General features: G+C 73.5%; 200 protein-coding genes, 2 tRNA genes and 2 pseudogenes. 79 read left to right on the top strand and 125 right to left on the bottom strand.

The genetic code is table 11. The annotated features are described in order from the left end of the window. Nucleotides 1-74 precede the first annotated feature (74 nt). Nucleotides 75-851 carry an SDR family NAD(P)-dependent oxidoreductase gene (locus tag QSK00_RS15635; RefSeq protein ID WP_285592040.1) on the bottom strand — a complete coding sequence of 259 codons (777 nt, stop codon included), beginning with the start codon at nucleotides 849-851 and terminating at the stop codon, nucleotides 75-77. A 389-nt stretch (nucleotides 852-1,240) separates the two neighbouring features. On the opposite strand from QSK00_RS15635, the gene QSK00_RS15640 reads away from it, so the two are divergent. The 3 genes from QSK00_RS15640 to QSK00_RS15650 all read left to right on the top strand — a co-directional run bounded on the left by QSK00_RS15640 (nucleotide 1,241) and on the right by QSK00_RS15650 (nucleotide 3,354). Further along, the gene (locus QSK00_RS15640) at nucleotides 1,241-1,852 is read left to right on the top strand and encodes a CGNR zinc finger domain-containing protein (protein WP_285592041.1); all 612 of its coding nucleotides are present in this window, start codon (nucleotides 1,241-1,243) and stop codon (nucleotides 1,850-1,852) included. Then, nucleotides 1,849-2,325 carry an SRPBCC family protein gene (locus QSK00_RS15645; RefSeq protein WP_285592042.1) on the top strand — a complete coding sequence of 159 codons (477 nt, stop codon included), beginning with the start codon at nucleotides 1,849-1,851 and terminating at the stop codon, nucleotides 2,323-2,325. The genes QSK00_RS15640 and QSK00_RS15645 overlap by 4 nt, the downstream gene beginning before the upstream one ends. A 324-nt stretch (nucleotides 2,326-2,649) precedes the next feature. Continuing rightward, a complete protein-coding gene (locus tag QSK00_RS15650) occupies nucleotides 2,650-3,354 on the top strand; it encodes a DUF899 family protein (RefSeq protein WP_285592044.1) in 705 nt (234 codons plus the stop codon). Nucleotides 3,355-3,521: 167 nt separating this feature from the next. Here the strand turns inward: QSK00_RS15650 and QSK00_RS15655 are convergent, their stop codons facing one another. Further along, complete coding sequence (locus QSK00_RS15655) at nucleotides 3,522-4,994, bottom strand: SNIPE associated domain-containing protein (protein ID WP_285592045.1); 1,473 nt, start codon at nucleotides 4,992-4,994, stop codon at nucleotides 3,522-3,524. 790 nt (nucleotides 4,995-5,784) lie between these two features. Here QSK00_RS15655 and QSK00_RS15660 point away from each other — a divergent pair. From QSK00_RS15660 to QSK00_RS15710, 11 genes are all read left to right on the top strand, one after another. Further along, complete coding sequence (locus QSK00_RS15660) at nucleotides 5,785-6,459, top strand: GntR family transcriptional regulator (RefSeq protein ID WP_285592046.1); 675 nt, start codon at nucleotides 5,785-5,787, stop codon at nucleotides 6,457-6,459. Between the two features lie 46 nt (nucleotides 6,460-6,505). Then, nucleotides 6,506-7,393: an FAD binding domain-containing protein gene (locus QSK00_RS15665; RefSeq protein WP_285592047.1), complete on the top strand. Its 888-nt coding sequence runs from the start codon at nucleotides 6,506-6,508 to the stop codon at nucleotides 7,391-7,393. Next, a complete protein-coding gene (locus QSK00_RS15670; protein WP_285592049.1) occupies nucleotides 7,386-7,919 on the top strand; it encodes a (2Fe-2S)-binding protein in 534 nt (177 codons plus the stop codon). Before QSK00_RS15665 ends, QSK00_RS15670 begins: the two co-directional genes overlap by 8 nt. Further along, nucleotides 7,916-10,375, top strand: coding sequence for a xanthine dehydrogenase family protein molybdopterin-binding subunit (locus QSK00_RS15675; protein WP_285592050.1), 2,460 nt, complete (start codon nucleotides 7,916-7,918; stop codon nucleotides 10,373-10,375). The genes QSK00_RS15670 and QSK00_RS15675 overlap by 4 nt, the downstream gene beginning before the upstream one ends. After that, the gene (locus QSK00_RS15680) at nucleotides 10,372-11,289 is read left to right on the top strand and encodes a cyclase family protein (RefSeq protein ID WP_285592051.1); all 918 of its coding nucleotides are present in this window, start codon (nucleotides 10,372-10,374) and stop codon (nucleotides 11,287-11,289) included. Before QSK00_RS15675 ends, QSK00_RS15680 begins: the two co-directional genes overlap by 4 nt. Then, a complete protein-coding gene (locus QSK00_RS15685) occupies nucleotides 11,290-12,303 on the top strand; it encodes an NAD-dependent epimerase/dehydratase family protein (protein WP_285592053.1) in 1,014 nt (337 codons plus the stop codon). It abuts the gene before it with no gap. A 110-nt stretch (nucleotides 12,304-12,413) separates the two neighbouring features. Next, entirely contained in the window at nucleotides 12,414-13,247 is an 834-nt protein-coding gene (locus tag QSK00_RS15690) for a fumarylacetoacetate hydrolase family protein (RefSeq protein WP_285592055.1), read from the top strand. A 49-nt stretch (nucleotides 13,248-13,296) separates the two neighbouring features. Continuing rightward, nucleotides 13,297-13,590: a putative quinol monooxygenase gene (locus QSK00_RS15695; RefSeq protein WP_285592057.1), complete on the top strand. Its 294-nt coding sequence runs from the start codon at nucleotides 13,297-13,299 to the stop codon at nucleotides 13,588-13,590. 85 nt (nucleotides 13,591-13,675) lie between these two features. After that, nucleotides 13,676-15,094 (top strand): NAD-dependent succinate-semialdehyde dehydrogenase, encoded by a 1,419-nt coding sequence (locus QSK00_RS15700; protein ID WP_285592058.1) that lies wholly within the window; start codon nucleotides 13,676-13,678, stop codon nucleotides 15,092-15,094. Between the two features lie 40 nt (nucleotides 15,095-15,134). Continuing rightward, nucleotides 15,135-16,190 (top strand): 2,3-butanediol dehydrogenase, encoded by a 1,056-nt coding sequence (locus QSK00_RS15705; RefSeq protein WP_285592060.1) that lies wholly within the window; start codon nucleotides 15,135-15,137, stop codon nucleotides 16,188-16,190. Between the two features lie 402 nt (nucleotides 16,191-16,592). Beyond that, nucleotides 16,593-16,796, top strand: coding sequence for a hypothetical protein (locus QSK00_RS15710; RefSeq protein ID WP_285592061.1), 204 nt, complete (start codon nucleotides 16,593-16,595; stop codon nucleotides 16,794-16,796). Between the two features lie 722 nt (nucleotides 16,797-17,518). Here the strand turns inward: QSK00_RS15710 and QSK00_RS15715 are convergent. Then, complete coding sequence (locus QSK00_RS15715; RefSeq protein ID WP_285592062.1) at nucleotides 17,519-18,817, bottom strand: Shedu immune nuclease family protein; 1,299 nt, start codon at nucleotides 18,815-18,817, stop codon at nucleotides 17,519-17,521. 513 nt (nucleotides 18,818-19,330) lie between these two features. On the opposite strand from QSK00_RS15715, the gene QSK00_RS15720 reads away from it, so the two are divergent. Beyond that, a complete protein-coding gene (locus tag QSK00_RS15720; RefSeq protein ID WP_285592063.1) occupies nucleotides 19,331-20,266 on the top strand; it encodes a hypothetical protein in 936 nt (311 codons plus the stop codon). A 107-nt stretch (nucleotides 20,267-20,373) separates the two neighbouring features. Here QSK00_RS15720 and QSK00_RS15725 read toward each other — a convergent pair whose 3' ends face one another. Both QSK00_RS15725 and QSK00_RS15730 read right to left on the bottom strand, forming a co-directional pair. Continuing rightward, nucleotides 20,374-21,471, bottom strand: coding sequence for a tyrosine-type recombinase/integrase (locus QSK00_RS15725; protein WP_285592064.1), 1,098 nt, complete (start codon nucleotides 21,469-21,471; stop codon nucleotides 20,374-20,376). 90 nt (nucleotides 21,472-21,561) lie between these two features. Then, the gene (locus QSK00_RS15730) at nucleotides 21,562-23,151 is read right to left on the bottom strand and encodes a Na+/H+ antiporter (protein WP_285592066.1); all 1,590 of its coding nucleotides are present in this window, start codon (nucleotides 23,149-23,151) and stop codon (nucleotides 21,562-21,564) included. A 138-nt stretch (nucleotides 23,152-23,289) separates the two neighbouring features. Between QSK00_RS15730 and QSK00_RS15735 the strand changes: the two genes are divergently transcribed. Then, nucleotides 23,290-24,048 carry a DUF4118 domain-containing protein gene (locus QSK00_RS15735; protein WP_285592067.1) on the top strand — a complete coding sequence of 253 codons (759 nt, stop codon included), beginning with the start codon at nucleotides 23,290-23,292 and terminating at the stop codon, nucleotides 24,046-24,048. On the opposite strand, the gene QSK00_RS15740 is transcribed toward QSK00_RS15735, so the two are convergent. Beyond that, a complete protein-coding gene (locus QSK00_RS15740) occupies nucleotides 24,003-24,563 on the bottom strand; it encodes a molybdopterin-binding protein (protein ID WP_285592068.1) in 561 nt (186 codons plus the stop codon). The two genes, QSK00_RS15735 and QSK00_RS15740, sit on opposite strands and share 46 nt — an antisense overlap. Before the next feature lie 60 nt (nucleotides 24,564-24,623). Beyond that, a complete protein-coding gene (locus tag QSK00_RS15745) occupies nucleotides 24,624-26,078 on the bottom strand; it encodes an aldehyde dehydrogenase (RefSeq protein WP_285592069.1) in 1,455 nt (484 codons plus the stop codon). A 156-nt stretch (nucleotides 26,079-26,234) separates the two neighbouring features. Between QSK00_RS15745 and QSK00_RS15750 the strand changes: the two genes are divergently transcribed. The 3 genes from QSK00_RS15750 (at nucleotide 26,235) to QSK00_RS15760 (ending at nucleotide 29,651) form a co-directional block, all read left to right on the top strand. Continuing rightward, nucleotides 26,235-27,725, top strand: coding sequence for an aldehyde dehydrogenase (locus QSK00_RS15750; RefSeq protein ID WP_285592070.1), 1,491 nt, complete (start codon nucleotides 26,235-26,237; stop codon nucleotides 27,723-27,725). Between the two features lie 312 nt (nucleotides 27,726-28,037). After that, nucleotides 28,038-28,850, top strand: coding sequence for an amino acid kinase family protein (locus tag QSK00_RS15755; RefSeq protein WP_285592071.1), 813 nt, complete (start codon nucleotides 28,038-28,040; stop codon nucleotides 28,848-28,850). A 12-nt stretch (nucleotides 28,851-28,862) separates the two neighbouring features. After that, a complete protein-coding gene (locus tag QSK00_RS15760; RefSeq protein ID WP_285592072.1) occupies nucleotides 28,863-29,651 on the top strand; it encodes an amino acid kinase family protein in 789 nt (262 codons plus the stop codon). 95 nt (nucleotides 29,652-29,746) lie between these two features. Here the strand turns inward: QSK00_RS15760 and QSK00_RS15765 are convergent, their stop codons facing one another. Then, nucleotides 29,747-30,205, bottom strand: a complete 459-nt coding sequence (locus QSK00_RS15765; RefSeq protein WP_285592073.1) for an ATP-binding protein — start codon at nucleotides 30,203-30,205, stop codon at nucleotides 29,747-29,749. A gap of 106 nt (nucleotides 30,206-30,311) precedes the next feature. Between QSK00_RS15765 and QSK00_RS15770 the strand changes: the two genes are divergently transcribed. Then, nucleotides 30,312-31,526: an alpha-amylase family glycosyl hydrolase gene (locus QSK00_RS15770; RefSeq protein ID WP_285592074.1), complete on the top strand. Its 1,215-nt coding sequence runs from the start codon at nucleotides 30,312-30,314 to the stop codon at nucleotides 31,524-31,526. 12 nt (nucleotides 31,527-31,538) lie between these two features. Here QSK00_RS15770 and QSK00_RS15775 read toward each other — a convergent pair whose 3' ends face one another. The 3 genes from QSK00_RS15775 to QSK00_RS15785 all read right to left on the bottom strand — a co-directional run bounded on the left by QSK00_RS15775 (nucleotide 31,539) and on the right by QSK00_RS15785 (nucleotide 33,899). Then, on the bottom strand, nucleotides 31,539-31,976 hold the full coding sequence (locus QSK00_RS15775; protein ID WP_285592075.1) for a hypothetical protein: 438 nt from the start codon (nucleotides 31,974-31,976) through the stop codon (nucleotides 31,539-31,541). Nucleotides 31,977-32,094: 118 nt separating this feature from the next. Continuing rightward, nucleotides 32,095-33,252 carry an MBL fold metallo-hydrolase gene (locus tag QSK00_RS15780; RefSeq protein ID WP_285592076.1) on the bottom strand — a complete coding sequence of 386 codons (1,158 nt, stop codon included), beginning with the start codon at nucleotides 33,250-33,252 and terminating at the stop codon, nucleotides 32,095-32,097. After that, on the bottom strand, nucleotides 33,249-33,899 hold the full coding sequence (locus QSK00_RS15785; protein WP_285592077.1) for a LysR substrate-binding domain-containing protein: 651 nt from the start codon (nucleotides 33,897-33,899) through the stop codon (nucleotides 33,249-33,251). Before QSK00_RS15785 ends, QSK00_RS15780 begins: the two co-directional genes overlap by 4 nt. Nucleotides 33,900-33,989: 90 nt before the next feature. Between QSK00_RS15785 and QSK00_RS15790 the strand changes: the two genes are divergently transcribed. Next, on the top strand, nucleotides 33,990-34,445 hold the full coding sequence (locus QSK00_RS15790) for a PGPGW domain-containing protein (RefSeq protein WP_285592078.1): 456 nt from the start codon (nucleotides 33,990-33,992) through the stop codon (nucleotides 34,443-34,445). A 1-nt stretch (nucleotide 34,446) separates the two neighbouring features. Here the strand turns inward: QSK00_RS15790 and QSK00_RS15795 are convergent, their stop codons facing one another. The 3 genes from QSK00_RS15795 to QSK00_RS15805 form a co-directional block, all read right to left on the bottom strand. After that, nucleotides 34,447-34,806, bottom strand: a complete 360-nt coding sequence (locus QSK00_RS15795; RefSeq protein WP_285592079.1) for a UBP-type zinc finger domain-containing protein — start codon at nucleotides 34,804-34,806, stop codon at nucleotides 34,447-34,449. A gap of 73 nt (nucleotides 34,807-34,879) precedes the next feature. Beyond that, the gene (locus QSK00_RS15800) at nucleotides 34,880-35,881 is read right to left on the bottom strand and encodes a DUF5996 family protein (protein WP_285592080.1); all 1,002 of its coding nucleotides are present in this window, start codon (nucleotides 35,879-35,881) and stop codon (nucleotides 34,880-34,882) included. Further along, nucleotides 35,878-36,255 (bottom strand): hypothetical protein, encoded by a 378-nt coding sequence (locus tag QSK00_RS15805; RefSeq protein ID WP_285592082.1) that lies wholly within the window; start codon nucleotides 36,253-36,255, stop codon nucleotides 35,878-35,880. The genes QSK00_RS15800 and QSK00_RS15805 overlap by 4 nt, the downstream gene beginning before the upstream one ends. Nucleotides 36,256-36,342: 87 nt before the next feature. Between QSK00_RS15805 and QSK00_RS15810 the strand changes: the two genes are divergently transcribed. The 3 genes from QSK00_RS15810 (at nucleotide 36,343) to QSK00_RS15820 (ending at nucleotide 39,710) form a co-directional block, all read left to right on the top strand. Continuing rightward, entirely contained in the window at nucleotides 36,343-37,926 is a 1,584-nt protein-coding gene (locus QSK00_RS15810) for an MFS transporter (protein ID WP_285592083.1), read from the top strand. 97 nt (nucleotides 37,927-38,023) lie between these two features. Next, nucleotides 38,024-38,992 (top strand): alpha/beta hydrolase, encoded by a 969-nt coding sequence (locus QSK00_RS15815; RefSeq protein WP_285592084.1) that lies wholly within the window; start codon nucleotides 38,024-38,026, stop codon nucleotides 38,990-38,992. Between the two features lies 1 nt (nucleotide 38,993). Beyond that, entirely contained in the window at nucleotides 38,994-39,710 is a 717-nt protein-coding gene (locus QSK00_RS15820; protein WP_285592085.1) for an alpha/beta fold hydrolase, read from the top strand. Nucleotides 39,711-39,762: 52 nt separating this feature from the next. On the opposite strand, the gene QSK00_RS15825 is transcribed toward QSK00_RS15820, so the two are convergent. The 3 genes from QSK00_RS15825 to QSK00_RS15835 form a co-directional block, all read right to left on the bottom strand. After that, the gene (locus QSK00_RS15825) at nucleotides 39,763-40,743 is read right to left on the bottom strand and encodes an alpha/beta hydrolase (protein WP_285592086.1); all 981 of its coding nucleotides are present in this window, start codon (nucleotides 40,741-40,743) and stop codon (nucleotides 39,763-39,765) included. Nucleotides 40,744-40,823: 80 nt separating this feature from the next. Then, nucleotides 40,824-43,592, bottom strand: a complete 2,769-nt coding sequence (locus QSK00_RS15830) for a LuxR family transcriptional regulator (RefSeq protein ID WP_285592087.1) — start codon at nucleotides 43,590-43,592, stop codon at nucleotides 40,824-40,826. Continuing rightward, nucleotides 43,589-44,638 (bottom strand): LacI family DNA-binding transcriptional regulator, encoded by a 1,050-nt coding sequence (locus tag QSK00_RS15835; RefSeq protein WP_285592088.1) that lies wholly within the window; start codon nucleotides 44,636-44,638, stop codon nucleotides 43,589-43,591. Before QSK00_RS15835 ends, QSK00_RS15830 begins: the two co-directional genes overlap by 4 nt. Nucleotides 44,639-44,766: 128 nt before the next feature. On the opposite strand from QSK00_RS15835, the gene QSK00_RS15840 reads away from it, so the two are divergent. Then, nucleotides 44,767-45,561, top strand: a complete 795-nt coding sequence (locus QSK00_RS15840; RefSeq protein ID WP_285592089.1) for an SAM-dependent methyltransferase — start codon at nucleotides 44,767-44,769, stop codon at nucleotides 45,559-45,561. On the opposite strand, the gene QSK00_RS15845 is transcribed toward QSK00_RS15840, so the two are convergent. Beyond that, the gene (locus QSK00_RS15845; RefSeq protein WP_285592090.1) at nucleotides 45,551-46,429 is read right to left on the bottom strand and encodes a LysR family transcriptional regulator; all 879 of its coding nucleotides are present in this window, start codon (nucleotides 46,427-46,429) and stop codon (nucleotides 45,551-45,553) included. The two genes, QSK00_RS15840 and QSK00_RS15845, sit on opposite strands and share 11 nt — an antisense overlap. A 123-nt stretch (nucleotides 46,430-46,552) precedes the next feature. Between QSK00_RS15845 and QSK00_RS15850 the strand changes: the two genes are divergently transcribed. Next, complete coding sequence (locus tag QSK00_RS15850; RefSeq protein ID WP_285592091.1) at nucleotides 46,553-47,296, top strand: SDR family oxidoreductase; 744 nt, start codon at nucleotides 46,553-46,555, stop codon at nucleotides 47,294-47,296. A gap of 4 nt (nucleotides 47,297-47,300) precedes the next feature. On the opposite strand, the gene QSK00_RS15855 is transcribed toward QSK00_RS15850, so the two are convergent. Next, entirely contained in the window at nucleotides 47,301-47,792 is a 492-nt protein-coding gene (locus tag QSK00_RS15855; protein ID WP_285592243.1) for a pyridoxamine 5'-phosphate oxidase family protein, read from the bottom strand. Between the two features lie 324 nt (nucleotides 47,793-48,116). Between QSK00_RS15855 and helD the strand changes: the two genes are divergently transcribed. Together helD and QSK00_RS15865 are read left to right on the top strand one after the other, a co-directional pair. Continuing rightward, nucleotides 48,117-50,219, top strand: a complete 2,103-nt coding sequence (helD, locus tag QSK00_RS15860; protein WP_285592092.1) for an RNA polymerase recycling motor HelD — start codon at nucleotides 48,117-48,119, stop codon at nucleotides 50,217-50,219. A gap of 64 nt (nucleotides 50,220-50,283) precedes the next feature. Then, the gene (locus QSK00_RS15865; protein ID WP_285592093.1) at nucleotides 50,284-50,832 is read left to right on the top strand and encodes a GNAT family N-acetyltransferase; all 549 of its coding nucleotides are present in this window, start codon (nucleotides 50,284-50,286) and stop codon (nucleotides 50,830-50,832) included. Nucleotides 50,833-50,845: 13 nt separating this feature from the next. Here QSK00_RS15865 and QSK00_RS15870 read toward each other — a convergent pair whose 3' ends face one another. From QSK00_RS15870 to dxr, 8 genes are all read right to left on the bottom strand, one after another. Continuing rightward, entirely contained in the window at nucleotides 50,846-51,841 is a 996-nt protein-coding gene (locus QSK00_RS15870; protein WP_285592094.1) for a dihydrofolate reductase family protein, read from the bottom strand. Next, complete coding sequence (map, locus tag QSK00_RS15875) at nucleotides 51,838-52,695, bottom strand: type I methionyl aminopeptidase (RefSeq protein ID WP_285592095.1); 858 nt, start codon at nucleotides 52,693-52,695, stop codon at nucleotides 51,838-51,840. Before map ends, QSK00_RS15870 begins: the two co-directional genes overlap by 4 nt. Before the next feature lie 10 nt (nucleotides 52,696-52,705). Further along, nucleotides 52,706-53,080 (bottom strand): DUF3054 domain-containing protein, encoded by a 375-nt coding sequence (locus tag QSK00_RS15880; protein ID WP_285592096.1) that lies wholly within the window; start codon nucleotides 53,078-53,080, stop codon nucleotides 52,706-52,708. Nucleotides 53,081-53,610: 530 nt separating this feature from the next. Beyond that, the gene (locus QSK00_RS15885; protein ID WP_285592097.1) at nucleotides 53,611-54,444 is read right to left on the bottom strand and encodes a GNAT family N-acetyltransferase; all 834 of its coding nucleotides are present in this window, start codon (nucleotides 54,442-54,444) and stop codon (nucleotides 53,611-53,613) included. 309 nt (nucleotides 54,445-54,753) lie between these two features. Continuing rightward, on the bottom strand, nucleotides 54,754-56,838 hold the full coding sequence (locus QSK00_RS15890; RefSeq protein WP_285592098.1) for a S9 family peptidase: 2,085 nt from the start codon (nucleotides 56,836-56,838) through the stop codon (nucleotides 54,754-54,756). A 29-nt stretch (nucleotides 56,839-56,867) separates the two neighbouring features. Next, nucleotides 56,868-58,034, bottom strand: coding sequence for a flavodoxin-dependent (E)-4-hydroxy-3-methylbut-2-enyl-diphosphate synthase (gene ispG / locus QSK00_RS15895; RefSeq protein ID WP_285592099.1), 1,167 nt, complete (start codon nucleotides 58,032-58,034; stop codon nucleotides 56,868-56,870). A 67-nt stretch (nucleotides 58,035-58,101) separates the two neighbouring features. Next, complete coding sequence (locus tag QSK00_RS15900) at nucleotides 58,102-59,418, bottom strand: M50 family metallopeptidase (protein ID WP_285592244.1); 1,317 nt, start codon at nucleotides 59,416-59,418, stop codon at nucleotides 58,102-58,104. Between the two features lie 52 nt (nucleotides 59,419-59,470). Continuing rightward, nucleotides 59,471-60,643, bottom strand: a complete 1,173-nt coding sequence (gene dxr, locus QSK00_RS15905; RefSeq protein WP_285592100.1) for a 1-deoxy-D-xylulose-5-phosphate reductoisomerase — start codon at nucleotides 60,641-60,643, stop codon at nucleotides 59,471-59,473. Between the two features lie 120 nt (nucleotides 60,644-60,763). Between dxr and QSK00_RS15910 the strand changes: the two genes are divergently transcribed. Further along, complete coding sequence (locus QSK00_RS15910; protein WP_285592101.1) at nucleotides 60,764-61,066, top strand: DUF2631 domain-containing protein; 303 nt, start codon at nucleotides 60,764-60,766, stop codon at nucleotides 61,064-61,066. Here the strand turns inward: QSK00_RS15910 and QSK00_RS15915 are convergent. After that, the gene (locus QSK00_RS15915; protein ID WP_285592102.1) at nucleotides 61,063-62,460 is read right to left on the bottom strand and encodes an FAD-dependent oxidoreductase; all 1,398 of its coding nucleotides are present in this window, start codon (nucleotides 62,458-62,460) and stop codon (nucleotides 61,063-61,065) included. The two genes, QSK00_RS15910 and QSK00_RS15915, sit on opposite strands and share 4 nt — an antisense overlap. A gap of 28 nt (nucleotides 62,461-62,488) precedes the next feature. On the opposite strand from QSK00_RS15915, the gene ligD reads away from it, so the two are divergent. Continuing rightward, nucleotides 62,489-63,433 (top strand): non-homologous end-joining DNA ligase, encoded by a 945-nt coding sequence (ligD, locus tag QSK00_RS15920; protein WP_285592103.1) that lies wholly within the window; start codon nucleotides 62,489-62,491, stop codon nucleotides 63,431-63,433. A gap of 78 nt (nucleotides 63,434-63,511) precedes the next feature. On the opposite strand, the gene QSK00_RS15925 is transcribed toward ligD, so the two are convergent. The 12 genes from QSK00_RS15925 to rpsB form a co-directional block, all read right to left on the bottom strand. Continuing rightward, the gene (locus QSK00_RS15925) at nucleotides 63,512-63,991 is read right to left on the bottom strand and encodes a hypothetical protein (protein WP_285592104.1); all 480 of its coding nucleotides are present in this window, start codon (nucleotides 63,989-63,991) and stop codon (nucleotides 63,512-63,514) included. Nucleotides 63,992-64,295: 304 nt separating this feature from the next. Then, nucleotides 64,296-65,822 (bottom strand): hypothetical protein, encoded by a 1,527-nt coding sequence (locus QSK00_RS15930; protein ID WP_285592105.1) that lies wholly within the window; start codon nucleotides 65,820-65,822, stop codon nucleotides 64,296-64,298. A 308-nt stretch (nucleotides 65,823-66,130) separates the two neighbouring features. Next, the gene (locus QSK00_RS15935; RefSeq protein ID WP_285592106.1) at nucleotides 66,131-67,603 is read right to left on the bottom strand and encodes a hypothetical protein; all 1,473 of its coding nucleotides are present in this window, start codon (nucleotides 67,601-67,603) and stop codon (nucleotides 66,131-66,133) included. A gap of 259 nt (nucleotides 67,604-67,862) precedes the next feature. Continuing rightward, a complete protein-coding gene (locus tag QSK00_RS15940; RefSeq protein WP_285592108.1) occupies nucleotides 67,863-69,128 on the bottom strand; it encodes a GNAT family N-acetyltransferase in 1,266 nt (421 codons plus the stop codon). A 7-nt stretch (nucleotides 69,129-69,135) separates the two neighbouring features. Further along, a complete protein-coding gene (gene rlmN / locus QSK00_RS15945) occupies nucleotides 69,136-70,236 on the bottom strand; it encodes a dual-specificity RNA methyltransferase RlmN (protein ID WP_285592245.1) in 1,101 nt (366 codons plus the stop codon). 14 nt (nucleotides 70,237-70,250) lie between these two features. Beyond that, nucleotides 70,251-70,946, bottom strand: a complete 696-nt coding sequence (locus tag QSK00_RS15950) for a hypothetical protein (RefSeq protein WP_285592109.1) — start codon at nucleotides 70,944-70,946, stop codon at nucleotides 70,251-70,253. A gap of 63 nt (nucleotides 70,947-71,009) precedes the next feature. Then, nucleotides 71,010-71,720, bottom strand: coding sequence for a class I SAM-dependent methyltransferase (locus QSK00_RS15955; protein WP_285592110.1), 711 nt, complete (start codon nucleotides 71,718-71,720; stop codon nucleotides 71,010-71,012). After that, nucleotides 71,720-72,589, bottom strand: a complete 870-nt coding sequence (locus QSK00_RS15960) for a phosphatidate cytidylyltransferase (RefSeq protein WP_285592111.1) — start codon at nucleotides 72,587-72,589, stop codon at nucleotides 71,720-71,722. Before QSK00_RS15960 ends, QSK00_RS15955 begins: the two co-directional genes overlap by 1 nt. A 29-nt stretch (nucleotides 72,590-72,618) precedes the next feature. Beyond that, the gene (frr, locus tag QSK00_RS15965) at nucleotides 72,619-73,176 is read right to left on the bottom strand and encodes a ribosome recycling factor (protein WP_018334812.1); all 558 of its coding nucleotides are present in this window, start codon (nucleotides 73,174-73,176) and stop codon (nucleotides 72,619-72,621) included. A gap of 12 nt (nucleotides 73,177-73,188) precedes the next feature. Then, the gene (gene pyrH / locus QSK00_RS15970; protein ID WP_285592112.1) at nucleotides 73,189-73,953 is read right to left on the bottom strand and encodes a UMP kinase; all 765 of its coding nucleotides are present in this window, start codon (nucleotides 73,951-73,953) and stop codon (nucleotides 73,189-73,191) included. A gap of 84 nt (nucleotides 73,954-74,037) precedes the next feature. Then, complete coding sequence (tsf, locus tag QSK00_RS15975; protein ID WP_285592113.1) at nucleotides 74,038-74,853, bottom strand: translation elongation factor Ts; 816 nt, start codon at nucleotides 74,851-74,853, stop codon at nucleotides 74,038-74,040. A 76-nt stretch (nucleotides 74,854-74,929) separates the two neighbouring features. Further along, the gene (rpsB, locus tag QSK00_RS15980) at nucleotides 74,930-75,940 is read right to left on the bottom strand and encodes a 30S ribosomal protein S2 (RefSeq protein ID WP_285592114.1); all 1,011 of its coding nucleotides are present in this window, start codon (nucleotides 75,938-75,940) and stop codon (nucleotides 74,930-74,932) included. Between the two features lie 329 nt (nucleotides 75,941-76,269). On the opposite strand from rpsB, the gene QSK00_RS15985 reads away from it, so the two are divergent. Continuing rightward, nucleotides 76,270-76,818, top strand: a complete 549-nt coding sequence (locus QSK00_RS15985; RefSeq protein ID WP_285592116.1) for a M23 family metallopeptidase — start codon at nucleotides 76,270-76,272, stop codon at nucleotides 76,816-76,818. Nucleotides 76,819-76,990: 172 nt separating this feature from the next. Here the strand turns inward: QSK00_RS15985 and QSK00_RS15990 are convergent, their stop codons facing one another. The 10 genes from QSK00_RS15990 to trmD form a co-directional block, all read right to left on the bottom strand. Next, complete coding sequence (locus tag QSK00_RS15990) at nucleotides 76,991-77,953, bottom strand: FliA/WhiG family RNA polymerase sigma factor (protein ID WP_285592117.1); 963 nt, start codon at nucleotides 77,951-77,953, stop codon at nucleotides 76,991-76,993. Nucleotides 77,954-77,957: 4 nt separating this feature from the next. Then, nucleotides 77,958-79,127 carry a tyrosine-type recombinase/integrase gene (locus QSK00_RS15995; protein WP_285592118.1) on the bottom strand — a complete coding sequence of 390 codons (1,170 nt, stop codon included), beginning with the start codon at nucleotides 79,125-79,127 and terminating at the stop codon, nucleotides 77,958-77,960. Between the two features lie 129 nt (nucleotides 79,128-79,256). Next, on the bottom strand, nucleotides 79,257-80,426 hold the full coding sequence (gene dprA / locus QSK00_RS16000; protein ID WP_285592119.1) for a DNA-processing protein DprA: 1,170 nt from the start codon (nucleotides 80,424-80,426) through the stop codon (nucleotides 79,257-79,259). Next, complete coding sequence (locus QSK00_RS16005; RefSeq protein WP_285592120.1) at nucleotides 80,423-81,940, bottom strand: YifB family Mg chelatase-like AAA ATPase; 1,518 nt, start codon at nucleotides 81,938-81,940, stop codon at nucleotides 80,423-80,425. The genes dprA and QSK00_RS16005 overlap by 4 nt, the downstream gene beginning before the upstream one ends. Then, nucleotides 81,940-82,299, bottom strand: coding sequence for a YraN family protein (locus QSK00_RS16010; protein WP_285592121.1), 360 nt, complete (start codon nucleotides 82,297-82,299; stop codon nucleotides 81,940-81,942). Before QSK00_RS16010 ends, QSK00_RS16005 begins: the two co-directional genes overlap by 1 nt. Nucleotides 82,300-82,460: 161 nt before the next feature. Then, nucleotides 82,461-82,781, bottom strand: a complete 321-nt coding sequence (locus QSK00_RS16015; RefSeq protein WP_285592122.1) for a DUF2469 domain-containing protein — start codon at nucleotides 82,779-82,781, stop codon at nucleotides 82,461-82,463. Next, nucleotides 82,778-83,527 carry a ribonuclease HII gene (locus tag QSK00_RS16020; protein ID WP_285592123.1) on the bottom strand — a complete coding sequence of 250 codons (750 nt, stop codon included), beginning with the start codon at nucleotides 83,525-83,527 and terminating at the stop codon, nucleotides 82,778-82,780. Before QSK00_RS16020 ends, QSK00_RS16015 begins: the two co-directional genes overlap by 4 nt. 110 nt (nucleotides 83,528-83,637) lie before the next feature. Beyond that, complete coding sequence (gene lepB / locus QSK00_RS16025; protein ID WP_285592124.1) at nucleotides 83,638-85,365, bottom strand: signal peptidase I; 1,728 nt, start codon at nucleotides 85,363-85,365, stop codon at nucleotides 83,638-83,640. Nucleotides 85,366-85,394: 29 nt separating this feature from the next. Next, a complete protein-coding gene (gene rplS, locus QSK00_RS16030) occupies nucleotides 85,395-85,754 on the bottom strand; it encodes a 50S ribosomal protein L19 (protein WP_018334825.1) in 360 nt (119 codons plus the stop codon). A gap of 163 nt (nucleotides 85,755-85,917) precedes the next feature. After that, the gene (gene trmD / locus QSK00_RS16035) at nucleotides 85,918-86,703 is read right to left on the bottom strand and encodes a tRNA (guanosine(37)-N1)-methyltransferase TrmD (protein WP_285592125.1); all 786 of its coding nucleotides are present in this window, start codon (nucleotides 86,701-86,703) and stop codon (nucleotides 85,918-85,920) included. Between the two features lie 42 nt (nucleotides 86,704-86,745). On the opposite strand from trmD, the gene QSK00_RS16040 reads away from it, so the two are divergent. Then, nucleotides 86,746-87,459, top strand: a complete 714-nt coding sequence (locus QSK00_RS16040) for an MgtC/SapB family protein (RefSeq protein WP_285592126.1) — start codon at nucleotides 86,746-86,748, stop codon at nucleotides 87,457-87,459. Between the two features lie 80 nt (nucleotides 87,460-87,539). Here the strand turns inward: QSK00_RS16040 and rimM are convergent, their stop codons facing one another. The 5 genes and pseudogenes from rimM to QSK00_RS16065 all read right to left on the bottom strand — a co-directional run bounded on the left by rimM (nucleotide 87,540) and on the right by QSK00_RS16065 (nucleotide 90,627). Beyond that, the gene (gene rimM, locus QSK00_RS16045) at nucleotides 87,540-88,064 is read right to left on the bottom strand and encodes a ribosome maturation factor RimM (RefSeq protein ID WP_285592128.1); all 525 of its coding nucleotides are present in this window, start codon (nucleotides 88,062-88,064) and stop codon (nucleotides 87,540-87,542) included. Nucleotides 88,065-88,066: 2 nt separating this feature from the next. Further along, the gene (locus QSK00_RS16050; protein ID WP_018334829.1) at nucleotides 88,067-88,306 is read right to left on the bottom strand and encodes an RNA-binding protein; all 240 of its coding nucleotides are present in this window, start codon (nucleotides 88,304-88,306) and stop codon (nucleotides 88,067-88,069) included. 10 nt (nucleotides 88,307-88,316) lie between these two features. Beyond that, nucleotides 88,317-88,676, bottom strand: a pseudogene (rpsP, locus tag QSK00_RS16055) (30S ribosomal protein S16); the annotation flags it as partial. A 149-nt stretch (nucleotides 88,677-88,825) separates the two neighbouring features. Then, nucleotides 88,826-89,554: a 5-oxoprolinase subunit PxpA gene (locus QSK00_RS16060; RefSeq protein WP_285592130.1), complete on the bottom strand. Its 729-nt coding sequence runs from the start codon at nucleotides 89,552-89,554 to the stop codon at nucleotides 88,826-88,828. Continuing rightward, entirely contained in the window at nucleotides 89,554-90,627 is a 1,074-nt protein-coding gene (locus tag QSK00_RS16065) for an amidohydrolase family protein (protein ID WP_285592131.1), read from the bottom strand. Before QSK00_RS16065 ends, QSK00_RS16060 begins: the two co-directional genes overlap by 1 nt. A gap of 198 nt (nucleotides 90,628-90,825) precedes the next feature. Here QSK00_RS16065 and QSK00_RS16070 point away from each other — a divergent pair, with 198 nt between their 5' ends. Next, nucleotides 90,826-91,209 carry a Uma2 family endonuclease gene (locus QSK00_RS16070; RefSeq protein ID WP_285592132.1) on the top strand — a complete coding sequence of 128 codons (384 nt, stop codon included), beginning with the start codon at nucleotides 90,826-90,828 and terminating at the stop codon, nucleotides 91,207-91,209. A 3-nt stretch (nucleotides 91,210-91,212) separates the two neighbouring features. Here the strand turns inward: QSK00_RS16070 and ffh are convergent, their stop codons facing one another. From ffh to QSK00_RS16115, 9 genes are all read right to left on the bottom strand, one after another. Then, nucleotides 91,213-92,820: a signal recognition particle protein gene (ffh, locus tag QSK00_RS16075; RefSeq protein WP_285592133.1), complete on the bottom strand. Its 1,608-nt coding sequence runs from the start codon at nucleotides 92,818-92,820 to the stop codon at nucleotides 91,213-91,215. Between the two features lie 78 nt (nucleotides 92,821-92,898). After that, nucleotides 92,899-94,074 carry a macrolide family glycosyltransferase gene (locus tag QSK00_RS16080; RefSeq protein WP_285592134.1) on the bottom strand — a complete coding sequence of 392 codons (1,176 nt, stop codon included), beginning with the start codon at nucleotides 94,072-94,074 and terminating at the stop codon, nucleotides 92,899-92,901. 69 nt (nucleotides 94,075-94,143) lie between these two features. After that, a complete protein-coding gene (locus tag QSK00_RS16085) occupies nucleotides 94,144-96,657 on the bottom strand; it encodes a [protein-PII] uridylyltransferase (RefSeq protein ID WP_285592135.1) in 2,514 nt (837 codons plus the stop codon). A gap of 135 nt (nucleotides 96,658-96,792) precedes the next feature. Further along, nucleotides 96,793-97,131, bottom strand: a complete 339-nt coding sequence (locus QSK00_RS16090) for a P-II family nitrogen regulator (protein ID WP_179794233.1) — start codon at nucleotides 97,129-97,131, stop codon at nucleotides 96,793-96,795. Continuing rightward, nucleotides 97,128-98,489 carry an ammonium transporter gene (locus QSK00_RS16095; protein ID WP_285592136.1) on the bottom strand — a complete coding sequence of 454 codons (1,362 nt, stop codon included), beginning with the start codon at nucleotides 98,487-98,489 and terminating at the stop codon, nucleotides 97,128-97,130. The genes QSK00_RS16090 and QSK00_RS16095 overlap by 4 nt, the downstream gene beginning before the upstream one ends. Nucleotides 98,490-98,824: 335 nt before the next feature. Continuing rightward, nucleotides 98,825-100,576: a signal recognition particle-docking protein FtsY gene (gene ftsY, locus QSK00_RS16100; RefSeq protein ID WP_285592137.1), complete on the bottom strand. Its 1,752-nt coding sequence runs from the start codon at nucleotides 100,574-100,576 to the stop codon at nucleotides 98,825-98,827. A 104-nt stretch (nucleotides 100,577-100,680) separates the two neighbouring features. Continuing rightward, a complete protein-coding gene (locus tag QSK00_RS16105; RefSeq protein ID WP_285592138.1) occupies nucleotides 100,681-101,160 on the bottom strand; it encodes a hypothetical protein in 480 nt (159 codons plus the stop codon). 158 nt (nucleotides 101,161-101,318) lie between these two features. Next, complete coding sequence (gene smc, locus QSK00_RS16110; RefSeq protein WP_285592139.1) at nucleotides 101,319-105,038, bottom strand: chromosome segregation protein SMC; 3,720 nt, start codon at nucleotides 105,036-105,038, stop codon at nucleotides 101,319-101,321. Between the two features lie 30 nt (nucleotides 105,039-105,068). Beyond that, nucleotides 105,069-105,779 (bottom strand): IclR family transcriptional regulator, encoded by a 711-nt coding sequence (locus tag QSK00_RS16115; protein ID WP_285592140.1) that lies wholly within the window; start codon nucleotides 105,777-105,779, stop codon nucleotides 105,069-105,071. A gap of 57 nt (nucleotides 105,780-105,836) precedes the next feature. On the opposite strand from QSK00_RS16115, the gene QSK00_RS16120 reads away from it, so the two are divergent. The 6 genes from QSK00_RS16120 (at nucleotide 105,837) to QSK00_RS16145 (ending at nucleotide 111,384) form a co-directional block, all read left to right on the top strand. After that, nucleotides 105,837-107,012, top strand: a complete 1,176-nt coding sequence (locus QSK00_RS16120) for a CaiB/BaiF CoA transferase family protein (protein ID WP_285592141.1) — start codon at nucleotides 105,837-105,839, stop codon at nucleotides 107,010-107,012. Next, nucleotides 107,009-107,761 carry an acetoacetate decarboxylase gene (locus QSK00_RS16125; protein ID WP_285592142.1) on the top strand — a complete coding sequence of 251 codons (753 nt, stop codon included), beginning with the start codon at nucleotides 107,009-107,011 and terminating at the stop codon, nucleotides 107,759-107,761. The genes QSK00_RS16120 and QSK00_RS16125 overlap by 4 nt, the downstream gene beginning before the upstream one ends. Further along, complete coding sequence (locus QSK00_RS16130; protein ID WP_285592144.1) at nucleotides 107,758-108,684, top strand: 3-hydroxyacyl-CoA dehydrogenase NAD-binding domain-containing protein; 927 nt, start codon at nucleotides 107,758-107,760, stop codon at nucleotides 108,682-108,684. The genes QSK00_RS16125 and QSK00_RS16130 overlap by 4 nt, the downstream gene beginning before the upstream one ends. Next, entirely contained in the window at nucleotides 108,681-109,931 is a 1,251-nt protein-coding gene (locus QSK00_RS16135; protein ID WP_285592145.1) for an acyl-CoA dehydrogenase family protein, read from the top strand. Before QSK00_RS16130 ends, QSK00_RS16135 begins: the two co-directional genes overlap by 4 nt. Before the next feature lie 43 nt (nucleotides 109,932-109,974). Then, nucleotides 109,975-110,421 carry an SRPBCC family protein gene (locus QSK00_RS16140; RefSeq protein WP_285592146.1) on the top strand — a complete coding sequence of 149 codons (447 nt, stop codon included), beginning with the start codon at nucleotides 109,975-109,977 and terminating at the stop codon, nucleotides 110,419-110,421. 114 nt (nucleotides 110,422-110,535) lie between these two features. Further along, nucleotides 110,536-111,384, top strand: a complete 849-nt coding sequence (locus QSK00_RS16145) for a mechanosensitive ion channel family protein (RefSeq protein ID WP_285592147.1) — start codon at nucleotides 110,536-110,538, stop codon at nucleotides 111,382-111,384. Nucleotides 111,385-111,423: 39 nt separating this feature from the next. Here the strand turns inward: QSK00_RS16145 and mutM are convergent, their stop codons facing one another. The 6 genes from mutM to coaD all read right to left on the bottom strand — a co-directional run bounded on the left by mutM (nucleotide 111,424) and on the right by coaD (nucleotide 115,212). Continuing rightward, nucleotides 111,424-112,293 carry a bifunctional DNA-formamidopyrimidine glycosylase/DNA-(apurinic or apyrimidinic site) lyase gene (mutM, locus tag QSK00_RS16150; protein WP_285592148.1) on the bottom strand — a complete coding sequence of 290 codons (870 nt, stop codon included), beginning with the start codon at nucleotides 112,291-112,293 and terminating at the stop codon, nucleotides 111,424-111,426. Then, nucleotides 112,294-113,016, bottom strand: coding sequence for a ribonuclease III (rnc, locus tag QSK00_RS16155; protein ID WP_502872044.1), 723 nt, complete (start codon nucleotides 113,014-113,016; stop codon nucleotides 112,294-112,296). A 5-nt stretch (nucleotides 113,017-113,021) separates the two neighbouring features. Beyond that, on the bottom strand, nucleotides 113,022-113,204 hold the full coding sequence (gene rpmF, locus QSK00_RS16160) for a 50S ribosomal protein L32 (RefSeq protein WP_179794247.1): 183 nt from the start codon (nucleotides 113,202-113,204) through the stop codon (nucleotides 113,022-113,024). Nucleotides 113,205-113,218: 14 nt separating this feature from the next. Next, nucleotides 113,219-113,794 carry a YceD family protein gene (locus QSK00_RS16165; RefSeq protein ID WP_285592149.1) on the bottom strand — a complete coding sequence of 192 codons (576 nt, stop codon included), beginning with the start codon at nucleotides 113,792-113,794 and terminating at the stop codon, nucleotides 113,219-113,221. Between the two features lie 164 nt (nucleotides 113,795-113,958). Continuing rightward, on the bottom strand, nucleotides 113,959-114,651 hold the full coding sequence (locus QSK00_RS16170; protein ID WP_285592150.1) for a DivIVA domain-containing protein: 693 nt from the start codon (nucleotides 114,649-114,651) through the stop codon (nucleotides 113,959-113,961). A gap of 90 nt (nucleotides 114,652-114,741) precedes the next feature. Beyond that, complete coding sequence (coaD, locus tag QSK00_RS16175; protein WP_285592151.1) at nucleotides 114,742-115,212, bottom strand: pantetheine-phosphate adenylyltransferase; 471 nt, start codon at nucleotides 115,210-115,212, stop codon at nucleotides 114,742-114,744. Nucleotides 115,213-115,240: 28 nt separating this feature from the next. On the opposite strand from coaD, the gene QSK00_RS16180 reads away from it, so the two are divergent. Then, nucleotides 115,241-115,897: a GNAT family N-acetyltransferase gene (locus QSK00_RS16180; protein ID WP_285592152.1), complete on the top strand. Its 657-nt coding sequence runs from the start codon at nucleotides 115,241-115,243 to the stop codon at nucleotides 115,895-115,897. On the opposite strand, the gene QSK00_RS16185 is transcribed toward QSK00_RS16180, so the two are convergent. The 4 genes from QSK00_RS16185 to QSK00_RS16200 all read right to left on the bottom strand — a co-directional run bounded on the left by QSK00_RS16185 (nucleotide 115,878) and on the right by QSK00_RS16200 (nucleotide 121,283). Further along, nucleotides 115,878-116,714, bottom strand: a complete 837-nt coding sequence (locus QSK00_RS16185) for an HTD2 family dehydratase (RefSeq protein ID WP_285592153.1) — start codon at nucleotides 116,712-116,714, stop codon at nucleotides 115,878-115,880. The two genes, QSK00_RS16180 and QSK00_RS16185, sit on opposite strands and share 20 nt — an antisense overlap. Before the next feature lie 270 nt (nucleotides 116,715-116,984). Further along, nucleotides 116,985-117,290, bottom strand: coding sequence for a hypothetical protein (locus QSK00_RS16190; protein ID WP_285592154.1), 306 nt, complete (start codon nucleotides 117,288-117,290; stop codon nucleotides 116,985-116,987). Nucleotides 117,291-117,360: 70 nt separating this feature from the next. Further along, on the bottom strand, nucleotides 117,361-117,906 hold the full coding sequence (rsmD, locus tag QSK00_RS16195) for a 16S rRNA (guanine(966)-N(2))-methyltransferase RsmD (RefSeq protein ID WP_285592155.1): 546 nt from the start codon (nucleotides 117,904-117,906) through the stop codon (nucleotides 117,361-117,363). Beyond that, nucleotides 117,903-121,283: a pyruvate carboxylase gene (locus QSK00_RS16200; protein WP_285592156.1), complete on the bottom strand. Its 3,381-nt coding sequence runs from the start codon at nucleotides 121,281-121,283 to the stop codon at nucleotides 117,903-117,905. Before QSK00_RS16200 ends, rsmD begins: the two co-directional genes overlap by 4 nt. 112 nt (nucleotides 121,284-121,395) lie before the next feature. On the opposite strand from QSK00_RS16200, the gene QSK00_RS16205 reads away from it, so the two are divergent. Continuing rightward, complete coding sequence (locus QSK00_RS16205) at nucleotides 121,396-122,115, top strand: hypothetical protein (RefSeq protein ID WP_285592157.1); 720 nt, start codon at nucleotides 121,396-121,398, stop codon at nucleotides 122,113-122,115. A 119-nt stretch (nucleotides 122,116-122,234) separates the two neighbouring features. Here QSK00_RS16205 and QSK00_RS16210 read toward each other — a convergent pair whose 3' ends face one another. The 3 genes from QSK00_RS16210 to QSK00_RS16220 form a co-directional block, all read right to left on the bottom strand. Then, the gene (locus QSK00_RS16210; protein ID WP_285592158.1) at nucleotides 122,235-123,146 is read right to left on the bottom strand and encodes an alpha/beta fold hydrolase; all 912 of its coding nucleotides are present in this window, start codon (nucleotides 123,144-123,146) and stop codon (nucleotides 122,235-122,237) included. A gap of 292 nt (nucleotides 123,147-123,438) precedes the next feature. Next, on the bottom strand, nucleotides 123,439-124,308 hold the full coding sequence (locus QSK00_RS16215) for a C40 family peptidase (RefSeq protein ID WP_285592159.1): 870 nt from the start codon (nucleotides 124,306-124,308) through the stop codon (nucleotides 123,439-123,441). A 334-nt stretch (nucleotides 124,309-124,642) separates the two neighbouring features. Beyond that, the gene (locus tag QSK00_RS16220; protein WP_285592247.1) at nucleotides 124,643-126,886 is read right to left on the bottom strand and encodes an ATP-dependent DNA helicase RecG; all 2,244 of its coding nucleotides are present in this window, start codon (nucleotides 126,884-126,886) and stop codon (nucleotides 124,643-124,645) included. Nucleotides 126,887-127,014: 128 nt separating this feature from the next. Between QSK00_RS16220 and rpmB the strand changes: the two genes are divergently transcribed. After that, the gene (gene rpmB, locus QSK00_RS16225) at nucleotides 127,015-127,206 is read left to right on the top strand and encodes a 50S ribosomal protein L28 (RefSeq protein ID WP_026204958.1); all 192 of its coding nucleotides are present in this window, start codon (nucleotides 127,015-127,017) and stop codon (nucleotides 127,204-127,206) included. A gap of 70 nt (nucleotides 127,207-127,276) precedes the next feature. Here the strand turns inward: rpmB and QSK00_RS16230 are convergent, their stop codons facing one another. Continuing rightward, entirely contained in the window at nucleotides 127,277-127,471 is a 195-nt protein-coding gene (locus QSK00_RS16230; RefSeq protein WP_285592160.1) for a DUF397 domain-containing protein, read from the bottom strand. Nucleotides 127,472-127,604: 133 nt separating this feature from the next. Here QSK00_RS16230 and QSK00_RS16235 point away from each other — a divergent pair, with 133 nt between their 5' ends. Further along, nucleotides 127,605-128,021, top strand: a complete 417-nt coding sequence (locus tag QSK00_RS16235) for a hypothetical protein (protein ID WP_285592162.1) — start codon at nucleotides 127,605-127,607, stop codon at nucleotides 128,019-128,021. 21 nt (nucleotides 128,022-128,042) lie between these two features. On the opposite strand, the gene QSK00_RS16240 is transcribed toward QSK00_RS16235, so the two are convergent. Genes QSK00_RS16240 through QSK00_RS16250 form a run of 3 tightly spaced genes read right to left on the bottom strand, consistent with a single transcriptional unit; the run spans nucleotide 128,043 to nucleotide 129,794 of the window. Continuing rightward, entirely contained in the window at nucleotides 128,043-128,726 is a 684-nt protein-coding gene (locus QSK00_RS16240; RefSeq protein ID WP_285592248.1) for a uracil-DNA glycosylase, read from the bottom strand. Next, entirely contained in the window at nucleotides 128,723-129,244 is a 522-nt protein-coding gene (locus QSK00_RS16245; protein ID WP_285592163.1) for a gamma carbonic anhydrase family protein, read from the bottom strand. Before QSK00_RS16245 ends, QSK00_RS16240 begins: the two co-directional genes overlap by 4 nt. 10 nt (nucleotides 129,245-129,254) lie before the next feature. Beyond that, entirely contained in the window at nucleotides 129,255-129,794 is a 540-nt protein-coding gene (locus tag QSK00_RS16250) for a GNAT family N-acetyltransferase (protein ID WP_285592164.1), read from the bottom strand. Nucleotides 129,795-129,865: 71 nt separating this feature from the next. Between QSK00_RS16250 and QSK00_RS16255 the strand changes: the two genes are divergently transcribed. The 4 genes from QSK00_RS16255 to QSK00_RS16270 all read left to right on the top strand — a co-directional run bounded on the left by QSK00_RS16255 (nucleotide 129,866) and on the right by QSK00_RS16270 (nucleotide 134,676). Further along, nucleotides 129,866-130,609 carry an HAD family hydrolase gene (locus QSK00_RS16255; protein ID WP_285592165.1) on the top strand — a complete coding sequence of 248 codons (744 nt, stop codon included), beginning with the start codon at nucleotides 129,866-129,868 and terminating at the stop codon, nucleotides 130,607-130,609. 4 nt (nucleotides 130,610-130,613) lie between these two features. Continuing rightward, nucleotides 130,614-132,092, top strand: a complete 1,479-nt coding sequence (locus QSK00_RS16260; RefSeq protein WP_285592166.1) for an FAD-binding oxidoreductase — start codon at nucleotides 130,614-130,616, stop codon at nucleotides 132,090-132,092. After that, on the top strand, nucleotides 132,089-133,255 hold the full coding sequence (locus QSK00_RS16265; RefSeq protein ID WP_285592167.1) for an FAD-binding oxidoreductase: 1,167 nt from the start codon (nucleotides 132,089-132,091) through the stop codon (nucleotides 133,253-133,255). The genes QSK00_RS16260 and QSK00_RS16265 overlap by 4 nt, the downstream gene beginning before the upstream one ends. Before the next feature lie 92 nt (nucleotides 133,256-133,347). After that, complete coding sequence (locus tag QSK00_RS16270) at nucleotides 133,348-134,676, top strand: (Fe-S)-binding protein (protein WP_285592249.1); 1,329 nt, start codon at nucleotides 133,348-133,350, stop codon at nucleotides 134,674-134,676. Between the two features lie 89 nt (nucleotides 134,677-134,765). Here QSK00_RS16270 and QSK00_RS16275 read toward each other — a convergent pair whose 3' ends face one another. Continuing rightward, nucleotides 134,766-135,704 (bottom strand): thiamine-phosphate kinase, encoded by a 939-nt coding sequence (locus QSK00_RS16275; protein ID WP_285592168.1) that lies wholly within the window; start codon nucleotides 135,702-135,704, stop codon nucleotides 134,766-134,768. Nucleotides 135,705-135,862: 158 nt separating this feature from the next. Here QSK00_RS16275 and QSK00_RS16280 point away from each other — a divergent pair, with 158 nt between their 5' ends. Together QSK00_RS16280 and QSK00_RS16285 are read left to right on the top strand one after the other, a co-directional pair. Beyond that, on the top strand, nucleotides 135,863-136,102 hold the full coding sequence (locus QSK00_RS16280) for an Lrp/AsnC ligand binding domain-containing protein (RefSeq protein ID WP_285592169.1): 240 nt from the start codon (nucleotides 135,863-135,865) through the stop codon (nucleotides 136,100-136,102). Between the two features lie 64 nt (nucleotides 136,103-136,166). After that, nucleotides 136,167-136,721, top strand: a complete 555-nt coding sequence (locus QSK00_RS16285; protein ID WP_285592170.1) for a DUF3515 domain-containing protein — start codon at nucleotides 136,167-136,169, stop codon at nucleotides 136,719-136,721. Here the strand turns inward: QSK00_RS16285 and QSK00_RS16290 are convergent. The 3 genes from QSK00_RS16290 to QSK00_RS16300 are packed head-to-tail and all read right to left on the bottom strand — an operon-like array spanning nucleotide 136,718 to nucleotide 139,213. After that, a complete protein-coding gene (locus tag QSK00_RS16290) occupies nucleotides 136,718-137,818 on the bottom strand; it encodes a D-alanine--D-alanine ligase family protein (protein WP_285592172.1) in 1,101 nt (366 codons plus the stop codon). The two genes, QSK00_RS16285 and QSK00_RS16290, sit on opposite strands and share 4 nt — an antisense overlap. Before the next feature lie 11 nt (nucleotides 137,819-137,829). Then, complete coding sequence (locus QSK00_RS16295) at nucleotides 137,830-138,951, bottom strand: aminotransferase-like domain-containing protein (RefSeq protein ID WP_285592173.1); 1,122 nt, start codon at nucleotides 138,949-138,951, stop codon at nucleotides 137,830-137,832. Beyond that, entirely contained in the window at nucleotides 138,935-139,213 is a 279-nt protein-coding gene (locus QSK00_RS16300; protein WP_285592174.1) for a GntR family transcriptional regulator, read from the bottom strand. Before QSK00_RS16300 ends, QSK00_RS16295 begins: the two co-directional genes overlap by 17 nt. Nucleotides 139,214-139,283: 70 nt before the next feature. Here QSK00_RS16300 and QSK00_RS16305 point away from each other — a divergent pair, with 70 nt between their 5' ends. Then, a complete protein-coding gene (locus QSK00_RS16305) occupies nucleotides 139,284-139,952 on the top strand; it encodes a pyridoxamine 5'-phosphate oxidase family protein (protein ID WP_285592175.1) in 669 nt (222 codons plus the stop codon). Here the strand turns inward: QSK00_RS16305 and QSK00_RS16310 are convergent. From QSK00_RS16310 to QSK00_RS16320, 3 genes are read right to left on the bottom strand one after another with little or no spacing between them, the layout of a single operon-like run. Next, nucleotides 139,926-140,375 carry an ATP-binding protein gene (locus QSK00_RS16310; RefSeq protein ID WP_285592176.1) on the bottom strand — a complete coding sequence of 150 codons (450 nt, stop codon included), beginning with the start codon at nucleotides 140,373-140,375 and terminating at the stop codon, nucleotides 139,926-139,928. The genes QSK00_RS16305 and QSK00_RS16310 overlap by 27 nt on opposite strands. A gap of 58 nt (nucleotides 140,376-140,433) precedes the next feature. Further along, on the bottom strand, nucleotides 140,434-141,432 hold the full coding sequence (locus tag QSK00_RS16315; RefSeq protein ID WP_285592177.1) for an NAD(P)H-dependent glycerol-3-phosphate dehydrogenase: 999 nt from the start codon (nucleotides 141,430-141,432) through the stop codon (nucleotides 140,434-140,436). Then, nucleotides 141,429-142,196: a lysophospholipid acyltransferase family protein gene (locus tag QSK00_RS16320; protein WP_285592178.1), complete on the bottom strand. Its 768-nt coding sequence runs from the start codon at nucleotides 142,194-142,196 to the stop codon at nucleotides 141,429-141,431. Before QSK00_RS16320 ends, QSK00_RS16315 begins: the two co-directional genes overlap by 4 nt. Nucleotides 142,197-142,384: 188 nt before the next feature. Between QSK00_RS16320 and cofC the strand changes: the two genes are divergently transcribed. From cofC to QSK00_RS16355, 7 genes are all read left to right on the top strand, one after another. Beyond that, on the top strand, nucleotides 142,385-143,065 hold the full coding sequence (cofC, locus tag QSK00_RS16325) for a 2-phospho-L-lactate guanylyltransferase (protein ID WP_285592180.1): 681 nt from the start codon (nucleotides 142,385-142,387) through the stop codon (nucleotides 143,063-143,065). Between the two features lie 63 nt (nucleotides 143,066-143,128). Further along, on the top strand, nucleotides 143,129-145,408 hold the full coding sequence (locus tag QSK00_RS16330) for an RNA degradosome polyphosphate kinase (protein ID WP_285592181.1): 2,280 nt from the start codon (nucleotides 143,129-143,131) through the stop codon (nucleotides 145,406-145,408). A gap of 34 nt (nucleotides 145,409-145,442) precedes the next feature. Further along, nucleotides 145,443-146,387: an NUDIX hydrolase gene (locus tag QSK00_RS16335; protein WP_285592182.1), complete on the top strand. Its 945-nt coding sequence runs from the start codon at nucleotides 145,443-145,445 to the stop codon at nucleotides 146,385-146,387. Nucleotides 146,388-146,565: 178 nt separating this feature from the next. Continuing rightward, nucleotides 146,566-148,497, top strand: a complete 1,932-nt coding sequence (gene glxA, locus QSK00_RS16340) for a radical copper oxidase GlxA (protein WP_285592183.1) — start codon at nucleotides 146,566-146,568, stop codon at nucleotides 148,495-148,497. A 24-nt stretch (nucleotides 148,498-148,521) separates the two neighbouring features. Continuing rightward, on the top strand, nucleotides 148,522-149,454 hold the full coding sequence (gene speB / locus QSK00_RS16345; RefSeq protein WP_285592184.1) for an agmatinase: 933 nt from the start codon (nucleotides 148,522-148,524) through the stop codon (nucleotides 149,452-149,454). A gap of 61 nt (nucleotides 149,455-149,515) precedes the next feature. Beyond that, nucleotides 149,516-150,253, top strand: a complete 738-nt coding sequence (locus QSK00_RS16350; RefSeq protein ID WP_285592185.1) for a nitrilase-related carbon-nitrogen hydrolase — start codon at nucleotides 149,516-149,518, stop codon at nucleotides 150,251-150,253. 17 nt (nucleotides 150,254-150,270) lie between these two features. Beyond that, nucleotides 150,271-151,923, top strand: coding sequence for a flavin monoamine oxidase family protein (locus QSK00_RS16355; protein ID WP_285592250.1), 1,653 nt, complete (start codon nucleotides 150,271-150,273; stop codon nucleotides 151,921-151,923). Nucleotides 151,924-152,002: 79 nt separating this feature from the next. Here the strand turns inward: QSK00_RS16355 and QSK00_RS16360 are convergent, their stop codons facing one another. Further along, nucleotides 152,003-152,824 carry a LysR family transcriptional regulator gene (locus QSK00_RS16360; RefSeq protein ID WP_285592186.1) on the bottom strand — a complete coding sequence of 274 codons (822 nt, stop codon included), beginning with the start codon at nucleotides 152,822-152,824 and terminating at the stop codon, nucleotides 152,003-152,005. A gap of 83 nt (nucleotides 152,825-152,907) precedes the next feature. Here QSK00_RS16360 and QSK00_RS16365 point away from each other — a divergent pair, with 83 nt between their 5' ends. Beyond that, the gene (locus QSK00_RS16365; RefSeq protein ID WP_285592187.1) at nucleotides 152,908-153,618 is read left to right on the top strand and encodes an SDR family NAD(P)-dependent oxidoreductase; all 711 of its coding nucleotides are present in this window, start codon (nucleotides 152,908-152,910) and stop codon (nucleotides 153,616-153,618) included. 70 nt (nucleotides 153,619-153,688) lie between these two features. Here QSK00_RS16365 and leuD read toward each other — a convergent pair whose 3' ends face one another. Both leuD and leuC read right to left on the bottom strand, forming a co-directional pair. After that, nucleotides 153,689-154,276: a 3-isopropylmalate dehydratase small subunit gene (gene leuD, locus QSK00_RS16370; protein ID WP_285592189.1), complete on the bottom strand. Its 588-nt coding sequence runs from the start codon at nucleotides 154,274-154,276 to the stop codon at nucleotides 153,689-153,691. Nucleotides 154,277-154,287: 11 nt separating this feature from the next. Beyond that, nucleotides 154,288-155,709, bottom strand: a complete 1,422-nt coding sequence (leuC, locus tag QSK00_RS16375) for a 3-isopropylmalate dehydratase large subunit (RefSeq protein WP_285592190.1) — start codon at nucleotides 155,707-155,709, stop codon at nucleotides 154,288-154,290. Nucleotides 155,710-155,764: 55 nt separating this feature from the next. Here leuC and QSK00_RS16380 point away from each other — a divergent pair, with 55 nt between their 5' ends. The 3 genes from QSK00_RS16380 (at nucleotide 155,765) to QSK00_RS16390 (ending at nucleotide 157,421) form a co-directional block, all read left to right on the top strand. Beyond that, a complete protein-coding gene (locus QSK00_RS16380; protein ID WP_285592191.1) occupies nucleotides 155,765-156,448 on the top strand; it encodes an IclR family transcriptional regulator in 684 nt (227 codons plus the stop codon). 125 nt (nucleotides 156,449-156,573) lie between these two features. After that, on the top strand, nucleotides 156,574-156,759 hold the full coding sequence (locus QSK00_RS16385) for an SDR family oxidoreductase (protein WP_285592192.1): 186 nt from the start codon (nucleotides 156,574-156,576) through the stop codon (nucleotides 156,757-156,759). A gap of 32 nt (nucleotides 156,760-156,791) precedes the next feature. Beyond that, a complete protein-coding gene (locus QSK00_RS16390) occupies nucleotides 156,792-157,421 on the top strand; it encodes a pyridoxamine 5'-phosphate oxidase family protein (RefSeq protein ID WP_285592193.1) in 630 nt (209 codons plus the stop codon). Here the strand turns inward: QSK00_RS16390 and QSK00_RS16395 are convergent. After that, entirely contained in the window at nucleotides 157,396-158,475 is a 1,080-nt protein-coding gene (locus tag QSK00_RS16395; RefSeq protein WP_502872045.1) for a winged helix DNA-binding domain-containing protein, read from the bottom strand. The two genes, QSK00_RS16390 and QSK00_RS16395, sit on opposite strands and share 26 nt — an antisense overlap. Before the next feature lie 57 nt (nucleotides 158,476-158,532). Continuing rightward, entirely contained in the window at nucleotides 158,533-159,324 is a 792-nt protein-coding gene (locus QSK00_RS16400) for a catalase (RefSeq protein ID WP_285592197.1), read from the bottom strand. Nucleotides 159,325-159,469: 145 nt separating this feature from the next. Here QSK00_RS16400 and QSK00_RS16405 point away from each other — a divergent pair, with 145 nt between their 5' ends. Beyond that, complete coding sequence (locus tag QSK00_RS16405; RefSeq protein ID WP_285592198.1) at nucleotides 159,470-160,045, top strand: dimethylsulfonioproprionate lyase family protein; 576 nt, start codon at nucleotides 159,470-159,472, stop codon at nucleotides 160,043-160,045. Nucleotides 160,046-160,195: 150 nt separating this feature from the next. On the opposite strand, the gene QSK00_RS16410 is transcribed toward QSK00_RS16405, so the two are convergent. Together QSK00_RS16410 and QSK00_RS16415 are read right to left on the bottom strand one after the other, a co-directional pair. Further along, nucleotides 160,196-160,268 (bottom strand) — tRNA-Glu (locus QSK00_RS16410). 53 nt (nucleotides 160,269-160,321) lie between these two features. Next, nucleotides 160,322-160,393 (bottom strand) — tRNA-Gln (locus QSK00_RS16415). A 155-nt stretch (nucleotides 160,394-160,548) separates the two neighbouring features. On the opposite strand from QSK00_RS16415, the gene ileS reads away from it, so the two are divergent. From ileS to QSK00_RS16430, 3 genes are all read left to right on the top strand, one after another. After that, complete coding sequence (gene ileS, locus QSK00_RS16420; protein WP_285592199.1) at nucleotides 160,549-163,671, top strand: isoleucine--tRNA ligase; 3,123 nt, start codon at nucleotides 160,549-160,551, stop codon at nucleotides 163,669-163,671. A gap of 123 nt (nucleotides 163,672-163,794) precedes the next feature. Next, nucleotides 163,795-164,202 carry a VOC family protein gene (locus QSK00_RS16425; RefSeq protein WP_285592200.1) on the top strand — a complete coding sequence of 136 codons (408 nt, stop codon included), beginning with the start codon at nucleotides 163,795-163,797 and terminating at the stop codon, nucleotides 164,200-164,202. 132 nt (nucleotides 164,203-164,334) lie between these two features. After that, nucleotides 164,335-165,054, top strand: coding sequence for a DUF899 domain-containing protein (locus QSK00_RS16430; RefSeq protein WP_285592201.1), 720 nt, complete (start codon nucleotides 164,335-164,337; stop codon nucleotides 165,052-165,054). Here the strand turns inward: QSK00_RS16430 and QSK00_RS16435 are convergent. From QSK00_RS16435 to QSK00_RS16455, 5 genes are read right to left on the bottom strand one after another with little or no spacing between them, the layout of a single operon-like run. Then, entirely contained in the window at nucleotides 165,051-166,022 is a 972-nt protein-coding gene (locus tag QSK00_RS16435; protein WP_285592202.1) for a LacI family DNA-binding transcriptional regulator, read from the bottom strand. The genes QSK00_RS16430 and QSK00_RS16435 overlap by 4 nt on opposite strands. Beyond that, a complete protein-coding gene (locus tag QSK00_RS16440; RefSeq protein ID WP_285592203.1) occupies nucleotides 166,019-166,492 on the bottom strand; it encodes a nitroreductase family deazaflavin-dependent oxidoreductase in 474 nt (157 codons plus the stop codon). The genes QSK00_RS16435 and QSK00_RS16440 overlap by 4 nt, the downstream gene beginning before the upstream one ends. A gap of 23 nt (nucleotides 166,493-166,515) precedes the next feature. Beyond that, complete coding sequence (galK, locus tag QSK00_RS16445) at nucleotides 166,516-167,625, bottom strand: galactokinase (protein ID WP_285592204.1); 1,110 nt, start codon at nucleotides 167,623-167,625, stop codon at nucleotides 166,516-166,518. Then, nucleotides 167,622-168,620, bottom strand: a complete 999-nt coding sequence (gene galT / locus QSK00_RS16450) for a galactose-1-phosphate uridylyltransferase (protein ID WP_285592205.1) — start codon at nucleotides 168,618-168,620, stop codon at nucleotides 167,622-167,624. Before galT ends, galK begins: the two co-directional genes overlap by 4 nt. Further along, on the bottom strand, nucleotides 168,617-168,784 hold the full coding sequence (locus QSK00_RS16455; RefSeq protein ID WP_285592206.1) for a hypothetical protein: 168 nt from the start codon (nucleotides 168,782-168,784) through the stop codon (nucleotides 168,617-168,619). Before QSK00_RS16455 ends, galT begins: the two co-directional genes overlap by 4 nt. A gap of 120 nt (nucleotides 168,785-168,904) precedes the next feature. Between QSK00_RS16455 and QSK00_RS16460 the strand changes: the two genes are divergently transcribed. The 3 genes and pseudogenes from QSK00_RS16460 to QSK00_RS16470 form a co-directional block, all read left to right on the top strand. Further along, the gene (locus QSK00_RS16460) at nucleotides 168,905-170,566 is read left to right on the top strand and encodes a sodium:solute symporter family protein (protein ID WP_285592207.1); all 1,662 of its coding nucleotides are present in this window, start codon (nucleotides 168,905-168,907) and stop codon (nucleotides 170,564-170,566) included. A gap of 17 nt (nucleotides 170,567-170,583) precedes the next feature. Continuing rightward, a complete protein-coding gene (locus QSK00_RS16465; RefSeq protein ID WP_285592208.1) occupies nucleotides 170,584-170,868 on the top strand; it encodes a hypothetical protein in 285 nt (94 codons plus the stop codon). 272 nt (nucleotides 170,869-171,140) lie between these two features. Continuing rightward, a pseudogene (locus QSK00_RS16470) lies at nucleotides 171,141-172,238 on the top strand (ABC transporter ATP-binding protein); the annotation flags it as partial. Between the two features lie 407 nt (nucleotides 172,239-172,645). On the opposite strand, the gene QSK00_RS16475 reads toward QSK00_RS16470, so the two are convergent. After that, complete coding sequence (locus QSK00_RS16475) at nucleotides 172,646-173,773, bottom strand: CaiB/BaiF CoA transferase family protein (RefSeq protein WP_285592209.1); 1,128 nt, start codon at nucleotides 173,771-173,773, stop codon at nucleotides 172,646-172,648. Between the two features lie 143 nt (nucleotides 173,774-173,916). On the opposite strand from QSK00_RS16475, the gene QSK00_RS16480 reads away from it, so the two are divergent. Beyond that, nucleotides 173,917-175,662 carry a class F sortase gene (locus QSK00_RS16480; protein ID WP_285592210.1) on the top strand — a complete coding sequence of 582 codons (1,746 nt, stop codon included), beginning with the start codon at nucleotides 173,917-173,919 and terminating at the stop codon, nucleotides 175,660-175,662. On the opposite strand, the gene QSK00_RS16485 is transcribed toward QSK00_RS16480, so the two are convergent. Beyond that, the gene (locus QSK00_RS16485) at nucleotides 175,651-176,001 is read right to left on the bottom strand and encodes a DUF2087 domain-containing protein (RefSeq protein WP_285592211.1); all 351 of its coding nucleotides are present in this window, start codon (nucleotides 175,999-176,001) and stop codon (nucleotides 175,651-175,653) included. The two genes, QSK00_RS16480 and QSK00_RS16485, sit on opposite strands and share 12 nt — an antisense overlap. 153 nt (nucleotides 176,002-176,154) lie before the next feature. On the opposite strand from QSK00_RS16485, the gene QSK00_RS16490 reads away from it, so the two are divergent. The 3 genes from QSK00_RS16490 to QSK00_RS16500 are packed head-to-tail and all read left to right on the top strand — an operon-like array spanning nucleotide 176,155 to nucleotide 178,478. After that, nucleotides 176,155-176,895, top strand: a complete 741-nt coding sequence (locus QSK00_RS16490; protein ID WP_285592212.1) for an AIM24 family protein — start codon at nucleotides 176,155-176,157, stop codon at nucleotides 176,893-176,895. Between the two features lie 39 nt (nucleotides 176,896-176,934). Continuing rightward, nucleotides 176,935-177,627, top strand: a complete 693-nt coding sequence (locus tag QSK00_RS16495) for a thiamine pyrophosphate-binding protein (RefSeq protein WP_285592213.1) — start codon at nucleotides 176,935-176,937, stop codon at nucleotides 177,625-177,627. Continuing rightward, nucleotides 177,627-178,478: a transketolase family protein gene (locus QSK00_RS16500; RefSeq protein ID WP_285592214.1), complete on the top strand. Its 852-nt coding sequence runs from the start codon at nucleotides 177,627-177,629 to the stop codon at nucleotides 178,476-178,478. Before QSK00_RS16495 ends, QSK00_RS16500 begins: the two co-directional genes overlap by 1 nt. On the opposite strand, the gene QSK00_RS16505 is transcribed toward QSK00_RS16500, so the two are convergent. The 10 genes from QSK00_RS16505 to QSK00_RS16550 form a co-directional block, all read right to left on the bottom strand. Next, nucleotides 178,475-179,233: an alpha/beta fold hydrolase gene (locus tag QSK00_RS16505; RefSeq protein WP_285592215.1), complete on the bottom strand. Its 759-nt coding sequence runs from the start codon at nucleotides 179,231-179,233 to the stop codon at nucleotides 178,475-178,477. The two genes, QSK00_RS16500 and QSK00_RS16505, sit on opposite strands and share 4 nt — an antisense overlap. Nucleotides 179,234-179,324: 91 nt before the next feature. Continuing rightward, a complete protein-coding gene (gene lysS / locus QSK00_RS16510) occupies nucleotides 179,325-181,028 on the bottom strand; it encodes a lysine--tRNA ligase (protein ID WP_285592216.1) in 1,704 nt (567 codons plus the stop codon). A 31-nt stretch (nucleotides 181,029-181,059) separates the two neighbouring features. Continuing rightward, nucleotides 181,060-181,854 carry a fumarylacetoacetate hydrolase family protein gene (locus QSK00_RS16515; protein WP_285592217.1) on the bottom strand — a complete coding sequence of 265 codons (795 nt, stop codon included), beginning with the start codon at nucleotides 181,852-181,854 and terminating at the stop codon, nucleotides 181,060-181,062. Nucleotides 181,855-181,864: 10 nt separating this feature from the next. Then, on the bottom strand, nucleotides 181,865-182,797 hold the full coding sequence (locus QSK00_RS16520) for a hypothetical protein (RefSeq protein WP_285592218.1): 933 nt from the start codon (nucleotides 182,795-182,797) through the stop codon (nucleotides 181,865-181,867). Between the two features lie 3 nt (nucleotides 182,798-182,800). Beyond that, a complete protein-coding gene (locus tag QSK00_RS16525; protein ID WP_285592219.1) occupies nucleotides 182,801-183,847 on the bottom strand; it encodes a 3-isopropylmalate dehydrogenase in 1,047 nt (348 codons plus the stop codon). A gap of 143 nt (nucleotides 183,848-183,990) precedes the next feature. Next, the gene (serA, locus tag QSK00_RS16530; RefSeq protein ID WP_285592220.1) at nucleotides 183,991-185,559 is read right to left on the bottom strand and encodes a phosphoglycerate dehydrogenase; all 1,569 of its coding nucleotides are present in this window, start codon (nucleotides 185,557-185,559) and stop codon (nucleotides 183,991-183,993) included. Nucleotides 185,560-185,802: 243 nt separating this feature from the next. Continuing rightward, on the bottom strand, nucleotides 185,803-186,756 hold the full coding sequence (locus QSK00_RS16535; RefSeq protein ID WP_285592221.1) for a hypothetical protein: 954 nt from the start codon (nucleotides 186,754-186,756) through the stop codon (nucleotides 185,803-185,805). 368 nt (nucleotides 186,757-187,124) lie between these two features. After that, nucleotides 187,125-188,129 (bottom strand): ketol-acid reductoisomerase, encoded by a 1,005-nt coding sequence (gene ilvC, locus QSK00_RS16540; RefSeq protein WP_285592222.1) that lies wholly within the window; start codon nucleotides 188,127-188,129, stop codon nucleotides 187,125-187,127. 42 nt (nucleotides 188,130-188,171) lie between these two features. Further along, nucleotides 188,172-188,672, bottom strand: a complete 501-nt coding sequence (gene ilvN, locus QSK00_RS16545; protein ID WP_179794297.1) for an acetolactate synthase small subunit — start codon at nucleotides 188,670-188,672, stop codon at nucleotides 188,172-188,174. After that, entirely contained in the window at nucleotides 188,672-190,576 is a 1,905-nt protein-coding gene (locus tag QSK00_RS16550) for an acetolactate synthase large subunit (RefSeq protein ID WP_285592223.1), read from the bottom strand. Before QSK00_RS16550 ends, ilvN begins: the two co-directional genes overlap by 1 nt. 266 nt (nucleotides 190,577-190,842) lie before the next feature. On the opposite strand from QSK00_RS16550, the gene QSK00_RS16555 reads away from it, so the two are divergent. The 4 genes from QSK00_RS16555 to QSK00_RS16570 all read left to right on the top strand — a co-directional run bounded on the left by QSK00_RS16555 (nucleotide 190,843) and on the right by QSK00_RS16570 (nucleotide 194,582). After that, on the top strand, nucleotides 190,843-191,475 hold the full coding sequence (locus QSK00_RS16555; RefSeq protein WP_285592224.1) for a PH domain-containing protein: 633 nt from the start codon (nucleotides 190,843-190,845) through the stop codon (nucleotides 191,473-191,475). A gap of 99 nt (nucleotides 191,476-191,574) precedes the next feature. Further along, nucleotides 191,575-193,416, top strand: coding sequence for a dihydroxy-acid dehydratase (ilvD, locus tag QSK00_RS16560; protein WP_285592225.1), 1,842 nt, complete (start codon nucleotides 191,575-191,577; stop codon nucleotides 193,414-193,416). Nucleotides 193,417-193,485: 69 nt separating this feature from the next. After that, the gene (locus QSK00_RS16565) at nucleotides 193,486-193,953 is read left to right on the top strand and encodes an LbetaH domain-containing protein (protein WP_285592226.1); all 468 of its coding nucleotides are present in this window, start codon (nucleotides 193,486-193,488) and stop codon (nucleotides 193,951-193,953) included. Between the two features lie 104 nt (nucleotides 193,954-194,057). Beyond that, nucleotides 194,058-194,582: an LbetaH domain-containing protein gene (locus QSK00_RS16570; protein WP_285592227.1), complete on the top strand. Its 525-nt coding sequence runs from the start codon at nucleotides 194,058-194,060 to the stop codon at nucleotides 194,580-194,582. Here the strand turns inward: QSK00_RS16570 and QSK00_RS16575 are convergent. Next, on the bottom strand, nucleotides 194,554-195,213 hold the full coding sequence (locus tag QSK00_RS16575) for a DoxX family membrane protein (RefSeq protein WP_285592228.1): 660 nt from the start codon (nucleotides 195,211-195,213) through the stop codon (nucleotides 194,554-194,556). The genes QSK00_RS16570 and QSK00_RS16575 overlap by 29 nt on opposite strands. A gap of 368 nt (nucleotides 195,214-195,581) precedes the next feature. Here QSK00_RS16575 and QSK00_RS16580 point away from each other — a divergent pair, with 368 nt between their 5' ends. Further along, nucleotides 195,582-196,877 carry a DUF222 domain-containing protein gene (locus tag QSK00_RS16580; protein WP_285592229.1) on the top strand — a complete coding sequence of 432 codons (1,296 nt, stop codon included), beginning with the start codon at nucleotides 195,582-195,584 and terminating at the stop codon, nucleotides 196,875-196,877. A 104-nt stretch (nucleotides 196,878-196,981) separates the two neighbouring features. Here the strand turns inward: QSK00_RS16580 and QSK00_RS16585 are convergent, their stop codons facing one another. After that, entirely contained in the window at nucleotides 196,982-197,917 is a 936-nt protein-coding gene (locus QSK00_RS16585) for a 2-hydroxyacid dehydrogenase (protein WP_285592230.1), read from the bottom strand. Between the two features lie 81 nt (nucleotides 197,918-197,998). On the opposite strand from QSK00_RS16585, the gene QSK00_RS16590 reads away from it, so the two are divergent. After that, nucleotides 197,999-199,186 (top strand): PQQ-dependent sugar dehydrogenase, encoded by a 1,188-nt coding sequence (locus QSK00_RS16590; protein WP_285592231.1) that lies wholly within the window; start codon nucleotides 197,999-198,001, stop codon nucleotides 199,184-199,186. On the opposite strand, the gene QSK00_RS16595 is transcribed toward QSK00_RS16590, so the two are convergent. Further along, nucleotides 199,187-199,447 (bottom strand): hypothetical protein, encoded by a 261-nt coding sequence (locus QSK00_RS16595; RefSeq protein ID WP_285592232.1) that lies wholly within the window; start codon nucleotides 199,445-199,447, stop codon nucleotides 199,187-199,189. A 41-nt stretch (nucleotides 199,448-199,488) separates the two neighbouring features. On the opposite strand from QSK00_RS16595, the gene QSK00_RS16600 reads away from it, so the two are divergent. Beyond that, nucleotides 199,489-199,746 (top strand): hypothetical protein, encoded by a 258-nt coding sequence (locus QSK00_RS16600; RefSeq protein WP_285592233.1) that lies wholly within the window; start codon nucleotides 199,489-199,491, stop codon nucleotides 199,744-199,746. Nucleotides 199,747-199,749: 3 nt separating this feature from the next. On the opposite strand, the gene QSK00_RS16605 is transcribed toward QSK00_RS16600, so the two are convergent. The 10 genes from QSK00_RS16605 to QSK00_RS16650 form a co-directional block, all read right to left on the bottom strand. Next, a complete protein-coding gene (locus QSK00_RS16605; RefSeq protein ID WP_285592234.1) occupies nucleotides 199,750-200,028 on the bottom strand; it encodes a gas vesicle protein K in 279 nt (92 codons plus the stop codon). Next, a complete protein-coding gene (locus QSK00_RS16610) occupies nucleotides 200,025-200,246 on the bottom strand; it encodes a gas vesicle protein (RefSeq protein ID WP_285592235.1) in 222 nt (73 codons plus the stop codon). Before QSK00_RS16610 ends, QSK00_RS16605 begins: the two co-directional genes overlap by 4 nt. Beyond that, nucleotides 200,243-200,980, bottom strand: coding sequence for a GvpL/GvpF family gas vesicle protein (locus tag QSK00_RS16615; protein WP_285592236.1), 738 nt, complete (start codon nucleotides 200,978-200,980; stop codon nucleotides 200,243-200,245). The genes QSK00_RS16610 and QSK00_RS16615 overlap by 4 nt, the downstream gene beginning before the upstream one ends. Next, nucleotides 200,977-201,396, bottom strand: a complete 420-nt coding sequence (locus QSK00_RS16620) for a gas vesicle protein (RefSeq protein WP_285592237.1) — start codon at nucleotides 201,394-201,396, stop codon at nucleotides 200,977-200,979. The genes QSK00_RS16615 and QSK00_RS16620 overlap by 4 nt, the downstream gene beginning before the upstream one ends. A 10-nt stretch (nucleotides 201,397-201,406) precedes the next feature. Further along, nucleotides 201,407-202,090, bottom strand: a complete 684-nt coding sequence (locus tag QSK00_RS16625; protein WP_285592238.1) for a gas vesicle protein GvpO — start codon at nucleotides 202,088-202,090, stop codon at nucleotides 201,407-201,409. After that, nucleotides 202,087-202,332, bottom strand: a complete 246-nt coding sequence (locus QSK00_RS16630; RefSeq protein ID WP_230758427.1) for a gas vesicle protein GvpG — start codon at nucleotides 202,330-202,332, stop codon at nucleotides 202,087-202,089. The genes QSK00_RS16625 and QSK00_RS16630 overlap by 4 nt, the downstream gene beginning before the upstream one ends. A gap of 3 nt (nucleotides 202,333-202,335) precedes the next feature. After that, nucleotides 202,336-203,145 (bottom strand): GvpL/GvpF family gas vesicle protein, encoded by an 810-nt coding sequence (locus QSK00_RS16635; protein ID WP_285592239.1) that lies wholly within the window; start codon nucleotides 203,143-203,145, stop codon nucleotides 202,336-202,338. After that, nucleotides 203,142-203,525, bottom strand: coding sequence for a gas vesicle protein GvpJ (gvpJ, locus tag QSK00_RS16640; RefSeq protein WP_179794312.1), 384 nt, complete (start codon nucleotides 203,523-203,525; stop codon nucleotides 203,142-203,144). The genes QSK00_RS16635 and gvpJ overlap by 4 nt, the downstream gene beginning before the upstream one ends. Before the next feature lie 64 nt (nucleotides 203,526-203,589). Further along, nucleotides 203,590-204,864, bottom strand: a complete 1,275-nt coding sequence (locus QSK00_RS16645) for an SRPBCC family protein (RefSeq protein WP_285592240.1) — start codon at nucleotides 204,862-204,864, stop codon at nucleotides 203,590-203,592. Further along, entirely contained in the window at nucleotides 204,857-205,834 is a 978-nt protein-coding gene (locus tag QSK00_RS16650) for a hypothetical protein (RefSeq protein WP_285592241.1), read from the bottom strand. Before QSK00_RS16650 ends, QSK00_RS16645 begins: the two co-directional genes overlap by 8 nt. Between the last annotated feature and the right edge of the window lie 797 nt (nucleotides 205,835-206,631).

Here is a 206,631-nt window from a genome sequence, read left to right on the forward strand (position 1 = left end):
AACAACGTCACTCTCCTCAAGAGAGCTATTATGAGCAGACGGATGCCGCGGTCACATACCGAGACCTTCGAGGGCTAGGCGTTCGCGTAGCGCGGAGCAGGGGTGCCCGACCCGAAGTTCGCCTTCAGCACCCCGCGGGCGGACTCGTAGGCCTCCCACTGCTCCTGGTCCTGCAGCGGCGGGATGCTGACCAGCTGACCCCGGTCGAGGTCCACCAGCGCGGCATCCACGAGGTCCTCCGCCGACATCACGCCGTCCGGGTTGCTCAGCGGGCGTCCGGCGACGTCCCAGAACTCGGTCGCGGTCGCGTTCGGCAGAACGGCCTGCGCGCGGACGTCGGTGGCCGCGAGTTCGTGCTGCAGGGACTGGGTCAGCGCGAGCACATAGGCCTTCGTCGCGCCGTAGACCCCGTTCAGGAACTCCGGGGCCACCCCGACCACCGACCCGATGTTGATCACCGTGCCTTCACCGCGCTCCACCGCGCCGGGCACGTAGGCGTAGGTCAGGCGGGTCAGCGCCGTGACGTTCAGGGTGATCATGGCCTGCACCGCGTCCACGTCGGACTCGACGAGCGGTCCGACACCCCCGACACCGGCATTGTTCACCAGCACGGTGATGTCGCGCTCGGAGCGCAGGACCTCCTCGACCCGGGCGAGGTCCACCTCGTCGGCCAGGTCCGCCGCCAGCACCTCGACCTTCCGGCCGGTCTCCTCGATGAGCCTGGCCGCCAGGGCCTCGAGGCGGTCGCGGTTGCGGGCGACCAGGATCAGGTCGTCACCGCGTCGTGCGAGACGGTCGGCGTAGACCGCGCCGATCCCTGACGACGCGCCGGTGATGAGAGCAGTGCTCATGGTGAAGTCCTTCCGAGTCGGGAGAGTGAGATCGGCATGCCCGGCCGGCCGCAGGTCGTCGGACCCACTGTCGCCTATCGTGATGCCGTTGCCGATGAAAGCTAGTAGCTAGCAACTTCGGTCCGCAAGGAGCAGTTTCGGTGACACCTCCTCCTCGTTGACCGGCAACTCATCTCGCCGCACCACGGGAACCCGGGTGCAAGCGACGCCCTTATCCAGGTTGGTGAGGCTCGGGACTCGAGGAGCCTCGGCGGACCGGACAGGGGCGAGGCGGTCGACGACCTCCCCAGGACCGGGCTCGGGGTCGCTGGTTGTCGGCAAAAGCAGTTAGCCGTGATACGTTCGCTTCCACGTCGGCTCGGTGACCGGCGTTCGGGAGGTGCGCTGGCATGACTGCTCCGACCGCGGGTGCGTCCGAGCGGGACGCCGTGAACTCGGCGGAACTGGTGATCCGGTTCGTCAACACCCGCGCCGCGGGGAACGGACAGCCCGAGCTCATCGCCGACGGGAGCGCGTTCCGCGAGTGGCTGCTCCACGAGCACCTCGTGGACGGCGCCGATCCGGTGACCGACGCCGACGCCGCGATGGCGCGGGAACTGCGGGAGGCGTTGGCGGTCCTGCTCGTCGACCATGTCGGGGCACCGATCCAGGACGGCGCCCTGGCCGCGGCCGAGAAGCACCTCCACCGCGCGGCGGGCCTGCACCCGGTGAATCTCCTCGTCGGTGCCGGCGGATGCGAGATCACGTCTCCGCAGACCGGCGTGGCGTCGGCGATCGGGCGGATCCTCGCGGCGATCTTCCGAGCGGCCACCGAGGGTTTGTGGGCCCGCTCCAAGATGTGTAGCAACCCGCCGTGCCACGCCGGCTTCCTCGACCACACCCGGAACTCCGCCGGCCTCTACTGCAGCTCGACCTGCCGCTCCCAGATGTCCATGCGCGCCTACCGTGAGCGCCGCCGGACCGAGTCCGATCCGGGCGAGCCCGCGGGCGGGCGCCCGTGACCGGGACCGACGGCACGGACGGGACGCGGGCGGGAGACCCGGTCCGCAGGATCACCCACACCCTGACCCTCGCCCGGGACCCCGACCAGGTGTGGGCGGCGCTCACCGACGTCGACCGGATGCCCGGCCTCCACCCGAACATGCTGTCGGCGCGGTGGGTCGACGGCGCCCACGAAGCGGAGCTGGGCGCGCGCTTCGTCAGCGACCACGCGCACGCCGAGCACGGCGTGTGGCACGCCGTCTCACGCATCGTGGCCCTCGAGCGCGAGAAGACCATCGCCTGGACCGTGGACAGCGACCTGGCACCCCCCACCGTGTGCCGCTTCGATCTCTGCCCGGACCTGATCGACGACCGGGGCGCAACGCCACGCACCGTCCTGCGGCAGACCTGGTTCCACGAGACACGCCCCGGGTTCTCTGCTCCGATCGCAGAGGCGGTCGCCGACCAGCACGGCTGTCAAAGGACCACGTGACCAGGTCCAGACGCCGACCAGCCGCGCGGCGTCGACTCCTTCGACCTCCCCGTGACGACCCACACCGTGCTGCGCACGCCCTCGAGGACCCACCACGTACTGCGCGACCCGCGGGCACAAATTCCCGAAGCCGCTGCATGCGTGCCGCTCGCACAACACCGGAAGAGTGACGCCGCGATAATCCCCGTTATCGCGGCATCGCGACGAGTCGGTCTCCGGCCGCGGCGGAGTCGTCCGGGCTGTCGAGGCGGCAGGTAGATCGACCTCTGGCAGGCTGAGCGCGGACGCCGCAAACACTCAAGACTGCTCCGGGGAAGGATCGACATGACCGGGCTGCCGTTGCCTGATCACGCACTGCCCGCGGTCGTCTCGCCGCAGGAATGGGAGGCGGCCCACGAGGCGATGCTGCTCGAGGAGAAGGAGCTCACCCGCGCCCGAGACGCGCTGGCCGCCCGACGTCGCCGGATGCCGATGACCCGCGTCGACACCAGCTACCGGTTCGTGACATCGCAGGGTGAGGTCGGGCTGCTCGAGCTGTTCCAGGGACGCCGGCAGTTGCTGGTCTACCGCTTCTTCTTCCAACCCGACGTCGACGGGTGGCCCGAGAAGGGCTGCGCCGGCTGCTCCTACCTCGCCGATCACGTCCCGCACCTGGCGCACCTCAACGCTTGGGACACCTCTTTCGTCGTGGTGTCCCCAGCGAGCCCGGAGCAGATCACAGAACTCCAGACCCGCATGGGATGGCGACACATCCCCTGGTTCTCACTGCCCGACGACACCTTCAGCCGCGACTTCAACGTCAACGAATACTTCGGACTCAACGTGTTCCTTCGCGACGACCACGATCAGATCTATCGCACCTACTACGTCTCCGCCCGCGGGGTGGAGCCGCTACTGCCGACCCTGTCGATGCTCGATCTCACGCCGCTGGGACGCCAAGAAGATTGGGAAGACACTCCAACTGGCCGCCCCCAGCTCCCCGCCTACCGAGCCAGACGCCACGACGAATACCCAGCAGCCCCACACTGACCGTCTGGCACCTACCGATCTGGCACGCGGTCCGAGACCACTCCTCCGAGCCCTCCCCCTCACGAAGGCCGACTTCGCTCCTCCCGCGACCTGGATACAACGTCGAGTTGCTAATGCGAGGCACAGGTCGTGCGAGCAAGACAGGTCGACCGCATCCGCACGTTATGTCAGCCTTCGGTGGCCTCCGAACCATTTCCGGATAGGGCGAGGCTGGTGCGCCATTCTTCGGCTTCGGCGAACTCGGTGTATTCGAGGAGGTGTTTGCGGGCTTCGGTGCGCCCGAGGACGTCGAGGACTTCGGCGGGGGTGGCGCGGAAGAACTCTCGGCGTAGGTTGACGCGGTTGACGCGGCGGTCGGCGAGGTCATGGTGTAGCCGGTTCTCGAGGCTGACGGCGTCTTCGCTGAAGACGAGGGCGTGGACGTCGAATCTGAACGGCACGGAGGCGTCGCCGAGTTCGCGGACTCGTTCGCGGGGGTCGAGGCGGCGGGTGAGCCCGATCTTGACCATGTTCTCGCCGAAGGCGCCGACGTTGGAGATGACGTAGACCCAGCCGGTGCGGATGTTGGCTTCGCGGCGCTCGACGCCGGCGATGGCTTCGCCGATCTCGGCGAGCTTCTCGGCGGCCTCGGCGACCTTGTCCTCGTCGCCCTGGGTCTCCCACTTCTGTTGGACGCGTTCCCAGTGTGATTGCTCCTTGGCCAGCCGGGTCTTCTCCCGCTCGAACTCCTTGCGGGCGGCGTCCTCGTCGCGTTGGCGTTCCCGCTCGGCGCGGATACGCTCCTTCTCCTCTTCCTGCTTGGCGAGGTAGTCCGCGGTGAGTTCGAGCTCCTGAACGCGGGTGGAGTGGTAGCCGGGGTCGATGCGGATGTGCATGGTGGCGCCGAGCTTGGCGATGGTGTCGCGGGCCTTGTCCAGCCGTTCGATCGAGGAGGGCAGGCGGTGCGGGCGCATGGTGCGCACGCAGTTGTCGGCTTCGGCGTTGTAGGCGCGCAGCATGAGCTTGGAGAAGTCGCGGACCATCTTGCGGCCCTCGGTGGTGGAGCCGTTCACCGTCCAGCTGGTGGTCGACAAGATGGCCGAGTCGCGTCGGACGAGGGTCTTGATGGCGTCCTTGAGATGGTCCAGTTGGCTCTTGTACGCAACGGCGTCGGCGAGGCGGTGGCGGTACTCGTAGATGCCGGCTTCCTGCAGCATCGCCAGGTCCTCGGTGACGACGATCTGGGCCTGCAGCTCGGCCAGCCGGGCCTGCTGGCGGTCGAGGTCGCGCTCGATGACCCGGACCCGGTCCTTGGCCTCGGTCCGGGCGAACAGCACGATCCGCTCGGCTTCGGCGGTCGCGGCCCGCTCACGGGCCTCGCTCTGCTCGTGGGTCTTGTGGGCCCGCTGCTGCGCGGCTCGCGCGGCGTCGTCGGCGGCGACCAATTCGGCGCGGGTGCGGGCGAGTTGCTCCGCGGCGAGCGCGGTCTCCTGCTCCAGGGCTGCGACGTCCTTGTTCTGCAGCGCAGCGACGCGGGCCGACAGCTGCCCGGCCTGGCCGCGCAGCGCGTGGATCTCGCGGCCGGCGCCGGCCCGGGTGTGGGCGAGCTCGGCCTCGAGGGCGGCGACCCGCTCGGCCAGGGCACTGTTCTCGGCCTCCACGTCGCGGCGACGTCGACCGCCGAACAGGCCACGCCGAGGCTCAGACGCCGGGTCGGGGAGCGGTGGGGACGGCGGCGCGGGCCGGGGAGCAGGGATGACGTCAGGCACCCGATGGCGGCCGGCTCCGGCCGGTGACGACTCGGCAGGCCCGGCAGGGGCGGTGATGGCGTGGCCCGGGTGAGGCGTCCGTCCGGGCGCGGGTAGCGGGCGTGACGTGGGAGCCGAGGGCACCGGTCCCCCGCCGAGCGGCCGTTCCGGCGGGGTCGGTCCTGGAGCCGCGAAAGGACCGGCGGAGTCGGCGGCCGACGGCATCCATCGCACCCCGCCTGAGTAGCCCTCGCGGTGACCGCCCTGGTCCATGTCCACCTGTCACTCCCCCGACCTCGACGGCGGCTCGTGCCGTCGTCGAGGCGGGCATCGACGGTCAGCCGGAGGCTGTTAGCTCCTGACCAGCGCTGCGAGCGGGAATCAGTCGGATGCCGCAACGCGGGCCGACGTGCAGTTCCTGCGCATGGTCCCGAGCCAGCCGCGCCTCGGCGCCGGCCATCCGCTGCGACCCCGGCCGTTAAGCGGGCCGGCTGTCGACCTCCGGCACGTGATCGACATCAGGTACCGCGCTCCTGCTCCCACAGTGGGTGTTCGCGACGTGGTCGCCTCCGCGCACGGCCGGACGCCGGACCAGGGCGCCCCTGCGCCTGGCGCTCCACGTCGGCACCCGGTTGACAGATTCTCGATTATCGATAATTCTCGTCCTCGTCCGAGTGACGGGCATCTCAACGGTGAGGGGCACATGGTGCGTGAGAACGAGGGGGCGCTGACTCGCGGCGGCCTGCGTGAGCAGGTCCGGGAGCTCGTCCTGCGGCGCATCCTCGACGGTGTCTACGGCCCCGGTGAGCGGATCGTCGAGCACCGGCTCACCAAGGAGCTCGGGATCAGTCAGGCCCCGGTGCGCGAGGCGCTGCGCGAGCTCGAGGCGATGCGCTTCGTCGAGAGCCAGCCCAACCGCGGGGTCCGGGTGCGGGCGATGACCGCCCATGAGCTGGGCGAGATGTACCCGGTCCGTGCGGCGCTGGAGGAGGTCGCGGGGCGGACCGCGGCACCTCTGATCACCGAGGAGACCCTGGGGCTGCTCGACGCCGAGATCGGCGAGATGCGCGACGCCGCGTCGCGGGCCGACGTGCACAGCCAGCTCCACCACGACGCCCGCTTCCACGAGCTGATCATCGAGGCGTCCGGCAACTCGCTGCTGTTCGACCTGTGGCGCTCGCTGCACGTCGAGACGCGCACGTTGATCACCTTCTCGCGGGTCGACCACGACCTGCTGGCGATCGCCGACCTGCATCTCCCGATCGTCCGCGCGCTGCGCCACCGCGACCCCGAGCTGGTCGGCAAGGAGATGCGCGACCACATCGAGCACTTCGGGGCGCTCGTGATGGGCGCATCGCCCGACGAGCACGAGCACTGACACCACTACGTCTGCCGCCGGCACCGAAGCCGGGGAAGGATTCGCCGTGAAGCCAGCCGTCTTCTCCTACCAGTCACCTCGAACCCTGGACGAGGTGTTCGGCGAGCTCGCCGAACACGGCTCGGACGCCCGCGTCCTCGCGGGCGGGCAGAGCCTGATCCGGCTCATGAACGCCCGCACCGAGACCCCCGGGGTCCTGGTGGACATCAACCGGATCCCCGGGCTCGACGAGGTCACCGTCGAGGACGGCGTGGTGCGGATCGGGGCCCTGGTGCGCCAGCGGACCTCCGAGGTCTCCCCGGTCATCCGGGAACACACCCCGGTGTTCAGCGAGGCGGGCGCCGAGGTCGCGCACGTCTCGGTCCGCGAGCGGGGCACGGTCGTGGGCAGCATCGCCTTCGCCGACCCCTGCGCCGAGTTACCGACCGCGCTCGTCGCCCTCGACGGCGAGATCGTGGCGCGCAGCACCCGCGGCGAGCGCGTCATCCCCGCCGAGCAGATGTTCCTCGGTCCCTACCGGACCGCGCTGGCCGAGGACGAGATGGCGGTCGAGGCGCGCCTGCCCGCCCTGCCCACCGGGCGGACCGGATCGGCGTTCCTGGAGATCACCCGCCGCCACGGCGAGCTCCCGGTCTGCGGGGTCGCCTCGATCCTGCGTCTCGACGACGACGGCCAGATCACCGAGGCACGGATCTCGGTCGGGGCGGTCGGCGACCGGCCGCAGCGCGCGCGAGCCGCCGAATCGGCCCTGCTGGGCCGCACCACCGACCCCGAGGTGTGGCGCGAAGCCGGGGAACTGGCCGCCCGCGAGATCGAGCCACGCCCCACCGTGCACGGCTCCTCGGCCTACCGCCGACACCTCGCCTCCGTCGTCACGCGGCGCTCGCTGTCCCGGGCCGCCGCCCGCGCCCTGGAAGGAGCTCACCATGTCTGACAAGCAGCGCATCACCGTCACCGTCAACGACCAGGAGCACGACCTCCTCGTCGAGCCCCGCACGCTGGCCCTGGACCTGCTGCGCGACGAGCTGCGCCTGACCGGCACCCACGCCGGCTGCGAACAGGGCGTCTGCGGCGCGTGCACGATCCTGGTCGACGGCAAGATCACGCGGGCCTGCCTGATGTTCGCCGTGCAGCTCGACGGCTGCTCGGTCGAGACCGTCGAGTCCCTCGGCAGCCCCGACGGCACCATGCACCCCATCCAGCGGGCCTTCAGCGAGAACCACGGCCTGCAGTGCGGCTTCTGCACCCCCGGGATGCTCATGGTCACCCAGGAGCTGCTGCGCCGGGAGCCCCGTCCCGACGCCGAGACCGCCCGCGCCGCGATCGCCGGGAACCACTGCCGCTGCACCGGCTACCAACACATCGTCGCCTCGGTCTGCGCGGCCGGCCGCGCCATGTCCGAGGCCGAGCACCAGCACGTCGACCGGCAGGACGTCGAGCACCAGGGGGCGAGGGCATGACCGACACGACCACCACCGACCCCGCGGCCGCGACGGGCGAGGGCTTCCGCTGGATCGGCAAGCCGGTCAAGCGCAAGGAGGACCCGAAGCTGGTCACCGGCCGCGCAACCTACGTCGGGGACGTCAACCCGCCCGGCATGCTGCACGCCGCGATCCTGGCCAGCCCGCACGCCCACGCCCGGATCGTCTCGATCGACACCTCCCGGGCGAAGGCGCTCCCGGGTGTGGTGGCCGTGCTCACCGGCGCCGAGGCCGCCGAGGTCGTCGGCCCGATGACCGCGTTCTGCGCCGAACCGGTCCCCCAGCACGCGATCGCGGTCGAGAAGACCCGCTACTGGGGCGAGGCCGTCGCCGCGGTCGCCGCGGTCGACCGCTACGTCGCCGAGGACGCCTGCCGTCTGATCGACGTCGAGTACGAGGTCCTCGACCCCCTGGTCGACATGGTCGAGGCGATGGACCCGGCGGCGGTGAAGGTGCACGACACCCTCGAGGGCAACGTGGTGTTCCACGCCGACAAGAGCTACGGCGAGGTCGACGCCGACTTCGCCCGGGCCGACCGGGTGATCCGCACGCACGCCCGCTGGCACCGCATGGGCGCCCAGCCGATCGAGACCGCCGGCGCGGTCTGCTCCTGGGACCCGTTCACCGCGTCGATGACGATCTGGTCGAACTCCAGCTTCTACAACTTCCTGCCCTGGTCATTCGCCTCGATGCTGGGCATCTCGACCAGCCGCATGCGGATGATCCCGTGCGCGGTCGGCGGGAGCTTCGGCAGCAAGCACCTGCTCAACAAGGTCATCGCGATCTCAGGCGCGCTGACCAAGGTCACCGGCAAGCCGGTGCGCTACCTCGAGGACCGCCTCGAGAACATCGCCGCCAACGACAACGTCGGGTGCGACCGCATCTACGACGGCGAGCTCGCGATCACCGACGACGGCGAGTTCCTCAGCCTGAAGCTGCACTGCATCGACGACTACGGCGCCTACTTCCAGTTCGGGCCGGGCCAGCACGGCTGCGCCCTGGCCCAGCCGGTCGGGCCCTATCGCATCAACAGCCTCCAGTACGAGGTCTCGGCAGTGCTGACCAACAAGGTGCAGCAGGGCTTCTTCCGCGGCGCCGGCGCCGACCACGGCAACTTCATCCTCGAGCGTCTCGTCGACGCCGCCGCCGACGAGCTCGGCATCGACCGCGCCGAGATCCGACGTCGCAACTTCATCCAGCCCGACCAGTTCCCCTACAAGATTCCCTCGGGCAACGTCTACGACAGCGGCGACTACGAGGGCGTGCTCGACCGCGCCCTCACCCTGGCCGACGTCGAGTACTGGCGCGCCGAGCAGAAGCGGCTGCGCGCCGAGGGCCGCTACATCGGCATCGGTCTGGCCACCTGCCAGGAACGCACCGCCTACAACGCCACCGAGTGGTGGTTCCTCTACGACAACCCGCCGCTGCCCGCGACCTCCACCCCTGAGTCCATCAAGATCGACATCGACGCGTTCGGCGGGGTGCGGGCCGAGCTCGGCTGCCCGGTCTGGGGCAACAGCCCGCAGACTGTCGCCTCCCAGGTCATCGCCGAGGAGTTCGGGATCGACCCCGCCGACGTCAGCATCGAGCACAACGACTCGACGTCCGGGGCCATATCCGCAGGCCCCGGCGGGAGCCGGCTGACCGTGATGCTCTCCGGGGCCGCCCGCGGCGCCGCCGGGCAGCTGCGCGAGAAGATGATCCGCATCGCCGCCCACGCGATGGAGGTCTCCCCCGAGGACGTCGAGCTCTCCGACGGAGTGTTCCGGCCCCGCGGGGTGCCGACCCACACCGGGCTGACCTTCGCCGACGTGGCCATGAAGGCGCACCTGTTCAAGCAGACCAACCCCGAGGGGGAGTCCAGTGGACTGGTCGCGACCTACACCTACGACCATCCGCTGGCGAGCATGCCCACCGAGGACCGCAAGGACACCGGCGCCTTCTACCCGATCGTCTCCCACGCCTGCCACATCCCGATCGTCGAGGTCGACCCCGAGAGCGGCCTGGTGACGATGCTGAAGTACTACGCGGTCAACGACTGCGGGACGGTGATGCACCCCAAGCTGGTCGAGGGGCAGGTCATCGGCGGCATCGCCCAGGGCATCGGCGCGGCGCTGATGGAGGAGTACCGCTACGACGAGCAGGGCGCCCTGATCAGCGGCTCGTTCCGCGAGTACCTCATGCCCAGCTCGCACGAGGTGCCCGAGATCGTCCTGGAGCACCAGGAGACCCCCTCCCCCGTCACTCCCTACGGCGTAAAGGGGGCCGGAGAGGGCGGGCGGCTGATCGCACCCACCGCGATCGCCGCGGCCGTCGACGACGCGCTCAAGCCGTTCGGGGTCTGGATCGACGAGCTCCCGATGACCCCCGAGCGCCTCGTCGAGGTCATCGCACGCGCCGAGGACCGCGCCGAGGACGAGGAGTCCGGGCGATGAGCGTGACCCCGCGATCGGCCCAGCAGACCCCGAACGGGGTCGGCCCGGCCGGCGCGATCCCCCCGGAACAGCTGGTCCGCGCGGCCGGGCTGGTCCGTTCCGGCCGCTCGTACTCGCTCGCGGCGCCCCGGTTCCCGGGGATGCCGTTGTTCCCCGGTCACCCCCCGTTCCAGGTGCTGACGTTCCGGACCCCGCAGGGGCTGCGGGCCGCCCGGCAGAACCTGTGGGAGCCGACCCCGAACGAGGTCGGACTCGGAGCGATGACCGAGATCGTCTCCTCGAGCACCCACTCCGGCGCGCACATCGACGCCCTCGCGCACATGACCGTCGGCGAGGACGATCACTGGTACGGCGGCTGCAACGCCGGCGAGCACCTCACCGACTTCGGTCCCTCGGTCGGGGACGCCGCCGCGCTGCCCTCGATGTTCACCCGCGGGGTGCTGATCGACGCCGCCGCGCACGCCGGCGTGGACTGCCTGCCCGCCGGGCACGCCGTCTCCGCGGACGACGTCCTGGCCGCCGCGGAGTCCCAGGGGGTGGAGATCGGGCGCTGGGACGTCGTCCTGGTCCGCACCGGCTATATGGGGCTCTGGCCCGACGGCGACCGGATGGCCCAGCACAAGACCCCCGGACCGGACATCAGCGCCGCGGAACTGTTCGCCGAGCGCGGGGTCGTCGCCGTCGGCAGCGACACCGAGACCTTCGAGGTGCAGCCCGCCCCCGACCCGGGCTCACCGTCGAACCCCCAGCCGGTCCACGTCCGACTGCTGATCGAGGAGGGCATCTACATCATGGAGAGCCTCGATCTGGAGGCCCTGGCCGCCGACCGGGTCTACGAGTTCCTCTTCGTCGGCCTCCCCCTGAAGATCAGCGGGGCGACCGGCTCGATGCTCGACCCGCTGGCGGTGATCTGAATGCCCGCCACGCTGATCACCGGCGGCACCGGACTGATCGGGTCGGCCATCGCCCGGCGCCTGCTCGCCCGCGGCGACGACGTCGTCCTGCTCGACGTCATGCCCTCCCCCGAGCGGATCTCGGCGCTGCGCACCGACTTCCCGGACGGGTCGGTCGAGGTCGCCCGCGGCGACGTCACCGCCCTTGGATCGCTGCTCGACCTCGTCCAGCGCCACCAGGTCGACGCGATCGTCCACCTCGCCTCCATGCTCGGCCCCGACAGCGACGCCGACCCCGGCTTCGCCACCCGCACCAACTGTGAGGGCACCACCAACGTCCTCGACATCGCCCGCCTGCGAGGGCTGCGCCGGGTGGTGCTCGCGAGCTCGATCGCCGTCTTCGGCGACGACTCCTGCTACGCGCCAGCCGACCTGCCGCTGCGCGAGGACGCCCCGCAGTGGGGCGCCCCAGGGATGCGGATGTACTCCGCCGCCAAGATCTACTGCGAGCAGCTCGCCCGGCACTACACCCGCCGCTTCGGGGTGTCAGTCACGGCGCTGCGCCCCAGCGTCGTGCACGGGCAGGGCCGGCGCAGCGGCGCGACCTCGGTAGTCACCAAGGTCATCGAGGACGCCATGTTCGACGAACCGGTCACCGTCGGACTCGGCAACGCCAGCATGAGCCTGATCTACGTCGAGGAGGTCGCCGACCAGTTCGTCGCCCTGCTCGACGCCGACCCCGCCGTCGTCGCCGAGCACCCGTTCTACAACAGCGGCGGCTTCACCTGCGGGGTCCGCGACCTCGCCGAGGTGGTCCGGTCGATCCTGCCCGACGCCCAGATCACCGTGGAGCCCTCCGCCGAACGCGACGTCGGCGGGCTGGTCACCGCCGTGCGCGGCGACCTGCTCGGCGAGGTCCTCGGCCACACCCCCCGCTTCGCCACCCTCGCCGACGGAGTGCTGCACCAGATGAACCTGGTGCGCTCCCAGTCCGGCCTGCCGCCGCTGGAAAGCCCGACCGCACTCGCGCGGTAACCCTCGCGCGAGACCCCCTCGTACCGCCGCCGGAGCACCCCGGGCGGCCCGGGACGTCACCCGACGCCCGCGGCCGGCCCGCTCTCCGGCGCGCCAGAAAGGAGCCAGACGTGAAGTACGTGACCTACGACGCCGGGCACGGTCCGCGGGTCGGGATCCTCGACGGGGAGCAGGTCCTCGACGCCGGGTTCGACGGCGACATGGTCGCCTTCATCGAAGCCGGCGCCCCGACCGGCGACACCCGTCCGGTGACCGGCGCGGTGCTGCGGGCCCCGCTGCGGCCCCGCACGCTGCGCGACTTCCTCGCCTTCGAGGGTCACCTGCTCAACGCCTTCGCCAACCTCGGCCGGGACATCCCCCCGGAGTGGTACGAGGTGCCCGCCTACTACAAGGGCCTGCCCGACACCGTGATCGGGCCCGGCGAGGACATCCCCTGGCCCGCCTACAGCGACCAGCTCGACCACGAACTCGAACTGGCCGCCGTCATCGGCCGCCCCGGCAAGGACATCGACGCCGCCGACGCCCTCGACCACGTCTTCGGCTACACGCTGTGGAACGACATGTCCGCCCGCGACGTGCAGCGCCGCGAGCTGCCCGTCGGGATGGGACCCGGCAAGGCCAAGGACTGGGACGGGTCGAACGTCCTCGGCCCCTGCCTGGTCACCCCCGACGAACTCGACCCCACCGACGTCCACCTCAGCGTGCGGATCAACGGCGAGCAGTGGGGCAGCGACACCACCGCGAACATGCACCACAGCTTCGCCGACATGATCGCCTACTGCTCCCGCGGCCTCACCCTGCATCCCGGCGAGGTCATCGGCTCCGGCACCGCAGCCACAGGCTCCGGGGTCGAGCTCGACCGCTGGCTTCAGCCCGGCGACGTCATCGAGATGGAAGCCGACGGCATCGGCGTCCTGCGCAACACCGTCGTCCGCCAACCCTGAACCCGTCCGCAAACCCAGCAACCAGGAACGACATCGGAAGGAGCACACGATGGCATTCGTCGTCGCCGCGACCTGGAAGGCCAAGCCCGGCGAGGAGGACACCATCCTCGAGGTCATCAAGACCATGACCCCGCTCTCGCGGGCCGAACCGAAGAACCTCTACTACCAGGCCCAGCGCTCACCTCAGGACCCCACGACGTTCTTCCTCTACGAGCAGTACGAGGACGAGCAGGGCTACGAGGACCACAAGAACACCGAACACTTCCAGAAGCACGTGTTCGGCCACGCCATCGAATACCTCGCCGAACGGCAGGTCACCACCTACGAGACCATCGACGCCTGACCGGTCGACGCGGACATCCGCGCCCTGACCGGCCCGGATGTCCGCGTCCTCGACCGATCCTGGCGCCCCCAGAACCGAGGACCCCATGACCGCCGACGTCGCCCCCACCGACGCCCCTACCCAGGGCGCACTGGTCACCGTGAACCCCGCCGACGGCACCGAGATCGCCCGTCACCGCACCCACACCGCCGCCGACATCGACCAGATCGTCGCCGCCGCACACCACGCCCAGACCCCGTGGAGCACTCGCCCGATCGCCGAACGCGCCGAGCACCTGCGGGCCCTCGCCCGGGCCCTGCGCGACGCGCGGCCGGCGCTCGCCGACCTCGTGGTGGCCGAGATGGGCAAGCCCGTCACCGAGGCACGCGCCGAGGTCGACAAGTGCGCCTGGGTCTGCGAGTACTACGCCGAGCACGGGCCCGCGGTGCTCGCCGACGAGCCCGTCGCCTCCGGGGTGTCGCGCAGCTGGGTCGCCCACGAACCGCTCGGCGTCGTCCTCGCCGTCATGCCGTGGAACTTCCCGCTCTGGCAGGTGCTGCGCTTCGCCGCGCCCGCGCTGCTCGCCGGGAACGCCGGGCTGCTCAAGCACTCCCCCAACGTCACCGGCACCGCGCTCGCCGTCGAGAAGATCATGCGTGACGCCGGGCTGCCCCCGGACATCTTCCGGGTCCTCGTCGTCGCCGAGGCCGACGTCCCCGACACCGTCAACCGGCTGCTCGCCGACGACCGCGTCGCCGCGGCCACCCTGACCGGCAGCGAACGCGCAGGAAAGGCCATCGCCGCCGCCGCCGGCTCGGCGCTGAAGAAGACCGTCCTCGAGCTGGGGGGCTCCGACCCCTTCGTCGTCCTCGACGACGCCGACCTCGACGTCGTGGTCCCCGCCGCGGTCACCTCCCGGTTCCTCAACTCCGGGCAGAGCTGCCTGGCCGCCAAACGCTTCATCGTCTCCCGCGCCATCGCCCCGGAATTCACCCGCCGGTTCGCCGCCGCGGTCAACGAGCTGCCCGTCGGTGACCCGACCGACGAGAACACCCGCATCGGGCCCCTGGCCCGCGCCGACCTCGTCGACGCCCTCGACGCGCAGGTCCGGGCCTCCGCCGACGCGGGAGCCAGCATCGTCGCCGGCGGCCACCGGCTCGACCGGCCCGGTGCCTGGTACGCCCCGACCGTCCTGGCCGAGGTCACCCTGGACATGCCGGTCATGGCCGAGGAGACCTTCGGGCCTGCCGCCGCGGTCCACGTCGTCGACAACGACGACGAAGCCGCCGCCGTCGCGAACGCGACCCCCTACGGCCTCGGTGCCAGCGTCTGGAGCCGCGACCCCGACCGCGCCCTCACTCTCGGGCGCCGCATCACCTCCGGGGCGCTGTTCGTCAACGCCGTCGTCGCCTCCGACCCCCGGCTGCCCTTCGGCGGCACCAAACGCAGCGGCTACGGCCGCGAACTCGGCAGCGCCGGGCTCCTCGAGTTCGTCAACGTCCGCACCTACGCCGTCGGCGCCTGATCGGCGTCCCCGCACCCCAGACCCCCGGAAGGAGATCGACATGCGATCGGCACGGTTCCACGGTGTCCGCGACATCCGTATCGACGACGTGGCCGAACCCGAGCTCAGGCCGGGAGCGGTCAAGATCGCGGTGGCCTGGTGCGGCATCTGCGGCACGGACCTGCACGAGTACCTCGAGGGCCCCATCTTCATCCCGCCATCGAACTCGCCCCACCCGCTCACCGGCGAAGCTCCTCCGGTCACCCTCGGCCACGAGTTCTCCGGCACGGTCGAGGCCCTGGGAGAGGGCGTCACCGACCTCGCCGTCGGCGACGGCGTCGTCGTCGAGCCCTACGTCGTGTGCGACACGTGCCCGCCCTGTCGCGCCGGGAACTACCACCTCTGCACGAACATCGGCGTCGTCGGCCTCGCCGGCGGCGGCGGAGGCCTGAGCGAGAAGATCGTCGTCGACCGGCGCTGGGTCCACCCGGTCGGAGACATCCCGCTGGACCAGGCCGCGCTCATCGAACCGCTGAGCGTCGCCCGCCACGCCGTGGTCCGCAGCGGCGCCACCCGAGGAGCGACCGCCGTCATCGGCGGCGCAGGCCCCATCGGGCTGCTGGTGGCAGCCGTACTGGCCGACCTCGGCGTCACGACGATCATCACCGAGATCAGCGCAGCACGGAAGAACCGGGCCCGCACCATCGCCGACCACGTCCTCGACCCCACCGAGGTCGACGTCCGCGCGCGGGTGCTGGAGCTGACCGACGGCGGCGCCGACATCGGGTTCGAATGCGCAGGCGTCGACGCGGTGATGGACCAGGTCCTCGACGCCGTGCGGCCCGCCGGCGTGGTCGTCAACGTGGCCATCTGGGGAAAACCGGCCGCCATCGACATGCAGAAACTCGTCGTCAAGGAGATCGACCTGCGAGGGAGCTTCGCCTACGCCCACGACCACGCCGAAGCCATCGCCCTCGTGCAACGCCACGGCGTCGACCTGAGCCCCTTCATCACCAGCCGGATCGGCCTGGAACAGCTCGTGACCCACGGGCTCACCGCTCTCCTCGACGACGCCGGGACAGAGGTCAAGATCCTCGTCCACCCGGGCTCGCCGTGATCCGGGACCGCGTCACCGAGCCCCCGAGCGCCTCCCGCCGAACCGACGCGATCGGCATCTGAGCCCGGCGCGAGCCTGCCCGCGAGAGAAGAACATCCAGCTCAACGAGGAGTCACCATGGCAGACACCATGCACCACGAGAGCTCCGACCCGCTCCCCATCGACATCGGCGCCTTTGGCCTCGGACACGCCGACATCACCGTCCGCGGCGGGCTGTGCCCCGGTGGCAACGAACGCCCTTGGGCGCCTGCTCACCCTGCTCGCCGCGGGCCGCATCGACCCCACCCCGATGACCACCCACCGCTACACCTTCGGGGAGATCGAACGCGCTTCTCGGTCATGCGGAACAAGGAAGACGGGGTCATCAAGCCCCTCATCACATTCGACAGCTGACCAGCCCCGATGAGTTCCCTGACCGCAGGACCGTCGACGAGCGCCCAAGACGACCGAGTCGACCTGGGGCGCTTCGGCCAGGCCGTAGCCGTGCTCTTCCTCGCCGAGCTGGTGCTCGCCGCCGCGCTGAGCGTCCTCGTGACGCCGGTCCTCTGGCTCGCGACGGCGATGCTGGCCTTCCTTTGGGCGCTGTGGAGCACCGTCATCCGCTGAGCCTCCGCCCGCCATCCCGGGGTCCCGGCACGCCAGGTGCACGGGCGGACCAGCGTAAACGCTCGGGCCTTCGACACGGGACCAGCCATTGCCGCAGACGGCGCCGGGCCGCGTCCGCCCGCGACTGGGCGCCCTCGTCATTCCGGAAGCAGGAATTCGTGAACCTCTGGGTCAGGAATGTCGCCGCCGTCCTCTGCACACCTCGACTCGGCCGGCTCCGGCAACAGTTCCTCGACGCGACCCGGGCCGGGACCGTCCTCGCCGACGGCACCGTCGTCTTCCACCCCCAGCCCGCATGGACCGATCAGCGGGTCTTCACGCTGGCAACCGCCGCCACCAGGTCGAGACGGTGAAGCACCCCGCTTCTACTGCTTACCGGGTTCGAGATGTTCCGCCTAAGACCGGAGTCGAGGACGCGAAGTAGGTCGGCGATCGACAGCGCCGTTCGGAGAGCTCACCATCGCAGTCCTCCCCGCGCCGACCTACCGCTGAGCGGTACCGCCTGAGAACATCGCGCTTCAAGGCGAGTTTCCCGCCCGGGCTCCTGCGAACCGTACGGCAATGCCGCTCGTTCGCGCGCGACCGAGGACGCGTCGTTATGTCAGCCCGCTTAGCGAAATCTGCGCCAAGCTGCGCGATTGTGAGCGCAGTCAAAACGACGTTTTTGCCGACCTTAGCGAACCCTCGCAGGTAGAGCAGCATTTGACATCGAGCACTGAGTCTCAGTGCGGGTCTCTACTGCGTTCGGCTTCCGACAAGATCACATGCCATTCAGCACGGGCGAGAACTTCGTCGAACGTCAGGACCTCCGGTTCGTATAGATTCCGCCGATAGAGTTCGAAGGAGCGGTACTTAGCCCGGTGCACGCCACCCCGATCCCCCTTCAGCTTTTTCAAGTTGCCGATTATCAGGAAGGAGCGGGGCCTGACGAGGTACGCGGCCTCGCCGGTTTCGGCACCCTCCTCGTCCGTCTCGGCCAGGCGCTCTCCGATCTCCGTGGCTGCCAGCATCACCGTTTGCTGAATCTGAGCTACGCCTTCACTGAGCTGTTGTGACGGTGACCAACAGCCGGCCCGATATTCGGTGCCGAGAAGCTCCACTTCGTGGGGCTTGATCTCTACAAACACCAAGGACCCGATACTTCCCGTTGTTCGCAAGAAGGTGTCGGTTCGCTTGCCGTCTTTGGCCACCGAGAAACCGGCGACGACTTGTTCGAGCTTCCCACTGTCCCAGGAGGTCAGCAATTGTCCAGCGAGGCCGACGCCGAGTATCCAGGGATTAGCTTCAAAGAAGGCCTGCCAGACGTTCTCTGCACCAACAAGCTGCCGCTTACCTTTCGCCTCACTGGCAAGGCGTCGTCGTTCATCCTCGAAGAACACCGAGTCGTGAAGAAGGCTCCGAAAGTGATCGACCACAGATCGCCTGTGAGCGATGGCCACCAGGTCTGTCGAGCTCGGGTCATTCTCAATGACCTCTCGAAAGGCTTGAGGGCTTCGAGCATACAGACGATGCACAGCGTCAGGGTCAGCAAAGAAATCCCGGATCGTCTGGTCGTCCAGACGGACCGTTTTTCCGCCCTCAACGGGGATGTTTCCGAGAATCCGGACTAGCTCGATTAGTCGCGCGGCCTCCTCTCGGTTTAGTGTCAAAATGTTTTCGAGCTTGTCAGGATTGCCGTCGGCTGGCACACGCTGAATGATCAATTCGCGGACTTGGCCAGCTTCCTTTGCGATCTGTAGCTTGATCTGCTTTCGTCCGCCCGGGCTCGTTCTGACCACGTCGCTTGTCCACTCCACAGCATTCGGATCGATTGGTGCATCTGCGGGCAACTCATCGAAAACTTTTACCACGTATCGGGCTGGTTGTCCGCGATCTCGTGACGCGCGCAAGTCAAGTGTAAAGCTGGCGTGAATGTAGGTGCGATCCGGCGAACGACCCTTTGCCCACGTGACTTCGTTCGCTGGCTGGAGAGAAGATCGCCAGTCGCTGAAATCTAAGTCGTATGGGTCAATCTCGACCATCAAACCAGATCCTTACCGAATTGTGAACTGCTGCATAGTTCTCGTGGGTAACGCAGACGAGCAGCCCTGTGGGGTTGTCGACGTAGAGGATCGATCTAGAGGTCGGAGCCGTTAGCCATGCACGGCTGAATATCAGCCAGTTGCCGCAGCGCCCGCCGGGTGGAACGCCGTTCGGGGAACGCCGAAGTCGCTTGAGGCCAGGTCAAGCCGTCGGTCGCGGTTGCTCAGGATGACGTACAGAAGTTGGGGCAGCCGATCACCGCTCGGGTGGTGGCGTTTGGCACCTGCGGGGGAAGTAGCAGCTGGTCCAGCGGCGCCGAGGTGGCACTGGCGAGGGCCCAGCTCGAGGTCCATGACCTCGGCGGCACTGGACATTGGCGGACATGGCGCCTCCTTGCCCTGGCATCCGATGCCGGTGGCGGTCACGGTGGGCGCACCGCAGATGATGGGGTGGTGAGACGACGGTGGTGGAAGTACCTAGCCTGGACCGCGACTGTCATCGCACTTGGAGCGTTGACGTTCTGGCTCCTGACTAAGGGCACCCGTGGCGCCGAGATCGCCAACGTTCTTGCCTTGCCGGTGGCGATCCTAGGTGCGCTGGTCGCGATGGTCGCGGCCGGAGTAACACGAAGCAAGGTCGCTCCTGAATCCGCTGGACGGCGCAGACAGGTAGGTACCGTCACGGAGCCGCCCGAGCGCCGGGATACAGGGCTGGAGGCCGACACTTCGGGCTCGCCGACGTCCAATGGGCGAGCCATGACTAAAGAGCTCTTCTTTACTTGCGGGGCACCTGCGCCTCTGCACGACGCAGCCGCTGAGCTACGATGTGCCGGCTACTTGGTCAAAGGACAGCCGCGCGATGTGGACGGGGTCTGGTGGCTCCAGGGGTACTCCGCCGCCTCGGAACTGAGCGACGACGATCTCCGCAGGCTTGATGAGATTGCCGAGCACTGCGGAGTGGTCTTCGACGGGTGGGGCACTTACCACGGGCCTGCGCGACTCGACGATGGTCCTGGAAAGACTGAAGCGCAGGGGACCTTGGGGGCGCCGAAGCAGCCCTCGGAACGCGGGAGGGCGTTCACGCTCTTCGATGACGTCCCTGCCGCGGACGCCACCGTTATCCCGCTACCCAAACTGGACACCCACGCACGGGCGCGACTGTTCGTGCTGACGGTATCGCAAGTGCCGCCCGAGGAGATCAACAACAGGAACAACGACGGTACCCAGATCTACGTGCGCGAGGGAGCAGTGCTGCCCGATGGCACGCCGGTCGGCCACTACCGAGAGATATGGCGCTACCAGACCGACAAGGAGGTCTACAGGCCGCAGTGGATTGATCTGCCCGAGATATTGGGCCCGGTCGCCGACCTGGTCATTTATCGACCCTACGACGGACCAACGTCCTCTCCCGTGCCTTACCGAGTGACTGCCGTGCTCAACATCCTCTAATGAGAGGGGCGAGAGTCGCGGAATGATCGCACCGATCGTCAAACAGCAAGGATGCGAGGTGTGGCCCACTGCTGAGGACGCTGGCTTTGTCCGCAGCTAGCTAGTCCTCAGGTGAGCCAATGGGTGGGGTTGGTGGGGTCAAAGGTGCGGGCGGCGTCGATGTAGGGGTCCATGGAGGCCCGCGAGCGCCAGCGGCCGTGGCGTTGGACGTCGCGTTCGGGGACGCCGGCGGCGATGGCTTCGGTGGCGAACCCGCGTCGCAGGCTGTGCCCGCCCCAGAGCTGCGCGTCCTCGAGCCCGGCCGCGGCGGCGCGGCGCTTGATGATCCCGGCGACCGAGTTGCGGTGCAGCCCGCCGGCGCGGGGGCGGCGACCGTAACGGTCGATGCCGCGCCAGGCGGGGCCACCCGTGATGCCGTGGGAGCCGAGCAGGTCGCGCCAGCGGGTCCAGGCGGCACCGGCGTCGAGCAGCGTCGATTCCTCACTCCCCTCCCCCACCAAGCTCTCCGGGGACGGGGCGGCGATGCCGATCGTCGTGCCGGCGCCGTGCTGGTCGGTCTTGGAGCGGGAAAGGTGCACCGAAAGGCCCTGCTCGGAGGGGTGCAGGTCGGCCATCTGGAGGCGGGCGAGGTCGTCGGTGCGCAGCGCGGCCTTCCATCCGATCAGCAGCAGGGCGTGGTCGCGGGCGTCGGCCAGCACTTCCTCGGGCCGCAGCAGGCGCAGCACTTCGACGAGGGGTTCGCGGCGGGCGGCGGCGCGGCGGCGGGTGGGGGCGACGCCGGGGTGGCGGCGGATGCCGGTGATGGTGCGGCGGACGGCTTCGGCCTGGACGGGGTTGTCGAGCTGCGCGGTCTGGTGCACCACGGAGATCGCCGCGAGATAGCCGGACAACGTCCCGGGTCGCAGACCCTTCCGCTCGCACACCTGCCCGGCCGCCACCGAACTCGCCGGATCCGCCGGGGTGGCCGGCCGCCACACTGGGGCGAGGTCGGCCAGGAACCGGGCGACCGTCAGCGGCTCCGCTGGCAGCGACCGCTCCCCCACTGCCGCGCACCACGACTCGAAGCGGCGCCACTGCCGCTCGTAGGCCGACCAGGTGTTCGCCGCCCGAGCGCCGCGGGCGTAGGACTCGGCCCGGGCCGTGAGCTCGTCGCGATGCTCCACGAGCTCCCCGGAAGCGTCCTCGGAGAGCTCCGCGGCGGTCACCGGAGAAGCCTCTCAGCCGCGAAAGCCGCCGTCAGGGAGGCGCGCCGGGCCAACCGGGCAGATACGGCGGTTGTGCACGGTTGGGTCCCCTCACTCCGGCCCCGGAGCGCCGGTCAGGCCCAGCTCCTCGTTGTCGAGCTCTGCCTGGACGCGCAACACCACCTCGTCGTCGATCAGTCCGTCGTCGCGCAGTTGCACGAGGACCCGCCGTCGTTCCCGCACCAGGGCGAGGCGGATCGCGGTCTCGACGTCGTCGTCGGCCCGACGCCGTTCCTCCTCGACGACAGCGCCCGTCCGTCGACGGCGACTCTCGTGCTCCGCGCGCAACTGGTCGACGAGGGCGTCGGAGGCGCCGTGGTCGGCGGCGGCGCGAGGCAGGATCGCGAGCGCGCCGTCGATGGTCCGGGTGTGCGCGAGGGCCATCTCCTCGTCGGCGGCGACGTCGGGCGCGTAGCGGGCGAAGCGGATCACCGCGGGCAGGGTCAGGCCCTGCACGAGCAGCGTCACGAGGATGACGCCGAAGGTGACGACGAGGAGCAGGTCGCGCTCGGGGAAGGGCGCCCCGTCCACCGTCGTGAGCGGGACGGCCAGGGCGATCGCCAGCGAGACCGCGCCGCGGAACCCCGACCAGGCGAGTGGCAGCCGCTGGCGGGCGGACATGCGCCGCGCCCGTTGACTCGCCCGCCGGTCGACCGCCCGGATCAGGTACGGCACGACGTTCAGCCACACGAGCCGGGTGAGGATCACCGCCGCCGCCACGAGCAGCGCGGCGAGGACCCCGACGCCGAGGGTGCGTGAGGAGAAGCCGGCCACCGCGACGGGCAGTTCGAGCCCGACGAGGAGGAAGAGCGTCGCGTTGAGCAGGAAGGTCGTGATCCGCCAGAAGGCGTGCGCCTGGACCCGGGTCCGCGCTCCGATCGACCGGGGCCCGACGCGACCCAGCGCGAGGCCGCACACGACGACCCCCAGCACCCCGGACGCGTCGATCTCCTCGGCGAGGAGGAAGGCGACGAACGGGGTGAGGACGCTGACTGTGCTCTCGACCAGCGGGTCGCGGGCGAGGCGGCGCACCACGATCGCGAGCCACGCGACGACGAGGCCGACGACGATCCCGCCGAGGTAGGACACCGCGAAGCCCTCCAGGGCGCCGAGCACCCGGAAGGGCTCCGCGCCGGTGGCCACCCCGAGCGCCAACCCGAAGACGACCAGCGCCGTCCCGTCGTTGACCAGGCTCTCCGCCCGCAGCATCGTCAGCGGCCGGCGCGGCAGCCCCCGGGCGACGGCGGCCACGGCGGTCGCGTCCGTGGGCGCGACGATGGCGCCCAGCACGAAGCCCACCGGCCAGCTCAGCCCGAGCAGCAGGTGCGCCGTCGCGGCCACGGCAGCGGCCGTCGCGATCACGAGGAAGACCGACGACAGCACGAGCGTGCGCAGGTCGTTCCGGATCTCCCGCAACGAGACGGTCAACGCCTCCCAGTACAGCAACGCCGGCAGGAAGAGCAGGACGACGAGCTCCGGCGGCACCCGGATCGTCGAGGTGAAGGGCAGGAAGCCGAGGGCGACGCCCCCGACGATCAGCAGGACGGGGCCGTTGAACCCGGTGCGCTTCGCGACGATCTCCGCGAGCACGACCGCGACGCCGCAGAACACGAGCACCGCCAGGCCCGTGATGTCGTACATGGGGACTTCCTAGCCTCCGGCCTCGATCCGGACAAACACGGACCTCACGCGTCCCGGTGGCGTCAAGGTCCCGGGACCCGGCGTCATCAACCCGACAACGCCGGTCGTCGCTGCCCGGCGCGGCGGTTCGCTGGCCCGATGACGGACCGGGGACGCGCGTGGGCACGGGTCGCGGCGGTGGTGGCGCCGTTCCTGGTCGCCTGGATCGCGGGACTGCTGCACGACGTGCTCGCCAACACCGACGCGGCCCTGGTCCTGGTGCTCGTCGTGGTCGCGGCGGCCGCGCTCGGCGACCGCCTCGCGGGTGTGCTCGCCGCCCTCGCGTCGGCCGCTTCCTTCGACTTCTTCCTGACGGCCCCGGTCAACAGCTTCGCGATCGTCGGACGGGAGGACGTGGAGACCGCCGTCCTCCTGCTCGCGATCGGCATCGCCGTCAGCGAGATCGCCTCCTGGGGTCGGCGTCAGCAGGCGGCGTCCGGGCGACGGGCGGACTACCTGGACGGCGTCGCCCGTGCCACGCGGCTGGCCGCCGAGGGCTCGCCCCAGGTGCCCGACACGATCTCGCGCATGATCGCCGAGGTCCTCGACCTCGACGCCTGCCGGTACGACCCGTACTCCGTCCCCGGCGCGACCCCCGACCGCCCGGTGCTGCAGCGCGACGGCTCGATCACGCGCAAAGGCCACGTCCTCGACGTCCGCCACGACGGCCTGCCGGGCATGGACGTCATCGAACTGCCCGCCGGGCACGACGGCGGGTGCTTCCTGCTGACCGCGAGTACCGAGGTCCGTCGACCCTCCCCCGAGCAGATCCTCGTCGCGGTCACCCTCGCCGAGCAGCTCCCCGCAGCACCTCAGGACACGCGGACCACCCGGAGCTCGACGAGGTCGGAGACGTAGCGCCCGCCCTTGACGTCGCCCGGCACCACGAGCCGCGGGCGGGTCAGCGGTTTCCCGTCCTCGGTGAGGGAGACGAGCAGCCCGCGGTTGCCGAAGTCCGGTGACACCTCGCCGTAGGCCACCGTCGCCGCGTAGCCGTCGGCGCCGAGGGCCAGGACGGCGAAGCGGAGCTGGTCGTTCTTCGCGGCAGGGTCGGTGGCGAGGGACTGCGGAGGCAGCAGGGTGTCGAGGGCGACCCCGCGCTCCTGGTGGCTCTCGGCCCCACGGGAGCTCTGGAAGGACACCGTGACGTCGCGCTGCGGAGCCGCGGCCAGGTCCTGGGCGGTGAGGACACGCTGCGGGTCCCGCACGGCGCCGGTCACCCGGACCGCACCGGCCGGCACGTCCGCCGACGCGCTCGTCGGTGCCGGAGCGGCCGGAGCAGCAGGCGCGCCGCAGGCGGTGAGCAGGACCAGGAGCGCGACCGCGCCCACGGCCCGGGCCGGGGTGGAGAGAGAGGGGAACGGCGTGATCACGAGGTCATCCTGCGCCGCATCTACGTCTCTATGGAAGGTCTCGATCCGCATCCGCGCAGATCACCGCACATCGGACCCGTCGTCGGGACGGATGGCCATGACGACGGCCTGGGGTTCGGTGAAGAACTCCCGGCTGAAATCCCCGCCCTCCCGGCCGACCCCGGAGTCACCCATCCCCCCGAAGGGTGCCCGCAGGTCGCGGACGAAGAAGCAGTTCACCCACACCGTGCCGGCGCGCAGCGCACCCGCGACCCGGTGGGCGCGGCTGAGGTTCTCGGTGAACACCATGGCGTTGAGGCCGTAGCGGGTGTCGTCGGCGGCTCGCACCGCCTCGGCCTCGGTGTCGAACGGGGTCACGGTCACGACCGGCCCGAAGACCTCCTCCCGCTGCACCGGGGCGTCGGGCGGCGCGTCGAGCACCACGGTCGGGGTGACCGTCCACCCCTCCCCCTCGCCTCCGGCCCGGATCTTCCCGCCGGAGCGTTCGACGCCGTCGAGGTATCCGCGCACCTTCGCGTGGTGGGCCTCCGAGGCGAGCGGGCCGATCTGGGTGCCGGTCACCTTCGGGTCTCCGACCACCAGCGCACCGGCCGCGGCGACGAAGCGCTCGACGAACTCCTCGCACACCCCGCGCTGCACGTAGAGCCGTGACCCGGCGAGGCACACCTGCCCGGCGTTGGTGAAGACCGCCTTGATCGACCAGTCGACGGCGCCGGCGAGGTCGGCGTCGTCGAACACGAGGTTCGCGCCCTTGCCCCCGAGCTCCAGGCTCACCGGCACCAGGTTCCGCGCCGCGGCCGCCGAGATGACCCGGCCGGTGGCGGACTCGCCGGTGAAGGTGATCCGGTCCACCCGCGGGTCGTCGGTGAGAGCCGCACCGGCGGAGTCGGGTCCGTAGCCGTGCAGCACGTTGAGGACCCCGGGCGGCATCCCGGCCTCGAGCGCGAGCCGGGCCACGACGGTGGCCGACGTCGGGCTGTCCTCGGCCGGCTTGAGCACCACCGTGTTGCCCCAGGCCAGCGCCGGCGCGACCTTCCACGACGCCAGCATCAGCGGGAAGTTCCACGGGGCGATCGCGGCGACGACGCCGGCCGGGGGAAAGCGCGAGTAGGCGTGATGGCCGGTGTCCATCGGGAGCACGTCGCCGTGCGCGAGCCGCGCGTGGTCGGCGAAGAAGCGCAGGTTCTGCGCGGTCCGCGGCACGTCCTTGCCCCGGGCGTCGTCGATGGGCTTGCCCATGTCGGTCGTGTCGGCGAGAGCGAGCTCGTCGGTGTGGGCGACGACGAGGTCGGCGAGCCGGTGCAGGACCGCACCGCGCTCGGCGAAGCCCATCCGCGGCCACGGGCCTTCGTCGGAAGCACGGCGGGCAGCGTCGACGGCCCGGTCGGCGTCGGCCGCCGAGCCGAGCGCGACCGAGGCGTGCGGCGCGCGGGTGGCCGGGTCGACGGAGGGGAACGACGCGCCGTCGGACGACTCCTGCTCCACGCCGTCGATGACGTGCGGCACGAACATCATGCGACGAGCATGATCCGCATCTGCGGTCCACTAAAGCGAACAGTTCCGCAGATGCGAACGCTTTGGGTTGTTGATCGACGCAGGAGCGGTCACCATGAGGATGTGCGCCCGGTCACTACCGGGTGCGACCGACGCCGACTCGAGGATGAGGCGCACATGAGCATCACCAGCGACACGCGGGCCCCGATCAAGACCGCCGACAAGTTCTACATCGGTGGCGAGTGGGTCGACCCGTCGTCGTCGAGCACGATCGACGTGATCGAGCCCGCGACGGAGAACGTCTACTTCACCGTGGCCGAGGCGCAGGACGCCGACGTCGCCCGCGCCGTGGGTGCGGCACGGGAGGCGTTCGACCACGGGCCCTGGCCGCGGATGACGCACGCCGAGCGCGCCGGGTTCCTGCGCGCGATCAGCGCGGCGGTGAAGGAGCGCGCGGACGACGTCCTGCAGGTCTGGCCACGCGAGTCCGGGATCATGTTCCCGGTCGCCCAGGGCATGATGGCCGGGGTCCCGGACGCGTACGACTTCTACGCCGACCTCGCGGACAGCTTCCCGTTCGAGGAGGCGGCGACCCCGACGGCGGGCGGCAACTACGGGATGATCGCCCGCGAGCCGGTCGGCGTCGTGGGCGCGATCGTCCCCTGGAACGCGCCCATGACCCTGATCGCCTACAAGCTCGCGCCCGCCTTCCTGGCCGGCTGCACCGTGATCCTCAAGGCCTCGCCCGAGGCTCCCGGCGCACCCCTGATCATGGCGGAGATCGCCGAGCAGGTCGGGCTGCCGAAGGGCGTGCTCAACGTCCTCACCGCTGACCGCGAGGTCTCCGAGAGCCTCGTGCGCGACCCGCGCGTCGACAAGATCGCGTTCACCGGGTCGACCGCGGCGGGCAAGAAGATCGCCGGGATCCTCGCGGACCGCATCGGTCGCTTCTCCCTCGAGCTGGGCGGCAAGTCGGCCGCGGTGATCCTCGACGACTACGACCTCGAGAAGGCGGCCGCGACCCTCTCCGGCGCGGAGTGCTTCCTCTCCGGCCAGGTCTGCTCGTCGCTGACCCGTATCGTCGTGCCGCGTCGCCGCCACGACGAGATGCTCGACTCCCTCGCCGGCACGTTCTCGCAGGTCAAGCTCGGCGACCCGTTCGACCCGACCGTGCAGATGGGCCCGCTCGCCATGCAGCGCCAGCGCGACCGCGTGGAGTCCTACATCGAGCTCGGCAAGAGCGAGGGCGCCACCCTCGCCACCGGCGGCGGACGCCCGAAGGACCTCGAGCGGGGCTGGTTCATCGAGCCGACCGTGTTCGGCAACGTCGACAACTCCTGGCGGATCGCCCAGGAGGAGATCTTCGGGCCGGTCCTGTCGGTCATCCCGGCGGAGGACGAGGAGGACGCGATCCGCATCGCGAACGACACCGTCTACGGCCTCAACGCCGCGGTGTTCACCAACGACGCGGACCGGGCCCGCGAGGTCGGCGGGCGCCTGCGCTCTGGCACCGTCGGGCACAACAACTTCCACACCGACTTCGGCATCGGCTTCGGGGGTTACAAGCAGTCCGGCATCCACCGCGAAGGTGGCGTCGACGGGCTGCACCCGTACCTCGAGAACAAGACGCTGATCTTCGAGGAGAAGCCCAGCAACTACCCGGGCTAGGTGCTCCGCCTGTGAGTACTTCTCCGTGTCGGAGCACGGAGAAGTACGCACGGGGCGAAGCCACCTCCAGGCGCCGAGGGAGGCGAAGGACAAGGGCCCGCCGAGGTGGAGAAGTAACTCACGTCACCTGATCGGTCGTCCGTCCCGTTGGCGCGGCGACGGGTCGGTGACCAGCCCCGCGCCTGCGGCGCAGCGTGACGCACGGGCCCGCAGACGGGCGTTCGTGCTGGTCAGCGGGTCGTGGCACGAGTCGGTCGCGCGCCGCTAGATTCGCGTCCGCCCTCCACGACCCGGGGGCGGAGAGGAACCGTCGTGACCGCCCCGACCAGCAGTGACCTGGCGTCGCTGCTCCGGACCCGCTCGTTGGACGACGCCGCGCTCGCCGCGGCGAGCATCGATGCGCCGGACCACGCCGTGCTGCCCGAGGCCTCCGTGGTGAAGGTGGGCGGCCAGAGTCTGATGGACCGGGGCGCCGCCGCGGTCCTCCCCGTCGTCGAGGAGCTGCTGGCGGCGCGGGGGCAGCACCAGCTGCTCATCGGCACCGGCGGCGGCACGCGCGCCCGGCACGCGTACGCCCTCGCCGCCGAGCTGGGCCTCCCGACCGGCGTGCTCAGCGACGTCGGCTCCGCGGTCGCCGGCCAGAACGCGACGATGCTCGGGTACCTGCTGGCCCGCCACGGCATCCCGGTCGTCGCCCCGAACGCCTTCGCCTCGCTCCCCCTGCAGGTCGCCGAGGTCGGCGCCGCGGTCTTCGCCGGCATGCCGCCGTACGGCATGTGGCAGCGCGTGCCCGGCGAGGGCGTCATCCCGCCCTACCGCACCGACGCCGGCTGCTTCCTGGTCGCCGAGACCTACGGCTGCAGGCAGATGATCTACATCAAGGACGAGGACGGCCTGTTCACGGCCAACCCCAAGAACGACTCGTCCGTCGAGTTCATCCCCGAGATCACCGTCGACGAGCTGCTCGCGCGCGACCTGCCCGACCTCGTGCTGGAGCGCGGGATGCTCGAGCTGCTGCGCGACGCCCGCCGCGTCCGTTCCGTCCAGGTGATCAACGGGCTCGTGCCCGGCCGCATCACCGCCGCCCTCGCCGGCGAGCACGTCGGCACCATCATCTCGGCGTAGAGGAGACCTCCGATGACGGACACCAAGGACGTCCCCTCGGCGCTGATGCGCCAGACCCTGCTCGACCGCCGGCTGGTCCGCGAGGCCACCGACGTCGAACACGGCCCGCTGCGCCTGCTGCCCTGGCTCGACGTCGTCGTGCTCGGCGGCTCGACGATCATCGACGGCGGCCGCGACACGCTGCTGCCGGTCGTCGAGGAGATCCGCTCGCTGCTGGGCTCCCGTCGGATGCTCGTCCTGACGGGGGCCGGCGTGCGCGCCCGCCACGTGCTCGGCGTGGGCCTCGACCTCGGCCTGCCGACCGGCGCCCTGGCCGGGCTCGCGGCCACCGAGGCGGAGCAGAACGGCCACCTCGTCGCCGCGCTCCTCGCGAGCGAGGGCGTCTCCTACCTGCCGCACGGCGCGGTCGCCGGTCAGCTCTCGGTGCACCTCGCCGCCGCGCCCGCCGTCGTCTCGAACGGCTACCCGCCCTACGGCGTGCACGAGTTCACCTCGCAGCAGACCAAGCTGCCGCGCCACCGCACCGACGCCGGTGCCCTGCTCCTCGCCGACGCCCTCGGCGCGCGCTCGGTCACCTACGTCCGCGACGCGGACTCGCTCGGGCGGTTCGGCGGCGCGGACCGCGTCTCGGCGAAGGAGCTGCGGACCTCCGATGCCGAGCTCCCCCTCGACCGCATCGTCGGCGAGCTGCTGGAGAACGCCAAGCACGTGCGCGAGGTGCGCATCGTCGACGGCACCACGCCGGGCCAGATCACCAGCGCGGTCGCCGGCGAGCCGGCGGGCGTCACCGTCCACGCCTGATCCGGTTCCCGACGACGGGTCGGGTCGGTCGAGGGCGGCGGAGTGCGGCGGAGTGCGTCCCTGCCGGCGCACTCCGCCGCACTCGGGGCACCTGGTCAGTCGTCGGAGCCGGCGGGCCAGCACATCCGGACGGTCGTGCCGTCGTCGCCGGTCTCGATCGTGCTGCGGCGCGCGAGCCGGCCGATCAGGTCGATCCCGCGCCCGCGGAAGCCGGGGTCGCCCCGCGGTTGCCACACGCCGTCGTCGGCGACGAGTACCGCCACGCCGCCGCCGCAGGCACGGGGCCCGGCCACGAGCTCGACGGAGCAGTCCCAGTCCGGGCACGCGTGCTCCACCGCGTTGGTGACCGCCTCGTCGACGACCAGCAGGATCGACTCCGCGGTCTCCTCGTCGACCTCGGCCGCGTCGAGCCACGACCGCACCTGTCGGCGCAGGGCACGGACGGTGTCCGGGGCCGCCTCCCGCCGCTCGCGCACGCCGCCGCCGCCGCGCGGCTCCGGCCAGCACACACAGGCCGGGCCCTCGGTGCGCGGCGCGTCCTCCGCGGCCGTCACCTGCTCCCGCCGGACCACATGTCGCTGTCCCTCATGCGTACCGGCTACCCGTTCCGACTGATTCCGACCGCCGCGTGCGCAGCGACTCGTGCCACCATCTGCGGCGATGAGCGAGCCCGGCTGGGTCCACCACGCGATCTGGTGGCACGTCTACCCGTTGGGCGCCGTCGGCGCGTACCCCGGGGACGAGCCACCCCGCCCCGGAGAACATCGGCTGCGGCGCCTGGTCGGGTGGCTCGACCACGTCCAGCGCCTCGGCACCAACGGCGTCCTGCTCGGTCCCGTGTTCGCCTCGACCAGCCACGGCTACGACACGATCGACCACCTCCGCGTCGATCCCTGCCTCGGCGACGTCGACGACCTCGACGCCCTGATCGCGGCAGCGCACGAGCGCGGTCTGCGGATCCTGCTCGACGGCGTGTTCAACCACCTCGGGCCGGAGCACCCGCGCGTGCTCGGCGCCCGGGCCGACCCGGCCGGGCCCGACGCGCGCTGGTTCCGCCACGACCACGACGGCGGGCTCGCGACGTTCGAGGGGCACCCCGGCCTGCTCGCCCTCGACCACGGCCGCCCCGAGGTCCGGGACCACGTCGTCGACGTGCTCGCGCACTGGCTCGACCACGGCATCGACGGCTGGCGACTCGACGCCGCGTACGCGGTGCCCGCCGACTTCTGGGCCGAGGTGCTCCCCCGGGTCCGCGAGCGCCACCCCGACGCCTGGTTCCTCGGCGAGGTCCTGCACGGCGACCACGCCGAGATCGCCCGCGCGACGACGATCGACTCGCTCACGCAGTACGAGCTGTGGAAGGCGATCTGGTCGAGCCTCAACGACCGCAACCCCCACGAGCTGGCCCACGCCCTGCGCCGCCACGAGCACTTCCTGTCCGCCGAGGTCCCGGCGACCTTCGTCGGCAACCACGACGTCACCCGCCTGGCCAGCCGTCTCGACGACCACCGCGCGCTGCCCCTCGCCCTGGCCGTGCTGTTCACCGTCGCCGGGACGCCGAGCGTCTACGCCGGCGACGAGTACGGGCTGACCGGGGTGAAGGAGGAGCGCGTCGGCGGCGACGACGCCGTGCGGCCCGAGCTCGGCGACCCGGACGTCCCGCCGCCGGGCGCGGACCTCGACGTCCTGCACCACCACCAGGAGCTGATCGGCCTGCGCCGTCGGCACGACTGGCTTCATCGCGCGCACGTCGAGGTGGTCCACGTCGACCACGAACGGCTCGTCTACCGCAGCCACCTCGACGACCACGCCCTGCTGGTCACCCTCGACTACGGCACCGACGACCGGGCCCCGAGCTGGTCGACCGAGGGCTGAGCGGCGCGCCGTTCAGCCGATGCCGTCCCGCGCGACGCCACGCGCCCGCCGGGGCGGCCGGGCCGGGAGGCGCGGACTGCGCATCTTGCTCGCCAGCAGCGCGGCGTCGAGGCGCCGCCGGGTCAGGCGGGGTTCGTCGACGTCCACCACCACCCGGTGGAACGGCCGCCCGCTGAGGTAGACGACCACGAGGTCGGCGCCGTCGTGCACGGCCCAGAACTGGCGGCGTTCCCCGATCCCCCAGCAGCCGGTCCGGAACCGCCGGGGCCACCACAGCGCCGGCGCGGCGAGCCGGGGACTCGAGACGAGGGCGTCACGACGCGCCATGACCCGGACCCCGAGGACCCGGTCGAAGGGCACGACCAGCTCGCCGCGCCCGCCACCGACGGCATCGAGCCCGGAGAGCCGGACCGTGAACCCGGCCGACCCGACGTCGAGCCGCACCGCCATGGCCACCTCGCGCGCTCGGGAACGGACCGTTCGGTCTCCTGTCGGCATCGCGGGCGATGGGGTTACCCCGCCCGGCGTGTCCGCGTCGAAGTTGGGCCGGTCGGCGGCGGCTCGCGGCTCACACGGAGGCGGCCGCACCGCCGAGGACGGGGTCGTCCGTGACCGGAGCGATCTCCCGCCACCAGGGCGACCCGGACCCCCTGTCGGCGTGCTCGGTTGCTCCGTCAGGAATCCGCAGCCGCTGCCCGGGCCGTGGGAGGGCGACCCGGACGCCGTGGGCCGCGGCCGCACGCAGCGTGCGCTCCGCCGGTTCGGCCCAGCGGTGGAAGCCGAGGGCGAACGTCGCCCAGTGGACCGGGAGCAGCACCCCGCCCCGCAGCGCGAGGTGCGCCGCGACCGCCTCCTCGGGGGTCGTGTGGATGTCCGGCCACAGCTCGGCGTAGGCACCGACCGGCACGAGGGTCAGGTCGAACGGACCGTGCTCGGCCCCGGTGCGGGCGTGGACCGCGCTCGCACCGGTGTCCCCGGCGACGTAGACGGCGTGCACCGGACCCGCGACCTTCCACGCGGCCCACTGCGTGGTGTTGCGGCGGAACCCACGGCCGGAGAAGTGCCGCGCCTCCAGGCAGGTGAACGTCAGCCCGGCAACCGTCGCGACGCCGTCCCAGTCCCGCTCGACGATCCTCGCGGCGGCGATGCCCCAGGAGCGCAGGTGCGCCCCGACCCCGAGCGGTACGACGAACGTCGCCCCCGTGCCGCGGGCCAGTGCCACCACCGCAGGGCGGTCGAGGTGGTCGTAGTGGTCGTGGCTGACGAGCACGACGTCGACCTCGCCGAGCGCGTGCAGCGCCACGGGCGGTGGGTGGAGGCGGCGTGGCCCGAAGCCCGGGACGGGGGACGTGCGCGTCGACCAGACAGGATCGGTGAGCACCCGTCGTCCGTCGATCTCGAGCAGGACCGACGTGTGCCCGAACCACGTGGCGGCGAGCGCGGCGCGCCCGGAGAGGACCGGGTCCGTCGTGAGGGGGACCGGGCCGGGCGGCGAGCCCTGCTCCCGCCGGCGCAGGACCATCGTCGCGACCTGCCGGACGGTGACGTCCGGGCGGGGCAGCCCCGGCTCACGGTTGGCGAACGCCCCGTCGGAGGCGTGCGGCGAGGTCGACGCGGCCCGCCGGAGGACGGCGATCCGCGCGCCCATGTTCCGGCGCACGTGCAGCCCGAACGCCGCGGCGCCCAGCGCGGCCGCGGCGAGCGGAGCGGCCGCCCCTCGCCTCACGCCCGGGCCCCCTCCCGCACGAGGGAGACGAACGTCGTCGCCGCCGGACCGAGGTCGTCGTCGCGCCGGAGCACCAGGTAGAGGCAGCGCTGCACCGGGTCGCCGTCGAGGCGGACCGTCCGGACGTCGTCGCGGCCGTGCCGGTCGAGCGCCCAGGCGCTGATGACGCCGACGCCCTCGCCCGCGGCCACCGCCTCGATCAGGCCCTCGTTGGTGTCGCGGATCGTCCAGCGCTGGTCGGTGACGAGCGGGGTGCCGCGGTCGGCGAGGGCGTCGGCGAACGAGCGTCGCGTGCCCGAGCCCTCCTCGCGCTCGACCAGCGGCGTCGCGGCGAGCTGGGCGACGGTCACCGACGCGGCTCCGTCGAGCGGGTGCCCGGCGGGGACCGCGAGGACGATCTCGTCGGCCCCGACGACCTCGGCGACGAGGTCCGCGTCGTCGGGCTCGACCCCGGCGAAGCCGACCTCGGCGTCCCCGCCGCGCAGGGCGGCGAAGACCCCGGCCGAGTCGGTGACGGTGGTGGCGACGGTGAACTCGGGCTGCTCGGCCCGGAACCGGTCGACGAGGTCCGGGACCAGGAACTCGCCCGGGATGCTGCTGGCCGCGACGGCCACCGCCTCGGCGGCGGCGTACGGGTCCTGCGTCATGGCGCCTCCTCCTGGGGTGATCACGGCAGGCATACCCACCTGCGGGGGCCATCACGAGGCGCATCGGTCCGCAACGGGTATCCGTCCGGTATGGCACCTCGAGCGGCGCGCGACGCCGGCGTCCTGTTCCGACGCATCGCGGTCACGATCGTGGGCGTCGCCCTCGTCGTCGCGGGCGTCGTCCTGCTCGTCCTGCCCGGCCCCGGCCTGCTGCTGGTGCTGGCCGGGCTGATCGTGCTCGCCAACGAGTACCCGTGGGCGCAGCGCTACGTCGCCCCGGTCCGGCGGCAGGCGATCACGGCCGCGCGGTTCAGCGTCGCGTCGAACCTGCGGATCGCCTGGACGGCCGCCGTCGGCCTGGCGCTGATCATCGGCGGCATCGTGTGGATCGCCGTGCCGACGCTGCCGTTCGGCGGGGCCGGCACCGGCTCGAGCCTGATCCTCTCCGGGGTGATCCTGCTCGGTCTGCTCGGCTACAGCGTCCACCGCTGGGGCGGCGGTCGGGGCGCCACCGCGACCGAGCCTTCCCGACGACGGGTCGTGTGACTCAGTTCAGCTGCGAGGTCCAGTCCTGCGGGACCCGGTCGGCCGGCCCGGGCACGGTCTGCTCCACCGGGTGGTGCCGCGGACCGGCGAGGTCCGGCCCCTCCCCGGCGGCCCCGGTCCGGTCGTCGTAGAACCAGTACTCGCCGGGCTCGTAGCTGGTCAGGATCGGGTGCCCGGCCTCGCGGGCGTGCCGGGTGGCGTGCTGCGACGGCGAGGAGTCGCAACAGCCGACGTGTCCGCAGGCCGCGCAGCGGCGCAGGTGGAACCACCACCCGCCGTCGTGGTCGCACTCGAGGCAGCCGGCGCCCGAGGGTGCGGCAGCGGGGTCGATCTCTCCGGGGGTCTCGTCCACGGCGGTCATCCTGCGCGTCCCACCGCCGGTCGCGCATCGGTCGTCCGGCCGAGGTCGCCGAGGTCGTCGGCGGCGGTGCGGCTCATCCGGTGTTCCCCCGGTCCGAGGCGACGGCGAGGTCGTGTTCGGCGCGCAGCAGCCGCTCGTGCTCGGCGCGACGCACGGGGTCGGTCACCCCGCTGTGGCAGCTGAGGTCCTCGACCGGCCAGCCGGCCCGGGCGGCCCCGGCGCGGTAGGCGCTCTCGTAGAAGTCGAGCACCGTCGCCCGCGGGAACGCGGTCGCGCGGGCGTCGTCGTAGGAGAGGACGGCGAGGTGCGAGCCGTTCTGCTCCTGCCAGCGGGCCGCGGCCGGGTGCAGCGGCGCCTGCTCGACGCCGGCGGGTTCGGGCGCGGTGTAGGAGTAGAAGGCCGGCTCCGGGGTGGTCGGGTCGCCGAACCAGAACCCGACGCTGACGACCTCCCGGGAGTACGCCTCGCGCGTCACCGGGTCGGTCCCCGCGCCGTGCTCGACGACGCGGTCGGAGAACCGCGTCAGCGCGAGGTCGAAGGTGTGCCAGAAGTGGTGGACCGGACTCGTCTTGCCGCTGTAGCGGCCCGCGAACTCCTCGAGCAGCAGGTTGACCTGCCCGAGGATGCGCCAGTAGCGCGTCACGGCGGCCGGGTCGTAGGTCGCGTGCTCGGTGTCCTGCGCGAACGGCCGGTCGTGGTCGGGCAGGTCGAACGGGCGCGGGTCGGCGAGGGCGACGTCGACCCCGAGCGCGGCCAGCCCCGCGGTGAGGTCGGCGTGGAAGGCCGCGACCGAGCGGTCGGTGAGTGGGAACGACCAGCGGCCGCCGTCCGCCGTCGTCAGGTCGAGGCGATGGTCGAGCAGGTCGAGGTCGACGCAGAACGCCCGCGCGCCGTCGACGCTCATCGGCCGGGTCGTGAGGCCGCGGCCGGTCAGGTGCAGGGGCACGTTCCACCAGTGGTTGCGCCGGGGGCTCGCCGCGAGGCGGACCTTCCCGACGATCTGCAGGAACCGGTGCAACGTGTCCCGCGTGGGCCGCCAGTCGGCGTAGGGCAGGGCGGGGAACAGCTCGGTCACGCGGGCCTCCCGGACGCTGCGGCGTCGCCCGGCTCCGCGGCGTCGTCCGCCTCCGGTGCCGGGGCCGCGTGGGGGTGGTTGACGAAGAGGACGGCGACGACGTTGGCCGCGAGGTCGATCACGATGCTGTCCGTCGCCACCATGATCGCGAGCGTCACGACGCCCAGCGCCAGTTCGTGGGGTGGTCGGTCCGGGAGCCCGGCGACGTTGCGCAGCGCCCGCACCAGCACGGGATGGCGCGCGACGGGCTCGGTGTCCGCGACGTCGTCGAGCCGACGACCGACCGCACGGGCGCCGTCGCGCAGCCGGACGAGTCCCGCGGCGGCGACGGTGCCGAGCGGTTCCAGCACGGTGGACGTGGCGGCGGTCGTCATGGCGGCAGCGTCGCGGTCGGGCGCGCGGCGGCGCATCGGTCAAGCGACCGATGCCGGGGCCGGAGCCCGGCCAGCAGCCTGTCGTCCGTGTCCCGTCCCTCCCCCGCCCCCTCGCCCTGGGCACCCCTGCGTCACCCGGTCTTCCGCTGGGTCTGGACCGCGTCGCTGGTGAGCAACGTCGGCACGTGGATGCAGACGGTCGGGGCGCAGTGGCTGCTCGTCGACGCCCGCGCCTCGTCGGCCGTCGTCGCCCTCGTCCAGACCGCGTCGTCGCTGCCGGTGCTGCTGGTGACCCTGCCCGCCGGGGTCGTCGCGGAGTTCGTCGACCGCCGCCGCGTCCTGCTCGCCGCGCAGGTCTTCCAACTCCTCGTCGGCCTCCTGCTCGCCCTGCTGACCGGGCTCGGCGCGACGGGTCCGGCGCTCCTGCTGGTGCTCACCTTCCTGCTCGGGTGCGGGGCCGCCGTGCAGATGCCCGCCTACCAGGCCTTCGTGCCCGACCTCGTCCCGCGTCGCGACCTCGGGGGTGCCGCCGCGCTCGGGTCGATCGCGGTGAACCTCGCCCGCGCCGCGGGACCGGCCATCGCCGGCGCGCTCATCCCCTCGCTGGGGGTCGCCGGCGTGTTCGGTCTCAACGCGGCGACGTTCGCGGTGTTCGCCGTGGCGCTGCTGCGGGCCCCGTCGCCGCCCCGGACCCCGGGCGCGCGGCAGTCCTTCCTCGCCGGGCTGGAGGCCGGGGGCCGCTACGTGCGCCACGCCCCCGCCGTGCGACGGATGATGGTGCGGCTGGTCGTCTTCGCCTTCCCCGCGGGCGTGCTGTGGGCGCTGCTCGCCCCGCTCGCCCACGACCGCCTCGGCCTCGGCGCCTCCGGGTACGGCCTGCTGCTCGGCGCGGCCGGGATCGGGTCGGTGGCGGGGGCGCTCGTCCTGCCCCGGCTGCGGTCGCGCGTGTCGTTCACGCCGCTCGTCGCGGTCGCCGGGGTGGTGACCGGCATCGCCACGGTCGTGATCGGACTGGTGCGCTCACCGGTGGCGGTCCTGGTCGTCCTGCTGCTCGCGGGCGCCGGCTGGATCACCGTGGTGGCCGGGATGAACGCGCTCATGCAGACGTTCCTCCCACGCTGGGTCCGCGCCCGCGCCCTGTCGATCTACCAGCTCGTGGTGTTCACGACCTCGGCGGTCGCCTCCGCGGTGTGGGGCGTCGTCGCCGACCTCGTGGGCACCGGCACCGCCTTCGTCGTCGCCGGGGTCGCCCTGCTCCTCGGGGCCGCCACCGTGCCCCGGTGGCCGCTGCTCGACGCCGACATCGGGTCCCGCGACGGCGTCGCCGACTGGACCCCGCCCGAGGTGACGCTGACCCCCGACGTCGCGGCCGTCCCGGTGCGGGTGACGGTGGTCTACCGCGTCACGCCCGAGCAGCACGAGGCGTTCCTCGCGGCGGCGCAGCGGCTGCGGACCTCCCGACGACGGACCGGAGGCACCGGGTGGGACCTCCTGCGCGACGGCGCCGACCCCGACCTGTTCGTCGAGGAGTACACGCTGCCGTCCTGGGCGGACCTCGACGACCAGAACACCGAGCGGCTGACCGACTTCGACCGGCGGGTCCTCGACGAGGTCCGGAGCCACGCGGAGGCGGTGGAGCCCCCGCGCACACGGTTCGTGGTCGCGCACTGACCCGGGAGCGAAGCGGTCGACCGACCGATACCGGACACGACGTGGTCCGACCCACGCTGAGCACCGCCCCGCACCGCACCCCGCAGGAAGGCGCCCCATGACCGACCAGCCGCATCCCGTCCTCGAACCCGCCGCCCAAGAGTTCGCCGACGCCACCGCGAAGCCGCCGTTCCTCTACGACCTCGGGCCCGTCGAGGGCCGGAAGACCGTCGACGAGGTGCAGAACGGGCAGGGGGTCGAGCGCCCGGACGCCGACATCACCGACCTGACGATCCCCGGCGGGCCCACCGGCGAGGTGTCGATCCGCATCGTGAAGCCGGCCGGGGCCACCGGGACCCTCCCCGCGCTCCTCTACACCCACGGCGCCGGCTGGGTGTTCGGCAACGCCCACACCCACGACCGCCTCGTCCGCGAGCTCGCCGTCCGCGCGCAGGCCGCCGTGGTGTTCACCAACTACGACCTCTCCCCCGAGGCGCGCTACCCGACGGCGATCGAGCAGGTCTACGTCGCCCTGCAGTGGATCGCCGCGAGCGGTGCCGAGCAGGGCATCGACGGGACGCGGATCGCCGTGGCCGGCGACTCCGTCGGCGGGAACATGACCGCGGCGACCACGCTGCTGGCCAAGCAGCGCGGCGGGCCCCGGATCGCGGCGCAGCTGCTCTTCTACCCCGTCACCGACGCCGGGTTCGACACGGCGTCCTACGAGCAGTTCGCGAGCGGCTACTTCCTCTCCCGCGAGGGCATGCACTGGTTCTGGGACCAGTACACGACCGACCCCGCCGAGCGGGCGCAGATCACGGCCTCCCCGCTGCGCGCCACCCTCGACGACCTCGCCGGCCTCCCGCCGGCCCTGGTCATCGTCGGGGAGGCGGACGTCCTGCGGGACGAGGGCGAGGCCTACGCCGCGAAGCTCCGCGCCGCCGGCGTCCCGACGACGGCCGTGCGCTACGCCGGGATCATCCACGACTTCGTCATGCTCGACGCCCTGCGCGACACCCACGCGGCCCGCGCCGCGACGCGCCAGGGCGTCGAGTTCCTGTTCGACGCGCTGCACGAGGGGAACTGAGATGTCCACGCCGCCAACCGTCGTCCTCGTCCACGGCGCCTTCGCCGACGCGTCGAGCTTCCGCGCCCTCATCCCCGAGCTGCTCGACAGCGGCCTCCCGGTGGTCGCACCCGCCGTCCCGAACCGGTCCCTCAACGGCGACGCCGCCTACGTCGCGTCGGTGGTCCGCCAGATCGAGGGCGAGGTGGTCCTCGTCGGCCACTCCTACGGCGGCGCGGTGATCACGGTCGCGGGCGTCGAGGAGAACGTCCGGGCCCTGGTCTACCTCGCCGGCTACGCCCTGGAGGAGGGCGAGAGCCTGGGTGAGCTGCAGGGCGGCTTCCCCGACTCGCTGCTCGCCTCCGCGCTGATGCAGACGACCTACCCGCAGCCCGACGGCTCCACCGGCACCGACGTCTCGGTGGTGCCCGGCCGGGTGCACGACGTGTTCGCACAGGACGTGGACCCGGAGATCACCCGCGTGCTCGCCGTCTCCCAGCGGCCGCTCGCGGCCGCCGCCTTCGGCGAGCCCGCCGGCGCCGCGGCGTGGCACTCGACGCCCGCCTGGGGCGTGGTCTCCTCGTCCGACCACACCATCAACCCCGACGTCGAGCGCTTCGGCTACCAGCGCGCGGGCGCGACGGTCGTCGAGATCGACTCCTCGCACCTGGTGATGCTCTCGCACCCGAAGGAGACCGCCGACGTGATCCGGGAGGCCGTCCGCGCGACCGAGCGCTGACCGGCGTCCGTCGTCCGGTGTGCCCCGCGGCCCGTCGGGTCGCGGGGCACCGTCACGGACGGAGCGCCTCGGCGAGGAAGTCGACGCCCTGCCGGACGGCGAGCCGGGCGGCGGGGACGCCCTCGAGCGGGCGCAGCGTCACGAAGTCGTGCACGACGCCGAGGTAGCGGGTGCAGGTGACGGGGACGCCGGCGTCGGCGAGGGCCCGCGCGTACGCCTCGCCCTCGTCACGCACGACGTCGACCTCGGCGGTGACGACGAGCGCGGGCGGGAGCCCGACCAGGTCGTCACGCCCCGCACGGGCCGGCCCGAACGCCGGGTCCTCCCGGTCCCCCGGTCGGTCGGCGTACTGCTGCCAGTACCAGCGCGCCGCCTGCGAGGGAAGCACGGAGACGTCGGCGAACCGCCGGTGCGAGTCGGTGTCGCAGCGGGGATCGAGCCACGGGTAGTACAGGAGCTGCGCCGCGAGCCGTGGCCCGCCGCGGCGCCCGACGAGCAGGGCGACGACGGCGGCGAGGGTCGCCCCGGTGCAGTCACCGGCCACGGCCACCCGCTGCGGGTCGAGCCCGAGGTCCGCCGCGTGCTCGACGACCCACAGCAGCGTCGCGTAGACCTCCTCGACCGCCACCGGGTACCGGGCCTCGGGGACGCGGGTGAACTCGGGGACCACCACGGCGGCCCCGACGCCGAGCGCGAGGGACCGGATCAGGCGCCCGTGGGTGTCGGCGTCGCCGGTGACCCACCGCCCGCCGTGCAGGTGGAGCACCGTCGGGGCGGGCCCGTCGAGGTCCTCCGGGCGCACGACGAGGAACCCGACCAGACCGTCCGGGCCGACCGGGGCGGAGTGCAGGTCGACGACCACCCCCGGCCCGGAGACGAGGTCGTCCTGGAGCTCGTGCAGGGCCTCCCGGCCGTCGCGGGTGCCGAGCTCGTGCAGCCGGGGCGGGCCCTGCAGGGCCCGCACGAGACGGGCGCACGCGGGGTCGAGTGTGGCGAGCGGGTCGTCTCCCGCGGGGGCTCCCGACGTGCTCACCCGATCACGCTATCCGTCCCCCACCGTCCGGGATCAAGGGTTCTCCCGCTCGAACGGTCGGACGACCGATGGGACGGCGCTCACGTCGGGCGGAAGAGCGCCGCGAGCTGGTGGCGGCCGCTGATCCCGAGCTTGGGGTAGGCGTGGTGCAGGTGCGAACCGACCGTGCGCGGGGACAGGAAGAGCCGTTGCCCGATCTCGCGGTTGCGCAGGCCCTCGGCCGCGAGCCGGACGACCTCGCGCTGCTGCGGGGTGAGCTCGGCGAGGAGGTCCTGCCCCGGGGCCGTGTCGCGGTGCTCGGCGCTGCCCGCGGCCCGCAGCTCTGTGCGGACACGCTCGGCGAGCGCCACCGCGCCGAGGGTCTCGAAGCTCTCGAGCGCCGCCGCGAGCATCTCCCGGGCCTCCCGCCCGCGGCGTCGCCGGCGCAGCCACTCCCCGTGGTGCAGCCGTGTCGTCGCCCGCTCGACGGGCCAGTCGTCGCCCGTGGGATCGGCGAGCGCGAGCTTGAAGTGGTGCTCGCTCTCGTGCTCCGGGCCGAGCAGGGCGTCGGCGTGGTGGAGCAGCATCCGCATCCGGGCCGAGCCCCGGGCCGTCGTCGTGGCCCGGACCCGCTCCACGACGAGCGCGGCGTCCGCCCGCTCCGCCGGGTCGGTGGCGGCCGCCGCGAGCAGCGCCACCATGCGGGCGGAGACCACCGGGTGGCGTGGCTCGCCGCCGGGCGTGAAGGCGCCGCGGAGGAGCCGGAGGGCCCGGGTCGGGTCGCCGGCCACCGTCGCGGCGACCGACCCGGCGAGCCGCAGGCGCAGGTCGAGGATCAGGTGGTCCGCGAGGTCGACCCGCGTGCGGGCGGCCGCGAGCACCTCGTGGGCCCCCGCGGCGTCGCCCCGCAGCGCCAGCAGGAGGGCCCGGGGGGACGCGAGCTCGACCGCGACCCGGTGGAAGCCGCGCGCGTCGGCGAGCGGGACCCACCGGTCCAGCACCGCGTCGGCCTCGGTCCAGCGGCCGTGCTCGACGAGCAGGTTCGCCAGCACCGCCACGCCGAAGGCGGCCGGTCCCTCGTGGTGCATGCGCACGTGGGCCCGCATCAGCAGCTCGACGCCGCGCCGGACGTCGTCGGCCCGGTCGGCGAGCAGCCCGAGGTTCTGCAGGTCGTTCGCCGTCGCGCCCGGACCGGCGCGGCCGGCCTCGAGCGCGAGGCGGAGGGCAGCGGCCGCCCGGGTCCGGTCGGTGCCCAGCACCGCCCGCGCCCACAGGAGGTCGGCCGGGGCGTCCGCGGTCTCCTGCACCCGGCGCAGGGCACCGGGGACGGCCGGGTGGCGCAGCAGCGCGGCGGTGGCCTCCTGGTGCTCGGGCAGCCCGGAGAAGTCCGCGCCGATGGTGTGGAACCCGGCGAGCAGGGTGGCGCCGGCGTCGTCGACCTCGCCCACGAACGGGGCGACCTCCTGCAGGGCCCGCATCGCGTCGCGCGGGCGGCCACGCAGCATCCGGGCGCCGGCGTGCAGCAGGGCCGCCCAGGTCAGCGTCGTCGGGTCGTCGGTGAGCTCGGTGAGCCGCCGGTGCTGCTCCGCGACGCCGTCCACGTCGCCGCCGGCGTAGGCCGCCTGCAGCGCGCGGTGGCGGCGCCCGACCGCGCGGGCCGCGTCGGGCGAGCACTCCGCCGCCCGCTCCCACGCCCGGACGGCGGCGTCGAAGTCGCCGGCGGCCTCGGCGCGCTCGGCGGTGTCCCCGAGGGCGGCCGCCACCGCCACGTCCGCCCCCGTACACGCGTGTGCCCGCTGCCACGTCGCGAGGTCGGGGTCGGACCCGGCCGCGGCGAGCGCCAGGTGGGCCCGGCGGCGGGCCTCGGCGGTGGCGCTCGCGTAGGCCGCGGCACGTCCGAGGGGGTGGCGGAAGTGCACGTCGTCGGCGACGGTGACCAGCCCCGCCCGCTCGGCGGCGGCCCAGTCGTCGAGCCCGGAGGACGCCCCGGCGGCGCGGGCGATCACCGCGGCCGACTCGCCCTCGGCGGCGGCCGCCGCCAGCAGCAGGTGCGACGTCGGCGGCCCCAGCTCGCGCAGCGGCCGGACGAACAGGTCCTCCGCCGCGGCGGACAGGTGCCGCGGCCGCGCGGTCCCCGCGGTCGCGAACTCCCGCAGGGCGAGCGGGTTGCCCGCCGCCGCGGCGACGATCTCGCGACGGACCCGGGGGTCGAGCCCGGGCGCGACCCCGTCGAGCAGGGACGCCGCCGCGACCGGGTCGAGCGGGCCGAGCACGCGGGTCGGGAGGGCCGCGTCCGGGGGCAGCGGTCGGTGGACTCCGCGGCCCGCGAACAGGACCGCGACCCGGTCGCGGCGGCGCAGCCGGCGCGCCACGAAGAGGAGGGCGCGCAGGGACTCGTGGTCCAGCCGGTCGGTGTCGTCGACCAGGAGCAGCACCGGGCGGCGGCGTCCGACCCGGAGCAGGAACCGCAGGACGCCGAAGGACACCGCCGCGGGGGCCGCGGCGGGCCGCAGCGGGTCGAAGACGGCGGCGAACGCCACCTGCTCGGCCCCGGACGGCGGAGCGGCGATGCCGCCGTCGCCGTCCTCGTCGTCGTCGTCGTCGAAGGCGCCGAGCACCTGCGACAACGCCGCCCACCGGATGTCCGCCTCGCCCTGCCAGCCGTCGGCCCGCACCACCCGGACCCCGGCCGCCGACGCCGTCGTGGCCGCGGCGTCGAGCAGCGCGGTCTTCCCGACCCCCACGTCCCCGACGAACGCCAGGGCGCTCCCGGTGCCGGCGCGGGGGCCGCCGCCGTCGGACACGTCGACGACCAGCTCGCCGAGGAGCCGCAGCTCCGGCTGCCGGCCCACGAGGGGCGCGTCGCTCACGGGGCCTCCTGCCGGACGGGCGGAGCCGTGCTGTCGCGCAGCACGACCTCCGCCGGGAACCGCACCGTGCGGGCGTCGGCCGTCGCGGGGTCGGACGCGAGCTCCATGGCGCACCGCCCCATGGCCTCCAGGTCGAGCCGCACCGTCGAGACGGCGGGGACGAGACGTCGCATCAGGGGGACGTCGTTGAAGCCGGCCACCGAGACGTCGTCGGGCACGGCGACTCCGGCCGCCGCCAGCACGTCGAGGGCCCCGAGGGCCATGACGTCGCTGACGCAGAACAGCGCCGTGGCCCGCGAGCGCCGGTCGAGCAGCTCGTGGGCCGCAGCCCGCCCGCCCTCCTCGCTGAACGGATGGTCGAGGAGCTCGACGTCGTCGACCGGGATGCCGCAGGCCGCGACCGCGTCGAGGAAGCCCCCGATGCGGTGCCGCACCGTCGTCAGGCAGGAGGGTCCGCCCGCCACGGCGAACCGGCGGTGACCCGCCTCGACCAGCGCGCGGGCGAGGTCCGCGGCGCCCTCCCGGTTGTCCGGCAGCACGGCGGGGACGGGCAGGTCGTGCTCGCTGACGACGGCGCAGCCGCCGCCCGCACGCCGGTGCAGGTCCAGCTCGTCGTGCATCGCGGCCCGGTAGTCCGCGTCCTCGAAGCCGCTGCCGGCCAGGACGATCGCGTCGGCCCGCTGCGCCCGGAAGGTGCGGACGAACTCGAGCTCCCGCTCCATCGACCGGAACGTGGTGCCCACCGTGACCAGCGCGCCGTGCTCGGCGGCGCCCGCGATGACCCCGCGGGCGATCGCGGAGAAGTACGGGTCGCTGATGTCGTGCAGGACCAGCCCGACGGTGGCCGTGGTGCCGCCCGCCAGGGCCTGCGCGTGGGCGTTCGGGACGTAGTGCAGCCGCCGCGCGGCCTCCACGATCCGTTCCCGCAGGTCGGGGCCGACCACCCGCGCCCCGCCGTTCAGGGCGCGGGACGCGGTGGCGAGCGAGACCCCGGCCGCCCGGGCGACGTCGGCCAGCGTCGCCTGACCGCTCGGCCGGATCCGCACAGCGGCACCCTAGAGCGCCACGCCGTCGTCGGGAAAGCGCTTTCCAGCTGATGCCGAGGTGTTGCACACCATCGACCGGTCCGCGATTCGACCGGGAGACACCGGATCGCGGGCTATCGTCAGTGGTCATGGTGGACGGACCCTGGCCGGACGAGCTCGACCTCAGCCGTCCGAACGGCGCCCGGGTCTACGACTACCTGCTCGGCGGGGCCCACAACTTCCAGGTCGACCGCGACCACGCCGCGCGCCTGCTCGCCGCCAACCCCGAGCAGCAGGTCGGCGCCCGCGCCAACCGCGCATTCCTCCGGCGGGTGGTCGAGTGGTGCGTGGAACGCGGGATCACGCAGTTCCTCGACCTCGGCTCCGGCGTCCCGACCGTCGGCAACGTGCACGAGATCGCCCACGCGCACGACCCGTCGATCCGGGTCGCCTACGTCGACTCCGACCCGATCGCGGTCGCCCACAGCGCCCAGGTCATCGCGGGCCTCGACACGGTCACCGTCACCCGCGCCGACCTCACCCGACCCGACGTGGTCCTCGACGCGGACGGCGTCGCCGGCCTCCTCGACCTCGACCGTCCCGTCGCCCTCCTCGCGATCGCCTGCCTGCACTTCACGGGCGGCGACGCCGAGCGGTTCATGTCCGTGTTCCGCGAGCGGCTCGCACCCGGCAGCGTGCTCGCGATCAGTCACGGCAGCGACGACGTCGAGGACGCGGACCACGCCGCGCGGATGCGGGCCGTCGTCGAGAGCTTCCGCGACACCGCCTCCCCCGTCACGCTGCGCTCCCGCGCCGAGATCCGGGCGCTGCTGGGGGACTTCACCCTCGCCGGGCCGGGCATCGTCGACATCACCGAGTGGCCTGTCCCAGGTCAGGCCCCGCGTCCCGCCGCCACGTGGGCGGCCGTCGCCGTCAAGGGCTGACCGGGCGGTCCCGGGCGATCCGGACGAAGGTCTCGAGCAGCGGCCGACGGTCGCCCGCCCGGACGCCGAGCACCACCGCCACGGGCCCGAGGTCCTCGACCGGGACCGCGACCAGGTCCGACCGCAGGTGCCCGTCGAGGACGGCCGCGGTCGCGAGGGCGACGGCTCTCCCCTCGGCGACGGCCTCGAGGCGGTCCTCCGGGGTGGCAACGGCGGGTCCTGCTGGGGCCGGGCGCCCGTCGGGCCGTGGGTCGACCCGCCAGAACGCGGCCCACTCCGGGTCGGGGTCGGGCAGCTGCGGCATGGGTTCGTCGGCGAGGTCGGCGAGCCGCACCGACGCGCGGGCGGCGAGCCGGTGGTCGGCGGCGACCAGCAGCACCCGGGGCTCGTCGCCGAGGTGGTGGATCTCCAGACCTTCGGCGGGCACCGGCATCCGGAACACCGCCGCGTCCACGCGTCCCCCCAGCAGCGCCGCCCGGGGCTCGTTCCAGGCGAGGTGGCACGTCCGGACGTCGGCGTCCGGCCGCTCGAGGCGCAGCGCGCGGACCGCCGGCGTGACCCGGAGGGCGGCGACGTGTCCGACGACCAGCCGCTCCGGCGCGGCCGCCGCCCGCGCCTCCGCCTGCGCGGTCGACGCGAGCTCCAGCAGGACGCGGGCGCGGTCGAGGTAGACCCGCCCGGCGGCGGTCAGGCGGACCCCGTGGCGGTGGCGCTCGAGGAGGACCACCCCGAGCTCCGCCTCGAGCCGCCGGATCTGTCGGCTCAGCGCCGGCTGGGCCAGATGCAGGGCCTCGGCGGCCCGCCCGACGTGGGCGTGCTCCGCGACCACCGTGAAGTGCCGCACGAGGCGGAGGTCCGGGTCGCCCACGACCTCACTGTAGGTCCGTGTCCTGCACCGATGCCGTTCCGGCATCGCCGGCGGTCGAAGCCGGTCTTGGACGGCGTCCCGTCCGGTGGCGGACGGTGGAGCTCCGGCGACGGAGGAGGAGACGTGGGGCGCTACGACGACCGCACCGTGGTGATCACGGGCGGGACGAGCGGGATCGGGCTGGCGTGCGCGCACCGGTTCGTCGACGACGGGGCGCGGGTGCTCGTCACGGGCCGGTCGGGCGAGCGACTGGACGGCGCTTTGGCTTCCCTCGGCCCGCGGGCTGTCGGGGTCCGTGGCGACGTCGGCGACCGGGATGACGTCCTCGCGCTCCGCGACCGCGTGGGACGGGAGCTCGGCCGGGCCGACCTGGTCGTGCTGAACGCCGGGGTCACGGCGTTCGCCCCGGTCGGCGACGTCACCGAGGAGGGCTACGACGAGCTGTTCGCCGTCAACACCCGCGGCCCGTTCTTCCTGCTGCAGCACCTCCTCCCGCTCGTTCCCGACGGCGGGTCGGTGGTGGTGACGACGTCCGTCGCGAACGTGCGTGGCCTGCCGGGCTCGAGCGTCTACGCGGCGACGAAGGCGGCACTGCGCTCGATGGTGCGGTCGTTCGCCCGGGAGCTCCTCCCCCGCGGCATCCGGGTCAACGCGGTCAGCCCCGGCGCCGTCGACACCGGCATCGTCGAGCGCGTCCTGCCGGCCGACGAGGCCCGCCGGGTGCTGGACGGGTTCGAGGCCGGCAACCCCATGCACCGCCTCGGCCGGGCGGAGGAGGTCGCCGCCGCGGTGGCGTTCCTCGGGTTCGAGGCGACCTACACGACCGGGGCGGAGCTCCCCGTCGACGGCGGGGCCACGCAGCTGTGACCCGTCAGCGCGGGTCGCCCTGCTGCGCGATCAGGTCCGCGACGGCCTGGGGGATCGTGGTCTCGAAGTCGTGCAGCACGACGTGGTCCGGGGTGATGGTCAGGACGGCCGTCTGCCGGTAGAGCGCGCGCACCCCGGCCTCCCACTGCGGCATCGCCTCGGCCGGCGTGATCTTGCGGGAGGCGGCGACGAACTCCTCGCGGACGCCGTCGACGACCTCGATCGCCGCCCGGCCCCGGATGAGCAGCGAACGCGGCGGCATGCCGGGCCGGTCGACCGCGAGGGCGACCCGCGGGTGGGCGGTGATCGCCGCGACCTTGGCGGAGTGCACGACCGTCGTGATGACGATCGCCGTCCCGTCCCACCAGAAGGCGGTCGGCACCACGCGCGGGTCGCCGTCCAGCCCGACGTAGGACAACCGGGCCGGGACGTCGGAGAACAGCAGCTCCTGCGCGACGGGCTTCGCGAGGGTGTCGGTGACGGTGCGGGCGTCCATGGTGGTCACGGGGTGCTCCTTCGGTCGCGGATGGCATCCCCGGGACGGAGCCGGACGGCGGTTCTCGACAACCCCGCGCGGACTGTTCGTGAGTGCGTCGCGGCACGGCTTGCGCGTGTCGCTCACGAAGCCGCGATCACGGTCCTGGGCCTGCCCGACGACGGGGCGTTCCTGCCACGGGATGCCGGCAACGACGTCCTGCCACGAGAGGGCGGTCCGCCGTGTTCAACGTATAGCGCAGCGGGGGGCTTGCCACAAGACCCGGAGCCGGCCGCACACTCTGCCCTCGCAGTCCGCTGACCAGCGGGAACGACGAGGGGGACCGTGACCGGACACCACGACCTGCAGGTCGAGCGCGAGCACCTGGCGGAGCTCTACGACCGGCTCGACACCGAGCGCGCGACGGTGCACGACGAGTACGCCGCGGCGCTGCGCGGCGAGGACGGGGAGCGGGCGATGGACCGGGACGTCCGGGTCCGGGAGACCGCGACCCGGATGCGGCGCCTCGACGTCGCCGACCGGGGGCTGTGCTTCGGGCGCCTCGACCCCGAGCGCGGCGCGGCCACCTACGTCGGGCGGATCGGGCTGCGCGACCGCGCCACCGACGAGCCGGTCCTCGTCGACTGGCGCGCCCCGGCCGCCCGGCCCTTCTACACCGCCACCGGTGCCCGTCCCGAGGGCGTGCGGCGTCGCCGCCAGTTCCACACCCGGGGGCGCCACCTCGACTCGATCACCGACGAGGACCTGCAGGGAGACGGCGGCGACGACCCCGACGCGGCGCTCCTCGCGGCCGTGAACGCCCCGCGCGGCGAGGGCATGCGCGACATCGTCGCCACGATCCAGGCGGAGCAGGACGAGATCATCCGGCTCGACCACGCGGGTGTCGTGGTCATCGAGGGCGGCCCGGGGACGGGGAAGACGGTCGTCGCGCTGCACCGCGTCGCCTACCTGCTCTACACCCACCGCGCGCGGATCGAGCGGCACGGCGTGCTGGTCGTCGGCCCCAACCGGTCGTTCGTCCGCCACGTCGAGGCCGTCCTGCCCTCGCTCGGCGAGTCCGACGTCGTCTTCGCGATGCCGGGTGATCTCGTCCCGGGGCTGCACGTCACCCGCGAGGACACCCCGGACGCGGCCCGCCGCAAGGGGTCGCTCGACGTCCTGCCCGTGCTCGCCGCAGCCGTCGCCGACCGGCAACGCCTGCCCGACGACCCCGTACCGGTCAGGCTGGGTGACACGACGGTCCACCTCGGCGCCGACGTCGCCGGTTGGGCCCGCGACGAGGCGCGGGCGAGCGGGCGGCCGCACAACGAGGCCCGCGAGGTCTTCGTCGAGATCGTCACGTGGGCGCTCACCGAACGGGCCCTGAGCCGGATCGGGCGGGACCTCGCCGGCTCCCTGCGGGCCGACGTCGCCGCGGAGGTCGCCGGGCACGAGGGTCTGGCGCGGGCGCTCGACGGCCTGTGGCCGGTCCTCACCCCGGCCGACCTGCTCGCCGAGCTCTACACCTCCACCGACGACCCCGTGCTCCACCGCGCGGAGGGTGACGCCTGGACCGTCTCCGACGTGCCCCTGCTCGACGAGCTGGTCGACCTGCTCGGAACGGATCCGGCGGCCGAGCGGGCGGCCGCCGCGACCCGCCGTCGGGAACGGGACGAGGAGGCCGAGTACGCGGCCGGGGTGCTGGAGGTGATGACCCTCGACCGGGAGGAGCTCGACGAGGACCTCGGGGTGACCGTGCAGGACCTCACCCACGCCGGGGTCCTGGCCGACCGGTTCGTGGAGATCGACACCCGGGACCTCGCCGAGCGCGCGGCGGCGGACCGCGACTGGACCTACCGTCACGTCGTCGTCGACGAGGCCCAGGAGCTCTCCGCGATGGACTGGCGGGTGCTGATGCGGCGCTGCCCGGCGCGGTCGTTCACCGTGGTCGGCGACCTCGCGCAACGCCGATCCGCCGCGGGCGCCCGGTCGTGGGCCGCCATGCTCGACCCGTACGTCCCGGGACGGTGGGTGCACCGGGCGCTGACGGTCAACTACCGCACGCCCGCCGAGATCCTGGCCGTCGCCACCCGGGTCCTCGCCTCCTACGCCCCCGACGTCCGGCCGCCCGAGTCGGTGCGCGCGCCCGGCGTAGTGCCGTGGTCGTGCCGGGTCGACGACGCCGGGCTCCCCGCGGCGATCGCCGCCTTCGAGGCGGCGGAGGCCACGCGGGAGGGGACGAGCGTGGTCATCGGGCCGCCCGGGACGGCGGGCGCGGTGCCGGCCGCGGAGACCAAGGGCCTGGAGTTCGACGCCGTGCTCGTCGTCGACCCGGACCGCGTCCTCGCCGAGAACCCGGCCGACCTCTACGTGGCGCTCACCCGCGCGACGCAGCGGCTCGGGGTGCTCTACCGAGGGTCCCGACCTGCGTTTCTGAGGGCACCCTGACCGCAGCGCGTGACGATCAGTCGCTCAGCTGTGTCTGCTGCCTCCCGTGTGCAAGAGTGGAACGATGACCGTCGTTCTCGGGGAGTCGACCGTGCGACCCGCGACCCGCGAGGACCTGCCCGCCGTCGAGCGCCACATGCGGGCGATGCTCGTGGAGCTCGGCGGGCACGACCCGCGCTTCCACACCGACGTCGACGACCTCGCCGCGGCCTACCTGGACCAGGACGACCGGGTGCTGCTCGTGTCCTACGGCGCGGACGGCTCGGTGGCCGGGACCGCGTCGGTGCGGCCGGGCGGGCCGCAGCCCGAGTTCGTCCCGTCGTGGTTGGCGGAGCGCTACGCGTCGACGTCGGTCGGCCAGGTCTGCCGGGTGTGGGTGGCGCCGTCCGCCCGACGCGGCGGGGTCGGGCGGGCGCTGGCCCGCGCGGCCGTGGACTGGGCCGTGGAGCGGTTCGACATCGTCTGCCTGCACACCAACGCCTCGGTGCCGGGTGCGCTCGCGTTCTGGCGGGCGTTCCCCGGGCTGGTCGAGGTGTTCGACGCCCGCCCCGACCCGTGGTCGACGGTGCACTTCGAGGTGGCTCCGCCAAATGAGCACTCGGGGTCGCTCTAGCGACCGTCAGTGCTCACGTGCGCTGTGCGCACCTGCGCGCCAGCGGCTCCCACCGCGACAGCTGCACGACCTCGATCCCGACCGCCTCGAGTTGCTCGGACCCGCTCGGCGCCGTGACGAAGTCGGGCGGCTCGCGCCACGCGTGGACCACCCGCGGGATGCCGGCGCGAGCGATGAGCGCGGCGCACGGGTCGGGGCGTGAGCCGCGTTCGCCGCACGGTTCGAGCGAGCTGTAGAGCGTCGCCCGGCGCAGCCGCGGGTCGTGGCCGAGCGCGCGGAGGACGCCCTCCTCGGCGTGGTCGAGCGGGTGGTCGCGGCGGGACCAGCCGTGGCCCAGCACCGTGCCGTCGTCGGCCACCACCACGCACCCGACGCTGAACGCGGTCGCCGACGGCGGGCAGTGCTCGGCGAGCAGGCAGGCCTCGGCGAGGTGGCGGTCGTCGGCGTCGCCGAAGCGGTACCGGAGCAGGACGTCGTCGCCGATCGTGCGGGTCTCGACCAGGTGCGGGGGGCGGCCGCCGCCGGTGAACCGGGGACCGTCGCCCACCAGCTGCGGGGCCGTGACCAGCTGCAGCTCGTCGACCAGACCCGCCGTCAGGAACTCGCGCAGGACGGTCGCGCCGCCCTCGACCATGAGCCGGACCACGCCGCGGCGACCGAGCGCGTCGAGCACCTCGTCGGGCGTGCCGGCGAGGGTGATCGTCTCGGCGTCCCCACTCAGGACCCGGGCTGCCGGGTCGATCAGACCCGTCGTCAGGACCACCCGCAGCGGGCTCGGCGGCAGGCCTCGGGCGACCCGGGCCGCACGGCGCTCGGCGGACCGGACCAGCAGGCGCGGGTCGTCGGCGCGGACGGTGCCCGCGCCGACGAGGATCGCGTCGACGCCGGCGCGCTCCTGGTCGACCCGGTCGAGGTCGGCCGGACCGGAGAGGACGCGGCGCTGCGGGGTCGCGTCGTCGAGGAAGCCGTCGAGGGACACGGCGCAGCTCGCGAGGACGTGCGGCCTCACGGCAGCGTCAGGATCTCACTACCCGTGTCGGTGACCAGGATCGTGTGCTCGAACTGGGCGGTGCGCGACTTGTCCTTCGTCGTCACCGTCCAGCCGTCGTCCCAGATGTCGTAGTCGATCGACCCGAGGGTGATCATCGGTTCGATCGTGAACGTCATGCCGGGCTCGAGCATCTCGTGCCGCGACGGGTCGTCGTAGTGCACGACCACGAGCCCGCTGTGGAACGTCCGCCCGATGCCGTGGCCGGTGAAGTCGCGGACCACGCCGTAGCCGAACCGGTTGGCGTAGGCCTCGATGACCCGCCCGACGACGTTCAGCTCACGACCCGGCTTGACGGCCTTGATCGCCCGCATCGTCGCCTCGTGGGTGCGCTCGACGAGGAGGCGGTCCTCCTCGGCGACGTCGCCCGCGAGGAACGTGGCGTTGGTGTCGCCGTGCACGCCGTCGATGAAGGCGGTGACGTCGATGTTGACGATGTCGCCGTCCTCGATCACCGTCGAGTCGGGGATGCCGTGGCAGATGACCTCGTTCAGCGAGGTGCAGCACGACTTCGGGAAGTTCCGGTACCCGAGCGTCGACGGGTAGGCGCCGTGGTCGACGAGGAACTCGTGGACCACCCGGTCGACCTCGTCGGTGGTGACCCCGGGCTTCACGGCCTCGCCGCCCGCCTGCAGCGACTGCGCCGCGATCCGGCTCGCGTGGCGCATCTTCTCGATGACCTCGGGGTCCTGCACCCACGGGTCGGTCGAGCGCGCGGGCGCGGCCTTCCCGACGTACTCGGGCCGCGGGATGGACGACGGCACCGGGCGCAGAGGCGTCTGCCGCCCGGGGCGCAGAGGGGCACGCACCGGCATGCCCTCCACCCTAGGCTTCCTGCCGCTGACGCCTCCCCAGCACCGCCGTGACGGCGCGCACCACCCCGCGCCACCCGAGGACCAGCACGGCGAGCGAGATCGTCGCGACGATGATGAAGCTCAGCGGCGGGGTGTCCACGAACGCCCAGCGCAGCAGCAGCCCGACGACGACGGCGCCGAGCCACACCGCGACCCCGGACCGCCACGAGAGCGGGTCACGCCACGAACGGCTCGCGAGGGCACCGACCAGCGCGCCGAGCACGAAGGGCGCCGCGACCACGGCGATCCCGACGACCGCCAGGTCCTCCTCGTGCGACCGGCGGCCGATCGCGGCGAATACCAGCACGGCGAGCAGGTCGATCAGGGCGAGGGCACGGGTGCGCACGGGATCGAGGGTAGGCGGCCGGTCCCTCCCCCGTCCTTCGTGGCAGGAAAGCGTCGTTGCTGGCATCCAGCGGCAGGTTCGCCGCTTCCTCGTTCCCGACGGCGGGTCCGGGCTCGCTCGGCGAGGTGCACGCCAGGCAGGTCGGACGGCCCCCGACGCTGCCTCACGTCACCCTCGCGGTGCGCCGCGCTCCGTCCGGCCAAGATCTCATCCCGCGGAGCGAAGTGCTCGCTCAGCGACCATCTCGCTCCGCTCGTCAGGATCTTCCCGACGGCGGGTGCGGCTCCCGCCGCGAGGTGTACGTGAGGCATGTCGGCGGGCCCGGACGGCTGCCTCTCGTTACCCTCGCGGCGGGCGACCCGGCGCGCGGCGAGGCTTGCCCCGCGAGGTGCACGCCAAGCAGGCCGGAGGGCCCCCGACGCTGCCTCACGTCACCCTCGCGGCGGGCTCTCGTCAGGCGCCCCACCTGACGATGCGGCGTTCCTGCCACTGGACGACAGCATCGACGCTTTCCTGCCACGCGAAGGGCGTCAGAACAGCACCGTCGCGAAGCTCGCGACCTGCTCGAACCCCACCCGCGCGTAGGCGGCCCGGGCCGGGGTGTTGAACGCGTTCACGTACAGCGACGCGATCCGGCCCGCGCGGACGAGGTGGTCGACCACCGCGGCGGTGCCGGCCTGACCGAGACCCCGGCCGCGCCAGTCGGGGTGCACCCAGACGCCCTGGATCTGCCCGACCCGGGTCGAGAGCGCCCCGACCTCGGCCTTGAACACGACCTCGCCCTGCTCGAACCGCACGAAGGCGCGCCCCGAGGCGATCAGCTCCGAGACCCGCGCGCGGTAGCCCGCCCCGCCGTCCCCGACCCGCGGGTCGACCCCGACCTCCTCGAGGAACATCGCGATCGCCGCCGGGAGGTAGCGCTCCATGTCCTCGGGTCGGGCCTGCCGGACCTCGCGGTCGGGGATGATCGACGGGTTCGAGTCGGTGGCCATCAGCGGCTGGTCGGGGCGCACCTCGCGGGCCTCGCCCCAGTGCTCGGAGAGCTCCTCCCACAGCGGCAGCACCAGTTCGCGGCGGCCCACCAGCGACGAGCAGGTGCGCCGGTTGCGGCGGGCGCGCTCGGCGAACGCGCGGACCGCGGCCCGTTCCCCGCGCAGCGGTACGAGGTTGGCGCCGGAGAAACACAGCCCGTCCAGCCGGCCGCCGACGCCCCACAGCTCGCCGCCCAGACGCCAGGGCTCGACACCGACGGTCTCGACCCGCGACGCGACCATGCAGGTCGCGACCGGGTCAGCGTCGAGAACACCGCGCACCCTCGACCGGTCACGGTCGTCGAGGAGCCGCGCACCGGCGGTACGGAGCACGATGCAAGAGTGCCACACCGGGGGCGCCATCAACCGTGCACGGTGCGTACACCTGTGGCGGGTTGCTTCATCCGACCGTCATGATCGCCACAGTGTCAGGACATGACCTGCACAGCTCGACCAGGGACCCTGGACCCATGGCAGACGACACCACCCGGGACGAGATCGACGCCAGCGACGCCACCGCCGCCCTCGAGGCCATCGCGCGCCGGGGCAGCGTCGCGAACCCGCGCCGCACCCGCCGCTAGTCCCTCCCCGACCCCGCTCCCCCTCCGCCCGCCGCACCGTCGCGGCGGGCGTCTCGTCTGTCTAGACCAGGGCCGGCCGCGTCCACTCCCGCCCGAGCACGTGGTGGTCGAGGAACGCGAAGACCGTCGAGTACCAGACCTTGACGTCGCCCGGCTTGAGCACCCAGTGGTTCTCGTCGGGGAAGTACAGGAACTGCGACTCCACCCCGTGGCGCTGCAGGTCGTACCAGAGCCGCAGCCCCTCCCCGATCGGCACGCGGTAGTCCTTGTCGCCGTGGATCACCAGCATCGGCGTCGTGATCGACGAGGCGAACCGGTGCGGCGAGTGCTCGTCGTACCGCTCACGGTCGGCGATCGGGTCGCCCCACTGGCGGGTCCAGTGGTACGAGCCGTCGGTGGTGCCGACGAAGCCGTCGAGGTGCCAGATCGAGGCGTGCGTGACGATCGCGTCGAAGCGGTCGGTGTGCCCGGCGACCCAGTTGGCCATGTAGCCGCCGAAGGACCCGCCCATCGCCGCGGTGCGCGAGGCGTCGATCTCCGGGAGCGCCTCGGTGGCGTCCGTCAGCGCCATCAGGTCCGTGTACGGCAGCCCGCCCCACGCCCCGGACGAGACGTCCATGAAGTCCTGGCCGTAGCCGGTCGAGAGGCGCGGGTCGGGCAGCAGCACCGCGTAGCCGCGGGCGGTCGCCGTCCACGGGTTCCACCGCCAGGTCCAGGCGTTCCACGAGTTGAACGGGCCGCCGTGGATCCACACCAGCAGCGGGTGCGGCCCATCGCCCTCCGGCAGCGCCAACCAGCCCCGCAGGGCCGCCCCGTCGGAGCCGGTCGCGGTCACCTCGGTCATCGAGCCCGGCAACGGATCGATCTCCGTCGCCCCCGGCAGCGTCGTCGGGTCCTGGTCGGCACCGTACGGGTCGAGCCGCACCGGGGTCGGCGGCGCGTCGGGCGCCGAGCGGAGGGCGTAGAGCGCGCCGCCCTCGGGCGTCGGGACGACGTCGGAGTAGGCCCCGGAGCGCGTCAGCCGGACGGTCTCCCCCGTCGTGATCGACACCCGGAACACCGGGCAGTGCCCCTGCTCGTCGCCGGTGACGTACACGGCGTCGCGGTCGGCGGCACCCACCACCGACTGCAGTGTGAGGCGCCCCTCCGGCAGGACGACGGTCGTCTCCCCGCCGTCGAGCGGCCGCGCCAGCAGCGTGTGGGCGGGGGCGCGGCCGGGCTGCGCATGGCGCTCGCGGATCCACAGCAGCCACCGGCCGTCGGGCGTGATCGTCGGCCGCTCGTGGTCGACACCGGGCTCGTCCGCCACCACCTCGGCCTCCGACCCCCGCCGCACCTCGAGCCGGACCCGCACGGCCGCCGGGTCCTCCGCGTCGCGGACGTCGACGGCCACCGCGAGCGCCTGCCCGTCGGGGCTGATCGCGTGTTCGCGCAGCCGCTGTCCGGGCTCCAGCGGGTCGACGACGACGGCGGCCGGCGCCAGCCGGTCCGCCGCAAGCGGCTCGTGGACGCGGATCTGCGGGCGCCCCGGCCCGAGGTCGTGGTCCCAGAACCGGACCGGGTAGCGGGTGTGCAGGCGGGCGCTCACCCCGGCCTTCTTCCGCGCGGCGCGCAGCGCACCGGCAGGGTCCTCGTCCTGGTCGGCGGGAGGGTCTCCCACCTCATCGGTCGAGCTCCGCTGCGCTTCGTCTCCCACCTCATCGGTCGAGCTCCGCTGCGCTCCGTCTCCCACCGGCACCGTCGTCGCGACCACGACGTGTCCGGAGTCGCGGGCGACCTGGAACGCGGAGACGCCGTCACCCGCCGTCAGGACCCGCCGGGACTCGCCGCCGTGGTGCGGGAGGACCCAGAGCGCGGACGGCTCGTCCTCCGCCGCCTCGGACGACGGGTCGGGGCGCCCCGAGGTGAAGAAGAGGTCGCCGTCGGGCGCGAACGCCGCCGAGGCCTCCCCCTTCGAGGACCGGGTCAGCCGCCGGGCCGGCTCCTCGCCGCGCGGGTCGATCTCCCAGACCGAGGTGACGTACCGCGTGGCGTCGGGCGAGAGCTCGGCCGCGGTGGTGACCAGGCGCGCGCCGTCCGGCGAGAGTGCGAGCCCGGCCTGGCGGCGGGTGGCGACGAAGGTGTCGAGGTCGTCGAAGGTGCTCATCGCCCCGATCACACCACGGGCGAAGCCACCTAGCCGACCGTGACCGTGGGCGCCCCGCCGGCCACGCCGCCCGCCAGCTCCTCGTCGGAGCCGGCCTCCTCGGCGAGGCGCATGGCCTCCTCGATGAGGGTCTCGACGATCTGCGCCTCCGGCACGGTCTTGATGACCTCGCCCTTGACGAAGATCTGGCCCTTGCCGTTGCCGCTGGCGACCCCGAGGTCGGCGTCGCGGGCCTCACCCGGACCGTTGACGACGCAGCCCATGACGGCCACCCGCAGCGGGACCTCCATGCCCTCGAGGCCGGCGGTCACCTCGTCGGCGAGCTTGTAGACGTCGACCTGCGCGCGCCCGCAGGACGGGCAGGACACGATCTCGAGCTTGCGCGGCCGCAGGTTCAGCGACTCCAGGATCGACAGGCCCACCCGGACCTCCTCGATCGGCGGAGCCGACAGCGAGACGCGGATGGTGTCGCCGATGCCGCGGGACAGCAGCGCGCCGAACGCGGTGGCGGACTTGATCGTCCCCTGGAACGTCGGCCCGGCCTCGGTGACACCGAGGTGCAGCGGGTAGTCGCACTGCTCGGCGAGCAGCTCGTAGGCCCGCACCATCGTCACCGGGTCGTGGTGCTTGACCGAGATCTTGATGTCGTGGAAGTCGTGCTCGCTGAACAGCGAGGCCTCCCACAGCGCCGACTCGACGAGCGCCTCGGGCGTCGCCTTGCCGTACTTGGCCATGATCGACGGCTCGAGCGACCCGGCGTTGACGCCGATGCGGATCGGCGTGCCCGCGTCCTTGGCGGCCTTGGCGATCTCGCCGACCTTGTCGTCGAACTTCTTGATGTTGCCCGGGTTCACGCGCACGGCCGCGCAACCGGCGTCGATCGCGGCGAACACGTACTTCGGCTGGAAGTGGATGTCGGCGATCACCGGGATGTTGGACTTCTTCGCGATCGCCGGCAGCGCCTCGGCGTCGTCGGCGCTCGGCACCGCCACGCGGACGATGTCGCAGCCCGCGGCGGTGAGCTCCGCGATCTGCTGCAGGGTGGCGTTGATGTCCGACGTCAGCGTCGTGGTCATCGACTGCACCGACACCGGGTGGTCGCTCCCGACGCCGACGCCGCCGACGTCGAGCTGGCGGGTCCTGCGCCGCGGCGCCAGCACCGCGGGAGCCTCCGGCATGCCGAGGTCGATCGTCATGCCTCCACTATGCCGAAGCCTTCCCGACGATGCCGTGGTCGGCACCGTGACGCCGACTGCTGTTCACCTACAGCGGCAGCTTGATGGGGTTGACGATGTCGGCCAGGATCACGAGCCCGCCGTAGAGCATGATCACGACGGCGAAGGCGTACGCGACCGGCATGAGCTTGGCCATGTCGACCGGCCCCGGGTCCGGGCGCCCGCGCATGCGGGCGATCCGCTTCTTCGCGGCCTCCCAGAGCGCCGGGACGATGTGCCCGCCGTCGAGCGGGAGGATCGGGAGCAGGTTCAGCAGGAACAGCGACACGTTCACCGCGGCGAGCAGCTGCAGCATGAACGCGATCTCGCCGGCGACCGGGTTGTCCGAGGCGAGGACCTCACCGCCGAGCACCGACACCCCGACCACGCTCACCGGACCGTTCACGTCCCGCTGCTCCCCGAGGAACACCGCGCCGAACAGCGCCGGGATCTTGGCGGGCAGCGCGAGGATGCTCTGCACGGCGCGCACACCCATGTCCCCGACGTAGCCCGCCACCTGGACGGGGTTCTGCCGCGTGACCGGCTGGATCGGGCTCAGGCCGAGGAAGGACCCCGTGACGTACTTCGGCGCCGACGGGTTCTGCACGGAGTCGAGGTCGAGCAGCTGGGTCTGGATGAGCCGCGGGTAGAGCGTCAGCGTCCGCGACCCGCCGTAGGGAAGGGGTCGGTCGATGACGACGGGGACGGTGCCCGAGGCCGCGCGGATGGCCTGCTGCATGTCCGCCCACGAGTCGTACGAGCGGCCGTCGAAGCTGACGATGCGGTCGCCGGCCTGGAAGCCGGCCTGCGCGGCCGGGGTCAGCGGCGCGCCGGGCGGGCACTGGTCGGTGGTCGTCGCCTGCGACGCGGGGACGACGCACTTGCTGACCGAGGAGACGACCGGCTGGGCGGTCGGGATGCCGAAGCCCATCAGCACGATGATGAAGAGCACCGCGGCGAGGATCAGGTTCATGAACGGCCCGGCGAACATCACGACGATGCGCTGCCAGGGCTTGCGGGTCCAGAACTGCCGGTCCTCGTCGCCGGCGCGGATGTCCTTGGCCGAGTCGGCGCGGACGTCGTCGATGAGCCCCTGGAAGGGACCGGACCGGCGGCTGCGGCCGATCCGCTCGCCCGGCGCCGGCGGGATCATCCCGATCATGCGGATGTAGCCGCCGAGCGGGATCGCCTTGATCCCGAACGAGGTCTCACCGCGCTGCCGCGCGAACACCGTCGGACCGAACCCGACCATGAACTCGGGCACGCGCACCCCGAAGCGACGGGCGGCGACGAAGTGACCGAGCTCGTGCCAGGCGATGGAGAACAGCAGACCGATCGCGAAGAGCACGATCCCGAGGACGAGCATCACGGAGCGCCACGGTAGCGGGCGCCCCGGTGATCTCGGCGTGGGGCGGGGCTCAGGCCGCCAGCAGCTCCCCCGCCCGGGTGCGGGCCCACGCCTCCGCCGCGTACACGTCGTCGACGTCGCGCGGGTCGCCCGCCCAGTCGGTGGCCGCGCCCAGGACGTCGGCGACGGTGTCGACGATCCCGAGCCACGTGCCGCGGCCGGCGAGGAAACCCCGGACGGCCTCCTCGTTGGCGGCGTTGAACACGGCCGGGAGGCAGCCCCCGGCGGACCCGGCGGCGCGGGCGAGGTCGACGGCGGGGAAGGCGGCCACGTCGAGCGGTTCGAAGGTCCACGAGCGGGCGGCGGCGAAGGTCTCGCGGGGCGAGGCGCCGGGCAGGCGGTCGGGGAAGGCGAGCGCGAGGCCGATCGGCAGGTGCATGTCGGGTGGGCTGGCCTGGGCGATGGTGGCGCCGTCGGCGAAGGTCACCATGGAGTGCACCACCGACTGCGGGTGCACCACCACGTCGATCCGCTCGTAGGGCACGGCGAACAGCAGGTGCGCCTCGATGAGCTCGAGCCCCTTGTTCACCAGCGTCGACGAGTTGAGCGTGACGACGGGGCCCATCGCCCAGGTGGGGTGCGCGAGGGCGTCGTCGAGCGAGACCGACGCGAGCTCGGCGCGCGAGCGACCGCGGAACGGGCCCCCGCTCGCCGTCAGGACGATGCGGTCGACCTCGCCGAGGGCGCCGGAGCGCAGGCACTGCGCGATCGCCGAGTGCTCGGAGTCGACGGGGAGGATCTGCCCCGGGGTGGCGGCGCGGGTGACCAGCGGCCCGCCGGCCACGAGCGACTCCTTGTTGGCCAGGGCCAGCGTCGCCCCGCTGCGCAGCGCGGCCAGCGTCGGCGCGAGGCCGCGGGAACCGTCGACGGCGTTGAGGACGGTCGTGCCCGCGGCGCCGCTGCCCGCCAGGTCGGTCAGCGCCGTGGTCCCCGCGAGCACCTCGGCGTCGCTGCCGGCCGCCCGCAGCGCGTCCGCGACCGCCGCGCGGGCGCCCTCGTCGGCCACGGCCACCGTCGGGACCCTGAACTCGGCGGCCTGCGCGGCCAGCAGCTCGGGACGGCCGCCGCCGGCCCCGAGACCGGTGACGGTGAAGCGGTCGGGGTTCGCGCGGACGAGGTCGAGCGCCTGGGTGCCGATCGATCCGGTGGAACCCAGCAGGACGACGGGGCGCGCGGTGCTCATCGCCGCCCATCCTGGCGTGACCCCGGGCGTTCGGCGCGGTCACCCGCCCCACGAACTGCCGTGGGCCGTGCCGACCGATAGATTGGCCGCCGAACCACCCATCTCGACCAGGAGGACCCCGTGGCGAGCTCGAGCCCGGCCCGTCAGGCCCACGGTGACGTCGCGAAGGGCGACTCGCACCGGGCCGTCGTCGTCAACGGCGTCTCCTCCGACGAGGAGCCCTCGGTCGAGTGGGGCTGGCACGGCCACTACCCGAAGGTCGCGCACTTCGCGGGCTTCGCGGTCGCGGCGATCTGCCTGATCATGCTCTGGGGCAACCACGAGGGACGCCAGGAGGACATCTGGCTCGTGGTGATCGCGATCGCGTTCTTCTCGCTCTCGCTCGGCGCGATCATCCGCAACCGGACCTCCTGGCGGCGCTAGACCGGGCTGCGCGGGACGTCGTCCTGCACGGCCTTCGCGCCCTTGCGCGCGGCGACCAGGACGGCGTCCCAGGTCGGCGAGAACGGCGGGGCGTAGGAGAGGTCCATGAACGTCATCTCCTCGAGCCCCATCCCGTTCCAGATCGCGGTCGCGAACACGTCGATGCGCTTGGCCGAGTTGGCCCGCCCGACGATCTGGGCACCGAGCAGCCGACCCGAACGCTCCTCGGCGATGACCTTCACCGTCATCATCTCCGCGCCCGGCATGTAGCCCGCGACGTTCGACGACTCGATCGTCGCCGTCACGAACCCGTAGCCCGCGGCCCGCGCGTCCTTCTCCCCCAGGCCCGTGCGGCCGATCTCCAGGGAGCACACCTTCGAGATCGCGGTGCCGAGGACGCCGGGGAAGGTGCCGTACCCGCCCGCGAGGTTGGTGCCGATGATCCGGCCGTGCTTGTTGGCGTGCGTGCCCAGGGCGATCGCCACGCCCTGCTGCGAGAGCCGGTGGTGCACCTCGACGCAGTCGCCGCCCGCCCAGACGTTCTCGTGCCCGACGCAGCGCATCCGCACGTCGGTGACCAGCCCGCCGGACCGCCCGACGGCCAGCCCCGCCTCCCGCGCGAGCGACACGTTCGGCGCGACGCCGAGCCCGATCACGACGATGTCCGCGGAGATCGCGCCGTCGCCGGTACGGACCGCGGCCACGCGCCCGTCCTCCCGGGTGTCGAAGCCCTCGACGGAGGTGCCGGTCAGCACCGTGATGCCCATGTCCTCCATGGCGCCCCGCACGATCGCCCCGAGGTCCGGGTCGACCTGGGTGAACGGCTCCGGCGCGCGGTCGACGACGGTGACCTCGAGCCCGCGGGTGAGCATCGCCTCCGCCATCTCGACACCGATGTACCCGGCCCCGACGACGACGGCCCGGCGGGCCTGCGAGGCGTCGAGGTCCTTCACGACCTGCTCGCCCTGCTCCAGGGACTGCACCCCGTGGATGCCCTCGGCGTCGATCCCCTCGAGCGGCGGGTAGACCGGGGTGGCACCCGTGGCGAGGACGAGGTCGTCGTACTCCAGCTCGCCCTCCGACCCGTCGTCGAGCGCGCGGAAGGAGACGACCTGCCTCTCGACGTCGATCGCCGTGGCCTCGGTGCGCATCCGCACGTCGATCCCGGCCTCGCGGTGCTGTTCCGGGGTGCGGGCCACGAGGTCGTCCCGCTCGGTCACCTCGCCCGCGATCCAGTAGGGGATGCCGCAGGCGGAGTAGGAGGTGTAGTGCCCCCGCTCCAGGACGATGACCTCGGGGGTCTCACCGCCGTCGGCCGCCGTGTGGCGCAGCACGGTGTTGGCCGCGCTCATGCCGGTGGCGTCGCCGCCGATGACGACGATCCGACGGGTCATTCGGATTCCCCTCCGCTAGCGTGCGCTCGTGGCTGAAGCAGCCGAGCTCGTCCTCGCCGGCCGCACGGTGCGGCTCACCAACCCGGACAGGGTGTATTTCTCGGCGCGCGGGGAGACGAAACTCGATCTCGCGCAGTACTACGTCTCCGTCGGCGACGGCATCGTCAACGCGCTGCGCAACCGTCCCTGCATGATGCACCGGTTCCCGAGCGGGGTGGACGGCGAGAAGGTCCACCAGAAGCGGCTGCCCAAGGGTGCGCCGGACTGGGTGCCGACCGTGCGGGTCCGCTTCCCGCGCTACAACCGCACCGCCGACGAGCTCTGTGTCTCCTCGCTCGCCGACGTCGTGTGGGCCGTGCAGATGTCGACCGTCGAGTTCCACCCCTGGAACTCGCGCGCCGCCGACGTCGAGTCGCCCGACGAGTGGCGCATCGACCTCGACCCCCTGGAGGGCGTCGGGTTCGACACGGTGCGGCAGGTCGCCGCGGTGGTGCACGAGGTGCTCGACGAGCTGGGCGCGGTCGGCTTCCCGAAGACCTCCGGCGGCTCGGGCCTGCACGTCTACGTCCGCATCCGCCCGGAGCACTCGTTCGGTGAGGTCCGGCGCGCCGCCTGGGCGTTCGCGCGCGAGGTCGAGCGCCGCGCCCCGAAGCTGGTGACGACCGCCTGGTGGCGCAAGGACCGCGAGCCCGGCACCGTGTTCGTCGACTACAACCAGAACACCCGTGACCACACGATCGCCAGCGCCTACTCCGTGCGCGGCACACCGCTCGGGATCGTCTCGGCACCGGTCACGTGGGACGAGATCGCGCAGGCCGAGCCGGCCGACTTCACGATCGCGACGATGCCCACGCGCTACGCCGAGCTCGGCGACCTGCACGCGGGCATCGACGAGGCCGTGTTCGACCTGTCCCCGCTGCTGGAGTGGGCCGACCGTGACGAGGCGTCCGAACCGGAGGCGCCGGAGGTCTGACCCGTCCCGACGACGGAGGTCGGCGCGCCCCCGGCGCGCCGGTCCCCGTCGTCAGGAACCCGTCGTCAGGAACCCGGATCAGGCCCCGGGCAGGCTGTCGAGCGCCGAGAGGTCCGGGGTCAGGGCCTCGGGGCTCAGGCCCTGGGAGAGGTCGTCGGCGGTCGGCAGGCCCTTGGTGAGGGTGTCCCCGAAGGCGGTCGGGTCGGTGGGGAGCGTCGAGAAGCTGGTGAGGTCCCCGGCGGACGGGAGCGCGGCGAGCCCCTGGGTGAGACCCGGGATCTCGCTGACCGACGTGAAGCCCGGCAGCTTGTCCAGACCCGGGATGTTCACCCCGCCGACGGCCTTCGCGACGGTGGCGGCGGCGTTGGCCGCGTTCAGGCCTGACTGCGCGCCCGCGAGCCCGGCCTGCGTTCCCGCCTGCGCGGCGGCGTCGGCGGCGGCGATCGCGCCGTTGACCCCGGGCGGCGCGACCGGCGCGGCGGACGCGATCCCGGCGGTGGACGCCAGTCCGGCTCCGAGGACGGCTGCACCGACGACGGCGCGACGGACGATCGACATGCGAGTTCCCCTTTGGACAGAGCCTGGTCACGGAAAGCGACCGGGCGTGACGGAGCGTCCAACGCGGGCTACACGTCGCTTGGTACGTTTCTCGACACCGCGTGATCAGATCGGGTGAGGAACCCTCGTTGCGGCCGGGGAATCGCGCTCCTCCCCGTAGCAGGAAAGCGTCGTTGCTGTCACGGCGTGACAGCAACGACGCTTTCCTGCCGCGGGGTGGGACCGGTTCCCGCGGGGCGGCGAACGACCACGGGCCCGGTCCCGCTCGCGAGGAGCGGGGCCGGGCCCGTGGTGGCCGTGCCGGTCAGCCGGTCGTGGCGCCCAGTCCGAGGCTCGTGGTGATCCCGTCGAGCAGCCCGCCGATGTTGAGGAACAGGTCGCCGCCCGCCCCCGGAGTCTGGCCCGCCCCGGCGATGCCGAGGAAGTTGACCAGGGCGGTCACGAGCCCCTGCAGGTCGACGCCGGTGCCGGTCCCGGTGCCGGTGCCGGGCAGGTCGCCGATGCCAGTCCCGGTGCCGGGCAGGTCGCCGATGCCCGTCCCGGTGCCGGTGCCCGTGCCGGTGCCCGTCCCGGTGCCGGTGCCGGTGCCGGTGCCGGTGCCCGTGCCCGTGCCCGTGCCCGTGCCGGGCAGCGTGCCGGTGGTCGGGTAGTCGAACGGGAAGCCCGGGCTCTCGAGCGGAGCGAGGCCGGCGGTCAGGGCGTCGCGGATGGAGGCGGCCAGGTCGCCGGCCGAGGCGCCGGAGGGCACCGTGACGACCGGGAGGCCGCCGACGGTCCCGCTTCCCGTGCCGCCGCCGGCGCCGAGGCCACCGCCGAGGCCACCGAGGTCGCCCAGGTCGCCGGCCAGGCCGCCGCCGAGGAGACCTCCGAGCCCGGTACCGGTCGCGTCCCCGCCGGTGCCCGTCCCGGTGCCGCCGAGGGCACCGCCGCCGAGGCCGAGCCCGAGGTCACCGAGCTGCCCCCCGAGGCCGAGGCCGAACAGGCCGCCGGTGCCCGTGCCGGTCGCGTCCCCGCCTGTGCCGGTACCCGTCCCGCCGAGCGCACCACCGCCGAGTCCGAGACCGCCGAGACCACCCAGGTCCCCGCCGAGCCCGAGACCCAGTCCGCCGTCGCCGGTCCCCGTGCCGCCGGTGCCCGTGGTGCCGCCGGTACCGGTGCCCGTCGTGCCGCCGGTGCCCGTCGTGCCACCGGTGCCGGTGCCCGTCGTGCCGCCGGTGCCGGTGCCCGTCGTGCCACCGGTACCCGTCGTGCCGGTGCCGGTGCCGGTGCCGCCGGTCGTGGTCGTCGTGGTGGTGCCGTTGGTCGTGGTGACGGTCGTGGTGTTGCCGTTGACGATGGAGCCGCCGGCGGTAGCGACGTTGTTACCGCTCAGGATCTCGTTGTCGTTCCCGATGTCGCTGGTGTTCCGCGACGTGATCGTGATGTTCCCGCCGGTGGTGTCGCCGAGTCCGCCGCCGCGCGTCGTGCTCGTCGCCGTGATGTGGTTGGACGACCCACCCGAGCTCTGGCTGACGGTGGACCGGGTCGAGCTGGACGCCGAGCGCGTCGACGCCGAGCGGGTCGATGCCGACCCCGAGTCCGAGGACGACGAGCCGGAGTCGGCGCTCCGGGTCCCGGCCGAGGAGGACGTCGAGGAGGACGACTTCGAGCTCTTCTGCGAGCCGGACTGCGAGCTCGAGTGCGAGGAGGAGTGCGAGCTCGAGTTCGAGGAGGTGTGCGACGACGACCCGGACGAGCCGTCGTCGGTCGCCGCCGAGGCGATGCCGGCGGAGACGGTGAGGCCCGTGGCCACGATGGCGGTGGCGACCGCGGCACGGCGGACGATGGGCATGAGGGCTCCCTGGGATGAACTCCGGATCGCGACTCCCCGCAGTCGCTTGGTGACGCAGAGCTAATCCCCCGTTCGGCCGAGTGCGCGACCGGACGGCCACCAGGTCGCCCCGTTCGAGTGAGCCGAGGCGCCCGGTAATCGTGTGGGATCACGACGGGGTGTCGCCGCCGTCTCCGACGGGTCGCGCCCGGTTCGTCGCCTTGCGGTGTCCTCGTCCCGTCGGGGACGGCACCCCCGGGAACGCACGAAGGCCCCGTCCCGCACCTTCCGGTGCGGAACGGGGCCCTGATCCGAGCGGTGGCCCGTCGTCAGAGGACGCTGTCGACCACGTCGGAGACGGCGTCACCGGCGTCGCTTCCCGAGTCGCTGCTGCCCGAGTCGCTGCTGCCCGAGTCACCCGAGTCTGAGTCGCTCAGCACCGGCACGTCCGCGTCGACCAGATCACTGTCCGAACCACTGTCACCCGAGTCCGAGTCGCTCAGCACCGGCACATCCGCGTCGACCAGATCACTGTCCGAACCACTGTCACCCGAGTCCGAGTCGCTCAGCACCGGCACATCCGCGTCGACCAGATCACTGTCCGAACCGGTGTCACCCGAGTCCGAGTCGCTCAGCACCGGCACGTCGGCGTCGACCAGGTCGTTGTCGGACGTGGTGTCACCGGAGTCGGTGTCGCCGACGATCGGCAGGTCCGCGTCGACCAGGTCGTCGTCGGAGCCCGTGGTGCCGCCGGTCTCGCCACCGATGGGCAGATCGGCGTCGACGAGGTCGTCGTCGGAACCCGTGCCCGCGTCGGTGTCGCCACCGATGGGCAGGTCGACGTCCACGCCGTCGTCGTCGGAGCCTCCGGTACCCGGACCGTCGCCGAGCGGGTCGCCGAGGTCGATCCCGCCGTCGCCGGTGCCGGGCAGGTCACCCGGCAGGCCGGGGAGCCCGTCGTCCGTGCCGGTGCCCGGGGCGTCGTCGGCTCCGTCGCCGGTGCCGGGCAGGTCGCCCGTTCCCGGCAGGTCACCCGACCCGTCGTCCACACCGTCACCCACACCGTCACCCGTGCCGTCGTCGGTGCCGTCGTCGGTACCGGTCCCGGGCAGGCCGCCCGTACCGCCGCCGGTGCCGGGGAAGCCACCGTCACCGAACGGGAAGCCCGGGCCGAACGGCGATCCGCCGGGCCCGAACGGGAAGTCCTCACCGAACGGCGAGCCCCCGGGACCGAACGGGAAGTCGTCCCCGAAGACGTCGTCGAGGTAGTCGGAGTAGTCGTAGTCGGGGATGGTCGGCGTGGTGCCGCCGGTCCCGGTGCCGGCGCCCGTCCCGGTGCCGGGGAACGTCGGGAAGGCCCCCACGCCGCCGTTGCGGTAGAAGTCGCGGAGCGCGTCCGCGTAGACCCGGGCGGCGTCGGCCTGATGCTGGGCCTGGGCCCGGGCCTGGTCGATGGCCTCCTGGACCGAGGCGGCGAAGTCGGCCGGTGAGATGCCGGTCGACGGGATCGTCACGGTGCCCAGGGCGTCGGTGGCGGCCGTCGGGGTGGCCGTGCCGGTGGTCGTGTCCGTCGTCGTGGTCGTGTCGGTGATCGTCGTGGTGTCACCGTTGACGATCGTCCCGCCGAGCGCGACGTTGTTGCCGGACAGGATCCGGTTCCCGTTGCCGATGTTGCTCGTGTTGCGCGCGGTGATCGTGATGTCCCCGCCGGTGGTGTCCCCCAGCCCGTTCCCGACGGTCGTGTTGCTCGCCGTGATCCGGTTCTGCGAATCAGCGGCGGCGAGTCCGGTCGTGGTCCCCAAGCCCGTGACGACGATCGCGGCGGCAGCAACTGCGCGGCGTGCGGCGTTCAATGGATTCGACTCCTCGTATCGCTGGCGTTGCGACTCCCCGCAGTCGCTTCGTGACGCAGAGCTAATCCCCGAACGGCCTAACGGCGCACTCCCTCCCGGAACGGGACGAACCGTGTGGGTGACCTAAACGAGCGGTAAAGCGTCCACCAAAGGCGTGGCATCACGGCACGGTCACGAACGGACAGCGACGAAATCACCGGCGAGAACGTCAGAAACGGGTGCCGTTCCACGGCACCGAGGGGGCCGCGAGCATGCGTGCGAGCCGCGCTGCCGCCCCGGCGGAGCGTTCGTCCAGCCGGTTCGCCCGGACGAGCACCCGCGGGTCCACTCCCCCGAGCGCCACGGCTCCCAGCGTCGACGCCGTCAGCACGACGTCGGGTTCCCCGGACGCGGGCCCGACGGCGGGTGCGAGCCGGTCGTGGGTGTCGAGGCGCCACCGTCCCCGGGCGTGGCCGAGCGGGTCGTCGACCTCGATCACGAGCGCGTCCTCGGTCGGGTAGCGCCGGGCCCGCAGGAGGGCGGGGACGTCGAGGACCCTCAGCCACAGCATGGGGCGGCTCTCCCCGGCCACCACCGCGCGCGGGTCGGTGAGCAGCCACGGCAGCGGCTCGTCCACCGACGCGTCGGGCCAGCTCACGGTGCCGACGAGGTCCTGGGAGCAGAGGTGGCGCCACAGCTCGGTGTAGGCGGTCGAGGTCAGCGCCTGGAGGTCCACCACGCCGAGCGTCGCCGACCCGGTGGCGTACCAGCTCTCCTCGACCCGGATCACCGCGTAGCCCGCGGGCCGGCCGTCGTCGTCCCGCCAGACCACCGTCTGGCGGAGCCGGTCGGGTTCCAGGCCGTTCCACGGGCCCGCCCCGACCAGCACCTGGTCCCATTGCGACGCGAGCCGTTCGAGGGCGCCGGGGTGCCGGCGGCGGGCGCGGTCGTGGATCGGGAGGGTCAGCGCGAGCGCCGCGTCCGGCCGCTCGACGATCTCGAGCGACCCGCGGGGACCGGCGTCGCGGAAGTGCGCGCGAGCGGTGTCGACCGTGATCCGGCGGGTGTACGTGGCGAGCCCGAAACCCCAGCGTTCGTAGAGGGCGCCCTGGGTGGAGGTCAGCACCGCGGCGACCGCACCGGCCCGGGCAGCCGCTCCGAGATCCTCGGTGAGCAGCCGGTCGGTCAGCCCGCGCCGCCGGTGGGTGGAGCGCACCCCGATGCCGGTGACCGCGTCGGCGAGGACCTCCCCGCCCGGCAGCGTCAGGCGGGCGTCCCAGGAGCGCAGCGTGGCGACGGGCGTCGGGTCGGGGTCGGCGTACGCGCCGCGCAGGCGGTTGCCCTCGAACGCCACGCCCACCCGGGCGAGCGCGTCGGCCTCGAGGCGCGGCCCGAGGAACGCCGCCAGCTGCGCGCGGGTCCACGCGACCGTGCCCGCGTCGGCCGAACCCTCGATGACGCGCGGCGAGAACGTCCGCACCTCCGGCGTCACCACCGGGAGATCATCCCCCGGTGGCGGCCAGCTGCCCGCACGCGGCGGCGATCTCGCGGCCCCGCGTGTCGCGGACGGTGCACGCCACCCCGCCGTTGCGGACCCGCCGCACGAACTCCGCCTGCACCGGAGCGGGGCTCGCGTCCCACTTCGAGCCCGGCGTCGGGTTGAGCGGGATGAGGTTGACGTGCACGAGCCGGCCGAGGTGCTGCGAGGCGAGCTTGGCCAGCAGGTCCGCGCGCCACGGCTGGTCGTTGACGTCGCGGATCAGCGCGTACTCGATCGACACCCGCCGCCCGGTGACGTCGGCGTAGTGCCGCGCCGCCTCGAAGACCTCGCGGACCGGCCAGCGCGTGTTGACCGGGACGAGGGTGTCGCGCAGCTCGTCGTCGGGGGTGTGCAGGCTGACCGCCAACGTGACCTGCAGGCCCTCGTCGGCGAGCCGGTGGATGGCCGGGACGAGCCCGACGGTGGAGACCGTCACCGACCGCTGGCTGATCCCGAGCCCCGCGGGCGGCGCGTCGCAGATGCGGTGCACGGCGTCGACGACGCGGCGGTAGTTCGCGAGCGGCTCGCCCATGCCCATGAACACGACGTTGGAGAGCCGGGCGGGGACGCCGTCGCCGAGCGCGCCGTCCCGCGCCGCGGCCGCCGCGGCGCGCACCTGCTCGACGATCTCGGCCGTGGACATGTTCCGCTGCAGCCCGCCCTGGCCGGTCGCGCAGAACGGGCAGGCCATCCCGCACCCCGCCTGGCTGGAGATGCAGACGGTCGCACGGTCCTGGTAGCCCATGAGGACGCTCTCGACGAGCGCCCCGTCGGCGGCCTTCCAGAGGGTCTTGCGCGTCGCGCCGCCGTCGCAGTCGACCACCGTCGTCGGCTCGAAGAGCGCCGGGAAGAGGCTCGCGGCGCTCTCCCGGGCGGCGGCGGGCAGGTCGGTCATCGCCGCCGGGTCGGCCTCCAGGCGCGCGAAGTACTGCCGGGCGATCTGGTCGGCGCGGAAGCCGGGCAGCCCGAGCTCGGTCACCGCCGCCTTGCGCTCGTCGGGGGCGAGGTCGGCGAAGTGGCGCGGCGGCCGGGTGCGGCGCGTCCCGGTGCCGGAGAGGGACAGGACGGGGAGCTCGCTCACCGGACCCGGTCCCGCAGCGACTCGAGCAGACCGATCCGGTCCGCGGCCGAGATCAGCACGAGCACCCCGCACACCAGGCCGAGCAGGCCCTGCGAGACGAAGCCGGAGATCTCCTGCGTGCTCACGATCGCGGCGAGCACGCCGAGGACGGCGAGCGCGAGACCGAGCCACTGCGTCGGGCGCTGCCCCGTCGAACGGGCGAGGGCGAGGAACGCCCCGCCCGTGATCACGGCGGCGACGCCGGGCGCCGCCTCCGACCACGAGATCAGCCCGAGCAGCACCGACACCACGACGACCGCGCCGACCGCGATCCCGCCGAACCGCATGAGGTCGGCCGACCGGGCGCCGTCGAACGGGTGCGACCCGCGGCGCCGGTTCTCGACGAGGATCACCACGACACCCGCGATCCCGACGGCGAGCAGCAGCGTCCCGGCCCCGTCGGCGCCCAGCCCGAGCGTGCCGACGGTCAGCCAGGCCACGCCCACCAGGCACTCGACCAGGACGGGGTCGAGCCGGATCGACCGGCCACCGGCCCCGCGCCCGCTCGACGACGGCGGTCGGCCGCGGGAGGAGCCGGGGGGCGGGCCGTACGACCCGGGCGGCGGGCCGGCCGGTCCGCGACGACCCGGCGCCGGGAAGCCGCCACCGCGGTAGGGGTCACCGGGTCGCTGGCCGGGATGGGGGTACGACACGCCCTCCACGGTAGCCGCGTCCGGTGTGTCGTCGCCGTGGAGGGGCCGGTGATCAGCCGGTCCTCACCCGGCGAGCAGGCCGCTCGGCCGCCGGCGGACGTGGATGCGGTAGGCCACCGGCAGCGCGAGCCCCGTCGTCCCGTTCACGGCCTGGTCGGCGACGGCGGGAGTGAACTCGATCCGCAGCACCGCGGCCATCGTCGACCGGTCGGGAAAACGCCACAGCGTGTCGACGCGGCGGGTGGAGAAGCCCTGCGCCTCGAAGAATCGCACGGCCCGGCGGGGGTCGTAGCCGGGGGCGGAGGCCCGCATCCAGGCCCCGTAGGAGTGGCGGGTGGCGTCGAGGTCGACGACGACGAGCGCACCGCCCGGCCGCAGCACCCGGTCGGCCTCGGCCAGCCCCGGCTCGCAGCCCGGGCCGAAGAAGTAGGCGGTGCGGGCGTGCACGACGTCCGCCGAGGCGTCCGGCAGGGGCAGGGCGGCGGCGCTCCCACTGACGACCGACACCGACGGCAGGTCCGCGCAGCGGGCCCGCGCCCGGGCCACCAGCGGCGCGTGGGGCTCGACACCGGTCACCGAGCGCGCCGTCGTCGCGAACCGCGGGAGGTGGTAGCCGTCGCCGCAGCCGACGTCGACGACGTCCCCGCTCAGGTCGACGCTCGCCACGAGCGCCTCCCAGAGCGACCCGGTGGCGTCCTGCGCGGCGTTCTCGGCCTCGTAGACGTCGGGCCAGCGCCAGATGTTGGGGCTCTCGGCCACCCCCGGGAACGTCATCAGGTGGCGTAGGGCAGGAACACGAACAGCAGGATCCAGGCGACGGGCGCGGAGGTCACGAGCGAGTCGAGGCGCTCCATGAGGCCGCCGTGCCCGGGGATCGTCTGCCCCATGTCCTTGATCCCGAGGTCGCGCTTGACCAGGGACTCCACGAGGTCGCCGATCACGGCGGTGACCACCAGGACGGGCCCGAGGATCAGGCCGTACCACCACGTGCCGTGCAGGAGCAGCGCGACGCAGAGCGAGGCCCCGGTGGCGCCGAGGACCATCGAGCCCGCGAGGCCCTCCCAGGACTTCTTCGGGCTCACCTTCGGGGCCATCGGGTGCTTGCCGAACAGCACGCCGGCCGCGTAGCCGCCGGTGTCGGAGCAGATGACGATGATGAGGAAGGTCAGCACCCGCGCCGTGCCGTCGGCGGGCACCACGAGCATGGCGCCGAACGCCATGCTCATCGGGATCCAGACCAGGACGAGCATCGAGGCGCCGACGTCGCGCACGAAGCCCGCGGCGCCCAGGCGCATCCGCCAGACGAAGCAGCCCAGCACCGTCACCACGAGCGCGCCGAGGATGCCCTCGGGCCCGAACGGCCACGAGAGCCAGATCATCGCCTGGCCGCCGAGGAGCACGGGGACACGCGAGAGACGGATCCCCGCGGAACGGTTGAGTGCCCCGAAGACCTCCCAGATCCCGATGGCCGCGCACACCGCGACGATGAGAATCCAGGTCTGCCGGACGGTCAGGAGGGCGAGCAGGATGACCGCGCCCATGGCAAGGCCGACGCCGATCGCCAGCGGCAGGTTGCGCCCGGCGCGGGAGGACGAGCCACCCGGCCTGGCATCACCGGTCGGGACCGCCACGTCCTCAGCCACCGCTCGAGACCTCCCCGTCAGCGCCCCGCTCAGACCTCGAGCAGCTCGGCTTCCTTGGCCTTGACCATGTCCTCGATCTTGGTGATGTAGGTCGCGGTGACGCTCTCGAGCTCCTTCTCGGCCCGGGCCACCTCGTCCTCGCCGGCCTCGCCGTCCTTGACGATGCGCTGCAGCTCGCTCATCGCGGTGCGGCGCACGCTGCGGATCGACACGCGGGCGTCCTCACCCTTGCCGCGGGCGACCTTCACCATCTCCCGGCGCCGCTCCTCGGAGAGCTCCGGGAAGACCACGCGGATGATCAGACCGTCGTTGGAGGGGTTCACGCCGAGGTCGGAGTCGCGGATCGCGCGCTCCATCACGCCCAGGGAGCTCTGGTCGTACGGCTTGATGATGGCCATCCGCGCCTCGGGCACGCTCACCGAGGCGAGCTGGGGCAGCGGGGTGTAGGCGCCGTAGTACTCGACCTGGATGCGGTTGAACATCGCCGGGCTCGCGCGCCCGGTGCGCACGCCCTGGAGATCGGCGCGCGCGGCGTCGACCGACTTCTCCATCTTCTCCTCGGCGTCGAGGAGGGTCTCGTCGATCACTTCGGGCTCCTCTCAGGACGCCGGGGTGTGGACCAGCGTGCCGATCCTCTCACCCCGGACCGCCCGGGCGATGTTCCCCTCGACCAGCAGGTTGAACACCATGATCGGCATCTGGTTGTCCATGCACAGGCTGAACGCCGTCGCGTCGGCGACCTTGAGGCCCTTCTCCAGGACCTCGCGGTGCGTGATCTCGGTGTACATCGTCGCCGTCGGGTCGACCTTCGGGTCGGCCGTGAACACCCCGTCGACGCCCTTCGCGAGCAGCACCATCTCGCACTCGATCTCGAGGGCGCGCTGGGCGGCGGTGGTGTCGGTGGAGAAGTAGGGCATGCCCACGCCCGCGCCGAAGATGACGACGCGGCCCTTCTCGAGGTGGCGGATCGCACGCCGCGGGATGTACGCCTCGGCGACCTGGCCCATGGTGATGGCGGTCTGCACGCGCGTGTCGATGTGGTGCTCGCGCTCGAGGAAGTCCTGCAGCGCGAGGCAGTTCATCACCGTGCCGAGCATGCCCATGTAGTCGCTGCGCTGGCGCTGCATCCCGGCCTGGGAGAGCTCCTCGCCGCGGAAGAAGTTGCCGCCGCCGATGACCACGGCGATCTGCACGCCCGAGGAGACGACGTCGGCGATCTGGCGGGCGACGGTCGACACGACGGTCGGGTCCACCCCGACCCCGCCGCCGCCGAACATCTCGCCACCGAGCTTGAGCAGGACCCGACGCGTGGGCCCCGAGGTCCAGGTACCGCTGCTGCGTTCGGCCTCGACGGTGCCGGTCACGGTCTCTTCTCCCCTCGTGCGCTGGCGGCGAGCGACCGACGCCGGGCCGGTGTGTGCTCACCGGCCCGGCGTCGGGAACTGCGATCAGGCCTGGCCGACCTCGAAGCGGGCGAAGGTGCGGACGTCGACGCCCGCGTCCTTCAGCACCGCGCCGACCGACTTCTTGTCGACCGACACCGAGTCCTGCTCGAGCAGGACCGTGTCCTTGTAGTAGCCGTTGAGCCGACCCTCGACGATCTTGTCGATGATCTTCTCGGGCTTGCCCTCCTCACGCGCGGTCGCCTCGGCGACGCGGCGCTCGCCCTCGACGACGTCCGCCGGGACCTCGTCGCGGGTGGTGTAGAGCGGGCGGGCCGCGGCGACCTGCATGGCCGCGCCACGGGCGGCCTCCTGGTCGTCCCCGGTGTAGGCGACGAGCACGCCGATCGCGGGCGGCAGGTCCGACGACCGGCGGTGCAGGTAGGTCGCGGTCGGGCCGTCGAGGGTGATGACCCGACGCAGCTCGAGCTTCTCGCCGATGCGGGCCGAGAGGCCCTGCACGGCGTCCTCGACGGTGCCGTCACCCAGCTTCGCGGCCTTGAGCGCCTCGACGTCGGAGACCTTCTCGGCGATCGCGACGCCGAGGATGTCCTCGCCGAGCTGGATGAAGTCGGCGTTCTTCGCGACGAAGTCGGTCTCGGAGTTCAGCTCGATCATCGAGCCGTCGCGGGCGGCGACGATGCCGTTGGCGGTCGCGCGGCCGGCGCGCTTGCCGACGTCCTTGGCGCCCTTGATGCGCAGCGCCTCGATGGCCTTGTCGAAGTCGCCGTCGTTCTCCTCGAGCGCCTTCTTGCAGTCCATCATCCCGGAGCCGGTGGCCTCACGGAGCTTCTTCACGTCGGCGGCGGTGTAGTTCGCCATCGTGTTCCTGTTCCTGTCGGTTCTGGTGGCTGGGTCCCGACGGCGGGTGGCAGCGCCACCCGCCGTCGAGAGGGGGTCAGCGGCCGGCCTGGCCGTTCTCGGGGGTCCCGGCGGCCGGCGCGGCCTCGACCGCGTTGTCGTCGGCACCGCCCGGGGCCTCGGCGACCCCCGCGGTGCGCTCGGGGCGGGCGTCCTCGCCGGTCGGCTGGACCTCGTCGCCCGCGGCGGCCGCGGTCGCCTCGGCCTCGACGCTCGCCACGGGGGCGTCGCCGCCCGCGTCGACCGCGGAGTTCGCCGGCAGGCTTTCCGGGGCGGAGGCGCCGTCGCCGCCGACCGGCGCGAAGTCGCGCTCGGCCTGCGCGTCGGTGCCCGGGTCCTCCTCGTTGCCGCTCTGGCGCTGGCCGCGGGCACGGAAGCCCTCGGCGCACGCCTCGGCGACGACCTTGGTGAGCAGGGCCGCGGAGCGGATCGCGTCGTCGTTGCCCGGGATCGGGTAGTCGACCTCGTCCGGGTCGCAGTTCGTGTCGAGGATGGCGACGACCGGGATGTTCAGCTTCCGGGCCTCGCCGACCGCGATGTGCTCCTTCTTGGTGTCCACGATCCACACCGCGCTCGGGACGCGGGCCATGTCGCGGATACCGCCGAGGGTCTTCTCGAGCTTCTCGTGCTCACGGGTGAGCATGAGGATCTCCTTCTTGGTGCGACCCTCGAACCCCCCGCTCTGCTCCATCGCCTCGAGCTCCTTGAGGCGGGTCAGACGCTTGTGCACCGTCTGGAAGTTCGTGAGCATGCCGCCCAGCCAGCGCTGGTTGACGTAGGGCATCCCCACGCGGTCGGCCTGCTCGGAGATGGCCTCCTGGGCCTGCTTCTTCGTGCCGACGAAGAGCACCGTGCCGCCGTGGGCGACGGTCTGCTTCACGAAGTCGTAGGCGCGGTCCACGTAGGACAGCGTCTGCTGCAGGTCGATGATGTAGATGCCGTTGCGCTCGGTGAAGATGAAGCGACGCATCTTGGGGTTCCAGCGCCGGGTCTGGTGTCCGAAGTGGACACCCGAGTCCAGCAGCTGTCGCATGGTGACGACGGCCATGGTGGTCGTACTACCTCTGTCTCTGGTGCGGTTGCCGCGCCGGTCCGGGTGGTCCGGCGCCCTGGTGCCCCGGCCGCACGGTCCGAATCCCGGTGAGGGGACCGCTCGGTGTACGGGGATGGCTCGCGCTCGGGCGGGCTCGTCGGGGCACGCGAAGTCGACCCACCGGTGGCGGGCCGCTGACGTGCAGTCTACGCGGACGCCGGTTCCGGCCTTCGGTCGGTAGGCCATCGGTGGCAGGAAAGCGTCGTTGCTGTCATGGGGCGGGAGATTCTCCCCTTCGTCGGATTCGCGGGAGCCGCGACGGCGGCCCGTGCGTCCGAGCTGGTGTGAGGCTGCTGCTGGCGTTCCTGACGGCGGGTGTGGTGCTGCTGACGGGCGCGGCGCCCGCGGTGGCCGACCCGGTGCTGCCGTCCATCCCGGTCGGGGCGTTCGGCTGGCCGGTGGGCGGGCTGTCGGCGGGGGCGCCGCCAGGTGGCGGGGTGGCGCGACGCTTCCTGCCCCCGCCGACGCCCTACGGGCGGGGCCACCGGGGGGTCGACCTGGTCTCCGCCGCCGGCACGCCGGTGGCCGCCGCCGGAGCGGGCACGGTGGTGTACGCCGGGATCCTCGCCGGTCGGGGCGTGGTCTCGGTGCGGCACGCCGACGGGCTGCGCACGACCTACGAGCCGGTGCGGGCCCTCGTGACGGTGGGCACGGTCGTCGCGCGGGGGACGGTGCTGGGCACCCTCGATGCCGGGCACGCGGGGTGCGGTGCCCCCGCGTGCCTGCACTGGGGCCTGCGGTGGGCGCACCCGCCCGGCGCGGCCCGGGAGCAGTACCTCGACCCGCTGCTCCTCGTGGGCCTCGGGCGCACGCGCCTGTACCCGACGGGGTGATGGGGTCGGCCGGGCGGCGCCGAGGTGCACAACAGGCAGGTCCGGCGGCCCGTGAACCTGCCCCACGTCACCCTCGGCGCGGGACCGTGCTCCGGCGCCACCGCGAGGTGCACATCAGGCAGGTCCAGCGGCCCCTGAACCTGCCCTACGTCACCCTCGACGCGGACCGGGCTCAGTCCGCGTGCGACTCCGCGAGGCGCGCCCGGAGCCGGAGGACCGCGCGGGTGTGCAGCTGGCAGACCCGCGACTCGGTCACCCCGAGGACCTTGCCGATCTCGGCGAGCGTCAGGTTCTCGAAGTAGTACAGACCCACGATGGTGCGGTCGCGCTCGGCGAGCCCGCCGATGGCGTCGGCGAGCAACCGGCGGGTCTCCCGGGACTCCATCGCGGCGACCGGGTCCTCGGCGGCGGCGTCGGGCAGCGAGTCCGCGAGCGAGGGGGCGCCCGCTCCGGCGCCGGCACCACCTCCGGACGACCGGCCGGCGGCCACGAGCTCGTCGAGCGCCGCGACGCTGGTCATCGCGATCTGACCGAAGGTCGACCGCAGTTCCCCGGTCTCCATGCCGAGCTCGTCGGCGATCTCCGCGTCGCTGCAGGTCCGCTGCTCGCGGGTCTCCCGACGCTCGATCGCCCGCTCGATCTCCCGGGCCCGCGAGCGCACGGAGCGCGGCACCCAGTCCTGCGACCGCAGCTCGTCGAGGATCGCGCCCCGGATCCGCTGCATGGCGTAGACCTCGAACTTCCGGCCCCGGTCGGGCTCGAACCGCTCGATGGCGTCGACCAGGCCGAAGATGCCGCACTGGACGAGGTCGGCGACGTCGACGTGGCTCGGCAACCCGGTGCCGACCCGGCCGGCGACGTACTTGACCAGCGGCGCGTAGTGCAGCACGAGCCGGTCGCGCACCACCCGGTCGTCGGGGGCGTCGGCGTAGTCGGCCCACATCCGCGCGATGCCGGCCTCGACCAACTCCTCCTCGTCCGGCACCGACCCGTCGGGGGCCTGGCCGGGGTGGATGGTGGTCGGGCGGGCCCGGACGGCCACGTCCCGCGTCGGTCGGGGCCCGGAGAACACGGCACCGTGCGCCGGCGACACCGCGCGCGCGGTGTTGCCGATCGTGGCGGCGGCGGGCCGCATCGGCTCAGGCTCGGGGATGCGCGGCGTCATGAACGGCCCTCAGACGGTCGGCGGTCACGTGGGTGTAGAGCTGCGTCGTCGCCGGTGAGGCGTGTCCGAGCAACTCCTGGACGCTTCTCAGGTCCGCTCCCCCTTCGAGCAGATGGGTGGCCGCGGAGTGGCGCAGCCCGTGCGGGGCGATGTCCGGCGCACCCGGCACCGAACCCGCCGCGTCGTGGACGACGGCCCGCGCGATCCGCGGGTCGAGGCGCCCTCCCCGGGCGCCGAGCAGCAGAGCGGGCGGCGAGCCCGCGACGGCGAGGTGCGGGCGCCCGTCGGTGCGCCACGCGTCGAGCGCGGCAGCCGCGGGGACACCGAAGACGACCGTGCGCTCCTTGGCGCCCTTGCCCAGCACCCGCAGCGTCCGGCGCGCGTCGTCGACGTCGTCGACGTCGAGGCCGCACAGCTCGGACACGCGGATGCCGGTGGCGTAGAGCAGTTCGAGCAGCAGGTGGTCGCGCAGGGCGATGGGGTGGCGCTCGACCGCACCGCGGGCCGCGTTGTCGAGCGCCGCGGCGGCCTGGTCGGCGCGCAGCACCGCGGGCAGCGTGCGATGTGCCCGCGGCGAGGCGAGTCGCGCACCTGCGTCGGTCGGCGCGTGGCCCGTGCGGACGGCCCATGCCGTGAACGCGCGGACCGAGGCCGCCCGCCGCGCGACGGTGGTCCGCCGGGCCGGCCGACGTCCGGCGTCGTGCCGCCCGCCGTCGGCCGGCTCCCCGCGGCGGCGGCCCTGCTCCTCGACGCCGCCCTGGGCGAGCCACGACCGCAGCGCCGCCAGGTCGAGGTCGACCAGGGTGACCGCGGCGTCGCCGGCCGGTCCGGTCCGCCGTGCGGCGACCCGGGTCACCAGGTGGTGCAGGGCGGCGGAGACGTCGCCGGTGTAGGCCCGCACGGTGTGCTCGGAGAGCCCGCGCTCGTAGCGCAGGTGCGCGGTGAACTGCTCGAGGGCCCGCGCGAGGGCGGCGGGCAGCCCCTCGGTGCCCGCCGCGCCGCCCGTGGAGATCCCGTTTTTCGTCGCGCTGCGTGACGAGTTCTCCGACCCGTCAACGCCCACTTCACGGGGGTCCGCGAGCGCCGCGGGTTCCGCCGCGGTGCTCTGCGGGTCCGCGTCGTGAGACGAGAATCTGCCGGTCATCGCCATGAGACTCCAAGTTCGACCGAGGAGCGTCAAGCACCGCCGCGCCCGCGTCGGTGACCGCGCGGGCCGAGCGGGCAACGGTCACCACCGTCGCGCTGTGCAACCGTTCGTCGCACGGAGCACGCGTCAGACGGACCGGCTCCACCCCCTCTCCCCGTCGGGCACGACGAGCCCGGCGGCGACGAGTTCGTCGAGCGCCCCGACGACCGTCCGCGGCAGGACCCCGGACTCGCGGGCGAGGGCGGGCACGGTCTGCGGCGCGTGCCCGCGCAGGGCGCCGTGCACCCGCACCGCCGCCCCGGACAGGCCGTCGGTCGGTGCAGGAGCACCGTCCCGGGCCGGGTCGTCCAGCGGGGCCCGGCCGTCCAGCGGGGCCAGGTCGCCCACCACGTCCGCGGCGCTGCCGACCACCGTCGCGTAGCCCTTGCGGAGGAGCTGGTGGTTGCCGACCGACAGCGCCGAGGTGACCGGGCCCGGCACCACCAGCACCGGTCGGCCCAGCTCCTGGGCGGCGAGCGCGGTCCGCGCGGCACCGCTGCGACGACCCGACTCGACCAGCAGCGTGCCCGTGGAGAGCGCCGCGATCAGACGGTTCCGCACGAGGAACCGGTGCTTGGCGGGCACCGCGCCGACCGGGTACTCGCTCACGATCAGGCCCCGGGACCCGATCGCCTCGAGCAGGCGGCCGTGCGAGGGCGGGTACGCACGGTCGAGCCCGCAGGCCAGGACCGCGACCGTCGTGCCGTCCGCCGCCAGCGCGCCCCGGTGGGCCTCGCCGTCGATCCCCAGCGCGGCGCCCGACACGACGGTCAGCCCGGCATCGGCGAACGACGCCGACCAGTCCCGGGCGACCCACTTGCCGTAACCGCTCGCCGCACGCGACCCGACCACCGCCACGCTGCGCGCCTCGGTCGCGGCGAGACCGTTCACCGACGCGGGCCCACGGACCCAGAGCGCGAGCGGCGCCACCCACTCCGCGTGGCGCGGGAGACCGGCGAACCCGGCCATCGCCGCCGTCGGCCACGCCGGGTCCTCGGGCACGAGCAGCCGGGCGCCGAGGGCACGGGCCGCAGCGAGGTCGGTGGCGGAGCGGTCGTCGTACCGTCGGGCGCCGACCTCCGCCCCGACGTGCGGCCCGAGGTCGGCCCCGCCGCGGATCCGCGCGGCGGCCTCGACGGGCCCCAGCAGCTCGACCAGGTGGGAGACCGCCGGGGCGGGTGGTTCCGCGACCCGCACCAGGTAGGCCCGTGCGAGCAGGACGTCCTCGCCGACCGGCGCCGTCGGGTCGCCGCTCACGTCGTCGTCGCCTGGTACTTGAGCTCGAGCGCGGCGTGGAGGTCGTCCGCGTCGGGGCGCTCGCCCTCGCGCAGGTCGCACACCGTCCAGGCGACCCGGAGGCACCGGTCGAGCGCCCGGGCGGTCAGCAGGCCCGCGCGCAGCAGGCCGTCCAGCTCCCCGGCCACCCCCGGTTCGACCGGGCGCAGCCGCCGCAACGCGGGCCCGGGGACCTCGGCGTTGCTCCGCCAGCCGGTGCCCGCCCACCGCTCGCGCGCCCGCTCGCGCGCCGCGAGGACCCGGGCCCGGACGGTCGCGGTGTCCTCCTCCTGCTCGTCGACGCCGCGATCGAGCGTGGTGACCGGCTGGAGCGCGACCCGCAGGTCGGTGCGGTCGAGCATCGGCCCGGACAGCCGGTTCTGGTACCGGCGCCGGGCGTCCGGCCGGCAGTCGCAGTCCTCCGGTCGCGGTGGCGCGCACGGACACGGGTTGGCCGCCATCACCAGCTGGAAGCGCGACGGGTAGCGCACCACCCCGTCCTTGCGGGCGAGCCGCACCTCCCCCTCCTCGAGCGGGGTGCGCAGGCTGTCGAGCAGGTGCGGGCCGAATTCGTAGACCTCGTCCAGGAAGAGCACGCCCCGGTGCGCGAGCGACACCGCGCCCGGGCGGGCGAGCCCCGACCCGCCGCCCACGAGCGCCGCGGCCGACACCCCGTGGTGCGGCGCGACGAACGGCGGCGTGACCACCAGATCCCCGTCGGGCGGCAGCGCCCCGGCCAGCGAGCGGACGGCCGCGACCTCCATCGCCTCGGTGACCGACAGGTCGGGCAGGAGCCCGACGAGCCGCTTCGCGATCATCGTCTTGCCCGAGCCCGGCGGGCCGACGAAGAGCAGGTGGTGGCCGCCGGCCGCCGCGATCTCCGCCGCCCGGCGCGCGGGCTTCTGCCCGACGACCTCCCCGAGGTCCTCGTGGGCGCGGGGCCGGGACAGCGGAGGCCGTTCCGGGGCCCGCGTCAGGGCCCCCTTGCCCTCCAGCCACGCCAGCACGTCGGCGAGGTGGCGCGCGCCGAGCAGGTCGACGTCGCCCACGAGCGACGCCTCCTCGAGGCAGTCCTCGGGCACCACGACCCGGCGCATGCCGGCCCGCCGGGCGGCCGCGACGCACGGCAACACGCCCCGCACCTCCCGGATGCGGCCGTCGAGCGCGAGCTCCCCGAGGAGCACGACCCCCTCCAGCGCGGTCGGGCGCACCTGACCGGCCGCGGCGAGCACCCCGCAGGCGAGGGCCAGGTCGTAGCTCGACCCCTGCTTGGGCAGCGTCGCGGGCGAGAGGGCGAGCGTGATCTTCCGGGCCGGCCACGGCCACCCGGAGTTGACCACCGCCGCCCGGACCCGGTCCCGCGCCTCGGCCAGGGCCGCGTCGGGCAGCCCGACCAACGAGAGCCCCGGCAGCCCCTGGCCCACGTCGGCCTCGATCTCGACCAGGTCGCCGTCGACCCCGTGCAGCCCGATCGACCACGAGCGCGCGAGCCCCATCAGAACGCGCCCTCGTAGTGCTCGACGCGCGGGTCCTCCCCGCGCACGAGCAGCACCGACACCACGTCGAAGCGCACCTCGCACCACCGGGCCCGCGACTCGGCGAGCCACTGGTGGGTGAGCCGCCGGATCCGGGCGGCCTTCGTGCGCGTCACCGCCTCGACCGGCCGGCCGTAGCCGACCCCCGACCGGGTCTTCACCTCGCAGACGACCAGCCGGTCCCCGTCGGTGGCCACCACGTCCAGCTCACCCTCGCGCCGCCGCCAGTTCCGCGCGAGCACCACGAGGCCCCGCGCGGTCAGGTGCTCGACCGCGAGGTCCTCCCCCGTCCGCCCCAGTTCGTCCTTCGCCGCCGTCACGTCCGTCCTCCCACCGCCGCCGTCCGACGATCACGGTGACGACGACGGGCACCGGCACGCCAACCGCGAGCGGTGCTCTGGGGACGAACGGAGGCGGACCGGGAGCCTGTGGACGGAGCGCTGGGCCGTCCGCCGTCAGCGGGACGGCGAACGGCGCAGGGTCAGTTGCTGAACGGGCCGTCCTCGAGGCGCAGGTCGGGCTTCTCGAGCTCCTCGACGTTGACGTCCTTGAACGTCACCACGCGGACGTTCTTGACGAACCGCGCCGGGCGGTACATGTCCCACACCCAGGCGTCGGACATCCGCACCTCGAAGTAGACCTCGCCGTCGGCGTTGCGCACGGCGACGTCCACCGAGTTCGCCAGGTAGAAGCGGCGCTCGGTCTCCACGACGTAGGAGAACTGGCTCACGATGTCGCGGTACTCGCGGTAGAGCGACAGCTCCATGTCGGTCTCGTACTTCTCGAGATCCTCTGCGCTCACGGTCCCTCTCCCCCCTCCGCGTCCGGGTCGTCCGCGTACTCGTCGAACGCCTCATTGTGGCCCACCGGACCCGCAGGTGAGTGTGCCGCCCGCCCCTCGGCGAGGCGAGCCGCCCCCGCGACGTTCACGAAGCTGTAGCGGTGGTCCGGGCTCGGGCCGTGCGCGGCGAGCGCCGCGGTGTGCGTCGGCGTGCAGTAGCCCTTGTGCACGTCGAACCCGTACTCCGGACGGCGCTCGTGCAGCTCCGCCATCAGGGCGTCCCGGGTGGTCTTGGCGAGGATCGACGCCGCCGCGACGCACGCCGCGGCCAGGTCCCCCTTGGGCACCGCGAGGCTGGGCAGGCCGAACCCGGTGACGGGGAAGCCGTCGGTCAGCACGTAGCCCGGCCGCGTCCCCAGCTGCGCGACCGCGCGCCGCATGCCGTCGATGTTCGCCGCGTGGACCCCGCGACGGTCGACCTCGACCGGGTCGACGAGCACCACGCAGAAGTCCACGGCGCGGCGGCGCACGATGACCGCGAGCCGGTCACGCTCGGCCGCGGTGAGCAGTTTCGAGTCGGTGAGCCCGTCGAAGTGTCTCGCGTCGTTCGGTCGCAGGATGCAGGCGGCGACGGCGAGGGGCCCCGCGCACGCGCCCCGACCCGCCTCGTCGACCCCGACGACCGGGCCGAGGCCGTGCCGTTCCAGCGCGGACTGCAGCGCCCACGCCTCGCTGGACCGCCGAACGATCGCCCGGGGCGGCTGCACACCGGTCCGCGGGGGCAGGGGCTTGCGGGCGCGGCGGGTCGGACGTCCCCCGGGCGGCTGACCCGTGCTCCGGGAGCGCCCCTCCCCGCTGCGACGGGGACGGGCGGTGGTCACTCGCGTGCAGGCCCTTCCGGACGACCGGTCGGGTCGGGTGGGGCGCTGCTGGTCGTCTCCGCGAACGCGCGCCGCAGGCGTCGCCCGCTCCACACGACGGGCACGGCGAGGAGGGCCCCGGCGAGCTCCGGCGAGCCCTCGGGCACCCCGCCCGCCCCCGACGGCGGGGCGAGCGCGGCCGTCGTCGTCTGTGGGTCGATCGCGGGCACGGTCCGCCAGCGGGTGATTGGGAGGACCACCACGCGCACCTTGCCGATCACGTCCTCCAGCGGCACGGGGCCGTGGAAGCGGGCGTCCGCGGAGTTGTTCCGGTTGTCGCCCATCACCCAGAGCTGTCCCTGCGGCACCTGCACCGGGTCGAACGCGGCCTGCCGGTCGCCGAGCCCCGGCTGGTAGTAGAGGTACGGCTCGGTGATGGGGCGTCCGTCGACCAGCACCCGGTTCCGGTCGTCGCAGCACTGCACCGTCTGCCCGCCCACCGCGATGACGCGCTTGACGAAGTCCTTCTCGTTCGGCGCCGCGAGCCCGACCAGTGAGAGCGCGTCCTGGAAGCCGCGCACGATCGGGTTGCCGGAGGGCTGGGTGTCACCGACCTCGTCGTTGTCCAGCCAGGCGGGCGGGCCCTTGAACACCACGACGTCGCCGGGCGCGGGGTCGGTGAAGCGGTAGCTGACCTTGTCCACCGCGACGCGGTCGTTCGCGCAGCCCGTGCAGCCGTGCAGGGTCTGCTCCATCGAGGCGGACGGGATGACGTAGATCCGCGCGATGAAGGTCTGGATGACGAACGTCAGGACGATCGCCACGACCACGAGCAGCGGCAGTTCGCGCCAGAACGAGCCCTTGCGCTTCTTCTTGCCGCCGGGCGTGGTCCCCGCGTCGTCCTTGCCCTTCGCACGGCGCCCTGGTCCCGAGGAGTCCCCGTCGCGACCGGGCCCCGACGCAGCCGCGCCACGACGACGGCCGGCGGGTCGGTCGTCGTCGACGGGCTCGCCCACGCGGGTGTCGGCGGATGCCGCGGCCCCGCGACGGTGCTTGCCGGTGTCCGGGCCGAGCCCGGTGGTCTGGGTGACGTCGGACCCGTCGTCGGGATCGGACCTCGAGGGCGGCGGGGTGCCCCCGGCCAGCAGCGGCACGTCGGCCGGCGGCGGGGTGGGAGCGGCGGCCTCGGCCGGCGCCGGCGGAGGCGGCTGGACGGCCGTGGGCGTCGGACGCGACGGCACGCCGCCGGGGAGCGGGCCCTGGCCGTTCGTCGGCGGGCCCGCCGGGCGCCCCATCGGGGGCCGCGGGCCGTAGCCGTGGGGCGGCGAGGGCGGGGCCTGGCCGTACGGCGGGGACGGCGGGGCCTGGCCGTACGGCGGCGAGGGCGGGGCCTGGCCGTAGCGCGGCGGCGGAGGCGGCTGGCCCGGCCCGGGGCCGCGGCGCCCGTCCCGGGGCGGGCCCGAGGGGAGCGCGGTCGGCGGAGGCCACTCCGCCGTGGGCCGAGGTCCGCCGAGCGGGTCGGGGTCGGGTGAGCCGTGGCGACCGGAGGTCGGACCGAAGCGACCGTCCTCGGACGCCGGCGGGCCGGACGGTCCCCCGTGCCGACCGCCCGCGAACCGGTCGCCGTTCACGTCGCCGTAGGCGTCGTCCCCGGGGTCGGCGTCGCCGGGGCCGCCCCACCGCGGATCGACCCCGCCGTGGCGGGGCTCGCGGTAGCGGCGTCCGGACTCGTCGGTCGGTGGCACGACGTCAGGCTAGGAGACGGCGGGCCGCGTCAGGACGCGGAGGTCGTCTCGCGCTTCTCGCGGATCTTCGCGGCCTTGCCGCGCAGCTCGCGGAGGTAGTAGAGCTTGGCGCGGCGGACGTCACCGCGGGTCACGACCTCGATGTGGTCGATGTTCGGAGTGTGCACCGGGAAGGTGCGCTCCACCCCGACGCCGAAGCTGACCTTACGCACCGTGAACGTCTCGCGGAGGCCACCGCCGTGGCGACGGATCACGACACCCTGGAAGACCTGTACACGGGAGCGTGAACCCTCGATGACCTTGACGTGCACCTTGACGGTGTCACCCGGGCGGAAGTCCGGGATGTCGGAGCGCAGGGAGCGCGCGTCGAGCTCGTCCAGGGCGTTCATGGTCTGTCGTCCTCGCCTGTCTCGGGTCGGTCCCGGCCACGCGGCACCGTCACGGGGATCGGCGGGCGGTCCGGGGCGACCGCAATGGGTGTCGTCCCTGCCACAGGGGACCGCCCGGAGGCGGCCCGCAGCCCGTGGCAACTCCCCCAGTCTGCCAGACCGCTCAGCCGTGCTCCCCAGCCGGGGTTCGCGACGCCGGGTCGTACCCGGCCGCCGCGAGCACCTCGCGGTCGCGGCGGTCGAACGCGGCCGGACCCAGCCGGTCCAACAGGTCGGGCCGGACGGCGGCCGTGCGCTCGAGCGACCGGTCGCGCCGCCACCGCGCCACCGCGCCGTGGTTCCCGGATCGCAGCACCGGCGGGACGTCGAGCGCGCGCCAGGACTCCGGGCGCGTGTAGGCGGGCGCCTCGAGCAACCCGTCGGAGAACGAGTCGAGCTCGGCCGAGGCCGGGTTGCCGAGCACCCCGGGCACCAGCCGCGACACCGCCTCGACGACCACGAGCGCCGCGACCTCGCCGCCGGCCAGGACGTAGTCGCCGAGCGAGAACTCCTCCACCGGGCCGTGGCGGGCCGCGTCCACGGCCACGCGGCCGTCGATGCCCTCGTAGCGCCCGCACGCGATCGTCAGCCGCGGGGCCTCCGCCCACTCCGCGACGCGGCGCTGCGTCAGCGGGGCGCCCGCCGGCGTCGGGACGAGCAGCACCCCCGGCTCGTCGGGGACCGCCGCGCGCACCGCGTCGAGCGCCTCGCCCCACACCGTCGGCGTCATGACCATCCCGGGGCCGCCGCCGTAGGGCGAGTCGTCCACCGCCTGGTGCACCCCGGTGGCCCAGGCCCGCAGGTCGTGGACGTGCAGGTCGATCAGCCCGGCCCGACGCGCGCGCCCGACGATGGCGTCGTCGAGCGGCGCGAGGTAGTCGGGGAAGATCGTGACGACGTCGATACGCACGTGGGGGATCCTGCCGGTCCGCGGCGGAGAGGAGGACGCGAGGTGTTCTGGACGACGGGTCTGGCCGGTCAGCTGGAGGTCCTGCTGCCGCTGGCGATCGCCCTCGTGCTCTCGACCGCCGTGGGCATCGAGCGGGAGCTGGCGGCGAAGAGCGCCGGTCTGCGCACCCACGCGCTGGTCGGCGTGGGCTCCGCGGCGTTCATGCTCGTCTCGAAGTACGGCTTCGGCGACCTCATCGGTCTCGAGCACGTCGCGCTCGACCCCTCCCGGATCGCCGCGCAGATCGTCTCCGGCATCGGGTTCATCGGCGGTGGGCTCATCTTCGTGCGCCGCGACGCGGTCCGCGGCCTCACGACGGCGGCGACGGTGTGGGTGGTGGCCGCCGTCGGCACGGCGTGCGGCGCCGGGCTCCCCCTGCTCGGCCTCGCCGGCGTCGTCGCGCACTACCTGATCACCCGCGGCTACCGGCCGCTCGCCCGGCGGCTCTCCCGCTCCTCGAGCGCCCCGCGCCCGGTGCACGTCTCCTACGCCGACGGCCGCGGGGTCCTGCGGCAGGTCCTCACGCTCGCCACCGAGCGGGGCTTCGCCGTCGCGGGCATGACGGTGGACCGCGACGGCGGCGAGGACGGCACCGCGGCCGTGACCCTGTCGCTCCTCGGCCGCATCCCGCTGCACCCGCTCACCAGCGAGCTGGCCGAGATCCCGGGCGTGCGGGGCGTGCGGCTCACCGAGGACGACGAGGAGCCGATCGACTGAGCCCACCCCGGATGGCAGGAAAGCGTCGTTGCGCTCGCCGGGCGAGCGCAACGACGCTCTCCTGCCACGGAGGAGGGGTGCTACTCCGGGTCCAGCAGTCCGTCCGGCGGGTCGAGCACGACCCGGCCGCCCGGGACGTCGACCGTCGGCACGATCGCGTGCACGAAGGGCACGAGCAGCTCGCCGCCCTCGCGGTCGACCACCAGCAGGTCGCCGCCCGCGCCGTGGTCCACGGCCGTGACGGTGCCGATGACGGTGCCGTCGGCCAGCTCGACCCGCAGGCCCTCGAGCTGGTGGTCGTGGAACTCCTCCGGGTCCTCCGGAGCCGTGTCCGAGGCCGGGGCGGACAGCTCCGCCCGACGCAGCCGTTCGGCCGCGTCCCGGTCGGTGACCTCCTCGGCGGCGAGCAGCAGCCGCCCGGAGTGCCAACGGGCCCCGAGAACCGTCAGGAACCCGCCGTCGGGAAGACGGAGACGCGCGCCGGGGGCGAACCGCGTCTCGACGTCGTCGGTGGAGGGCTCGACCACCAGCTCGCCACGGAGTCCGTGCACCTTGACGACCCGTCCGACGACACGCAGGTCGGACGGGTCGTGCTCGACGGCCACGGTCAGCGGTCGGTGTCGACGACGTCGACCCGCACACCGCGACCGCCGACGCCGCTGATCACGGTGCGCAGCGCGGTGGCCGTGCGTCCGCCGCGCCCGATGACCTTCCCGAGGTCGTCGGGGTGGACCCGCACCTCGAGGGTCCGGCCGCGACGGTTGGTGACGAGGTCGACGGAGACCTCGTCGGGGTGCGTGACGATGCCGCGCACCAGGTGCTCGAGGGCCTCGGCGAGATCACTCATCGAGGACTCACTCGGCAGCGGCGTTGCCGCTGACCTTGGCGAGCTCCTCGTTGAAGCGGGCCTGCTTGTCGACCTTCTCCGCCTTCGTCCGCAGGCGACCCTCGGTGTGCGGGAGGCCCTTGAACTTCTGCCAGTCGCCGGTGATCTTCAGCAGGCTGTGGACCGGCTCGGTCGGCTGCGCGCCGACGCCCAGCCAGTACTGCGCCCGCTCCGAGTCGATCTTGATCGTGCTCGGGTTGTCCTTCGGGTGGTACTCGCCGATCGTCTCGATGACACGCCCGTCACGACGGTTACGGGCGTCGGCGATGACCACGCGGTAGTGGGGCTCGCGGATCTTGCCCATGCGGGCGAGCTTGATCTTGACGGCCACGGGTCCGGTGTACTCCTCGTTCGCGGTACTGCTCGAGTGCTCGACGTCCCCGCCCGGCAGTGGGGTGCCGGGCGTGCGCCGGAGGTCCGACGGTCACGGCCCAGGGAGAGGGTGGCCGAGACGCAACTCCCCCATTGTGCCAGGCGCCGTCACGACGACGGGTCGGCGGGCTCCGATTCCAGCGCCTCCCGCACCGCCCGCGCGTTCCCGACCGCCTCCGGCGTGTCCCCGTGCAGGCACAGCGAGTCGGCGCGGACCCGGATCTCGCTGCCGTCCACGGCGACGATGACCCCGTCCCGGGCGAGGCGCACCGCCCGCTCGACCACGGCGTCGGTGTCCGGCAGCAGCGCGCCCGGCTCCGACCGCGGCACGAGCGTGCCCGCCGCGGTGTAGCCGCGGTCGGCGAAGGCCTCGGCGATCGTCGTCAGGCCCGCATCGGCCGCGAACTCGAGCAGCCGGCCACCGGGCAGCGCCATGACCGGCAGGTCCCCCGCCGCGCGCGCCGCGTCCACGACCGCGCGCGCCTGCGCCTCGTGGTGCACGACGGCGTTGTAGAGCGCGCCGTGCGGCTTCACGTACTGCACCGTCCCGAAGGCCCGCAGCGCGCCGACCTGGTAGAGGATCTCGGCGGTCAGGGTCTCGGGGTCGACGTCGAGGAACCGGCGCCCGAAGCCCGCGAGGTCGCGGTAGGACACCTGCGCGCCGATCCGCACGCCGCGCTCGGTCGCCCGGGCGCACACGCGGCGCATCGTCACCGCGTCGCCCGCGTGGAATCCGCAGGCCACGTTGGCAGAGGTGACGATGTCGAGCAGGGCGTCGTCGTCGGTCAACGGCCACGGGCCGAAGCCCTCGGCCAGGTCGGCGTTGAGGTCGAGCACTACAGCGCCCTCCCCCGCCGCAGGACGGCCACGGGCCGGCGCAGGACGTCGAGGTCGGTGCGGGGATCCGCGGGGACGATCACGACGTCGGCCGGTGCCCCGGCCTCCAGCCCCGGTCGCCCGAGCCAGGAGCGCGCCGCGCCCGACGCCGCCGCCAGCGCCCGCTCCGGGCCCAGCCCGACGTCGGCGAGGGCCACGATCTCGTCGACGATGCGGCCGTGGCGGATGCCGCCGCCCGCGTCGGTGCCCGCGTAGACCGGGATACCGGCGTCGATCGCGGCCGCGACGGTCTCCTGCGACCGCGCGTAGAGGTCGCGCATGTGGGCGCCGTAGGCCGGGAACTTCTCGCCCGCCGCGTCGGCGAAGGACGGGAAGTTCTCGACGTTGACCAGCGTCGGCACCAGCGCCGTCCCCCGCTCCACCATCATCGCGATCGTCTCGTCGGTCAGCCCCGTGCCGTGCTCGATGCAGTCGATGCCGGCCCCGATCAGGCCGGGGAGGGCGTGCTCGCCGAACACGTGCGCGGTGACCCGGGCCCCGTGGGCGTGCGCGGCGTCGATCGCCTCGCGCAGCACGTCCTCGGGCCACAGCGGCGTGAGGTCGCCCGCCTCGCGCTCGATCCAGTCCCCCACGAGCTTCACCCAGGGGTTGCGGGCCGCCTGCTCGGCCACCAGGCGGGGCAGCTCGGAGGGGTCGTCGGCGTCGATCGGCAGCCCGCGGATGTAGCGCTTGGGGCGGGCCAGGTGGCGTCCGGCGCGGACGATCTCGGGCATCCGCGGGTCGTCGTCGAGCGGGCGGGTGTCGATCGGCGATCCGCAGTCGCGCAGCAGCAACGCCCCGGACGCGGCGTCGGTGTGCCCCTGGGTGCGCGCCTCCTCGAGCTCCACCGGGCCGTCCGGGCCGATCCCGACGTGGCAGTGCGCGTCGACCAGCCCCGGTACGAGCCAGCCGTCGATCCGGTCGGCCCCGGCGATCGCCTCGTGGGCGATCAGGCCGTCGTCGCCGACCCAGAGGTCGCGCGGCTCGTCGTCACCGCTGCCGTCGAGGACCGGTCCGTGGAGGTGGAGGGGCACGGCCCGGGAGCCTAGGAGACCCGGCGGCCGCGTGAAGGGAACCCTCGGGCCGAAAGAGCGCTCGAGTCCTCCCCTCACGGTCGGCCGCCCCTGGCAAGATCCGACCGCGCGGAGCGAAGTGATCGCTCAGCGAACACCTCGCTCCGCGGGACGAGATCTTGGTGGGCGCGAACGCCTTCCGACGGCTACGGTCGCCCGGTGCATCCGGTGGCCGCGGCGATCGCGGCGACGCTCGAGGCGCAGGCCCCGGCCGACCTCGTCGTGCTGACGGCGGCGACCGTCGACTTCCCCTCCCGCGCGACGCGGACGCCCGACGTCCTGGTCGCACACCGTCCCGGGCGGGAGCGGTTCACCCCCGGCGACGTCCTGCTCGCCGTCGAGGTCGAGCCCACCCCCGACGACCGTACGAGCTCCCCCGCGCTCTACGGCGAGCACGGCGTCCCGCACGTCTGGCGGGTCACGCCGGACCCGCCGACGATCCGGGTGTTCGCGCTGCGCGGCGGCGTCCACCAGCAGGTCGCGGCGTCCGCGCACGTGATCGCGCACGCCCCGTTCCGACTGCAGGTGGACCTCGGCCGCTGATCGCTACTTGCGGCGCTTCTTCTTGTTGCCCTTCGGCCCGCCGCCGCCGGACTTGGTGCCCGGGAAGCTCAGGGCCGACGGGTCGAAGTCGGCCGGCAGGTCGCTCATCCCCGCGAGGCCGGGCGGCAGCTGGTTGAGGCCGGGCGTGTCGTAGGAACCGACCGCGCGCTGCTGCTGGGCGCCGCTCTCGTTCGCGATCCCCGCGATCGCCGGCATCTGCTTCGGGCCGCGCTGCGGGCGACCGCCACCCTTGCGGGCGTTGCGTGCGGCCTTGCGGGCGGCGCCGCGCCCGGCCGAGCCCGGCAGCCCGAACTGGCCCGCCATCTTCGTCATCATCTTCTTGGCGTCGAAGAAGCGGTCGACGAGCTGGTTGACGTCGGAGACGCCGACGCCGGAGCCGTTCGCGATCCGCAGGCGGCGCGAGCCGTTGATCATCTTCGGGTCGGCCCGCTCGGCCGGCGTCATGCCACGGATGATCGCCTGGACGCGGTCGAGGTGCTTCTCGTCGATCTGGCCGAGCTGGTCCTTCATGTTGGCCGCGCCCGGCAGCATGCCGAGGATGTTGGCGATCGGGCCCATCTTGCGGACCGCCTGCATCTGCTCCAGGAAGTCCTCGAGGGTGAAGTCGCCCTCGGACATCTTCTGGGCGGCCTTCTCGGCCTGCCCCTCCTCGAAGGCCTGCTCGGCCTGCTCGATGAGGGACAGGACGTCGCCCATGCCGAGGATGCGCGAGGCCATCCGGTCGGGGTGGAAGACGTCGAACTCGTCGAGGCCCTCGCCGTTGGAGGCGAAGAGGATCGGCTGGCCGGTGACCTCGCGGACCGAGAGTGCGGCACCACCGCGGGCGTCGCCGTCGAGCTTGGTCAGCACCACGCCGTTGAAGCCGACGCCGTCGCGGAAGGCCTCGGCGGTGTTCACCGCGTCCTGACCGACCATCGCGTCGAGGACGAACAGGGTCTCGTCCGGCGAGACGGCGTCGCGGATGTCGGCGGCCTGGCGCATGAGCTCCTCGTCGACACCGAGGCGACCCGCGGTGTCGACGACGAGGACGTCGTACTGCCGGTTGCGCGCGTCGGCCACGGCGCGGCGGGCGACGTCGACCGGGTCGCCCACCCCGTTGCCGGGCTCGGGGGCGAACACCTCGACGCCGGCGCGCTGCCCCACGATCTGGAGCTGGTTGACCGCGTTCGGGCGCTGCAGGTCGCAGGCCGCGAGCATCGGGGTGTGGCCCTGGTTCTTCAGCCAGCGCGCGAGCTTGCCGGCCAGGGTCGTCTTGCCCGAACCCTGCAGGCCGGCGAGCATGATCACCGTGGGCGGGGTCTTCGCGAAGCGGACCCGCCGGGTCTCGCCGCCGAGGACCCCGATGAGCTCCTCGTTGACGATCTTGACGACCTGCTGGGCGGGGTTGAGCGCCTCGGAGACCTCCGCGCCCTTCGCCCGCTCCTTGATCTGCTTGACGAAGGCGCGCACCACCGGCAGCGCGACGTCGGCCTCCAGCAGCGCGATGCGGATCTCGCGGCAGGTGGTGTCGATGTCGGACTCGGAGAGCCGGCCCTTGCCGCGCAGATCCGACAGGACCGACGTGAGGCGATCGGAGAGGGTGTCGAACACGGCGGGCGTACTCCCGGGGTCTGGCTGGTCGGACCGTCACGGTGGTTGCACGCGAGCGGCCCCCGACGAACCTCCAGCCTAACCGCCGGGTGTGACGGTGCTCCGCGACCCGTCGTCGGGAACGGAGGCCTCGACCAGGTCCGCCGCCCGACCGGCCCCGCCCGCCCCCGCGAGCTCGGCCGCCGCGGCCGCACACCGGGCCCGGACGGCCTCGTCGTCCAGCGTCGCCGCGGCTCGCCGCAGCGCCTCGACGGTGACGGCGTCCCGGTCCACGACGACACCCACCCCGGCCTCCGCGAGCATCTCCGCGTTGCCGAACTGGTCGACGGCCTGCGGGATCGCGATCATGGGCGTCGCCGTCGCGAGCCCCTCCGAGCACCCACCCATCCCGGCGTGCGTGACGAACAGCGCGGTGCGGCGCAGGACCGCGAGCTGCGGGACCCAGGCGTGCGCGGTGGTCCCCGCGGGCAGCGGGCCGAGGTCGGCGGGGTCGAGGCGGCGCCCGATCGCCAGCACCACCCGGCGACCGGCGAACGCCTCGGCGACCCGGCGCCAGAAGTCGGGATCCGCGGTGTAGGCCGACCCCAGCGAGACCAGGACGTCGACCTCGTCGTCCCACTCCCCCTGGTGGGCGCGGGCGTCGAGGCACGGCCCGACGAAGGTGTAGCGCCCCGGGTCGACCTTCTCGGCGTGCGGCTGGAGCAGGCGCGGGATGAGCACGATCGAGGAGTCGGGGATGCCCGTGAACGTCTCCGGCGTCAGCTCCACGCCCTCCGCCGCGAGCCACGCGCCGAACCGGGCGAGGTACTCCCGACCCGCCGGGCTCGCGTACAGGTCGGCCATCCCGGTGTCCTGCTCGAATCCCTCCCAGGCCACCATCGCCGGCGAGAGCTGCACGCACGGCACCCCCCAGCGCACGCCGAGCACCCGCGCCGCGTAGCCGCCGATGTCGGCGAGGAACACGTCGGGCCGGTCGTGCTGCAGGGCCGCCTCCAGCTGCGGGGTCACGTGCCGCCCCTCGTCGAGGAAGAGCTGCATGCCGGCGACGGGATCGTCCGGCCAGGGCTGCTCGACCCCGTCCGGGAGCTCCGTGGTGTGCGGGAGCGGCGTGGCCCCCGACGAGGCCGCCAGCGCGGCGAACGCGGCGGGCACGGCGTACTGCACGCGGTGCCCGCGGGCGACCAGCTCGGCGATCACGGGCAGGTTCGGGTTGATGTGGCCGTGGGCGCCGGCGCCGACCATCACGATGTGCACGGGGGCGGACCGTGCCAGATCGCACCGTCCGTTTCGACCGGTTTTCCGGTCGTCGTGGAGCAGCCCGGTTCAGGCCGGCTGCGGGGCCACCGCCGCCATGACCGCCGCCTCGATGGACCGGCGGCGGGTCGGGTCGAGCGGGACGACGCGGCCGGTGCCGGGGCTGTCGTGCTCCCCCGCGTCGCCCGCGGGCGAGGCCTCCAGGCAGAACGCGTCGATGACCGACGAGCCGAGCGTCGACACCCGGGCCCACCGCACGTCGACGCCCTCGGCCTCCAGGGCCGCGGCGACGCCGTGGAGCAGCCCGATGCGGTCGGCGGTGCGCAGTTCGAGCACCACCGCGCCGGTCGCCTCGTCGTCGAACCACAGCACCCGCGTGGCCGGCGGAGCGCCTCCGGGCTGCGACGACGACGAGTAGTCGCGCTCCTTCGCGGCCAGGCGCGCGGGCAGGTCGAGCGATCCGGTCAGCACCCGTACGAGGTCCTCGCGCAGCAGCGACGCCTCGGGCAGGCGCCCGAACCGCGGGGAGACGGTGAAGCTGTCGACGGCCACGCCGTCGTGCTCGACGAGGACCGCCGCGTGGACCTGCAGCGAGTGCAGTGCCAGCACGCCCGCGGCCCGGCTGAGCAGGCCCGGGCGGTCCGGCGCGGCCACCGTCATGGTCACCGTGGTCAGCTCGTCGGCGGCCTCGACCGAGACCTCGGGGTTCCCGGAGGCGGCGACCGCCCGGACCAGGGCGAGACGGTCGTCGGAGAGCGGCTCCGGCCCGGGCATCCCGTCCCCGGCCATCACCTGTCGGCACCGCCGCACGAGGTCGCCCAGCAGGGTCGCCCGCCACGGGGTCCAGACGCCGGGTCCGGTGCCGAGGGAGTCCGCCTCGGCGAGGGCGTGGAGCAGCTCGAGCAGGACCGGGTCGCCCCCGAGGGTGTCGACGACGCGCTGCACCGTCGCCGGGTCCTCGGGGTCGCGGCGCTGCGCGGTGTGGGGCAGCAGCAGGTGGTGGCGCACCATCAGGCCGAGGACCTCGACGTCGGCGGGCCACAGGCCGAGCCGCCGCCCGATGTGCCGTGCGAGTTCGGCACCGACGACCGAGTGGTCCTCGTCGCGGCCCTTGCCGATGTCGTGGATCAGGGCGCCGATGAGGAGCAGGTCCGGGCGGGCGACGCGGGTGGTCAGCTCGGACGCGCGCCGCGTGACCTCGACGAGGTGGCGGTCGACGGTCCAGACGTGCTGACGGTCGCGCGGCGGCAGGTCCCGCACCGCGCCCCACTCGGGGAAGAGCCGACCCCAGAGTCCGGTGCGGTCGAGCGCCTCGATGACGTCGACCATCCCCTCGCCCGCCGCGAGCAGCGCGAGGAGCTCCTCGCGGGCGGCGCGCGGCCACGGCTCACGCAGCTCGGGGGCGGCGTCGGCGAGCCGCCGCAGCGTGCCCGCGGCGATCGGGAGGCCGGTGCGCGCGGCGACCGCGGCGAGGCGCAGGACCAGGGCGGGGTCGCGCGTGACCTGGGCCTCGCGGGCCAGCACGATCTCCCCGGCCTGCTCGACGACGCCCTCGTCGAGACCGCGGCGGGCGGGCGTGCGGCGCAGGGCGGCGAGCCCGCGGCGCGGCAGGGCCGCCTTCGCGGAGCGGAGCGCGACGTCGGTCGCGTAGACGACGGTCCGGGCGGCGCCGGACAGCGACCGGGCGAGGTCGTAGCGGTCGGCGACGCCGAGGTCGGGGATGCCGGCGAGCTCGTGGGCGTCCTCGGCCTGCAGCACGTCCCGGGCGCGGCCGGCGCGGCGGTGCAGCTCGGTGCGCAGGTCGAGCATGAGGGTGCGCGCGGAGCGGACGTCGACGGCGGGCCGGTCGACGAGCTGGGCGGCCGACAGCGCGTCGAGGAGCTGGATGTCGCGCAGGCCGCCGCGACCGTTCTTGAGGTCCGGCTCGACCCGGTGGGCGACCTCGCCGGAGCGCTGCCACCGCGTGCGGGTGGTCTCGACGAGGTCGTCGAACCGGGTGCGGATCCCGGCCCGCCACGCCTGGCGGGCCGAGGACGAGAGCCGCTCGGCCAGCTCGGCGTCACCCGCGATGAGGCGGACCTCGAGCAGGCCGAGGGCGACACGCAGGTCCTCGGTGGCGACCCCGACCGCCTCGCCGACGGTGCGCACCGAGTGGTCGAGCCCGATCCCGGCGTCCCACAGCGGGTACCAGAGGGCGTCGGCGATGCGGGCCACCTCGTCGGGGGTCCGACCCCGGCTGCGTCCGGTCCCGTCGTGGACGAGGACCAGGTCGAGGTCCGACCAGGGGGCGAGCTCGCGGCGCCCGAGCGCCCCGACCGCCACCAGCGCCGTGCCCGTGCCGGGGCCGACCCCGACGGCGGCGGCCCGGGTCGCGAGCCAGAAGTCGTGCAGTTCGACGAGCGCCTCGCGCAGGGCGGCCGGTCCGAGCCGGCGGGCGCCCGGCGGCGGCGAGAGCAGCGCGGTGCGGGCCCGGACCAGGTCGACGGCCGCGCCCTCGTCCGACTCCCCCGAGACCGCCAGGGAGGGGGAGGCGCCCTCGTCCCCGGCCTCGTCGCCGGCGCGCCCCGTCCCGACTGAGACCATGCCCGTCCTCTCCGGTGGTGCACCAGCCCGTCGGGCGTGCGCACGGTGACTTCCGGGAGTCGACGCGACGACACCGGGCCCCTCGTCGGGAGGTTCCCGACGACGGGTCCGGTGCCGGAGGCGTCGACGTGCGAGCTAGAGGGCGTCGGCCCCGCGCTCACCGGTGCGCACGCGCACCACGGTCTCGATCGGGGTCACCCAGACCTTCCCGTCACCGATCTTGCCGGTGCGGGCGGTCTCGGCGATCGCGTCGAGCACCTTCTCCGCGGTCGAGTCGTCGGTGACGACCTCGATCCGCACCTTGGGCACGAAGTCCACCGAGTACTCCGCCCCGCGGTAGACCTCGGTGTGGCCCTTCTGCCGGCCGTAGCCCTGGACCTCGCTCACGGTCATCCCGAGGACGCCGAGCTGCTCGAGCGCGCCCTTCACGTCCTCCAGCACGAACGGCTTGATGATCGCCGTCACCATCTTCATCGCGGAGCACCCTCCCTCGGGGTCGCGGGGGTCGCGGACCCGGTCGCACCAGCACCCAGCAGCGAGTGGTTGCCACCGCCGCTCAGGCCCGAGTAGTCATACCCGGACTCGGCGTGCTGCGATTCGTCGATGCCCGCGGCCTCCTCCTCGTCGCTGACGCGGAACCCGACCGTGGACTTGATGAGGAGCGCGATGATGCTCGTGAGGATGAACGAGTACAGCAGCACCGCGACCGCGGCCACGAGCTGACGCCAGAGCTGGTCGAACCCGCCGCCGTAGAAGAGGCCGTTGGCCCCCGCGGTGTTCAGCGAGTTCGTGCCGAAGAACCCGATCAGGATCGTGCCGATGAGCCCGCCGATCAGGTGGACGGCGACGACGTCGAGCGAGTCGTCGAAGCCCAGCTTGAACTTGATCGACACGCAGAGCGCGCACACGGCGCCGGCGATGAAGCCGACCGCGAGGCCGCCGAGCGGGTTGACGAAGGCACAGGCCGGGGTGATCGCGACCAGGCCGGCGACGGCGCCGGAGGCGGCACCGAGCGTGGTCGGCTTGCCGTCCCGGAACTGCTCGACGACCAGCCAGCCGATCGTCGCCGCGCAGGTGGCGAGGGTCGTCGTCGTGAAGGCGATCGCGGCGTTGGAGTTCGCGCCCAGGGCCGACCCGGCGTTGAAGCCGTACCAGCCGAACCACAGGAGGCTCGCGCCGAGGAGCACGAAGGGCAGCGAGTGCGGGCGGCCCGGGTCGCGCGGCCAGCCCCGACGCTTGCCGAGGACGAGCGCGAGGGCGAGGCCCGCGGCACCGGCGTTGATGTGGACCGCGGTACCACCGGCGAAGTCGAGCGCCTTGAGCTGGTTCGCGATCCAGCCACCGGTCTCACCGGTGTAGCCGTCGAAGGCGAACACCCAGTGGGCGACCGGGAAGTAGACGATCGTCGACCACAGGACGACGAACAGGCCCCACGACCAGAACTTGATGCGCTCCGGCACGGCGCCCGAGATCAGGGCGGGCGTGATGATGGCGAACATCAGCTGGAACATGGCGAAGGCGTAGATCGGGATGCCGTCGCCGGAGCTCGTCCCGGTGATGTACTGGCTGCCGTCGGGGAAGGCGTTGCCCAGCCCGAGGTAGGCGCCGCCGCCGATCAGGCCGCCGAACGCGTCGTTACCGAAGGCCAGCGAGAACCCGTAGAGGCACCACAGCACCCCCACGATCGCAAGGCACATGAAGTTCATCATGAGCATGTTCAGAACGCTCTTCGAGCGGACCATGCCGCCGTAGAAGAACGCGAGCCCTGGCGTCATGAGCATCACCAGCGCGGCGCTGGCGAGTACCCATGCGGTACTTCCGGCATTCAACACGAGCCTTCGTCCCTCCTACGGTCGCCGTCAGGCGCGGTCACTGGGAGGGAAGGATGCTGAGAGCTTGTTTCCGCCGACGTGCCCTGGTGTTTCTCAGCAGTTAACAGGCGGCCGACGCGTGTGACCATCACGTTGCCGAAACGGACATCCTGGATGACAGGGAGACGAGTCGCGCATCGCCGGTGACGGTGTGCAACATCTTCGGCTCATTCGTGACGCTTCGTGTCACTCGATCGGCCGCCGCTGCCAACACTCTTCTTACGGGGGCGGACCCCCCGCGAGAGGCACACCGGGCAGGCCCGACCGCCTCGGACACCACCCGCGGGGCCGGGACCTCAGCGCAGCAGGGCGTCCACGAAGGCGTGGGGCTCGAAGGGGGCGAGGTCGTCCGGGCCCTCGCCGAGCCCGACGAGCTTGACCGGGACGCCGAGCTCGCGCTGCACCTGGAAGACGATGCCGCCCTTGGCGGTGCCGTCGAGCTTGGTGAGCACCACGCCCGTGACGTCGACGACCTCGCGGAACACACGCGCCTGGGTCAGCCCGTTCTGACCGGTGGTCGCGTCGAGGACGAGCAGCACCTCGTCGACCTCCGCCTGGCGTTCGACCACGCGCTTGACCTTGCCGAGCTCGTCCATGAGGCCGGTCTTGGTGTGCAGGCGGCCGGCGGTGTCGAGCAGCACGGCGTCGGCCCCGGCGTCGGTGCCCCTCCGGACGGCGTCGAACGCGACGCTCGCCGGGTCCGCGCCCTCGGCCCCGCGCACGACGCGGGCACCGGCCCGCTCCCCCCAGGTCTGCAGCTGCTCGGCGGCCGCGGCCCGGAAGGTGTCGGCGGCGCCGAGCACGATCTCGTGACCGCCACCGACGAGCACCCGGGCGAGCTTGCCGGTGGTGGTGGTCTTGCCGGTGCCGTTGACCCCGACGACGAGCACCACGGCGGGCCGGCCGTCGTGGGCGAGGGCGCGCACCGACCGCTCCAGGTCGGTGCCGAGGGTCTCGACGAGCACCTCGTGGAGCAGGTCCCGGACCTCCTCGGACGTGCGCACGCCCCGCGACGCGATGCGCTCGCGCAGCTTGCCGACGACCTCCTGGGTGGTCGCCGAGCCCAGGTCCGCCATGAGCAGCTGGTCCTCGACCTCCTCCCAGGACTCCTCGTCGAGGTCGCCGGCCCCCAGCAGGCCGAGCAGACCGGTGCCGAGCGTGGACCGGCTGCGCCCGAGGCGGCCGCGCAGCCGCTCGAGCCGTCCCTCGGGCGAGGCGATCGGCTCGCTCGGGGCCGGGGCGGCGTCCGGCTCGGCGACCGGCGCCGCGGGCGGGGCGGTCGGGGTCGGGGTCGGGGTCGGGGTCGGGGTCGCGGGTGGGGACGCCGGGGCCGCGGGTGGCGCAGGCGTCGTGGCGGCGGGCGGGATCTCGGTCGTGCGCTCCGGCGCCTCCGGCGTCGCCCGGGTCGGCGTGATCTCCGTGGTCCGCTCCGGCTCGACCGGAGCGATCTCCGTCGTCCGGTCCGGCGCCTCCGGCGGAGCCGCCGTCGCCCCGGTCGGGGTGATCTCCGTGGTCCGCTCCGGCTCGACCGGGGCGATCTCGGTGGTCCGCTCCGCCGGGATCTCCGTCGTGCGGTCGGGCACCGCCGGGGTGATCTCCGTCGGGTCCGGGATCGCGGGCGGGGCCTGGGTCGAGCGCTCGGGCGGCGGCGGAACCGGCCGGGACGGGCGCGAGGGCGGCGCCTGGGTGCCGGCCGGCTCGCCCGGTGCGGGCTCGGCGGAGGGGGTCTCGACGGTGGGCGGGGTCGGGCCGACCTCGGGCCGGTCCTTCGTCGCGGCCCCGCCACCCGCGGAGAACGAGAAGCCACCCCCCGCGGCGTAGCTGCCCTTCGTCGGCTTCGGCGGCTCGGCCTGCTCCTCGACCTGGTCGCGCAGCGAGATGCGGCGCCGACGCGCCAGCACCAGGCCGACGATCAGCACCAGCAGGAGCACCACGACGACGACCGCGACGATGATCCCGGTCAGCACGCCCGGCGAGAGCCCGGCGGCGGGAGCCTGCGCGAGCAGGTCCCGGGTCGAGGTGTCGAGGGAGGTCAGCGGCGAACTCACGACCCCCATCCTGTCAGCCGCACCGTGGCACGGGCGCGAGCGACCGTGGGGCGCTGCTGACGTCGGACGTCAGCCGTGTGCCACCGCTGACGTCCGGGGAGCGCTCAGCCCACCAGGGCGAGCAGCGACCAGACGCCCACACCGAGCAGCGCGAGCAGGAGCACGAGCCCCGCGAGGAGCGCGACCACCCCCCGTGTCGACTGCGGCACGGGACCGAGCGCCCCCGCGCCCGGGAGGACCGGCGCGCGGTAGAAGACGTCGACGGTGTGACCCGCGGCGACCGGGACCGCCTCGACCACGCGGCCCCATCCGTCGCCGCGGTCGACCGCGATCTCCACGCGGTGGCGGCCCGGCGGCAGGGCGATGTCGGTGCGTCCCCAGCGGATGCTCACCGGGAGGTCGTCCACGAGGACCGTCACCGGATACGTCGCGAGGAACGGCGTGAGGGCGCTGTGCGAGGCGTCGACGACGAGGTGCCCGACGGCGGGCTGCGGGGCGGAGGACATCCGCCAGGACCGGCGGGCGGCCGTGCTGCGCTGGGACTGCACCGGCTGCGCGTGCCGCTTGGGCTGGAGCACCGTCATCCCGACCCACCCTCCCCCGGAGGAGCCACCGCTCCCTCACCCGACGAGGTCGACGGTAAGCCTGGTCAACGCCTGGCGGCATTCCCCGTGCGCGTCGTTCCTCGGTCACGGACGCGTGACGTGTTGATCACGCACCGCTATCATAGCGCGACACAGCGTCACGACACGGGCGAGGGGTCCGCTCGGGCGAGTGGACCGGGCGCATCGGACCCGCGGAGCCGCTGGGAGACCACCGCGGTGATGCCGTCACCGCGCATGCTCACGCCGTACAACGCGTCGGCGATCTCCATCGTGGGCTTCTGGTGGGTGATGATGACCAGCTGCGAGGTGCGGCGCAGATCGTCGAGCAGGGAGATCAGCCGGCGCAGGTTCGCGTCGTCGAGCGCCGCCTCGACCTCGTCCATCACGTAGAACGGCGAGGGCCGCGCCCGGAAGATCGCGACGAGCATCGCGACCGCGGTCAGCGACTTCTCCCCGCCCGAGAGCAGCGAGAGCCGCTTGACCTTCTTGCCGGGCGGCCGGGCCTCGACCTCCACGCCGGTGGTCAGCAGGTCGTCGGGGTCGGTGAGCACGAGCCGCCCGTCGCCGCCCGGGAAGAGGACCGGGAACACCACCTCGAACTCCCGGGCGACGTCGGCGAACGCCTCCGCGAACACGTCGAGGATGCGCTGGTCGACGTCGGCCACCACCGAGAGCAGGTCCCGCTTGGACGCCTTCACGTCCTCGAGCTGGGTGGAGAGGAACCGGTAGCGCTCCTCGAGGGCCGCGTACTCCTCGAGCGCGAGCGGGTTGACCTTGCCCAGCGTGCCGAGTTCCTTCTCCGCCCGCGCGGCGCGTCGCTGCTGCTCGGCCCGGTCGTAGCGCAGGGGCGGCGGCATCGAGACCTGCTCGCCGCGCTCCCGGGCGGCCGTGACCTCGGCGATCTCCGCCTCGCTCGCCGGGATGCCGACCTCCGGCCCGTACTCGCGCACCAGGTCCTCGAGCCCGATCCCGAACCGCTCGACGATCGACTCCTCGAGCTGCGCGAGCCGGGTGCGCTGCTCGGCGCGCAGCACCTCGTCGCGGTGCACCGCGTCGGTGAGCCGCTCCAGCGTCTGCTGCAGGCTCCGCGCCCGCTCGCGCACCCCGTCGAGCTCGGCCGCCCGCGCCTGACGCGTCGTGGCCAGCCGGTCCCGCGCCTCGGCGGCGGCCGCCACGGACCCGGCGATCCGGTCGAGGCCCGCCCGGCCGTGCTCCAGGATCTCGGTGAGCAGCGCCGCCTGCCGCTCCCGTTCCCGACGACGGGTCGCGGCGCGCTCCCGCTGCTCGCGCTCGGCCCGGGCCCGGTGGCGCAACGCCTCCGCCCGCCCGGTGACCGCCCGCGCCCGCTCCTCGGCGGTGCGCAGGGCGAGTCGGCCCTCCACCTCCGCGGCCCGGGCGGCGTTCAGGGCGGTCGCCGCCGCGTCGCGGGCCCCGACGTCGGCGCCGTCGGTGTCGTCGGACGCGTCGGAGTCGGCCTGGTCGGTCGCCATCTCGAGGCGCTCGGTGAGGTCGTCCAGCTCGGCGCGCCGGTCCTCGCGGGACTCCTCCACCGTCGCCCGGCGCTCGGTGAGCCGGGCGAGTTCGGCCTCGGCGCCGCGCACCGTCTCGGCCAGCCCGCCCAGGCGGCGGGCCTGCCGGGCGCGACGGGCCTCGTCCTGCGCCCGGCGGGCGTCGGCGGCCTTCCGGCGCTCGGTGTCGGCGCGGCGGGCGTCGTCGCGCACCTGCCGGGCCACCCCGACCTCCGCGCGGGCGGCCGCCTCGGCCTGGCGGGCCGCGTCGAGCGCGGCCGCGGCGGCCTTCTCGGCGCGCTCGGCGTCGGCGCGGCGGTCCCCCGCCTCGTCGGCCGCCGACTGCATCTCCAGGATCGACCGGTTGCCCGAGGGCCCGCCGACGGCCCAGCCGCCACCGAGGACGTCCCCGTCCCGGGTGGCAGCGGTCAGCTCCGGGTGCGCCGACACCAGCGCCCGCGCTGCCGGCAGGTCGTCCACCACGACCACCCCGGCGAGCAGCCGCGCGACCGCCCCCGCGACGGCGTCCGGGGCCCGGACCAGGTCGGCCGCCCAGACGGCCCCGTCCGGCGCCGGACCCGACGGCACGGCCGCGGACGGCCCCGCGACCAGCAGACCCGCCCGGCCCGCGTCGCTGGCGTGCAGGTGGGCGAGCGCGTCGGCGGCGGCGTCGACCCCGGTGACCACCACCGCGTCGGCCACCGGCCCGAGCGCCGCGGTCACCGCCGTCTCGTCGCCCGGCCCGACCCGCAGCAACGCCGCGACCGACCCGAGCACCCCGTCGCGCCCGCCCGCGAGCAGCTCGCCCGCGCCGTCGCGGCGGGTGAGTGTCAGCTCGAGCGCCTCGACCCGCGCCTTCCAGTGCGCGCGGTCCCGCTCCGCGTCGCGGTGGGCGGCCCCTGCCCGGTCGACCTCCGCCCGCACCTGCTCGTGGCGCTCGGTCGCGGCGTCGAAGGCCGCCTCGGGGTCGGGCGCGTCCCCCGGGACCTCCAGCACGACGTCCGCCGAGCCCGGATCCGCGTCGTCGACCTCGCCCGACGCGGCCTCCTCCTCGGCGAGCTCGGCCCGCGCGGCCGCCGCCCGCGCCGTGGTCTCGGCGATCGAGGCGGCCAGCGTCTCGAGCTCCTCGACCGCTGCCGCGACCCGGCCGCGCTGGGTCTCGACCTGCCCTGCGAGCCGCGCCAGGCCCTCCCGGCGGTCGGCGGCCGCCCGGGCGGCCGCGGCGACGCGTCGGTCGGCGGCCTCGAGCGTCTCCTCGGCGTCCTCCCGGCGGGCGGCCGCGTCCTCGAGGGTCTCCCGCGCGAGGGCGACCTCCTCGGCGAGCGTGGCCTCGTTCTCGGCGGCCGTCGCCGCCTGGCGCTCGAGCTCCTCGGGGTCGGGGCCGGAGGCGGCCTCCTCCACCGTCGTGAGGTGCCGGTGCCGCTCGGCGGCGAGCGCGACCGTGCCGCGCAGGCGCTCGGCGAGCGACGACAGCCGGTGGTGCGCCTCGCGGGCCGACTCGTAGGCCGGCGCGTCGACCTCGAGCGCGGCCTCCAGCTCCTCCATCGCCGCCGACTCGATCGCGAGCGCCCGCTCGGTCTCGTCACGACGCCGCCGGGCCTCGTCCTCGTCGGCCGCGTCGCGCGCGATGGTGCCCCGCAGGGTCACGAGGTCGTCCGCGGCGAGCCGCAGCCGCGCGTCGCGCAGGTCGGCCTGGATGGTCTGCGCCCGCCGCGCGATCTCGGCCTGCCGGCCCAGGGGCTTGAGCTGGCGGCGCAGCTCGGTGGTGAGGTCGCCGAGCCGGGCGAGGTTGGACTCCATCGCCTCGAGCTTGCGGAGCGCCTTCTCCTTGCGCTTGCGGTGCTTGAGGACGCCCGCGGCCTCCTCGATGAACGCCCGGCGCTCCTCGGGGCGCGACTGCAGGATCGCGTCGAGCTGCCCCTGGCCGACCAGCACGTGCAGTTCGCGGCCGATGCCGGAGTCGCTCAGCAGCTCCTGGACGTCGAGCAGCCGGCAGGAGCTCCCGTTGATCTCGTACTCACCCGCGCCGGACCGGAAGACCCGCCGGGTGATCGACACCTCGGTGTACTCGATCGGCAGCGCGCCGTCGCTGTTGTCGATCGTCAGCGTCACCTCGGCGCGGCCCAGCGGGGCACGGCCCGTGGTGCCGGCGAAGATGACGTCCTCCATCTTCCCGCCGCGCAGCGCCTTCGCGCCCTGCTCGCCGAGCACCCAGCTGATGGCGTCGACGACGTTGGACTTGCCGGACCCGTTCGGGCCCACCACGCACGTGATGCCGGGTTCGAAGCGCAGGGTGGTCGACGACGCGAAGGACTTGAAGCCCTTCAGCGTCAGGCTCTTCAGATGCACGCCGACCCCCGTTCCGACCTGCCCGGCAAGCTACGCGACCCCTCCGACAGCCTCCCGCAGCACCGCCGCCGCCCCCTCCGCGCCGTCGCCGAGCGCCCCGGACCGGTCGATCGCCGACACCGCGGCCACCACCCGCCCCTCGGACCACACCGGTACCGCCACGGCCACCGCGCCGGGCACGAGCCGTCCGCTGTCCCCGGTCTCGCACCCCGTCTCCCGGATCCGCTCGAGGTCGGCCAGCAGGGCCACCCCCGCGGCCGGATCGTCCGGCCGGGCCGCCCGCACCACCGTCCGGCGGGCCGCGCCGGACAGGTGGGCCACCAGCACGCGCCCCGCCGCGGTGTCCACGAGCGGCCGCCGGATCTGCGAGGACAGCGCGTAGTCGAACGCCTCGTCGGCACCCGCCCAGTCGACCCAGACGGCGTCGTCGCCCACCCGCACCGCGAGCTGCACCGGCAGCCCGAGCCGTTCGGACACGTCCACCAGCGTGGCGTGCCGCACCGGCACCGCGGGCCGCCCCGCCCGCACGGAGAGCACCGAGGGCGCCGGCCCGAGCGTGTAGCGGCGGCGGTCCTCGTCGAGGTAGCCGACGGCGACGAGCCCGTCGACGAGCTTCTGCACCGACGACACCGGGGCGTCGACCGCCCGGGCCAGCTCCGTCAGCGAGGCGCCGGGCCGGGCGACGGCCGCCTCGAGCAGCTCGGCCACCCGGTCGACGGTCCGGTGGTGCTTGTTACCCATATGCGTAACCGTATCTCACATTGCGGAGGATTGGTTAGCCCGCCTAACGTCGGAGCCATGACGATCACAGCGCTCGACGGAGTCCGGGTCATCGACCTCGCGACCGTGGTGATGGGTCCCTACGCGGCCCAGATCCTGGGTGACCTCGGGGCCGACGTCATCAAGGTCGAGGCCCCGGGCGGCGACAGCGCCCGCCTCGCCCCGCCCGCCCGGAACCCCGGGATGGGCCACCTCGCCCTCAACGTCAACCGGAACAAGCGCTCGGTCACGCTGGACCTCAAGTCCGCGGACGGGAAGGCGGCGTTCCGCGATCTCGTCGCCGGCGCCGACATCCTCATCACCAACATGCGGCCCGGCGCGCTCGACCGCCTCGGGATCTCGCACGCCGAGTTGGCGGAGATCAACCCGCGCCTCATCACCTGCCGCGCGCAGGGCTTCCGCGCCGACTCGGAGCTCGCCGACCGGGCCGCCTACGACGAGATCGTCCAGGCCGCGTCGGGCATGACCGACATCGTCCGCCGGGCCACGGGCACCCCGAGCTACGTGCCGACGGTGCTGGCGGACAAGGTCTGCGCGCTCACCATCGCCTACTCGGTGCTCGCCGCGCTGGTCCACCAGCGCGCCACCGGGCAGGGCCAGGAGGTCGAGGTCCCGATGGCCGACACGATGCTCGCCTTCACCCTCGTCGAGCACCTCTCCGGCCACACCTTCCTTCCCGACGCCGGGTCGACCGGCTTCAACCGGTCCCTCGCGGCCGGCCACGCGGCGGTCGCGACGCAGGACGGGTGGGCGTGCATCCTGCCCTACAGCCCGCGGAACATCGCCGACTTCTTCGCCGCCGCGGGCCGCGACGACCTCGCCACCGACGAGCGCTTCGTCGACCGCACGCAGCTCTCCCGTCACCAGGAGGAGCTCTACGGCGAGATCGCCGCGATCGCGCCGACCCGCACCACCGCCGACTGGGCGGCGCTCTGCGCGCAGCACTCGATCCCGTTCGCGCCGGTGCTCGACCTCGAGACCGCCCACGAGGACCCCTACGTCGTCGACGGCGGGCTGCTCACCGAGGAGGAGCACCCCACCGAGGGCCCGTACCGGTCGATCGGGTTCCCGGTCCGGTTCTCGGAGACCCCCGCCGGCCTGCGCACCCCCACCCCGCGGCAGGGCGCCGACACCGCCGACGTCCTGCGCGAGCTGGGCCGCACCGAGGAGCAGATCGAGGCGATGACCGCGTGAACACCGAGCAGATCCTGCGCGCGGGCACGACGCCGCTGACCGCGCCCGCCTTCCCGCCGGGGTCGCACCGGTTCACCGACCGCGAGTACCTCAACGTCGTCTACCGCACCGACCCCGACGCGTTCCGGGCCGCGCTCCCCGAGCCCCTCACCGTGGTCGAGCCGCTGGTGCGCTTCGAGGTGATGCGGATGGGCGACGTCGACGGCTTCGGCCCCTACACCGAGTGCGGGCAGGCGCTGACCTGCGCGTTCGACGGCGAGCAGGGCGAGTACCTGCACGCCATGTACCTCGACAACGCCCCGGCCACCTTCGCGGGCCGCGAGCAGAGTGCCTACCCGAAGGCGTTCGGGTCGCCGCGGCTGTGGGTCGAGCAGGGCGCGCTCGTCGGGCAGCTGCACGTCGGGTCGCTGCCGGTCGCCACGGCCACCATGGCCTACAAGCACGCCCCGCTGGACCCCGACGAGGCGCGTGCGCAGGTCGGCGTCCCGACCTTCGCCGTCAAGCTCGCCCCCGGTCGCGGCGGCCCCACGTCCGCGGTCCTGCAGCGCACCCGGATCACCGACCTCACCGTCAAGGACGCCTGGGAGGGCCCCGCCCGCCTCGAGCTGCACGCGCACGTCATGGCGCCGCTGGCCGACCTGCCCGTGCTCGAGGTCGTGTCGGCCTCGCACGTGCTGACCGACCTCACGCTGGCGCCCTTCACGACGGTGCACGACTACCTGGGCACCGACTACCTGGAGCACGCATGAGGATCACCGAGATCGGCGCCGGCACGATCGGCGTCAGCTGGACCGTGCTGCACGCCGCGCACGGCCACGAGGTCACCGTGACCGACCCCCGCGAGGACCTCGACGAGGCCGTCCGCGAGGGCGTCCGCCGGTTCGCGCCCGCCCTCGGGGCGGACGCGGGCGAGCTGCTCGACCGCGTCCGCACCGAACCGGACCTCGCGGCCGCCGTCGGGAACGCGGAGATCGTCCAGGAGCAGGGGCCGGAGCGCCTCGCCGTCAAGCAGGACATCTTCACGACGGCGGGTGCGGCGGCTCCCGCGGACGCCCTCCTGCTGACGTCGACGTCGGGGATCGTCGCGAGCGACATCGCGGCCGGGCTCGACGCGGACGTCGCCGCGCGGCTCGTCGTCGCGCACCCGTTCAACCCGCCGCACCTGCTGCCGCTCGTGGAGCTGGTCGCCGGGGAGCGGACCGCCCCGGAGACCGTCGAGCGGGCCGCGGCGTTCCTGCGGGCCGTCGGCCGGGATCCGGTGGTGGAGCACCGGGAGGTGTCGGGCTTCGTCGCGAACCGCCTGCAGTCGGCGCTGTTCCGCGAGGCCGTGAGCCTCGTGCGCCGCGGGGTGGTGTCGCCAGAGGAGCTGGACCGCGTCGTGACCGGCTCCCTCGGCCCGCGCTGGGCGACCGGCGGGCCGTTCCTGTCGTTCCACCTCGGCGGCGGGCCCGGCGGCCTGCGCCACATGCTCACCCACCTCGGGCCGGGCATGAGCAGGCGGTGGGCCGATCTGGGGAACCCCACGCTCGACGACGAGACGGTCGAGGCACTGGTCGCGGGCACCGAGGCCGCCTACGGCACCGACTACGACCGGCTGACCGGCACCAGTGACCGGGCCCAGGTCGCGGTGCTCCGCGCACGCGGCCCCGAAGGAACCGAGGAGTCCCGATGAGCACCACCACCGACATCACCACCGGCGCGCCGACCCCGGCGAGCGACGAGAGCGTGCTGCCCCCGCTCCCCGGCGACTTCTACGGCTACGCCGACCTGCTGAGCTCCGAGGACCAGGCGATCCTCGCCCGGGTCCGACGCTTCGCCGAGGAGCGCATCGCCCCGATCGCCGACCGGCAGTGGGCCAGCACGGAGTTCCCGTTCGACCTGCTGCCCGGCTTCGCCGAGCTCGACGTCGTCGGGTTGGCCCGCGACTGGCCCGACCGCCCGGCGCACTCCCGGCTGCTGACCTCGATGGTCAGCATGGAGCTCTCGCGCATCGACCCGTCGATGGCCACCTTCTTCGGGGTGCACGGCGGGCTCGCCCTGTCCTCGATCGACCTGTGCGGGTCCGAGGAGCAGAAGGAGCGCTGGCTGCCGGCGATGCGCCGGATGGAGAAGATCGGCGCCTTCGCCCTCTCCGAGCCGCACGGCGGGTCGGACGTCGCGGGCGGGCTCGAGACGACGGCACGACGGGAGGGTGACGAGTGGGTCCTCGACGGGGCCAAGCGCTGGATCGGCAACGGCACCTTCGCCGACCTGGTGGTCGTGTGGGCGCGTGACACCGACGACGGCGAGGTGAAGGGCTTCGTCGTCGAGCAGGGCACGCCCGGCTTCACCGCGACGAAGATGGAGGGCAAGCTCGCCCTGCGCACCGTCCAGAACGCCGACCTCACCTTCGAGGGCGCCCGCGTCCCCGAGGCGAACCGGCTGGCGCACGCGAACTCGTTCAAGGACACGAACCGGGTCCTGCGCGTCACCCGCGGCGGGGTCGCCTGGAACGCCGTGGGCGTGATGATGGGCGTCTACGAGCTCGCGCGGGACTACGCCCTCGAGCGGGTCCAGTTCGGGCAGCCGATCGCGGGGTTCCAGCTCATCCAGGACCACCTCGTGACGATCCTCGGTCGCCTGTCGACCTCGCTCGCCCTCGCGGTGCGGGTGGCGCAGCTGCAGGACGCCGACCACTTCCGCGACGACCAGGCGGCGCTGGCCAAGCGCGAGTGCACGGTCGCCCTGCGGGAGGCGGTGGCGCGCGCCCGCGAGGTCCTGGGCGGCAACGGCGTGCTGCTGGAGAACAAGGTGACGCGCTTCTTCAACGACGCCGAGGCGCTCTACTCCTACGAGGGCACGAAGGAGATCAACACCCTGGTGGTGGGGCGCTCGATCACCGGTATCGGCGCGTTCGTGGGGCACGCCCCGCGGCGGTGAACTCGGCCGTTTGCGGCAGCCTGCGGAGCGGACATCACCGCGCATGGCAACCGCAACGCACTATCTCGAGGTCAACGCACCGGCCGCCGAGTGCTACCGCTGGTGGCGGCCGCTCACGCACCTGCCCCAGATCCTCGACGACGTCGAGTCGGTCGAGCCGAAGGACGGCAGCGCCGACGTGACCCACTGGGTGGTCGACGGCCCGCTCGGCAAGAAGATCGAGTGGGACGCGAAGATCGTCGACGAGGAGACCGACCGCAAGATCGCGTGGAAGTCGCTCGAGGAGAGCAACAACCACGTCGAGACCGGCGGCGCGGTCCGCTTCGACGACCACGGCGGCAAGACCGGCGTCGAAGTGAGCCTGCACGTCGAGACGCCCGCGGGTGCCCTGGGTGACCTGGGCGCGAAGCTCTTCGCCGACCCGCAGAAGAAGATCGAGAAGGCCCTCCAGGAGTTCAAGCAGCTCATGGAGTCCGGCCCCGTCCGTTAGACCACCCGACGCCGGCTCGCGCTCGCCGCGGGCCGGCGTCGTGCTGTCGTCCCGGCCCTCTCGATCGAGTCCCCGCGTCGTTCGGGCCCTCTCCGTACACACCAGGAGATCGCCATGATCGCTCTTCCCACCCAGTCCGAACCGTCCGGCGGCGGGGGCGGCTTCAACGCGCTGCAGTCGCTGCAGAACGCGTTCACCACGCTGCTGAACTACGTGCCGAACGTGATCGGGGCCCTGCTGGTCCTGCTCATCGGCTACCTCATCGCCCGCCTGCTCCGCGCCGGGATCACCAAGCTCCTGCAGCGCGTCCGGCTCGACCAGCGGCTGACCCACGGTTCCGGCGGCGAGTACGTCGCCCGCTTCTCCCCCGACGGCAGCCCCGCCAAGCTCGTCGGGCTGGTCGTGCAGTGGGTCCTGCTCGTCTTCGTCATCGTCTCCGCGGTCGGGACGCTGAACATCCCCGCGGTGACCGGGTTCGTGAACCTGGTGCTCTCGTACCTGCCGAACGTCATCGCCGCGCTGCTGATCTTCCTGGTCGCCGCCGCGATCGCCGCCGCCGTCGGCGGGCTCGTGCACCGCACCATGGGCGACACCCCCACCGGCCGGGTCGCCCGGTCCGCCGCGCCGACGCTGGTCATGGTCATCGCCGTGTTCATGATCCTCAACCAGCTCGGCATCGCCGAGGTGATCGTCAACGCCACCTTCATCGCGCTGATCGGTGCCCTCGCCCTCGGGGCGGCGCTGGCGTTCGGGCTCGGTGGGCGCGACGCCGCCGCCGACCTGATCAACACCGGCTACCGGAAGGCCCAGGAGAACCGCGACCAGGTCCGCGCCGACCTGCAGACCGGGTACCAGCGCGGCCAGGCCGAGGCGCAGCAGTACACGCCGACGTCGGAGGAGCCGGGCGCCGTCCGGGCCGACGACCCGCAGGCGCCGACCGTCGCCATCACCCCGCAGAGCTAGGTGGTTCGCAGGTAGCACTGACTGGGGCTATGGCCCCAGTCAGTGCTCACGTGCCGCTCGCGGCACCCTCTGGCAGGTCGGGCACCAGAACGACGACCGGTTCATGAACGCCGAGCGCCGGATCGACGTGCCGCACCGCGGGCACGGCTCGTCCTCGCGCCCGTAGACGGCGAGCGCGCGGGCGAAGTAGCCGGAGTCCCCGTGCACGTCGACGTAGAGCGCGTCGAACGACGTCCCGCCCTGCGCCAGCGACTCCGTCATCACCTCGTGGGCCGCGGTGAGGACCTTCCGGACGTCGGGTCGGTTCAGCCGCGCGGTCGGGCGCAGCGAGTGCAGGCGGGCCCGCCACAGCGACTCATCGGCGTAGATGTTGCCGATGCCCGACACCAGCGTCTGGTCCAGCAGTGCCCGCTTGAGCTCGGTGCGCCGCCGCCGGTACGCCCCGACGGCCGCCTCGAGGTCGAACGCCGGGTCGAGCGGGTCCCGGCCGATGTGGCCGACCGGCAGGGGCACGCGCTCGCCGTCGGACTCCACCGTGTCGACGGCGGTCAGCCCGCCGAAGGTGCGCTGGTCGACGAACCGCAGCTCGGATCCGTCGTCGTGGAACCGGAGACGGACCCGCAGGTGTTTCTCGTCGGGGCGATCGGCGGGCTGCACGAGCAGCTGGCCGCTCATCCCGAGGTGCGCGAGCAGCGCCGTGCCGTCGTCGAGGTCGACCCACAGGAACTTGCCACGACGGCGCGCGGCGACGAGCGTGCGCCCGGCCAGGCGGGCGGCCAGCTCCGGCGCTCCGCCGGCCTGACGACGGACGGCCCGCGGGTGCAGCACCTCGACCGACGAGACGGTCCGCCCGACCGCGTGGTCGGCGACCCCGCGCCGGACGACCTCGACCTCGGGGAGCTCCGGCACCTACGTGACGGGCCCGTGGATGGCCTCGTAGGCGGCCTGGGCTGCCTTCTGCTCGGCGTCCTTCTTGGTGCGTCCGACCCCGGTGCCGAGGCCCTCGCCGGCCACCACGGCCGTCGCGGTGAACTCCTTGGCGTGGTCGGGGCCCTCCTCGGTGATCCGGTACTCCGGGACACCGCGGCCGGAGGCGGCCGTGAGCTCCTGCAGGCTGGTCTTCCAGTCCAGGCCGGCGCCGAGGCGCGGGGCCTGGTGGAGCAGGTCCCCGAAGAGGCGACCGACGAGCTCGCGGGCGACGTCGATGCCGTGCTCGAGGTGCACCGCGCCGAGGATCGCCTCGACGGCGTCGCCGAGGATCGAGTCCTTGTCGCGGCCGCCGGTCATCTCCTCGCCGCGCCCGAGGTAGATCAGCTCACCGAGCCCCAGGGTCCGCGCCACGCTCGCCAACGCGTGCATGTTGACGACGCTGGCGCGCAGCTTCGCGAGCTGACCCTCCGGCCGGTCCGGGTGCTCCCGGTACAGCCGCTCGGTCACCGCGATCCCGAGCACGGAGTCCCCGAGGAACTCCAGGCGCTCGTTGGTCGGCAGGCCGCCCTTCTCGTAGGCGTACGACCGGTGCGTCAGGGCGAGCCGGAGGAGCTCGGGATCGACCTCGATCCCGAGCACCCGGCTGAGCCGCTCGGCCGGCGAACCGTCCTGGTCAGTGGCGCCGGCCGCCGTGGCGGCCACGGCGATCAGGCCGGGGTGACGGCCCGGCGGCCGGCGTACTGGCCGCAGGTGGGGCAGGCGACGTGCGGCGGCTTGGGCTGGCCGCAGGCCTTGTTCTGACACGCCACGAGCGTGGGCACGGACGCCTTCCACTGCGAGCGGCGGGCGTGGGTGTTGGCGCGCGACATCCGGCGCTTGGGGACGGCCACGGTGCTTCTACTCCTCAGTTCTCAGTGCTGCCGCCGGAGAAACGCTCCTGCAGGGCGGCCCAGCGAGGGTCAATCCTCTCACGAGAGGTCCCCGCGGGTACGAAGGCCCATGCCTCCTCGTCCGGCGAGGGCACCCCGGGGCAGTCGTCGCTGCACAGCGGGGCGTTCGGGAGCTCCAGGAGCACGGCGTCGCGGACGGCCGGCTCGAGGTCGATCTTCTCGTCGACGATGCGCGCCACGTCCTCCTCGTCGGTCGTCTCCTCGGTGACCGAGTGCGGGTAGGCGTAGAGCTCGGTGACGTCGACCTCGACGTCCTCGTGCAGCTCGCCGAGGCACCGGGAGCACTCGCCGACGACGTGCGCGCTGACGGTGCCGCTCGCGAGGACACCCTCCATCACCGACTCCAGGCGCAGGTCGAGGTGGATCGGGTCGCCCGCGGGCACGCCGATCACCTCGAGCCCGAAGTCGGACGGGGCCGGCACGTCACGCACCCAGGGCTTCATGGTGCCGGGACGGCGGGACAGTTCGCGCAGGACGTCGACGACCCACGGGCTCGTCGCGTCGGGGCCGTTCGTGTGCTTCTCAGTCATCTCGAGACGGACCAACGTGTTGCATGCCGGGACGTGTTCCCGACGACGGGGCCGGTCCGGCTTCGAGGGTACGCGGACACCTCCTCCGCGAACGAACGGCACTCTCGCAACCTCAATGTGCGCGAAGGTGCCGCTCGTTCGAAAGCCGGGGGCGGCGGACGGCCCTACGCGCTGGCCCGCTCGGGCGCGTGCTCCTGCGCGGCCGCACCGACCTGGCCGGTGCGCAGCTGGTGGCGGTGGCGTCCGACGGTGTCGAGCACCGACTCCAGCGTCTCGGTGAACTCGGCGAGCGAGGTCTCCACGTAGTGGTCGCAGTCGGTGCGCGCCTGGTGGGCGTCGTCGGCGGCACGGTCGAGGATGCGGCCGGCCTCGTCGCGGGCGGCGAGGGTGACCTCGTGCTCGGAGACCAGACGCTGCTGCTCGGCGCGCCCGTCGGTGACGGCGCGCTCGTAGCTCTGCCGGCCGGCCTCGGTCATGCGGTCGGCCTCGGCGGCGGCCCGGTCGGTGAGGTCGGCGTACTCGCGGCGGCCCCGCGCCACGACCCGTTCCGCCTCGTGCTCGGCCTCGGCGATCATCTGCTGGGCCTGCTCCCGGGCCTCGGCGAGCAGCCGGTCGGCCTCGGTGCGCGCCTCCGCGGTGGTGCGCTCGGCCTCGTCGGTGGCGTCCGCCACGAGCTTGTCGCGGTGGTCGAGCACGTCCTGGGCGTCGTCGAGCTCGCCCGGGATCGCCTCGCGGATGTCGTCGAGGAGCTCCAGGACGTCACCGCGCGGGACGACGCAGCTCGTCGTCATGGGGACGCCGCGCGCCTCCTCGCAGATGGTCACGAGCTCGTCGAGCGCCTCGAACACCCGGTACACGTCGATCCACCTCCCGCGTCGAAGACCGATCGCCAGTGTGCGACGCGGGCTCGTCCGCCCGGCGCATTGCGGCGTGTCGGGCGTGTCGGGTCAGCCGAGCCGCTCCAGCAACGCCGCGTGCACACCCGTCGTCAGGAAGGCGGAGACGTCCCCACCGCCGCGCGCGACCTCCTTGACCAGCGAGCTGGAGACGAACGTGTGCTCGGGCGAGGCGGACAGGAAGACCGTGTCGACGCCGGTGAGGTGCCGGTTCATGTGGGCCATCGGCAGCTCGTAGGCGTAGTCGGTGTCCGAGCGCAGGCCCTTCGCGATGACGCCCACGCCCTGCTCGCGGCACCAGTCCACGAGCAGGCCGGAGAAGGCCGCCGTCGTGACGTTCGGGAGATCGGCGAACGTGGCGTCGAGCAGCTCGCGGCGCTCGTCGACGGTGAACAGGCCCTGCTTGTTCGGGTTGATCGCGACGGCGACCACCACCTCGTCGAACATCGCCGCGGCGCGGCGCACCACGTCGACGTGGCCGAGCGTCACGGGGTCGAACGAACCGGGGCAGACGGCCTTCATGATCCGGGGGTTATAGCAGGATCCCGGCGTGGACTACGTCCGGGACGACCTGGCCGCCCTGTACCCGTGGTTCGGGATCCGGGTCGCGCACGCGGGGCTCGTCCTCACCCCGCCGACCGACGTCGAGCTGCTCGAGATCGCCGCGTTCGTCGCCGAGCCCGGCGGCGTCCTCGCCCCCGGCGGGGAGCACTTCCTGACGCGGCCGATGGGCGACGACGACGCCGCGCGCGTCTTCCTCGAGCGCTCCTGGTCCCTGCGCCGGTTCCCGACGGCGGGTGGGGGCTGGCGGGTGCCCTTCGCCGTCCTCGACGGCGGGCGGGCCGTCGGCCACGCCACCCTCGACGCGGCCGGCCGGCCGGGTGAGGTGGCGACGTCGTCGTTCCTCGCGCGCCCCGAGCGGGGCCGGGGCGTCGGACGGCGGGTGCGGCTGATGCTGCTGGAGCTGGCGTTCGGAGCACTCGGCATGACCCGCGCCGTGACCGCGGCCGCCGAGGACAACCACGCCTCGCTGCGCGTGTCGCACCGCTGCGGCTACCGGGAGACCGACCGGCGGCGCCACGCCGACGGCACCCCCGAGGTGCACCTCGCGGTGACGCCGGGCGCGTGGCGGCGGAGGCGGCTCGAGGGCGTGGTGGTCGAGGGGACGGAGCCGTTCGTGGCCGTGATCAGCCCAGCGTCGCGGTGATCGACGACGGCGCGCCGGGCACGCCCGCCGCGACCCCGCCGTGGTCGTCGGTGCGGTCGGCGACGACCCGGGTGCCGGCGAACGCGGGCCGCGAGAGCCGGTAGTCGAAGGACCGCACCGGGTGGCCCTGGCGGCGCGGGATCTCCAGGCACATCAGGGCGAGCAGCGGTCCGTGCACCACGAGTCCGGGGTAGCCCTCGACGTCGGTGACGTACGGCTGGTCGTAGTGGATGCGGTGGGTGTTGTAGGTCAGCGCGGAGAACCGGAACAGCAGCCGCTCGTCGGGGGTCAGCACGACGGCCTCGTCGGACGGGGCGGGCGCGTCGGCGTCCGGCTCGTCGAAGGCGATGCCGCGGGCCTGCCCCGGGGCCTGCGAGCGGTAGACGACGTCGGACTCCTCGGTGACCAGCACGTCGTCACCGTCGAGGAACTCGGTGCGCACGGTGACCAGCAGCATGTCGCCCGAGCGCCCGTGCTTGACCTGCGAGCGCACCAGCGACGACCGGCGCGTGTAGGTCCCCCCCACCCGCATCGGCTCCCCGATCCGCAGCCGGCCGCCCGCGATCATCCGGCGCCGGTCCGGGATCGGTGGCAGGAAGTGGCCGCGGAGCGGGTGCCCGTCGTCGCCGAGCTCGTCGGTCCGCGGGTGCTCCAGGAACCCGAACCAGTGCCACATCGGCGGGAGCGGCTCCCCCTCGCCCGCCACCGGGTCGAGGTCGAACATCCCGCTGACCGCCGCGGCCGTCCAGGCGGAGGTCCCGCCCGTCGTCGTGATCGGCTCCGGGGCCCAGCCCTGCGTCGCGTCCGCGAGGTCCACGGTGGTCGATCATGCCTCCTCCCGTGGCAGGAAAGCGTCGTTGCTGTCATCCAGCGGCAGGGAAGTCACATCGTCGCGGCTGCACGGCAGGCCGGCTCGGCAAGATCCCCCGCCGCCGAGCGAAGTGCTCGCTCAGCGAGCACTTCGCGCCGCCCGTCCGGATCTTCATCCCGACGACGGGTCCGACCGGCCCCCGGGAATGCCCCCGACGACGTGGCGAACCTGTCGTCCAGCGGCAGCAACGACGCTTTCCTGCCACGAGGGGCGGCGTCAGCGCTTCGGCGCCTTCCCCCGCCACGCGAGCGACTGCGCGTCGAGGGCGCGGACGGTCTCGCCGCCCTCGCGCAGCATCCGCTCCCCCTGCTCCACGGCGTGCGCGAGCTGATCGGGGTCCAACCGTCGGAACGCCGCACCCCGGCCCCGGCCGAGCACGTCGTACCAGCACCCGCCCACCGCGTCGTCGAGCAGCACCCGCCCGAAGCAGTGGTCGTTGCGGATGACCCAGCCCTGCTCGCGCGCGGCGGCCGGCAGCTCGTCGCGCACCAGTTCCAGGTAGCGCTCCTCGAGGTCGCTCACCCGCCCCGGGTAGCCCGCCGAGCGTGTCCCGACGCCGACACCTGACGTCAGCGGTGCGCCACCGCTGACGTCAGGCCGGCCCGCCCAGGTGCAGCGTCGTCTCCCCGTACACCCGCGGTTCCTCCGGCTCGAGCCCCTCGGGCCAGGCCGGGGTGCGTGTCCGCGAGTCCCGCTCCAGCACCACCAGCGCGTCCGGGTCCAGCCACGGCACGAGCAGCCCGAGCACGGTGTCGACCTCGTCCTCGGTCCCCGCGTACGGCGGGTCCACGAACACGAGGTCGACGGAGTCGGTCGGCCGCTTCAGGAACGTGGGCACCGACGCGCGACGTACCATCGCCCCGGTGAGCCCCGTCGTCCGGACGTTGGTCTGGATGAACCCGCAGGCCCGCGGGTCGCGCTCCACCAACGTCGCGGTCAGCGCGCCGCGGGAGAGGGCCTCCAGTCCCAGCGCGCCCGACCCGGCGTACAGGTCGAGCACCACCGCGTCCTCGACGATGCCGCGCGCCGTGAGCAGCGAGAACAGCGCCTCCCGCACCCGGTCCGACGTCGGGCGCACGCCGGTCGGCGGCACCTGGAGCCGCTGCCCCCCGGCGCTCCCCGCGACGATGCGGCTCACGACCCGAGCACCACCACCAGGTCGCCGCCCTCCACCTGCTGCACCTTCCCCAGCGCGAGGCGGGTCACCGTTCCCGACGACGGCGCGGTGATGGCGGCCTCCATCTTCATCGCCTCGATGGTGGCCACGGTGTCGCCCGCCGACACCCGGTCGCCCTCGGCGACCTGCAGCGTCACCACGCCCGCGAACGGCGCCGCGACGTGCGAGGGGTCGGAGCGGTCGGCCTTCTCGGCGGCCTTGACGTCGGTGTCGACGGAGCGGTCGCGGACGCTGAGCGGCCGCAGCTGCCCGTTCAGCGACATCAGCACGGTCCGCATGGCGCGCTCGTCGGGCTCGGAGATCGCCTCGAGCTCGATGAGCAGCTGCACGCCCGGCTCGAGGTCCACGGCGTACTCGCGCTCGCTGCGCAGGCCGTAGAAGAACTCCTGGCTGCGCAGCACCGAGGTGTCGCCGTACGAGATCCGGTGCTCGCGGAACTCCTTCGTCGGCCCGGGGAAGAGCAGCTCGTTGAGCGTGCCGGCGCGGTCGGCCTCGAGGCCCTTGCGCTGGTCGTCGGTCAGCTCCGCGACCCCGGGCCGCTCGGTCCGGCCCTCGAGCGCGCGGGTCCGCAGCGGCTCCGGCCAGCCGCCGGGCGGGTCGCCGAGCTCGCCGCGCAGGAAGCCGATCACCGAGTCGGGGATGTCGTAGCGCGAGGGGTCCGCCTCGAACGCCGACGGGTCGACCCCGGCGCCGACGAAGTGCAGCGCGAGGTCCCCGACCACCTTGGACGACGGCGTGACCTTCACCAGGTGCCCGAGCATCCGGTCGGCGGCGGCGTAGGCGTCCTCGACCTGCTCGAAGCGGTCGCCGAGCCCGAGCGCGACGGCCTGGGTGCGCAGGTTGGACAGCTGCCCGCCGGGGATCTCGTGGGTGTAGACCCGGCCGGTCGGCGACGCGAGGCCCGACTCGAACGGCGCGTAGACCTTCCGGACCAGCTCCCAGTACGGCTCCAGCGCGTTGACCGCGTCCAGCGACAACCCGGTCTCCCGGTCGCTGTGGTCGGTCGCCGCGACCAGCGCCGAGAGCGACGGCTGCGAGGTGGTCCCCGCCATCGAGGCGACGGCGGCGTCGACCGCGTCCACCCCGGCGTCGATCGCGGCGAGCAGCGTCGCGAGCTGCCCGCCCGCGGTGTCGTGGGTGTGCAGGTGGACCGGCAGGTCGAAGCGCTCGCGCAGGGCGGTCACGAGCTTCCGGGCGGCCGGCGGGCGCAGCAGGCCCGCCATGTCCTTGATGGCCAGGACGTGGGCGCCGGCGTCGACGATCTGCTCGGCCAGGCGCAGGTAGTAGTCGAGGGTGTAGAGGTCCTCGGCCGGGTTCATCAGGTCGCTCGTGTAGCAGAGCGCGACCTCCGCGAGCGCCCCGCCGGACGCGCGGACCGCGTCGATCGCGGGCCGCATCTGGGAGACGTCGTTCAGCGCGTCGAAGATGCGGAAGACGTCGATCCCGACGCGGGCCGCCTCGGCGACGAAGGCGTCGGTCACCTCCGTCGGGTAGGGCGTGTAGCCGACGGTGTTCCGCCCGCGCAGCAGCATCTGCAGGCACAGGTTCGGGACCGCCTCCCGCAGCCGCGCGAGCCGCTCCCACGGGTCCTCGGCGAGGAAGCGCAACGCCACGTCGTAGGTCGCGCCGCCCCAGCACTCCAGCGACAGGAGCTCGGGCGCGGTCCGGGCGACGTGCGGCGCGATCTCCAGGAGGTCCCGCGTGCGCACCCGGGTGGCCAGCAGCGACTGGTGGGCGTCGCGGAACGTCGTGTCGGTCACCGGGACCGTCGTCTGCGCCCGCAGCCACGCCGCGAACCCCTCGGGGCCGAGCTCGCCGAGACGCTGGCGGGACCCGTCCGGGGGCGCCTGGGCCAGGTCGACGGCGGGGAGCTTGTCCCGCGGGTCGACGAGGTCCGGGGCCGGGCCGTGCGGCCGGTTCACCGTGACGTCGGCGAGGTAGCTCATGATCCGGGTGCCGCGGTCGGCGGGGGCCCGGGCGGCGAGGAGCTCGGGGTGCTCGGCGATGAAGCTCGTGGTCACCCGGCCTTCCCGGAAGTCCGGCTCGTCGAGCAGCGCCATGAGGAACGGGATGTTCGTCGAGACCCCGCGGACGCGGAACTCGGCGAGGGCGCGGCGCGCGCGCCGGACCGCCGTCGTGAAGTCCCGGCCGCGGCAGGTGACCTTGACCAGCAGCGAGTCGAAGTGCGGGCTGATGCGCGCGCCGGCGAAGGCGGTCCCGCCGTCGAGCCGCACGCCCGACCCCGACGCCGAGCGGTAGGCCGAGATCATCCCGACGTCGGGTCGGAACTCGTTGGACGGGTCCTCGGTGGTGATGCGGCACTGCAGCGCGAACCCGTGCAGGGCGACGGTGTCCTGGGAGAGCCCGAGGTCGGCGAGCGTCTCGCCGGACGCGATGCGCATCTGGGCGCCGACGAGGTCGACGTCCGCGACCTCCTCGGTGACCGTGTGCTCGACCTGGATGCGCGGGTTCATCTCGATGAAGTGGTGCCGGCCGTCGGCGTCGAGCAGGAACTCGACGGTGCCCGCGTTGACGTAGCCGATCGCCGTCGCGAACTTCACGGCGTCGGCGCAGATCCGCTCGCGCAGCTCGGGCGACAGGTTCGGCGCCGGCGCGATCTCGACGACCTTCTGGTGGCGGCGCTGCACCGAGCAGTCGCGCTCGAACAGGTGCATGACGTGGCCCTCGGCGTCGGCGAGGATCTGTACCTCGATGTGCCGGGGGTCGATGACCGCCTGCTCGAGGATCACCGTCGGGTCGCCGAACGCCGAGGACGCCTCGTTCATCGCGGCCTGCAGCGCGTCCCGGAGGTTCCGCTCCTCCTTCACCAGGCGCATGCCGCGGCCGCCGCCGCCCGCGACCGCCTTGACGAACAGCGGGAACGTCATCTCCGCCGCCGCGGCGAGCAGGGTGTCGATGTCGTCGGACGGGTCGCAGGAGTCCAGCACGGGCACGCCGGCCTCCCGGGCCGCGGCCACCGCGCGGTGCTTGTTGCCCGCCATCGTGAGCACCCGCGCGGGCGGGCCGATGAAGGTGATGCCGGCGTCGGCGCAGGCCTCGGCCAGGCCCGGGTTCTCCGACAGGAAGCCGTAGCCGGGGTAGATCGCGTCGGCGCCCGCCTTCTGCGCCGCGCGGATCATCTCCTCGATCGACAGGTAGGCCCGGACCGGGTGGCCCTCCTCGCCGATCAGGTACGCCTCGTCGGCCTTGAGACGGTGCTCCGACTGGCGGTCCTCGACCGGGAAGACGGCGACGGTGGCCGCCCCGAGCTCGTACGCGGCGCGGAAACCGCGGATCGCGATCTCACCCCGGTTGGCCACGAGCACCTTGCGGAACATCTGGACGTCCTCCGGGCGGTCGCGCTGATCGTCGGCGGCGCACGCTACCGCGACCGTGGTCCCCGGACGGCTCTTCCGGTACCAAAGAAGGGGGACACGAGGAGGGCGGCACATGCCGGACAGGTCGATCACACCGATGCGCCGCTCCGCCGTGCCCTGGCTCTACGGGATCGCGGTGCTCCTCACCGTCGTCTCCCCGCTGGTCTTCCTCGGCGCCTGGGTCGCCGACGGCACTCTCGAGGGCTTCGGCGCCGCCCTGCTCGCGGCGGTGGCCGACCTCGTCGCCGCCGCCCTGGCCGCGATCGTCGCCACGGTGCTCGCTGCGCAGCGCGGGGTCCGCCGGGTGCGCACCGTCGTCCTCGGTCATCCCGACGGCAGGTCGGGCCGGATCTCCGAGCACCGCGCGGCCCGCTGGGCACTCGCCCGGGACCGCTTCGCCGCCCTGCAGCGCGACTACGCCGCCTTCGAGTCCGACCCGCGCGCCGTGGCCGCCCGCCCCGCCCTCGTGGACGTCTCGGTGCCCGCGACCGGGGCGTTCGTCGAGGCCCTCGCGGACGCCCAGGTCCTCGCGACGCCGACCGAGCCGGGCGACCCCCATCGCACGGACTTCGTCGTGGCCGTCGACCGCGCGGTGGTGGCGTGGGACGAGGCCCGCCGCGTCGCCGACGTGCTCGCCGCCCGGCAGGCCCCGCAGACCGTGCCGCCGCGCCCCGTCGAGACCCGCGCGCCGGGCCCGGCCGCGCCCGCCGACGAGTACGCCGCCGTCGCCGAGGCCGTGCGCCAGGCGGCCGCCCGGGGCATGCGCGACCTCCGGAGCCGGTTGCGCGCCTGAGCGGCGGCGCCCCCGGGCGTCAGCGGTGGCACACGGCTGACACCGATCGTCAGCAGCGCGCCACGCTCGCGGGCCGCCCGCCGCTGCTGTCAGCGGTGGCACACGGCTGACGTCAGACGTCAGCGGTGGGCCACCGCTGACTCCCGGGCCACGATCGCCCGGATCGCCGCGGCGGTCTCGTGCGGCTGGTCCTCCTGCAGGTAGTGCCCGGCCCCGGGGACCACGACGACGTCGGCGCCCGGCAGGGTCGCCGCGCTGATCCCGGGGGCACCGCCCTCGAGTGCCGTCGCCGGGACGGCGAGCGGGCCGGGATCGAGGCGGTTGCGGGCGGCGTCGCGGGGCAGGGCGCGGTAGCGGCCCATCGCGGCGTCGTAGCGGCCCGGCGCGGAATAGGCCCGCACCGCGTCGTCGAGCGAGCCCGACGCGGCCACCGCCGGGTCGCCGACGAAGGCGCCGAGCACCTCGCGCTCGCGTCCCGCCACCTCGGCGGCGAGCCGTCCGGGCGGAGCGGTGGCGAAGGCGGCGACGTGCGGCGGGGCGAGCGCCTCCAGCCCGAGGCCGGGGACGCCGCCACCGGAGAGCACCAGGTGCCGGACCTGGTCGGGGCGCGCCCGGGCCCACGCGTACGCGGGCATCGCGCCCATGTCGTGACCGACCACGACGGCCGGGGCGAGGCCGAGCCGGGCCGACAGCCCCGCGAGGTCGGCGGCGAGGGTGCCCGCGTCGGGATCGGGGACGGGCCCCGGCTCGGAGCAGCCGGCGCCCCGGAGGTCGGGGACGACCACCCGGTGGTCCGCGACGAGGTCCACGGCGACCCCGCGCCAGGTGCGCCACGTCTCGGGGAACCCGTGGAGCAGGACGACGACGGGAGCGTCCGGCGGACCGCCCACCGCCACGTGCAGGCGCACCACTCCGGTGTCCACCGTCGCCTGCGTCAGGCCGGGGACGTCCGCGCCGCACCGGGTGGCCGTCGCCGTCGGCACCGTCAGCAGGGCGGCGAGCAGCGCCGTCGGCAGGAGGGCACGCAACACGAGGCGACATGTCCGGTTCCGGGCGACGTCATGACGTCGATCGGCGGGAGATCCCTGCCTGTGGGTGCGACCGCGACCTGGTCGTTGGTACGGCACTGCACAAGGTGACCATGTGACGCGCGCAATATCACACGATCAGACCCGCTTGATGTCCCGGCCGAGCGGACATTCTGTGGGTGTCGGCCACGCCTCACGCGCGAGACCTTCGGTGCCGGAGCTGGGGAGCGTCCGTTCACCGAACAAGGCCCGGGGTTCCCATCGGGGTGGGGACCCCGGGCCACTTTCTTCCGGATCAGACGACGCGACGAGCGCCCACCGCGTTCTTCTCGATCTTCGACAGCGGCGTGTACTTCACGTCCTGGCCACTGGTCGGCGCCTCGATCACCTTGCCGTCGCCGACGTACATGACGACGTGGCTGACCGGGCTGTAGAGGAAGATCAGGTCGCCGGGCTGCAGGTCGTCCATCGAGACCTTCTCGCCGACCTTGGACTGGGCCGCCGACGTGCGGGGCAGGTCCTTGCCTGCCTTCTCGAACGCGTACTGCATGAGGCCCGAGCAGTCGAAGCTGTTCGGGCCGGTGGCACCCCAGACGTAGGGCTTGCCGAGCCGGGACTCGGCCGCGTCGATGGCGTCCGCCGCCATCCGCTGACCCGCCGACAGCTGCGGGGCCGCCGGAACGGCCTTGGCGGCCGCCGCCTGGCGGGTGCTGGCCGCCACCGTCTTGTACTGCGGGGTCGCCTGGGACACGGCGGGCGCCACGACCGGCATCACCGAGGTGATCGCCGCGGGCGCCTGGGTCGCGGCGGCCGGGAGGGTCATGCTGCTCGCGGCCAGGTCGGTCGGGAGCGCGAACTCGCCGGTCGCGGCCGGCTCGTCACCGGTCGGGATCAGGCCGTGGACCGCGGCGCCCCCGGCGCCGGCGAGCGCACCGAGAGCGGCCAGGGACAGGCCGGCGGTCCGGGCGGCGCGGTCGAGGGGGCGCTCCTGCGGAGCGGGACGGCGGGTGCGGTGCTGGTCGCGGGACCGGGAGTGGCCCGGGGCGCCGTGGGCGGCGCGGCCGGTCATCGTCGCGGGGATCGGCCCCAGCGACCCGGTCGTGGCCGAGTCGGGCGCCCGGTGTCGTCCGTCGTCGGTCCGCACGGGCGGCAGCACTGCGGTCATGCGCGTCTCCACGCCCGGCGGGACCTGGCGGGAGGCAGGGAGGCCCTGCACGACCCATCGTGTCGGACGGCCGCTGGGGAGTGCGGTCGGACGACGATCACCGTCCCGTCCTGGACGTCGTGCGCTCCGGGGAGGCCGCCGGACGGGAACCGGGCGAAGCGGCCGAGCGCATCGGAGCGCTGTTGCGATCCGACGGCCAGACCGTAACCGAACCGTGACCCCGCGCGGCCACCCCGACCGTGCGTGTCGCGCTCGGAGGTCGGCCCGGCGCGCCGATCGGCTACCTCCCGGTACGCGGGCGGTCACCGTTCGTGCTGCGCGACGAGCGGTGAACTCAGAGTTTGTCGAGGAAGCCCGCACCCTCGTCGCCCACGACGCCGCGGACGAGGCCGGCCAGCCGCGGGTGGTGGGCCAGGGTCGGGTCGTCGGCGAGCAGGGAGCGGGCGACCTCGCGGGCCTCGGTGATCTCGTCGAGGTGCCGCCGGACGGACAGGAACCGGAGCGTCTTGCGCCGGCCCGCCTGCTCGGTGCCGAGGACGTCGCCCTCGTTGCGCAGCTCCAGGTCGAGGTCGGCCATCGCGAACCCGTCGGTGATCTCGGCGATCCGCGCCAGCCGCTCCATCGACGGCCCCTCGAGCTCGCTGACGAGGAAGCACGACGACGCCGTGTCGCCGCGGCCGACGCGACCACGCAGCTGGTGCAGCTGGGAGACCCCGAAGCGCTCGGCGTCGAGGACGACGATGACGGTGGCGTTCGGGACGTCGACGCCCACCTCGATCACGGTGGTCGACACCAGGACGTCGACGTCGCCGGCGGAGAACCGCCGCATGACGTCGTCCTTCTCCTCGGCGGGCAGCCGTCCGTGCAGCACCTCGAGGCGCAGGCCGGCCAGGGGTCCGCCCGCGAGGAGCTCCGCGACCTCGAGCGCCGCGAGCGGGGGTCGCCGCTCGCCGCCGTCGGGACCGTCGGGGCCGGCGCTCTCCTCCTCCTCGCCCGCGGGGCCGCCGTCGCCGATGCGCGGGCAGACGACGTAGGCCTGGTGGCCCGCGTCGACCTCCTCGCGGACGCGCTCCCAGACCCGCGCGAGCCACTTCGGCCGCCCGCCGGGCACAGCGTGCGTGTCGATCGGCTTGCGGCCGGCCGGCAGCTCGTCGAGCACGGAGTTCTCCAGGTCGCCGTAGACGGTGAGCGCGACCGTGCGCGGGATCGGCGTGGCCGTCATGACCAGCAGGTGCGGCGCGGTCTCCCCCGGCCGCGAGCGCAGCTCGTCGCGCTGGCGGACCCCGAAGCGGTGCTGCTCGTCGACCACGAGCAGACCGAGGTCGGCGAACCCGACCTTCTCCTGGATCACCGCATGGGTGCCGACGACGATGCCGGCCGTCCCGGACTGCACGTCGAGCAACGCCTGCTTGCGCTCCTTCGCCGCCAGGGACCCGGTGAGCAGCACGATCCGGGTGGCCCGCTCGTCGGTGTCCAGCTCGACGGGCCGGTCGTCCTCGCCGAACAGGCCCGCGGGTTCGCCCGCCCGCCCGAGCGGCCCGAGCATCGTCCGCAGGGAGCGGGCGTGCTGCGCGGCGAGCACCTCGGTGGGAGCGAGCAGGACCGCCTGCCGGCCCGCGTCGACGACCTGCAGCATCGCCCGCAGCGCGACCACCGTCTTCCCCGACCCGACGTCGCCCTGCAGCAGCCGGTTGAGCGGGGTGGTGCCCGCCAGCGCCTCCGCGAGCTCGTCCCCGACGCGGCGCTGCCCGGCGGTGAGCTCGAAGGGCAGCCGGGCGTCGAAGGCCGCGGCGAGCCCGTCGTCGGTGCGGGGGCAGGCGGGCGCCGGCCGGGTGGCGGCGTTGATCCGCTCGCCCTGCAGCGCCAGCTGCAGCCCGAGCGCCTCGTCCCAGGTGAGCCGGCGCATCGCCGGGCGGGCGGCCTCCAGCGTGGCGGGGAGGTGGATGTCGCGCAGGGCCCGCCCGAGGTCGATCAGACCGTGCCGCTCGCGGACCTCCGCGGGCACCGGGTCGATCGGGTCGTCGAACACCTCGAGGGTCTGCCGGACCGCGGCGAGCAGCTCCCAGGTCTGCACGTCCTTGGTGGCCGGGTAGATCGGCGTGACCGGGGGGAGCTTGATCGACTCCGTGTCCTCGCCGTCGGGATCGGTCTCGTCGTCGCCGGTGCTGATCCGCATCGCACGCGGCGAGCCGAGCTGCCATCGGTCGCGGAACTTCTCGAGCTTGCCCGCGAAGAAGGCGCGGCTCCCGACGGGCATCGTGCGCACCCGCCAGGGCTGGTTGAAGAACGTCACCGAGAGCTCGAGGGCCCCCGCGGCCACCGTCATCGTCGTGATATGGAGCTGCTTGCCGCCGCCGCGGCGGAACTTGCGCTCGCCCCGCGCGCTGCGCACCTCGGCGATCATGTTGACCTGGTCGCCCACCGCCAGGTCTCGCGGATCGACCTTGTCGAGGTCGTTCATCGTCTCGTAGCGCCGCGGCAGGTGGCGCAGCAGATCGCCGACGGTGTGCATGTCGAGGTGCTTGCGCAGCACCGAGGCCGAGCGTCCTCCGACGGCCTCGGCGAGGGGGGAGTCCATGTGCACCACGGACGCCAGCGTGCCACCCGGGTCCGACAGCCCTCGGCGGGCTCGGTTACCCTGGTGACCTGCCACGCGGTGAGGTTCCCGCGTGCTCTGGTGTCCGTTGAGGTCGAGAGGTGTTCGAAGTGGCTGCGGTGTGCGACGTGTGCGCGAAGGGCCCCGGTTTCGGGAAGTCGGTCTCGCACTCCCACCGCCGGACCAACCGCCGGTGGAACCCGAACGTGCAGACGGTGCACGCCCGGATCGGCAACGGCAACCGGCAGCGCCTCAACGTGTGCACCTCGTGCCTGAAGGCGGGCAAGGTCAGCCGCGCCTGACGCCCCCACGAGCAGTTCCCGGGCCCGGTACGCCACGGCGTGCCGGGCCCGACTGCTGTCCGGGACCGGCTCAGTCCGGCACGACGAGGTCGTCGAACTCGCCGTCACGCACTCCGAGCACGAACGCCTCGACCTCGGCGCGGGTGTAGTGCAGCACCGGCCCCTCCGTGTCGCCGCGGGACCGCACCAGCAACCCGCCGTCGGGATGGCGGGCCGTCTCGAGGCCGGGACCGCTGGCGGTCCAGTCGCGCGGAGGACAGGTCATCGCGGGCCCCCTCGGGGGTGGAGGGATGCGCGATCCGGCTCACGCACGTGCGTTCGATCTTGCGCCTGCACCGTACGTACGTGAGGATCGAACGGGTGGAGCGGACGTGGTGGGGCGACGAGCGGCGGATGTCGTGAGCCGACCGGACCAGACCGTGGGTCCGGCGGGCGACGAGCCCCGTCTCCCCCGCGCCCAGCGCACCGTGCACCGCCGGTCGGCCCCGGTGCCACTGCGTGTGGTCTCGCAGCGCGTACCGCCGGGCGAGACGGACGCCCCCGTCCCGACCGCCGTCGCGGGTGTCCCCGCGACCGGCGCCGTCGCGACGCTGCAGGAGGCGCCGCTCCCCTCGCCCGACGTCGTCGGGCTCCCGGTCCGCCGGCCCGACGCGCTCCCGGCCCGTTCCCGCCCGCTCGACCGGCTCCTCGCGCTCGTCCGGGGCCGGCGGCGGGCCGAGGCCGGCCGCCACCGTCCGGACACCATCCCGAGCCGGGGCTGGAGCATGTTCGCGCCGCAGCGGCGGTCCCGCCGGCGCTTCGGCGTCCGCCGCTGACCCGGGCCGGACGCCGGTCACTCAGGGCAGGCGCCAGTCCACGGGCTCGTCGCCCAGCTCCTCGAGGAACTCGTTCACGCGACTGAACGGCCGCGACCCGAAGAAGCCGCCCGCCGCCGACATCGGGCTGGGGTGCGCGGACTCGACGGTCGGCACGTCCTCGCCGAGCAGCGGCACGAGGGAGCGTGCGTCCCGGCCCCAGAGGATGGCGACGAGGGGCTGGTCGATCCGCTCGACGAGGGCGCTGATGGCCTGCTCGGTGACCTTCTCCCAGCCCTTGTTGCGGTGCGAACCCGGGGCGCCCGGGGCCACCGTCAGGACCCGGTTGAGCAGCAGCACACCCTGCTCGGTCCAGGGCGTCAGGTCGCCGTTCGTGGGCGGGGGGTGCCCCAGGTCCTCGGTGTACTCCCGGTAGATGTTCTGCAGGCTCTTCGGCAGCGGTCGCACGTCCGGGGCCACGGAGAACGACAGGCCGACCGCATGGCCCGGCGTCGGGTACGGGTCCTGCCCGACGACGAGCACGCGCACCTGCTCGAACGGCTGCTGGAAGGCCCGGAGCACGTTCTTCCCCGCGGGCAGGTAGGTCCGGCCCTCGGCGACCTCGGTGCGCAGGAAGTCGCCCATGGTGGCGATGGTGTCGGCGACGGGCTCGAGGGCCTGCGCCCATCCCGCCTCGACGGTCTCGGACAGGGGGCGGGCCATCAGGCGATCCTCCGGAGATCGGTGCGGAAGCGGCGGGCCCGCTCGCGGTAGGACGTCACGGCGTACGCGAAGGCGCCGTCGGGGACCTCGTGGTCCGGGCGGATCGTGGCCGGCACCCCGCGCGCCATGCGGCGGGCGGGCACGTGGAAGCGCGGGCTGACCACCGCGCCGGCCGCGACGACCGCGCCCTCGTCGACCCGCGCGCCGTTCAGCACCACCGACCCGGACGAGATCAGCACGTGGTCGGCGATGGTCGCCGCCTCGATGTGGACGTTGTGCCCGACGGTGCAGTCGTTCCCGATCACGGTCGGCTGCCGCCGGGTGGTGTGGATGATCGAGCCGTCCTGGATGCTCGTGCGGGCGCCGACGACGATGTGCCCGTCGTCGCCCCGGAGCACCGCCGTCGGCCACACCGACGCCTCCGGTCCCAGCGTCACCGAGCCGATCACCACCGCGTCGGGGTGGACGTAGGCGTCCGGGTGGATGTCGGGCTCGGCCTCGCCGAGGGCGTAGATCGGCACCCCGCTGACGCTAGCCGCGGGCGGCCCGTCCACCCCCGCGGGGGTCCAGCCCGCGGGCGAAGCAGGTGCTGTCCGGCTCGTCGCGGTGCACCCCGAAGTTGGGGATCGGCCGGTACCCCTGGCGCCGGTAGAGCGCCTCGGCCTCCGGCTGGCGGGTGCCGGTCTCCAGCACGGTCCGCCGGCAGCCGGCCGCGGCGGCGGTGCGCTCGAGCTCCTCGAGCAGGGCGACGGCGAACCCGCGGCGACGGTGGGCGGGATCGACCCACATGCGCTTGATCTCGGCGTCGAGCGGCCGGAGGACCCCGCGGTCGGCCGCGGGGATCGCCTCGGCCGTCAACCGCCGCCACCCGCCGCAGCACACCGGTCCGACACCGGGCAGCGCACCGAGCAGGAAGATCCCGCGCGGCGGGGCGAACTCGGCGGGGTCGACCGGGGTGCGGTCGATCCCGCCGTAGCGCTCGCGGTAGAACGCCTGCACGGCGTCGACGAACCGGACGCTCGCCGGGTCGTCGTAGGCGGCCACCTCGAGCTCGAGTCCGGTGGTCTCCACCCGGCCGATCATCCCGGATCCGGGCAGCATGCCCGACGTCGGTCACCCGTCGTCGGGAAGGGGCCTCGCGCGTGCGACGTCCGGTCGGGGTCTGCTGGGACATCGACGGCACGCTGCTGCGCGGCGGCCGGGTCGGCGGCGACGTGCTGCGCGACGCCTTCCACGCCGTCACGGGGCACGAGCCGCCGCACGTGCCGATGGGCGGGATGACCGACCACCTGGTCGCCGAGGCGTTCCGCGACGGCCTGCCCGCGACCCACGCCGCGCCGCTGCACGACCGCGGCCCGGCGTACACCGAGGAGATGATCGCCGCGATCGGCGAGCAGTGGCGGGGCCGTGACGCCGCCCTGGCCGAGACGCTGACGGTGCTGCCCGGCGTCCGCGAGGCGGTGGATCTGCTCGCGGCGGAGCCCGGCGTCGACCAGATCGTGCTGACCGGCAACGTGCGCGCCGGCGCGGAGCTGAAGCTGACGGTCGCGGGGCTGCACCCGGGGACGTTCGATCTCGACGACGGGGTCTACGGCCACCTCCCCGGGCCCCGCGCGGCGCTGGTCCACGCCGCCCGCGAGGCCCTCGAGCGCCGCCACCGACGGCCGGTGGGGCTCGTCGTCGTCGGCGACACCCCGCGCGACGTCGAGGCCGCGCACGCCGCCGGGGCGATCGCCGTCGGGGTCGCCACGGGGGCCGCCTCGGTGGACGACCTCGTGGCCGCGGGGGCCGACCACGTCAGCGAGGACCTGTCCGACCCGGCCGCTCTGGTGGCGGTCGTGCGCGCGGCAGGTCAGGATCCGGGGGCCACCCGAGGGGATGTGTGACGCCATGAGCACGACCACCACCGCCGCGAGCAGCACCACCTCCACACTCGCGCGCGAGTTCGCCGCCGTCCTGCCCGACGACTGCCTGATCACCGACGAGGTCGGCCTGCGCAGCTACGAGTGCGACGGGCTGACCGGCTTCCGCCAGGTCCCCGCCGTCGTCGTGCTGCCGCGGAACACCGAGGAGGTCGCCGCCTGCGTGCGCGTGTGCGCCCGGCACGGCGTGCCGTTCGTCGCCCGCGGCGCCGGGACCGGCCTGTCCGGGGGCGCCCTCCCGGTCGCCGACGGCGTCGTCATCTCGCTGCAGAAGCTGCGGCGCATCCTGGAGATCGACGTCGAGAACCGCCGGGCCGTCCTCGAGCCCGGCGTGTTCAACCTCGACATCTCCCGGGCGGCCGGGCCGCACGGGCTCTACTACGCGCCCGACCCGTCGAGCCAGCAGGTCTGCACCATCGGCGGCAACGTGGCCGAGAACTCGGGCGGCGCGCACTGCCTGAAGTACGGGTTCACGACGAACCACGTGCTCGAGATGGAGGTCGTGCTCGCCGACGGCAGCGTGGTCACCCTGGGCGCACCGACCGCCGAGCAGGCCGGCCCCGACCTGCGTGGGGTGTTCCTCGGCTCGGAGGGCACCCTCGGCATCTGCACGAAGGTCACGGTGCGGCTGCTGCGCAAGCCTGAGGCGGTGCGCACCGTGCTGGCCGACTTCCCCTCGGTCGAGGCCGCCGGCGAGACGGTCGGCGCGATCGTCGACGCCGCGATCGTGCCGGCCGCCGTCGAGATGATGGACTCGCTCGCGATGGAGGCCGCCGAGGCCGCCGTCGGCGCGGGCTACACCGTCGAGTCGCCCTCGGCGCTGATCATCGAGCTCGACGGCCCCGCCGAGGAGTGCGACGAGCAGTTCGCCGAGATCACCCGGATCTGCGAGGAGCACGGCTCGACCCGCATCCACGTCGCCGACAGCGCCGACGAGCGCGCCCGGGTGTGGAAGGGCCGCAAGGCCGCCTTCGCCGCCGTCGGGCGGATCAGCCCGGACTACATCGTCCAGGACGGCGTCGTCCCGCGGACCCGGCTCGCGGAGGTGCTCTCGCAGATCGCCGAGATGGGCTCCGAGGTCGGCCTGCGGGTGGCCAACGTGTTCCACGCGGGCGACGGCAACCTGCACCCGCTGGTCCTCTACTCGGAGGCCGCCGGCGAGCACGACGCGGCCGAGGACCTGTCCAGCCGCATCGCCGAGCTCTGCGTCGAGCTCGGCGGCTCGCTCTCCGGGGAGCACGGCATCGGCGCGGACAAGGCGTGCTCGATGGGTCGCCAGTTCACCGACGACGACATGGCCGTGATGCAGCGGGTCCGCACCGGCTTCGACCCGGCCGGGCTCTGCAACCCCGGCAAGATCTTCCCGACCCCGCGGCTGTGCGGTGAGCGTCCCGGGCCGTTCCGCCCGCACCCCCTGGAGGAGGCCGGAGTGATCAGCCGACTGTGAGCGCATCCGTGAACACGACACCGACGTCACCGGCCTCCCTGACCGAGCTGCGCGACGCGGTGCGGGACACCCCCGGTCCCGTGGTCGCCACCGGGGCCGGCACCGCCGCGGACTGGGGCGCGCCCCTCGTGGGCGAGGCGACCCCGATCTCCGTGGCCGGCCTCTCCGGCGTCATCGCGCACAACCCGGGCGACATGACCGTCTCCGTCGGCGCGGGCACGCCCCTCGCCGACCTGCAGGAGGTGCTCGCCGCCTCTGGCCAGCGGGTCGCCCTCGACGCCGCGCGCGCCCGTCGCGGGGCCACCGTCGGCGGCCTCTTCGCGACGGCGGACGCGGGGCCGCTGGCCCTCGGGTTCGGCACGCTCCGCGACCTCGTCATCGGGGTCACGACGGTGCTGGCCGACGGCACCGTCGCGCGCTCCGGCGGGCACGTCATCAAGAACGTGGCGGGCTACGACCTCGCGAAACTGCTGCACGGGGCGTACGGCACCTTCGGCGTGGTCGCCGAGATCGTGCTGCGCCTGCACCCGCTCCCGGCCGCCACGCGGACCGTGGCACTGCAGGTGCCCGATCCCGCCGGGGTGCCGGCGGCGGGCCGCGCGGTCACCGACACCCCGGTCGAGGCCGCCGCCCTGGAGTGGGTCGACGGCCGCCTCCTGGCCCTGCTCGAGGGCACGGAGGCCGGGGTCGAGGGCCGCGCGTCGCGGCTCGTCGACCTGCTCGGCGCGGACGCCGAGGTGCTCGCGACCGCCGACGCGGACGCCGCGTGGGAGGCCCACCGCGACGCCGTCGACGTCCGGCCCGACGACCGGGCGGTGCTCCGGGTCGGCGTCGCCCCGACCCGGCTCGGTGACCTCCTCGGCGGTCTCGTCGCCGACCTCGGGGCGGCCGGCGTCACCGCCGCCCCGGCCACCGGCGTCGCCACGTTCACCGTCCCCGCCGAGCCCGTCGCGGTCGACGCCGTGCACACCCGCGTGGCGGACCTCGGCGGCACCTCGACCCTGCGGGCCCGTCCCGCGGGCTCCGCCGTGCCGGCGTGGGGCCCCACCCCGTCGAGCGCCGTGCTCCTGCGCTCCGTCGCCGCCGCGTTCGACCCCGACCACCGCCTCGGCCGCGGCCGGCTCGCCCCCTGGCTGCCCGTCCCCGAAGGAGCGTCCGCGTGACCAGTACGCCCACGACCGGTCCCGCCGGACCCGGACCGGACTTCACCTCGCAGCGCGGGGAGAACGCGCCCGGCCCGGAGCGCACCGACGCCCTGGCGGCGGCCACGCACGGCAGCTTCGACGACCACCACCCGCCGGCGCAGGAGCTGCTCGACGACTGCGTGCACTGCGGGTTCTGCCTCCCGACCTGCCCGACCTACGCCCTCTGGGGCGAGGAGATGGACTCGCCCCGTGGCCGCATCTACCTCATGGAGATGGCCGAGAAGGGCGAGATCCCGCTCGAGGGCGCCTTCACCACGCACATGGACCGCTGCCTCGGCTGCATGGCCTGCGTGACGGCGTGTCCCTCCGGCGTGCAGTACGACCGCCTCCTCGAGGCCACCCGCCCGCAGATCGAGCGCAACGTCCCCCGGCCCCGCGCCGACAAGCTGTTCCGCGAGGCGATCTTCACGCTGTTCCCCTACAAGCGGCGGCTGCGCGCGGCCTCCCTCGGTGGGGCGCTCTACCAGAAGCTGCGGCCGAAGCGGATGGACGCGCTGCTCGCGAAGCTGCCGAAGCGCTTCGAGCGGCTGGTGGCGATGGAGTCGCTGCTCCCGCCGGTCAGCGTCCGCGACGCCTTCGCGCGGACCCCCGCCGTCACCCCGGCGCGCACCACCTCCGAGCACCCCGTCCGGCGCGGCCGGATCGGGATGCTCACCGGCTGTGTGCAGGACGTCTTCTTCCACCAGGTCAACCTCGCCACCACCCGCGTGCTCGCGGCCGAGGGCTACGACGTCGTCGCGCCGCGCGAGCAGGCGTGCTGCGGGGCGCTCGGGCTGCACGCCGGCCGCGAGCAGGAGTCGATCCGGCGGGCCAAGGAGCTCATCGCCGTCTTCGAGCACGCCGACGTCGACGTCATCGCGGTCAACGTGGCCGGCTGCGGGTCGTCGATGAAGGAGTACGGCGAGCTGCTCGCCGACGACCCGCAGTGGAAGGAGCGCGGCGAGGCGTTCTCCCGCAAGGTCCGCGACGTCTCCGAGGTGCTCGCGGACGCCCTCGCCGAGTCCCGGGCCCCGCGGCACCGGGTCGACGCGACCGTCGTCTACCACGACGCCTGCCACCTCGGGCACGCCCAGAAGATCCGGCAGCAGCCGCGCGACGTGCTGCGGTCGGTGCCGGGGGTCGAGCTGGTCGAGCTGCCCGAGGCCGAGATCTGCTGCGGATCGGCCGGGATCTACAACATGCTCCAGCCCGAGGCCGCCGGTGACCTCGGCCGGCGCAAGGCCGACAACATCCGGGACACCGGGGCGGACCTGCTGGTCACGGCCAACCCCGGCTGCCTGCTGCAGATCCGCAAGTACCTCGAGGGCGACCTGCCGATGCTGCACCCGATCCAGCTGATCGACGCGTCGATCCGGGGAGTGCGCCCGCCCGGGATGTAGGCGTCGCCGGTCGCGAGGGTGACGTCAGGCAGGCCCGGGCACCTCGCGACCTGCCAGGTGTCACCCTCACGACGGCGGGTGGGGTCGTCTCAGCGCCAGTGTCGCCAGCCGGGGTCGCCCGCGCCGCCCCACCGGTCGGCGTCGACGGTCACGCCGATCCCGAGCCGGCACTCGGCGAACACCGTCCAGCCCTCGGGCACGGCGTCCTCGTCGGGGAAGCAGGCGACCAGCGAGTGGTCCTCGCCGCCGGTGAGCGCCCACCGCAGGGCGTCGCCGCCGAGCGCGGACGCCACGTCGCGCAGCTTGGCGGCGACCGGCACGAGCTCGGAGCGGATGTCGATGCGCACCCGCGAGGCCTCGGCGACGTGGGTGAGGTCGGCGAGCAGCCCGTCCGACGTGTCGATCATCGCGCTGGCGCCGGCCCGGGCGGCGACCGGGCCGGCCGCGATCGGCGGCCGCGGCGTGCGGTGCGCGGCGACCATGGCGAGCGGCGAGCGGAACCCGCGGCGCAGCACCTCCATGCCCGCCGCCGACCAGCCCAGCACCCCGCACACGGCGACGACGTGGCCCACCTTCGCGCCCGAGCGGCGTACCGGGGCCCGACCCTCCAGGTCGCCCAGCGCGGTGATCGTCACCACGATCTGCTCGGCGGAGACCGTGTCCCCGCCCACCACCCCGACGCCCGCCTCGGCCGCGGCGTCCCAGATCCCGGCCGCGAGCCCCTCGACCACGTCGGTCGGGGTGGACGCGGGGCAGGCCAGCGAGAGCAGCAGGCCGGTCGGGACCGCGCCCATCGCGGCGATGTCGGCGAGGTTGGCGGCGACGGCCTTGCGGCCGACCTGCTCGGGCCCCGACCAGTCCAGCCGGAAGTGCACGCCCTGCACCAGGGTGTCCACGGTGGCGACCACCCGGCCGTCGGGCGCCGCCACCACCGCGGCGTCGTCCCCCGGACCGAGCAGGGTGCCCTCGGGCTGGGGGCGGCCGGCCACGATGCGGTCGATCACCCCGAACTCACCCAGGTCGGACACGTGCCCGCCGGACGGCCCCCGCGCCGGGCTCCGTTGTGGCGCATCTCCCGACCGGCTCACCCGTCTGCTCCCTGCGGTACGTTCCGACGCGTCGTGTCACCCGTGCGCGCCCTCTCGACTCCCGAGCGGGTACGCCCGCTCCCCGAGGAGGCCCGTTCGTGGTCCAGGCCTACATCCTGATCCAGACCGAGGTGGGCCGCGCCGCCGCGGTCGCGTCGGACGTGGCCGGGATCGACGGCGTCTCCCGGTCGGAGGACGTGACCGGCCCCTACGACGTGATCGTGCACGTGGACTCCAACGACGCCACGACCCTGTCGGACACCATCACGGCGGTGCAGAAGGTGCCGGGCATCACCCGCACCCTGACCTGCTCGGTCGTCGGCTCCTCCGCGGCCTGACCGCCCGGTGGCGCGTACCCGGGCACCGGAGCTCGATCGCCGTCTCCCCCGCGTCCTGCTGGGTGTGGCGCTGGCGCTGCCGGTGCTGCTCGTCGTCGGGGTCCTGATCGCCTCGCAGGTCCTCGGGCGGCAGACCGATCCCGACCCGGACACCGGGCCGCTGGCGCTCGCGCCCGTCCCCGTGCCCGCGGCCGCGTCGGCGGACTGCTCGCGCCTGCTCTCCGGGCTCCCACAGGACATCAACACCGGCGACGGGCTGCTGCCGCGACGGGCCCTGGCGAACCCGGTCCCGGCCGGGACGGTCGCGTGGGGTGGGGAGCGGGAGGCGTCGGGGCGGCCCGAGGACCAGCCGGTGGTGCTGCGCTGCGGGCTGCCCACGCCCCCGGAGCTCGGTCCGACGAGCCCGCTGCTCGACGTCGACGGGGTCGACTGGCTGCGCATCCCCGGCGCCGGGGCGACGACCTGGGTGACGGTCGACCGCGCGATCTTCGTCGGGCTGACCCTGCCCGACGGCATCGGCAGCGGCGCGATCCAGGACGTGTCGCGCGGCGTCAAGATCACCCTGGTCAGCCGGGACACCGACCCGACGGGTCCGCCGGTCCCGACGCCGACCCGCTAGCGCACCCCGGTGCCGCCCGCGAGGGCGGAGTCGACGAGCGTGGTCAGCAGCGTCGGGTAGTCGACGCCGGTGGTGGCCCACATCCGCGGGTAGAGCGACGTCGCGGTGAAGCCGGGCATGGTGTTCAGCTCGTTGACCAGGACGCGGCCGTCCTCGGTGACGAAGAAGTCGACGCGGGCGAGACCCGCGCAGTCCATCGTCCGGAAGACCCGGACCGCCTGGTCGCGCACGAGCTCGGCCAGGTCGTCGTCGAGCTTGGCGGGGACGTCGAGCTCGCAGGCGTCGTCGAGGTACTTGGTGTCGAAGTCGTACCAGTCGGCGTCGCCGGTCAGGCGGATCTCGGCGGGCACGCTCGCCTCGACGCGGCCGTCGGGGAACTGGAGCACCCCGCACTCGATCTCGCGGCCCGCGATGCCGGCCTCGACGATGACCTTCGGATCGCTCTCGCGGGCGACGGCGACCGCGGCGGGCACGTCCTCCCACGCCGTCACGCGGGAGATGCCCACCGACGAGCCGGCCCGGGACGGCTTGACGAACACGGGCAGGCCGAGCCGCTCGCGGTCCGCCGGCTCGAGGTCGGCCGCCGTCCGGTCGAGGGCGACGGCGTCGCCGGTGGCGAGCCCGGCGTCGCGCAGGATGCGCTTGGTGACGACCTTGTCCATCGAGGCGGCGCTCGCGCACACCCCGGCGCCGACGTAGGGGATGCCGGCGGTCTCGAGCAGGCCCTGGACCTCGCCGTCCTCCCCCGCGGGGCCGTGCAGCACCGGGAAGACGACGTCGACGGTGGCCACGGTCTCGCCGCGCCGGCCCTCGGCGAGGCTGATCAGTTCGCGGCGGGTGGGGTCGGGCAGGAGCGCGACCGGCTCACCCGACGCGAGGGTCACCCGCGGCATCTCCCGGCCGTGCAGCCGCCACGGCGAGGTGTCGTCGCCGACGGCGAGCCAGACGCCCTCGGGGGTGATGCCGACCGGCACCACGTCGAACCGCTCGCGGTCGAGGTTGTCGAGGATGCCGCCGGCGGAGACGCAGGAGACGGCGTGCTCCCCCGACCGCCCGCCGAACAGGACCAGCAACGTCGGGCGTGCTCCCGCTCCCATGGCGCCGCACCCTACGCGGGCGCGCCGCCCGCCCCGGCCGGCACGCCCCGGAGCCGGTCGAGGGCCCGCACCAGCTCCGCCCGGGGTGGAGCCGCCCAGCCGACGAGCACCCCGTGCACCGTCGCCGCGCCGAGGTGGTGCTGCGCCAGACCGTCCACGAGCACGCCCGCCCGGGTCGCCGCGTCGACCACCGCCCGCTCGGCCGCGGCCGACGCCAGCGGGACCACCAGGTGCGCCCCGGCCCGGTCGCCCAGCACCGCGTGGCCGGCCGCGCGCACCGCGTCGACCACGAGCGAGCGCCGGACCGCGAGCTCCCGGCGCAGCCGCGCGAGGTGACGGCCCAGTCCGCCGTCGTCGGCCCAGGCGGCGAACACGAGCTGTCCGGCGGGAGCGGGTCGGACGCCCGTGGCCCGCCGTCGGGCCAGCAGTTCCGCCGCGACGGCCGGCGGGGCGACGAGCCACCCGACGCCGAGGGACGGCGTCGCGATCTTGCCCGCGGTCCCGAGGTGGACCACGACGTCCGGTCCGAGCCCGGCGAGCACCGGCAGCGGGGCGACGTCGTAGCGCAGCTCGCCGTCGTAGTCGTCCTCGACCAGCAGGAACCCCTCCGCCCGGGCCCGCTCGACGAGCGCGGTGCGCCGCGCCACCGGCAGGCGCCCGCCGAGCGGGTACTGGTGCGCGGGCGTCACGAACACGAGGTCCAGCCCCGGCGGCAGGGTCTCGACGACGAGGCCGTCCCCGTCGACCGCGAGCGCGGTCACCTCGGCGCCGGCGGCGTGCAGCACGCCCGCCGCGCGGCGGTAGCCCGGGTCCTCGAGCCCGGCCCGGACCGGCCGTCCGAGGCGGCGGGTGAGCAGGGCGACGAGCTCGTCGAACCCGGCGGTGGTGCCGGCCGTCGCGATCACGTCGGCGTCGACGAGGCCGCGGTGGCGCAGGAGGTGCTCGGCGACCGCGGCGCGGAACGCCGGGACCCCCGCGTGCTCCGGCCGCTCCGCAGGCGGGAGGTCGCCCGCCCGGCGCCACGCGCGCCGCCACGACGCGGTGTCGAGCACCTCCAGGCAGGGGGCGCCGGGGCGCAGATCGGTCCCCTGCCGTGGCAGGAGGGCGTCGTCGCCGTCATGGGACGACGGCAACGACGTCCTCCCACGGAGGGACGGCTCCGCCAGCAACGAACGTCCCCGACCCCCGGCGGGCGCCCAGCCACCCCTCGGCGGCGAGCTGGTCGTAGGCCGCCGCCGCGACGGTGCGGCTGACCCCGAGCTCGCGGGCGAGGGTGCGGGTGGCGGGCACCCGGTCACCGGCGCGCAGCCGCCCGTCGAGCGCCGCGGCCCGTAGCCCGTCGGCGACCTGCACGGCGAGCGGGGTCGGCGCCGACCGGTCGAGCACGACGATCACGAGTGGCCTCCCGGGATGGGCCAGAAGTGGCCCTCGCAGCATGCCACCGCGGCCGGGGACGATCGTCGGCATGCTCTCCCCCACGCCGCGCACGCAGGTCCGGCGCAAGCGCGACCGGCAGCAGTCCGACCCCACCACGCTGCACGCGGTCCTCGACGAGGCGCTGATCTGCCACCTCGGGCTGGTCGACGCCGACGGCGCCCCGCTGGTCCTCCCGACGATGCACGCCCGGGTCGACGACGTCGTGTACGTCCACGGCTCCAGCGGCGCCGCGAGCCTCGCGCGCGACCAGGAGGTCTGCCTGACGGTCACACTGCTCGACGGCCTGGTCCTGGCCCGGTCGGTGTTCGCGCACTCGGCGAACTACCGCAGTGCGGTGGTCCGGGGACGGGCGCGCCGGGTCACCGACCCCGACGAGCACCTCCGGGCCCTCGAGGCCATCGTCGAGCACCTCACGCCCGGGCAGTGGGACCACGCGAAGCAGCCCGACCGCCGGGAGAGCGCGGCGACGGCCGTGCTCGCGCTCGATCTGGGCGAGGCGAGCGTCAAGGTGCGCCAGGGTCCGCCCGGCGACCCGGAGGCCGTCGCGCAGGGCGACGACCGGTGGGCGGGCGTGGTGCCGGTGACCACCGTGCTCGGACCGCCGCGGACCTGCCCGGCGCTGCCGGCGGACACCCCCGTGCCCGCCCACGTCACGCGGTGGGTCCGAGGGTCACTCCGGGGAGACCCGGCTCCGTAGCTGGACGGTGGTGCCGTGGACGCCGGACAGGACGGTGGCGCGGGCCAGCGTGTGCATCAGGGGCAGGCCCCGGCCGCGCCAGCCGCAGCCGGTCGAACGCCGCCACAGGCCGTCGTCGGAGACGGTGACCACGAGGTCGCGGCCACCGTGCAGCGGCGGCGAGACCGCGGCCCACAGCCGCATCTCGCCGGGGTGCGTCGCGGTGGAGTACGCGTGGTCGACGACGTTGGCGAGCGCCTCGTACACGGCGAGGGCGAGATCGTCCGCCGTGTCGGGGTCGGCCCACTCGCGCACCCAGGACCGGAAGGAGCGGCGCAGCGCCGAGGCGTTCGACCGGTCCGCCGGGGCGGTCCGACCGAGCGAGACCACCGGGCGATCGACGGTCTCGCGAGGCGGCGGCCCCATCCGCTGCAGCACGTCCACGAGGGCAGGGTTTCCTCGGACGGACCGACACGAAACGCACTCGTTGCGGCGGAGGGTGTCACTCCGGCTTGCGTTCACGGTTGATCAGTTCGTCACCGACGTCACGCGCCGAGACGGTTCCCGCACACACCCGGCGGACGGCGTCCACGATCGGGGTGTCGACCCCGTGGGTGCGGGCCAGCTCGCCGATCGCCTCGCAGGACTTCACCCCCTCGGCGACCTGCCCGTGGTTGGCCTGCTCGGCCTCGGCCACCGTCATGCCGCGACCGAGGGACTCGCCGAAGCGGCGGTTGCGCGAGAGCGGCGACGAGCACGTGGCGACGAGGTCGCCCATCCCCGCGAGCCCCGCCAGCGTCATCGCCTGGCCGCCGAGGGCGACCGTGAGCCGCGAGATCTCGGCGAGCCCGCGGGTGATGAGCGAGGCGGTGGTGTTGTCCCCGTAGCCCTGACCGGACGCCATGCCGCAGGCCAGCGCGATGACGTTCTTGCACGCTCCGCCGAGCTCGCAGCCGATGACGTCGACGTTGGTGTAGGGCTTGAAGTAGCCGGTGGAGCAGTCGTGCTGGACCGCGACCGCCCGGTCGTGGTCCGAGCAGGCGACGACCGTGGCGGTGGGCTGCTCGGCGGCGATCTCCCCGGCGAGGTTCGGGCCGGAGAGCACGGCGATGCGGTCGGGGGACACGCGGCCCGCGTCCGCGATGACCTCGCTCATCCGCTTGAGCGAGCCCATCTCCACGCCCTTGGCGAGACTCACCACGGTGGCCCCGCGCGGCAGCTCGTCCGCCCAGTCCGCCAGGTGCTCGCGCAGCCGCTGGGCCGGGATCGCCAGGACCACCGCGGTGACGCCGTCGAGGGCGACCCGGGCGTCGTGCGTGGCGCGCAGCGCGGACGGGAGCTTGATGTCGGGCAGGTACTCCGGGTTCACGTGGTCGGTGGTGATCGCGTCCGCCACCTCCTGCCGACGGGCCCAGAGGGTCACCTCGGTGCCCGCGTCGGCGAGCACCTTGGCGAAGGTGGTGCCCCAGGACCCGGCGCCGAGGACCGCGTACCGGCTCACGCGGCGTCCCCCGTCGGCCGGACCTCGCCCCGCACGTCCTCGAGCAGCGCGCCGACCGCCGCCATCATGCGCTCCGTCGTCTCCTTCATCAGCTTGGCGCCCGGGGCCCGGTCGCCCACCCGCGCCCGCAGGTCGTCCATCGGGAGCGGCTCGCCCGCGCGGACGGTGATCGTCGTGCCGAACGGTGAGGGCCGGACCCGCTTGCGGTAGTGGTCGTAGACCGCGAGCGTGCCCCAGTGCACCACCGGGATCACCGGGACGTCGTGCAGCAGGGCGAGCCGCGCCGCCCCGGACCGGGCCTCCATCGGCCAGCCCGCCGCGTCCCGCGTGATGGTGCCCTCGGGGTAGATGACCACCACCCCGCCGTCGGCGAGAGCGGTCTCGGCGGCGGCCAGGCTCGCCCCCGCGTCGCGGGACCCGCGCGAGACCGGGATCTGCCGCGACCCGGCCATGATCTTCCCGAACACCGGCACCCGCCACAGCGAGTCCTTCGCGAGGAACCGCGGCACGCGCCGGGCGCGGTGCACGAAGACGGCCGTGTAGACCGGGTCCAGGTAGGAGACGTGGTTGCACACCAGCAACGCGGGTCCCTGCGCGGGCACCCGCTCGAGGCCGATCATCCGGCGCCGCGCCAGCAACCACGTCATCGGGTAGAAGACCAGCGCCGCCAGGGCGACCCAGGGGCCGCCCGGTTCCCGACGCCGACGCGTCACCGCGCGGGGTGCCGACGCGGGGGTCGTCGGGGAACCGTCTGCGATCGCCACCGGGGTCCGCCTCCTCGTTCACCGTCGACGCACCGTCCGGTCACCGTCGACCGTGCCGGGCCGCCCCCGGCACGCTGCGGGGAGTCTCCCGTGGCCGGTGATCGCCGTCCAGACGATCCGGCCCCGACGCCTCCCGCGGGCGGCCGTTCGGTGGCCTCGCCCGGCCCGCCGGGTACAGGATGGGACGCATGGCGGAACGCGGTGGCGCGACGAGCCTCGTCGTCCCGGTGAAGGAATTCGTGCGGGCCAAGACCCGGCTCGCCGGCGCCAGCGCCGCGGTCCCGGCGACCGACCCGCGCGCCGCCCACGCCGACCTCGCGCTCGCCCTGGCCACGGACACCCTCGCCGCGGTGCTCGCCTCCGCGGTGCGCCGACTCGTCGTCGTGACCTCGGAGCCGCGCCTGATAGCCCCGGGAGCCGCCGTCGTCGTCGGGGACCCGCGGGTGGAGCTGGTGGCCGACCCGGGCCGGGGGCTCGACGCGGCGATCCGGGCCGGGGCGGAGCACCTGGGCACGACGCCGGTCGGGGTGCTCCTGGCCGACCTGCCCGCCCTGCGTGCGGCCGAACTCGACGAGGCCCTCGCGGCCGCGCGGGCGGCCCTGCGGCACGCGCCGGCGGCCTTCGTCGCCGACCACACCGGGGAGGGGACCTCGCTGCTCGTCGCCGGGCCGGGGTTCGTCCCCCGCTTCGGCCCGCACTCGGCAGCGGCGCACGCGGCGGCCGGGGCGGTGGCCCTCGCGGGCGCCTGGCCGGGCCTGCGCCACGACGTCGACGTGCCCGGGGACCTCGACGAGGTGCGCGCGCTCGGCGTCGGGCCGGCCACCCGGGCCTGGCCCGGGCTCGCCACCGTCGCCGCCGGCTGCCGCTGATCGGACGTCCCGCGGGGTGGCGTGTCGCGCTCCGGTCACCCCCGGGCGGCCCCGCGGGTGAGAATGGGCCACGTGAGCGACTCGACGGACACCACGCTCGGGGAGGCCGGTCCGATCTCGGAACCCGGCCCGCCCCCGCCCGCCCCGGCGCCGCCCACCCGGCCGCTCGACGGCCGGACCCGGCTGCCGACGGCACCCGCGGCCGCGACGCCGTCCGCCGACGACGTCCCGGCGGACCTGCCCGACGACCGGTACGACAACCGCGAGCTGTCGTGGCTGGAGTTCAACGCCCGCGTGCTGGCGCTGGCCGAGGACACCAGCCAGCCGCTGCTCGAGCGGGCCAAGTTCCTGGCGATCTTCGCCTCGAACCTCGACGAGTTCTACATGGTCCGCGTGGCCGGGCTGAAGCGCCGCGAGGAGACGGGACTGTCGGTGCGCAGCGCGGACGGCCTCACCCCGCGCGAGCAGCTCGCCCGCATCGCGGCCCGCAACCAGGAGCTGGCCGAGAAGCACGCGCGGATCTGGCAGACCGACGTCGGGCCGGCCCTCGAGGACGCCGGCGTCCACCTCATCGGGTGGGACCGGGTCTCCACCGAGGCCCGCGAACGGCTCTCCGCCTGGTTCGACGCGCAGGTCTTCCCCGTGCTCACCCCGCTCGCCGTGGACCCGGCGCACCCGTTCCCCTACATCTCGAACCAGTCGCTCAACCTCGCGGTCGCGGTGCGCGACCCGCAGACCGGCACCGAGCACTTCGCCCGCGTGAAGGTGCCGAACAACGTGCCGCGGCTGGTGCGGGTGGGCCCGGAGCCGGGCGAGGGCGACGACGCGGACAACGACTCGACCAACCTCGACCGGCGGTGCTGGTTCCTCCCGATCGAGGACCTCATCGCCGAGCACCTCGACCACCTCTTCGAGGGCATGGAGGTCGCCGAGCACCACGTGTTCCGGGTGACCCGCAACGCCGACCTCGACGTCGAGGAGGACCGCGACGAGGACCTGCTGCAGGCCCTGGAGCGGGAGCTCGCCCGCCGCCGGTTCGGCCCGCCGGTGCGCCTCGAGATCACCGACCGGATGAGCGAGCACATGCTCGAGCTGCTGCTGCGCGAGCTCGACGTCGACCCGCACGACGTGGTGCAGGTGCCGGGGCTGCTCGACCTCTCGTGCCTGATGGAGCTGCTCGCGCTCAACCGCCCCGAGCTGAAGGACCCGGTGTTCGTCCCCGCGACGCACCCGGCGTTCTCGGAGGGCGAGACGCCGAAGAGCATCTTCGCCACCCTGCGCGAGGGCGACGTGATGGTGCACCACCCCTACGACTCGTTCTCCACGAGCGTGCACCGCTTCATCGAGCAGGCGGCGAACGACCCGAAGGTCCTCGCGATCAAGCAGACCCTCTACCGCACCTCGGGCGACTCCCCGATCGTCGAGGCGCTGATCGAGGCGGCCGAGGCGGGCAAGCAGGTCGTGGCGGTCGTCGAGATCAAGGCGCGGTTCGACGAGCGCGCCAACATCAACTGGGCCCGCGCGCTGGAGCGGGCCGGGGTGCACGTGGTGTACGGCCTGGTGGGCCTCAAGACCCACTGCAAGGCCGCGCTGGTGGTCCGCCAGGAGGGCTCGACGATCCGGCGCTACTGCCACCTCGGCACCGGCAACTACAACCCGAAGACCGCCCGGCTCTACGAGGACATCGGGGTGTTCACCGCCGACGAGACGATCGCCGCGGACCTGACCGACCTGTTCAACGTCCTCACCGGCTACGCCCGCCGTCGCAAGTACCGGCGCCTGCTCGTGGCCCCCTACGGCGTCCGGCGGGGCCTCATCGAGCGGATCGACGGCGAGCGCAAGCGCGCCCTGAAGGGCAAGAAGGCCGGGATCCGGATCAAGGTCAACGGACTCGTCGACGAGCAGGTCATCGACGCGCTCTACCGCGCGTCCCTGGCCGGCGTGCGGATCGACCTGGTCGTGCGCGGCATCTGCGCGCTGCGGGCCGGCGTGCCGGGCCTCTCGGAGAACATCCGGGTCCGGTCGATCCTCGGCCGCTTCCTCGAACACTCGCGGATCTTCCACTTCGTGGGGGCCGGCGAGCACTGGATCGGCAGTGCCGACATCATGCACCGCAACCTCGACCGCCGGGTCGAGGTGCTGGCGCCGGTCTCCGACCCACGGCTCTCCGCCCAGCTCGACGAGATCCTCGACTCGGCCACCGCGCCGTCCACCCGGTGCTGGAGCCTCGATCCCGACGGCTCCTGGACGCCGTGGCCGGTCGCGGCCGGGGAGGGGACCGAGGGGATACAGGTGTGCGACCACCAGACCCAGCTGCTGCTGCGCCGCGAGGGCAAGGCGTGAGGGCAGGGACGCGGAGCGCGGCGGAGCCGGACCGATGATGGCGCTGCCCGACGACGAGGCGGTGCCGAAGGCGGTGCACGCCGCCGGCGCCGTGCTCTGGCGGCCCGCGTCGGCCGGCGGGGTGGAGGTGGCGGTGGTGCACCGCCCGCACCACGGCGACTGGAGCCTGCCCAAGGGCAAGGTCGACGAGGGCGAGTCGCGGGCCCGGACCGCGGTGCGCGAGATCGCCGAGGAGACCGGGTTCGCCGCGGTGCTCGGGCGCCACGTCGCCACCGTGCGCTACATGGTCGGCGAGGACCGCAAGGTCGTCGACTACTGGGACGCGCGGGCCGGGGCGGGGAGCTTCAGCCCGAACGGCGAGACCGACGAGCTGCGCTGGCTCGCCCCGGCCGAGGCCACGCCGCTGCTGAGCTACGACTCCGACCGCGACGTCCTCGCCGAGTACACCGACGCCCCGTTCCCGCTGCGCACGCTACTTCTGGTGCGCCACGCGAAGGCCGGCAAGCGCGGCAGCCACGCCGACGACGACGCGCGCCCGCTCGTCGAGGACGGCCGCGAGCAGGCCCGCCGGCTCGGCGACCTGCTCGCCGCGCACGGCGTGGAGCGCCTCCACGCCGTCGGGCGCACGCGCTGCGTGCAGACCCTCGAACCCGCCTCGCACCGGCTCGGCGTCGGGATCCTGACCGAGGACGCGTTCGCCGACGAGGCCGTCGCCGCCGACCCCCGGCGCGCCCGCGAGCGGCTGCTCGAGCTGGCGGGCGGCGACGGGGTCGCGGCGGTCTGCGCGCAGGGCTACGGCATCCCGACGCTGGTGCGCGACCTCGCGGCCGACCCGGACCCCGACGTCGGCCCGCGACCAGAGGTGCGGAGCAACCGCCGCCTGGCGGACCCGCCGTCGCGCAAGGGCAGCGCGTGGGTCCTGTCGTTCCACGGCACGACGCTCGTCGCCGCCGACTACGTGCGCGACCCGGCCGTCTGACCGGGCGGCGACCGCCGTCCGTCGATCATCACGGTCCGGTCGCCGACGGTCCCGACCCCTCGCGGGATCACGAAACGGACTCGATTAGCGTGAGGCACGGCCGTCCGCCGGGTCGGCCCCCGGCCTGCGCTCCCCCGTCGTCAGGCCCGATCCGGCGCGGTGACCGTGGAGGGTGGGCTTGCGCGCGAAGACCCGTCGGTACCGGCAGATCGCCCTGGTGGCCGTCGCCGCTGCCGTGTTGCTCGGCGTCAACGTGCCACCGGCGTTCTCCTACGTCCAGGAGTGGCGCCACGAGCGGCTGATCAACAGCCCCGAGTACAAGGCGCAGTACGGGCACTGGGACACCATCGAGGTGCCGCCGGACAACCGCGTCAACTCCATCCACGCGGTCCTGCTGGACACGGGCAAGGTCCTCCTCATCGCCGGCTCCGGCAACAAGGAGGACATGTTCGCGAACAAGGCCCTCAAGAGCCTGGTGTACGACCCGACGACGGGTCAGTCGCGTATGATCCCGGTCCCCGACGACATGTTCTGCGGCGGGCAGACCGTGCTCCCCGACGGCCGGGTGCTCTTCGCCGGCGGGACGCAGCGCTACGAGAAGCTCGACGGCGCCGTCACCAACGCGGCCGGCGCGATGCGCGTCAAGAACGAGAGCCCCGACGGGCCGCGCTTCCTGCCGGCCGGCACCGAGTTCGTCGCCCCGTCCGGGCAGAAGTACAAGTCGGACTTCGACGTCACCCTGCCCCCCGCGACGAAGGCCGGGGTCGGCCGGCGCACGCAGGTCACGGCGTCCGAGGAGAAGGTCTTCGTCGAGTCGGAGGTCCCCGGGCCGCAGGCGGTCAACGGGAACCGCGACAAGTACACGGTGTCGGGTCTCCCGGCCGCCGACTCGAAGAACATCTACGGCATCGGCGAGCCGATGACCCTGGACAAGCAGGACTACCAGGGGACCAACAAGGCGTACACGTTCGACCCCAAGACCGAGGCGTGGACCGAGCTCCCGGACATGAACCAGCCCCGCTGGTACCCGACGCTCACCCCGCTCTCCGACGGCAACGTGCTCACCGTCGCCGGTCTCGACGGCGTCGGGCAGGTGCTCAACGGGCTCTCCGAGGAGTTCAACCCGCGCACCAACACCTGGATCGACCGCCGGAACACCCTCACCCAGTACTTCCCGACCTACCCGGCCCTGTTCGAGACCGAGAAGGCCCGCCAGATCGTCTACACCGGGTCGAACGCCGGCTACGGGCCGGCGACCGCGGGGCGCACCCCCGGGTTCTGGGACCTCGACAACGGCGCCTTCACCCCGATCCCCGGGCTGCGTGACCCGGAGCTCATGGAGACCTCGGGCTCGTCGTGGATCGGGCCGGTGCAGGACCAGCGCCTCGCCGTCGTCGGGGGCGGCGGGGTCGGTGAGAGCCCGGTGTCGACCGCGCGGATCGACTTCCTGAACCTCAAGGACCCGGCGCCGCACTTCACGCCGGGGCCGAACCTGGCGCAGCCGACCCGGTACCCGAACCTGGTCAACCTGCCCGACGACACCACGCTGATCACCAACGGCGCGCTGGACTACCGCGGCAAGGGGGCGACGAACAACCACCTCGCCTACACCCTCGACCCGGCGACCAACCAGCTGACGCCGATGGCCGACCCGCGGATCGGGCGCGACTACCACACCGAGGCGCTCCTGCTGCCCGACGGCCGGGTGCTCGTGGCCGGGTCCGACCCGCTGTTCGACGACGAGAAGAACACGATCCCCGGCACGTTCGAGCAGCGGATCGAGATCTTCACGCCGCCCTACCTGGAGTCCGGGGCGCCGCGGCCGACGATCTCGTCCGCCCCGCCGACCATGACCCGCGGCCAGACCGTCACGATCCCGACCCCCGACGCGTCGCGGATCGCGAAGGCCCGCCTGATCCGCACCTCGTCGGCCACGCACGTCACCACCTCCGACATGCGCGACGTCGCGCTCGACATGCAGAAGACGCCGGACGGGGTGTCGGTGACGGTGCCCGAGGAGGCGACCATCGTGCCGCCGGGGCCGTACATGCTGTTCCTCGTGGACGACAAGGGCGTGCCCAGCGAGGCGAAGATCGTCGATGTGCCGTAGTCGGACGAGCAGGACGACCCGACGATGATCGGGCCCGTGGACGGTCAGGTGGTCCCGCGCTTCGCGGGACCACCGACGTTCGCGCGGCTCCCCCGCCTCGACGAGGTCTCCCGGGCCGACGTCGCGATCGTCGGGCTGCCGTTCGACGCGGGGACGAGCTACCGGCCGGGCGCCCGCTTCGGGCCGGCCCACATCCGGGCGTCGTCCCGGTTGCTGCGGCCCTACCACCCGGCCGTCGGCACCGCGCCGTTCGCCGCGCTGCAGGTCGCCGACGCCGGGGACCTGGCGCTCAACCCGTTCGACATCACCGAGGCCCTCGCCGCGGCCGAGACCGGGATCCGCGGGCTCGCCGAGGACGGCGCGACCGTCGTCGGCCTCGGCGGCGACCACACCCTCGCCCTGCCGGCGCTGCGCGCGCTGCACGCCCTCCACGGCCCGGTCGCGGTGCTGCACTTCGACGCCCACCTCGACACCTGGGACACCTACTTCGGCGCGCCGTACACCCACGGCACCCCGTTCCGGCGGGCGTCCGAGGAGGGGTTGATCGACCCGGAGCGGTCGATGCACGTGGGTATTCGCGGTCCGCTCTACTCCGTGGCGGACCTGGACGACGACGCCCGGCTCGGGTTCGCGGTCGTGCGCGCCGACGACTACGAGACCGACGGTGTGGCGCGCGCGGTGGAGCGGCTGCGCCGCCGGCTCGACGGCGGCCCGGTCTACGTGTCGGTGGACATCGACGTCCTCGACCCGGCCGCCGCGCCCGGGACGGGGACCCCGGAGGCCGGCGGGCTCACCAGCCGGGAGCTGCTCCACACCCTGCGGGGCCTGCAGGGCCTCGACATCGTGGGGTTCGACGTGGTGGAGGTCGCCCCGGCCTACGATCACGCCGAGATCACCGGCATCGCCGCCGCGCACGTGGTGTACGACCTGCTGGCGGTGCTCGCCGCCGGTCGGTGAGCGTCAGCGGTGGCCCACCGCTGACGCTTGACGTCAGGAACGGGACACGCTCGGAGGAGCCATGCGGATCGCGGTGTGGCAGGCGAGGGGTCCCGACGCCGGGTCGGAGCGGCTCACGGCCGCCGTCGCCCGGGCCGCCGCGGCCGGTGCCGACGTCCTGGTCACCCCGGAGCTGTTCGCCACCGGCTACGGCGTCCCCTTCGGCGGACCGGATCCCGACCTGCTCCCCCGCGTGCGCCGGGCGGCGGCGGAGCACGGCGTCGCGGTCGTCGTCTCCGAGCCGCACGACGGGCACGTCACGGCCGTCGTCGTCGGGCCCGACGGCGAGGTGCTCGGCCGCTACGCGAAGACCCACCTCTGGGGCGACGACGAGCGCGCCGCGTTCACCGCCGGGGACGGCACCCCACTGCTCGTCGACCTCGCCGGCGAACGGTGCGCGGTCGTCATCTGCTACGACGTCGAGTTCCCGGAGGTCGTCCGCTCCCTCGCGGTGGCGGGCGCGCGCACGGTCCTCGTCCCGACCGCCCTCGACGACCCGGCCGTCGCCCGCGTCCTCGTCCCCGCGCGCGCGATGGAGAACGGCGTGGCGATCGCCTACGCCAACCAGTGCGACGACCCGTTCTGCGGCACCAGCCTGATCGTCGGCCCCGACGGCACGGTCCTCGCCCGCGCGGGCGAGGAGGAGGAACTGCTCGTCGCCGACGTCGTCCGGCCTGCCGGGCTCACGGACTACCTCGGTGACCGGCGCCCGGAGGTGTACCGGCTGGGGCGAGCGGAGCGACGGGGAACGTCGTGGTGACGCCCGGCGGCCCGTCGATGCTGGTGCCGGACTTCCCGTTCGCCTACGACACCTACCTGGCCCACCCCGCGGGCCTGGGCCGGGTGCCGGACGCGGCGCTGGGCACGGAGGTCGCCGTCATCGGGGCGGGGATGTCGGGGCTGGTGGCGGCCTACGAGCTGATGCGCCTCGGCCTCCGGCCGGTCGTGTACGAGGCCGGCGAGATCGGCGGCCGGCTCCGGTCGCAGGCCTTCCCCGGCGCGCCGGACGCGGTGGCCGACCTGGGCGGGATGCGCTTTCCCGCCTCGGGTCGCGCGTTCGGCCACTACCTGCGCGTCCTCGGCGTCCGGACCTCGCCGTTCCCGAACCCGCTCGCGCCGCAGACCCCGTCGACGGTGATCGAGCTGGCCGGACGCCGCCACTACGCCGAGACCGCCGAGGACCTCCCGCCGGTCTTCGGCGAGGTGTCCCGGGCCTGGGCGACCGCGCTCGCCGACGGCGCCGAGCTCCCCGCCCTGCGCGCCGCGATCGCCGCCCGCTCCCCGACCGCGGTCAAGCAGATCTGGAACCGCCTGGTCCCCGCCCTCGACGAGGAGAGCTTCTCCGGCTTCCTCGCCCGGTCCCCGTCGTTCGCCGACTTCGGGCACCGCGAACTGTTCGGGCAGGTCGGCTTCGGCACCGGCGGCTGGGACACCGACTTCCCCAACTCCATGCTCGAGATCCTGCGGGTCGTGGCCACCGACGCGGACGACCAGCACGTCCGGATCCACGGCGGCGCCCAGTCCGTCCCGCTCGCGTTGTGGCGACGGGCGCCCTCGCAGCTGCACCACTGGACGCCGGGCGCCTCGCTGGAGTCGTTGCACGGCGGATCACCCCGCCCCGCTGTCCGGGCGCTGCGCCGGCGCGCGGACGGGCAGATCGGCGTGCTCGACCGCTGGGGGACGGAGCGGGCCTACCCGGCGGCGATCTCGACGGTGCAGTCGTGGCTGCTCTCGGCGGGCATCGACACCGAGGAGTCGCTGTTCTCCCACGAGCTCTGGATGGCCCTCGAACGCTCGCACTACATGCAGAGCTCGAAGACGTTCGTGCTGGTGGACCGGCCCTTCTGGCGCGACCGCGACCCGTCGTCGGGACGGTTCGTCCTGTCCACCACGTTGACCGACCGGATGACCCGCGGGACCTACCTGCTCGACGGCGGAGGCGGTCTCGACGATCCCGACGCCGCCACCCGGCCGGCCGTGATGTGCCTGAGCTACACCTGGAACGACGACGCCCTGAAGTGGCTCGCGCTCCCGACCGACGAACGGGTGCGGCTCATGCTGCACTCGCTGCGCCAGATCTACCCCGACCTCGACGTGGCCTCGCACATCCTGGGTGAGCCGATCACGATCTCGTGGGAGCGCGAACCCCACTTCATGGGCGCGTTCCGCGGCAACCTGCCCGGCCACTACCGCTACCAGCGGCGCCTGTTCACGCACTTCGTGCAGGACGCGTTCCCCCCGGAGCACCGCGGGATGTTCCTCGCCGGCGACGACATCTCGTTCACACCGGGGTGGGCCGAGGGCGCCGTGCACACCGCCCTGAACGCGGTGTGGGGCGTGGTGCACCAGCTCGGCGGGCACGCCGCGCCGGGCAACCCGGGCCCGGGCGACCGCTTCGCCGAGCTCGCCCCGCTCGATCTGGATCGCTGAGCCCCGTCCGGCAGGAAAGCGTCGTTGCTGTCACCGGATGACAGCAACGACGCTCTCCTGCCGGAGGGGGTGGCCGGATCTACAGACGCGTCGCGCAGCGCACGAGGTCGGCCACCGCCCGGGAGCGGCTGTGCGGCGGCCAGGCGATGAGCGTGGTGACCGGCTCGGCGTCGACCACCGGGATGCCGACGAGGTCGTCGCCGCCCTGGCTGATGGAGTCCGGCAGTACCGCGATCGCCCGGTCGAGCGAGATCAGCTGGCGGAGCTGCGTGAGGTCCCGGACCTCCGGGCCCGGCCCGTCGGGGTACCCGCCGTCGGGCCGGGGCCACCGGGGCAACGGGAGGTCGGCCAGCTCGCTCGTCCGCAACTCCGTCCGCGACGCGAGCGGGTGCCCGCGCCGGACGAACAGCGACTGGCCCTCGCTCAGGAGATCCTCGGTGTCGAACCCGGAGAGGTCGTCGTAGGGGCGGTGGAGCAGGCCCACGTCGGCCCGCCCCGACCGCAGCCACGGCGCCTGGTGGACCGCGCACAGCTGGACGTCGACCTCGACGGCGCCCGGCTCGGCCGCGTAGGCGTCGAGGAGCTTCGCGAGCAGCTCGGCGGACGCCCCGGCCTTGGCGACGAGGACGATCCCGGGGCCGTGCGCGGCGCGGCGCGTCCGCTGCTCGGCGGCGAGCACCGCGTCGAGGGCGGCGCGCCCCTCGGCGAGCAGCACCGCGCCCGCGTCGGTCAGCGCGACCTCGCGCGTCGTGCGCTCGAACAGGCGCGCGCCGAGTCGCCGTTCGAGCGCCGCGATCGCCCGCGACAGCGGCGGCTGGGCGATCCCGAGCCGCTCGGCGGCCCGCCCGAAGTGCCGCTCCTCGGCGACGGCCACGAAGTAGCGCAGCTCCCGCGTCTCCACACCCGCATTGATACCCCACCGGTATCAGTGCCCACCGAGACGGTCGTGGATCGCACCCGGCGCGCGGGTCGAGCATGGTCGTCATGAGCGCGGAGAAGACGGTCGCCCTGGTCACCGGGGCGAACAAGGGCATCGGGTACGAGATCGCCGCGGGGCTGGGGGCGCTGGGGTGGCGCGTGGGCGTCGGCGCCCGGGACGACACCCGGCGCGACGAGGCGGTGGAGAAGCTGCGGGCCGACGGGGTGGACGCCTTCGGTGTGCGGCTCGACGTGACCGACGAGGCGAGTGTGGCGGGGGCCGCGGCGTCCCTGGACCGGCTGGACGTGCTGGTGAACAACGCGGGCGTCACCGGCGGTGCCGACCAGCGGCCGACCGAGGCCTCCATCGACGCGATGCGGGCGGCGATCGAGGTGAACGTGTTCGGCGTGGTGCGGGTGACGAACGCGATGCTGCCGCTGCTGCGTCGCTCGGCCCACCCGCGCATCGTCGTGGTGTCGTCGAGCGTCGGGTCGCTCACCCGCCAGCTCGCCGGGCAGGCGGGATCGGTCCTCATGGCCTACTCGCCGTCCAAGACCTACCTCAACGGCGTCGTCGTGCAGTACGTCCGCGAGCTCGCCGACACGAACATCAAGATCAACCTGGTGTGTCCGGGCTACGTGGCCACCGACCTCAACGGCTTCGCCGGGCATCGCAGCGTCGCGCAGGGCGCGGCCATCGCCGTCGAGATGGCCCAGGTTCCCGACGACGGCCCCACCGGCGGCTTCGTCGACGACGCGGGCCCGATCCCCTGGTGACCCCCTGGTGGCAGAGAAGCGTCGTTGCTGTCGCGGGCCGACAGCAACGACGCTCTCCTGTCGGACGGAGCTACACCGTCGTCGGCTTGTGCGACGGGCGGGCCGCCTCGTAGGCGGTGATGTCCTCCTCGTGGCGCAGCGTCAGGCCGATGTCGTCGAGGCCCTCGAGCAGGCGCCAGCGGGTGTAGTCGTCCACCGAGAACGGGACGACCAGGTCCTCGGCGGTGATCGTCCTCGCGTGCAGGTCGACGGTGAGCTCGAGGCCCGGACGCGACTCGATCTTCTTCCACAGCAGCTCGACGTCGGACTGGTCGACGGTGGCGGCGAGCAGGCCCGCCTTCGACGAGTTGCCCTTGAAGATCTCGCCGAAGCGCGACGAGATGACGACGCGGAACCCGTAGTCCATGAGCGCCCAGACCGCGTGCTCCCGCGACGACCCGGTGCCGAAGTCCGAGCCGGCGACGAGCACGGAGCCGCGGTCGTAGGGCTCCTGGTTGAGCACGAAGGCGGGGTCGTTGCGCCAGGAGGCGAACAGCCCGTCGTCGAACCCGGTGCGCGTCACGCGCTTGAGGAAGACGGCCGGGATGATCTGGTCGGTGTCGACGTTCGACACCCGCAGCGGGGTGCCGATGCCGGTGTGGGTCGTGAACTTGTCCATGGTCAGCTCCCTCAGGCCGTCGTCAGCACGGTGGGCGTCAGGTCCTCCGGGGAACTCAGGGTCCCCCGCACCGCCGTCGCCGCCGCGACCAGCGGCGACACCAGGTGGGTGCGCCCGCCCTTGCCCTGGCGGCCCTCGAAGTTGCGGTTCGACGTCGAGGCGCAGCGCTGCCCCGGCGCGAGCTGGTCGGGGTTCATCCCGAGACACATCGAGCAGCCCGCGTTGCGCCATTCGGCGCCGGCGTCGAGGAACACCTGGTCGAGGCCCTCCGCCTCGGCCTGGGCCTTCACCGCCATCGAGCCGGGGACCACGAGCATCTGCACCGAGTCGGCGATCCGGTTGCCCCGCAGCACGTCGGCCGCGGCGCGGAAGTCCTCGATGCGGGCGTTGGTGCACGAGCCGAGGAAGACCACGTCGACGGCGATGTCGCGCAGCTTCGTGTTGGGCTCGAGGCCCATGTAGTCGAGCGCCTTGCGGGTGGCCGCCGCGGCGTCGTCGTCCATCGTCGCGGGGTCGGGCACCGACTCGCCGAGCGGCAGTCCCTGGCCCGGGTTCGTGCCCCAGGTGACGAACGGGGTGAGCGAGTCTGCGTCGATGTGCACGACGGCGTCGAACACGGCGTCGTCGTCGGTGCGCAGCTCGCGCCACGCGGCGACCGCGGCGTCCCACTCGGCGCCCTGCGGGGCGTGCGGGCGGCCCTTCAGGTACGCGAAGGTCGTCTCGTCGGGGGCGACCATCCCGGCGCGCCCGCCGGCCTCGATGGACATGTTGCACATCGTCATGCGCGCTTCCATCGACATGGCCCGCACGGCGGCGCCGCGGTACTCGAGCACGTAGCCCGCGCCCCCGCCGGTGCCGATCTGGGAGATGACCTTGAGGATGACGTCCTTGCTGGTCACGCCCGGGCGCAGCTCGCCCTCGATCTCGATCGCCATCGTCCTGAACGGCTTGAGCGGCAGCGTCTGGGTGGCCATCACGTGCTCGACCTCGGAGGTCCCGATGCCGAACGCGAGCGCGCCGAACGCGCCGTGGGTGGAGGTGTGGGAGTCCCCGCAGACCACCGTGGTGCCGGGCTGCGTCAGCCCCTGCTCCGGGCCGATCATGTGGACGATGCCCTGGTTGGCGTCGCCCATCGGGAACAGCCGGACGCCGAACTCCTCGACGTTGCGCCGCAGCGTCGCCACTTGGGTCGCCGAGACCTCGTCCGCGATCGGCTTGAGGATGTCGAGCGTCGGGACGTTGTGGTCCTCGGTCGCGATCGTCAGGTCCGGGCGACGGAGCTTCCGGCCGTGCAGCCGGAGCCCGTCGAACGCCTGGGGGCTGGTCACCTCGTGGACGAGGTGGAGGTCGATGTAGAGCAGGTCGGGCTCGTCGCCCTCTCCCTGCCTCACGACGTGCTGGTCCCAGACCTTCTCCGCGAGTGTGCGTCCCATCGATCCCTGCCTGCGTGGTGGTGTATCCCAGGATATGAGATTACTGTGTCGCTCCGTGGGACAGAGTAGCGGAATCGGCGTCCTCGACAAGGCAGTGGGTGTGCTGCGCGCCGCCGCGGTGGCGCCCTGCGGGCTCTCCGAGCTCGTCGAGCGCACCGGCCTGCCCCGCGCCACCGCGCACCGCCTCGCCGTCGGACTGGAGACCCACCGACTGCTCGAGCGCGATCCCGATGGCCGGTGGCGTCCCGGTCCCGCGCTCGCGGAGATGGCGCACGGCCATCACGACCCCCTGCTGACCGCCGCCGAGGAGGTCCTCCCGACGCTGCGCGACCTCACCGGGGAGTCCGTCCAGCTCTACCGCCGCGAGGGCGACTCGCGCGTGTGCGTGGCCGCCGCGGAGCCCGCGTCGGGGTTGCGCGACACCGTGCCGGTCGGGGTCCGGCTGCCCCTGACGGCGGGGTCGGGCGCCAAGGTGCTCCTGGCCTGGTCCCCGGAGGCCCCGGGGTCGTTCGATCCCGGCCTCCTCGCCGAGATCCGGCGCCGCGGCTGGGCGCAGAGCGTCGCCGAGCGGGAGAAGGGCGTGGCCAGCGTGTCCGCGCCGGTCCGCGGACCGGACGGGGCCGTCGTCGCGGCCGTGTCGGTGTCCGGGCCCGTCGACCGCATCGGCCGCAAGCCCGGCTCCCGCTGGGCGAACGACCTGCTCGCCGCCGCCCGGGCCCTGGAGACGGCCCTGGCGTGACCGGTCACCGACGTCGGGCGTCAGCCGTGTGCCACCGCTGACGCTCGACGTCAGCACCCCGCCACGCCCGGCATGAGGCCCCGGCCGCCGAGGAACCACGATCACGTCGAGCCCACGACACCGCGATGCTGCCGCAGTTCCTCGGCCCGGAGGACCCGGAGGGCGCCCGGGAGCGGTTCATCGGCAGCATCCCGCTCGGGCGGCTCGGGCAGCCCGAGGACATCGCGAACGCGGCGGTCTACCTGTCGTCGGACGCCGCGGCGTTCCTCACCGGCGTGGTGCTCCCGGTCGACGGCGGCCGCAGCGTCTAGATCCCCCTTGCGGAGCTGCTTACCGTGAGACGGTGAGCGAGCAGATCACCAGCCTCGGGCAGCTCCGCGAGGTCGTCGGGGAGCCGGTGCGTCGCGCGGTCGTCAAGCAGCGTGACCGGCTCGACGACGTCGACCGCGCCTTCATCGCCGCCAGCCCGTTCCAGATGATCGCGACCTCCGACGCGACGGGGCGGGTCGACGTCTCCCCCAAGGGTGACCCGGCCGGCTCGGTGCTGGTCCTCGACGACCACACGCTCGCCGTGCCCGACCGCCCCGGCAACCGGCGCGTCGACGGGTTCGCGAACATCCTCGAGAACCCGCACGTCGGGCTGATCTTCCTGGTCCCGCGCCGCCACGACACGCTGCGGGTGAACGGCACCGCCCGGCTGCTGCTCGACCCGCCGTACGCGGAGCGGATGCGCCACCGCGGCCACGTGCCGCAGATCGTCCTCGAGGTCACCGTCGAGGAGGTCTTCACGCACTGCGCCAAGGCGTTCCTGCGCTCGGACCTCTGGAAGCCCGAGGCGTGGCCGACCGACGACCTCCCGAGCATCGCGCAGATGGCCGCCCGCACCACCGACGACATGACGGTGGCCCAGATGGAGGCGTACTACACCGAGGAGAACACCCGGTCGATCATGTACGGGACGACGCCACCCTGACCCGACCCCGCTCGACGTCGGGAAGGAACCGCGCGAGCGCCCGCGCCTCCTCCCCCACCGCGGACCGGTCGGCACGCGTGAACCGCCGCAGCGGGTCGACGGCGAGGACGCCGTCGACGACGGTCCACGTCGCCGCGACGCGGCCGTCGAGGAGCACGAAGCGCTTCCCGGCCACGGAGAGCAGGCGGTGGGCGTCGTCCACGATGCGGCTGCGGTCGTCGTAGCCGAGGACGGCGTTGTCGAAGGCCGGGAGGAACCGGACCGGGGCCGGGGTGTCGGGGTCGGGCCGGGGCGCGTCGGGCAGGTCCAGCAGCTCGCGCCCGCGCTCGTCGCGGAAGGACACGAGCTCGTCGCGCACCGCCGCGACCGCCGCCGGGAGACCCGCGAGGCCGCACCAGGCGCGCAGGTCGGCCGAGGCGGCCGGACCGAAGGCGGCGAGGTAGCGGCGCACCAGCTCGGCGTCGACGGTTCCCGACGGCCGGTGTGGCTCGCTCCCGAGCCACGTCCCGAGCGGCGCGTAACGCGCACCCGCCGTCGTCCCGAACAGGCCGCGGGGCGGCACCTGGACGACGGGGACGACCGTCATCGCCGCCTCGCCGAGGGCACGGCCGGGGGCGGCCCGGCGCTGCGCGAGCGCGCGCCCGACGTCGGGCATGGAGGGCTCGCCGTCGGCGAACAGGGTGGCCGCGTCGGCGGCCAGCTCGTCGAGATCGACGTCGGAGAGTTCCTTCCGGTACACCCCGAGCAGCCGCTGGCGCAGCATCGCGTCGTGCCGAGCGCGCCAGGCGAGGGCGTCGGCCGCCGTCACGAGGTGGACGGTGCGGCGCATGAGGTGCAGGCGGACGACCTGCCGTCCGGTCAGCAGGGCGTCGACGGCCGCCGGGTCGAAGGGGTCCAGCCGGGACCACAGCCCGACGAACGGCGCCTGCGGTTCCTGCGCCTGCAGCCCGCCGACCTGCGTGATCGCGTCGAGCGGACTCACCGGCGCCCGCTCCAGGAGGTGCTGCCGCGCGAGCGTCGCCCGGTTCAGCGCCCGGGTATCGAGGGTGGTCACGGCGGACAGCATCGCGTGGGAGGCGGACGGGTCCGGTCCGCGTCCCGCCGTCGGGGGCTAGGTCCGGCGGCGGACCGACTCGGCGTAGACGTGGTAACGGAAGTGCAGGATCGGGTCGTCGGACATCTCGATCCCGTCGGTGACGCGGGTCGGGTCGTTGACCAGCACGTCGCCGTCCCGCTCGCGCTCGGTGTCCGGGCCCGTGCACTCGACGAGGCCGAGGTCGACCCACTCCCGGTCCTCGGGCCAGGCGCGGCTCGGGTCGACGGTCTGGTCGCCGTCCTGCGCGAGCTGGGCGAGGAGCCGGTGCTGCACGGGGAGCTGCTCCAGCACGCCGTCCATCAGGTAGTCGACGTCCGCGGTCTCCCACTGGTCCTGCGGCAGGAACGCCATGCCGTCGACCGGCTCGAAGCGGAAGCGCACGTACTGCTCGTCGCCGTCGGCGTTGACCAGCTTGTAGGCGTTCATCGAGTTGAAGGCCGTCCGGCCCCAGGCGAGCGGCGGGTCACCGAGGGCGGCGATCGCGTCGAGCGCCTCCTTGATGTGCGGGTGCTCGGCGAGGTACTCCTCGGTGCTCACCGGCCCGGCGTTCTGCGCCTTCATCAGGCCGTGGAACTCCTCGGGCGTCGCCGCGGGGAACACCGGCCAGGTCTGCAGCGCGAGGTCGGTCTCGCTGCCGTCCGGGAGGTAGAACTTCACCGCCATCCCGCGAGGGTCGTTGACCGCCGCGTCCGAGCACTGCGGGTTCCCGGCGCCGTTGGAGAACCGGACCGTGATGCGGACCGGGTCGCCCTGGAAGTGGGTCGCCCGCGTCAGCTGCCTCGCCTCCGGCGTCGTGGCAGCCGTCACAGCCAGCGGCCGACTCCGGGGGACCTGGCCGATCGGAGGGGCTCCTCCCCGTGGCAGGAAAGCGTCGTTGCTGTCGTCCAGTGGCAGGAGCGCCACATCGTCGGAACCCTGTCGTCCGGACCGGCGCGGTGCGAAGATCGGGCCCGTGACCGCCGCCGGACCCGCCGTCGACGCCCTCACCGCGCGCTTCGTGGCCGCGCTCGGCCGGCAGGGCGCGATGGCGGAGCTCATGGCGGTGGCGAGCCTGGGTGGTGCGCCGCAGCTCGTCGGGGAGCCGCCGGACCTGCCCGTGCTCGCCCATCTCGAGGACGCGATCGCCCGGGTCGCCGACGAGGTCGACGGGCAGCTGGCCGAGGCCGTGGGTCTGGTCGCCCGCCGGGCGGCCTGGACCCGGACCGCGTCGTACGTCGACGACGTCGCCCTGTTCGCCGGGTACGCCCACGCCGAGGTGCGGGGTGACGACGACCTGGTGCTGGGGCTCGTCGTCCTGGGCCCGGACGTCCACTACCGCGCCCACCACCACCCCGCCGAGGAGTACTACCTCCCGCTCGGCGCGATCCGGTGGGACCACGGCGAGGGCTGGGTCGACGAGCCCGCGGGCGAGCTGATCCACCACGCGCCGTGGCAGCCGCACGCCATGGCCACCGGGGACCGGGCCGTCCTGCTCGCGTACCTGTGGTTCGACGCGGTCGACACGCCGTCGGTGTTCGTGGAGCCCTGAGCGAGAGTCACACCATGCAGGCCGCGGGGCCGCCGGACCTGCCCCACGTAGCCCTCGCGGGCGAGCGCGGGCACAGAGGACCCGCCGTCGGGAAGAGCCACCGGAACGACGAAGCGCCCCGGCCCGATCGGGCCGAGGCGCTGCGTGATGTAGCCCCGAGGGGATTCGAACCCCCGCTACCGCCTTGAGAGGGCGGCGTCCTAGGCCGCTAGACGACGGGGCCCTAGGAGGAACAGCGGCTGGAACTCTACAAGATCGCCCGGTCGCTGCTCGCAGCTGGGGTACCAGGACTCGAACCTAGAACAACTGAACCAGAATCAGCCGTGTTGCCAATTACACCATACCCCATGGCTGTCACCCACCGTGACCAGCAGGCCTCGGCGGCGACGCGGACAACTGTACCGAACGCCGGGGACCGGGTTCGACCACCCCCCACCCGTCGCACCCTTCCCGCAGGTCACGCACCCGTCCGGGCACCACGGCACGCTGAGTACGCTGGACCGGTGAGTCCGAGCTTCGCCCCCCTGCCCGCCAGCGTCGACCTACCGGCGGTCGAGCAGGAGATTCTCGAGCGCTGGGACAAGCGTGACGTGTTCCGCCGCTCGCTGGAGCAGACCGCCCAGGGCGAGCCGTGGATCTTCTACGAGGGCCCGCCGACCGCGAACGGCACGCCCGGCACCCACCACGTCGAGGCGCGCGCCTTCAAGGACCTGTTCCCGCGGTTCAAGACGATGCGCGGGTACCACGTGCCGCGGCGCGCGGGTTGGGACTGCCACGGCCTGCCGGTGGAGCTCGCCGTCGAGAAGGAGCTCGGGTTCACGAGCAAGGGCGACATCGAGCGGTACGGGATCGCGGAGTTCAACGCGGCCTGCCGCGAGTCGGCCCTGCGCAACGTCTCCGCGTTCGCCGCGATGACCGAGCGGATGGGCTACTGGGTCGACCTCGACGAGGCCTACATGACCATGGCCCCGCGCTACGTCGAGAGCGTCTGGTGGTCGCTCAAGACGATCTTCGACAAGGGCCTGCTGGTCGAGGACCATCGCGTCACGCCGTACTGCCCGCGGGACGAGACGCCGCTCTCGGACCACGAGGTCGCGCAGGGCTACGAGGACGACGTCGACCCGAGCGTGTACGTCCGGTTCCCGCTCACCGACGGCCCGTGGGCCGGCGCGTCGATGCTGGTCTGGACGACGACGCCCTGGACACTCCCGTCGAACACGGCGGTCGCGGTGGAGCGCTCGGTCGTCTACGTCCGTGTCCACCACGACGGCGAGGACCTGGTCCTGGCCGAGGACCTCGTGGGCACGGTGCTCGGTGAGCAGTCGACCGTCGAAGCGAGGCTCACCGGCGCCGACCTCATCGGCTCCCACTACACGCGGCCGTTCGACCTGCTGGCGGCCGACCGCTTCGGCGACGCCTTCCGGATCGTCCACGGCGACCACGTCACCACCGACGCCGGTACCGGGCTCGTGCACATGGCCCCCGCGTTCGGCGCCGAGGACCACCTCGTCGCGAAGAACGAGGGCCTCGAGATGGTCAACCCGATCGGCTCGAACGGCCACTTCCTCGCCGACGTCCCCCTCGTCGGCGGGATGTTCTTCAAGGCGGCCGACCCGACCCTCATCGAGGACCTGATCGCGCGCGGCGTGATGTTCCGCGCCGAGTCCTACGAGCACTCCTATCCGCACTGCTGGCGCTGCCACACGCCGCTGATCTACTACGCGCTGCCGTCGTGGTTCATCCGCACCACCGCGATCCGCGAGAAGCTCCTCGCGGAGAACGAGGGCACGAACTGGTACCCGCCGCACATCAAGCACGGCCGGTACGGCGCGTGGCTGGAGAACAACGTCGACTGGGCGCTCTCCCGCAAGCGCTACTGGGGCACGCCCCTGCCGATCTGGCGCAACGACGCCGACCCGTCCGAGGTCGTCGTCGTCGGCTCGCTCGCCGAGCTGGGGCAGCACGCCGGGCAGGACCTCACCGAGCTCGACCCGCACCGGCCCTACGTCGACGACATCACCTTCCCGGCGCCGTCGGGCACCGGGACGATGCGACGCGTGCCCGACGTCATCGACGTCTGGTACGACTCCGGCGCGATGCCCTTCGCCCAGTGGGGTGCGCCGCACCACCACGAGGCCGACTTCGAGCAGGCCTACCCCGCGCAGTACATCTGTGAGGCGATCGACCAGACGCGCGGGTGGTTCTACTCGCTGATGGCGGTCGGGACGCTGGTGTTCGACCGGTCGTCGTACGAGAACGTCGTCTGCCTGGGCCTGCTGCTCGACGAGCACGGCCGCAAGATGTCGAAGCACCTGGGCAACATCCTCGACCCGTTCGAGCTGTTCTCCACCCACGGCGCCGACGCCGTGCGCTGGCTGATGCTCGCGCAGGGCTCGCCCTGGGTGGACCGCCGTGTCGGCCACGAGACGCTGCGCGAGATCGTCCGGAAGGTCCTGCTGACCTACTGGAACACGGCGTCGTTCCTGGTCACGTACGCCAACGCGGCCGGCTGGTCCCCGTCCGCGGACGCTCCCGAGCCCACCCACGTGATGGACCGCTGGGCCCTCGGGGAGCTGCAGGGATGCGTCTCCGAGGTGACGGCGGCCCTCGACGACTTCGACTCCTCGCGTGCCGGCCGGGCGATCGTCGCGTTCATCGACGACCTGTCGAACTGGTACGTCCGCCGCTCCCGGCGCCGCTTCTGGGACGGCGACCCGGCCGCGCTCGCGACGCTGCACCGCTGCGTCGAGACGGTCAGCCGCCTCATGGCGCCGTTCACGCCGTTCGCCACCGACTACCTGTGGACGCTGCTGCAGGGCGAGGGCGGCTCCGGCCTGCCCGAGGGCACGCCGGACTCGGTGCACCTCGCGCCGTGGCCGTCGATCTCCGATCTTCCCGACGACGACGGCGGGCTGCGGTCGGCGATGGACCTCGTCCGTCGCGTGGTGGAGCTCGGCCGGTCGACCCGCGCCGCCTCGGGGGTGCGCACGCGCCAGCCGCTGTCGCGCGCCGTCGTCTCGGCGCCCGGGTTCGCGTCGCTGGACGCCGAGCTGCTCGCGGAGATCGCCGAGGAGCTCAACGTCGCCCGGGTCGAGACGGCGGGCTCCGAGCTCGTGCAGCTCGACGTGAAGCCGAACTACCGCGCCCTGGGCAAGCGGTTCGGCAAGCAGACGCCGACCGTCGCCGACGCCGTGAAGGCCTCCACCGACGCCCCCGTCGACGGCGTGCTGACGGTGACCGTCGACGGGGCGCCGGTGGAGCTGTCGGGCGACGAGATCGTCATCTCCGAGACCCCCCGCGAGGGCTGGGCGGTCCGGTCCGAGGGCGGCCTGTCGGTCGGGCTCGACACCGAGCTGACCGACGAGCTGCGCGAGGCGGGCCTGCTCCGCGACGTACTGCGCTTCGTGCAGGACGCCCGCAAGCGTCTCGGCTTCGAGGTGTCCGACCGGATCGAGCTGTGGTGGACCGCCGGCCGCGCCGACACCGCCGCCGCGATCCGGAACGGCGCCGACACGCTCGCCACGGAGTGCCTGGCCGTGTCGATCTCCGAGGGCGAGGGGCCGGCGGAGCTGTCGGCCCAGCCGTCGGAGGACCTCGGGCTCACCATCCGGGCGCGCGTCGCCTGACCCCCTCCTGCTGAGCGAACGGCACTCTCGCAGCATCTAGGTGCGCGAGAGTGCCGTTCGCTCAGATCGAGGACGCTCCCATAGCGGCCACTCGGTGACCGGTACGGCTGCGACGCTCCGACCATGAGCGGCTTCGAGGGTTCGCGGATCGACCACCTCAACCTCCCGGTCGGCGATCTCGCCCGGTCGGTCGCCTTCCACACCGCCGCGCTGGCACCCCTGGGCATCGAGCCGCTGATCGCGGTGCCCGCGCGGCCGGGCCAGAAGGCGATGCAGGCGTTCGGCGTGCACCCGAAGCCGTTCTTCTGGGTCGTCGAGGTCGACCACGGGGTCGCGTACGACGACGACACCCACCTCGCGTTCACCGCGCCGGACCACGCCACGGTCGACGCCTTCCACGCCGCCGCGCTCGCCGCCGGGGCCACCACCCTGCGGGCGCCGGGCCTGCAGCCCGAGTACCACGCCGACTACTACGGCGCGTTCGTCGCGACTCCCGACGGCGTCAACCTCGAGGCGGTCTGTCACCGGTGAGTCCGACGATGGCGCGCTGCTCCCACTCGATGCGTGCAGCGGGACATCGTCGGCCGGCCGCAGACCACCGGTCGTCCTGAATCAGGACCAGGACATTGCGGAAGCGGAGTCCCATATGTCACGGTGGGTCCCATGAGCCTCCCGGAGATCACCGACCGTGACACCTGGCTGCAGGCCCGGCGCGCGCTCCTCGAGGAGGAGAAGGCCCACACGCGGGCGCGGGACGCGCTCAACACCCGTCGTCGGGAACTGCCGATGGTCGAGGTCACGGAGGACTACCGGTTCACGGGTCCCGACGGCGAGGTCACGCTCGCCGACCTGTTCGGCGGCTTCCGCCAGCTCGTGGTCAACCACGTCATGTTCGACCCGGCGTGGGACGAGATGTGCCCGAGCTGCTCGGCCGGCATCCGCGAGTGGTCGCCGGGCACGCGTGAGCACCTTCGATCCCGCGACACCGAGCAGATCTTCGTCTCCCGCGCGCCCTACGAGAAGCTCGCGGCCTGGAAGGAGAAGGTCGGCTGGACGATCCCCTGGTACTCGTCGTCCGGCTCGACCTTCAACGCGGACCTCGGCGTCACCGTCGACGTGTCCGGCGAGACGATGCACTACAACTACCGCGACGGCCCGACCTGGGAGGGCGCGGAGGGCACCCAGGAGCTGCCGGGGTTCAGCGCCTTCCTGCGGGTCGACGACCGGGTGTTCCACACCTACTCGTCCTACGCCCGCGCCGCGGAGTGGTTCGGCGGCTCCTTCGCCTACCTCGACCTGACCGCGCTCGGTCGTCAGGAGGACTGGGAGCAGCCGCAGGGCCGGGCCGAGTCGGTGCGCGCCGGCATCCCGGTGTTCGACTAGGCCGAACCCCGGACCACCAGCCGCGGAGCGAGGGTCCGGTGCTCGGCGGGGTGCCCGTCGAGCCGGCGACCCAGGACCTCGACCAGCGTGCGGCCGAGTTCGTACTTGTCGGTGTGCACGGTGGTCAGGGGCGGGTCGAGCAGGGCGGCCATGGTGATGTCGTCGTAGCCCACCACGGCGATCTGGTCGCCCGCCCGACGCCCGGCGGCCCGCAGCGCCTGGACCGCGCCGATCGCGAGCAGGTCGTTGAAGGCGAACACCCCGGTGATCGCGGGATGCCGGGCCAGCAGGCTCCGCAGCGCCGCGGCACCGCCCGCGACGGTGGGCGGGGCGGCGACCACGTGGTCGCCGGGATTCGTCTCGAGGAACGCCTGCCGTCGTTCGGGCTTGTTCTGCACCGCCCCGTCGAGCATCCCCAGCCGGGTGTGCCCGCGCGAGATCAGGTGCTCGCAGGCCAGGTGCGTGCCGGTGCGGAAGTCGGTCCGGACGGTGGCCACCGACGGGTCCGGGGCGGGCCGGTCGGCCACGACCAGCGGCACCCGGCGGCCCAGCGCGGCGAGCGCCGGGTCGTCGAGGGCCTCGAAGAACCCGATCGCGCCGGCCGCACCGGCGTCGACGATCGCCCGTCCCGCCTCGGTCTCGGCGTCGGCGTCCGCGTCGGTGTTGTGCACGACCACCGCCAGCCCGCGGGCGGCGGCCGCGTCGAACACGCCACGGGCGACGGCGGGGAAGAACGGGTTGGCGATGTCGGGCAGCACCAGCGCGACCGTCCCCGCGCGCTGCGTCCGCATCCCCCGCGCGAACGCCGACGGCCGGTAGTCGAGCTCCTCGATCGTCGCCAGGACCCGGCGCCGGGTCGCCTCGCTGATGTCGCCCTTGTCGTTCATCGCGCGCGACACCGTCTGCCGCGAGACCCCGGCCGCCCGGGCGACGTCGTCGATCGTCACCCGGACCGAGCCGCCGCTCACGACGGTCGACGTCCCAGGATCACCAGCGGGATGACCCGCCCGGCCTCGTCCGCCCGCTGCCGGTAGGAGACGAACGACCCGTACATCGCGTCCAGGCGCGGCCACAGGCGCGCCCGCTCGTCGGCGTCCGCCTCCCGTGCCCGGACCGGACGGACCTCGTCCCGCACCTGCACGGTCGTGTCCGGGTGGGCGCGCAGGTTGTGCAGCCACGCCGGGTGGCGGGGGTGGCCGCCCGCCGACGCGACGATGACGAGGTCGTCGCCGTCGGCCAGGTAGAGCAGCGGAGTGGTGCGCGCGGCGCCGCTGCGGGCACCGACGTGGTCGAGCAGCAGCATCGTCGGCGCGCCGGGCGCGGAGTGCCCGACCCGCCCGCCGGTGAGCCGGTAGAGCGCCACGTGCGCGCGCGTGGCCGCCGTGATCAGCGGCGTGAGCCGGTCGAAGAGGCTGCCGAAGCGCTGCGCCGAGACCATGGCGCGATCGTAGGGCGAGGTGCTCACCGCTCGCGCCGTGCGCCCGCGGCCGGGGACACCTCCCGCACCGTGGGCCGCGGCGAGAGCGCGGCACACGCCCGGCCCACCGCGTCCACGGCGTCGGTCGGCACCAGCGCGATCACCGACCCGCCGAACCCGCCGCCCATGATGCGGGCCCCGAGCGCGCCCTCGCCGACCGCGGCGTCGACGATCGCGTCCACCTCCGGCACCGACACCTCGTAGTCGTCGCGCAGCGAGGCGTGCGACGCCGCGAGCACCGCGCCGACCTCCCGGGGCCGGCCCGCCCGCACCAACGCCACGGTCTCGTGGACCCGCGCCTCCTCGGTCACCACGTGCCGCGCACGCTTCCGAGGCGCCCCCTCGGGCAGGTTCTCGACGGCGGGCAGGGTCGCGTCACGCAGCGCCGGCACCCCGAGCGCCTCGGCCGCCGCGACGCACGCTGCACGGCGATCGGCGTACCCGCCGTCGGCGAGGTCGTGGCGCACCCGGGAGTCGATCACCAGGACCGCGAGACCCGCCGTCTCGAAGCCGAGCGCGACGTCCTCGGTGGTCATCGACCGACAGTCGAGCAGCAGCGCCGAGCCCTCCCGGCACAGCAGCGACGCCGCCTGGTCCATGATCCCGACCGGTGCGCCCACCACCTCGTTCTCCGCCCGCCGCCCGGCCTCCGCCAGGGCGACCCGGCCGAGCCCGGCGCCCGTCAGCTCGTCCACCGCCAGGGCGACCGCGCTCTCCAGCGCCGCCGAGCTCGACAGCCCGGCCCCCAGCGGGACCTCCCCGTGCACGACGAGGTCCCACCCGCCGTCGACCCCGAGCGCCCACACGGTGCCGAGCGGGTAGGCGCTCCACCCCGACGCCGTCACGAGCTTCCCGACGGCGAGCTCGGCCGGCTCGGTATCCGGGTCGTCCGAGCACACGGTGACCCGGTCGTCGTCGCGGCGGGCGACCGCGACGTAGGTGCGGCGGTCGATCGCGAAGGGCAGGACGTGGCCCTCGTTGTGGTCGGTGTGCTCGCCGATGAGGTTGACCCGGCCGGGCGCGGAGAAGACTCCCTCGGGGTCGTATCCGTGCACGTCCCGGAACGCGGCGAGGGCCTTCTCGACGCCGCTCACGCCGGCACCGTGGCGCGCTCGACGGCGTCGCGCAGCCGCGGACCCGCGACCTCGGGGGCCACGTCGGTGAGGAACGCACCCCCGAACGTCTCGGAGCCCGCCAGGTACTTGAGCTTCCCGCCGCCGCGGTGGGGCGGACAGATCTCGAGGTGCAGGTGGCCGAGCCCGCGCTCGTCGTCGGGAACGTTCACCGGCGCCGAGTGGACGCCGAGCAGGTAGGACGTCCGGAAGCCGAAGTACTCGTCGTAGCCGGCGAGCACCCGGGTGAGGACGCGGGCCAGGTCGTCGCGGGCCTCCGCGTCGAGCTCGGGCAGCGTGCCGACGTGGTCGCGGGCCCAGATGTCGACCTCGTAGGGGAAGCGGGCCCACGGGGGGACACCGGCGAGGAAGTGCGTCCCCTCCACCACGAGGCGACCGGCCGGGTCCTTGCTCTCGTGCTCCACGACGTCGCAGAACACGCACCGACCGGTGCGCTCGCGGTGCCGGCGGGCCGCGCGCTGCTCGCGGGCGGGCCGCGGGGGGACCTCGGGGTAGGCGTAGATCTGGCCGTGCGGGTGGTGCAACGTCACCCCGACCGCCTCGCCCTTGTTCTCGAACGGCAGCACGTACCCGATCTTCGGGTCCGCGGCCAGCGCACGGAAGCGGTGGGCCCAGGCGTCGACGAGCAGTCGGACGCGGCGCTCCCCCACCGACGCCAGCGTCGCCTCGTGGTCGTCGGTGAAGACGACGACCTCGCAGTGGCCGTAGGCGGGCTCGACCGGGACGAGGTCGTCACCCGCGAGGTCCGGCGCCGGCGGGGTGGGCGAGAGCGACGGGAACCGGTTGTCGAACACCGCGATCTCGTAGTGATCCCGCGGGACCTCGGTCGCGGGGCCGCCGGGGTGCGTGGGGCAGAGCGGGCAGTCGGCGGTCGACGGCTTGTAGGTCCGGTCCTGACGGTGGGTCGCGAAGGTGACCCACTCGTCGTGCGTGGGGTCGTAGCGGCGCTCGCTCACCGGGTCCGCTCCGGGACCGAGAAGTAGGTGATCGACCTGCCGTCGGGAAGGCGCTCCGCCTCGACGACGAGCCCGGGCAGCGCGCCCTCGTCGGTGTCAGCGGTGGCACACGGCTGACCCCCAGCGTCAGCGGTGGGCCACCGCTGATCGTCCTCGCCCGTCATCCGGCCCCGTCCCTTCACGCCCCCTTGACGCCCGGCCGCTCCGGGCCCACAGTGTGCGCCAGCTAACGATAACGTTCCCGGGAACCTTCACGGAACCCCGAGTCAGTCCGAGAGGTCGCGATGCTGCGCCTGAATCCAGGATGGTTGGACTACACACTCCTGGCGCTGTACTTCGTCGTCGTGCTGGGGATCGGCGTGGTCGCGCGCCGTGCCGTGGGCACCAGCGCCGACTTCCTGCTCGCCGGCCGCTCCCTGCCCGCCTGGGTCACCGGACTGGCGTTCGTCGCCGCCAACCTCGGCGCGACGGAGATCATCGGCATGGCCGCGAACGGCGCCGAGTACGGCGTCGCGACGGTGCACTACTACTGGATCGGCGCCGTGCCGGCGATGGTCTTCCTCGGCATCGTGATGATGCCCTTCTACTACCGCTCGAAGGTCCGGTCGGTGCCGGAGTTCCTGCGGCTGCGGTTCGGCAACTACACCCACATCCTCAACGCGGCGGTCTTCGCGATCGCCTCGGTGCTGATCGCGGGCGTGAACCTCTACGCGCTGGCGATCGTGCTGAACGCCCTGCTCGGCTGGCCGGAGTTCCTGGGCATCGTGGTCTCGGCGGCCGTGGTGCTGGTCTACATCGGGTTCGGCGGACTCGGATCGGCGATCTACGGCGAGGTGCTGCAGTTCTTCGTCATCCTCGCGGGCCTCATCCCGCTCGCGATCGTCGCCGTCCGCCACGTCGGCGGCTTCTCCGCGCTGGCCGACAAGGTCACCGCCTCCGCGCTCGGCGAGGGCGGCCTGCACGCGTGGCAGGGCACCGGGATCGGCTCCGTCACGAACCCGATCGGCGCCAACTGGATCTCGATCGTGCTCGGCCTGGGCTTCGTGCTGTCCTTCGGCTACTGGACCACGAACTTCGCCGAGATCCAGCGCGCCCTCTCGGCGAAGGACCGGTCGGCGAGCCAGCGCACGCCCCTCATCGCCGCGTTCCCGAAGATTCTCATCCCGGCCGTGACGATCATCCCCGGCCTCGTCGCCCTCGTCGCCATCCCGAACTTCGGCAACGACGCGTCCGGGGGGCTCGAGTACAACGACGCGATCCCCGCGCTCATCGGCCAGCTGCTCCCCGAGGGCGTCCTCGGTATCGCGCTGACCGGACTGTTCGCCTCGTTCATGGCGGGCGTCGCGGCGAACGTCAGCTCGCTGAACACCGTCGTCACCTACGACCTGCTCCAGCCCTACCTCGCCCCGGGCCGCAGCGACCGCTACTACCTCAACGCGGGCCGGGTGGTCACGGCCGTCGGCGTCGTCATCGCGATCTTCACCGCGCTGCTCGCCGCCGACTTCAACAACATCATGACCTACCTGCAGTCGCTGTTCGGGATCTTCAACGCCCCGATCTTCGCGACCTTCATCCTCGGCATGTTCTGGAAGCGCACCAGCGGCTGGGGCGGCTTCGCGGGCCTGCTGACCGGCGTGCTCGCCGGGGCGCTCGTGTTCGTTCTCGCCGAGGCCGGGGTGGTCGACTTCGGGTCCGGCATCGCGACGAGCTTCTACCAGGCCGGGGCGGCGTTCCTCGTCGACGTGGTGGTGACGGTCGTGGTCTCGCTCGCGACCGCCCGGCCCGAGCCGGAGCGCCTCGCCGGGATCGTCTACGGCGTCCCCGGTGCCGACGGCGTGGTCCCGACGCTGCGCCAGCCCAAGGAGCGGGTCTGGTACCGCAAGCCGGTCCTGCTCGGCGGTCTCGCCCTCGCGCTGACCGTCGTCCTCAACATCGTCTTCGCCTGATCCGGACGGGAGTCATCATGAGCGAACCCATCCAGCCCGGCCGCCCGCAGGCACAAGTCGAGACCGGCAGCCGCATGCAACGGCTGTTCGACCTGCGCTACGTCATCGGCGCCCTGCTGGGCGTCTACGGGGTCGTCCTCGTCATCCGCGGCCTGCTCGACGGGCCCGAGCAGCTCGCCCGCGCGTCCGGCATCTCGATCAACCTCTGGACCGGGATCGGCCTGCTCGTCGTGGCCGCGATCTTCCTGGTCTGGGGGCTCACCCGGCCGCTCGGGATCGACGTGGAGGAGAACATCGACTGAGACCCTTCCCAACGGCGGGTCGCGCGGAACCCGCCGTCGGGGCCCCGGGAGGCGGCCGCGCGTGGCGCGGCCACCGCGCGCGGCGTACGTTGCGGATCCCGGATCAGTCCCCGCCCCGGTCCCGGCGGGCGCCTCCTACGGTGGGCGAGCGGCCCGGTCCGCTCCGGCCACCGCTCTCGATCCCCGGCTCCGAGCGGGCCGACGGGTCTCGCCGGTGCGGACGGCACGGGCCGATCTCCGGTGGTGCCGCGAACGGGCACCCGGGGAGATCCGTGGCAGGCGTCGAGGTCGGCATCAAGAACCTCTCGAAGTCCTTCGGCAGTTCCAACATCTGGTCCGACGTGACCCTGACGCTGCCGGCCGGGGAGATCTCCGCGCTGCTCGGACCGTCGGGCACCGGCAAGTCCGTGCTGCTCAAGTCCATCATCGGGCTCCTCAAGCCCGAGAAGGGCTCGATCTTCATCCACGAGACCGACCTCGTCCGGTGCCCCGAGGCGCGGCTCTACGAGATCCGCAAACTGTTCGGGGTGCTGTTCCAGGACGGCGCGCTGTTCGGGTCGATGAACCTCTACGACAACATCGCGTTCCCACTGCGCGAGCACACCCGCAAGGGCGAGTCCGAGATCTCCGACATCGTCATGGAGAAGCTCGACCTGGTCGGGCTCGGCGGCGCCGAGGACAAGCTGCCCGGCGAGATCTCCGGCGGGATGAAGAAGCGCGCCGGGCTGGCCCGCGCGCTGGTGCTCGACCCCGAGATCATCCTGGTCGACGAGCCGGACTCCGGCCTGGACCCGGTGCGGACCGCGTACCTGAACCAGCTCCTGGTCGACCTGAACACCCAGCTCGACGCCACGATCCTGGTGGTCACCCACCACCTCGGGACGGCCCGGTCCATGCCGGACAACATCGGCATGCTGTTCCGGCGGAACCTGGTGATGTTCGGCCCGCGCGAGGTGCTGCTGACCTCCGAGGAGCCCGTGGTCCAGCAGTTCCTGCAGGGTCGACGCATCGGTCCGATCGGGATGTCCGAGGAGAAGGACTCCGCCCAGATGGAGGCGGAGATGGCCGAGCTCGAGAAGCAGGGCGGGAGTGTCGAGGCCGACGACTCGTTCATCGATCCGCAGATCGACCCCACCGACGGGCTCGGCGAGCGCAAGGCGGTCCGCCGACGCAAGGACCGGGTCATGCAGACCCTGCACACCCTGCCGGAGAAGGCGCAGACCGCGATCCTCGAGTCGCTGACCGAGGAGGACCGGGAGCGCTACGGCGTCGAGGCGGACCAGGGGCGCACGGAGCTGATCGAGCTCACGCGGGACCACCCGCCGTCCGACGCGGACCCGTTCGGACACCGGGCGATGCGCGACGAGGACGGGCCGGACGCGGGCGCGGCGGCGGAGCCCGCGGCGGCGCCGGAGTCGGACGAGCCGCTGGTCGGGGTCCCGGTCGACGAGCACGCCGGCGGCACCGTCGTGCTGCCGCAGGGCGGAGCGGACGTCGAGGAGCACTCCGGGCACTCCGGGCACTCCGGGCACTCCGGGCACTCCGGGCACTCCGGGCACTCCGGGCACTCCGGGCACTCCGGGCACTCCGGGCACTCCGGGCACTCCGGGAGCTCCGGGCACTCCGGGCACTCCGGGGCCGACGCGGACCGTCCCCCCGGTGGCTCCGCCGAACCCTCGTCGGTCGGCGGGTCGTCGGCCGTGGAGCCGCCCCCGGGGCGGGTCCGGCGGCTCATCCACCGGCTTGCCGAACGGACCCGGTCCCTCGACCGGACGACCTAGACCTGAGGCCCGATGTCGGGCACCGGGTCCATCCGCGGCACCCGCCCGTCGAGGAAGGTGATCGGCGGGAGGAGCGTGCGGATCGGGCCGTTGGGCGTCCCGACCTCGACGAACCGGCCCCGCTCCTCGTGCTGCGGGTGGGTGAGGACCTGGTCGAGCGTGCGCCGCCGCGCGTTCGCGATCCCCGCCTCCTCGAGCCGCTCGACGAGCTGGTCGCCGGTGAGGTCGCGCAGCACCGCGTCGATGGTCTCGTGCAGGGCCGGCCGGTTCTCGATGCGGTCGGAGTTCGTGACGAACCGCGGGTCGTCGGCGACCGACGCGTCCCCCAGCACGACCTCACAGAAGCGCTTCCACTCCCGGTCGTTCTGGATCGAGAGCACGACCTCCTGCCCGTCGCCGGCCGCGAACGAGCCGTACGGGGCGATCGCGGCGTGGCTGGTCCCGGCCCGGACCGGGGCCTTCCCGCTGCCGTACGCGTAGTGCAGCGGGAAGCCCATCCACTCGCTGAGCGCGTCGAACAGGCTGACCTCGAAGGTCGTGCCCTCGCCCGTGCGCTCGCGGTCGTAGAGAGCGGTGAGGATGCCGGAGAACGCGTACATGCCGGCGCCGATGTCGGCGGCCGGGATGCCCGCCTTCGCCGGGTACTCCTCGGTGCCCGTGACCGAGGCCAGGCCCGTCTCGGCCTGGATCAGCGCGTCGTAGGCCTTCGCGTCGCGGTACGGGCCCGACGAGCCGTAGCCCGAGATGCTGCAGTGGATCAGGCCCGGGTGATCCCGACGGAGGTCCTCGGCGCCGAGCCCGAGACGTTCCGCCGCGCCGGGCGCGAAGTTCTGCACGAACACGTCGGCCCGCGCGATCAGCTCCTTCACGCGGTCGAGCTGCTCGGAGTCCTTGAGGTCGGCCGTCACCGACTCCTTCGACCGGTTCAGCCACACGAAGTGGCTGGAGAGCCCGTTGACCGTCGTGTCGTAGTCGCGGGCGAAGTCCCCGCGCCCGGGCCGCTCGACCTTGACCACGCGCGCCCCGAGATCGGCGAGGTGCCGGGTGGCCAGCGGCGCCGCCACCGCCTGCTCGCAGGACACGACGAGGATGCCGTCCAACGGGAGGGCCCGGGTCTCGACCATGCCGGTGATCGTGCCCGCCCCGACCGCTCGGCGCGCGTCGTCCGCCGCATCACGCTCCGTTCCGCGTCACGCGAACCGCCCGAGGTCGTTCCGCGAACGAGTGACATCCATTCGGACCAGTGAGTGACGTCAGGAGTGAGGGCATGAGAGCCACGAGCACCGCGACCGCGTTGGCGGTCGTGTCCACCCTCGGTATCGGTGCCGCGCTGTGCTCCCAGGCCCCACCGACCACGGTCCTCGCCTCCGGCCCGGCCCTCGCCGCCGTCGAGGTGGCGGCGCCGGTCGACCGGGCGGTGCGGCTCCCCTCGGTGCAGGAGTCGTTCGGGTCGAACGCCGCGGCCCTCGCCGCCGAGGTGGCCACGCAGCCCGCGCTGGTGCCGCTCACCGTGACGTCCCCGGTCCGGGCGCTGCCGAGCCAGCTCTCGGGCACCCCGGTCGGCGACCAGGGCGTGCTCCGCGTCGCGCACCTCTCCCCCTCCACCGGCACGGTCGACATGTACATCGAGGGTCCCGGGCTGCCGCTGACCAAGGTCGCCTCGGACGTCGGGTACCGCGCCCTGTCCGGCTACCTCGCCGCGTCCCCCGGCACCTACACGCTGCAGGCCCGACCCGCCGGGGCCGCCGCGTCGACCCCGCCCGCCCTGAGCGCGAACGTCGAGGTCGGCGCCCGGACCGCGCAGACCGCCGCCTTCGTCGACGTCGGCCCCGACGGGACGCCGCAGGCCGAGGTCCTCCAGGACGGCACACAGGAGGCCGCCCCGGGCAAGGCCTTCGTGCGGGTCGTGTCCGCGGCCGCCGGCGTCGGACCGCTCAGCGTCGTGGCCGAGGGGGGCGGGCCGATCGCGTCCTCGCTCTTCTACGGCGCCAGCTCGCCCTACGCCCAGGTCGACGCGCGCTCCTGGACGATGGACGTCACGACCACCACGGGCGAGACCGCCCGCACGACGCTGCCGGTCACGAGCACCTCGGTGAACACCGTCGTCGTCACCCGGAACCCGCAGGGCGACCTCGCCGTCACGGCCGTGCCGGACGCCGCGCCCCTGTTCGCGGGCGCCTCCCCCGCCCCGGCGGCGCCTGCCCCCGCGGCACCGGCCGCTCCGGCGGCTCCGGCGGCTCCGGCGGCTCCGGCGGCTCCGGCGGCTCCGGCCGCGCCTGCTCCGGCCGCTCCGGCCGCTCCGGCCGCTCCGGCCGCTCCGGCCCAGTCGACCACCTCCGCCCCGCCGAGCCCCGCTCCCGCGACCACCCCGGCTCCGGCGACCACCTCGGCGCCGCCCTCGACGACCACGTCGGCCCCGCCCGGTCCCGCCCCGTCGACGAGTTCGACGCAGCCGACCCCGAAGGGCGGTGTCCCGGCCGGGTTCGGCGGCATGGCGACCTCGTTCGCCGACGGCGCCCTCCTCGCCCCGGCCCCGGCCGCGCCGGACCTGCCCACCTGGGGTGCGCCGACGAGCCCGGTGCGTCCGGCCGGGCTGGTCGTGCCGGGCGCGAAGATCGACGCACCCGCCGTCGGGACCCTCGGCCTCGACGGCGACGGCGAGCTGCAGGCGCCCGCGACCCCGCAGGACGTCGGGTGGTTCGGCGCGACGCCGGGCGACACCGGGCCGGCGGTGCTGGTCGGACACGTCGACTCGTACCGGGGCCCGGGCGTCTTCTGGAACCTCAAGGACCTGAGGCCCGGCGACCCGATCGACGTGCCGCGCAGCGACGGCACCGTGGCGCGGTTCGCGGTGGACCGGGTGGAGACGGTCGACAAGGACCACTTCCCGACGCAGGCGGTGTACGGCCCGACGGCGGGTCCGTCGCTGCGGCTGGTCACGTGCGGCGGCCCCTTCGACCGCACCGTGCGGTCCTACGAGGACAACGTCATCGTCTTCGCCTCACCGCGCTGACGAGCGGGCGCCCCCGGTGCTCTCCGCGCCACCGGGGGCGCTCGAGGATCCCGGCCCGACGAGGTCGGCCGTCTGCGCGCCGAGCCAGTAGCGGCCGTGGTCGCGCCGCAGGAGGTGCAGGTCCACCAGGAGGCGCCGCACCGTGACGCGGTCGGTGCCGCCGCCGTCGCAGAGCGCCCCGAGGACGGCGTCGACCTCGCCCTCGCCGTAGAGCCGGTCCGGCTCGAAGCAGGTCTCCGCGATGTGGCGCAGCACGAGCTTCTTGCGCTCCCAGCGCGCGGGCAGGCGGACGAGCCGGCCGTCCCGCAGGAAGGTCGCGAGCGTGCGGGTCGCGTCCATCGGACCAGTCTCCGGGCGACCCCGGGACGCGCGCGAGCGATATCCCGGGGAACTCTGGGGGATATCCCCCTCGTTGACCGTCTGTGTCCGCCGCGAGGATGAACTCGCCCGGACCACTGGGCAGCAATCACCTCGAGTGACCGGGAGACGGCCGTGCGCAGCAACCTCTTCGCCCCCGAGAACCAGGAGCAGGAGTCGGCCCAGCCGGGGCTGCGTCTGCAGAACTCGAAGATGCTCAAGATCGAGCTCAACGGCGAGGCCATGGCCCGGCAGGGCTCGATGGTGGCCTACCAGGGCGACGTGCGCTTCGAGGCCAAGGGCTCCGGCGGCATCGGCAACTTCCTCAAGCAGAAGCTCACCGGCGAGGGCGTGCCGCTCATGAAGGTGACCGGTCGCGGCGACGTGTTCCTCGCGAACGCCGCCTCCGACGTGCACCTCATCGACCTCGAGGGCCCGAACGACGCCCTGACCATCAACGGCAAGAACGTGCTCGCGTTCGACTCCTCCCTGTCCTATGACATCCAGATGGTCTCGGGCGCCGGGTCGATGGGCGGCGCGGGCCTGTTCAACTGCGTGTTCCGGGGTCAGGGCCGACTCGCCATCACGTGCAAGGGCACGCCCGTGGTGCTGAACGTCGACGCCCCCACCTACGCCGACCCGCAGGCGGCGATCGCCTGGTCCGCGGGCCTGCAGGTCGGGGTGCACCGCGCCGAGCAGTTCGGGCTGCGGACGCTCATGGGCCGCACCACCGGCGAGGCGTACACGATGGCGTTCGGTGGGCGCGGCTTCGTCATCGTGCAGCCGTGCGAGGAGATCCCGCTGGACATGGTCGCGGGCGGCGGCAGCGGCCAGGAGGCGGGCGTCGGCGGCGCGCTGGGCGGGTTGTTCCGCTAGCTTGACCTCGAGCGAGGTCGAGGTTGCACGGTGCTCGACATGACCACCGTGCGACCTCCCACCGACCCGGCCGAGCTGCACCGGCTGATGTCGCTCATGACCGGCGACGAGAAGCACTCCGCCGCGGCGACCTCCACCCTCGACGTGCTGCACGTGCTCTACGACCGCGTGCTGCACGTCGACGCGGCCCACCCCGACGACCCGGTCCGCGACCGCTTCCTGCTCTCCAAGGGCCACGGCCCGATGGCGTACTACGCCGTGCTCGCCGCCCACGGGTTCCTCGACGAGGCCGAGCTCGCGACGTGGGCCCGTCCCGGCTCCCGGCTCGGCCTGCACCCCGACCGGGTGCTGGTACCCGGCGTCGAGATCGGGTCGGGGTCGCTCGGGCACGGTCTCCCGCTCGCCGTCGGGACCGCGCTCGGGCTGCGGATCCGCGGGCTGACCACGCCCCGGGTGTACGTCCTGGTCGGCGACGCCGAGCTCGACGAGGGCTCCAACCACGAGGCCCTCGCCTACGCCGGGCGCTCCGGGATGTCGAACCTGACGACGGTCGTGGTCGACAACGACTCCGCGACCCACCGCGGCGACCTCGCCGAGCTGTTCCTCGCCGAGGGGTGGCGTGCGATCACCGTCGACGGCCGTGACCACGACGTCCTCGAGACCGCCCTGACCGCCGCACACGACGACCGGCCGCTCGTGGTGATCGCCGTCGTCGAGTCGAAGGAGTCGTGATGACCACCGCGACCACCACGAGCACCATGCGCGAGGCGTTCCTGCACGCCACCGCCGCCGCGATCGACGCCGACGACCGCACGGTCCTCGTCCTCGCCGACATCTCCGCGGGCGCCGAGCCCGTTCCCGACCTGATGCGGCGGCACCCGGACCGCGTCGTGAACGTCGGTATCCGGGAGCAGCTGATGCTCGGTGCGGCCGGCGGACTGGCGCTCACCGGTCTGCGCCCGGTCGTGCACTCCTACGCGCCGTTCCTCGTCGAGCGCCCCTACGAGTCGCTCAAGCTCGACCTCGGCCACCAGGGCGTCGGGGCGGTGCTGGTCTCGATCGGCGCCTCCTACGACCAGCCCGGCATCGGCCGGACCCACGAGGCCCCCGAGGACGTCGCCGTCGTCGACACCCTCCCCGGCTGGACGATCCACGTGCCCGGGCACCCCGAGGAGGCCGACCGGCTGGTCCGGGAGTCGATCGACGGCGACGGCCTGGTCTATGTCCGACTGTCGAGCGCGACGAACGCGGCGCCCCACCACGGCGACGGACTGCAGACGGTCCGGCGCGGGTCGCCCGACGACGTCGTGATCGCCGTCGGCCCGACCCTCGACCGGGTGCTCGCCACCGCCCGCCCCGACGCGACCGTGCTCTACACCTCGACGGTGCGCCCCTTCGACGCCGCCGGGCTGCGCGCCGCCGTCGGGGAGGTCCCGACGGTGACGATGGTCGAGCCCTACCTGGAGGGAACCTCCGCCCGCGTGGTCGCCGAGGCGCTGTCCGACCGGCCCCACCGCACCGTCATGATCGGGTACCCGCGCGAGGAGTCGCACCGGTACGGCGACCACGACCTGCCGCTCTAGGCCAGGAACCCCTCGAGCAGGACCGGGAGCGCCGGGTGACCGGTGACCTGCATGTGCGTCGTCCCGGGCAGGATCGCGAGCTGCGAGCCGGCGACGAGGTCGACCATGAGCGCGGCGTGCTCGAGGGTGGTGAAGTCCCGGTCGCCCTGCACGAACAGGACCGGGGCGGTGATCCCCGCGAGCGCCTCGTCGCTCCAGCCGCGCAGGTCGGCGGCGGAGCTCGACAGCGTCGTCATGAAGTCCTGGAAGTGGTCCGGGTGCGGGGAGAGCCGCGCGTAGGTCTCCGACATCGCGGTGAAGTCCTCGGCGGTGGGCATGCGATCGGAGGTGGCGTGCTTCGCCGAGTCCATCAGGTCGGGGTGCATGCCCTCCGGCCGCACGGTGACCGACGCGGCGACCACGGAGAGGACGCGGTCGGGGTGGGAGACCGCGAGCTCCATCGCCACCGCCCCGCCCATGCTGTGGCCGAGCACGTGCGCGGCGCCGATCCCGAGGTGGTCGAGCAGCGCGACGACGTCGGCGGCGGAGTTCGCGGGGGTGATCTCGCGGTCGATGTCGGCGGTGCGACCGTGCCCCTGCAGCTCCACCGCGATCACCCGGTGCCGCGTCGCGAGGCCCGGGATCAGGTCCCGGAACGCGATCTCGATGTTGAGCAGGCCCCCGTGCAGCAGCACGAGCGGCGTGCCAGCGTTGCCGTGCACCTCGTGGTAGAGGTGCAGCCCGTTGACGTCGGCGTACGCGGCGGTGTCGTTCATGGTTCCTCCCGGATCCGGTCTCTGACCGGACGTCGGATGGACCCAAGGCTTTTCGACGAGCCCCGCGAGATTTCTCGCGCGGGACCCGTCGTCAGGACCCGAGCTGGCGGCGCACGGCCTCCGGACCGGCCGCGAGCAGCAGCGTCGGCAGGCGCGGCCCGGTCTCCGAGCCGACGAGCGCCCGGTAGAGCAGCACGAAGAAGCGGCGCTGCGCGGCCTTCAGCTCGTCGGTCGGCTTCGTGTCCAGCGGCAGGCCGGCCTGCTGCTTCGGCACGCCGTAGACGAGCGTCGTCAGGCCCTCGAGCGACCAGTCCTGCTCGAGCCCGTCGAGCAGCAACCGCAGCGACTCGCGGTCGGTGTCGTCGAGCGAGGACAGCAGCGCCGTGTCCGGGGCCGCCAGCAGCCGCGTGTGCGACTCCTCGGGCATGTAGTGCTCGACCCACGCCTCCGCACGGTCCAACCGCGGGCGCAGGTCGTCGAGGGTGACCGGCTCCTCGGGGTCGCTCGACACCAGGCCGGTGAGGATGCGGCCGAGCTGCTCCGGGTCGCCGGTGGTGACGTCGACGACGGAGGTGAGGGTCCGGAACGACACCGGCTGCGGCGTGGTCGGCAGGGGCCGCTCCGCCGTCGCGACCGACCGCGCGTGCCCGAGCGCCTCGATCGGCGGGGCGGTGCCGCCCGCGACCTTGCGCGAGAGCGCATCCCACTCGTCGTAGAGCCGGGAGAGCTCGGCGTCGAACGCGACCTTGATGGCCTGGTTCGGACGACGACGGGCGTAGAGCCAGCGCAGCAGCGGCGCCTCGAAGACCTCGAGTGCCGACGACGGGGTCGGTACGCCGCCCTTCGACGACGACATCTTGGCCTGCCCCGAGATGCCGACGAAGGCGTACATCGGGCCGATCGGCTGCCGGCCGCCGAAGATCTCCGACACCAGCAGACCGCCGACCTCGTACGACGACCCCGGTGACGAGTGGTCCACCCCGCTCGGCTCGAAGTCGACGCCCTCGTAGGCCCAGCGCATGGGCCAGTCGACCTTCCACACGAGCTTGCCGCGCGTGAACTCCGACAGCTGCACGGTCTCCGACGACCCGCACGCGCAGGTGAAGGTCATCTCGGTGGAGTCGTCGTCGTAGGCGACGATCGTGGTGTCGTCCTTGCCGCACGCCGAGCAGAACGGCTTGTAGGGGAAGTACTCCCCGGTCGCCGAGCCGACCGCCTCGTCGTCGGGACCCTCCTCGACGTCGTCGCCCTCGGGGAGGGTCTTCTTCGTGCGGAAGCGACCCAGCACCGCGTCGATGCGCGAGCGCTCGCGCATGGCGAGCAGTGTCTGCGCGACGTAGGCGCCCGAGGTGTACATCTGCGTCTGCGAGATCCCGCGGAACGGCACGCCGAGCTCGTCCAGCGCCGCGATCATCGGCGCCTTGAAGTGCTCGGCCCAGTTCGGGTGCGCGCTGCCGCGCGGTGCCGGGACCGCCGTGAGCGGCTTGCCGATGTGCTCGGCCCAGGAGTCGTCGATGCCCTCGACGCCCTTCGGCACGCGGCGGAAACGGTCGAAGTCGTCCCAGGAGATGACGTGCTCGCACGGGATGCCGCGACGGCGGATCTCGTCGGCGACCAGGTGGGGGGTGAGGACCTCGCGCAGGTTGCCCAGGTGGATCGGCCCGGACGGGCTCAATCCGCTCGCGCAGACGATGGTGCGCCCCGGCTCGGCCTTGGCGACGACGTCGTCGGCGAGGGTCGCCACCCAGTCCTGCGAGGTCGACTCGGCGGCCTCACCGCCGCGCTTGCGGGCCATCAGAGCCGTCCCCCGTCGCTGCGCTCGCCCATCAGCGATCCCGCACCGGGTTCGTCAGCGTGCCGATGCCCTCGACGGTCACCGACACCGTCTGGCCGTCGACCATCGGACCGACACCGGCGGGGGTGCCGGTGAGGATCGTGTCGCCGGGCAGCAGCGTCATCACCCGCGAGATGTAGGCGATCTGCTTCTCGATGCCGTGGATGAGCATGCTCGTGCGCGACTTCTGCACCGAAGCGCCGTCGAGCGTCGTCTCGATCGCGAGGTCGGACGGGTCGAGCTGCGTCTCGATCCACGGTCCGAGCGGGCAGAAGGTGTCGTACCCCTTCGCCCGGGTCCACTGCCCGTCGGAGGACTGCAGGTCGCGGGCGGTGACGTCGTTCGCGACGGTGTACCCGAGCACCACGTCCTTCGCCCGCGCCTCGGGCACGTCGCGGCACGGCACCCCGATCACGACGGCGAGCTCGCCCTCGTAGTCCACCCGCTCGGAGTCGGCGGGGCGCAGGATCGGCAGGCCCGGGCCGATCACGCTCGTCGACGGCTTCATGAAGATCAGCGGGTTGGCCGGGGCGTCGCCGCCGCCCATCTCGGCCACGTGCTCGGCGTAGTTCTTGCCGATGCAGACCACCTTCGACGGCAGAATCGGCGCGAGCAGGCGGACGTCCGCGAGCGGCCACGTGCGGCCGGTGAAGGTCGGGTCGCCGAACGGGTGCTCCGCGATCTCGGCGCAGATGTCCCCGCTCTCGGGGCTGCCACCGGCGGCGGTGGGCGACTGGAGGGCGGCGAACGAGACACCGTCGGCGTGGGAGATCCGAGCAAGACGCACGCCGACCACCCTAGTCGCCGGGCCGGATCAGCTCCCCGGCCGCCATCGGCTCCTCGTCGGCCACGCGGCTCCAGTCCCCGGCCCGTCCGAGCTCGGCGTTCAGGGTCGCGAGGTCCGTGCGGGGCACGGCGAGCCAGGCCCCCTGGTCGGACCAGGTCCACGCCAGCGGGACCTCGGGCAGCGCCCGTGCCACGGCCGCGTGCAGCACCGTCGAGAGGTACTTCGGGTGGCTCGCCCAGCTCAACGGAAGGGCCTTCCCGACGACGGCGAGGGTCAGCTCGGTCCGACGCTCCCCCACCTCCAGGTGCTCGACCGTGATGTCGGCCCCGGTGAGGCGGGCCAGGTCGGCGACCTGCTCGCGCAGGGTGTCCTCGAGCTGCTCGACGTGGCTGTCGTGGAAGGCGAGCGCCCGCATCGGGGCGGGGTCGGCCTCCGGGTGCCAGTACTCGATCTCCCACAACCCCGAGAGCACGGTGGCGGCCGTGACCGGTTCGCCCGCGTCGGCCACCGCCTCCATGAGGTCGACCGGCCGCGGGGGGCGCGGCCGGAAGAGGCCGGCGCGGTCGAGGACGCCGACCACCCGGGCCAGCTCGGCGCGCCCCCCGACCGAGAGCTCCGGCGGGGAGGAGCGTTCCGGGGCGGGCGGGGCCGGCACCCTCGCCGGCACCCCCACCGGCACCGGGCCGGCGTCGGGGACCCGCGGGGTGACCCGCCAGCCGCCGACGGGGCCGGACTCCCGCTCCGCGCGGGCCGCCTTCGCGGCACGGCGATGGCGCACGGCCACCGTCGAGAACCCGACGAGGGCGACGACGGCGAGCCCGGTCAGCGGCCACGGGTTGCCCAGGCTCCCGGGGCCGAGGGCGAGGTAGAGGAAGTACCCGGAGACGACGAGACCTCCTGCGCCCCAGAGCAGGGCGAGGAGGTCGTCGAGGGAGCCGCGCACGGCTCAGGCCAGGCTGCGGGTTCCCGCGACGCTGGAGACCAGGGCGGCGAGGCGGTCGCCGACCGCACTGGTGCCGCCCGGGTTCTGGTGGTCGCGGGTGGCGAGGTCGAACGCGACGGCGGCCTCGACGCGGCGGGCCAGCTCGGGCTCGCCGAGGTGGTCGAGCAGCAGCGCGACCGACAGCACGGCGGCCGTCGGGTCGGCGATGCCCTTGCCGGCGATGTCCGGGGCCGAGCCGTGGACCGGCTCGAACATGCTCGGGTTGGCGCGGCTGACGTCGAGGTTGCCCGACGCCGCGAGCCCGATGCCACCGGTGACCGCGGCCGCGAGGTCGGTGAGGATGTCGCCGAACAGGTTGTCGGTGACGATCACGTCGTAGCGCGACGGGTCGGTGACCAGGTGGATCGTCGTCGAGTCGACGTGCTGGTAGTCGACCGAGACGTCCGGGTGCTCGAGCGAGACCTCCTCGACCACGCGCGACCACAACGAGCCGGCGTGGGTGAGGACGTTGGTCTTGTGCACCAGGGTCAGCTTGCGGCGCGGGCGGTTCGCGGCGCGGGTGAAGGCGTCGCGGACGACCCGCTCCACCCCGAAGGCCGTGTTGATGCTGACCTCGGTCGCGATCTCCTGCGGGGTGTCCTTCCGCAGCAGCCCGCCGGTGCCGGCGTAGGGGCCCTCGGTGCCCTCGCGCACCACGACGAGGTCGACCTCGGGCTGCGCTGACAGCGGCCCACGCACCCCCGGGTAGAGCCGGGCCGGCCGCAGGTTGACGTGGTGGTCGAGCTCGAAGCGCAGGCGCAGCAGCAGCCCGCGCTCGAGGATGCCGCTGGGCACCGACGGGTCGCCGACGGCGCCCAGGAGGATCGCGTCGTGCTCGCGCAGCTCGGTGAGCACCGACTCGGGCAGCAGCTCGCCGGTGGAGTGCCAGCGGGCGGCGCCGAGGTCGTAGTGCGTCGACTCGATCTGCGGGGCCAGCTCGGAGAGGACCTTGAGGGCCTCGTTGGTGACCTCCGGTCCGATGCCGTCTCCGGGAACCACCGCGAGTCGCATGTCCAGTCTTCCTCCCCCGACGGGCCGACCTCGATGGTGCGACCGGGCCTCACCTGCGGTGGAGGCTACCGCGCGTGTCGGCCGGACTCCGCACCGGATCACTCCATGGGATGTCCCCGTACCCGCGTTGCCCGATCCGACCCTCAGCCGAACGGGATCATTCGGGTGGTCCGGGCCTGCAGCGTGCTCCCGATCGGGGCCAGGACGTCCTCCGGGACCGCCCGGTCGACGCGCAGGAGCATGAGCGACGAGCCCCGGTCCCGCGTCTGCGAGAGCTGCGCGGCCTCGATGTTCACCCCCGATTCGCCCAACCGGGTGCCCACCAGGCCCATCGCCCCGGGCCGGTCGGTGTACTCGAAGAGCAGCACGTGGCCCTCGGCGCGCAGGTCGAACGACCGCCCGTTGATCTCGACCAACTTCTCGACCTGGTCGGTGCCGGTGAGCGCGCCGGACACGGTGGTGCCGTCGGCGCGCAGCGTGACGAGGCTGCGGTGGTTCGGGCTCTCGCTGGCGGTCTCGACGCTCACCCGGACACCCCGCTCGGCCGCCAGGGCCGGGGCGTTGACGAACGTGACCGGCTCGTCGACGACCTCGCCGAACACGCCGCGCAGCGCGGCCAGCTCCAGGACCCCGACGTCCTCGTGCGCGAGCTCGCCGCGCACCTCGACGACGATCGACTCCGGCTGCCCCACGAGGGTCGACAGCAGCGTGCCCAGCTTCTGCGTGACGCCGAGCCACGGCCGGACCTCCTCGCCGACCGCCCCGCCCTGCACGTTGACCGCGTCGGGCACGAAGTCGCCGCGCAGCGCCCGGAGCACGGAGTGGGCGACGTCGGTGCCCGCGCGGTCCTGCGCCTCGGCGGTCGACGCACCGAGGTGCGGGGTCGCCGTGACCTGCTCGAGCTCGAACAGCGGACTGTGGGTGGTCGGCTCGGTGACGTAGACGTCCACGCCGGCGCCGGCCACGTGCCCGGAGCGGATCGCCTCGGCCAGCGCGTCCTCGTCGACGAGCCCGCCGCGGGCGGCGTTGACGACGATGACGCCGGGCTTCGTCCGCGCCAGCGCCTCCTTCCCGATCAGCCCCTGCGTCTCGGGGGTCTTCGGCAGGTGGATCGTCATCATGTCGGCGCGGGTCAGCAGCTCGTCCAGCTCCACGAGTTCGATCCCGAGCTGGGCGGCACGGCTGGCCGGCAGGTACGGGTCGTAGGCGATCACGTGGGTGTCGAAGGCCTTGATGCGGCTCGCGAACAGCTGGCCGATCTTCCCGAGCCCGATCACCCCGACCGTCTTGCCCTGGATCTCGACGCCCGTGTAGCGGCTGCGGGCCCACTCGCCGCGGCGCAGGGCGGCGTCGGCGGCGGGGATGTGCCGGGCGGTCGCGAGCAGCAGGGCGAGGGCGTGCTCCGCGGCCGAGACGATGTTGGAGACCGGGGCGTTCACGACCATCACGCCGGCCGCCGTCGCCGCCGGCACGTCGACGTTGTCGAGCCCGACCCCGGCGCGCCCGACCACGGTCAGCCGCCGCTGCGCCGCGAACACCTCCGCGTCGACCTGCGTGGCGCTGCGCACGAGCAGGGCGTCCGCGTCGGCGACCGCCGCGAGCAGGGCCGCCCGGTCGGTCCCGTCGACCAGCCGGACCTCCACCTCGTCGCCGAACACCTCCAGCGCCGACGGGGCGAGCTTCTCGGCCATCAGGACGACGGGCTTCGACATGCTTCTCCCCCGGGTCGGCGGCGGTGCTGACTCCGCGCACATCGTGCCGTACGCCACACCCTGGGTCGATAGACCTCACTCCCGGCTCACCCGGCCCCGCTTCGTCAGCAATGGCACAGCACTGACACCTGACGTCAGGACGGCGCCACTCGCACATCACCGTTCCGCGCTCCGCGGATCAGCAATGGCACAGCGCTGACACCTGACGTCAGAACGGCGCCACTCGCAGGTCTCGCGCAGGCCTCATCCGGTGCGCGGGAGATCCGATTGCCACCGGACGAGCGGGGTCGGCAGCTCTTCCGCGGTCCGGATCGACTGCAGGACGTCCTCGAGCATGGCCGCCGAGTCGTTCATGATCCGGGTCGGGCGGACGCCGTACACATGGAGCCCCGCCGACCGGTAGGCACGGTGCTGCCGCTCCGTCTCGACCACTTGCTCGGTCGTCATGAAGTGATGCTCGGTGGAGTCGTTCTGCAGGACGAGACCGATCCTCGGCAGGTAGGCGTCGGCGATCCTGAGGAAGTGGTCACCCTGGTACAGGCGGACATTGAAGAGGACCTCGTGCGCCGCCAGCTCGGGGTGGGCGAACCACCAACGGTGGAACTCGAACTCGCCGGCCGATCGCACGCCGGCCGACACGGCCCGCAGTACCTTCCGCGGCGTCGCCGTCCCCCGTCGGTTGCCCTCCTCCAACTCGACGGAGAGGTGCTCTGGCAAGGTCATCCGTCGTTGGACGGGTTCGGTGAGGACAGCGGCGATGTCGCTCTCCCCGCGCATCCGGCGAGCGGCATCGACGACTGCTCGCTCGAGTCGCACGACCGGCAGTCCGTCCCGGGTCAGCGGAACCAAGGGGCGGGTCGTCCGTTCGATGCGCAGCCAAGGAAGTCCCTGCACGCGGAGCGCAGCCGGGATGAGGAGGTGGACCGACGTCGGCAGCTCGCCGCGTCGTAGACCGTGAGCGCGCGCCGCGTCGAGACCGGTGACGACGGCAAGATCGCCCGCGTAGACGAGTGCAGCACGGAGGAGCTGGCGCCGGGTCGGGGTGCCCGTGCTGAGCCGGATCGTCGCCGGTGCGGCCAATGTCCACGGGCCACCGTCTCGACACCGGCGATAGATGGTGCCCTCGGGCATCCCCATCTCCATGAGAACGCGCGCATGGATCGTGTCGTCCTCCGCCGCCTCGTGGATCGCCGACATGTCGTCCGCCCACCGACCTCGTTTCATGCCCGGAGCGTGAGGCGGTCGGCCGGACCGTGGTGAAACGAGCCGTCGGCCTGTGGACAGGCAGGGGCCGTACTGCCATTGGGGATGAACGACGACGGCGGACGTACCAATCAGGTACGTCCGCCGTCATGTGCTCGTTGGTGCGAGTGGCGCCGTTCTGACGTCAGGTGTCAGCGATGTGCCAGCGCTGACGGCCGCCGTCGGGCGCCCGCTCGTGCGAGTGGCGCCGTTCTGACGTCAGGTGTCAGTCATGTGCCAGTACTGACGTCAGGGCGGCGGACCCACGACGAACGACGGCGGGCGCACCGAGGAGTGCGCCCGCCGTCAGGAACCGCAGCAGATCAGAGGGACTGCTTCGGGATGAACGGCATCAGGTCGCGGAGCTTGGCGCCGACCTGCTCGATCTGGTGGGCCTTGCCCTCCTCCTCGAGCTTGGTGAAGTTCGGGCGGCCGTTGTCGTCCTCGGCGATCCACTCGCGGGCGAAGGACCCGTCCTGGATCTCGGTGAGCACGCGGCGCATCTCGTCCTTCACGGCCGGGTTGATGATGCGCGGGCCCCGGGTGAGGTCGCCGTACTCGGCGGTGTCCGAACAGCTGTAGCGCTGGCCGTAGATGCCCTTCTCCCACATGAGGTCCACGATCAGCTTGAGCTCGTGGAGGCATTCGAAGTAGGCGATCTCCGGGGCGTAGCCCGCCTCGACGAGGGTCTCGAACCCTGCCTGGACCAGCGCCGACGTGCCGCCGCAGAGCACGGCCTGCTCGCCGAAGAGGTCGGTCTCGGTCTCCTCGGTGAACGTCGTCTTGATGACGCCCGCGCGGCCGCCGCCGATCGCCGACGCGTAGGAGAGGGCGAGCGCCTGGGCCTGGCCGGAGGCGTCCTGCTCCACCGCGATGAGGCAGGGCACGCCCTTGCCGTCGACGAACTGGCGGCGGACCAGGTGGCCCGGACCCTTCGGCGCGACCATGGCGACGTCGACGTCCGACGGCGGCTTGATCAGGTCGTAGCGGATGTTGAAGCCGTGCCCGAAGAAGATCGCGTCGCCGGACTTCAGGTTCGGCGCGATGTCGTCGGCGTAGATCTGGCGCTGCTTGGTGTCCGGCGCCAGGATCATGATCAGGTCGGCCTCGGCGGCGGCCTCGGCCGGCGTCACCACCCGCAGCCCCTCCTCCTCGGCCTTGGCGCGCGACTTCGAGGACTCGGGGAGCCCGATGCGCACGTCGACGCCCGAGTCGCGCAGCGACAGCGAGTGGGCGTGGCCCTGGGAGCCGTACCCGATCACGGCGACCTTGCGGCCCTGGATGATCGAGAGATCGGCATCGGCGTCGTAGAAGATCTCGACACTCATGGGAACTGCGGTTCCTTCCTGACTGACGTACTGAAAGACGTACTAACGATTCGCGGCGATCGCGCGCGGCCCGCGGGCCAGCGCGACCATCCCCGACTGGACGATCTCGCGGATGCCGTAGGGCTCGAGCATCCGCCGCAACGCCGACAGCTTGTCAGCCGTGCCGGTGGCCTCGACGGTGACGGCGTCGGGTGCGACGTCGACCACCTTCGCCCGGAACATCTGCGTCACCTCGAGCACCTGCGAGCGCACGGTGGCGTCGGCCCGCACCTTGAGCATGACCAGTTCGCGCTGGACCGAGGTCGTCGGCTCCAGCTCCACGATCTTGATGACGTTCACCAGCTTGTTGAGCTGCTTGGTCACCTGCTCGAGCGGGAACTCGTCGACGCTGACGCAGATGGTCATGCGGGAGATCCCGTGCTCCTCGGTCGGACCGACCGCGAGCGACTGGATGTTGTAGCCGCGCCGGGAGAACAGGCCCGAGATGCGGGCCAGCACGCCGGGCTTGTCCTCGACGAGGACCGACAGGGTGTGGGTGCTCATCACTGCTCCCGCTCGATGTCCGTCACGACCTCGTCCGCGCCGCCCGCCTCCGGGTCGTCGAACAGCGGCCGGATGTCCCGGGCGGCCATGATCTGGTCGTTGCCGGTCCCGGCCGCGACCATCGGCCACACCTGCGCGTCGGCGCCGACGGTGAAGTCGATGACGACGGGGCGGTCGTTGATCGCCATGGCCTGCTCGATCACGCGGTCGACCTCGTCCTTGGACTCGCAGCGCAGGCCCTCGCAGCCCAGCGCCTCGGCGAGCATGACGAAGTCGGGCACGCGGTGCTTGTGCGTCCCGAGCTCGGTGTTGGAGTAGCGCTCCCCGTAGAACAGGGTCTGCCACTGCCGCACCATGCCGAGGTTGCCGTTGTTGATGACCGCGACCTTGATCGGGATGCCCTCGATCGCGCAGGTGGCGAGCTCCTGGTTGGTCATCTGGAAGCAGCCGTCACCGTCGATGCACCACACGGTGGTGTCGGGCATCCCGACCTTCGCGCCCATCGCCGCCGGCACGCCGTAGCCCATCGTCCCGGCGCCGCCGGAGTTGAGCCAGGTGCGCGGGTGCTCGTAGCCGATGAACTGCGCGGCCCACATCTGGTGCTGGCCGACGCCGGCGGAGTAGATCGCCTCCGGGCCCGCGATCTTCCCGATGCGCTCGATGACGTACTCCGGCGACAGGGTGCCGTCGGCCGGCTCGTCGTAGCCGAGCGGGAACGTCTCCCGCCAGGAGTTGAGCTGGTTCCACCACGACGTCAGGTCGGTGCGCTCCCCCTCCCGGTTGCGCAGCGCCGCGGTGAGTTCGCCGATGACCTCGCGGGCGTCGCCCACGATGGGCACGTCGGCGACGCGGTTCTTGCCGATCTCGGCGGGGTCGATGTCGGCGTGCACGATCCGCGCGTCCGGCGCGAACGTCGACAGGTCACCGGTGACGCGGTCGTCGAACCGCGCGCCGAGCGCGATCAGCAGGTCCGAGCGCTGCATCGCCGCCACCGCCGCGACCGTGCCGTGCATGCCCGGCATGCCGAGGTTCTGCGGGTGCGAGTCGGGGAAGGCGCCGCGCGCCATGAGGGTGGTGACGACGGGCGCGCCGGTCTCGCGGGCGAGTTCCATGAGCTCCGCCGACGCGTTGGCCTTGATGACGCCGCCGCCGACGTAGAGCACGGGACGCCGGGCCTCGCCGATCAGCCGGGCGGCCTCACGGATCTGCTTGCCGTGCGGCTTCGTCGTCGGGCGGTAGCCGGGCAGCGCCATCTCGGCCGGCCACGAGAACGTGGTCTGCGCCTGCAGCACGTCCTTGGGCAGGTCGACGAGCACAGGGCCGGGGCGCCCGGTCGACGCGATGTGGAACGCCTCGGTGATCGCCCGCGGGATGTCCGCCGGGTCGGTGACCAGCATGTTGTGCTTGGTGATCGGCAGCGTGATGCCGCAGATGTCGGCTTCCTGGAACGCGTCCGTGCCGATCATCTTGCGCCCGACCTGACCGGTGATCGCGACGACCGGCACCGAGTCGAGCATCGCGTCCGCGAGCGGGGTGACCAGGTTGGTGGCGCCCGGACCCGACGTCGCGATGCAGACCCCGACCCGCCCGGTGGCCTGGGCGTACCCGGTGGCCGCGTGGCCCGCGCCCTGCTCGTGCCGCACGAGGATGTGCCGCACGAGGGTGGAGTCGTAGAGGGGGTCGTAGGCCGGGAGGATCGCGCCGCCCGGGATGCCGAACACGACGTCGCACCCGACGGCCTCGAGCGAGCGCACGAGCGACTGCGCGCCGGTGGCGGGAGTGGGGTCGACCCGGGCGGGGCGCGGCGCGGCGGCGCGGCCGGGCGTCCCGGCCTGGGCCGCGGAGTCCTGCTGCTCGCTCGGCGCGCCGGTGCGGGGCGCCGGGCGCGGTCTGGCTGTGGTCATCGGTGATTCAGCCTCTGTGGAAGGTCAACGGGCCCCGGACACGAAAAAACCCTCGCCGCCGGGAGGCGGAGAGGGCAGGCGCGTCAGGATTCTTCAGGCGGCGAGCACGATGCTCGTCAGACGCTGACGCGCCCGGCGAGTACGAGAATTCGCTGCATGCCCGAGACGGTAGCACGGGCCCCGCACGCCCCCGGAACATCACCCGCGTCACACCACGCCGGGCCTTCACGACGCCGGGTCGTGCCCCGGCTGGCACCATCGCGGACGTGGCCGACGAGCAGCAGACCCCCGCCGGGACGGCGACCTCCGGGTCGTCCGCCCCGGCCGCGCCGGCGACGTTCCGGGCCGTGCCCACGGTCGCGCTCGTCGCCGTGGGCTTCCTCGCGCTGTGCCTGTCCCCCATCGCGTTCCAGGGCGGGCCCTGGTTCCTGCTCTTCCTCGTCCCGGTCGCGATCGGGGTCTGGGTCGTGCGGTCCCGCACCCGGGTCGACGAGGAGGGCCTGCACGTGCAGGGCCTCGTCGGCACCCGCTCGGTGGCGTGGTCGGACCTCTCGGGTCTGCGGCTGCCGGAGAAGAACTGGGTCCGGGCCGTCCCCGTCGAGGGCGCCGAGCTCGAGCTGCGCGGGGTGCGCATCCGCGATCTCGGCCGCGTCGCCGAGGCGTCCGGGCACCGCATCACCGCGCCCACGCCCGCGGAGGCGGCGGCCGCCGCCGAGCACGCGCGCGAGCTCGAGGCCGCGCGCATGCGGGTCGCGAAGCTGCGCGAGCACCGGGCCGAGCAGGACGCCGACGCCACCGAGGACACCGAGGACACCGCCGCCCCCGAGGACGCCGACACCGCCGGCGCGGCCACCGAGCACACCCCGGACGACCCCGAGCCGTCGCGCAAGGAGGCCTGAGCCGCACCGACCCCCTATCGGCGTGCTCGGTTGCCTTGTCGGGAAAAGGGCGGGCGTAGCCTCCGGACGGAAGACCGCAACCGTCTCTGGAGGACCGCTGTGCCGCCGCTCCGTTCCCGCGTCACCACCCAGGGCCGCAACGCCGCCGGCGCGCGCGCCCTGTGGCGGGCCACCGGCATGACCGACGACGACTTCGGCAGGCCGCTGATCGCGATCGCGAACTCGTACACGCAGTTCGTGCCGGGGCACGTGCACCTCAGGGAGATGGGCGAGCTCGTCGCCGGCGCGGTGCGCGAGGCGGGCGGCGTCGCGCGGGAGTTCCACACCATCGCGGTGGACGACGGCATCGCCATGGGCCACGGCGGGATGCTGCACTCGCTGCCCAGCCGGGAGGTCATCTCGGACGCGGTCGAGCACATGGTGCAGGGGCACGCGGTCGACGCCCTGGTCTGCATCTCGAACTGCGACAAGATCACGCCGGGCATGCTCAACGCCGCGATGCGGCTGAACATCCCGACCGTCTTCGTCTCCGGCGGGCCGATGGAGGCCGGCAAGGCGGTCGTCGTCGGGGGCGTCGCGCAGGCCCCGACCGACCTCATCACCGCGATCTCCGCGTCCGCGTCCAGCGAGGTCACCGACGACGGCCTCACCAAGGTCGAGCGGTCCGCGTGTCCGACCTGCGGGTCGTGCTCGGGCATGTTCACCGCGAACTCGATGAACTGCCTCACCGAGGCCCTCGGCCTCTCGCTGCCGGGCAACGGCTCCACCCTCGCCACCCACGCCGCCCGCCGGGACCTCTTCCTGACGGCGGGTCGCACGGTCGTCGAGCTCGCCCGCCGGTTCTACGAGGGCGACGACGAGTCGGTGCTGCCGCGCGCGATCGCGAACAAGCACGCGTTCGAGAACGCGATGGCGCTCGACGTCGCGATGGGCGGCTCGACGAACACGGTGCTGCACATCCTGGCCGCCGCGCACGAGGCCGGCCTGGACTTCTCGCTCGCCGACATCGACGCGGTCAGCCGCCGCGTGCCGTGCGTGTCGAAGGTCGCGCCGAACTCGAACTTCCACATGGAGGACGTCCACCGCGCGGGCGGCATCCCCGCGATCCTGGGCGAGCTCGACCGCGGCGGGCTGCTGCACCGCGACGTCCACGCGGTGCACGCGGACTCGCTGGAGAGCTGGCTCGGGCGCTGGGACATCCGGGGCGCGTCGCCGTCGGAGGAGGCCGTGGAGCTGTTCCACGCCGCTCCGGGCGGGGTGCGCACCGTGGAGCCGTTCTCGACGACGAACCGCTGGTCCTCCCTGGACACCGACGCTGCAGCTGGATGTATCCACGACGTGGAGCACGCCTTCTCCGCCGACGGCGGGCTCGCCGTGCTCACCGGCAACCTGTCGACCGACGGCGCCGTGATCAAGAGCGCCGGCCTGCCCGAGAACGGCCGCCACTTCCAGGGTCCGGCCCGCGTGGTCGACTCCCAGGAGGAGGCCGTCTCGGTCATCCTCAACCGCGAGGTGCAGCCGGGCGACGTCGTCGTCGTGCGCTACGAGGGCCCCGCGGGCGGCCCGGGCATGCAGGAGATGCTGCACCCGACCGCGTTCCTCAAGGGAGCGGGCCTCGGGGCGGTGTGCGCGCTCGTCACCGACGGCCGCTTCTCCGGCGGGTCGTCGGGCATCAGCGTCGGGCACGTCTCGCCCGAAGCCGCGGCCGGCGGTGTGATCGCCCTCGTCGAGCAGGGCGACCAGATCCTCATCGACGTCGACTCCCGCCGGATCGAGCTGCTGGTCGACGACGAGGTCCTCGCCGAGCGCCGCGCGAAGATGGAGACCTCGGAGCGCCCGTGGCAGCCGCGGACCGACCGCGGCCGGCACCTCACGGCGGCGCTGCGTGCCTACGCCAAGCTCGTGACGTCGGGTGCCACCGGCGCGGTCCGGGACCTCTAGGCGCGCTTCGGAGATCTCCAACGGGTGGCCCACCTGTCGCCGCGGACGCCGGTCGCGCACGATCGAGTCGTGTCCTTCGTGCCGCGTCTCCTCCGCGCCCGCCGCAGCCGCTCCGCGCTCGTCCGTCGGGTGGCGCTGGAGGCCCTGGCGCTCTGCGGCGTCGACTGGCCGTCGACGGTCGAGGTCGGTCCGGGGCTGCGCCTGCCGGGCCGGTCGCCGCGGGTCGTGGTGCACCCGTGGACCCGGATCGGGGCGGACGTGACCTTCGGGCGGGGGGTCACCGTCGGCGAGGCCGTCCCGTGGCTGCGCTTCCACGACGACCACCGGGTGCGGGTGGTCCTCTGCGACGGCGTGGTGCTGGAGGACGGCGCGGTGGTGGTCGGGAGTGCGGGCCGGCCGACGGTGGTGGGACGCGGCACGGTCGTACGACGGGGCGCGATCGTCACGCGCTCGACCGGGCCGGACGAGGTGTGGGCCGGGAACCCGGCACGGTGCGTCGAGAGCCGGAACGTCGCCGAGGAGGGGCTCCGGACCTGAGGGTCACGGCGCCGGCACGGGCAGGTCACGAGTGGGAGCCCGCTCCCACCTCGTTCGGGTGGCGCTCCCTGCGCGGGAGGCGTCCCGGTCGCAGGATTTTCGTCATGTCCGTGGTCCTCCGTCTGATTCGCGCCCGCCGCAGCCGCTCCCGGGTCGTGCGGCGGGCCGCGCTGGAGCTGCTGGCGCTGTACGGGATCGACTGGCCGGACACGGTCGAGATCGGTCCCCGGCTCTCGCTGCAGCACCGCGCGCTGGGCACGATGGTGCTGCCGTACACGCGCATCGGGGCCGACGTGACCCTCTACCAGGGCGTGATGCTCGGGGACGCCGTGCCGTGGCTGCACCGGCACGACGACCGCCCCTCGGTGATCGTGGAGGACGGCGCCGTGATCTGCACCGGGGCGGTGGTGGCGGGCAGCGCGGACCGGCCGGTGATCGTCGGACGGGACACCGTCGTCGGCGCGAACGCGGTGCTCACCCGATCGACCGGGGTCGGCGAGGTGTGGGCCGGCAACCCCGCCCGCTGCGTGGCACGCCGCGACGAGGTGGAGGCGCGGGCGCTCGCACGGGCCCGCGGGGAGGAGCGGGCCACGCCCGTCGTCAGGAACGCATCGCGAGCAGGACGGTGAGGGCCGACCCGACCGCGATGACGGCGGCCGTGAGCCCGACCGCGGTCTGGGCCCGGTACCAGGGCCGGTCGGCGTCCCCGCTGATGCGGCCGGGTCCGGCGAGCACGACGACCGCGGCCAGCGCCACCGCGAACAGCGGGAGCTCGGCGGGGCCGACGGTGCCGGAGGCCCAGGCGGCGGGCAGCGTGACGACGAGGGCGACCAGCGCGACCGCGAGCAGCGCCGAGCCGGCGAACGAGGCGAACACCCCCACCGCGACGAGCAGCCCCGTGACCAGCTGCACCCAGCCCAGGGCGGTGGCGAGCTCGGCGACCGGGCGGAAGCCGTAACCCGTCAGCAGCGCCTGCGTGTGGGCGGTGCCGTCGCCGTGGCCGCGGGGCAGGTCGAACAGGGTCCGCGCCCCGCCGAACACCGCCGTGACGCCGAGGACGACCCGCGCCACCAGCAGCCCGACCTCGGTGCCCCACGGCCGCACGGCGACGACGGTCGTGGTCGGCACGGGCTCGTCGAGCGTCGAGGCGTGCCGCTCCTCGCGCCACGGGAAGACGGCGGTGTCGCTCGGCGCACCCTCGAAGCCGAGGAACGCGAGGTCGCCGCCGCCCTCGACCCGCTCCCGCCGCCACAGGCTCACGACGAGGCAGCCTAGGTCGCCCACGGACGGGTGACGGCTCGACGCGCGGGCCGGACGGTTCAGTCCGTGGCGCCGAACCGCCCCCGGGCCTCGACAAGGATGAGCGGGCGCTCGCCCCGCACCCGCAGCTCCTGCACGGCCCAGGTGTTCCCGTCGGGATCGGCGAAGCCGGATCCACGGGAGTTCCTTCCGATGCGCGAAGGCAGGTCGTCCTGCCGTCGAGCCTGCCGCCCGGATTTCGACAGGCACCGGCTTCTCGGTGGCAGGAAAGCGTCGTTGCTGTCACTGGACGCCAGGTTCGCCGCATTCTCGCTGGTGGCGGCGCTGGGATGGCCGTGACTGTCGGGGGTCGCTGCTAGCTTGCGAACATGAGTTCGAACGAGGCGGTGGACGCGGTCGGCGAGGAGCTGACCGCGCTGCTCACCCGCCTCGGCGAACTCGCCGAACTCCCGACCGACCCGGCTCCTGGTGACGATGGCGCCGCCTGTGTGGACCGGATCGCGGTCCTGGAACGGGCCCGCGCGGCAGTGGCGGCGGCCCAGCACTCCGCGATGGTCGCGTTCGGCCGCGCCCAGGTCGAAGCGCAGCTCGCCCAGATCGCCACCGGCCGGCTGGACCCGGAGAAACTCGGCCGCGGCATCGCCGACCAGATCGCCCTGGCCGCCCACGTCTCCCCGCACGTCGCCGACCGACGCCTGTCGGCGGCGCGGGCTCTCGCGTCGGACCTGCCCCGCACCCGGGCGCTGCTCGCCGCCGGGCGGATCAGCGAATGGCTCGCCGAGCAGATCGTCTCGTTGACCAGCCACCTCGACCCCGAGACCCGCCGCCTGGTCGACAAGCAGGCCGCCGAGGCCGGGCTCGACGAACTGGGCCGCAAGGCCGCCGTCGCGGCGGTGAAGAAACTCGCCTACGAGGCCGACCCCATCGGATTCACCGCCCGCGGGCGCACCGCCCGCAAGGACCGGCGGGTCACGCTGCGCCCGGCGCCGGACACCATGGCCGTGCTCTCCGGCCTGCTGCCCGTCGAGCAGGGCGTCGCCTGCATCGCCGCGCTCCGGAAGTACGCCGACTCGTTGATCGCCACCGGGGACACCGAGGACCGGACCCGGGATCAGATCATCGCCGACACCCTGGTGGAGCGACTCACCGGGCAGGTCTACGCCGAGGACGTCAACGTCGAGGTCGGGATCGTGCTCCCGCTCGACGCGTTGACCGACCCGGACAGCCCGAAGACCGCCGAACTGGTCGGGCACGGCCCGCTGCCGTCCGGGATCGTCTCCGACCTGCTGCGCTACACCGGCGGGCAGCGGTGGTGGCGGCGACTGTTCGCCCACCCCGTCCACGGCGGTCTGGTCGGGGGTGACCCGCAGCGGCGGTTGTTCGACGGGTTCCTCGCGAAGCTGGTCACCTGGCGCGATCACGGCTGGTGCCGCGAACCGTTCTGCGACGCCCCGATCCGGCACCTGGACCACATCAAGGGTCGCAAAGCCGGCGGCCCGACGAGTTTCGGGAACGGTCGCGGTGGCTGCGTGCGCCACAACGAGGACAAGGAACTCCCCGGGTGGCGCCACGAGCTCCTCCACGACGGCTACGGCGACCAACCCCACACCGTGCAGACCACCACCCCGACCGGCCACACCTACACCAGCCGAGCCGGACCATGACGGCTTGGTGGGAGGCGGGGCGCCTCGGCGCAGAACGCTGCGGTGAAGTCAGCACCCGAGGGTGCGACACAGAGGTCGCCCCGCCGGAGCCAACCATAGGGCCGTCAGTACTGGCCGACCACCAGGTTCGGCGGGTCCTCCCCCGCGACGACCGCCTCGATCTGCGGCACGACGACGCGGTAGGCCCGCTCGAGGTGTCCCGGGACGCTGCCGCCGACGTGCGGGGTGATCAGCAGGTTCGGCGCGCGCCAGAGCGGGTGGTCGGCCGGGAGCGGCTCGGGGTCGGTGACGTCGAGGGCCGCCCGGAGCCGCTGCGCGGTGAGCTCGGCGAGCAGGGCGTCGGTGTCCACGACGGGTCCGCGGGCGGCGTTGACCAGCAGCGCCCCGTCGGGCATCGCGGCGAGGAACGCGGCGTCGACCAGGCCCCGGGTGGCGTCGGTCAGCGGGACGAGCAGGACGGTGATGTCGTGATCGGGCAGCAGGTCGGGCAGCTCGTCGACGCCGTGCACCCCCTCGCGGGCGCGCGACCCGACCAGCGTGACCGGCCCGACGTCGAAGGGCTCGAGCCGACGTCGGGTCTGCTCGGCGAGGTCGCCCGCGCCGACGAGGAGCACGCTCCTGCCGGTCAGGGTGTCGGTGAGGTGCTGGTCCCAGTGCGCGGCCACCTGGTGGCGCACGAACTCCGGGATCTCGCGCAGCACCGCGAGGATCGCCGCGAGCACCCACTCCGCGGTGACACCACCGTGGGCGCCCTTGCAGTCGGAGAGCGCCACACCGTCGGGGAGGACCCCGACGAACTTCTCCGCACCTGCCGTCAGGAGCTGGACCAGGCGGACCCGGGGGCACGCGGCGAGGAGGTCCCGGGCGGCGTCGGCGCCCAGGAACCCGGGGACGAAGACCTGCGCCTCGGCGGCCTCGGCCGGCAACCCGTCGACGCCGGCGGACTCGTCGTACCGGACCGCCCGGACGCCGTCGACCCGCGCGAGCTCGCGCTCGCCGACCTCGTCGGGGACCAGCACGGTCAGGGTGTCGTCACTCATCGGGGCGTGAGGCTAGACCACCCCCGGACCGGCCCGCGGGGCTCACGACGGGTTCAGTCGGCGCCGCCTACGCTGAGCGCGATGTCATCGGGGCGAGCGCAGCGACGGGGTGGACCGGCGGGTCGGGTCGCCCGCGTCGTCGGGCTCGCCGTCGTGCTCGTCGCCCTCGTCGCGGGGTGTGCCCGGTTCCCCGACGCCTCGGACGCGACGTGGCGCGACAAACCCGAGATCGGGGCCGAGCGCGCCCCGCAGCCGCAGTCGCCGGCCCCGTCGGAACCACAGGCACCGTCCGCGCCGGGCGGCGCCCCGCCGTCGGGGCCCTGCGTCGACCCGGACCCGCAGGTGGTCGCCACCTGCCTCGCCCCGGTGTCGGCGGTCGTCACGCTCCCGGGCGGTCAGGCGGCGCTCGTGGCGGAGCGCACCACCGGCCGCATCCTGCGGGTCGCCCCGCAGACCGCGCCGCAGGTCGTGGCCACCGTGGCCGTGGACGCCGCGGGCGACGGCGGGCTCACCGGCCTCGTCCTTTCCCCCAGCTACGACGAGGACCAGCTCCTCTACGCCTACGCGACGACGCCGTCGGGCAACGCCGTGCTGCGGATCGCTCCTGGCGACACCCCGAAGCCGGTGCTGGCCGGCATCCCGCGGGGAGCCTCGGACAACCGGGGCACGGTCGGCGTCGAGCCGAACGGGACGTTGTTGGTCGCGACCGGCGACGCGGGGACACCCGACCCCGGACCCACCTCCCTCGCCGGCAAGCTGCTGCGGATCGACCCCTTCGGGCGCCCGGCCCCGGGCAACCCGGACCCGGCGTCGCCGATCGTCGGGTCCGGCCTGCACTCCCCCGGCGACGCGTGTGCCGACCCGTCGTCGAACACCACCTGGGTCACCGATCGCACGGGCACCCGGGACGTGCTGCTCGCCGTCCGGCCCGGCGCCCCCGTCGGCACGGCCGCCGCAGCGGCCCCCGCGTGGACCTGGCCCGACCGGCCCGGCGTCGCGGGCTGTGCCGCGGGCGGCGGCACGCTGCTCGTCGGGCTGAGCGACGCGAAGGGGCTCTTCGTGCTCAACCCGACGGCCGAGGGCCGCTTCGTCGGGGCACCGCAGACCGTCCTGCAGAACACCTACGGCCGGATCTCGGGGGCCGACCTGGCCTCCGACGGCTTCGTCTGGTTCGGCACCGTCAACAAGGACGGCGGCGCCCCCGGTGCGACCGACGACCGCGTGGTCCGGATCAAGCCGCCCTCGGGCGGTGGCTCGGGTCCGGAGTGATCAGTCCGGCTTCGCCGTCGCCCGCGTGACGTAGCGCTCGACGGCGTCCCGGGCCTCGTAGACCGTGCGCGCGTGGCCCCACCGCTCGACGTCGAGCGTGGAGTGCGTCCAGCCGCCCGGCGGCACCCGGGTGCCGAGGGTCAGGTAGCCGATCTGACGGTCCCACAGGATTTCCGACTCGAAACCCCGCGGATCGTCCCAGCGCCACGAGTAGCCGTGGTCCTCGGGCGATTCCAGGACCTCGATACCATCGATCTCCATGAATTCTTCCTCCCCACCCTGAACAATCGTAGAATCGGTCCGTGACCGTCTACGTGTCCCTTCCGCAGATTCCGCTCACGCTCAAGTTCGAGGAGCCGATGGACGACGTCGCCGCCCACCTCCACGAGCTCGTCGAGGGCGCCAAGGTGCACCGCTACCACCTCGACAACAATGCGATGGTGCTGGTCAACTGGGCCGTCATCCAGTCGATCACCCTCAACGAGGGGTCGCGCACCCTGGAGCTGGACGAGGTCAACCGGGGCCTGAAGGCCTCGATCGACACCGTCGCCGACGACTGATCCTCAGCGGTCGCGCGGCAGCAGCGGGCCCAGCGGACCGAGGTCGAGATTGAGGTCCGCGGGCGTGAGCCCGAACTGCTCGGTCAATTCGTCCATCGCATCAGAGAGCAGCATGAGTGCCGTTCCCAGATCCTCCTCCTGTTCCTCGGTGAGCTCGCAGTTCTCCACCCGCCGGATCGCCTGGCGCTCCATGAGTTGACGGAGCAGTTCGACGATGGTCAGGACGAGTTTCATGAGGTCGCGCCGCACCGCGTCCTTGTCGATCTCGATGCGCTCGCTCACTCGACCATCCGCTCCGACGGGACCTCCAGGGGCGGCTCCGCGGGCCCGATGGACGTGATGAGTGCCCGCAGGGAGATGCGCACCAGGTCGATCCCGGCCAGCGAGATCGTCACGTCCCCGGTCAGCACCACGCCCCCGGCCAGGAGCCGGTCGAGCAGGTCGACGAGCGCCACCTCCCGGTCCCCGAACAGCGACGTCGGACGGTGCTCCACGGTCACGCCGCACCGCCCGCGAACGAGTAGGGCGCCCACGGACCGGTGAGCTCGAGGTCGATCGAGCCGGTGCGGGACCGCTCCTCGACCAGCGCCCGCACCTCGGCCGCCGCGGACCGGTCCACCAGGTAGGCCCCGTTGAGCACCATCTGTTCCGTCCGCCCGGTCAGCGACCGGTCCTGCGGCGGATGCCGCCGCGACTCCACGGCCAGGGCCGAGACCGCGGCGTCGACCGCCTCGGCCTCCCGCTCCGCGTCGGCCACCGCCGCGTCCCCCGCCCGCAGGGCGTCCCGGCGCGCCCGCAGGTACGCCGCGCCCGAACTCGGCCGCTCCCCCGCCGCGGCCCGGGCCGCCCCCGGGCGGACGTAGGCCTTCACCCCCCACTCGTCCCGGCCGTCGACGCGGTCGAGCACGGCGGTGAAGGCCTCGTGGCTCTCCCGCAGCACGGCCCGGACCCGGTCGTCGTCGAGGTACACCGTGGCCAGGGCGAGTGGCGCCACGGCGTGCGCCCGGCCCACGGCCTCGACCACGCCGTGGTGCGCCCGGGCGACCGAGGCCAACCACGCGAGGTCCTCACGGTGGGCGTCGAGGTCCTCGAACGCCTCCCGGTCCACGTCGGAGACCACCGCCTGCAGACCGGCCTCGCCGACCAGCCGCAGCGCGCCGCCCCCGACCCCGCCCGACCCGACGTCGGGAACCCGCTCGAGGTCCCGGCCGACGGCGTAGAGGTAGGTGATCACCGCTCCTCCTCCGGCTCCGGTGTCCGCTCGGTCTTCGTGCGGCGACGCGCCGGCCGCCGGACCTGCGCCTGCTCCAGCGCGGCGACCCGCTCCCGCAGCCGCTCGTTCTCCTCCTCCAGCTCACCCCGACCCGACGACAGGGTGGGGTCGCGCTCCCACCAGTCGATCCCCATCTCCTTGGCCTTGTCGACGGAGGCGACGACGAGGCGGAGCTTGATGGTCAGCAGTTCGATGTCGAGCAGGTTGATCTGGATGTCCCCGGCGATCACGATGCCCTTGTCGAGCACGCGTTCGAGGATGTCCGCGAGATCGGTGCCTCCCGGCGCCCGGGCGGCCTGACCACCCTGACCGCCCTGACCGCCCTGGCGGCCCTGCGTCGGAGGCATCGAGCCCGTCCAGCGGACCGGCTCGTTCATGCGTCCCTCCTCAGTCGTCGTCGCCCCGGCCGCGGGTGTAGCGGGAGACCCGCTTGTAGCCGACGAGCTCCCCGTCGGCGTCCATCTCGACCTCGTAGATCGCGAGCAGGTCCGTCGAGTCCGGGATGCGCCGGCTCTCGACCACCTCGAGCGAGACCGTCCACCCGTCCTCGTCGCGTCGGACCGACGTGACGCTCTCGGACTCCTTGCCGGTCATCTCCATGACCTGCTCCGCGGCCCACCGCGCCACCACGCGGGCCGGCACCTTGCGCGGCCGCTGCGGCTCGGGCTCCGGCTCCGGCTCCTCGGGCTCGGACTCGACCTCGTCGACGTCGTCCTCGGGCTCGTCCTCGGGCTCGTCCTCGGGCTCGTCCTCGGGCTCGTCCTCGGGCTCGTCCTCGGGCTCGTCCTCGTCGACCTCCGGCTCCGCTGCCTCCTCCGGCTCCGCTGCCTCCTCCGGCTCCACCCGACGCCGGCGGGGCCGCTCCTGGTCCGTCGGAGCCGCCCGACGGCGGGGCCGCTCCTGGTCGGTCGGGGCGTCCCCGTCGTCCCGACGACGGGTCGGCTCCGGCTCGTCGTCCGTCCCGCGCCGCCGCCCGTTGCCCGTCCTCGCGGGGGCCGACCGGCCCCCGGAGCGGCGGCGGTCGGCCTCCTCGAGCGGGTTGCGACGGCGGGAGCGGTCGGCCCCGCTCACGACCCTCCGCCCGACGGCTCACGCCCGGTCAGGCGGGCGAGCAGCACGTCCTGCTGGGCGTCGCGCTCGGCCTCGCTGATCTCGCCGCGCTCGTGGGCGGCGTCGAGGTCGTCGATCTGCGCGCGGATGACGGCCGGGTCGTTCAGGCGGTGGTCCACCTGTTCCTCGATCCGTTCGGCGACCCACACCACCCCGCGCACCGGCGCGAGCGGCAGCAGGAGCAGCTCGGTGAACAGCCCCACGGCTCACTCACCGTCCTGATCCGGCACGTCGTACTCCGGCAGGAAGTCGAAGCACGCCGTCGGACCGAACAGACGCAGCTCGACCCGACCCGACCACTCGTCCCCGAGGTCGTCCACCGCCCGCTCGAAGTCGGAGCGGTGGTCCCGGCGGACGAGGAACGCCACGTGCACCGCGCCCGTCTCCCCGCTGGCCTCCTTGACCACCGTCGCGACGGCGTAGCGCCCCAGGGCGTCCAGCGTGGCGTCGGCGTCGTTCGCCCGGATCGCGTCCATGGCCTGGGAGACGGCCTCCCCGAGCTTCACGCGGTCGTAGTAGGAGCTGTCCTCGTCCATCCCGGAGATGCGTTCCCGCAGGTCCCGGATGGACGGGTTCTCCTCGACGATCCGCGTGAGCACGACGTCCTGGTCGTAGTCCCCGCGCAGCGAGAACTGGATCAGGTCGGCCATGTCGTCGAGCGCCCGGGCGAAGTAGTCCCGGTGGGGCTCGAGCAGCTCCGCGCGCACCGCGTCGTCGTCGGTGAGCACCCCGCCGAAGCGCATCGGCAACACCGCGGTCTCGACGGCGATCGCGTTGAGCACCCGCTCGTGGGCGAGCAGGTGCTGGCGCGTACCCAGCGGACGGTCCACCGCGACGTCGCTGACGACGGCGGCCAGCGGACCCGAGCTGACCAGCCCGAGCCCGGACTCGCCCGCCTCGCTCCCCGTGTCGATGCCCTCCAGGCCGTCGGGGATCCGCTGCCCGGAGCGCAGGATGCCGTAGACGTAGGACCCGACCCGCTCCTCACCGGAGTCCTGCTCCGGCGCCTCGCTCACGACTCCTGCTTCCGGCTCGAACGGCGCTCCTCGCGGAGCTCGTCCCACTTCTCCTTGCCCGCGTCGAGGACGCCCTTCGTCTTGCCCTTGGCGCCCCCCTTCATGGTGTTCTCGGTCATGCCGCCCATGAACTCGCCGAGGTCCTTGCCGCCCTTGGCGTGCAGATCGAGGCGGTTGGTGGCCTCGGCGAACCGCAGGTACGTGTCGACGCTCGCGACCACGATGCGCGCGTCGATCGTGATCAGCTCGATCCCGACCAGCGACACCTTGACGAACGCGTCGATCACGAGGCCCTTGTCCAGGATCAGATCCAGGACCTCGGCCAGACCCCCCTGGGGGGCCTTCTGCACCCCACCGCCCTGACGTTGGCTGACGGTCACGTCTCCTCCTCGTCCAGAACTTCACGTGACCGGGCGCGCTGCTGTACCCGGGAGGTGCGGGAGATCAGGCGTTCGCGGGCTGCCGACGGCCGCGACGACGCGACGCGCGGCGACCACCGCCGTTCCCGCCGTTCCCGGCGTTCCCGTCGGCGTCCTCGCCGTGCTCGACGTCGTCCGGGTCGGCGACGTCGTCATCGAACTCGTCGTCCGTGTCCTCCACGTCGTCGTCGAGCTCATCGTCGACCTCGTCGTCGGCCAGATCGGCCTCGTCGAGATCGTCGTCGGCGTCGTCGGCGAGTTCGGCGTCGTCGAGCTCCTCGTCCGCGAGCTCGTCCTCGTCGAGCTCCTCGTCCGAGGGCTCGTCGCCGTCGAGGTCCTCGTCGGCGAACTCGTCGTCGCCCTCCTCCTCGGCCGCGCGCTCCTCCTCGAGCGCCTCCTCGTGGGTCTTGACGACCTCGCTGTCACGGATCTCTCCGCGCCAGCCCTCGATCTCGTCGCGATTGACCAGAGAATCCATCATCACGTGCCGGCAGAAGTGCTTGAACTCCAGCCGCGCCCGCCGACCGACCGCCCGCCACAGGTTCCCCGTCTTCTCGAACAATCCCTGCGGGTAGTACTCCATGATCAGCACGATGCGCGTCAGGTTCGGTGCCAGCTCACTGAACGTGACGATTCCGTCGGCGTGGCCCTTCTGGCCCGACGAGGTCCACAGGATGTGCGAGTCCGGAATCTGCTCGACGATCGTGGTCTCCCACGACCGTTTCGACCAGAACACCTTCGCGTGCCACGTGACCTTCTCGTCCGAGCTCTGGTCGACGGTCTCGACCTTCTTCATGAAACTCGGGAAGTCGGCGAACTGCGTCCACTGGTCGTAGGCCAGGCGCAGCGGGACACCGACGTCCTGGACCTCGAAGATGTTCATGAACTTGAACTTGCCGCGGGCGCTCTTGTTGCCCCCGCCCCCGCCGCCGCCCTCGCCGGCACCCTCGTCGTCGTCGTCGTCACCGCCGCCGCCGAGGCCGGGCACCACGTTGCCGAGCGCGCCGGTCACCTTGTCCTTCACCGTGCCCGCTCCCGCGCTGAGCGCACTCATGATGGAACTCCCTCCCTGGCCGTCGCCGCCGCCGCCGAACGCGCTGGTCAACCCGACCCCGCCGTTCTCGGCGACCTCGCTGAGGCGATCGGTCAGTCCCTCGACCTGGTGCAGGGCGGTCTCTCCGACCTTGCTGACCAACGCCGCGGCGAGGCGCTGCGCGGCGTCCTTCAGCGCGTCGGTCGGCAGGGCCCCGGCGATGGAGCCGGCCCCGTTCCTCGCCGTGTCGGTCGCGGTCTCAGTCATCGCTTCCCCTCGTGCGTCGACCCGACGAGGCGGCGGCGCCCGAGCGCGAGCGGCCACCCCCCGACGAGGTGCGGGACGAGCGACCCGTGGAGGCCGTACGCCCGTTGCTCGACGAGCTCGAGCGTCCGTTGCCCGACGAGCCCGAGCGGCCGGTGGACCGGCCGGACGAGCCGGACGATCCGGACCCGCTCGCCGACGAGGCCCGGCGCCGACGGGGTCGCTCCTGGTCGGTGACCGGTGCGTCGTCGCCCGCGCCGTCACCCTCGTCGGCGTCCTGCGGTGCGTCCTCGGTGGTCTCCGAGGCGGCCGTGTCCTCGTCGGCGGGCTCGCCGTCCTCGGCGTCCTCGCCGACGGCCTCCTGCCCGACCGTCTCCTCGTCGACGTCGTGGGCGTCGTCGACGTCCACCACGTCCTCGTCGGCCGGGTCGGCCGCGTCCTGCCCGGTCGCGGTCTCCTCGGCGGCCGGCTCGGCCTGCTCGCCGCGGCGCTTGCGACGCAGCCCCTTGCGCACCGCCCCGCCCGCGGAGCCGGCCGCGCCACCGACGGCCTTCCCGGTCGTCCCGACCGTGTCGCCGACCGCGCCCCCGGCCTGCGTCGCGGCGTCACCGACCGCGCCGCCCGCCTGGGTCGCCGCCTGCCCGGCGGCCTGCGTCGCGCCCGCGGCGGGCTTGCCGAGGTTCTCGACCCGCTCGACGAGGCTGTCGGTCAACGACTCCATGCGCGAGCTCGCGGCGGCCAGCGCCGCCTCCTTGCCGACCTCGAGCAGCCGGCCCCGGACCGCCGTGTCGAGCCGCTGGAGCTCCGGCGAGGCGTCGACGAGCTTCGAGGCTGCCGCGAGCAGCTGCGTCGGATCGGTCGGAATCTTCTTCCCGACGAGCGCCCCGCCGAGCATGATCGCCAGCTTCATCTTCTTCGTACGCCCGAGGAGGTAGCCCCCCACGACCGCGAGAAGCAGTTTCGCGCCACCCATCAGCAGTTACCCCGCATTTCGATCGGGCGCGCTGGTTCGACCCCTCGCGCGTGGTCGCCGTCTTTCCCGAACACAGGACGCCTCCAAACCTCGTCGGCCAACCGTGTCGACATTTCCGCCGACCACCGGTGGCCGCGGACCCTACAAGTCGTGATCGCCAGTGGCGACGGCGAGGACGGAGATCCGGGAAGGTTCGGCCGAACGGCAGCGATCATTTCTCGACAGGGGGCGGATGAATGCTCGCGTTACCACGGCAGATGCTTCCGCAAATGGGGGCGTTCGGCGGGAGAACAATTCGCGATCGTCTTCCGCGAATACGCCGTACAGGCACACGACAGATGGTCCGAATACTGACGATGATCAGGAACGGCCGGGGGTCGTTGCTCTCACCCAGTGCGAGTGCCAGCCGAGTCACGCGGCCCTACGGTCGAGGAGCCCGGCGCCGCGGGCCCTGACCGATCGACCGTCCGGTCGTGAGCAATGCGTCCGATCCGCGCAGACCGACGACGAGGACCGGCCTCGTCACCGCGACGTGTGCAACCCGATCGGACGCCGCACGGCGGCGCCGCATCGGTCCCGGGTGTCCGTGGCGCGGCGCGGGGACCACCCCGCCTTCCGCGAGCGGCACACCAGGCATCCCGCGGGCGCCTCGGACCTGTCCCACGTGACACTCAGTGTCAGGGTCGGTGGTGCCGCTGTTGCGGTGGTCGGGATCCTGGTCGTCGGTGCTCTGGCTCTCCATGTGACTGCCCCTGATGGGCCAGCGCGAGCTGTGCCGGGCACCGGCGGCCAGGCCG

The organism is Actinomycetospora sp. NBRC 106378 (assembly GCF_030269685.1).
Lineage (GTDB): Bacteria > Actinomycetota > Actinomycetes > Mycobacteriales > Pseudonocardiaceae > Actinomycetospora.

What these genes read in the sequence shown, in the direction of transcription:
- QSK00_RS15635 (WP_285592040.1), bottom strand. Translation starts at nt 851, where the DNA reads ATGAGCACTGCTCTCATCACCGGCGCGTCGTCAGGGATCGGCGCGGTC.
- QSK00_RS15640 (WP_285592041.1), top strand. Translation starts at nt 1,241, where the DNA reads ATGACTGCTCCGACCGCGGGTGCGTCCGAGCGGGACGCCGTGAACTCG.
- QSK00_RS15650 (WP_285592044.1), top strand. Translation starts at nt 2,650, where the DNA reads ATGACCGGGCTGCCGTTGCCTGATCACGCACTGCCCGCGGTCGTCTCG.
- QSK00_RS15660 (WP_285592046.1), top strand. Translation starts at nt 5,785, where the DNA reads ATGGTGCGTGAGAACGAGGGGGCGCTGACTCGCGGCGGCCTGCGTGAG.
- QSK00_RS15670 (WP_285592049.1), top strand. Translation starts at nt 7,386, where the DNA reads ATGTCTGACAAGCAGCGCATCACCGTCACCGTCAACGACCAGGAGCAC.
- QSK00_RS15675 (WP_285592050.1), top strand. Translation starts at nt 7,916, where the DNA reads ATGACCGACACGACCACCACCGACCCCGCGGCCGCGACGGGCGAGGGC.
- QSK00_RS15680 (WP_285592051.1), top strand. Translation starts at nt 10,372, where the DNA reads ATGAGCGTGACCCCGCGATCGGCCCAGCAGACCCCGAACGGGGTCGGC.
- QSK00_RS15685 (WP_285592053.1), top strand. Translation starts at nt 11,290, where the DNA reads ATGCCCGCCACGCTGATCACCGGCGGCACCGGACTGATCGGGTCGGCC.
- QSK00_RS15695 (WP_285592057.1), top strand. Translation starts at nt 13,297, where the DNA reads ATGGCATTCGTCGTCGCCGCGACCTGGAAGGCCAAGCCCGGCGAGGAG.
- QSK00_RS15700 (WP_285592058.1), top strand. Translation starts at nt 13,676, where the DNA reads ATGACCGCCGACGTCGCCCCCACCGACGCCCCTACCCAGGGCGCACTG.
- QSK00_RS15705 (WP_285592060.1), top strand. Translation starts at nt 15,135, where the DNA reads ATGCGATCGGCACGGTTCCACGGTGTCCGCGACATCCGTATCGACGAC.
- QSK00_RS15710 (WP_285592061.1), top strand. Translation starts at nt 16,593, where the DNA reads ATGAGTTCCCTGACCGCAGGACCGTCGACGAGCGCCCAAGACGACCGA.
- QSK00_RS15715 (WP_285592062.1), bottom strand. Translation starts at nt 18,817, where the DNA reads ATGGTCGAGATTGACCCATACGACTTAGATTTCAGCGACTGGCGATCT.
- QSK00_RS15730 (WP_285592066.1), bottom strand. Translation starts at nt 23,151, where the DNA reads ATGTACGACATCACGGGCCTGGCGGTGCTCGTGTTCTGCGGCGTCGCG.
- QSK00_RS15735 (WP_285592067.1), top strand. Translation starts at nt 23,290, where the DNA reads ATGACGGACCGGGGACGCGCGTGGGCACGGGTCGCGGCGGTGGTGGCG.
- QSK00_RS15745 (WP_285592069.1), bottom strand. Translation starts at nt 26,078, where the DNA reads ATGATGTTCGTGCCGCACGTCATCGACGGCGTGGAGCAGGAGTCGTCC.
- QSK00_RS15750 (WP_285592070.1), top strand. Translation starts at nt 26,235, where the DNA reads ATGAGCATCACCAGCGACACGCGGGCCCCGATCAAGACCGCCGACAAG.
- QSK00_RS15760 (WP_285592072.1), top strand. Translation starts at nt 28,863, where the DNA reads ATGACGGACACCAAGGACGTCCCCTCGGCGCTGATGCGCCAGACCCTG.
- QSK00_RS15770 (WP_285592074.1), top strand. Translation starts at nt 30,312, where the DNA reads ATGAGCGAGCCCGGCTGGGTCCACCACGCGATCTGGTGGCACGTCTAC.
- QSK00_RS15775 (WP_285592075.1), bottom strand. Translation starts at nt 31,976, where the DNA reads ATGGCGGTGCGGCTCGACGTCGGGTCGGCCGGGTTCACGGTCCGGCTC.
- QSK00_RS15785 (WP_285592077.1), bottom strand. Translation starts at nt 33,899, where the DNA reads ATGACGCAGGACCCGTACGCCGCCGCCGAGGCGGTGGCCGTCGCGGCC.
- QSK00_RS15790 (WP_285592078.1), top strand. Translation starts at nt 33,990, where the DNA reads ATGGCACCTCGAGCGGCGCGCGACGCCGGCGTCCTGTTCCGACGCATC.
- QSK00_RS15795 (WP_285592079.1), bottom strand. Translation starts at nt 34,806, where the DNA reads ATGACCGCCGTGGACGAGACCCCCGGAGAGATCGACCCCGCTGCCGCA.
- QSK00_RS15805 (WP_285592082.1), bottom strand. Translation starts at nt 36,255, where the DNA reads ATGACGACCGCCGCCACGTCCACCGTGCTGGAACCGCTCGGCACCGTC.
- QSK00_RS15815 (WP_285592084.1), top strand. Translation starts at nt 38,024, where the DNA reads ATGACCGACCAGCCGCATCCCGTCCTCGAACCCGCCGCCCAAGAGTTC.
- QSK00_RS15820 (WP_285592085.1), top strand. Translation starts at nt 38,994, where the DNA reads ATGTCCACGCCGCCAACCGTCGTCCTCGTCCACGGCGCCTTCGCCGAC.
- QSK00_RS15840 (WP_285592089.1), top strand. Translation starts at nt 44,767, where the DNA reads ATGGTGGACGGACCCTGGCCGGACGAGCTCGACCTCAGCCGTCCGAAC.
- QSK00_RS15855 (WP_285592243.1), bottom strand. Translation starts at nt 47,792, where the DNA reads ATGGACGCCCGCACCGTCACCGACACCCTCGCGAAGCCCGTCGCGCAG.
- QSK00_RS15865 (WP_285592093.1), top strand. Translation starts at nt 50,284, where the DNA reads ATGACCGTCGTTCTCGGGGAGTCGACCGTGCGACCCGCGACCCGCGAG.
- map (WP_285592095.1), bottom strand. Translation starts at nt 52,695, where the DNA reads ATGCCGGTGCGTGCCCCTCTGCGCCCCGGGCGGCAGACGCCTCTGCGC.
- QSK00_RS15890 (WP_285592098.1), bottom strand. Translation starts at nt 56,838, where the DNA reads ATGAGCACCTTCGACGACCTCGACACCTTCGTCGCCACCCGCCGCCAG.
- ispG (WP_285592099.1), bottom strand. Translation starts at nt 58,034, where the DNA reads ATGACGATCGACCTCGGCATGCCGGAGGCTCCCGCGGTGCTGGCGCCG.
- QSK00_RS15900 (WP_285592244.1), bottom strand. Translation starts at nt 59,418, where the DNA reads ATGCTCGTCCTCGGGATCGTGCTCTTCGCGATCGGTCTGCTGTTCTCC.
- dxr (WP_285592100.1), bottom strand. Translation starts at nt 60,643, where the DNA reads ATGAGCACCGCGCGCCCCGTCGTCCTGCTGGGTTCCACCGGATCGATC.
- QSK00_RS15915 (WP_285592102.1), bottom strand. Translation starts at nt 62,460, where the DNA reads ATGACCCGTCGGATCGTCGTCATCGGCGGCGACGCCACCGGCATGAGC.
- QSK00_RS15925 (WP_285592104.1), bottom strand. Translation starts at nt 63,991, where the DNA reads ATGTCGATCGTCCGTCGCGCCGTCGTCGGTGCAGCCGTCCTCGGAGCC.
- QSK00_RS15930 (WP_285592105.1), bottom strand. Translation starts at nt 65,822, where the DNA reads ATGCCCATCGTCCGCCGTGCCGCGGTCGCCACCGCCATCGTGGCCACG.
- QSK00_RS15955 (WP_285592110.1), bottom strand. Translation starts at nt 71,720, where the DNA reads ATGACGTTCCCGGGGGTGGCCGAGAGCCCCAACATCTGGCGCTGGCCC.
- tsf (WP_285592113.1), bottom strand. Translation starts at nt 74,853, where the DNA reads ATGGCGAACTACACCGCCGCCGACGTGAAGAAGCTCCGTGAGGCCACC.
- rpsB (WP_285592114.1), bottom strand. Translation starts at nt 75,940, where the DNA reads ATGGCCGTCGTCACCATGCGACAGCTGCTGGACTCGGGTGTCCACTTC.
- QSK00_RS15990 (WP_285592117.1), bottom strand. Translation starts at nt 77,953, where the DNA reads ATGCGGCCCGCCGCCGCCACGATCGGCAACACCGCGCGCGCGGTGTCG.
- QSK00_RS15995 (WP_285592118.1), bottom strand. Translation starts at nt 79,127, where the DNA reads ATGACCGGCAGATTCTCGTCTCACGACGCGGACCCGCAGAGCACCGCG.
- QSK00_RS16005 (WP_285592120.1), bottom strand. Translation starts at nt 81,940, where the DNA reads ATGGGGCTCGCGCGCTCGTGGTCGATCGGGCTGCACGGGGTCGACGGC.
- rplS (WP_018334825.1), bottom strand. Translation starts at nt 85,754, where the DNA reads ATGAACGCCCTGGACGAGCTCGACGCGCGCTCCCTGCGCTCCGACATC.
- QSK00_RS16050 (WP_018334829.1), bottom strand. Translation starts at nt 88,306, where the DNA reads ATGAGTGATCTCGCCGAGGCCCTCGAGCACCTGGTGCGCGGCATCGTC.
- QSK00_RS16085 (WP_285592135.1), bottom strand. Translation starts at nt 96,657, where the DNA reads ATGGTCTCAGTCGGGACGGGGCGCGCCGGCGACGAGGCCGGGGACGAG.
- QSK00_RS16090 (WP_179794233.1), bottom strand. Translation starts at nt 97,131, where the DNA reads ATGAAGATGGTGACGGCGATCATCAAGCCGTTCGTGCTGGAGGACGTG.
- QSK00_RS16105 (WP_285592138.1), bottom strand. Translation starts at nt 101,160, where the DNA reads ATGACGGTGCTCCAGCCCAAGCGGCACGCGCAGCCGGTGCAGTCCCAG.
- QSK00_RS16115 (WP_285592140.1), bottom strand. Translation starts at nt 105,779, where the DNA reads ATGGGTAACAAGCACCACCGGACCGTCGACCGGGTGGCCGAGCTGCTC.
- QSK00_RS16120 (WP_285592141.1), top strand. Translation starts at nt 105,837, where the DNA reads ATGACGATCACAGCGCTCGACGGAGTCCGGGTCATCGACCTCGCGACC.
- QSK00_RS16130 (WP_285592144.1), top strand. Translation starts at nt 107,758, where the DNA reads ATGAGGATCACCGAGATCGGCGCCGGCACGATCGGCGTCAGCTGGACC.
- QSK00_RS16135 (WP_285592145.1), top strand. Translation starts at nt 108,681, where the DNA reads ATGAGCACCACCACCGACATCACCACCGGCGCGCCGACCCCGGCGAGC.
- QSK00_RS16140 (WP_285592146.1), top strand. Translation starts at nt 109,975, where the DNA reads ATGGCAACCGCAACGCACTATCTCGAGGTCAACGCACCGGCCGCCGAG.
- QSK00_RS16145 (WP_285592147.1), top strand. Translation starts at nt 110,536, where the DNA reads ATGATCGCTCTTCCCACCCAGTCCGAACCGTCCGGCGGCGGGGGCGGC.
- QSK00_RS16165 (WP_285592149.1), bottom strand. Translation starts at nt 113,794, where the DNA reads ATGACTGAGAAGCACACGAACGGCCCCGACGCGACGAGCCCGTGGGTC.
- coaD (WP_285592151.1), bottom strand. Translation starts at nt 115,212, where the DNA reads ATGAAGGCCGTCTGCCCCGGTTCGTTCGACCCCGTGACGCTCGGCCAC.
- QSK00_RS16200 (WP_285592156.1), bottom strand. Translation starts at nt 121,283, where the DNA reads ATGTTCCGCAAGGTGCTCGTGGCCAACCGGGGTGAGATCGCGATCCGC.
- QSK00_RS16205 (WP_285592157.1), top strand. Translation starts at nt 121,396, where the DNA reads ATGCCGGACAGGTCGATCACACCGATGCGCCGCTCCGCCGTGCCCTGG.
- QSK00_RS16215 (WP_285592159.1), bottom strand. Translation starts at nt 124,308, where the DNA reads ATGACCGCAGTGCTGCCGCCCGTGCGGACCGACGACGGACGACACCGG.
- QSK00_RS16220 (WP_285592247.1), bottom strand. Translation starts at nt 126,886, where the DNA reads ATGGACTCCCCCCTCGCCGAGGCCGTCGGAGGACGCTCGGCCTCGGTG.
- QSK00_RS16230 (WP_285592160.1), bottom strand. Translation starts at nt 127,471, where the DNA reads ATGACCTGTCCTCCGCGCGACTGGACCGCCAGCGGTCCCGGCCTCGAG.
- QSK00_RS16260 (WP_285592166.1), top strand. Translation starts at nt 130,614, where the DNA reads ATGAGCACGACCACCACCGCCGCGAGCAGCACCACCTCCACACTCGCG.
- QSK00_RS16290 (WP_285592172.1), bottom strand. Translation starts at nt 137,818, where the DNA reads ATGGGAGCGGGAGCACGCCCGACGTTGCTGGTCCTGTTCGGCGGGCGG.
- QSK00_RS16305 (WP_285592175.1), top strand. Translation starts at nt 139,284, where the DNA reads ATGCTCTCCCCCACGCCGCGCACGCAGGTCCGGCGCAAGCGCGACCGG.
- cofC (WP_285592180.1), top strand. Translation starts at nt 142,385, where the DNA reads ATGGCGGAACGCGGTGGCGCGACGAGCCTCGTCGTCCCGGTGAAGGAA.
- QSK00_RS16330 (WP_285592181.1), top strand. Translation starts at nt 143,129, where the DNA reads ATGGGCCACGTGAGCGACTCGACGGACACCACGCTCGGGGAGGCCGGT.
- QSK00_RS16335 (WP_285592182.1), top strand. Translation starts at nt 145,443, where the DNA reads ATGATGGCGCTGCCCGACGACGAGGCGGTGCCGAAGGCGGTGCACGCC.
- speB (WP_285592184.1), top strand. Translation starts at nt 148,522, where the DNA reads ATGATCGGGCCCGTGGACGGTCAGGTGGTCCCGCGCTTCGCGGGACCA.
- QSK00_RS16350 (WP_285592185.1), top strand. Translation starts at nt 149,516, where the DNA reads ATGCGGATCGCGGTGTGGCAGGCGAGGGGTCCCGACGCCGGGTCGGAG.
- QSK00_RS16355 (WP_285592250.1), top strand. Translation starts at nt 150,271, where the DNA reads ATGCTGGTGCCGGACTTCCCGTTCGCCTACGACACCTACCTGGCCCAC.
- QSK00_RS16365 (WP_285592187.1), top strand. Translation starts at nt 152,908, where the DNA reads ATGAGCGCGGAGAAGACGGTCGCCCTGGTCACCGGGGCGAACAAGGGC.
- leuD (WP_285592189.1), bottom strand. Translation starts at nt 154,276, where the DNA reads ATGGACAAGTTCACGACCCACACCGGCATCGGCACCCCGCTGCGGGTG.
- leuC (WP_285592190.1), bottom strand. Translation starts at nt 155,709, where the DNA reads ATGGGACGCACACTCGCGGAGAAGGTCTGGGACCAGCACGTCGTGAGG.
- QSK00_RS16385 (WP_285592192.1), top strand. Translation starts at nt 156,574, where the DNA reads ATGCTGCCGCAGTTCCTCGGCCCGGAGGACCCGGAGGGCGCCCGGGAG.
- QSK00_RS16425 (WP_285592200.1), top strand. Translation starts at nt 163,795, where the DNA reads ATGAGCGGCTTCGAGGGTTCGCGGATCGACCACCTCAACCTCCCGGTC.
- QSK00_RS16430 (WP_285592201.1), top strand. Translation starts at nt 164,335, where the DNA reads ATGAGCCTCCCGGAGATCACCGACCGTGACACCTGGCTGCAGGCCCGG.
- QSK00_RS16440 (WP_285592203.1), bottom strand. Translation starts at nt 166,492, where the DNA reads ATGGTCTCGGCGCAGCGCTTCGGCAGCCTCTTCGACCGGCTCACGCCG.
- QSK00_RS16455 (WP_285592206.1), bottom strand. Translation starts at nt 168,784, where the DNA reads ATGACGGGCGAGGACGATCAGCGGTGGCCCACCGCTGACGCTGGGGGT.
- QSK00_RS16460 (WP_285592207.1), top strand. Translation starts at nt 168,905, where the DNA reads ATGCTGCGCCTGAATCCAGGATGGTTGGACTACACACTCCTGGCGCTG.
- QSK00_RS16465 (WP_285592208.1), top strand. Translation starts at nt 170,584, where the DNA reads ATGAGCGAACCCATCCAGCCCGGCCGCCCGCAGGCACAAGTCGAGACC.
- QSK00_RS16475 (WP_285592209.1), bottom strand. Translation starts at nt 173,773, where the DNA reads ATGGTCGAGACCCGGGCCCTCCCGTTGGACGGCATCCTCGTCGTGTCC.
- QSK00_RS16480 (WP_285592210.1), top strand. Translation starts at nt 173,917, where the DNA reads ATGAGAGCCACGAGCACCGCGACCGCGTTGGCGGTCGTGTCCACCCTC.
- QSK00_RS16485 (WP_285592211.1), bottom strand. Translation starts at nt 176,001, where the DNA reads ATGGACGCGACCCGCACGCTCGCGACCTTCCTGCGGGACGGCCGGCTC.
- QSK00_RS16495 (WP_285592213.1), top strand. Translation starts at nt 176,935, where the DNA reads ATGACCACCGTGCGACCTCCCACCGACCCGGCCGAGCTGCACCGGCTG.
- QSK00_RS16500 (WP_285592214.1), top strand. Translation starts at nt 177,627, where the DNA reads ATGACCACCGCGACCACCACGAGCACCATGCGCGAGGCGTTCCTGCAC.
- QSK00_RS16505 (WP_285592215.1), bottom strand. Translation starts at nt 179,233, where the DNA reads ATGAACGACACCGCCGCGTACGCCGACGTCAACGGGCTGCACCTCTAC.
- lysS (WP_285592216.1), bottom strand. Translation starts at nt 181,028, where the DNA reads ATGGCCCGCAAGCGCGGCGGTGAGGCCGCCGAGTCGACCTCGCAGGAC.
- QSK00_RS16525 (WP_285592219.1), bottom strand. Translation starts at nt 183,847, where the DNA reads ATGCGACTCGCGGTGGTTCCCGGAGACGGCATCGGACCGGAGGTCACC.
- serA (WP_285592220.1), bottom strand. Translation starts at nt 185,559, where the DNA reads ATGTCGAAGCCCGTCGTCCTGATGGCCGAGAAGCTCGCCCCGTCGGCG.
- QSK00_RS16535 (WP_285592221.1), bottom strand. Translation starts at nt 186,756, where the DNA reads ATGTCGGCGATCCACGAGGCGGCGGAGGACGACACGATCCATGCGCGC.
- ilvC (WP_285592222.1), bottom strand. Translation starts at nt 188,129, where the DNA reads ATGAGTGTCGAGATCTTCTACGACGCCGATGCCGATCTCTCGATCATC.
- ilvN (WP_179794297.1), bottom strand. Translation starts at nt 188,672, where the DNA reads ATGAGCACCCACACCCTGTCGGTCCTCGTCGAGGACAAGCCCGGCGTG.
- QSK00_RS16550 (WP_285592223.1), bottom strand. Translation starts at nt 190,576, where the DNA reads ATGACCACAGCCAGACCGCGCCCGGCGCCCCGCACCGGCGCGCCGAGC.
- QSK00_RS16570 (WP_285592227.1), top strand. Translation starts at nt 194,058, where the DNA reads ATGTCCGTGGTCCTCCGTCTGATTCGCGCCCGCCGCAGCCGCTCCCGG.
- QSK00_RS16580 (WP_285592229.1), top strand. Translation starts at nt 195,582, where the DNA reads ATGAGTTCGAACGAGGCGGTGGACGCGGTCGGCGAGGAGCTGACCGCG.
- QSK00_RS16585 (WP_285592230.1), bottom strand. Translation starts at nt 197,917, where the DNA reads ATGAGTGACGACACCCTGACCGTGCTGGTCCCCGACGAGGTCGGCGAG.
- QSK00_RS16590 (WP_285592231.1), top strand. Translation starts at nt 197,999, where the DNA reads ATGTCATCGGGGCGAGCGCAGCGACGGGGTGGACCGGCGGGTCGGGTC.
- QSK00_RS16595 (WP_285592232.1), bottom strand. Translation starts at nt 199,447, where the DNA reads ATGGAGATCGATGGTATCGAGGTCCTGGAATCGCCCGAGGACCACGGC.
- QSK00_RS16620 (WP_285592237.1), bottom strand. Translation starts at nt 201,396, where the DNA reads ATGAACGAGCCGGTCCGCTGGACGGGCTCGATGCCTCCGACGCAGGGC.
- QSK00_RS16645 (WP_285592240.1), bottom strand. Translation starts at nt 204,864, where the DNA reads ATGACTGAGACCGCGACCGACACGGCGAGGAACGGGGCCGGCTCCATC.
- QSK00_RS16650 (WP_285592241.1), bottom strand. Translation starts at nt 205,834, where the DNA reads ATGGGTGGCGCGAAACTGCTTCTCGCGGTCGTGGGGGGCTACCTCCTC.